The organism is Streptococcus sp. HN38 (assembly GCF_028335765.1).
In the GTDB taxonomy this organism is placed as follows: domain Bacteria; phylum Bacillota; class Bacilli; order Lactobacillales; family Streptococcaceae; genus Streptococcus; species Streptococcus suis_P.
In genome coordinates this window covers 1,209,402-1,440,087 of sequence record NZ_CP116604.1, presented here as the reverse complement: position 1 = coordinate 1,440,087, position 230,686 = coordinate 1,209,402, and the positions used below count along the sequence as shown (strand labels likewise).

192 protein-coding genes, 5 pseudogenes and 1 other annotated feature (2 of these 198 only partly in view) are annotated in these 230,686 nt (G+C 40.8%); of the genes and pseudogenes, 165 read left to right on the top strand and 32 right to left on the bottom strand.

What is annotated here, in order from left to right:
• On the bottom strand, positions 1-77 hold the start of the coding sequence (gene nrdE / locus PHA78_RS06900) for a class 1b ribonucleoside-diphosphate reductase subunit alpha (RefSeq protein WP_029188106.1). It extends 2,083 nt beyond the left edge of the window; 77 of the gene's 2,160 nt are visible here — the first part of the coding sequence; its start codon is at positions 75-77; the stop codon falls past the left edge of the window.
• Between the two features lie 32 nt (positions 78-109).
• Positions 110-328, bottom strand: coding sequence for a glutaredoxin-like protein NrdH (gene nrdH / locus PHA78_RS06895; RefSeq protein ID WP_099806896.1), 219 nt, complete (start codon positions 326-328; stop codon positions 110-112).
• A gap of 386 nt (positions 329-714) precedes the next feature.
• On the opposite strand from nrdH, the gene acnA reads away from it, so the two are divergent.
• The 6 genes from acnA (at position 715) to PHA78_RS06865 (ending at position 9,474) form a co-directional block, all read left to right on the top strand.
• On the top strand, positions 715-3,384 hold the full coding sequence (gene acnA / locus PHA78_RS06890) for an aconitate hydratase AcnA (RefSeq protein WP_207560228.1): 2,670 nt from the start codon (positions 715-717) through the stop codon (positions 3,382-3,384).
• The gene (locus tag PHA78_RS06885; RefSeq protein ID WP_004299076.1) at positions 3,381-4,499 is read left to right on the top strand and encodes a citrate synthase; all 1,119 of its coding nucleotides are present in this window, start codon (positions 3,381-3,383) and stop codon (positions 4,497-4,499) included. Before acnA ends, PHA78_RS06885 begins: the two co-directional genes overlap by 4 nt.
• 2 nt (positions 4,500-4,501) lie before the next feature.
• Positions 4,502-5,695, top strand: a complete 1,194-nt coding sequence (gene icd, locus PHA78_RS06880; protein ID WP_029188104.1) for an NADP-dependent isocitrate dehydrogenase — start codon at positions 4,502-4,504, stop codon at positions 5,693-5,695.
• 143 nt (positions 5,696-5,838) lie between these two features.
• Positions 5,839-6,102 carry a phosphocarrier protein HPr gene (locus PHA78_RS06875; RefSeq protein ID WP_024378446.1) on the top strand — a complete coding sequence of 88 codons (264 nt, stop codon included), beginning with the start codon at positions 5,839-5,841 and terminating at the stop codon, positions 6,100-6,102.
• Positions 6,103-6,106: 4 nt separating this feature from the next.
• Positions 6,107-7,840 (top strand): phosphoenolpyruvate--protein phosphotransferase, encoded by a 1,734-nt coding sequence (ptsP, locus tag PHA78_RS06870; RefSeq protein WP_029173463.1) that lies wholly within the window; start codon positions 6,107-6,109, stop codon positions 7,838-7,840.
• A 209-nt stretch (positions 7,841-8,049) separates the two neighbouring features.
• Positions 8,050-9,474: an NADP-dependent glyceraldehyde-3-phosphate dehydrogenase gene (locus PHA78_RS06865; RefSeq protein ID WP_105182346.1), complete on the top strand. Its 1,425-nt coding sequence runs from the start codon at positions 8,050-8,052 to the stop codon at positions 9,472-9,474.
• Positions 9,475-10,002: 528 nt separating this feature from the next.
• Here the strand turns inward: PHA78_RS06865 and PHA78_RS06860 are convergent.
• Positions 10,003-11,490, bottom strand: a complete 1,488-nt coding sequence (locus PHA78_RS06860) for a DUF1846 domain-containing protein (protein ID WP_105182345.1) — start codon at positions 11,488-11,490, stop codon at positions 10,003-10,005.
• 273 nt (positions 11,491-11,763) lie between these two features.
• Between PHA78_RS06860 and PHA78_RS06855 the strand changes: the two genes are divergently transcribed.
• Positions 11,764-13,032: an MFS transporter gene (locus tag PHA78_RS06855; RefSeq protein ID WP_105182344.1), complete on the top strand. Its 1,269-nt coding sequence runs from the start codon at positions 11,764-11,766 to the stop codon at positions 13,030-13,032.
• A 10-nt stretch (positions 13,033-13,042) separates the two neighbouring features.
• Entirely contained in the window at positions 13,043-14,083 is a 1,041-nt protein-coding gene (locus PHA78_RS06850) for an ArsR/SmtB family transcription factor (RefSeq protein WP_105182343.1), read from the top strand.
• Positions 14,084-14,309: 226 nt separating this feature from the next.
• Here PHA78_RS06850 and PHA78_RS06845 read toward each other — a convergent pair whose 3' ends face one another.
• Positions 14,310-15,317: an acyltransferase family protein gene (locus PHA78_RS06845; RefSeq protein WP_105182342.1), complete on the bottom strand. Its 1,008-nt coding sequence runs from the start codon at positions 15,315-15,317 to the stop codon at positions 14,310-14,312.
• Positions 15,318-15,506: 189 nt separating this feature from the next.
• Between PHA78_RS06845 and rnc the strand changes: the two genes are divergently transcribed.
• The 5 genes from rnc to ftsY are packed head-to-tail and all read left to right on the top strand — an operon-like array spanning position 15,507 to position 22,614.
• A complete protein-coding gene (gene rnc / locus PHA78_RS06840; protein ID WP_024377267.1) occupies positions 15,507-16,193 on the top strand; it encodes a ribonuclease III in 687 nt (228 codons plus the stop codon).
• 2 nt (positions 16,194-16,195) lie between these two features.
• Entirely contained in the window at positions 16,196-19,729 is a 3,534-nt protein-coding gene (gene smc, locus PHA78_RS06835) for a chromosome segregation protein SMC (protein ID WP_272157881.1), read from the top strand.
• Entirely contained in the window at positions 19,726-20,535 is an 810-nt protein-coding gene (locus tag PHA78_RS06830; RefSeq protein ID WP_172100795.1) for a Cof-type HAD-IIB family hydrolase, read from the top strand. Before smc ends, PHA78_RS06830 begins: the two co-directional genes overlap by 4 nt.
• On the top strand, positions 20,525-21,337 hold the full coding sequence (locus tag PHA78_RS06825) for a Cof-type HAD-IIB family hydrolase (protein ID WP_105128202.1): 813 nt from the start codon (positions 20,525-20,527) through the stop codon (positions 21,335-21,337). The genes PHA78_RS06830 and PHA78_RS06825 overlap by 11 nt, the downstream gene beginning before the upstream one ends.
• Before the next feature lie 2 nt (positions 21,338-21,339).
• Positions 21,340-22,614 carry a signal recognition particle-docking protein FtsY gene (gene ftsY, locus PHA78_RS06820; protein WP_004299108.1) on the top strand — a complete coding sequence of 425 codons (1,275 nt, stop codon included), beginning with the start codon at positions 21,340-21,342 and terminating at the stop codon, positions 22,612-22,614.
• 326 nt (positions 22,615-22,940) lie between these two features.
• Here the strand turns inward: ftsY and PHA78_RS06815 are convergent, their stop codons facing one another.
• The 6 genes from PHA78_RS06815 to PHA78_RS06790 form a co-directional block, all read right to left on the bottom strand.
• Positions 22,941-23,288, bottom strand: a complete 348-nt coding sequence (locus PHA78_RS06815) for a GNAT family N-acetyltransferase (protein WP_238139806.1) — start codon at positions 23,286-23,288, stop codon at positions 22,941-22,943.
• 1 nt (position 23,289) lies between these two features.
• Positions 23,290-23,964 (bottom strand): DNA alkylation repair protein, encoded by a 675-nt coding sequence (locus PHA78_RS06810; RefSeq protein ID WP_099807120.1) that lies wholly within the window; start codon positions 23,962-23,964, stop codon positions 23,290-23,292.
• A 188-nt stretch (positions 23,965-24,152) separates the two neighbouring features.
• Entirely contained in the window at positions 24,153-25,640 is a 1,488-nt protein-coding gene (zwf, locus tag PHA78_RS06805) for a glucose-6-phosphate dehydrogenase (protein ID WP_044668739.1), read from the bottom strand.
• Between the two features lie 78 nt (positions 25,641-25,718).
• Positions 25,719-26,534, bottom strand: coding sequence for a TIGR03943 family putative permease subunit (locus PHA78_RS06800; RefSeq protein ID WP_099831484.1), 816 nt, complete (start codon positions 26,532-26,534; stop codon positions 25,719-25,721).
• A complete protein-coding gene (locus tag PHA78_RS06795) occupies positions 26,531-27,436 on the bottom strand; it encodes a permease (RefSeq protein WP_105182337.1) in 906 nt (301 codons plus the stop codon). Before PHA78_RS06795 ends, PHA78_RS06800 begins: the two co-directional genes overlap by 4 nt.
• 1 nt (position 27,437) lies before the next feature.
• Positions 27,438-27,584, bottom strand: a complete 147-nt coding sequence (locus PHA78_RS06790; protein ID WP_002936026.1) for an SPJ_0845 family protein — start codon at positions 27,582-27,584, stop codon at positions 27,438-27,440.
• Positions 27,585-27,706: 122 nt separating this feature from the next.
• On the opposite strand from PHA78_RS06790, the gene ligA reads away from it, so the two are divergent.
• From ligA to PHA78_RS06620, 34 genes and pseudogenes are all read left to right on the top strand, one after another.
• The gene (ligA, locus tag PHA78_RS06785) at positions 27,707-29,665 is read left to right on the top strand and encodes an NAD-dependent DNA ligase LigA (protein WP_272157880.1); all 1,959 of its coding nucleotides are present in this window, start codon (positions 27,707-27,709) and stop codon (positions 29,663-29,665) included.
• A gap of 10 nt (positions 29,666-29,675) precedes the next feature.
• Positions 29,676-30,719 carry a diacylglycerol kinase family lipid kinase gene (locus tag PHA78_RS06780; RefSeq protein ID WP_272157879.1) on the top strand — a complete coding sequence of 348 codons (1,044 nt, stop codon included), beginning with the start codon at positions 29,676-29,678 and terminating at the stop codon, positions 30,717-30,719.
• Between the two features lie 136 nt (positions 30,720-30,855).
• Complete coding sequence (locus PHA78_RS06775; protein ID WP_002936021.1) at positions 30,856-31,056, top strand: F0F1 ATP synthase subunit C; 201 nt, start codon at positions 30,856-30,858, stop codon at positions 31,054-31,056.
• 36 nt (positions 31,057-31,092) lie between these two features.
• Positions 31,093-31,809, top strand: a complete 717-nt coding sequence (gene atpB, locus PHA78_RS06770; RefSeq protein WP_002936020.1) for a F0F1 ATP synthase subunit A — start codon at positions 31,093-31,095, stop codon at positions 31,807-31,809.
• Between the two features lie 17 nt (positions 31,810-31,826).
• Positions 31,827-32,333 carry a F0F1 ATP synthase subunit B gene (gene atpF / locus PHA78_RS06765; protein WP_272157878.1) on the top strand — a complete coding sequence of 169 codons (507 nt, stop codon included), beginning with the start codon at positions 31,827-31,829 and terminating at the stop codon, positions 32,331-32,333.
• The gene (locus tag PHA78_RS06760; protein WP_002936016.1) at positions 32,334-32,867 is read left to right on the top strand and encodes a F0F1 ATP synthase subunit delta; all 534 of its coding nucleotides are present in this window, start codon (positions 32,334-32,336) and stop codon (positions 32,865-32,867) included.
• Between the two features lie 3 nt (positions 32,868-32,870).
• Positions 32,871-34,391 carry a F0F1 ATP synthase subunit alpha gene (gene atpA, locus PHA78_RS06755; protein WP_032500035.1) on the top strand — a complete coding sequence of 507 codons (1,521 nt, stop codon included), beginning with the start codon at positions 32,871-32,873 and terminating at the stop codon, positions 34,389-34,391.
• Positions 34,392-34,402: 11 nt separating this feature from the next.
• Positions 34,403-35,281, top strand: a complete 879-nt coding sequence (locus PHA78_RS06750) for a F0F1 ATP synthase subunit gamma (protein ID WP_024398204.1) — start codon at positions 34,403-34,405, stop codon at positions 35,279-35,281.
• Between the two features lie 19 nt (positions 35,282-35,300).
• Positions 35,301-36,707, top strand: coding sequence for a F0F1 ATP synthase subunit beta (gene atpD / locus PHA78_RS06745; RefSeq protein ID WP_105124188.1), 1,407 nt, complete (start codon positions 35,301-35,303; stop codon positions 36,705-36,707).
• 10 nt (positions 36,708-36,717) lie between these two features.
• A complete protein-coding gene (locus tag PHA78_RS06740; protein WP_105106449.1) occupies positions 36,718-37,134 on the top strand; it encodes a F0F1 ATP synthase subunit epsilon in 417 nt (138 codons plus the stop codon).
• Between the two features lie 59 nt (positions 37,135-37,193).
• Complete coding sequence (locus tag PHA78_RS06735; protein WP_012775178.1) at positions 37,194-37,418, top strand: DUF1146 family protein; 225 nt, start codon at positions 37,194-37,196, stop codon at positions 37,416-37,418.
• Between the two features lie 24 nt (positions 37,419-37,442).
• Positions 37,443-38,726: a UDP-N-acetylglucosamine 1-carboxyvinyltransferase gene (gene murA, locus PHA78_RS06730; RefSeq protein WP_272157877.1), complete on the top strand. Its 1,284-nt coding sequence runs from the start codon at positions 37,443-37,445 to the stop codon at positions 38,724-38,726.
• Positions 38,719-38,910 (top strand): DNA-directed RNA polymerase subunit beta, encoded by a 192-nt coding sequence (locus PHA78_RS06725; RefSeq protein WP_012775177.1) that lies wholly within the window; start codon positions 38,719-38,721, stop codon positions 38,908-38,910. The genes murA and PHA78_RS06725 overlap by 8 nt, the downstream gene beginning before the upstream one ends.
• 29 nt (positions 38,911-38,939) lie before the next feature.
• Entirely contained in the window at positions 38,940-39,779 is an 840-nt protein-coding gene (locus tag PHA78_RS06720; RefSeq protein ID WP_029175343.1) for a DNA/RNA non-specific endonuclease, read from the top strand.
• A gap of 185 nt (positions 39,780-39,964) precedes the next feature.
• Positions 39,965-40,609, top strand: a pseudogene (locus PHA78_RS06715) (MFS transporter); the annotation flags it as partial.
• An 82-nt stretch (positions 40,610-40,691) separates the two neighbouring features.
• Positions 40,692-40,877, top strand: coding sequence for a hypothetical protein (locus tag PHA78_RS06710; protein ID WP_029185337.1), 186 nt, complete (start codon positions 40,692-40,694; stop codon positions 40,875-40,877).
• Positions 40,858-41,208 (top strand): IS66 family insertion sequence element accessory protein TnpB, encoded by a 351-nt coding sequence (tnpB, locus tag PHA78_RS06705; protein ID WP_002941575.1) that lies wholly within the window; start codon positions 40,858-40,860, stop codon positions 41,206-41,208. Before PHA78_RS06710 ends, tnpB begins: the two co-directional genes overlap by 20 nt.
• A 50-nt stretch (positions 41,209-41,258) precedes the next feature.
• Positions 41,259-41,465: a transposase gene (locus tag PHA78_RS06700; protein WP_029178301.1), complete on the top strand. Its 207-nt coding sequence runs from the start codon at positions 41,259-41,261 to the stop codon at positions 41,463-41,465.
• On the top strand, positions 41,419-42,771 hold the full coding sequence (locus PHA78_RS06695) for an IS66-like element short variant transposase (protein WP_029943004.1): 1,353 nt from the start codon (positions 41,419-41,421) through the stop codon (positions 42,769-42,771). The genes PHA78_RS06700 and PHA78_RS06695 overlap by 47 nt, the downstream gene beginning before the upstream one ends.
• Positions 42,772-42,821: 50 nt before the next feature.
• Positions 42,822-43,754, top strand: a pseudogene (locus PHA78_RS06690) (MFS transporter); the annotation flags it as partial.
• A gap of 56 nt (positions 43,755-43,810) precedes the next feature.
• Positions 43,811-44,839 (top strand): sugar kinase, encoded by a 1,029-nt coding sequence (locus PHA78_RS06685; RefSeq protein ID WP_024377280.1) that lies wholly within the window; start codon positions 43,811-43,813, stop codon positions 44,837-44,839.
• Positions 44,840-44,854: 15 nt separating this feature from the next.
• On the top strand, positions 44,855-46,654 hold the full coding sequence (gene uidA / locus PHA78_RS06680; RefSeq protein WP_024377281.1) for a beta-glucuronidase: 1,800 nt from the start codon (positions 44,855-44,857) through the stop codon (positions 46,652-46,654).
• A 45-nt stretch (positions 46,655-46,699) separates the two neighbouring features.
• Positions 46,700-47,416 carry a FadR/GntR family transcriptional regulator gene (locus PHA78_RS06675; protein WP_272157876.1) on the top strand — a complete coding sequence of 239 codons (717 nt, stop codon included), beginning with the start codon at positions 46,700-46,702 and terminating at the stop codon, positions 47,414-47,416.
• Positions 47,417-47,539: 123 nt separating this feature from the next.
• On the top strand, positions 47,540-48,160 hold the full coding sequence (locus PHA78_RS06670) for a bifunctional 4-hydroxy-2-oxoglutarate aldolase/2-dehydro-3-deoxy-phosphogluconate aldolase (RefSeq protein WP_002939780.1): 621 nt from the start codon (positions 47,540-47,542) through the stop codon (positions 48,158-48,160).
• Between the two features lies 1 nt (position 48,161).
• Positions 48,162-49,562 (top strand): glucuronate isomerase, encoded by a 1,401-nt coding sequence (gene uxaC / locus PHA78_RS06665; protein WP_272157875.1) that lies wholly within the window; start codon positions 48,162-48,164, stop codon positions 49,560-49,562.
• A gap of 13 nt (positions 49,563-49,575) precedes the next feature.
• Complete coding sequence (locus tag PHA78_RS06660; protein ID WP_222330196.1) at positions 49,576-50,676, top strand: mannonate dehydratase; 1,101 nt, start codon at positions 49,576-49,578, stop codon at positions 50,674-50,676.
• A 1-nt stretch (position 50,677) separates the two neighbouring features.
• Positions 50,678-51,517 (top strand): SDR family oxidoreductase, encoded by an 840-nt coding sequence (locus PHA78_RS06655; protein ID WP_024400735.1) that lies wholly within the window; start codon positions 50,678-50,680, stop codon positions 51,515-51,517.
• The gene (locus PHA78_RS06650) at positions 51,517-52,317 is read left to right on the top strand and encodes an HAD family hydrolase (RefSeq protein WP_272157874.1); all 801 of its coding nucleotides are present in this window, start codon (positions 51,517-51,519) and stop codon (positions 52,315-52,317) included. Before PHA78_RS06655 ends, PHA78_RS06650 begins: the two co-directional genes overlap by 1 nt.
• A gap of 48 nt (positions 52,318-52,365) precedes the next feature.
• Positions 52,366-54,156 (top strand): glycoside hydrolase family 3 protein, encoded by a 1,791-nt coding sequence (locus PHA78_RS06645; RefSeq protein WP_029187815.1) that lies wholly within the window; start codon positions 52,366-52,368, stop codon positions 54,154-54,156.
• Between the two features lie 10 nt (positions 54,157-54,166).
• On the top strand, positions 54,167-55,891 hold the full coding sequence (locus PHA78_RS06640) for a glycoside hydrolase family 3 protein (protein WP_024377289.1): 1,725 nt from the start codon (positions 54,167-54,169) through the stop codon (positions 55,889-55,891).
• Positions 55,892-56,346: 455 nt separating this feature from the next.
• Positions 56,347-57,390 (top strand): phenylalanine--tRNA ligase subunit alpha, encoded by a 1,044-nt coding sequence (gene pheS, locus PHA78_RS06635; RefSeq protein ID WP_024410406.1) that lies wholly within the window; start codon positions 56,347-56,349, stop codon positions 57,388-57,390.
• Between the two features lie 201 nt (positions 57,391-57,591).
• Positions 57,592-58,113: a GNAT family N-acetyltransferase gene (locus tag PHA78_RS06630; RefSeq protein ID WP_029185205.1), complete on the top strand. Its 522-nt coding sequence runs from the start codon at positions 57,592-57,594 to the stop codon at positions 58,111-58,113.
• A gap of 1 nt (position 58,114) precedes the next feature.
• Positions 58,115-60,514, top strand: a complete 2,400-nt coding sequence (gene pheT / locus PHA78_RS06625; protein WP_272157873.1) for a phenylalanine--tRNA ligase subunit beta — start codon at positions 58,115-58,117, stop codon at positions 60,512-60,514.
• Between the two features lie 320 nt (positions 60,515-60,834).
• Positions 60,835-61,101, top strand: a complete 267-nt coding sequence (locus tag PHA78_RS06620; protein ID WP_029176970.1) for a DUF2087 domain-containing protein — start codon at positions 60,835-60,837, stop codon at positions 61,099-61,101.
• Positions 61,102-61,121: 20 nt separating this feature from the next.
• Here PHA78_RS06620 and PHA78_RS06615 read toward each other — a convergent pair whose 3' ends face one another.
• On the bottom strand, positions 61,122-61,424 hold the full coding sequence (locus tag PHA78_RS06615) for a hypothetical protein (RefSeq protein ID WP_029176971.1): 303 nt from the start codon (positions 61,422-61,424) through the stop codon (positions 61,122-61,124).
• A gap of 192 nt (positions 61,425-61,616) precedes the next feature.
• Between PHA78_RS06615 and PHA78_RS06610 the strand changes: the two genes are divergently transcribed.
• Positions 61,617-62,360, top strand: a complete 744-nt coding sequence (locus PHA78_RS06610) for a polyphosphate polymerase domain-containing protein (protein ID WP_104930858.1) — start codon at positions 61,617-61,619, stop codon at positions 62,358-62,360.
• Complete coding sequence (locus PHA78_RS06605; protein WP_029176973.1) at positions 62,347-63,024, top strand: DUF4956 domain-containing protein; 678 nt, start codon at positions 62,347-62,349, stop codon at positions 63,022-63,024. Before PHA78_RS06610 ends, PHA78_RS06605 begins: the two co-directional genes overlap by 14 nt.
• A gap of 46 nt (positions 63,025-63,070) precedes the next feature.
• Here PHA78_RS06605 and PHA78_RS06600 read toward each other — a convergent pair whose 3' ends face one another.
• Positions 63,071-63,553, bottom strand: a complete 483-nt coding sequence (locus tag PHA78_RS06600; RefSeq protein WP_029176974.1) for an NUDIX hydrolase — start codon at positions 63,551-63,553, stop codon at positions 63,071-63,073.
• Positions 63,554-63,709: 156 nt separating this feature from the next.
• Between PHA78_RS06600 and folE the strand changes: the two genes are divergently transcribed.
• The 5 genes from folE to PHA78_RS06575 are packed head-to-tail and all read left to right on the top strand — an operon-like array spanning position 63,710 to position 67,272.
• Positions 63,710-64,273 carry a GTP cyclohydrolase I FolE gene (gene folE, locus PHA78_RS06595; RefSeq protein ID WP_002938082.1) on the top strand — a complete coding sequence of 188 codons (564 nt, stop codon included), beginning with the start codon at positions 63,710-63,712 and terminating at the stop codon, positions 64,271-64,273.
• An 8-nt stretch (positions 64,274-64,281) separates the two neighbouring features.
• Entirely contained in the window at positions 64,282-65,094 is an 813-nt protein-coding gene (gene folP / locus PHA78_RS06590) for a dihydropteroate synthase (RefSeq protein ID WP_029176975.1), read from the top strand.
• On the top strand, positions 65,087-65,449 hold the full coding sequence (gene folB, locus PHA78_RS06585) for a dihydroneopterin aldolase (RefSeq protein ID WP_029176976.1): 363 nt from the start codon (positions 65,087-65,089) through the stop codon (positions 65,447-65,449). The genes folP and folB overlap by 8 nt, the downstream gene beginning before the upstream one ends.
• Positions 65,446-65,940, top strand: a complete 495-nt coding sequence (gene folK / locus PHA78_RS06580) for a 2-amino-4-hydroxy-6-hydroxymethyldihydropteridine diphosphokinase (RefSeq protein WP_024377300.1) — start codon at positions 65,446-65,448, stop codon at positions 65,938-65,940. Before folB ends, folK begins: the two co-directional genes overlap by 4 nt.
• A 21-nt stretch (positions 65,941-65,961) precedes the next feature.
• Positions 65,962-67,272, top strand: a complete 1,311-nt coding sequence (locus PHA78_RS06575) for a GntP family permease (protein WP_024377301.1) — start codon at positions 65,962-65,964, stop codon at positions 67,270-67,272.
• Positions 67,273-67,342: 70 nt separating this feature from the next.
• Here PHA78_RS06575 and PHA78_RS06570 read toward each other — a convergent pair whose 3' ends face one another.
• Positions 67,343-68,491 carry a 5-methyltetrahydropteroyltriglutamate--homocysteine methyltransferase gene (locus tag PHA78_RS06570; protein ID WP_024377302.1) on the bottom strand — a complete coding sequence of 383 codons (1,149 nt, stop codon included), beginning with the start codon at positions 68,489-68,491 and terminating at the stop codon, positions 67,343-67,345.
• Between the two features lie 202 nt (positions 68,492-68,693).
• Between PHA78_RS06570 and PHA78_RS06565 the strand changes: the two genes are divergently transcribed.
• Positions 68,694-69,860, top strand: coding sequence for an MFS transporter (locus tag PHA78_RS06565; protein ID WP_024378490.1), 1,167 nt, complete (start codon positions 68,694-68,696; stop codon positions 69,858-69,860).
• 95 nt (positions 69,861-69,955) lie between these two features.
• Here PHA78_RS06565 and PHA78_RS06560 read toward each other — a convergent pair whose 3' ends face one another.
• Positions 69,956-70,126 (bottom strand): DUF3042 family protein, encoded by a 171-nt coding sequence (locus tag PHA78_RS06560; RefSeq protein ID WP_012775205.1) that lies wholly within the window; start codon positions 70,124-70,126, stop codon positions 69,956-69,958.
• A 68-nt stretch (positions 70,127-70,194) separates the two neighbouring features.
• Here PHA78_RS06560 and miaA point away from each other — a divergent pair, with 68 nt between their 5' ends.
• The 20 genes and pseudogenes from miaA to rfbD all read left to right on the top strand — a co-directional run bounded on the left by miaA (position 70,195) and on the right by rfbD (position 91,026).
• A complete protein-coding gene (gene miaA, locus PHA78_RS06555) occupies positions 70,195-71,079 on the top strand; it encodes a tRNA (adenosine(37)-N6)-dimethylallyltransferase MiaA (protein ID WP_029185718.1) in 885 nt (294 codons plus the stop codon).
• A complete protein-coding gene (gene hflX / locus PHA78_RS06550) occupies positions 71,072-72,322 on the top strand; it encodes a GTPase HflX (protein WP_272157872.1) in 1,251 nt (416 codons plus the stop codon). Before miaA ends, hflX begins: the two co-directional genes overlap by 8 nt.
• The gene (locus PHA78_RS06545; protein ID WP_053864037.1) at positions 72,306-72,935 is read left to right on the top strand and encodes a cystathionine beta-lyase; all 630 of its coding nucleotides are present in this window, start codon (positions 72,306-72,308) and stop codon (positions 72,933-72,935) included. Before hflX ends, PHA78_RS06545 begins: the two co-directional genes overlap by 17 nt.
• A 10-nt stretch (positions 72,936-72,945) precedes the next feature.
• Positions 72,946-73,875 carry a ribonuclease Z gene (rnz, locus tag PHA78_RS06540; RefSeq protein WP_029175358.1) on the top strand — a complete coding sequence of 310 codons (930 nt, stop codon included), beginning with the start codon at positions 72,946-72,948 and terminating at the stop codon, positions 73,873-73,875.
• The gene (locus PHA78_RS06535) at positions 73,872-74,627 is read left to right on the top strand and encodes an SDR family NAD(P)-dependent oxidoreductase (protein ID WP_099779936.1); all 756 of its coding nucleotides are present in this window, start codon (positions 73,872-73,874) and stop codon (positions 74,625-74,627) included. Before rnz ends, PHA78_RS06535 begins: the two co-directional genes overlap by 4 nt.
• A 143-nt stretch (positions 74,628-74,770) precedes the next feature.
• Positions 74,771-76,945 carry a copper-translocating P-type ATPase gene (locus PHA78_RS06530; RefSeq protein WP_099806913.1) on the top strand — a complete coding sequence of 725 codons (2,175 nt, stop codon included), beginning with the start codon at positions 74,771-74,773 and terminating at the stop codon, positions 76,943-76,945.
• Between the two features lie 170 nt (positions 76,946-77,115).
• Positions 77,116-78,663: a cardiolipin synthase gene (cls, locus tag PHA78_RS06525; protein WP_024377310.1), complete on the top strand. Its 1,548-nt coding sequence runs from the start codon at positions 77,116-77,118 to the stop codon at positions 78,661-78,663.
• Positions 78,664-78,819: 156 nt separating this feature from the next.
• On the top strand, positions 78,820-81,039 hold the full coding sequence (recJ, locus tag PHA78_RS06520; RefSeq protein WP_024378497.1) for a single-stranded-DNA-specific exonuclease RecJ: 2,220 nt from the start codon (positions 78,820-78,822) through the stop codon (positions 81,037-81,039).
• Positions 81,018-82,187, top strand: a pseudogene (locus PHA78_RS06515) (DUF3114 domain-containing protein). The gene recJ and the pseudogene PHA78_RS06515 overlap by 22 nt, the downstream one beginning before the upstream one ends.
• Positions 82,188-82,201: 14 nt before the next feature.
• A complete protein-coding gene (locus tag PHA78_RS06510; protein WP_002937136.1) occupies positions 82,202-82,714 on the top strand; it encodes an adenine phosphoribosyltransferase in 513 nt (170 codons plus the stop codon).
• 103 nt (positions 82,715-82,817) lie between these two features.
• Positions 82,818-83,759: a homoserine O-acetyltransferase MetA gene (gene metA, locus PHA78_RS06505; protein WP_002941370.1), complete on the top strand. Its 942-nt coding sequence runs from the start codon at positions 82,818-82,820 to the stop codon at positions 83,757-83,759.
• A 9-nt stretch (positions 83,760-83,768) separates the two neighbouring features.
• On the top strand, positions 83,769-84,443 hold the full coding sequence (locus PHA78_RS06500) for a DnaD domain-containing protein (protein WP_222375035.1): 675 nt from the start codon (positions 83,769-83,771) through the stop codon (positions 84,441-84,443).
• 1 nt (position 84,444) lies between these two features.
• A complete protein-coding gene (locus tag PHA78_RS06495) occupies positions 84,445-85,128 on the top strand; it encodes a tRNA (adenine(22)-N(1))-methyltransferase (protein ID WP_024377314.1) in 684 nt (227 codons plus the stop codon).
• Positions 85,118-85,912: a Nif3-like dinuclear metal center hexameric protein gene (locus PHA78_RS06490; protein ID WP_272157871.1), complete on the top strand. Its 795-nt coding sequence runs from the start codon at positions 85,118-85,120 to the stop codon at positions 85,910-85,912. The genes PHA78_RS06495 and PHA78_RS06490 overlap by 11 nt, the downstream gene beginning before the upstream one ends.
• Before the next feature lie 103 nt (positions 85,913-86,015).
• Positions 86,016-86,840, top strand: coding sequence for a ZIP family metal transporter (locus PHA78_RS06485; RefSeq protein ID WP_272157870.1), 825 nt, complete (start codon positions 86,016-86,018; stop codon positions 86,838-86,840).
• Between the two features lie 97 nt (positions 86,841-86,937).
• Positions 86,938-87,807, top strand: coding sequence for a glucose-1-phosphate thymidylyltransferase RfbA (rfbA, locus tag PHA78_RS06480; RefSeq protein ID WP_044668169.1), 870 nt, complete (start codon positions 86,938-86,940; stop codon positions 87,805-87,807).
• Positions 87,807-88,400 carry a dTDP-4-dehydrorhamnose 3,5-epimerase family protein gene (locus PHA78_RS06475; RefSeq protein ID WP_105100617.1) on the top strand — a complete coding sequence of 198 codons (594 nt, stop codon included), beginning with the start codon at positions 87,807-87,809 and terminating at the stop codon, positions 88,398-88,400. Before rfbA ends, PHA78_RS06475 begins: the two co-directional genes overlap by 1 nt.
• Positions 88,400-88,885: a phosphoribosylanthranilate isomerase gene (locus tag PHA78_RS06470; RefSeq protein ID WP_044679373.1), complete on the top strand. Its 486-nt coding sequence runs from the start codon at positions 88,400-88,402 to the stop codon at positions 88,883-88,885. Before PHA78_RS06475 ends, PHA78_RS06470 begins: the two co-directional genes overlap by 1 nt.
• Before the next feature lie 188 nt (positions 88,886-89,073).
• Positions 89,074-90,120, top strand: coding sequence for a dTDP-glucose 4,6-dehydratase (gene rfbB / locus PHA78_RS06465; protein ID WP_002939751.1), 1,047 nt, complete (start codon positions 89,074-89,076; stop codon positions 90,118-90,120).
• Between the two features lie 54 nt (positions 90,121-90,174).
• Complete coding sequence (rfbD, locus tag PHA78_RS06460; protein WP_105100616.1) at positions 90,175-91,026, top strand: dTDP-4-dehydrorhamnose reductase; 852 nt, start codon at positions 90,175-90,177, stop codon at positions 91,024-91,026.
• A 372-nt stretch (positions 91,027-91,398) separates the two neighbouring features.
• Here the strand turns inward: rfbD and PHA78_RS06455 are convergent, their stop codons facing one another.
• On the bottom strand, positions 91,399-92,562 hold the full coding sequence (locus tag PHA78_RS06455; protein WP_272157869.1) for an IS30 family transposase: 1,164 nt from the start codon (positions 92,560-92,562) through the stop codon (positions 91,399-91,401).
• 228 nt (positions 92,563-92,790) lie between these two features.
• On the opposite strand from PHA78_RS06455, the gene PHA78_RS06450 reads away from it, so the two are divergent.
• Positions 92,791-96,039: a GBS Bsp-like repeat-containing protein gene (locus PHA78_RS06450; RefSeq protein WP_272157868.1), complete on the top strand. Its 3,249-nt coding sequence runs from the start codon at positions 92,791-92,793 to the stop codon at positions 96,037-96,039.
• A 119-nt stretch (positions 96,040-96,158) separates the two neighbouring features.
• Positions 96,159-96,545, top strand: coding sequence for a glycoside hydrolase family 73 protein (locus PHA78_RS12580; RefSeq protein ID WP_002937109.1), 387 nt, complete (start codon positions 96,159-96,161; stop codon positions 96,543-96,545).
• A 62-nt stretch (positions 96,546-96,607) separates the two neighbouring features.
• Here the strand turns inward: PHA78_RS12580 and PHA78_RS06440 are convergent, their stop codons facing one another.
• Positions 96,608-99,157: an LTA synthase family protein gene (locus PHA78_RS06440; protein ID WP_161942012.1), complete on the bottom strand. Its 2,550-nt coding sequence runs from the start codon at positions 99,155-99,157 to the stop codon at positions 96,608-96,610.
• Between the two features lie 213 nt (positions 99,158-99,370).
• Here PHA78_RS06440 and cps2T point away from each other — a divergent pair, with 213 nt between their 5' ends.
• The 16 genes from cps2T (at position 99,371) to PHA78_RS06360 (ending at position 116,949) form a co-directional block, all read left to right on the top strand.
• A complete protein-coding gene (gene cps2T, locus PHA78_RS06435) occupies positions 99,371-100,519 on the top strand; it encodes a beta 1-4 rhamnosyltransferase Cps2T (RefSeq protein WP_105100860.1) in 1,149 nt (382 codons plus the stop codon).
• A complete protein-coding gene (locus tag PHA78_RS06430; RefSeq protein ID WP_105100861.1) occupies positions 100,516-101,445 on the top strand; it encodes a glycosyltransferase family 2 protein in 930 nt (309 codons plus the stop codon). Before cps2T ends, PHA78_RS06430 begins: the two co-directional genes overlap by 4 nt.
• A gap of 2 nt (positions 101,446-101,447) precedes the next feature.
• A complete protein-coding gene (locus PHA78_RS06425) occupies positions 101,448-102,254 on the top strand; it encodes an ABC transporter permease (protein ID WP_029178822.1) in 807 nt (268 codons plus the stop codon).
• Entirely contained in the window at positions 102,254-103,468 is a 1,215-nt protein-coding gene (locus tag PHA78_RS06420; protein WP_002937100.1) for an ABC transporter ATP-binding protein, read from the top strand. Before PHA78_RS06425 ends, PHA78_RS06420 begins: the two co-directional genes overlap by 1 nt.
• On the top strand, positions 103,450-105,213 hold the full coding sequence (locus PHA78_RS06415) for a rhamnan synthesis F family protein (protein WP_226960993.1): 1,764 nt from the start codon (positions 103,450-103,452) through the stop codon (positions 105,211-105,213). The genes PHA78_RS06420 and PHA78_RS06415 overlap by 19 nt, the downstream gene beginning before the upstream one ends.
• Before the next feature lie 32 nt (positions 105,214-105,245).
• Complete coding sequence (locus PHA78_RS06410; protein ID WP_024384362.1) at positions 105,246-106,505, top strand: polysaccharide biosynthesis C-terminal domain-containing protein; 1,260 nt, start codon at positions 105,246-105,248, stop codon at positions 106,503-106,505.
• Positions 106,502-107,809 carry a DUF2142 domain-containing protein gene (locus tag PHA78_RS06405; protein WP_044763576.1) on the top strand — a complete coding sequence of 436 codons (1,308 nt, stop codon included), beginning with the start codon at positions 106,502-106,504 and terminating at the stop codon, positions 107,807-107,809. Before PHA78_RS06410 ends, PHA78_RS06405 begins: the two co-directional genes overlap by 4 nt.
• Positions 107,810-107,831: 22 nt before the next feature.
• The gene (locus tag PHA78_RS06400) at positions 107,832-108,821 is read left to right on the top strand and encodes a glycosyltransferase family 8 protein (protein ID WP_272157867.1); all 990 of its coding nucleotides are present in this window, start codon (positions 107,832-107,834) and stop codon (positions 108,819-108,821) included.
• 2 nt (positions 108,822-108,823) lie between these two features.
• Positions 108,824-109,804, top strand: a complete 981-nt coding sequence (locus tag PHA78_RS06395; RefSeq protein ID WP_105121779.1) for a glycosyltransferase family 2 protein — start codon at positions 108,824-108,826, stop codon at positions 109,802-109,804.
• Between the two features lie 9 nt (positions 109,805-109,813).
• Positions 109,814-111,874, top strand: coding sequence for a rhamnan synthesis F family protein (locus PHA78_RS06390; protein WP_334311258.1), 2,061 nt, complete (start codon positions 109,814-109,816; stop codon positions 111,872-111,874).
• A complete protein-coding gene (locus tag PHA78_RS06385) occupies positions 111,874-113,127 on the top strand; it encodes a glycosyltransferase family 4 protein (protein ID WP_024382266.1) in 1,254 nt (417 codons plus the stop codon). Before PHA78_RS06390 ends, PHA78_RS06385 begins: the two co-directional genes overlap by 1 nt.
• A gap of 103 nt (positions 113,128-113,230) precedes the next feature.
• Positions 113,231-113,947 (top strand): glycosyltransferase family 2 protein, encoded by a 717-nt coding sequence (locus PHA78_RS06380; protein ID WP_012027228.1) that lies wholly within the window; start codon positions 113,231-113,233, stop codon positions 113,945-113,947.
• A complete protein-coding gene (locus PHA78_RS06375) occupies positions 113,947-114,303 on the top strand; it encodes a DUF2304 domain-containing protein (RefSeq protein ID WP_002937073.1) in 357 nt (118 codons plus the stop codon). The genes PHA78_RS06380 and PHA78_RS06375 overlap by 1 nt, the downstream gene beginning before the upstream one ends.
• On the top strand, positions 114,293-115,081 hold the full coding sequence (locus PHA78_RS06370; RefSeq protein WP_272157865.1) for a glycosyltransferase family 2 protein: 789 nt from the start codon (positions 114,293-114,295) through the stop codon (positions 115,079-115,081). Before PHA78_RS06375 ends, PHA78_RS06370 begins: the two co-directional genes overlap by 11 nt.
• Before the next feature lie 84 nt (positions 115,082-115,165).
• Complete coding sequence (locus PHA78_RS06365) at positions 115,166-116,281, top strand: glycerophosphodiester phosphodiesterase family protein (protein ID WP_029177963.1); 1,116 nt, start codon at positions 115,166-115,168, stop codon at positions 116,279-116,281.
• A 179-nt stretch (positions 116,282-116,460) separates the two neighbouring features.
• Positions 116,461-116,949 carry an EbsA family protein gene (locus PHA78_RS06360; protein ID WP_099872006.1) on the top strand — a complete coding sequence of 163 codons (489 nt, stop codon included), beginning with the start codon at positions 116,461-116,463 and terminating at the stop codon, positions 116,947-116,949.
• On the opposite strand, the gene PHA78_RS06355 is transcribed toward PHA78_RS06360, so the two are convergent.
• A complete protein-coding gene (locus PHA78_RS06355) occupies positions 116,938-117,132 on the bottom strand; it encodes a ferredoxin (protein ID WP_024375711.1) in 195 nt (64 codons plus the stop codon). The genes PHA78_RS06360 and PHA78_RS06355 overlap by 12 nt on opposite strands.
• Positions 117,133-117,182: 50 nt before the next feature.
• Between PHA78_RS06355 and PHA78_RS06350 the strand changes: the two genes are divergently transcribed.
• From PHA78_RS06350 to PHA78_RS06325, 6 genes are all read left to right on the top strand, one after another.
• Entirely contained in the window at positions 117,183-117,665 is a 483-nt protein-coding gene (locus PHA78_RS06350; RefSeq protein ID WP_015646683.1) for an SAG1386/EF1546 family surface-associated protein, read from the top strand.
• Positions 117,666-117,674: 9 nt separating this feature from the next.
• On the top strand, positions 117,675-118,352 hold the full coding sequence (gene cmk / locus PHA78_RS06345; RefSeq protein ID WP_099831389.1) for a (d)CMP kinase: 678 nt from the start codon (positions 117,675-117,677) through the stop codon (positions 118,350-118,352).
• 26 nt (positions 118,353-118,378) lie between these two features.
• Positions 118,379-118,507 (top strand) — a sequence feature (ribosomal protein L20 leader region).
• A gap of 40 nt (positions 118,508-118,547) precedes the next feature.
• Positions 118,548-119,054, top strand: a complete 507-nt coding sequence (gene infC / locus PHA78_RS06340; protein ID WP_002940606.1) for a translation initiation factor IF-3 — start codon at positions 118,548-118,550, stop codon at positions 119,052-119,054.
• A gap of 26 nt (positions 119,055-119,080) precedes the next feature.
• Positions 119,081-119,281, top strand: coding sequence for a 50S ribosomal protein L35 (rpmI, locus tag PHA78_RS06335; RefSeq protein WP_012027223.1), 201 nt, complete (start codon positions 119,081-119,083; stop codon positions 119,279-119,281).
• A gap of 42 nt (positions 119,282-119,323) precedes the next feature.
• Positions 119,324-119,683: a 50S ribosomal protein L20 gene (gene rplT / locus PHA78_RS06330; protein ID WP_029997460.1), complete on the top strand. Its 360-nt coding sequence runs from the start codon at positions 119,324-119,326 to the stop codon at positions 119,681-119,683.
• A 492-nt stretch (positions 119,684-120,175) separates the two neighbouring features.
• Entirely contained in the window at positions 120,176-122,671 is a 2,496-nt protein-coding gene (locus PHA78_RS06325) for a pneumococcal-type histidine triad protein (RefSeq protein WP_272158564.1), read from the top strand.
• Between the two features lie 296 nt (positions 122,672-122,967).
• Here the strand turns inward: PHA78_RS06325 and PHA78_RS06320 are convergent, their stop codons facing one another.
• The gene (locus PHA78_RS06320) at positions 122,968-125,142 is read right to left on the bottom strand and encodes an LTA synthase family protein (RefSeq protein ID WP_272157864.1); all 2,175 of its coding nucleotides are present in this window, start codon (positions 125,140-125,142) and stop codon (positions 122,968-122,970) included.
• A gap of 116 nt (positions 125,143-125,258) precedes the next feature.
• Between PHA78_RS06320 and PHA78_RS06315 the strand changes: the two genes are divergently transcribed.
• The 10 genes from PHA78_RS06315 (at position 125,259) to PHA78_RS06270 (ending at position 145,967) form a co-directional block, all read left to right on the top strand.
• A complete protein-coding gene (locus PHA78_RS06315; protein ID WP_105127621.1) occupies positions 125,259-126,422 on the top strand; it encodes a class I SAM-dependent rRNA methyltransferase in 1,164 nt (387 codons plus the stop codon).
• Complete coding sequence (aroD, locus tag PHA78_RS06310; RefSeq protein WP_029180447.1) at positions 126,419-127,093, top strand: type I 3-dehydroquinate dehydratase; 675 nt, start codon at positions 126,419-126,421, stop codon at positions 127,091-127,093. Before PHA78_RS06315 ends, aroD begins: the two co-directional genes overlap by 4 nt.
• Before the next feature lie 2 nt (positions 127,094-127,095).
• Entirely contained in the window at positions 127,096-128,262 is a 1,167-nt protein-coding gene (gene aroC / locus PHA78_RS06305; RefSeq protein ID WP_002940623.1) for a chorismate synthase, read from the top strand.
• A gap of 7 nt (positions 128,263-128,269) precedes the next feature.
• Complete coding sequence (locus PHA78_RS06300; RefSeq protein ID WP_029176078.1) at positions 128,270-129,373, top strand: prephenate dehydrogenase; 1,104 nt, start codon at positions 128,270-128,272, stop codon at positions 129,371-129,373.
• Between the two features lie 9 nt (positions 129,374-129,382).
• Positions 129,383-129,721: a YlbF/YmcA family competence regulator gene (locus tag PHA78_RS06295; RefSeq protein WP_002938966.1), complete on the top strand. Its 339-nt coding sequence runs from the start codon at positions 129,383-129,385 to the stop codon at positions 129,719-129,721.
• A 260-nt stretch (positions 129,722-129,981) separates the two neighbouring features.
• Positions 129,982-131,127 carry an N-acetylglucosamine-6-phosphate deacetylase gene (gene nagA / locus PHA78_RS06290; protein ID WP_024376662.1) on the top strand — a complete coding sequence of 382 codons (1,146 nt, stop codon included), beginning with the start codon at positions 129,982-129,984 and terminating at the stop codon, positions 131,125-131,127.
• Positions 131,128-131,150: 23 nt separating this feature from the next.
• Positions 131,151-132,152, top strand: a complete 1,002-nt coding sequence (gene lacD, locus PHA78_RS06285; RefSeq protein WP_272157863.1) for a tagatose-bisphosphate aldolase — start codon at positions 131,151-131,153, stop codon at positions 132,150-132,152.
• Between the two features lie 795 nt (positions 132,153-132,947).
• Complete coding sequence (locus tag PHA78_RS06280; RefSeq protein ID WP_272157862.1) at positions 132,948-143,078, top strand: SpaA isopeptide-forming pilin-related protein; 10,131 nt, start codon at positions 132,948-132,950, stop codon at positions 143,076-143,078.
• 40 nt (positions 143,079-143,118) lie between these two features.
• On the top strand, positions 143,119-145,077 hold the full coding sequence (locus PHA78_RS06275) for an isopeptide-forming domain-containing fimbrial protein (RefSeq protein ID WP_172038129.1): 1,959 nt from the start codon (positions 143,119-143,121) through the stop codon (positions 145,075-145,077).
• Between the two features lie 23 nt (positions 145,078-145,100).
• Positions 145,101-145,967, top strand: coding sequence for an MSCRAMM family protein (locus tag PHA78_RS06270; protein WP_024416009.1), 867 nt, complete (start codon positions 145,101-145,103; stop codon positions 145,965-145,967).
• A gap of 249 nt (positions 145,968-146,216) precedes the next feature.
• Here PHA78_RS06270 and PHA78_RS06265 read toward each other — a convergent pair.
• Positions 146,217-147,296, bottom strand: a pseudogene (locus PHA78_RS06265) (IS630 family transposase).
• Positions 147,297-147,717: 421 nt separating this feature from the next.
• Between PHA78_RS06265 and PHA78_RS06260 the strand changes: the two are divergent.
• The 4 genes from PHA78_RS06260 to PHA78_RS06245 are packed head-to-tail and all read left to right on the top strand — an operon-like array spanning position 147,718 to position 151,433.
• Positions 147,718-148,677, top strand: a complete 960-nt coding sequence (locus PHA78_RS06260; RefSeq protein ID WP_272157861.1) for an ABC transporter substrate-binding protein — start codon at positions 147,718-147,720, stop codon at positions 148,675-148,677.
• Positions 148,678-148,700: 23 nt separating this feature from the next.
• A complete protein-coding gene (locus PHA78_RS06255) occupies positions 148,701-149,675 on the top strand; it encodes an ABC transporter substrate-binding protein (protein WP_002940648.1) in 975 nt (324 codons plus the stop codon).
• A gap of 54 nt (positions 149,676-149,729) precedes the next feature.
• Positions 149,730-150,623 carry an ABC transporter permease gene (locus PHA78_RS06250; RefSeq protein ID WP_002940642.1) on the top strand — a complete coding sequence of 298 codons (894 nt, stop codon included), beginning with the start codon at positions 149,730-149,732 and terminating at the stop codon, positions 150,621-150,623.
• Between the two features lie 9 nt (positions 150,624-150,632).
• On the top strand, positions 150,633-151,433 hold the full coding sequence (locus PHA78_RS06245; RefSeq protein ID WP_024376553.1) for an ABC transporter ATP-binding protein: 801 nt from the start codon (positions 150,633-150,635) through the stop codon (positions 151,431-151,433).
• A 204-nt stretch (positions 151,434-151,637) separates the two neighbouring features.
• Here the strand turns inward: PHA78_RS06245 and aroB are convergent, their stop codons facing one another.
• Genes aroB through PHA78_RS06225 form a run of 4 tightly spaced genes read right to left on the bottom strand, consistent with a single transcriptional unit; the run spans position 151,638 to position 155,705 of the window.
• Positions 151,638-152,705: a 3-dehydroquinate synthase gene (gene aroB / locus PHA78_RS06240; RefSeq protein WP_272157860.1), complete on the bottom strand. Its 1,068-nt coding sequence runs from the start codon at positions 152,703-152,705 to the stop codon at positions 151,638-151,640.
• A 12-nt stretch (positions 152,706-152,717) separates the two neighbouring features.
• A complete protein-coding gene (locus tag PHA78_RS06235) occupies positions 152,718-153,587 on the bottom strand; it encodes a shikimate dehydrogenase (RefSeq protein WP_105150705.1) in 870 nt (289 codons plus the stop codon).
• Positions 153,588-153,632: 45 nt separating this feature from the next.
• A complete protein-coding gene (locus PHA78_RS06230) occupies positions 153,633-154,658 on the bottom strand; it encodes a 3-deoxy-7-phosphoheptulonate synthase (RefSeq protein ID WP_024378158.1) in 1,026 nt (341 codons plus the stop codon).
• A 9-nt stretch (positions 154,659-154,667) separates the two neighbouring features.
• Complete coding sequence (locus PHA78_RS06225) at positions 154,668-155,705, bottom strand: 3-deoxy-7-phosphoheptulonate synthase (protein ID WP_044775428.1); 1,038 nt, start codon at positions 155,703-155,705, stop codon at positions 154,668-154,670.
• Positions 155,706-155,927: 222 nt separating this feature from the next.
• On the opposite strand from PHA78_RS06225, the gene aroA reads away from it, so the two are divergent.
• The 10 genes and pseudogenes from aroA to ant(9) all read left to right on the top strand — a co-directional run bounded on the left by aroA (position 155,928) and on the right by ant(9) (position 165,296).
• Entirely contained in the window at positions 155,928-157,208 is a 1,281-nt protein-coding gene (gene aroA / locus PHA78_RS06220) for a 3-phosphoshikimate 1-carboxyvinyltransferase (protein WP_002941294.1), read from the top strand.
• A gap of 8 nt (positions 157,209-157,216) precedes the next feature.
• Complete coding sequence (locus PHA78_RS06215; RefSeq protein ID WP_024378156.1) at positions 157,217-157,708, top strand: shikimate kinase; 492 nt, start codon at positions 157,217-157,219, stop codon at positions 157,706-157,708.
• Positions 157,699-158,526 carry a prephenate dehydratase gene (gene pheA / locus PHA78_RS06210; protein ID WP_002941297.1) on the top strand — a complete coding sequence of 276 codons (828 nt, stop codon included), beginning with the start codon at positions 157,699-157,701 and terminating at the stop codon, positions 158,524-158,526. The genes PHA78_RS06215 and pheA overlap by 10 nt, the downstream gene beginning before the upstream one ends.
• An 11-nt stretch (positions 158,527-158,537) precedes the next feature.
• Positions 158,538-159,860 (top strand): LCP family protein, encoded by a 1,323-nt coding sequence (locus PHA78_RS06205; RefSeq protein ID WP_024378155.1) that lies wholly within the window; start codon positions 158,538-158,540, stop codon positions 159,858-159,860.
• Between the two features lie 66 nt (positions 159,861-159,926).
• Positions 159,927-161,285 carry a 23S rRNA (uracil(1939)-C(5))-methyltransferase RlmD gene (rlmD, locus tag PHA78_RS06200; RefSeq protein WP_272157859.1) on the top strand — a complete coding sequence of 453 codons (1,359 nt, stop codon included), beginning with the start codon at positions 159,927-159,929 and terminating at the stop codon, positions 161,283-161,285.
• Between the two features lie 135 nt (positions 161,286-161,420).
• Positions 161,421-162,194, top strand: a pseudogene (locus PHA78_RS06195) (nucleotidyltransferase domain-containing protein); the annotation flags it as partial.
• Positions 162,175-162,909: a class I SAM-dependent methyltransferase gene (locus PHA78_RS06190; RefSeq protein ID WP_099807234.1), complete on the top strand. Its 735-nt coding sequence runs from the start codon at positions 162,175-162,177 to the stop codon at positions 162,907-162,909. The pseudogene PHA78_RS06195 and the gene PHA78_RS06190, both read left to right, overlap by 20 nt.
• 32 nt (positions 162,910-162,941) lie before the next feature.
• Positions 162,942-163,805, top strand: coding sequence for an aminoglycoside nucleotidyltransferase ANT(6)-Ia (locus PHA78_RS06185; protein ID WP_002294505.1), 864 nt, complete (start codon positions 162,942-162,944; stop codon positions 163,803-163,805).
• A gap of 43 nt (positions 163,806-163,848) precedes the next feature.
• Positions 163,849-164,376: a phosphoribosyltransferase family protein gene (locus tag PHA78_RS06180; protein ID WP_002294507.1), complete on the top strand. Its 528-nt coding sequence runs from the start codon at positions 163,849-163,851 to the stop codon at positions 164,374-164,376.
• Positions 164,377-164,507: 131 nt separating this feature from the next.
• Complete coding sequence (gene ant(9), locus PHA78_RS06175) at positions 164,508-165,296, top strand: aminoglycoside nucleotidyltransferase ANT(9) (RefSeq protein ID WP_027622104.1); 789 nt, start codon at positions 164,508-164,510, stop codon at positions 165,294-165,296.
• A 535-nt stretch (positions 165,297-165,831) separates the two neighbouring features.
• Here the strand turns inward: ant(9) and PHA78_RS06170 are convergent.
• The 4 genes from PHA78_RS06170 to PHA78_RS06155 form a co-directional block, all read right to left on the bottom strand.
• Entirely contained in the window at positions 165,832-167,550 is a 1,719-nt protein-coding gene (locus PHA78_RS06170; RefSeq protein WP_105104756.1) for a phospho-sugar mutase, read from the bottom strand.
• Positions 167,551-167,641: 91 nt separating this feature from the next.
• Positions 167,642-168,211, bottom strand: coding sequence for an ECF transporter S component (locus PHA78_RS06165; RefSeq protein ID WP_002943600.1), 570 nt, complete (start codon positions 168,209-168,211; stop codon positions 167,642-167,644).
• Positions 168,198-168,746 (bottom strand): phosphopantothenoylcysteine decarboxylase, encoded by a 549-nt coding sequence (gene coaC / locus PHA78_RS06160; RefSeq protein WP_024376543.1) that lies wholly within the window; start codon positions 168,744-168,746, stop codon positions 168,198-168,200. The genes PHA78_RS06165 and coaC overlap by 14 nt, the downstream gene beginning before the upstream one ends.
• Positions 168,739-169,434: a phosphopantothenate--cysteine ligase gene (locus PHA78_RS06155; protein WP_029187852.1), complete on the bottom strand. Its 696-nt coding sequence runs from the start codon at positions 169,432-169,434 to the stop codon at positions 168,739-168,741. The genes coaC and PHA78_RS06155 overlap by 8 nt, the downstream gene beginning before the upstream one ends.
• Before the next feature lie 504 nt (positions 169,435-169,938).
• Between PHA78_RS06155 and PHA78_RS06150 the strand changes: the two genes are divergently transcribed.
• A complete protein-coding gene (locus PHA78_RS06150; protein ID WP_099831156.1) occupies positions 169,939-171,609 on the top strand; it encodes a formate--tetrahydrofolate ligase in 1,671 nt (556 codons plus the stop codon).
• A 39-nt stretch (positions 171,610-171,648) separates the two neighbouring features.
• Here PHA78_RS06150 and PHA78_RS06145 read toward each other — a convergent pair whose 3' ends face one another.
• On the bottom strand, positions 171,649-172,458 hold the full coding sequence (locus tag PHA78_RS06145; RefSeq protein ID WP_024378559.1) for a PrsW family glutamic-type intramembrane protease: 810 nt from the start codon (positions 172,456-172,458) through the stop codon (positions 171,649-171,651).
• Between the two features lie 216 nt (positions 172,459-172,674).
• On the opposite strand from PHA78_RS06145, the gene PHA78_RS06140 reads away from it, so the two are divergent.
• The 6 genes from PHA78_RS06140 to PHA78_RS06115 all read left to right on the top strand — a co-directional run bounded on the left by PHA78_RS06140 (position 172,675) and on the right by PHA78_RS06115 (position 177,994).
• A complete protein-coding gene (locus tag PHA78_RS06140) occupies positions 172,675-173,991 on the top strand; it encodes an FAD-containing oxidoreductase (protein ID WP_272157858.1) in 1,317 nt (438 codons plus the stop codon).
• A 76-nt stretch (positions 173,992-174,067) separates the two neighbouring features.
• Positions 174,068-174,685, top strand: a complete 618-nt coding sequence (locus tag PHA78_RS06135; RefSeq protein WP_099808892.1) for a DUF5052 family protein — start codon at positions 174,068-174,070, stop codon at positions 174,683-174,685.
• Positions 174,686-175,195 carry a GNAT family N-acetyltransferase gene (locus PHA78_RS06130; protein WP_099808893.1) on the top strand — a complete coding sequence of 170 codons (510 nt, stop codon included), beginning with the start codon at positions 174,686-174,688 and terminating at the stop codon, positions 175,193-175,195.
• Positions 175,185-175,838 carry a DNA alkylation repair protein gene (locus PHA78_RS06125; protein ID WP_029176671.1) on the top strand — a complete coding sequence of 218 codons (654 nt, stop codon included), beginning with the start codon at positions 175,185-175,187 and terminating at the stop codon, positions 175,836-175,838. The genes PHA78_RS06130 and PHA78_RS06125 overlap by 11 nt, the downstream gene beginning before the upstream one ends.
• 8 nt (positions 175,839-175,846) lie before the next feature.
• Positions 175,847-176,134 (top strand): DUF1905 domain-containing protein, encoded by a 288-nt coding sequence (locus PHA78_RS06120; protein WP_024376535.1) that lies wholly within the window; start codon positions 175,847-175,849, stop codon positions 176,132-176,134.
• Positions 176,135-176,704: 570 nt separating this feature from the next.
• Positions 176,705-177,994, top strand: coding sequence for an IS4 family transposase (locus tag PHA78_RS06115; protein ID WP_099809121.1), 1,290 nt, complete (start codon positions 176,705-176,707; stop codon positions 177,992-177,994).
• Positions 177,995-178,522: 528 nt separating this feature from the next.
• On the opposite strand, the gene PHA78_RS06110 is transcribed toward PHA78_RS06115, so the two are convergent.
• On the bottom strand, positions 178,523-179,299 hold the full coding sequence (locus PHA78_RS06110; RefSeq protein WP_024376534.1) for a glycyl-radical enzyme activating protein: 777 nt from the start codon (positions 179,297-179,299) through the stop codon (positions 178,523-178,525).
• A gap of 131 nt (positions 179,300-179,430) precedes the next feature.
• Between PHA78_RS06110 and PHA78_RS06105 the strand changes: the two genes are divergently transcribed.
• From PHA78_RS06105 to PHA78_RS06015, 19 genes are all read left to right on the top strand, one after another.
• Positions 179,431-180,174: a DeoR/GlpR family DNA-binding transcription regulator gene (locus PHA78_RS06105; RefSeq protein ID WP_029185351.1), complete on the top strand. Its 744-nt coding sequence runs from the start codon at positions 179,431-179,433 to the stop codon at positions 180,172-180,174.
• Positions 180,175-180,186: 12 nt separating this feature from the next.
• On the top strand, positions 180,187-181,161 hold the full coding sequence (locus PHA78_RS06100; protein WP_029176674.1) for a sugar-binding transcriptional regulator: 975 nt from the start codon (positions 180,187-180,189) through the stop codon (positions 181,159-181,161).
• Positions 181,162-181,347: 186 nt separating this feature from the next.
• Positions 181,348-181,671 (top strand): PTS lactose/cellobiose transporter subunit IIA, encoded by a 324-nt coding sequence (locus PHA78_RS06095; RefSeq protein WP_011922241.1) that lies wholly within the window; start codon positions 181,348-181,350, stop codon positions 181,669-181,671.
• Positions 181,672-181,703: 32 nt separating this feature from the next.
• Positions 181,704-182,009 carry a PTS sugar transporter subunit IIB gene (locus PHA78_RS06090; RefSeq protein WP_002935430.1) on the top strand — a complete coding sequence of 102 codons (306 nt, stop codon included), beginning with the start codon at positions 181,704-181,706 and terminating at the stop codon, positions 182,007-182,009.
• Positions 182,010-182,021: 12 nt separating this feature from the next.
• Positions 182,022-183,323, top strand: a complete 1,302-nt coding sequence (locus PHA78_RS06085; protein ID WP_099806983.1) for a PTS sugar transporter subunit IIC — start codon at positions 182,022-182,024, stop codon at positions 183,321-183,323.
• A gap of 151 nt (positions 183,324-183,474) precedes the next feature.
• Complete coding sequence (locus PHA78_RS06080) at positions 183,475-185,919, top strand: glycyl radical protein (protein ID WP_024376529.1); 2,445 nt, start codon at positions 183,475-183,477, stop codon at positions 185,917-185,919.
• A gap of 11 nt (positions 185,920-185,930) precedes the next feature.
• Entirely contained in the window at positions 185,931-186,599 is a 669-nt protein-coding gene (locus tag PHA78_RS06075) for a fructose-6-phosphate aldolase (RefSeq protein WP_024376528.1), read from the top strand.
• 31 nt (positions 186,600-186,630) lie between these two features.
• The gene (locus PHA78_RS06070) at positions 186,631-187,587 is read left to right on the top strand and encodes an iron-containing alcohol dehydrogenase (RefSeq protein WP_024376527.1); all 957 of its coding nucleotides are present in this window, start codon (positions 186,631-186,633) and stop codon (positions 187,585-187,587) included.
• A 120-nt stretch (positions 187,588-187,707) separates the two neighbouring features.
• Entirely contained in the window at positions 187,708-188,802 is a 1,095-nt protein-coding gene (locus PHA78_RS06065) for a glycerol dehydrogenase (protein WP_024376526.1), read from the top strand.
• A gap of 168 nt (positions 188,803-188,970) precedes the next feature.
• Positions 188,971-190,047, top strand: coding sequence for an aspartate-semialdehyde dehydrogenase (locus PHA78_RS06060; protein ID WP_002943623.1), 1,077 nt, complete (start codon positions 188,971-188,973; stop codon positions 190,045-190,047).
• 72 nt (positions 190,048-190,119) lie between these two features.
• Entirely contained in the window at positions 190,120-191,055 is a 936-nt protein-coding gene (dapA, locus tag PHA78_RS06055; protein ID WP_024376525.1) for a 4-hydroxy-tetrahydrodipicolinate synthase, read from the top strand.
• A gap of 551 nt (positions 191,056-191,606) precedes the next feature.
• Positions 191,607-192,959, top strand: coding sequence for an NAD(P)/FAD-dependent oxidoreductase (locus PHA78_RS06050; RefSeq protein ID WP_105127817.1), 1,353 nt, complete (start codon positions 191,607-191,609; stop codon positions 192,957-192,959).
• Positions 192,949-194,412: a helix-turn-helix domain-containing protein gene (locus PHA78_RS06045; RefSeq protein WP_099780022.1), complete on the top strand. Its 1,464-nt coding sequence runs from the start codon at positions 192,949-192,951 to the stop codon at positions 194,410-194,412. The genes PHA78_RS06050 and PHA78_RS06045 overlap by 11 nt, the downstream gene beginning before the upstream one ends.
• A 228-nt stretch (positions 194,413-194,640) precedes the next feature.
• The gene (glpK, locus tag PHA78_RS06040; RefSeq protein WP_029185355.1) at positions 194,641-196,155 is read left to right on the top strand and encodes a glycerol kinase GlpK; all 1,515 of its coding nucleotides are present in this window, start codon (positions 194,641-194,643) and stop codon (positions 196,153-196,155) included.
• Between the two features lie 75 nt (positions 196,156-196,230).
• Positions 196,231-198,060, top strand: a complete 1,830-nt coding sequence (gene glpO, locus PHA78_RS06035) for a type 1 glycerol-3-phosphate oxidase (RefSeq protein WP_099778419.1) — start codon at positions 196,231-196,233, stop codon at positions 198,058-198,060.
• A gap of 13 nt (positions 198,061-198,073) precedes the next feature.
• Positions 198,074-198,781 carry an MIP/aquaporin family protein gene (locus tag PHA78_RS06030; protein ID WP_099778418.1) on the top strand — a complete coding sequence of 236 codons (708 nt, stop codon included), beginning with the start codon at positions 198,074-198,076 and terminating at the stop codon, positions 198,779-198,781.
• A gap of 131 nt (positions 198,782-198,912) precedes the next feature.
• Positions 198,913-199,203 carry a VOC family protein gene (locus PHA78_RS06025; RefSeq protein WP_228377818.1) on the top strand — a complete coding sequence of 97 codons (291 nt, stop codon included), beginning with the start codon at positions 198,913-198,915 and terminating at the stop codon, positions 199,201-199,203.
• A complete protein-coding gene (locus tag PHA78_RS06020) occupies positions 199,140-199,862 on the top strand; it encodes a 2,6-dichloro-p-hydroquinone 1,2-dioxygenase (RefSeq protein ID WP_238140345.1) in 723 nt (240 codons plus the stop codon). Before PHA78_RS06025 ends, PHA78_RS06020 begins: the two co-directional genes overlap by 64 nt.
• Positions 199,863-199,874: 12 nt before the next feature.
• Positions 199,875-200,477, top strand: coding sequence for an alpha/beta hydrolase (locus PHA78_RS06015; protein ID WP_029185357.1), 603 nt, complete (start codon positions 199,875-199,877; stop codon positions 200,475-200,477).
• A gap of 29 nt (positions 200,478-200,506) precedes the next feature.
• Here the strand turns inward: PHA78_RS06015 and pepF are convergent, their stop codons facing one another.
• On the bottom strand, positions 200,507-202,297 hold the full coding sequence (gene pepF / locus PHA78_RS06010) for an oligoendopeptidase F (protein WP_099780023.1): 1,791 nt from the start codon (positions 202,295-202,297) through the stop codon (positions 200,507-200,509).
• 166 nt (positions 202,298-202,463) lie between these two features.
• Here pepF and PHA78_RS06005 point away from each other — a divergent pair, with 166 nt between their 5' ends.
• From PHA78_RS06005 to PHA78_RS05965, 9 genes are all read left to right on the top strand, one after another.
• Positions 202,464-202,802, top strand: a complete 339-nt coding sequence (locus PHA78_RS06005; RefSeq protein ID WP_002935455.1) for an ATP cone domain-containing protein — start codon at positions 202,464-202,466, stop codon at positions 202,800-202,802.
• A 561-nt stretch (positions 202,803-203,363) separates the two neighbouring features.
• Positions 203,364-204,731: a H2O-forming NADH oxidase gene (gene nox, locus PHA78_RS06000; RefSeq protein ID WP_024376516.1), complete on the top strand. Its 1,368-nt coding sequence runs from the start codon at positions 203,364-203,366 to the stop codon at positions 204,729-204,731.
• 142 nt (positions 204,732-204,873) lie between these two features.
• A complete protein-coding gene (locus tag PHA78_RS05995; RefSeq protein ID WP_002943644.1) occupies positions 204,874-206,085 on the top strand; it encodes a Fic family protein in 1,212 nt (403 codons plus the stop codon).
• Between the two features lie 590 nt (positions 206,086-206,675).
• Positions 206,676-208,955 carry a DNA helicase PcrA gene (gene pcrA, locus PHA78_RS05990; protein ID WP_024415896.1) on the top strand — a complete coding sequence of 760 codons (2,280 nt, stop codon included), beginning with the start codon at positions 206,676-206,678 and terminating at the stop codon, positions 208,953-208,955.
• A gap of 2 nt (positions 208,956-208,957) precedes the next feature.
• On the top strand, positions 208,958-209,344 hold the full coding sequence (locus PHA78_RS05985; RefSeq protein WP_024376513.1) for a hypothetical protein: 387 nt from the start codon (positions 208,958-208,960) through the stop codon (positions 209,342-209,344).
• Positions 209,345-209,659: 315 nt separating this feature from the next.
• Complete coding sequence (locus PHA78_RS05980) at positions 209,660-210,343, top strand: YjjG family noncanonical pyrimidine nucleotidase (protein WP_171943703.1); 684 nt, start codon at positions 209,660-209,662, stop codon at positions 210,341-210,343.
• A 78-nt stretch (positions 210,344-210,421) separates the two neighbouring features.
• Positions 210,422-211,186, top strand: coding sequence for a CPBP family intramembrane glutamic endopeptidase (locus tag PHA78_RS05975; RefSeq protein WP_029185362.1), 765 nt, complete (start codon positions 210,422-210,424; stop codon positions 211,184-211,186).
• Between the two features lie 794 nt (positions 211,187-211,980).
• On the top strand, positions 211,981-212,736 hold the full coding sequence (gene ldcB, locus PHA78_RS05970; protein ID WP_024380753.1) for an LD-carboxypeptidase LdcB/DacB: 756 nt from the start codon (positions 211,981-211,983) through the stop codon (positions 212,734-212,736).
• An 88-nt stretch (positions 212,737-212,824) separates the two neighbouring features.
• Positions 212,825-213,268 carry a VOC family protein gene (locus PHA78_RS05965; RefSeq protein ID WP_002935466.1) on the top strand — a complete coding sequence of 148 codons (444 nt, stop codon included), beginning with the start codon at positions 212,825-212,827 and terminating at the stop codon, positions 213,266-213,268.
• Between the two features lie 22 nt (positions 213,269-213,290).
• On the opposite strand, the gene PHA78_RS05960 is transcribed toward PHA78_RS05965, so the two are convergent.
• Positions 213,291-214,901, bottom strand: a complete 1,611-nt coding sequence (locus tag PHA78_RS05960) for a permease (RefSeq protein ID WP_272158555.1) — start codon at positions 214,899-214,901, stop codon at positions 213,291-213,293.
• Positions 214,898-215,641, bottom strand: coding sequence for an ABC transporter ATP-binding protein (locus PHA78_RS05955; protein WP_024376507.1), 744 nt, complete (start codon positions 215,639-215,641; stop codon positions 214,898-214,900). The genes PHA78_RS05960 and PHA78_RS05955 overlap by 4 nt, the downstream gene beginning before the upstream one ends.
• Positions 215,642-215,881: 240 nt before the next feature.
• Here PHA78_RS05955 and uvrC point away from each other — a divergent pair, with 240 nt between their 5' ends.
• From uvrC to PHA78_RS05920, 7 genes are all read left to right on the top strand, one after another.
• Positions 215,882-217,651 carry an excinuclease ABC subunit UvrC gene (gene uvrC, locus PHA78_RS05950; RefSeq protein WP_272158554.1) on the top strand — a complete coding sequence of 590 codons (1,770 nt, stop codon included), beginning with the start codon at positions 215,882-215,884 and terminating at the stop codon, positions 217,649-217,651.
• Between the two features lie 159 nt (positions 217,652-217,810).
• Positions 217,811-218,194 carry a hypothetical protein gene (locus PHA78_RS05945; protein ID WP_002943673.1) on the top strand — a complete coding sequence of 128 codons (384 nt, stop codon included), beginning with the start codon at positions 217,811-217,813 and terminating at the stop codon, positions 218,192-218,194.
• Positions 218,195-218,365: 171 nt separating this feature from the next.
• On the top strand, positions 218,366-218,494 hold the full coding sequence (locus PHA78_RS05940) for a DUF4044 domain-containing protein (protein WP_002935474.1): 129 nt from the start codon (positions 218,366-218,368) through the stop codon (positions 218,492-218,494).
• A 203-nt stretch (positions 218,495-218,697) separates the two neighbouring features.
• The gene (gene obgE / locus PHA78_RS05935; RefSeq protein WP_032497945.1) at positions 218,698-220,011 is read left to right on the top strand and encodes a GTPase ObgE; all 1,314 of its coding nucleotides are present in this window, start codon (positions 218,698-218,700) and stop codon (positions 220,009-220,011) included.
• A gap of 654 nt (positions 220,012-220,665) precedes the next feature.
• Positions 220,666-220,830 carry a hypothetical protein gene (locus PHA78_RS05930; protein ID WP_024409594.1) on the top strand — a complete coding sequence of 55 codons (165 nt, stop codon included), beginning with the start codon at positions 220,666-220,668 and terminating at the stop codon, positions 220,828-220,830.
• Between the two features lie 154 nt (positions 220,831-220,984).
• Positions 220,985-221,917 (top strand): Rpn family recombination-promoting nuclease/putative transposase, encoded by a 933-nt coding sequence (locus tag PHA78_RS05925; protein WP_158293404.1) that lies wholly within the window; start codon positions 220,985-220,987, stop codon positions 221,915-221,917.
• 566 nt (positions 221,918-222,483) lie between these two features.
• Positions 222,484-230,686, top strand: the 5' portion of a protein-coding gene (locus PHA78_RS05920; RefSeq protein ID WP_272158552.1) for a MucBP domain-containing protein. The gene runs 464 nt beyond the window's last position; only the first 8,203 of its 8,667 coding nucleotides appear in the window; its start codon is at positions 222,484-222,486; its stop codon lies beyond the right edge, outside the window.

Below are 230,686 nucleotides of genomic sequence, written 5' to 3'. Positions count from 1 at the left end.
ATTTGTCCGTTGACAGGACGGTTGATTTCGTTATTCAAACGGAAGTAGGACACATCGCCTAATTCTTTCAAACTCATAGTCGCAATCTCTTTCTATAAACAGTAGGGAGTTAAACCAAGGCTTTTAGTTTTCCTGGTTGAAAACCTGAGAAAACATCATTTTCAGTTTCGATAACAGGTGCAGCTGAGAAACCGAGCCCTTTTACGTGATCGATAAATTCAGGCTGTTCATCTAGATTGATTTCTTTATAATCTACACTATGTTGATCCAAGAATTTCTTGGTCATTTTACACTGTACACAATTATTTTTTGAATAGATCGTTACCATTCAATTTCTCCTTTGTCCATGAGGGATTAATAGAAAATCCCAATTTTGTTACCAATCTAGGATACTAGATTTTGGGGTCAAAGTCAAGAAGGAAGTTTATTTAAAATCACAAAATATAGTGCATAATATTTTTACAAGACACCATATATTGTACATACGTCCAATGATGCCAAGTTGAAAAATAGCGTTTACATAGCTGTTTCTATTTGGTTTGATAACCCTAACAATCTCTCGGTAAAGTATAAATCAGCTTTTTTACAAATGTCATAATGTTTTGAAGGAAACATGCAGTGTTATAAAATGTAACATTTATAGTGATATATGTATTGAATATATATTAGCTTTTGTACTATACTATTTAATAATGTCGAAAGAGGTTATAAAATATGGAAAAATCACATAGAAAACGCTTGTTTCATAAAGGGAAAGAATATTCATATTATGCATTGGATTCGATTTCAATGGAAGAAAAAGTGGATATTCAATCACTTCCCTATACTATTCGTATTTTATTAGAGAGTCTTTTAAGAAAAGAAGATGGTGTGGATGTTACAAAAAATCACATAATGGAGTTGCTTCATTATCAGGCTGCATCTCCTAAAGGAGAAATTCCTTTTAAACCTAGTCGTGTTATTTTGCAAGATTTTACAGGTGTTCCTGTTGTGGTAGATTTGGCCTCCATGCGTGATGCGGTGGTGAAAGCAGGTGGAAACCCTGAATTGATTAACCCGGAAATTCCAGTGGATTTAGTCATCGACCACTCTGTTCAAGTTGATTTTTTTGGGACTGAAGATGCTCTGGAGAAAAATATTGCCTTAGAGTTCGAAAGAAATAATGAGCGCTATGAATTTCTGAAATGGGCAGAGAATTCCTTTGAAAATTATCGCGCTGTGCCTCCAGCAACAGGAATTATCCATCAGGTAAACATTGAATTTCTAAGCGATGTTATTATCAACAAGGATGGTTTGCTTTATCCAGATTCTATGTTTGGTACAGACAGTCATACGACCATGATTAACGGTATTGGTGTACTTGGTTGGGGTGTAGGTGGTATTGAGGCGGAAGCTGCAATGTTGGGTGAAGCATCCTATTTTCCCGTTCCTGAGGTGATTGGTGTTCGCCTAGCTGGGCAATTGCCTAAGGTTGCCACTGCAACGGATTTGGCGCTTAAGGTCACTCAACTTCTACGTCAGGAAAATGTAGTTGGGAAGTTTGTCGAATTCTTTGGACCAGGTTTATCTTCTCTTACATTAGCGGATCGAGCAACTGTTTCCAATATGGCTCCAGAATACGGTGCGACTTGTGGCTATTTCCCGATTGATGGAGAAACTTTACATTATATGAGATTGACCAACCGTTCGGAGGAGCACGTAGAGTTGACAGAAGCCTATGCTAAGGCTAATTATTTATTCTATGATGCTGAACGTTTTCCGTCTTATAGCAAGGTTTTAGAATTGGATTTATCAACAGTAGTCCCATCTATTTCTGGTCCTAAAAGACCACAGGATTTGATAGAATTAACAGATGCAAAAGCAGAGTTTCAGGCTAGTTTAATACGTGAAGTAGGTGTGCGTGGATTTGGTTTGGAGGAAGCAGAGTTAGATAAAACAGCCGCGGTTAAGTATGTTGAAGGAGATGAGCAAATTCAAACAGGTCATGTTGCTATTGCGGCGATTACCTCGTGTACAAATACCTCCAATCCGTATGTCCTTTTGGCAGCAGGATTACTGGCAAAAAATGCGGTAGAAAAAGGTTTGGCAGTTTCTAAGACGGTCAAGACGTCATTGGCACCAGGCTCAAAAGTAGTGACTGGCTATTTGAAAAAATCAGGTTTGCAGACCTATCTAGATGCTTTAGGGTTCAATTTGGTTGGTTATGGTTGTACAACTTGTATCGGTAACTCAGGTGATCTGCGTCCTGAAATAGCGGAGGCGATTAAGGAAGAAGATTTATTGGTTTCTGCGGTATTATCTGGAAATCGTAACTTTGAAGGACGGATTAATCCATTGGTAAAAGCTAATTTCTTAGCGAGCCCACCGCTTGTTGTTGCCTATGCTATTGCGGGAAATATGAATGTAGATTTAACAAGGGATCCGCTGGGATATGATGAGAAGCAACAAGCTGTCTACCTTGCGGACATTATGCCAAGTCGTGAGGAGGTAGATGACTACATTGAGCGTTATGTGACTCGTGACCTTTATAAGGAAGAATACCAACAGGTATTTACAGATAGTCAGGCTTGGAATGCGATTGAAACAAAAACGGATAAGAATTACAATTGGAATTCATCTTCTACCTATATTCAAAATCCGCCCTATTTTGACAACATGCAGGCAGATTTATCCATAAAACCACTGGAAAATTTATCTGTTTTGGCAAAATTTGGCGATTCTGTAACGACAGATCATATTTCCCCGGCAGGGAATATTGCACGATTGAGTCCTGCAGCTCGTTATCTCGAAGAGAATGGCATTGTTTATAAGGATTTTAATTCTTATGGAAGTCGTCGTGGAAATCACGAAGTCATGATGCGTGGGACTTTTGCAAATATTCGTATAAAGAATGAGCTGGCAGATGGAAAAATTGGTGGTTGGACAAGAGTTGGCGATGAGATTCTTCCTATCTATGATGCAGCCATGAGATATAAGGAAGCTGGTGTCGGTAGTATTGTTATTGCTGGTAAAGACTATGGGATGGGGTCAAGCCGTGATTGGGCAGCCAAAGGTTCAAGTTTACTTGGTGTGAAGGCTGTTCTTGCTGAGTCATTTGAGCGGATTCACCGTTCAAACTTAGTGATGATGGGTGTTCTTCCTTTACAATTTTTAGAAGGTCAGTCGGCAGAAAGTCTTGGCTTGACTGGACATGAAAGCTATACAATCGACTTGCCAGAAGATGTCGGTGTTGGTCAAATTGTAACAGTCCATGCGCAAACAGACAATGTTAAAAAGGAGTTTCAAGCTCTGGTGCGGTTTGATGCAGAAGCAGATATTCGTTATTATCGCCACGGAGGTATTTTACCTATGGTAGTAAGAAAGAAATTAGGAGGAAAGGTATGACAGAAACGAATGGGTTAAAAGATGCGATTGCCTGTGATACGCGAATCAGTGCAATTGAAAATGACCGCTTGTCCTATGCAGGGTATGACATTGCTGAATTGATGGAGAATAACGCTTCTTTTGAGGAAGTCATCTATCTTCTGTGGAACCTGCATTTGCCAACTCAGATTGAATTAAATTATTTTGAGAAAAGTCTGCGAAAAGAATATGCGATTTCAGATGCGGTAGAGCAATGTATTCTGATTCAATCACGGCGACATTTGCATCCTATGAGCGTGTTGCGTTCGACTGTATCTCTCCTTGGAGTATATAATGTACACGCTGAAGAGAATTCGTTAGAAGCATTGTATGAACAATCTATTCAGATTATGGCCAAGGTTCCGACGATTATTGCAACATTTGCTCGTTTGAGACGTGGATTGGTTCCAATTGAACCGCGGTCTGATCTGGGGTTTGCGGCGAATTTTCTTTATATGCTGAATGGTGAGGAGCCGAGTGATTTACAAATCAAAGCGTTTAACAAAGCTTTGGTGCTTCATGCTGATCATGAATTGAATGCGTCTACTTTTGCTGCGCGTGTCACGGCATCAACGTTAACGGATTTATATTCTTGTGTCACCACGGCAATTGGGACTCTGAAAGGCTCATTGCATGGTGGTGCAAATGAACGAGTGTTTGACATGTTGTTGGCTATTCGCGAGAGTGGTGATACCGAGAGATATTTGCAGAAGAAGCTGGATTCGAAGGAAAAAATTATGGGATTTGGTCATCGAGTCTATAAAACGGTTGATCCTCGTCAAGAGTATTTGAAGGAGATGGCGCGTGATTTGACATTCGGAACAGACGATGAAGCGTTTTATAGATTGTCAGAGGAAGTAGAGAGCTTTATTAAAAACAAAAAAGGTTTAATTCCAAACGTAGACTTCTATTCGGCGACAGTTTACCATGTGCTAGGTATTGATAGTGATATTTTTACATTGATTTTTGCAATGAGCCGTATGGCGGGGTGGATTGCACATGTCCAGGAACAACGGAAAAATAATAAATTGATTCGTCCGCGCTCTTCCTACTTAGGTGGTAGGAATTTGGTTTACATCCCGATTGGAAAGAGGTAAATATGGCAGAAAAAATCCTGATGAGAGAGGGGCGGTTAATTGTCCCAGATTGTCCCGTTATTCCCTATATTGAAGGAGATGGTATTGGCAGGGATATTTGGTCAGTCAGTCAAAAAGTTATTGATGCTGCAGTGAAAAAAGCCTATGCAGGTCAACGTTCTATTCAGTGGAGGGAGGTTTTTGCAGGAGAAAAGGCTTATGAATTAACGGGAACTTCTTTGCCGAGTGAGACACTGGAAATAATCCGTGAGCATCTGGTTGCAATCAAAGGTCCCTTGGGGACGCCGATTGGGAAAGGTCATCGTTCTCTTAATGTTGCACTTCGTCAAGAATTAGATTTGTATGCCTGTGTGCGTCCGATTCGCTATTTTAAGGGAGTGCCAAGTCCGCTGAAAGAGCCTGAAAAGACGGATATTACTATTTTTCGTGAAAATACAGAAGATATTTATGCAGGTATTGAATGGGAGGCTGGTTCAGATGAAGTTGCCAAAGTCATTTCCTTTTTACAAGAAGAAATGGGAGTGGTAAATATCCGTTTTCCAGAATCTTCAAGTATTGGTATCAAACCGATTTCGGAAGAAGGGAGTAAACGCCTCATTCGCTCTGCAATAGAATATGCCCTAGAACATCAATTGAAGATGGTGACCTTGGTTCATAAGGGAAATATTCAAAAGTTTACAGAAGGCGGTTTCCGCAAGTGGGGTTATGAATTGGCGAAAGAAGAATTTGCTACAGAACTTGCAGAGGGGACTTTGGTAGTAAATGACATTATTGCGGATAACTTTCTGCAGCAGATTTTATTGGCACCGGAAAACTTCCAGGTGGTTGCTCTTACAAATCTAAATGGAGATTATGCATCAGATGCTCTTGCGGCTCAGGTCGGAGGAATAGGCATCTCACCGGGTGCTAACATTAATTATCAGACAGGTCATGCTATCTTTGAAGCGACACATGGAACTGCTCCTGATATTGCAGGAAAGGATCTGGCTAATCCATGTTCCCTCTTGCTTTCGGCTTGTATGATGTTGGAATATATAGGCTGGAAAGAAGCAGCTGCTTTAATTATTCAGGTCTTGGAAGGCGCTTTTATAAATAAAAATGTTACGCTTGATTTTGCTAAAATTTTGGACGTTGCTCATCAATCTACTAGTCAATTTTCAGAAGTTCTAATAGATTCTATAATGAAGAAAAAGTAAAAAGAACCTCTCTTTTTATGACGGAAACATGAAAGAAAGGTAAAAAAATCTTGAAAATGATTTCAAAAAGTGGTATAATGTCCTTTGTAAGGGTTATCATTTGCTAACCTACAATTTTTGAAAAAACAAAGGAGAATCCAAATATGGCTTCAAAAGATTTCCACATTGTGGCAGAAACAGGTATTCACGCACGTCCAGCAACTTTGCTTGTTCAAACTGCTAGCAAATTCGCTTCAGACATCACTTTGAACTACAAAGATAAATCAGTTAACCTTAAATCTATCATGGGTGTTATGAGTCTTGGTGTTGGTCAAGGTGCTGACGTAACAATCTCTGCTGAAGGTGCTGATGCTGACGACGCAATCGCAGCTATCACTGAAACAATGGAAAAAGAAGGATTGGCATAAGAATATGACAGAAATGCTTAAAGGAATCGCAGCATCAGATGGTGTTGCTGTTGCTAAGGCATATCTACTCGTTCAGCCAGATTTGTCCTTCGAAACTGTTACAGTTGAAGATACAAATGCAGAAGAAGCTCGTTTGGATGCAGCTCTTGCAGCATCTCAAAACGAGCTTTCTCTTATTCGTGAGAACGCAGTAGCTAGCCTAGGTGAAGAGGCCGCAGCCGTATTTGATGCGCACTTGATGGTTCTTGCTGACCCAGAAATGATTGGTCAAATTAAGGAAACTATTCGTGCTAAGAAAACAAACGCTGAGACTGGTTTGAAAGAAGTAACGGATATGTTCATCGCTATTTTTGAAGGTATGGAAGATAACCCATACATGCAAGAGCGTGCAGCAGATATCCGCGACGTTGCAAAACGTGTCCTAGCTCACTTGCTTGGCGTTCGTTTGCCAAACCCTGCGACAATTGATGAAGAGTCAATCGTTATCGCACATGACTTGACACCTTCAGATACAGCACAATTGAACAAACAGTTTGTAAAAGCCTTTGTAACAAACATCGGTGGTCGTACAAGCCACTCAGCTATCATGGCTCGTACACTTGAAATTGCTGCTGTTTTGGGGACAAATAACATTACTGAAATCGTTAAAGATGGCGATGTACTCGCTGTTAACGGTATCACAGGTGAGGTTGTTATCAACCCTTCTGAAGAAGTGATTGCAGAATTTAAAGCAGCTGGGGAAGCCTATGCTAAACAAAAAGCTGAGTGGGCACTTTTGAAAGATGCTCAAACTGTTACAGCTGATGGCAAACACTTTGAATTGGCAGCAAATATCGGTACACCGAAAGACGTTGAAGGTGTAAATGATAACGGTGCAGAAGCTGTTGGTCTTTACCGTACAGAATTCTTGTACATGGACTCACAAGACTTCCCAACAGAAGACGAGCAATACGAAGCTTACAAGGCTGTTCTTGAAGGTATGAACGGCAAGCCTGTTGTGGTTCGTACAATGGATATTGGTGGTGATAAGGAACTTCCTTACTTCGATCTTCCACACGAAATGAATCCATTCCTTGGTTTCCGTGCCCTTCGTATCTCTATCTCTGAGACTGGTAACCAAATGTTCCGTACGCAGTTGCGTGCCCTTCTTCGTTCATCAGTTCATGGTAAACTTCGTATCATGTTCCCAATGGTTGCCTTGTTGACAGAATTCCGTGCAGCAAAAGCAATCCTTGAAGAAGAAAAGGCCAACTTGTTGGCAGAAGGTGTAGCAGTTGCGGATGATATCCAAGTTGGTATCATGATTGAAATCCCTGCAGCAGCAATGCTTGCAGACCAATTTGCTAAAGAAGTTGACTTCTTCTCAATCGGTACAAACGACCTTATCCAGTACACAATGGCTGCTGACCGTATGAACGAACAAGTTTCATACCTCTACCAACCATATAACCCATCAATCCTTCGCTTGATCAACAATGTTATCAAGGCTGCACACGCAGAAGGTAAATGGGCTGGTATGTGTGGTGAGATGGCTGGTGATCAACAAGCTGTTCCACTTCTTGTCGGAATGGGCTTGGATGAGTTCTCTATGAGTGCAACATCTGTACTTCGTACACGTAGCCTTATGAAGAAACTTGATACAGCTAAGATGGAAGAATATGCTCACCGTGCCTTGACAGAATGTGCAACGGCAGAAGAAGTTCTTGAACTTCAAAAAGAGTATGTTGATTTCGATTAATAAGAAATTTAAAGTTTGGAGTAGATAAACTACTTCAAACTTTTTTTGTATGCTCCAGCATTGAGTACTATATATTTTTTGAGATATACGGCTTAAAATACTTTGAAGATTGAAATTATTTTGAAAGAAAATTTGAAATTTTCAAAAAATTATTGCTAAACCAGGTTCAATATGTTACAATAATCACATTATATTCAAAGGAGGAAAAAATGAAGGCGTATAATAATTATATTAACGGTTCTTGGGTTGGATCAGAAAAATCAATCGCGATTCACTCACCGATTAATCAAGAAAAACTAGGTACAGTACCTGCTATGTCAAAAGAAGAAGTTGATAAGGCGATGGATGCTGCTAGAAAGGCATTGCCCGCTTGGCGTGCCCTTTCAGCATTTGAACGTGCTCAATATTTGCATAAGGCAGCAAATATTTTGGAAGAACGTAAAGATGCAATCGGTGAAATTTTAGCTAAAGAAGTTTCGAAAGGGCTCAAGGCTTCCATCGGTGAAGTGGATCGTTCTGCACATTTAATTCGTTTTGCTGCAGAAGAGGGTTTGCGTGTCTATGGTTCATCATTAGAGGGTGGAACCTACGAGCCAACTGCAAAGTCAAAAGTTTCTTTAGTTCGTCGCGAGCCGGTTGGTATTGTATTGGCGATTGCGCCTTATAACTATCCTGTCAATTTGTCTGCTTCAAAAATTGCTCCTGCTTTAATTGGTGGTAACGTGGTAATGTTTAAACCACCAACGCAGGGTTCAATTTCTGGTCTATTGTTGGCAGAAGCTTTTGCAGATGCTGGTATCCCAGCGGGTGTCTTTAATACCATTACTGGTCGCGGTTCAGAAATTGGTGACTACATCATTGAACATCCAGAAGTAAACTTCATTAACTTTACGGGTTCAACGCCAATTGGTCAAAAAGTCGGTAAATTAGCAGGCATTCGTCCAATTATGCTTGAATTGGGTGGTAAGGATGCAGCAGTTGTTATGGAAGATGCGGATTTGGACCACACTGCAAAAGAAATTGTAAGTGGTGCCTACAGCTATTCAGGTCAACGTTGTACGGCTATTAAGCGTGTTCTTGTTATGGATTCTGTAGCTGATGAATTGGCTGCGAAGTTGAAAGCAGAAGTTGAGAAATTGACTGTCGGTGATCCATTTGAGAACAAGGACATTACGCCAGTTATTGACGAACAATCAGCAGAATTTATTGAAGGTCTGGTTAGAGATGCTCAGGCAAAAGGTGCAACTGAATTGACACCATACAAACGTGAGAAAAACTTGATTTGGCCAACCCTTCTTGACCATGTTACACCAGATATGGAAATTGCTTGGGAAGAACCGTTTGGACCAGTTCTTCCAATTATTCGTGTTTCATCATTGGATGAAATGTTGGAATTGTGTAACCAATCTGAGTATGGTCTTCAATCTTCTATCTTTACAAGCAACTATCCATTTGCTTTTGATTTTGCTTCTAAATTAGAAGTTGGTACGGTTCATATCAATGCCAAGACCCAACGTGGTCCAGATAACTTCCCGTTCTTGGGTGTCAAGGGTTCAGGAGCAGGTGTTCAAGGTATCCGTTATAGTATCGAAGCGATGACGAAAGTGAAGTCAGTGGTATTTGACGTTCAATAAAATAATAAGGGAGTGGGACAAAAATTGGTAACCCGCAGGGTTCGATGAGTCGTTAGCCCACCCCCGCACAGTTGAGTAGGGCTGTAAAGAGGCTGGGCAGAAAGTCCAGCCTCGCTTCTCAGAGTTCGTGTCAACATCTCAGCGCAGTGGTTGATTGGCAGATTTGTTCGTGTTTCACACTCCAAATCTGACCTATACGACTGATGCGAACAGAGTTCGCTTCATCTCCAACCTCAAACTGTCTCCCAGACAGTTTGAGCTGTGTGGGGGTGGGAGTGAAACAGTCTGGGGATAGACTGTTTCAGCTCAACAACTTAAAACGAAAAATTGTTGACGAACTCTTTTTAAACTGGTCGAGTTCTTTCCCACTCCCTAATTAGAGCCCACTCAACCACTGCGTCAAGTTTAACTATTGAAAAAAACTAAGGAGGCCAGGACTTTTGTCCCAGCCTTTTTTTCTTATATACAGGCAACCATTCAATCACGAAAAAAGTTCTAACCTCAAAATGAGATTAGAACAAGATTTGTTTATTTAGCATGATAAAACTTATTATGTTGGTAAATTGGATCAAAGGTGAGATTGATACCTAATTTACGAAGGACACTCTTATCTTCATCAGAAAGGATAACAGTTGAGTGTGCTTCGCTACCATTTAATTTGCCCAATTCTTTCATGGCACGTGCAGCAAGAGGGCTGTCTTGTGCAGTAATGGCAAGGGCGTTAAGAATCTCACTTGCATCGAGTCGTGTATTGGTCTTATCCAGATAATCTGCCTTCAATTCTTGAATTGGACGGATGTAGTTTGGTTCGATGAGAAGTGTTTCATCATCGATGTTAGCAATTTGCTTGATGGCATTGAGAAGGACAGTTGCAGTTGGTTTAAGGAGGTCGGATGTCTTACCTGTTACAATCTCTCCAGTTGGCAACTGAATAGCAAGGGCAGGGCTAGTTGTCAGCTCTGCTTTTTCGCGCGCAGCGATAACAACCTTACGATCTGCTGGTGTCACACCGACTTCATTCATGAGGAGTTCAATCTTTTTAACTGCCTGCTCGCTCACCCGCTCTGCCTTGAAATCAACCAAGGTCTGGTAGTAGCGGCGGATGATTTCTTGCTTGGAAGCCTCAATAGCAGCTTTTTCATCTACGATAGAATAGCCCACCATGTTAACCCCCATGTCTGTCGGTGAGGCGTATGGTGATTTGTTCAAAATACGTTCAAAGGTACGGTTGAGGACAGGGAAGACCTCGATGTCACGGTTGTAGTTGACCGCAGTTTTACCGTAAGTTTGAAGATGGAAGGGGTCAATCATGTTGAGGTCGTCCAGGTCAGCAGTTGCTGCTTCATAGGCCAAGTTAACGGGATGGTGGAGTGGTAAGTTCCACACTGGGAAGGTTTCAAACTTGGCATAGCCTGATGTTACGCCATGCAGTTGGTCGTGGTAAAGTTGGGAGATACAGGTTGCCAATTTACCTGAACCAGGTCCAGGTGCGGTGACAACTACGAGATTGCGACTAGTTTCAATGTAGTCATTTTTGCCCATGCCTTCTGGTGAAATGATGTGGTCGATATCAGAAGGATAACCCTTGATTGGGTAGTGGAGATAGGACTTGATACCATGTTTTTCCAACTGTTTGCGGAAGGCGTCTGCGGCTGGTTGATTGCGGTACTGGGTAATGACCACAGAACCAACATAAATATCAATATCATTAAATGTATCAATCAAGCGGAAGACTTCTTGGTCGTAAGAAATGCCTAGGTCGCCGCGTGCCTTAGAATGCTCGATATTGCTGGCATTGATGGCGATGACAATTTCTACTTGGTCTTTTAATTCTTGGAGGAGTTTGATTTTATTATCTGGTTCATAGCCAGGTAAAACACGGGCTGCGTGGAAATCTTCCAGCATTTTTCCGCCAAATTCCATATAGAGTTTACCTTCAAATTGGGCAATACGCTCTAAAATGTGATCACGTTGCAAATTCAAGTATTTAGTTGAATCAAATGCGATTTTTTTCATTATAAATATGTCCTCCAAATATGTATTATTCTCTGGGAAAACAAAAAATAGCTCCCTAAAACTAGGGAGCCTTTTCTCCGACCTCTCAAAAGAGGTGCCCGAACAATACTATAACAAACTGTGCTAATCTTGTCAAGAAAAAGTCAGATAGAACAAAAATTAAACAATTGCTTAAAAAATATTTAATTTTTATAAAATTAAGTATTGACTTTATTAAAATAAAGTGTAAAATAATATTAAACAAATGTTTAATTAAATTAAAAGGAGTTTCTTATGAAAAAATTAGTCAACAATAAATTGTTCCTGTCCAGCTTTGTAGCGGACTTGATTTCTAACTTTGGAGATACGCTTTACTATCTGGCTTTGATGAACTATGTTTTACTCTTGCCAGATACCAAGTTTGCCTTAGCTATGATTACCGTATCTGAAACCTTGCCGATTTTGGCAGGCCTCTTCATCGGGATTTGGGCAGACAAGACCAAAAACAAATTGGATACCATTCTTGCAACTCTGGTGGTTCGTGTCGGTCTCTATGCCTTTGTTGGCTTCTTGATGGGATTTTCCCCAGCCCTGTGGATTGTAGCAGTCGTATGTGTCATCAATTTCTTGTCTGATTTGTCGGGTCAATATGAAAATGGCCTTTATATGCCAGTCAGCCTGCGAGTAGTGGCTGCTGAAGACCGTGAAACAGCTATGGCTTTTAAAATGACTGTTAAAAATCTCTTGCAGATCGCCTTTCAAGCCAGTGGTGCCATCCTGATCGGATTTATGTCTTATCAAAACCTAGCCTTCTTCAACGCTGGGACCTTCTTGTTCAGTCTTGCGATTATGGCAGGTTTGCGTCCAGCTTTTGCCAAGTTGTTGAAAGAGAGTCCTATCCAAGAAGTTGAACAAACCGAAACAGAAGCAGGACTTATCAAGGGAATTGGTCAGAGTATCAAAGATTCCTACCAAGCCGTGCAGAATATTCCTGTTCTTAAAGCGTCAATCATTACCATTGCAAGCTTGAATGCGATTTTTACTGCCCTCTCACCATTAGCAATTCTTAATATGAAGGAGTTTTCAGACTTTGTGATTGTCAATGCAGGAACAACCGTTGCTTTGATTTCCATTCTATTCTCAGTTGGTAGTATCTTGGGGTCAAGTATCGGTATGGCTCTTTTCAAAAATGTTAGCTTGGTCAACCTCCTCAAGTTTTCTACTCTTATGCCTGTTTTACTTTTCTCAGGTTTCTTTCTTCACAATATTTATGTGGTATTGGCAGTGATCTTCGTAACGGCAGTGACACTGGGAATTTTCAATCCAAAAATGAGTGCTCTGGTTATGAATGAATTGCCAGAAGATAAATTAGCGACAGTCGGTGGAGGGATTGATGCTTTCTGCCAGATTGGTATGGTAGCAGGTCAAGCTCTGGTTGCCATTATGGTGACGGTGCTTTCTGCGACAAGTATTTCTCTCATCTTCCTCTTGCTTTCTGTGGGACTAGTAAGCTATACTATTCTTACAGGATCTAAACCTGCAAAGTCATTAGTGAATATTTAGAAAGAAAACTATGAAATTAGATTACCGAGATTATAGAAGCGAGATTGTCGAAAAATTCTTTATTCCTTTAATTGTCAAGGAGCGTGAGGAACCGATTGAGGCGGATTTTTCACAGAAAGAAAAAGACATTCTCAAAGATGCCTTGGACATTCGTGATGAGATTGAAGAAAAGTTGGCAGATTTTCGTCAGGAAGTCAATCAAGTCTTTGTCTGGGGACATATCTTTACAATCCTGCACACCTTGTATTTCTACCTCTTGGATCAAGGACAGGATCCAAAGACAGTCGAGGAGGCTTGTCAGCTGATCTTGGCCTTATCGCAAGAAGAAGTAGAAGATGCCATGCGAACCATGTTGGCGTCTGAAAATGACGGACATCGTGAGAAGACCCTTAGCCTCATGGAACTCTTGGAAAAAACGGATAAAAAGCCGGCAGATAAGTGGTACTGGTCACTGGCTATTCGCAATCCTTTGGAAACAGTTCAGCGGTCTGTCCATCTCTTGGATAAGCTGCTCCCAATCTATCAGCCCTATTTTGAGCTGGCAAGGGCGGAGCGTGAAAAATTTGCTCATGAATTTGACATTGAAAAACTCTATCAAGAGTCCAAGCGGTTATCCATGACTAGCTTGGATGCTTTGAGTGTTGAAAATGCTCAATTCTTCGTTCTCAGTCCGTGGAATTATTGGTTTGCTTATTATGGCAATGAACAATTTGACTATATGAAAGTCGCTCTTTTAGCTTCCTGTCGAATTGATCAGATTATGCTGTCAAATGACGAGCTGGATCTGGATGATTTGACAACGGCTCTTAAAGTCATCAGCGACAGCACGCGCTATCAGGTCTTGGTGGAGCTGACCAAGCCTCATGCCAAGAGCAAGGACATTGCAGAACGCCTGGCTATTACAGGGGCGGCAGTGTCTTTCCACACCCAGAAACTGATTAACGGCGACCTGCTTCTCTTTAATGCTAAAGACAAGAATGTCAAATACAGTGTCAATCGTGACCTGCTCCTACAGGTGATTGATAAGTTGAAAGAGGATTTTGATTTGTAAAAAAGCCTTGTAAGTTAAGTCTTACAAGGTTCTTTTGTGCTTATATTCTTCGAAAATCAAAATCAGACGTTGTTGACTTGATTTGATGAGTGAAAAGGTCCAGTGGATCTTTTCAGCCTGTTCCCTTGAAATATAATAAGGAACAGTGTTCTATCCGCATCTTACGGTCACGAACCAAGTTCGTCTAATTTCCGACCTCCAACAGTCTATTCCCAGACTGTTGGAGCTAGTCTGTTTTTGATTTTCTTTGAGTATTAATGATTAACCAGCTGAGCAGTTGGCAAGTGATGATGGTGATAAAGAAAACCAGCCAACCTTGCTGTATTTTGGTCAGGGAACTAGTTTCTAGGAAGAAAAAGCTGATTTCCACTGGGATAACATGGATAAAATAATAATAGCTGGCGTATCCTTTGAGAAATTGGAATTTTTTCTGGCGGAAGAGATCTGTGGTTAGGGTCCAGGCGACTAGATAGGCTGTGAATGGAATCAGGCTAAATAGAAAGTTCTTGTCGTAGCCCTGTTTGAGATAGATGACAGTGGCTTCAAAAGCTAAAAGGGCTGAGCAGACAAGTAGTTTGTTTTTTTGTCGGTATTGGAAAATGGGGTGATTGAGTTTGTCGGCTAGATAAAAGCCTGTCAGGACAAAAATCGGTGCGTAGAAGAGGCCGTTGCGGCTGGTGAAAAAGAAGGTTTTGTAATTGTCAAATGCGGTTAGTAAAGCCGATTCTGCCAGGTAGGAGGAGTAGGTTTCGACTGAGCCTAGAAGATAGAGAAGGCAGGCTAAACAAGCTGTGATGCGCCAGCCCCATTTCTTCAAGGAAAAATGGACGAGGACAAGGCCGAGCAAGAAGGCGGGCATGTACCAGAGTTGGTAGCTGGTGCCAGTGTAGGTCAGGCCGACTAGGAGAGCGAGGGGATAGTAGTGAAGGGGGATTTCTTGGAGTGTTAGGTAGATGAGGTAGAAGGGGAGGTAGAGGGCGGACCAGGTCAGGTATTGTTTGCTGTAGCGGATGAGGTATTGTTTGGGGAGACTGGGGTAGTTGCGTCGGAGGAAGAAGCTGGCTGTGACCATGAAGTAGGGAACGACCATGCGACTAAAGATTGATTTTTGGATGAAGTGGAGCTGTTCTGCTTCAAATAACCTGCGGCAATGGAGGGCGATAACGAGAATGGCTCCGATGAACTGGATGAGGGAGAGGAGTGATGTATTAAGTGGTTTTGTTTTATTTTGCATGCTAACGTTTTTCTTTTTTTCTTCTATTTTATCGAAATCTGATGAATATGTAAATGTTTGCAAAAAGATGTGGAGAGGTGCTGGCTGAAACTTAGTTGACAAGAGAAGTCCAGTGGAAAATATGGTATAATGTTAGGACGGAGTAAATGTAAACCATCTATTTCGTTTAAGTTAGAAAGGAGCATATAGATGAAAGATTTACATGCAAAATTATTGGCTGATTTTGGGATTGATTTTTCGGATTTGAATTTATTAGAGACGGCTTTTACCCATACTTCTTATGCCAATGAGCATCGCCTTCTAAAAATTTCACATAATGAGCGCTTGGAATTTTTAGGAGACGCTGTTCTCCAGTTGATGATTTCCAAATATCTCTATCAAAAATATCCTGATAGCCCCGAAGGTGAGATGTCCAAGTTGCGTTCGACCTTTGTTCGTGAAGAATCTTTAGCGAGTTTTTCACGGGCCTGTGGTTTTGATCGGTTTCTTCGTCTTGGTAAGGGGGAAGAGAAGTCTGGAGGGCGAAATCGCGATACTATTTTAGGAGATGCTTTCGAGGCGTTCTTAGGAGCTCTGCTATTGGACAAGGGGGAAAAGACCGTGGAGGAATTTATCCATAAGGTCATGATTCCTCGTTTAGAAAAAGGGAATTTTGAACGCGTGACCGACTATAAGACTGCTTTGCAGGAAATTTTGCAGGTCAATGGTGAGATTGCTATTTCGTATCAAGTAATAGCTGAGTCTGGACCTGCCCATGATAAGACCTTTGAAGTGGAGGTATCTGCAGACCAGCGTGTGATTGGTCGTGGTCGTGGTCGTTCTAAGAAATTAGCTGAACAAGCCGCCGCCAAAAATGCTGTGGAGGCTAGAGGATAGGTATGTATCTAAAATCAATTGAAATGCAGGGCTTCAAGTCCTTTGCGGATAAGACTAAGGTAGTCTTTGATCGTGGAGTGACTGCTGTTGTAGGGCCGAATGGTTCTGGCAAGTCCAATATTACAGAAAGTCTACGTTGGGCCTTGGGAGAGTCGTCTGCAAAAAGCCTACGTGGAGGCAAGATGCCAGACGTCATCTTTTCGGGAACAGAAAGTCGCAAGGCTCTTAACTATGCCTCGGTTGTCGTGACCTTGGATAATAGCACAGGTTTTATCGCCAATAAACAGAAAGAAATCAAGGTAGAACGCCACATTTATCGATCTGGTGATAGTGAGTACTTGATTGATGGGCAAAAGGTTCGTCTACGGGATATTCATGATCTTTTCATGGATACGGGCTTGGGACGTGATTCTTTCTCTATCATTTCACAAGGGCGGGTTGAAGCAATTTTCAATTCCAAGCCTGAGGAACGCCGTGCTATTTTTGAGGAGGCTGCAGGGGTCTTAAAATACAAGACGCGTAAAAAAGAAACAGAAAGTAAGTTGGCACAGGCCCAGGGCAACTTGGACCGCTTGGATGATATTATCTATGAATTGGATAATCAGGTCAAACCATTGGAGAAACAGGCACAAACTGCTAAGAAATTTCTAGAATTAGATGGTCAACGTAAGGAATTATACTTAGATGTTTTGGTGGCTCAGTTGTCGCTTGGTAAGGAAAAGTTATCGGAAAAAGAAGCCGAACTAGAGTCTGTCAAAACTGAATTGACTAGCTACTACAAACAGCGTTCTGAGCTGGAGCAAGAAAATCAGAACTTGAAAGAGAAGCGCCACCGCCTTTCAGAACAATTGGAGCGTGAACAGGCAGTTCTGTTGGATTTGACCAAGTTAATCAGTGATTTGGAGCGAAAAATTGAGGTCCATAAACTGGAATCTAGTCAAAACGAATCAAGTCGTCAAGAAGCGCAGGCGCGTTTGGAAAACTTGTTGACTAGACGAGAGCAGTTGGCAGAACAGATTGAGCAAAAGCAAGAAATGCTTACGCAATTAGATAGTTCCTTGTCTAGCTTGAAAGACGATATTGCTGCGGTAGACAAAGAAATTTCCTACTTTTCAGAAGATCCTGATCAGGTTTTAGATCATCTGCGTGAACAGTATGTTGCTCTGATGCAGGAAGAGGCAGAAGCTTCAAACCGTCTGACCAAGATTCAGCAGGATATTGCCAATCAAATCAGTCTTTCTGAGAGTAAATCTGAAGACTTGGCACGCTTGCAGACGGAAAAACAAACAGCTCAAGAAGTACTTGATAAGAGTCGGAAAAGTTTAGAAGAAGCTGATCACGTGTTACGCCAGTTACTTGAGAGCTATCAGACCAAAAAATCAGAATTGGATCAAACCCAGACTGCTTATCAGGCTGAGCAAGGTCGCTTGTTTGATTTGCTGGATCAGTTGAAAGGTAAGCAGGCTCGCCAGTCTAGTTTAGAAGCTATTTTAAAAAATCACTCCAATTTCTACGCAGGGGTTAAGGCTGTCTTACAGGCGGCACCAAGCTTAGGAGGAATTATTGGAGCAGTCAGTGAACAATTGACCTTTGATACTCGTTACCAAACGGCTTTGGAAATTGCTCTTGGCGGTGCTAGTCAAAACGTCATCGTTGAAGATGAAGCGACTGCTAAACGAGCTATCGCATTTTTGAAAGAAAAACGGCAAGGACGGGCAACCTTCTTACCTCTAACAACTATCAAGCCACGTCAGCTTTCTGGACTGCAAGTCTCTTTACTAGAATCTTCAGAAGGATTCTTGGGGCTTGCAAGTGATTTGGTGACTTATCAGCCAAATTTAGATGCGATTTTCCAAAATTTGCTAGGTACTATTGCGATTTTTGATAGCATTGACCATGCCAACCAGGCGGCGCGTGCGACCAAGTTTCAAGTGCGTATGGTGACCATGGATGGAGCGGAAATCCGTCCTGGTGGAGCCTTTGCTGGTGGTAGCAATCGAAATAACAGCACGACCTTTATCAAACCAGAACTAGATGCTCTTTTAGGAGAAATAGCAGAGCTGTCTAGCCAGTTGCAGGAGCAAGAAAGCTTGGTTGCAGCTAAGAAAACTAGCTTAGACCAGACCAGAGAAACCTTGGAAACGATTAAGGCGGAGGGGGAAGAAGCTAGATTGAACCAGCAGAGCGCAAGGATTCATCAGGAACAGGCAGAAAATAGACTGGCTCAGCTATCAGCCCAGTATGACCTGCAAATGAGTCAGGTTAGTCCGACCATTTTGACTGAGCTAGAAGAGGCTGCTGCTAAGGAAGAAGTAAATGTCCAAGCCTTGAATGAGAAAAAACTAGCCTTGGATCAACAAATCAATCAAGTTCGTGATAATCGCGACAGTATTCAAGAAAGCTTGCAGAAACTACAGACTCAGAAGGGTCAACTAACTTTGGAACAGGCTGAACTGACTAGCCAACTTCGTTTTGAACAGACAGATTTGAGACGTTTGCAAGAAGAAAAAGTGGTTGCAGATAAGGAAATTTCTCTTTTAGAGGATATGATTGACCAGAAGCTAGAAGCTCTTGAAGATACTAGTATTGAGATTCTTGAAGAACAATTGCAGGCCGCATCTGATAAGCAGAACCAGACCAATCAGATTCTAATTCGCTTAAAGTTTGAATTGGAAGATATTGATGGGCAGTTTGAAGACTTGGAAGAAAGATTGCAACAAGCTCGGACTAAGAATGATGATTTGATCCGTAAGCAGGCTAAGTTAGAGGCGGATTATGAGCAAGTGGGCGATAAATTACGGACTTTACTTGGTAATTTGACCGAGCATTTTAAATTGAGTTTTGAAGCTGCCCAGTCTCAGGCCAAGGAAGTTGAGAATCTTGCAGTTGCTGAACAAAGCCTCAAAGACCTAGAAAGAGCTATTCGTGCTTTGGGCCCAGTCAATTTGGATGCTATTGAGCAGTATGACGAGGTCAATAACCGTCTGACCTTCCTCAATGAGCAACGGACAGATATTTTGTCGGCGCGTGATTTACTACTAGATACTATCCACGAGATGGATGATGAAGTCAAAGAGCGCTTCAAGGTTACTTTTGAAGCTATTCGTGAAAGCTTTAAGCAGACATTCAAACAAATGTTTGGCGGTGGTTCAGCGGATTTGATTTTGACAGAAGGTGACCTATTGACTGCGGGTGTGGAGATTTCAGTTCAACCTCCGGGTAAGAAAATTCAATCTCTCAATCTTATGTCAGGTGGCGAAAAAGCCCTTTCGGCCCTCGCTCTGCTATTTTCCATTATCCGTGTTAAGACCATTCCTTTTGTAATTCTCGATGAGGTGGAGGCAGCCTTGGATGAGGCCAATGTCAAACGTTTTGGCGACTACCTCAACCGATTTGATAAGGAGAGTCAGTTTATCGTCGTGACCCACCGTAAAGGGACCATGGCGGCAGCGGATGCCATGTATGGGGTGACCATGCAGGAATCTGGTGTGTCAAAGATTGTTTCCGTTAAGCTGAAAGATGTGGAGAAATTATGATTAACAAAATTTACGCCAGTGATATGGATGGTACCTTTTTACGAGAAGACCATAGTTTTGATAAGGAACGGTTTCGTCGTATACTGAATCAGTTTAAGGAAAAAGGTTATTTATTTGTGGCAGCAAGTGGGCGATCTATGCAAAGCCTGAAACTTGTTTTTGAAGATTTTGTAGATGAAATCGGTTTTGTGGCAGAAAATGGTTCAATCGTTGAATATCAGGGGCAGACTATCTTTATGGATGATCCAATTAGTCCTGAAATCTATCTGCCGATTATCGCGGGTATTGATGCAGGTCCCTTTGGTAGCAGTCAGTCCATGGTGCTGTCTGGACTCGAAAACTTTTATTTATTAAAAAATGCTGAGCCTCAGTTTTTAGAAGCGATGACGAATTATTACGCACATTTTCGATTGGTAGACACATTTGAAGAAGTTCGAGAAGAGATTATAAAAATCAATGCCAAATTTTCTCCTGAGGAAATGGACGATGCCAGACGATGGTTAAATGATACATTTGAAGGTGTAACGGCCATGACAACTGGTTTTGACAATATTGATATAATTCCAAATGGTTCAAATAAATCAGTTGGATTGAGCCATCTCTGTGCTCATTTTGGAATTACCAGTCAGGATGTAGTGGCATTTGGTGATAATCAAAATGATTTAGATATGTTTGACTTTGCAGGTCTGGCTCTTGCGACAGAAAATGCAAGAGAGGAAGTGAAGGCCCAGGCAGATTCTATTATTGGTCATTGCAATGATGGATCAGTATTAGCCTATTTAGAGGAGGAAGTAAATGGCAATTAAGTTGATTGCATTGGATTTAGATGGAACACTTCTGACATCGGACAAACGGATTTCAGAAGCTAATAAAAAGGCCTTGCAGGCAGCGCGTGAGCGTGGAGTTCATGTAGTTCTGACAACAGGGCGTCCTTTACAAGCTATCGGCACTTTTCTAGAAGAACTAGATCTGCTAGGGGAGAATCAATATTCGATTACATTTAACGGTGGTCTAGTCCAGGAAAATACAGGTCGAGTTTTGGATAAGGTTGGCTTCACCATTGAAGATGTGCGCACCATCCGTCGTGTGACAAATGACTTGGACCTGCCTCTGGATGTTCTCTATGGTGGCGATGTCTATTCTCTACCATCAGCTCATGAATCACTTTATCTAACTTGTAATCCATTGCTTAATAAAATTGTGGCAAGCGATGAGGAAATGCCAGAAGATTTTGTCTACAATAAGGCAGTTTCAGCTGTGGCAGCAGACTTTTTGGATGGACAAATTCCAAAAATTCCTGCGGAACTTCACGAGCGCTTCGAGATTTTCAAATCGCGTGATATTCTGCTCGAATGGAGTCCAAAAGGTGTTCATAAAGCAAATGGTTTGGCTAAGTTGATTGCCCATCTGGGAATTGACCAGTCAGAAGTTATGGCCTGTGGCGATGAAGGAAACGATCTTTCGATGATTGAATGGGCTGGTTTAGGGGTTGCCATGGCAAACGCAACTGAAGAAATCAAATCAGCAGCAAACGTCGTTTTACCAAGAACCAATGATGAAGATGGCATTGCTTGGGCCATCGAGCACTATGTATTGAATGAGGACTAAGTATGGGATTATTTGATCGATTATTTGGACAAGAAAAACAAGAGGAGCAAGTCGCTCTTGTTGAAGAAGTGGAGACAGATCAGTTAGATTCTAGTGAAGATACAGAAGCAGCTGAAACTGAATCAGTTACTCAAGAAACTGCTGTTGCAGAGGAGCCTGCGGGGAATACAGACCTCTCAGCAGAGCAAGAAGCTCAAAAACAACGGACTTTGGATATGATGGCTCAATATTATGCAGCCAAAGAAGCCGCTGCGGCTCGAGTGAAGGAAGCGCAGGAACAAGGCTTTGACCCTGCTATTCAAACCAAGGTCAAGGAAGAGCCTGTTGAGGAAGTTGCTCCAGTAGAGCAAGAAAGTGAGCAGGACAAGTACCAGCGAACCTTGAAAAAAACTCGTACAGGTTTTGGGGCAAGGCTTAACGAATTCTTTGCCAATTTCCGTTCGGTTGATGAAGAATTTTTCGAAGAGTTGGAAGAAATGCTGATTTTGTCAGACGTAGGGGTGCAGGTTGCCTCTACACTGACAGAGGAGCTCCGCTATGAAGCCAAGCTACAAAATGCCAAGAAGACAGATGAACTCCGTCGTGTTATCATCGAAAAATTGGTGGATATTTACGAAAAAGATGGTCAATTCAGCGAGCAGATCAATTTCCAAGATGATTTGACCGTCATGCTCTTTGTTGGTGTCAACGGTGTTGGGAAGACGACGTCTATCGGTAAGTTAGCCTACAAGTACAAGCAGGCTGGTAAGAAGGTCATGTTGGTCGCAGCGGACACCTTCCGTGCAGGTGCGGTAGCCCAGCTGGTCGAGTGGGGTCGCCGTGTCGATGTGCCAGTGGTCACAGGACCTGAAAAGTCAGACCCAGCTAGTGTGGTTTTTGATGGGGTAAAACGTGCCGTGGCAGAAGGCGTGGATATTCTCATGATTGACACAGCAGGTCGCTTGCAAAATAAAGAAAACCTCATGGCAGAGCTGGAAAAAATCGGTCGCATCATCAAACGAACCCTACCTGATGCACCACATGAAACCCTCTTAGCATTGGATGCTTCCACAGGTCAAAACGCTCTCAGTCAAGCCAAGGAATTTGCAAAAATTACCCCATTGACTGGGCTAGTCTTGACTAAGCTAGACGGTACAGCAAAAGGTGGTGTTGTCCTTGCTATCCGTCAGGAACTGGATATTCCAGTGAAACTGATTGGTTTCGGTGAGAAAATAGATGACATCGGAGAATTCAAATCCGAAGAGTTTATGCGTGGGCTTTTGGAAGGATTGGTATAGAAAAAAGTCGTTAGTTCAATGAACTAGCGACTTTTTCTATCTGTATGCAACAGTGAGTAAATGGCAATATCCACAATGCCACGATTGTTTCGAGCGGCTTGGCGGAGAGTGCCTTCGTAGGTCATACCGACTTTTTCCATGACACGACCAGACGGACGGTTCTTACTACCGTGAACAGCTGTAATCAGTAAACAGCCGCCCTCTTCTAGTAGAAAGCGAGTGACTTCGGGCAGTATAGTCTTTTAGTTTACTTTTAGTACTAGGCAACGAGCTGCAGACAGTACTAGAGTACGGCAAAGCGAGTTAACGAAGTAATAAAAGAAAAACTAAATGACTAGATAGCCTTGGCCCCACCATTGTCTGCTAAACACCCAACCTAATTCAGCAGCCTGTACCCGTTCATCTAGACTGACGACGGAAATATCTCCAATAGGTTGCTGACTTTCTTTGAGCTCGATTACCCACCTGTATGTTTCTTCCTGTGAATAGGATTGGATACAGAACTGGATGTAGTCTTGGGTGTCTTGAATTGTCTGATGAGTTGGCCAGGTCAGATAGGTGGTAACCTTTTCATCTGAAGTCCAGTTTTGGAAAACGGGCTCAACATCTGTTGCTTGAAAAGGGCGCAAAATCAGTCGTTCTGTTTCTAAAATCTGAGTTCCTTTATGTTGCATCTCATTTCCTCCTCAGCAATGCCTCAATCCAGTCGGGTGCATAGGCAGAAGTACAGCCTTTTGGAACCTTCATATCGGAATAGACAGCGAGTTCCTGACCGATTGCAAGTCCCTGTTCCAGATAGTCGGGATAGGCAACCGCAATCTCCACCAAACACTGATTCATGGTCCATTGAACAAGTGGGTCTGCGGTTTGTAAATGCTGGCTAATATAAGCTAGCATTTCTTCAATTTCTTGGTTTGTTGCTGTTTTTCCAGCAAAGTATTTGGCGCGGAGGAACCAGCCAAGTCTGTTAAAGATGGCCTCGTCTTTGGCAAGTAAGATTTCTTCCCAATCCTTACTGTCTTTTCGTTTGCTGAGGATAATGGAAGCCAGCTTATCGAGAACATTGACAGAAACCTGTTCACTGAGGCAGTTCTCTAAATCAGCTAGGGCCAGCTGGTCTGGCTTATTTTTTGCAATTTGAATAGCTAAATATTGTGCCTCTAGGACCCCTGTTTGCCAGAGTTGAGCAAACAAGTCCAGTCGATTTTTATAGGCCTTGGCGATACCAGAAATAGCTCCCATTGGAACGCCGTAGTAGGGCTTGGTTTCACCAATTTTTTCATAACGCTTGAGGGTGCCAGCATGGCTGGCTGCTTGGAGTTGTGTGAGAATGGTGTTTAATTCAGTCATAAATATCTCCGAAAAAAACTGGATTGCTCCAGTTTTTATATGTAGTCGTTTAGTTTGCTTTTAGTACAAGGCAACGAGGTGCAGGTTGCTAGAACAGCCTAGAGGCTATTCTAGGTTGGAAATAAGACATGCGAAGCAAGTCACTTTCGTGGAGTACGGCAAAGCGAGTTAACGAAGTAATCAAATGACTATTTCAATAAGCCACGTTCACGATACCATACATCAGGTGTCCAGACCCACTTGCAACCGTAGCTTTCTAGCAAATCAAAGGCTGCCTCAGGTCCCATAGTTCCAGCTGGATAGGTGTGGAGTGGGACTTGGTTGCTTGCCCACAAATCAACAATGCGGTCAATCAAGCTCCAGCTTGCTTTCACTTCTTCCCAATGGCTAAAGTTAGTAGAATCACCATTTAGGACATCGAAAAATAGTTTTTCGTAGGCTTCGGGTGAATTTCCAAGAGCAGTTGCATTGTGGCGGAAGTTGAGTTTGGCAGGAGTAAGAGCGAAGTGAGAACCAACTTCTTTACCATTGATGGAAAGCATAAAACCTTCTGTTGGTTGGATAAAGATGGTCAAGACATTGGCTTCAGAAGGTTGACCAAAAATATCTTCTGCATGTTTAAAGGTGATAGTTACGCGCGTGCCTTTTTCAGTCAGGCGTTTACCTGTACGGAAGAAGAAAGGAACATCACGGAATCGGTCAGTATCGACGAAGAAGACGCCTCCAGCAAAGGTTTCTGTCTGAGAAGCTTCGGCAATATTTGGTTCATCCAAGTAGCTAACGTAGTCTTTTCCGTCGATGGAACCTGCTGCATATTGACCACGGATGAAGTTGCGCTTGAGGTCTTCGTCAGAAGGCTGACGCAAGTGTTGGAAGACCTTGATTTTCTCAGCGCGGACATCTTCCTCCTTGAAGCTGGCTGGCTTATCCATTGCTAGAAGGGAAAGAACTTGAAGGGCATGGTTTTGCACCATGTCTTTTAAGGCGCCAGAATGATCGTAGTAGCCCCCACGATCCTCAACACCAATCGCTTCAGCAAATGTAATTTGGACGTTATCGATGTAATCGCGGTTCCAAATATGCTCAAAAATGATATTGGCAAAGCGAACCGCAAAGATATTTTGTACCATTTCCTTGCCTAGGTAATGGTCGATGCGGTAGATTTGGTCCTCATTGAAGGCTGCTGCCAATTCATCATTGAGTTTGGTAGCTGTAGCAAGGCTAGTTCCGAAAGGTTTTTCAATAATCAAGCGTTCAAAACCTTGTCCATCAACAATCTGCTCAGATTTGAGGTGTTTGGCAATGGTTCCGAAAAATTCAGGCGCCATAGAGAGGAAGAAGACCTTGTTGTGCTGGGTATCGTATTTTTCACATAAGTCATCCTGCAATTTACGAAGAGCTACATAATGTTCCGTGTCATTGACATCATGGCTTTGGTAGTAGAAATGACTAGCAAATTCATGAGCTTGACGTGGTGTGTCAGGCAGATCACCCAGTGATTCAATGACGGTTTGCTCAAAAAATTCCTTGGTCCAGGGTCTGCGAGCTGTACCAATTACTGCAAAGTTTTCCTTGATGTGTCCAGCCTTATAGAGGCGAAATAAAGATGGGTAAAGTTTGCGTTTGGCAAGGTCGCCACTAGCACCAAAAATTGTAAACAATACATGTGATGACATAATTTCATTCCTATCTGTTGAATATCATTAATAGTATACCACAAATTGTCAGAAAATTCACTTTTTGAGTTGGGATTATTAGAAAACACGGTAGACATACGGGGAATCTGGCTGTTCAATCTGAACCATCGATTGTAATTCAAGTGTTGGGAGATTTTGTTTCAACGATGTGTGGTAGGAAACCTTGATTGTTCCTCTGGTTTTTACCCAAGTATTGTTAGGAAATTCTGTGGTAGCCCCCGTAGAGAGTAAGCCATATACCCCAGAATCAGCAATGCAGTGAATAATACCAAAGCGGAAAAGGAAAAATTGCTGGCTATTGTCAGGGTCATTGTAGACAAATCCAATCATTTCAATCGTTTTTCCTGAAAATTCCGTAGGATAGTCGTAGATTGCTTCCATCACTTCCATATAGTTTTCATTAGTAACAACAATGGTTTCTTCAGCCAAGTATCTATCAGCAATTTCACGCATCTGGTTTTGATAGGCAGATTTTGTAAAATAAATAGAAGTATCAGGCTTGAGATACTGAACAGTCGTCCCTTCTTGGTTTTGTGTATTAGCATCGTTTTCTGCTGCTAGTGGGAAATGATAGCCCTTGGCAGCAACAGTTGTTGAATCCAGGCTTACCGTAGGAAAGAGCCAGGCTATAGCAAGAGGAATGAGCAATAGTCCAATGCTTGATAGTTTGGCAATTTTGCTTTTTAAATGGCTATGTACTCGAATTTCTTTTACCCAGACATACAATTGTACGATGGCAAGTATGAAAGATAAAATCATGGATAGATAGGCTAGATAGCTATAGTGCAGATTGATGTATTGGTCTAATTTTCCAGAAATATAGAGATACATGGTCATCTCAAAATAGCCTGCAAGAATTAAAAAACGAATCATACTACACCTCCAAGTATCAGACTATATCCCAAAATAACGAGAGTGATAGTAATGATAAAACCGGCTATAAATTTTCCCTTGAAATAATGTTTCATCATGAGCAAGTTTTTAACATCCACCATGGGTCCGATAACTAAGAAAGCCATTACTGGGGCAAATCCGAAGCTGGATAGTAGGGATGCACCAATAAAGGCATCGGCTTCAGAACATAGGGAAAGAAGAAAGGCCAGCAACATCATCAGTATAATAGCTGTTAATGGACTGTGACCGATGGTAGTCAGGACAGCAGTTGGAATATAGACTTGTACGAGACTGGCAAATAGACAACCAAAGACTAGGTAACGTCCCGTATCAAAAAATTCATCAATGGCATGAATAAGTGCGAAGCCAACTTTTTGCCAGCTGGTTTTATCTGAATAATCATGCTGGTGATGGTCAAACTTGCTTCCTTTAAGAATTTGTCCTTTTACGAAAAAACCAAGAATGATTCCCAATACTAGGGATACAATGATGGCTCCTAGGGCTCTATAGAGGGCGAAAAGTAGGGAATTGCCAAAAGCGGTAAAGGTTGCAAAAAGGACGATAGGATTAATGACAGGCGCCGTTACTAAAAAGGGAACAGCAGTGTAACTCGGCACTTTTTTCTCTAATAGCCGATTGACAATAGGGACAATACCACATTCGCAAGACGGAAAAATGAAGCCGATAAAGGTTCCAAATAGAATGGCAAGAAACTTGTTCTTGGGAAGGAGTTTATGGACTTTTTCAGGGGTGATAAACACATCAATAAAGCCAGAAATCAATGCTCCAATCAACACAAAGGGCAAGGCTTCAATCATGATAGACAGGAAAATAGCCCCCGCCTGTAGGACGGAGGTAGGTAATTGATCAAGACCGAACATATTATTTTTTATCCTGATTCAAGTTGTTTTTCTCGGAATTTTCTTTTGATTTTGGATCAGGATACTCAATTTCTTCCAGTTTTTCAAATGAAGCAAATTCTTCCAGCATCTTTTCTAAATCATCTTGTCGTTTATAGGTTACAGCCATAGGGCACCTCCAAAAATTTTATATACACATTATACATTTTTTACTAAAAATTATCTAAAGGAATCTGTTTTTATTGAAGCGCAAATATAGTTCGCACCTTCAAATCATGATATAATATTCTTATGAAAACAAGAATATCAGAATTAGTTAGCGTGCTCAATCAATACGCTAAAGAGTATTATCAATTGGACAAACCTAGCGTATCAGATGCAGAATATGATACGCTTTATCGTGAATTAGTAGAACTGGAAACAGCTCATCCAGAACTGATTTTACCAGATAGTCCTACCCATCGGGTCGGGGGAAAGGTGCTAGACGGATTTGAAAAATATAGTCATGTTTATCCTCTTTTTAGTTTGCAGGATGCTTTTTCTCGTGAAGAATTAGAAGCTTTTGACCAGCGAGTTCGCAAGGAATTTCCTCAAGCAACTTATATCTGTGAATTGAAGATTGACGGTCTATCTATTTCCCTGACCTATGAAGCGGGTAATTTAGTCGTGGGTGCTACACGTGGTGACGGTAGTGTCGGTGAAAATATCACAGAAAATCTCAAACGAGTGGCTGATATTCCTTTGACCCTACCCGAAGCTGTGGACATCACTGTCCGAGGTGAGTGTTATATGCCAAAGGCTTCCTTTGACCGTGTTAACAAACAGCGTCAGGAGGCTGGGGAAGCTGAATTTGCTAATCCGCGTAACGCAGCGGCAGGAACTCTTCGCCAATTAGACACAGGTGTCGTGGCCCAGCGTGGACTTGCAACCTTCCTCTACCAAGAAGCTAGTCCATCTGAAGCGACTAGTCAGTCACAAGTACTGGAGAAACTGGATGCTCTGGGATTTGTGACCAACCACGAATATTGCTTGGCGGAGTCGATTGATGACACGTGGGATTTTATTGAAAAAATAGCAGAGCGTAGAGATGATTTACCCTATGAGATAGATGGTGTTGTCATCAAGGTAAATGATTTAGCTATACAAGAAGAACTAGGATTTACAGTAAAAGCGCCACGATGGGCAGTAGCTTACAAGTTTCCAGCTGAGGAAAAAGAAGCAGAAATCTTGTCGGTTGATTGGACTGTTGGCCGAACAGGTGTTGTGACACCAACTGCCAATCTTAGTCCTGTTCAACTGGCAGGAACGACTGTCAGTCGAGCGACCTTGCACAACGTAGACTATATCGCCGAAAAAGATATTCGTATTGGCGATACGGTCATTGTTTATAAGGCGGGAGATATTATTCCAGCAGTTCTGAAAGTGGTGGACAAGTATCGAAAAGAGCAAGAAATCATGCCCATTCCTAGTCATTGTCCGTCTTGTCAGAGCGACCTACAACACTATGAGGACGAAGTTGCCCTCCGCTGTATCAACCCTATTTGTCCTAGCCAGCTGATGAGTAAGTTGGAACATTTTGCAAGTCGGGATGCCATGAACATCGCAGGACTAGGGTCTTCAATCGTTGAAAAACTCTTTGGAGCAGGCTTGGTACACGATGTTGCTGATATTTATAAATTAACTGTTGATGACCTATTGACCTTGGAAGGTTTCAAAGAAAAATCAGCTGACAAGCTCTATCAAGCCATTCAAACTTCTAAGAGCAACTCAGCAGAACGCCTCCTATTTGGACTAGGTATTCGCCATGTAGGTAGTAAGGCAAGTAAGATTTTAGTAGAAAAATTTGGTGATTTAGAAACTCTAGCATTTGCTGATCAAGAAGCAATTGCTTCGCTAGAAGGTCTTGGTCAGGTTATTGCTAAGTCTTTGACAACTTTTTTTGCTAGTGAGGGTGCGCAACAACTTTTAGCCGAACTTAAGGAAGCTAAGGTAAACTTAACCTATCTCGGACAAGTAGTAGATGAAAATGCTGCGCTATCGGGTATGACAGTTGTACTGACTGGTAAATTGGAGCGAATGAAACGAAACGAAGCCAAAGCTAAGTTAGAAGCTTTAGGGGCAAATGTAGCGGGATCTGTTTCTAAAAAAACTAATCTTGTGGTTGCCGGAACAGATGCAGGCAGTAAATTGACCAAAGCACAGGAGCTAGGTATCGAAATTAAAGATGAGGCTTGGTTAGAGAGCTTGTAAAGGTAAAACGATGGAAGAAAGAAAACGTGCTAGACTAATATATAATCCGACCTCAGGTCAAGAAATCATGAAGAAAAATGTGGCCGAAGTATTGGAAATTTTGGAAGGCTACGGTTATGAAACTTCAGCTTTCCAAACAACTGCTGAGAAAGACTCTGCAAAGAATGAAGCTACACGTGCGGCGCTTGCAGGCTTTGACTTGATTATCGCGGCTGGTGGAGATGGAACAATCAATGAAGTCGTCAATGGAATTGCTCCGCTTGAAAAACGTCCGCAGATGGCCATCATACCGACTGGCACCACCAATGACTATGCGCGTGCCTTAAAAGTGCCTAGGGGAAATCCTGTAGAAGCAGCTAAGGTTATCGGTAAGCAGCAGACCATTTTAATGGATATTGGTTTAGCCAAAAATCAAAAAAATGGTTTTCATCAAGAACATTATTTTATCAACATTGCTGCGGCAGGTACACTTACGGAATTGACCTACAGTGTTCCCAGTCAACTTAAGACCATGTTTGGCTATTTGGCCTATGTAGTAAAAGGAGCAGAACTCCTGCCACAAGTACAATTTACACCTATTCGTGTAGAGCATGACGAGGGAGTATTTGAAGGCTCGGTTTCAATGATTTTTGTTGCCTTAACCAATTCAATTGGAGGTTTTGAACAGATTGTTCCCGATGCTAAGTTAGATGATGGTAATTTTACCTTATTGATGGTTAAAACAGGGAATCTATTTGAAATTCTGCATCTGATTCGTCAAGTCTTAGACGGTGGCAAACACATTGAGAGTGATTTAGTTGAATACATAAAAACCAAGAGCCTATCCATCGAAAATCTGAACCCAGATAACCGTCTACTGCTCAATCTAGATGGAGAGTTTGGTGGGGAAGCCCCTGTTCGTCTGTACAACCTATCAAACCATATAGAGTTTTTCGCAGATACAGATCTGGTTTCTGACCATGCAATCACTCTTGATACTGATCAGATGAATCGAGAAGATATGGCCAAACGATTCATTGAAGAAACAGACCATATTGATGAAGCTATTAAATAGGAAGAAAAGATGAAATACTCTTTTCTTTTTATTTTACAAAAACGAATTAAACGCTTACAATGGCGGTATTTTCTTGACAAATAGATGTTTTAGGAGTATCCTTACATGGTATTAAATTTTAAAAGGAGAATTCGTTATGAGTTTAGGCGCATTGGCCCTTGGATTGGCCTGTCTTGGTGTAAGTATCGGTGAGGGACTGTTGGTGGCTTCATACCTTAGTTCGACTGCACGTCAACCAGAAATGCAAAGTAAATTGATGGCTGGTGTATTTTTGGGTGTTGCCTTTATCGAGGGAACTTTCTTCGTAACCTTGGCTATGACATTTGTCTTGAAATAGTAGAAAATAGAGAAATAGAAAAGGGGGGAACCTCCATTGGAAGAACATTTAAGTCCAACCCTTACCCTTGGTCCCGTAACCTTTGACCTGACCATGGTATTGGTTTCTGTCATTACCATTTCCATTATTTTCTTACTTGTTTTTTGGGCTAGTCGTCGGATGGAGCTCAAGCCTAAAGGAAAACAGAATGTTTTGGAGTACGTTTACGAATTGACCATCAATTTTACAAAAGGGAATCTTGGCGATGCGGAAGCAAAGCGGTATTCCTTGTTCTTCTTTACAGTCTTTACTTTTCTTTTGGTTGCCAATAATCTAGGTTTGATGACCAAATTGGAAACAGCAGAAGGACATAATTTGTGGACTTCTCCAACGGCCAATATGGCTTACGATTTCGGTTTGGCAACAATTGCAACAGTATTTTGTCATGTTGAGGGTATTCGTCGTCGCGGTTTCAAGGCATACCTCAAATCTTTTGTGACACCCTGGGCTATGGCTCCAATGAACATTTTGGAAGAAGTGACCAACCTTGTGTCGCTTGCTCTTCGTCTGTACGGTAACATTTATGCTGGTGAAGTGCTTGTCTCTCTTCTTCTACAATTATCTCAACAAAGTGCACTTGCATATCCAATTGCCTTTGCTCTGAACGTTGTTTGGACAGCATTTTCTGTATTCATTTCATGCTTGCAGGGATATGTATTTATCATGTTGGTATCTATGTACTTAAATAAAAAAATCAGTAGTGAGAGTGAATAGGAAAGGGAAAGACAACTATGGCAACAACTATTACAATGCAATCTAGTACCATTCTTGGAAACTTTATCTTGGTAACAGTCTCATTTGCAGTACTTATTATTCTTATTCGTGTTTTTGCGTGGGATAAAATTACAGGTATTTTTGAAGAACGTGCCAATAAGATTGCGAACGATATTGATGCTGCAGAAGAAAAATTAACAGCAGCAGCAAACCTTGTTCAACAACGTGAAGATGAGTTGGTACAGGGACGTATTGAAAGTCAAAAGATTATTCAAGATGCGGTTGAACGTGCAAAACTAGAGAAAAAACGAATTTTAGAACAAGCTGAAGTTGAGGCTCAAGCTCTAAAAACAAAAGCGACAATGGAAATTGAAGCTGACAAACGTGAGGTACAGGAAAACTTGCGCGTTCAAGTTGCTGAATTGGCAGTTGATCTTGCAAGCAAAATTATTTTGGAAGATTTGGACCAACAAGCTCATAGTAACTTGATTGACCGTTATTTGGACAAACTAGGAGACAAGTAGATGAACGCTAGAGAAAATGCCATCGTGCAAAAATATGCTCTATCATTTGTTGAAAAAGTCAGTGATCATGCAGATATTTGGGATATGTATGACCAGATTTCTGACTTGATTTCCATCATTCATGATAGTAAGCTGAATCGAATCTTGCTGTCAGCGACAGTATCGAGAGAAGAAAAGGCTGATTTTGTAAGGACGGTACGTCAATCTAGTTTCTGGCAAATCAATGACTTGATTGAAGATGTTATTCGTGATGGTCATGCAGACTTGCTTCTTGAAACCCTTGAGCGTGTCCAATTACAAATCAGTAAATTTAAAAATGAATTTGAAGCCCGTGTGGTTTCGGTCTATCCGTTGACAGAAGCTCAAAAAGAGCGTCTCCGTCACTTGGTAGAACAACGATTTTCCTTGCGTGTACGCAATATCACGGAAGAACTTGATCAAAGTCTCCTCGGTGGTTTTATTGTAACGGTTAACCATAAGGTAATCGATGCAAGCGTTCGGACACAGTTGAAGGACGTTAGAAAAAAACTTTAGAAAATAGAAAGTGGTGTTCTTTTGATTAATGCACAAGAAATTAGCGCTTTACTAAAACAACAAATTGAAGGCTTTCAGCCTGACTTTGACTACACAGAGACTGGTGTCGTAACCTATATCGGTGACGGTATCGCCCGTGCGCAAGGTCTTGACAATGCCATGAGTGGAGAGCTTTTGGTATTTGAAAATGGCACCATTGGTATGGCACAAAACTTAGAAACTAACGATGTTGGTATTATCATTCTCGGACAATTTACCGATATTCGTGAAGGGTCAGTTGTTCGTAGGACTGGTAAAATCATGGAAGTGCCAGTTGGCTCAGCCTTGATTGGTCGTGTCATCAATCCACTTGGGCAGCCAGTGGATGGGCTTGGCGACATCCGTACTAGTAAGACTCGTCCGATTGAATATCCAGCACCAGGTGTTATGCAACGTAAGTCGGTTAATGAACCGCTTCAAACTGGTCTTAAGGCTATTGACGCTTTGGTTCCGATTGGTCGTGGTCAGCGTGAATTGATTATCGGTGACCGTCAGACAGGGAAGACATCTGTAGCTATTGATGCTATTCTCAACCAAAAAGGCCAAGATATGATTTGTATCTATGTGGCTATCGGTCAGAAAGAGTCAACTGTTCGTACTCAGGTTGAAACCCTTCGTCAGTTTGGTGCTTTGGATTACACAATCGTAGTAACGGCATCTGCTTCCCAACCGTCTCCATTGCTTTTCTTGGCTCCTTATGCTGGTGTTGCGATGGCAGAAGAGTTCATGTATGAAGGCAAACACGTCTTGATTGTTTACGATGATTTGTCAAAACAAGCGGTAGCTTACCGTGAATTATCTCTCTTGCTTCGTCGTCCTCCGGGTCGTGAAGCCTATCCAGGGGATGTATTCTACTTGCACAGTCGCTTGCTTGAGCGTTCAGCGAAGGTTTCAGATGAATTGGGCGGTGGCTCCATTACAGCTCTACCATTTATTGAAACACAAGCGGGAGATATTTCAGCTTACATCGCGACCAACGTGATTTCAATCACGGATGGACAAATCTTCTTGAAGGACGATTTATTCAACTCTGGTATCCGTCCAGCCATTGATGCGGGTTCTTCTGTATCACGTGTAGGTGGCTCTGCACAGATTAAGGCCATGAAAAAGGTTGCAGGTACCCTTCGTATCGATTTGGCTTCATACCGTGAATTAGAAGCCTTTACTCAATTTGGTTCGGATTTGGATGCAGCAACTCAGGCCAAACTCAACCGTGGTCGTCGGACTGTGGAAGTGTTGAAACAACCATTGCATAAGCCGCTTCCAGTTGAAAAACAGGTTTTGATTTTGTATGCTTTGACAAATGGCTTCTTGGATTCAGTGCCAATCGATGATATTTTGGCATTTGAAGAAGAACTGTATGCATATTTTGATTTGCACTACGATGGTCTTTTGGATGTTATTCGTACAACAAAAGATCTTCCTGATACAGATGAATTGAATGCTGCTATCCAAGCTTTCAAAGACCAGTCTGTCTTTAAGTAAAGGAGTGAATAATGGCAGGTTCTCTCAATGAAATCAAGTCAAAAATTGCATCAACTAAGAAAACCAGTCAAATCACCGGTGCCATGCAGATGGTTTCGGCTTCTAAACTAGCCAAATCAGAGCAATTAGCGCAATCCTTTCAGATCTACGCTAGTAAGGTTCGTCAGATTACAACGGATCTCTTGCGTGGAGAATTGATGGCTTCAGATACAAGCAATCCAATGCTGATTCGTCGTCCAGTTCAAAAATCTGGTTATATTGTCATTACCTCTGACAGTGGACTAAAAGGTTCTTATAATTCCAGTATTTTGAAGGCTGTGATGGGAATGATTGAACAGGACCATGACTCGAAAGATGAGTATGAAATTATTGCCATTGGTAGTATGGGGGCTGATTTCTTCCGTGCCCGTGGTATCAATCCAGTCTTTGAATTGCGCGGCTTGGCGGACAATCCAAGCTTTGAAGAGGTTCAAAAAATCATTTCTAAGTCTGTTGAAATGTATAAGAATGAACTCTTTGATGAGTTGTATGTTTGTTATAACCACCATGTCAATAGCTTGACCAGTCAGGTACGTGTCCAGCAGATGCTTCCTGTTGAGGATTTGGACCATAATGAAGCAGATGGTTATACATCTACTTTTGAATTGGAGCCAAACCGTGAAGTCATTCTGGAGCAATTGTTGACCCAGTATGCAGAATCCACCATTTACGGAGCGATTTTGGATGCCAAAACTGCTGAAAATGCGGCTGGTATGACGGCCATGCAGACAGCAACGGATAATGCTAAGAATGTCATTAACGATTTGACAATTCAATACAATAGGGCTCGTCAGGCGGCTATCACTCAGGAAATTACTGAGATTGTAGCAGGTGCCTCAGCCCTTGAGTAATAGAAATAGAGGAAATAGAATGAGTTCAGGCAAAATTACTCAGGTTGTCGGACCAGTTGTAGACGTTGCGTTTGCAGCAGAAGATAAACTTCCTGAGATTAACAACGCACTCGTTGTATACAAAAATGATGATTCCAAGCAAAAAGTTGTGCTTGAAGTTGCTTTGGAACTTGGTGATGGCGTTGTTCGGACCATTGCCATGGAATCAACTGATGGATTGACTCGTGGGATGGAAGTACTTGATACAGGCCGTCCGATCTCAGTTCCAGTTGGTAAGGAAACTCTGGGTCGTGTCTTCAATGTCTTGGGAGATACCATCGACCTTGATGAGCCTTTCCCAGCTGATTTTGAACGCGAGCCAATTCATAAAAAGGCACCAGCTTTTGATGAGTTATCTACATCAAGCGAAATTTTGGAAACAGGTATCAAGGTAATTGACCTCCTAGCACCCTATCTAAAAGGTGGTAAGGTTGGTCTCTTCGGTGGTGCCGGTGTTGGTAAGACCGTTCTTATCCAAGAATTGATTCATAACATTGCCCAAGAACACGGTGGTATTTCTGTATTTACCGGTGTTGGTGAGCGTACTCGTGAGGGGAACGACTTGTATTGGGAAATGAAAGAGTCAGGTGTTATTGAAAAAACGGCCATGGTATTTGGTCAGATGAATGAGCCGCCAGGTGCCCGTATGCGGGTTGCCCTGACTGGTTTGACTATTGCGGAATATTTCCGTGATGTGGAAGGGCAGGATGTTCTTCTGTTCATCGATAATATCTTCCGTTTCACTCAGGCTGGTTCAGAAGTGTCTGCCCTCTTGGGTCGTATGCCGTCAGCCGTTGGTTATCAGCCAACACTAGCAACGGAAATGGGTCAATTACAAGAACGAATTACCTCAACTAAAAAAGGTTCTGTTACATCTATTCAGGCTATCTACGTGCCTGCCGATGACTATACAGACCCAGCTCCAGCGACAGCTTTCGCTCATTTGGACTCGACAACCAACTTGGAACGTAAGTTGACCCAGCTTGGTATCTATCCTGCGGTGGATCCATTGGCATCTTCATCTCGTGCACTTTCTCCACAAATCGTTGGTGAAGAGCACTATGCAGTTGCCATGGAAGTCAAACGTGTCCTTCAACGTTACCAAGAATTGCAAGATATTATTGCCATTCTCGGTATGGATGAATTGTCAGATGAAGAGAAGACCTTAGTAGGTCGTGCACGTCGTATCCAATTCTTCCTATCTCAAAACTTCAACGTTGCTGAGCAATTTACAGGTATGCCAGGTTCATATGTGCCAGTTGCAGAAACTGTTAAAGGCTTTAAGGAAATCTTGGACGGTAAGCATGACCATCTACCAGAAGATGCCTTCCGAAATGTCGGTTCAATCGAGGATGTAGTCGCAAAAGCTGCAAAAATGAGATTCTAAGAGGTGGCCTATGGAACAAATGACTGTTCAAATTGTGACACCAGATGGAATGAAATATGACCACCATGCTGCTTTTGTTTTGGTAAAGACTGTCGAAGGTGAGATGGGAATTTATCCCGGGCATGAGGAATTGATTGCCGTTTTGGAAATCGATGAAATGAAAGTCCGCCGTGTTGATGATGAAAATCACGTGGACTGGATTGCCGTCAATGGTGGGATTATTGAAATCAACAAAAATATGATTACGGTGATTTCGGACTCAGCAGAGCGAGAACGTGATATTGATATCAGTCGTGCAGAACGGGCTAAGTTGCGTGCCGAAAGAGAGCTTGAAGAAGCTCATAACGCTCATAATGCTGATTTGGAAAAACGTGCTACAGTCGCCCTCCAACGCGCGATAAATCGTATTCGTGTCGGGAAACATTAATATATATGGGATTGAACTTGGTTCAGTTCCATTTTTTAATTTCATGGTATAATGGAAACATGGTAATTTCAATTTTACAGTTTTTTAGTCATATATTGTTTATCTATCTGGCTCATCATCTCTTGGTTACAACAGTTGATTGGTCACGGTGGTTGAAGGTGACTGGGGACAATCAGCGTAAAATCAATTTGCTGATTCTCTTTCTGGCAATAGCACTGGGGTACTTAGTCTCGACTTTCTTTTTAGAATTGTTGATGATGGGACGCTCTTTTGCAAATATGTGATTTAAGATAAGAAAAGGATAAGAAATGGATACAATTATTGTTACAGGTAGTAAAAACGGTTTGAAAGGACAGGTTGAGATTGAGGGGGCGAAGAATGCCGTTCTGCCTTTATTGGCAGCAACAGTTCTAGCAAGTCAAGGGCAAACCAAATTGACTCAGGTTCCTATTTTGTCTGATGTCTATACAATGAATAATGTTGTACGTGGTCTGGGAGTTCGTGTGAATTTTGACGAAGATAGCAAGACTATTGACATTGATGCGACAGGTCGTCTTGGCAATGAAACACCTTATAAGTATGTAAGCCAGATGCGGGCTTCTATTGTCATTCTGGGGCCAATTTTGGCACGCAATGGTTATGCTAAGGTTTCTATGCCAGGAGGTTGTACCATCGGTAGCCGTCCAATAGATTTGCACTTAAAAGGTTTGCAAGCTATGGGGGCTAAAATTAAACAACGAGCTGGTTATATTGAAGCGAGTGCAGAGAACTTGCAGGGAGCTCATATCTATCTTGATTTCCCAAGTGTTGGGGCAACGCAAAATTTGATGATGGCTGCAACTCTGGCGCAAGGTACCACTGTTTTAGAAAATGCAGCGCGAGAACCTGAAATTGTTGACTTGGCTATTTTCCTAAACAAAATGGGGGCCAAAGTTAAGGGAGCAGGTACAGAGACGATTACGATTACTGGTGTAGAAGAATTGACTGGCGCAGAACATCAAGTGGTGCAAGATCGTATCGAAGCGGGTACCTTTATGGTGGCAGCGGCAATGACTGGTGGCGATGTCTTGGTCAAGGATGCTGTCTGGGAGCACAACCGTCCACTCATTTCTAAGATGTTGGAAATGGGAGTTGAGGTGACGGAAGAAGCTGAAGGGATTCGAGTTCGTTCGCAAGTGGATAAGCTTAAACCTGTAACAGTAAAAACTTTGCCCCACCCAGGCTTCCCAACGGATATGCAGGCTCAATTTACAGCCCTAATGGCAGTTGCAAAGGGTGAATCTACCATGATTGAAACAGTATTTGAAAATCGTTTCCAACATCTAGAAGAGATGCGTCGGATGGATTTGCATTCGGAAATTTTACGAGATACAGCTATCATCACGGGAGGACAAGCTCTGCAAGGTGCTCAAGTTATGTCTACTGATTTGCGAGCTAGTGCTGCATTGATTTTGGCAGGTTTGGTTGCTGAAGGTGAAACGATTGTAGGTAAATTAACGCACTTAGATCGAGGTTACTATCGTTTTCATGAGAAATTAGCTGCTTTAGGTGCAACGATTGAACGTGTGAGTGGAGAAGATGAAAATGGATAAGGATAATCTTAGCTATGTTGGTAAAAATTTAATCTTAGTAGCAGTTGTTTTGTTGATTGCTATTTTGGTGTTTATTTTAGGATTAATGGTTGGTTACGGTGTCATAGGAGATGGAGACAATGTATTTGCGGTGTTGTCACCAGCTAAGTGGCAAGAACTAATCGGTAAATTTACAGGAAAGTAGGCTGGACCTGCTTTTTTGATGGAGAGAAAATGGCGAAGAAAAATGTAAAAAAACAAGCGATGAGTCTGCTCAGCTTATTGGCTACGATTGTTGTAGTAGCGGGTGGTTATCTTTTAAGTGATAACAAGAGCAGTAACGTTGCTAATTATTCCTATTATGTCAATCAGTCTAAGGCAAGCGAGAGCACACCTAGTCAGGAACTGGCTAGTTCGGTATTGACAGAGGATGTTAAGAAACAGCTTGGACATTCATTTGACTGGAATGGAGCGGGTGCTTTTATCATCAACGGAAATAAGACTGATTTAGATGCTTCAGTCTCTAGCAAGCCTTATGCGGATAATAAGACAAAGACTGTGCAGGGGGAAACGGTTCCAACAGTGGCAAATGCCCTTTTAGCCAAATCAACGCGACAGTATAAGAGTCGTGAAGAAACAGGAAATGGTTCGACTTCATGGACTCCGCCTGGCTGGCATCAGGTACAGGATTTGGATGGATCCTATGATCATGCGATTGATAGGGGGCATCTGCTGGGCTATGCCTTGATTGGCGGTTTAAAAGGCTTTGATGCTTCAACCAGCAATCCTAAGAATATTGCAGTTCAAACAGCTTGGTCCAATCAGGCAAGGGCTGAGGATTCGACGGGGCAAAACTATTTTGAGAGTCAAGTTCGTAAAGCTTTGGATAAGAACAAACGTGTTCGTTACCGCGTGACCTTGATTTATGCTGATGAGGATGATTTGGTTCCAGTCGGAAGCCATCTAGAGGCAAAAGCAGCAGATGGTAGCCTAGAGTTCAATGTATTTGTTCCAAATGTACAGAGCGGCCTCAGCATTAACTACCATAGCGGTGAAATCACGGTGAATGAGTAAATAATCAGATGAATTCCTTCTTGATAAATCAAACATATCAGACGATTTTCGTAGAGAATCGTCTTTTTTTGCAACAATTTTAAAATTTTTACAAAAATCGTTGACAAATCATCAGATGAATATTAGAATATAATTATAGAAAACGCTTACGACTTTGTTGTAGAAAAATTTAGGAGGACTTTCCGATGGAAAAACATGTTGAGAAACGTGTCGAAGACGTTACGTATAACAAAGCCAAGCTATGGCAGATTATATTGTTTGCGATGAATAATTCATCAACCAACATTTACCTAGTTGCCTTCACTTTCGTGACTTATTTATCGACAGGTGTACTTGGACTGGCAGCCCTATTTGTTAGTCAGCTCATGGGATATATTCGTATCTTCGATGGATTCATCGATCCGTCAATTGGTGTTATCATTGATAAAACGGATACAAAGTTTGGTAAATATCGTCCTATCTTGGTTTTGGGGAATATCATCACAGCTTCCTCACTCTTTATGATGCTAGGCTTGAGCGGTGTGAGCGAAAGCATGCGTCTTCCTTTGTTTATAGTGGTGCTGATTATTCATAAAATTGGTTATTCATTGCAACAAACGATTACAAAAGCTGGTCAGGTTGCACTTACCAATGATCCAAAACAACGTCCGATTTTTAACATTGTTGATGGTATTGCCACAACTGTGTTGATGACAGGTAGCCAAGTGGTCGTGTCAGGAACCTTGGTTCCAAAACATGGTGGGTTTACTCCGGGATTCTTCCAAGAGTTATTCCTTGGTGTAGTAATAATTTCAGCTGTACTGGGTATTCTTGCTATTATCGGTATTTGGTAACCGCCCAATAACAAAGTATCTATCTAATCACTCCCTCCTCCAGTATACTGTTATAAAAAACAAAACTGGAGGATTTATTATGTCACAGCCCATCGTCCCATTGACTGTTCCCCAATCTCGCCGCTTTGAGAAGAAAGGCAGAAACGATATTCTGATGAAAATTCGTCTCGGAAAAGTGGAAGTCACATTCTTTCACTCTATCAACCAAAAAATATTAGAAACAATCTTGGATAAGGTACTGCACTATGACCATCCGACTCAGTGATTTAGGTCAAGTCTACTTGGTTTGCGGTAAAACGGATATGCGTCAAGGGATTGATTCTCTCGCCTACCTTGTCAAAAGTCAATTCAATCTGGATCCCTTTTCAGGTCAGGTCTATCTCTTCTGCGGAGGTCGAAAAGACCGATTCAAAGCTCTTTACTGGGACGGACAAGGATTTTGGTTATTGTATAAACGTTTTGAGAATGGAAAATTGACCTGGCCAAACAATGAAGAAGAGGTCAAGGCTCTAACTTCCGAGCAGGTGGACTGGCTCATGAAAGGATTTTCTATCAATCCAAAAATAAATCTTTCAAAAAGTCGTGATTTCTATTGAAATCATGGCTTTTCTTTGTGTATAATGAGATAAAAAGAAGGAGATTGGTTATGTCATCACTAGAAAAAATTATTGAAACACAGTCAAAAACGATAGATATGATGGCTAATGAACTTACCCTCCTTCGTGAACAGATTGAGTATCTGAGACAGAAACTCTACGGAAAATCATCAGAGAAGGTTGTGTATCAACCCGGTCAGCTGAGCTTGTTTGGGGAGGAAATTCTCCCTGAAGAAGAAGCTGACTTACCCAGTTGAAACGGAGACCATCACCTATAAACGCAAGAAAGCCAAGGGAGTTCGTCAGGCTATTTTTAGTCAGTTCACTCCAGAGATTGTTCATCACGAATTGCAGGGCGAAGATTGCACTTGTCCAGACTGTCATGGACAGTTGAAAGAGATTGGTTCTACTGTTCAACGACAAGAGTTGGTCTTCATTCCCGCACAATTAAAGCGGATTGACCATGTTCAACACGCATACAAGTGTCAGGCATGTAGTCAGAAGAATCTGAGCGATAAGATTATCAAGGCTCCAGTTCCTAAGGCACCTTTGGCACACAGCTTGGGTTCAGCTTCTATCATCGCCCATACTATTCATCAGAAGTTCAATCTTAAGGTGCCCAATTACCGCCAGGAAGAGGACTGGCATAAGCTTGGTCTGCCAATCAGTCGGAAGGAAATAGCCAACTGGCACATCAAGTCTAGTCAGTATTATTTCGAACCGATTTATGACCTGTTGCACGAGAAATTGTTGGAGCAGCCTATTCTCCATGCGGATGAAACCTCCTACAAGGTCTTGGAAAATGATAGCCAGTTGACCTTCTACTGGACCTTCTTGTCTGGGAAACATGAGAAAAAGGGCGTCACCCTCTATCATCATGACAAACGACGGAGTGGCTTGGTTGTAAAGGAATTTCTTGGGGATTATGCGGGTTATGTTCACTGTGATATGTGGTCGGCCTATCGGCAGTTAGACAAGGCACAGCTGGTTGGCTGTTGGGCTCACGTTAGACGGAAGTTCTTTGAGGCGACTCCTAAGAAGACAGACAAGACTTCTTTAGGTGCTAAGGGTTTAGCCTATTGCGACCGCCTATTTGCCTTAGAGAATGACTGGGCAGATTTGTCTACTGAGGAACGGCGACATAAACGGCAGACAGAGTTAACTCCCTTGATGGACGAGTTCTTTGATTGGTGTCGCAATCAGGCCGTTTTGCCAGGCTCCAAATTGGGCACTGCAATGGAGTATAGCCTCAAATACGAAACCACCTTCCGAAACGTTCTCTTGGACGGTGACCTAGTCCTATCCAACAATATGGCTGAGAGGGCTATGAAGACCTTGGTGATGGGCAGAAAAAATTGGCTGTTCTCTCAGAGCTTTGAGGGAGCCAAGTCGACAGCTGTCATTTTGAGTCTTTTGGAAACAGCTAAGCGACACGGACTTGATGCAGAGAAATATATGACCTATCTTCTAGAACACTTACCCAACGAAGAGACGCTCGCAAAAAAAGAGGTGCTAGAGGCTTATTTGCCATGGAAGGAAACAATTAAGAGAGCGTGTAAATAGAAAAAGGTTCCAGAGTCGACAGGACTTTGGAACCTTTTCAATATACCTTGTTATTGGGCGGTTACGGTATTTGGGAGAAAGACAATAAGAAATACTTTGGTCTTGGTGAGAAGACACAAGAAACGAAGTTGAAGGATTACTGGAAAGTCATCAAAGGAAACAAACCTTTGCAGGTTCTTTCAATCTCTGCAGCTTTTGTAAAATTTGTTGCCCAACTGTTTGGTGATTCCGTTATCGGGGTTATGCTGTATGGTATTATCTTCGGTGACTATGCTCTTTCTGGAAAAATGTCTATGCTTTTGATTTTGCCAGGTATTCTTGTAACAGTTGGTGCAGCGCAATTGGCTCGTCGGAAAGGTTTGCGATTTGCATATGTAACGGCCCTTCAACTGGGAATTACAGGTTTGATTATTCTTGCTGTTATGCTTCTTTCTGCTGAACCTGGAATGTTGAATTTGACAAATTGGAATCTCTACACAATCGGTTTCTTTGTAGTTTATATCATTGCTCGCTACGCATCTAGTGCTCCATCTGGTTTGGTATTGACCATGGGTGCAGATATTACAGACTATGAAACTTCAGTATCTGGTCGTTACTTGTCAGGAATGATTGGGACTATCTTCTCATTGACGGACTCGATTGCTTCTTCATTTGCTCCGATGGTGGTTGGTTTTGTATTAGCAGCTATTGGATTTGGCAAAGAATACCCAACCGTTGAAACAGCCTTCTCTACAGATTTGAGAATGGCATTGATTGTCCTATTGACAGTGATTCCAGTAGTAGTTTTGAGTCTATCCTTGTTCTTGATGAAATTCTACAAACTTGATCGCGAAGAAATGGCTCGTATTCAAGAGAAAATCCACGTTATGAAAGCGGCAAAAGATGAGGAACGTGTGCGTGCAATCGCGAAAAATGTTCCATTGTCTGATATGGATTATGTAGATGTTACTCAATATAAGGTTGATCAATACGACGATAAATAATACAATAACTGACCTAGTTGGAGGCGTCCAGCTGGGTCTTTCATCTAGGAGGCGGTATGAAAAAAATCTTAGCATTTGGAGAAGTTTTATTGCGGCTATCTCCTCCTCATTATCAAACTTTGACACAGGCTACTAGTTTAGATTGTCAGTTTGGTGGTTCGGAGTTGAATGTCTTGGCCAGCTTGGCTCAGCTGGGGCATTCAGTTGAGTTGGTGACGGCACTGCCTAAGAATGAAGTGGGAAAAATGGCAGAACACTTTCTCTTTGCACGGCAGATTGGACAGAAGCATCTGATTCGAAAAAAAGGAAGGCTTGGACTTTATTACTACCAAAAAGGTTTTTCGCTCAGGCCTAGTCAGGTGACCTATGATCGTGATTATTCTGCTTTCAGCTTATCCAAGGAAGAAGATTATGATTTGGAAGGCATGTTTGACGGTGTCGATTGGTTTCATGTTAGTGGAATAACGGTCGCTTTGAATCCAGATATTTATCGACTGGCCTTTCGTTTGATGGAAATGGCAAAGGGGCAGGGTGTTAAGGTTTCCTTTGACTTGAATTATCGCGAAAGTTTGTGGTCTTCTTTTGAAGAAGCAAGGGAAAAACTATCTCGCTTTGTGCAGTTGGCGGATATTTGCTTTGGTCTAGAGCCTATTCAACTTTTAAATGAATCTGGTAAAGATCTGAAGGATGAATTGGGGCTGAAGCGTCCTTATGAAGATAAGGATACTTTGCTGAAGGTTGTTAAAAGTTTAGCAGAGAACTATTCTTTGCAAAGTCTTGCTTTTACCCAGAGGGAAATGACCTACAATAATGAATATTTGCTGAAAGCATACTTGTATCAAGATGGTATTCTTTATGAAACGGAAAAAGAATCCATTCAAGTTTTGGACCGAGTTGGGACAGGGGATGCCTTTACAGCAGGAATTATTTTGGGTTATTTGCAGGAAAAAACGCCACGTGAAATACTCGACTTGGGGATGGCTAGTTTTCAATTCAAACATACCATTGAAGGGGACATTAATGTCATCAGTCAATCAGATATTGATTTGTTATTGAAAAAAGGGTCACGTGAAATAAAACGATAGAAAGAAGGAAAAAGTATGTTGTATCCTATACAAACAAAAACACGCTCAGTTTATTCTTTAAATGGAATATGGAAATTTAAGCAAGGGAACAATGATGTTCATACTCTGTTAGATACAGATGAGGTAATGGTTGTACCGAGTTCTTTTAACGATCTTGTTGTCGATAAGGACAAACGTCGTTTTGTCGGAGATAATTGGTATGAACTTATGGTAGCTCTTCCAGTAGTAGCTGATGATGAAGAGTTAGTTGTACGCTTTGGTTCGGTGACACATCAGGCCAAAGTCTATGCAGATGGTCAGCTAATCGGGGAGCACAAGGGTGGTTTCACACCTTTTGAATGCTTGATTCCATCAAATTTATACGACGCTGATCAATTCCGTTTGACAGTCTGTGCCAATAATGAACTAAATTACACAACCCTTCCAGTAGGGAATTATAGTGAAGAAGTGGATGAGAATGGTCAAGTTGTGAAGACCGTCAAGGAAAATTTTGACTTTTTCAACTATGCTGGTATCCAGCGGACGGTTCATCTCTATAAACGTCCAAAAAATAGAATTGAGGATATTGTTATTCGGACGGAGCTAAATCAAGATTTGACTCAGGCGGTAGTGAATGTTGATGTGAAGACAGTTGGGCAGTACGATTCCATCCGTATGTCTATTTTAGATCAAGAGGGGCAGGAAGTAGGTCTTCTTGAAAATGGACAAATGGTCATTGAACATCCACGCCTTTGGGAGGTCTTGGATGCCTATCTCTATACTGCTAAAGTTGAATTATTTGATGGAGAAAACTTGCTAGATACCTACTCAGAACAATTTGGCATTCGTAGTGTAGCAGTTGAAAATGGGCAATTTTTCATCAATGGAAAACCTTTCTATTTCAAGGGATTTGGTAAACATGAAGATACCTTTATTAATGGTCGTGGTTTCAATGAAGCAGCCAATTTGATGGATTTGAATTTACTGAAGGATATTGGAGCAAATTCTTTTAGGACATCTCATTATCCCTATTCTGAAGAAATGATGCGACTGGCAGATCGTTTGGGAATTGTCGTCCTTGATGAAGTGCCAGCAGTTGGTCTGTTCCAGCTTTTCAATGCAGCCTTGAATTTAACAGATGATTCTGAAGAGGTAAAAAGCACTTGGGAAGTTATGCAAACCAAGGAGGCTCATGAATTGGTGATTGATGAATTGATAGCACGTGACAAAAATCACCCATCCGTAGTGATGTGGGTTGTCGCCAATGAACCGGCAGGACATGAAAAAGGCGCACGTGCTTACTTTGAACCTTTGATTCAGCGCATGAGGGACAGAGATCCGTCTAAGCGTCCAGTGACCTTGGTCAATATCATGACGGCAACGCCAGATAAGGATGAGGTTATGGATTTGGTCGATGTTGTCTGTCTCAATCGTTACTATGGCTGGTATGTTGCTCATGGTGACTTGAAGGCGGCAGAGAAAGGACTCCGTCAAGAGTTGGAGACCTGGCAAGGACTTTATCCAGACAAGCCGATTTTGATTACGGAATATGGTGCAGATACTCTTCCAGGTTTACATTCGATGTGGGATATTCCTTATACAGAGGAATTTCAGGTGGATTACTACGATATGAACCATCGCGTCTTTGATTCAATTCCGAATTTAGTGGGTGAACAAGTCTGGAATTTTGCTGATTTTGAAACTACAGTTGGTATCATTCGCATTCAAGGAAATCACAAAGGATTATTCTCAAGAAATAGACAACCCAAGCAAATTGTAAGAGAAATCAAGAAACGTTGGACTGCCATTCCAAACTACCATTATAAGAGGAAATGAGCTATAATAGTAGCAAATAGAAAGTTGTATTGGAGGACCAAGCACATGGCGAAACCCTTGGTAGAAAAAGCATCAGAGCGCTTATTAGAATTGATTTTGGAAAGAGGATATGAAGTTGGTGATAAGCTTCCAAATGAGTATGAATTGGCCCAAGATTTAGAAGTTGGACGTTCGACTGTTCGTGAAGCTGTTCGAAGTTTGGCTACTCGAAATATTCTGGAAGTGCGCCAAGGGTCGGGAACCTATATCAGCTCTAAAAAGGGAGTATCAGAGGATCCTTTAGGTTTTTCTTTGGTCAGAGACCGTGTGAAGTTGACAACAGATTTGTTTGAAGTGCGGTATTTGCTTGAACCGAGAATTGCGGAGCGTGTTGCACAGTTTGCCTCGGACGAAGACATTGCTCGACTAGAAGAAATTGTCCTTGCTATTGAAGAGGCCGTTGCTGCTGGAGACACGAAGCATTTGGAGTTGGATGTGAAATTCCACTGTATGTTAGCTGAGATGAGTGGGAATCTGGCTATGACTAGTCTCATGCCTGTCATTAATCAATCTATTCATCTGATCAATGAAAATTATTCAAATCGTCAGATGAAATCGGATAGTTTACAGGCCCACAGGAACATCTTAATGGCTATCAAGCAACGCCATCCTGTTGCAGCCTATGATAGCATGTTGGCGCATATTATAGCAGTAAGACAGGTTGTGTTAAGCGAATGGTTCGATAAAGATATGACCTTGCATGGTCTCAACGATCATAAATAGAAATAAAAAATAGACAGCCCAGAAGAATTCTTCTGGGTATTTTTTGCTTTTTTTATTGACAAATCATCTGATGAATTGTATACTATAGCTATAAATGACAACGCTTTCTAATTGGAGGTCAAGATGTTAAAGCAATTAAAAGAAAATTACTTTTTCGCAGTGATTCGCGGAAAAGATGAAGAAGATGCGAAAGAAATCGCTCGCCATGCGATTTTGGGAGGTATTCGAAATATTGAAATTACATTTTCGACTCCAAATGCAGCGACAGTTATTAAAGAATTACAGGAAGAGTTCTCAGACGATTCTTCCGTAGTTATCGGGGCGGGAACAGTGATGAATCTTAAGCTGGCACAAGTGGCCATTGATGCAGGTGCTAGTTTCCTGGTTAGTCCTCATTTTGATAAAGAAATTCAAGACTTGGCGCAAGAGGCTGAGGTATTCTACTTCCCAGGCTGTGCAACTGCAACAGAGATTGTCACAGCCAGTCAGGCGGGATGTCCCATTATCAAACTTTTCCCTGGTGGCGTGTTGGGACCTGGATTTATCAAGGATATTCACGGACCAGTGCCCCAAGTGGATTTGATGCCTTCTGGTGGCGTATCGGTTGAAAATGTTGCAGATTGGAAAAAGGCAGGCGCTTGTGCTGTTGGAGTCGGTTCAGCTCTGGCAAGTCGAGTGCAGGCTGAAGGCTATGAAAGTGTAACGACGATTGCTCGCAGTTTTGTTGCAGCTTTGGAGGGATGAAATGAGTTTTAATGATAAAAACTTTATGCTAAAAAATGAGCCTGCTAAGGAGCTTTACGGGAAAATAGCAGAACTTCCTATCTATGATTTCCATTGCCACTTGGATCCTAAGGAAATTTTTGAAGATAAGGTTTATGAAGATATTGTTGATCTGTGGCTGGGGGGTGACCATTATAAGTGGCGCTTGATGCGGGCAAATGGTATCTCAGAGGAAGAAATCACAGGTTCAGCAAGTAAATTAGATAAGTTTAAGGCTTGGGCAAGAACCTTGGAACGGGCTTTCGGAAATCCTCTCTATCATTGGAGTCATTTGGAATTGCGACAGGTTTTCGGTGTTGAGGAATTGTTGACCGAAGAAAATGCAGAGCGACTCTATCATCAGCTCAATGCTTATTTGCAAGAACATCGAATGAGTCCACGGAAGCTAATTGCGGATGCTAGGGTGGCCTTTATTGGGACAACTGACCATCCTCTTGATAGCTTGGAATGGCATAAGCGCTTGGCTGAGGACTCAACTATAGATACTGTAGTGGCACCGACTTTCCGCCCAGATGAAGCCTTTATAGAACATCGAAATTTCAATCCATTTATTAAACGCTTGGAGGAGGTAACAGGGGTAGCAGTAAGAGACTTTGCAAGTTTTGTAGAAGCACTTGGTCAGCGCGTTTCCTATTTTGCTCAACACGGTTGCCGAGCAAGTGACATCAGTTTTACGGCTGTTTCCTATGAAGAGGCTACCCTCGAAGAGCTTGATGATATTTTACTAGCAAGACTTGCAGGTAAAGAGACTGGCCAATCCAGTATCAATAAATGGCAGACTGCTATCTTTAGAGAATTGTGCCGATTGTACAAAAAACATGGCTTTGTGACACAAGTTCACTTTGGTGCCTTACGGAACAACCATACTGGACTGTTTGAAAAACTTGGAGCAGATGTAGGTGTGGATTCGATTGGAGACCAGACATGTCTGACTGTGAATTTGAATCGTTTGTTAGATAACTTGGTCAAGGAAAATGCCCTTCCAAAAATGATTTGGTACAATCTCAATCCAAGTTACAACATTGCTCTAGCCAATACTTTGGCGAATTTCCAAGCTAATGAAGAAGGGCGCCGTAGTCAGCTACAATTTGGTGCTGGTTGGTGGTTCAATGACACCAAGTTGGGTATGATTGACCAGATGAATGCTTATGCAGAACAGGGTATGCTTGCAAATTTTGTTGGTATGTTGACAGATTCGCGTAGCTTTTTATCTTATCAACGGCATGATTATTTTAGACGGATTTTAGCGACCTATGTCGGCCAATGGATTGTTGATGAAGAAGTACCTGAAGATTACAATCGTTTAGGCCAGTTTGTAGAAGCCATATCCTACTACAATGCCAAAGAATTTTTTGAACAATAAAGGAGAGTAAATCATGAAAATGTCATTTCGATGGTACGGGAAAAAAGATCCTGTGACACTGGAAGAGATTAAAGCAATCCCTGGTATGCAGGGAATCGTAACGGCAGTCTACGATGTACCAGTTGGTCAGGCATGGCCCCTTGAAAACATTCTAGAGCTGAAAAAAATGGTCGAAGAGGCAGGACTTGAAATTACTGTTATTGAATCCATTCCTGTCCATGAAGACATCAAACAAGGGAAGCCAAATCGTGATGCCTTAATCGAAAACTATAAAACGTCCATCCGTAATGTTGGGGCTGCAGGTATTCCAGTTGTATGCTACAATTTCATGCCTGTGTTTGACTGGACCCGTTCAGACTTGCACCACCCACTTCCAGATGGTTCAACCTCTTTAGCTTTCCTTAAATCTGATTTAGCAGGTGTTGATCCTGTGGCGGATGATTTGAACTTACCAGGTTGGGATTCGTCCTATTCCAAGGAAGAAATGAAGGCTATTATTGAAAATTATCGTCAGAATATTTCCGAAGAAGATTTATGGGCGAATTTGGAGTATTTTATCAAAGAAATTATGCCAACGGCTGAGGAGGCTGGCGTCAAAATGGCTATTCACCCTGATGACCCTCCGTATGGAATTTTTGGATTGCCACGTATTATTACTGGTCAAGAAGCCGTTGAACGATTTTTGAATCTCTATGATTCAGAACACAATGGAATTACCATGTGTGTAGGATCTTATGCTTCTGATCCGAAAAATGATGTCCTTGCCATGACGGAATATGCTCTCAAACGCAATCGTATCAATTTTATGCATACGCGCAATGTGACGGCAGGTGCTTGGGGCTTCCAAGAAACAGCACATCTGTCACAGGCTGGTGACATTGATATGAATGCTGTTGTTAAATTATTGGTGGACTATGACTGGGCTGGAGCCTTACGTCCAGACCACGGTCGTCGTATCTGGGGAGACCAGACCAAGACACCTGGTTATGGTCTGTATGACCGAGCCCTTGGAGCAACCTACTTTAACGGTCTCTATGAAGCCAATATGCGAGCAGCAGGCAAGACACCAGATTTTGGAATTACAGTCAAAACAGTTGGAAATAAGGAGAGCTAATATGTCACGTGTTATTGAGTTTAAGGATAAGGTTGTTGTTATTACAGGTGCAGGAGGCGTTCTTTGTGGCTATTTGGCAAAAGAATTTGCTAAGGCAGGTGCAAAGGTTGCGCTTTTGGACTTAAATGAAGCTGCGGCTCAGGTCTTCGTCGATGAGATTGCAGCAGCAGGAGGCGTAGCAAAAGCCTATAAATCTAACGTTCTTTCTAAGGAAAATTTGGAAGAAGTTCGCCAGCAAGTCCTAGCAGATTTTGGTCCTGTAGATATATTAATCAATGGTGCAGGAGGCAATAATCCCAAAGCGACAACGGACAATGAATTCCATGAGATTGGACTGCCAGCTGAGACCAAAACTTTCTTCGACTTGGATGAGGCCGGTATCAACTTTGTTTTCAATTTGAATTATCTTGGAACCTTATTGCCAACACAGGTCTTTGCACAGGATATGATTGGTCGCTCGGGAGCAAATATTATCAATATTTCCAGCATGAATGCCTTTACTCCTTTGACAAAAATTCCAGCCTATTCAGGTGCCAAGGCTGCTATTAGTAATTTTACCCAATGGTTAGCAGTTCATTTTTCGAAAGTTGGTATTCGTTGTAATGCGATTGCGCCTGGATTCTTGGTTACCAACCAAAACCGTGGTTTGCTATTTGACGAGTCAGGTCAACCGACCGCACGTGCCAACAAGATTTTGACCAATACACCAATGGGGCGGTTTGGTGAAGCCGAAGAGTTGGTCGGAGGGGTCTTCTTCTTGGCAGATGAGAATTTGGCAAGTTTTGTCAACGGTGTTGTTTTACCGATTGACGGTGGCTTCTCAGCCTATTCAGGAGTTTGATGATGAAAACGGATTACGTATTTTGTGTGGACTCTGATGGCTGCGCCATGGACACCATGACCTACAAACATAAACTCTTTTTCGGCCCCTTAGCTGCGGAAGTTTTTGGTGTTGAAGATAAAGAACCATTTTTAACTGAATGGAATCGAGTCAATCTCTACTCACGAGAACGTGGCATTAACCGTTTTGTAGGCTTGGTTAAAGGCCTAGAATTTGCAGGTGTGACTGGTATAGATAACTTGAAAAATTGGGTCGCGACCACAGATTCTTTGTCAAATGCTTCTCTGGAAAGATTGATAGAGGAGCAGCCGTCAAAAGACTTGGAATTAGCCTTAAAATGGTCCACTCAAGTCAATCAAGCCATTAAGCATTATAGCGGTCCTGTTTTAGCCTTCATCGGCGTTCACAAGGGCTTGGAAAAACTGAGCCAGTTAGGAAAAGTCTACGTAGTTTCTTCTGCTAATAAGGAAGCGGTAGAAGAAGAGTGGACAGACCAGGGTTTGATGGACTTTGTTACAGAATTGTACTGTCAAGACCGTGGTAAGAAGGAAGATGTCATTAAACTGTTAATAGAGGAAGGGTATTGTCCTGATAAGATTATGATGATTGGTGACTCGCCTGGTGATTTGAAGGCGGCGGAATTGAACGGTGTCCATTTCTATCCTATTTTAGTAGGACGAGAGATGCAATCTTGGGCAGATTTGACAGAAACGATTGCAGATGACTTTGTTCATCAAGCATTCACAGATGGGAAAGAAACAGAATTGACACAGGCATTTTGGAATAATTTAGACGACTAGAGAGAAGGGCTAGAGGCGCTATGCCCTCTAGCTTTTTTGGAGGCAAACATGACACATTTAGTAGATTTACGGAAGAAACCTTACAGCCTTGATGAAGAGGCTATTTCTTGGATTGAAGAAACCATTGCTCAGATGACCTTGGATGAAAAAATCGGTCACCTCTTTGTCAACATGGGGAGCCAGCGGACAGAAGAATATCTGACTGGAGTATTAAATGATTATAAGATTGCTGCTGTTCGTTACAATCCTGGACCTGCTGCAGATATTTGGGAGCAAAACTATATTTTGCAGACCAAGTCTAAGATTCCCCTTTTGATTGCAGCCAATACCGAATCTGGTGGGAATGGCGCTGTTACGGATGGAACGAAAATTGGGGATGAAATCAAGATTGCTGCGACAGCTGATCCCCGCTATGCTTATGAAATGGGGAAAGTTGCAGGACTTGAAGCAGCTGCAGTAGGCTGCAATGCCTCCTTTGCACCGATTATGGACCTCAGCCGTAATTGGCGCAATCCAATCATTGCAAACCGAACTTGGGGAGCTAATGTAGACCAAGTCATTGAATTATCTAAAGAATACATGCGTGGGATTATGGAACACGGCATTGTGCCGTTTGCTAAGCATTTTCCTGGAGATGGTATTGACGAACGTGACCATCATCTCTCTTTTGCTTCGAATCCTATGACCAAGTCTGAATGGATGGAAACATTTGGACGGATTTATGGTGAGATGGCTGACGCAGGTCTTCCAGGTATTATGGCGGGGCACATTCATTTGCCAAATGTTGAGAAAGAAATGCATCCAGAACGTGAATTGGACGATATGTTGCCAGCTTCGCTGAATAAAACGCTCTTGGATGAATTGCTTCGTGGAGAGTTAGGTTACAATGGTGCCATTGTAACGGATGCCAGTCACATGATCGGTATGACAGCCTCTATGTCCCGTCGTGAGCTATTGCCTACAGCTATTGAGGCAGGATGTGATCTTTTCCTTTTCTTCAACGATCCAGAAGAAGATTTGCAATGGATGAAAGAAGGGTTGGAAAATGGTCTGCTTTCTGAGGAACGCCTCCATGATGCCCTTCGTCGTACCTTAGGCTTGAAAGCTAAACTCGGTCTTCACTTGTTTGAAGGTCGTCGTCAGGAAATCATGCTGCCAAAAGAAGAAGCACTGGCTTTGATTGGTAGAGATGAGGCGAAACAGCTTGCAAAAGAAGTAGCTGACAAGGCTATTACCTTGGTAAAAGCCAAACAAGAAGGAATTTTCCCCGTCAATCCAGAACGCTACAAACGGATTTTATTGGTCGAAGTGGATGGCTATAAGGGTGGTTTTGGCGCCATGATCAATGCTGGCAAGAAGAGAGCAGCCGATACGCTGAAAGAACTATTAGAAGCTCGAGGTCACCAAGTATCTATCTGGGAAAATACAGAAGCACGGATTGCCAAATTGCCAGAAGAAGAAAGACCAGCAGCGATTGCAAATGTCTATGCTTCCAAGCGTCCAATTGCCGAAATCACAGATAACTATGATTTGATTATCAATTTAGTTGATGTCAACTCAGGAGGAACAACTCAGCGGATTATTTGGCCAGCTGCCAAGGGAACACCAGACCAGCCTTTCTATGTTCACGAAATTCCAACCATTGTTGTCTCTGTTCAGCACCCATTTGCACTTGCAGATATGCCACAGGTTGCAACCTATATCAATGCCTACGATGGTTTGCCTGTCACTTTAGAAGCCTTGGTTGCTAAACTAGCAGGAGAGTCAGACTTTACAGGAGTATCGCCTGTTGATGCCTACTGTGGTTTACTAGATACACGTATTTGGCGCGGAAAATAAGGAGGAAATAATGCCTAGATTGGTTGATTTGCGGAAGAAACCCTATTGTTTGAATGATGAGCAGATTGCCTGGGTAGAAAATACCTTGGCTCATCTGACTGATGAAGAAAAAATCGGTCAATTGTTTGTCAATCTATTCTTCTTTGGAGGAGACGCTTTTAGCGGAAATAATCTGAGTAATCAGGAATTGATGAACCGATACCATATAGGTGGAGCCCGCTATATGAATGGCAGTCCAGAACAGGTACAAGGACTGATTAACGAGTTGCAAAGCTATTCAAAAGTACCTCTCTTGGTTGCAGCGAACTGTGACTCAGGTGGAGATGGGGCTGTGAAAGGCGGAACATATATTTCTTCAGGTGCTCAATCTGAAGCCAGTCGGGATCCTCGTATTCCCTACTTAGCAGGTCTCGTATCTGCGCGCGAGGAGACTGCATTAGGTGTAAATGTCAACTTTGACCCTTGTGTGGATATTGTTCAGAACTGGCGCAATACGATTGTCAATACCAGAGCTTACGGCACAAATGCGGATGATGTGATTACCTATACCAGTGCCTATCTAGAAGGATTGACTGCTGAAAGAGATGTTATTCAATGCATCAAGCATTTCCCAGGAGATGGTACAGAAGAACGTGATCAGCACCTAGTCCTCGGTGTCAATGAGCTCTCTCCAGAAGAATGGGACAAGAGCTTTGGTCGTGTCTATCGGCATCATATTGAAGCTGGTGTTGAGATGATTATGGCGGGTCATATAGCCTTGCCATATTACCAGAAAGAACTGAATCCAAGTTTGAAGGACGAAGATATTTTGCCTGCAACACTGGCTCCTGAATTGATTCAAGATTTATTGAAAGAAAAACTGGAATTCAATGGTTTGGTCATAACAGATGCCAGCCACATGTTGGGGATGACAGCAGCCATGCGTCGTGAAGACTACGTACCTGCAGCCATTGCTGCGGGTTGTGATATGTTCTTATTCTTCAATAACTTAGAAGAAGATTTTGAATTTATGCTCAATGGCTACCGCAAGGGAGTGATTACTGAAGAACGCCTTCATGATGCTCTCCGTCGCATTTTAGGTCTGAAAGCCAAACTCAATCTGCATATCAAGCAAGCGGAAGGAACCTTACTAAAATCAGCTGATGAATTGGCTATTATTGGCTGTGAAGAACACTTGGCTTGGCAACGTGAAGCAGCAGATAAAGCAATTACGTTGTTGAAGGATACCCAGAAAAATCTTCCAATTAGTCCAGAAACCCATCGCAGAATCCGATTGTATTACCTAGAAGGTGAAAAAGAAGGGATTATGGCGGCAAGTACAGAAGTGGTTGATAACCTTAAAGCTGCCCTAGAGGCGCGTGGTTATGAAGTGACTGTCAATGATGGTACGACTCGAATCAAAGGTAAAACGCTGCAATACCGAGAAGAAGTTGATTTAGCCTTGACTGTTGCCAATGTCATTGGATATGGAGCGCAGAATAATTACCGCATCCAGTGGAAAACGGCCATGTCCAATGAGGTTCCTTGGTATGTACATGAAGTTCCAACCGTTTTCGTTTCACTAAACTATACAACTCACCTTCACGATGTTACCATGGTCAAAACTGCTATCAATGCCTACCATCACAATAAAAATACTATCGAATCCCTCCTTGATAAATTAGAAGGAAAAGATGACTTCTATGGTGTGCCAAATGAGAATGTTTGGGCCAATAAATGGCAAGCAAAACTATAAAACTAAACTCCTTTCTATCCTAGATAGAGGGAGTTTTCTAGGAAGATTTCTTGCCAAACTTTCTTATTTTTGATAGAATATTCTTAATTGAATAGAAGTCTGTGAGACTAGTACACCTATGGAAACTGCCCAGGGAGTTGAGCCGTGACTGCAAGCTCAATCAGTGAAAGTTGGTCGAATTCACTCACACAAGGACTTAGAACCTGTATTCACAGTTCAGCACTTCCATCTAAGGCTAGTTTTTCAGCTACTCATCGTTAGTTTTTTTCAAAATACAGTCAGTATTCCCTCAAAAAACTGCCTTGATTAGCGAAAAACCATCTCTTATGTGCAAGCACTTTACTTGTGAATACAGGTTCATAGAACTAAGGTCTGCTTAGCAGATGAAAACGGATGGTACCGCGTGACAACGCTCCGATACGAGTGGTGTCATGCGTTTTTTTATTGGAGGAATTATGTCAAACATTGAACAACAGTTGGCTGAACTAAGCCAATCCACACTTGAAAAGTTAAAGGAAATCCAGCACCAAGGCGAAAAAGAACTACAAGACCTGCGTGTTGCGGTTTTGGGTAAAAAAGGATCCTTGACTGACTTGTTGAAAGGCTTGAAAGACCTATCTAACGAAATGAAACCAATCGTTGGTAAGCAGGTCAATGAAGTACGTGATGTGCTGACAGCTGCCTTTGAAGAGACAGCTCAAAAGGTTGCGGCAGCGAAAATTCAACAACAATTAGCATCTGAAACTATTGATGTGACCTTGCCAGGCCGTCAGGTCAAGGTCGGAAAACGTCATGTCTTGACCCAAACTTCTGAGGAAATCGAGGATATTTTCTTGGGCATGGGCTTCCAAATCGTTGACGGATTTGAAGTGGAAAAAGATTACTACAATTTTGAGCGCATGAATTTGCCAAAAGACCACCCAGCCCGTGATATGCAGGATACCTTCTACATCACAGAAGAAATCCTTATGCGGACCCATACGTCGCCTGTTCAGGCTCGAACCATGGACCAGCATGATTTCTCAAAAGGTGCTTTGAAGATGATTTCGCCAGGACGTGTTTTCCGTCGTGATACGGATGATGCGACCCACAGCCACCAGTTCCACCAGATTGAAGGCTTGGTTGTCGGTGAAAATGTATCTATGGGTGACCTCAAGGGTACGCTTGAAATGATCATCAAGAAGATGTTCGGTGAAGAGCGTCAAATTCGTCTCCGTCCATCATACTTCCCATTCACTGAGCCTTCTGTTGAGGTGGATGTTTCCTGCTTCAAGTGTGGGGGTGACGGCTGTAACGTATGTAAGAAAACAGGCTGGATTGAAATCCTCGGTGCCGGCATGGTCCACCCACAAGTATTGGAAATGAGTGGCATTGATGCGACCAAGTATTCAGGCTTCGCCTTCGGTCTTGGTCAAGAACGCATTGCCATGCTTCGTTACGGTATCAACGATATTCGTGGATTCTATCAAGGCGATGTACGATTCTCGGAGCAGTTTTGATGTGAGACCTGTTTCTGATACTGAAAGTATCTAGAAACAGGACGGTAGCCGCTATGGCGGTCTACCTACTCCCCTCACTAGTTCTAAGGTTGAAAAAAATGTCGTTTTCAACCTTAGAACGTCGTAACCACGGACGAGGAAGTGAAGGGAAATTGCTATTGAGCGACTTTCTTAGTTCAAATAGAAATGAGAGGCAATGAAATGCAGATTGATCCTATACGTTTGGAAGAGGTTTCTGTTTTGCAGGAGCTGGCTAAGCAGACCTTTGCAGAGACCTTCGCTCACGATAATGATCCAGAGGAGCTGGAGGCATTCTTTGAGGAGTCTTATTCCTTGGAGGTCTTGACTAGTGAGTTATCGGATCCCAACTGCCAGCACTATTTTCTAAGAATAGATCATCAGATAGCTGGTTATCTCAAGCTAAACCAAGGTCCTGCCCAGACAGAACAGGAATTGGAAAATGCCTTTGAGATCCAGCGTATCTATCTCTTGCAGGCCTATCAAGGTCGCGGTCTTGGGAAGGTCTTGTTTGAATTTGCTTTGGAAAAAGCAGAGCAGTCTAGTTGTGACTGGGTCTGGCTGGGAGTTTGGGAACATAATTACAAGGCTCAGAAATTCTATTCCAAATACGGATTTGAAAAATTTGGCCAGCATGAATTTGCGGTCGGTGATAAGATTGATGTGGATTGGCTACTGAAACGGCCTTTGCACCAGAAAGGATAATATGTTAGTAAGTTACAAATGGTTAAAAGAACTGGTTGACTTTGATGCGACAAGCTATGACTTGTCTGAAAAAATGTCAACAACAGGAATTGAAGTAGAAGGTGTTGAGCAAAAGAGTGCTGGCCTTTCTAAGTTGGTTGTCGGGCAGGTTGTGTCTGCTGAGCCCATTCCAGATACCCACCTCAACATCTGCCAGGTCAATGTGGGTGAGGAAATCACGCAAATCGTTTGCGGTGCTCCAAATGTCAAGCCTGGTATCAAGGTAATCGTCGCTCTGCCAGGAGCTTGTATCGCTGGCAACTACAAGATTAAGAAAGGCAAAATCCGCGGGGTTGAGTCTTTGGGGATGCTCTGCTCATTGAGCGAAATCGGCGTGTCCGACTCTGTGGTGCCGAAGGTCTATGCGGACGGCATTTACCACTTGCCTGAAGATGCAGTCGTGGGTGAGCCAGTCTTTTCATATCTTAACCTCGACGACGAGATTATTGAGTTGTCCATCACACCAAACCGTGCCGACGCCCTCTCTATGCGTGGTGTGGCTCACGAAGTGGCTGCTATCTATGACAGCAAGGTCAACTTTAAGCCTGTAGCCTTGGATGAAAGCGACAAGAAGGCCAGCGATGTGATTGAAGTGGCCATTGAGTCAGACAAGGTGACTGCCTACACGGCCCGTGTTATTGAAAATGTGACTATCGCACCAAGCCCACAGTGGTTGCAAAACCTGCTCATGAACGCAGGTATCCGCCCGCTCAACAACGTGGTGGACATCACTAACTACATCTTGCTCTACTTCGGTCAGCCAATGCATGCCTTTGACTTTGACAAGTTTGACGGCAAGAAAATCGTGGCTCGTCAGGCAAAAGAGGGTGAAAACTTGGTAACACTTGACGGAGAAGAGCGTGACTTGATTGCTGATGACATTGTCATTTCCGTTGGGGACAAGGCAGTTGCCCTTGGTGGTGTCATGGGTGGTGCCAACACAGAGATTGACAACAACTCTAAGACGGTTGTGCTGGAAGCGGCTCTCTTTGACGGCAAGTCTATCCGCAAGACCTCAGGTCGCCTCAACCTTCGCTCTGAGTCCTCTTCTCGCTTTGAAAAAGGCATCAACGTGTCAACCTTGACGGAGGCTATGGACACAGCAGCAGCTATGATTGCAGAACTGGCTGGCGGTCAGGTCTTGTCTGGCATCGTTTCTGCGGGTAGCGTGGACACTTCGGATGTCCCAGTCACAGCGACCATTGATTACGTTAATCGCTCGCTCGGGACCAAGCTTGACTATGCCCAAATCGCAGACATTTTCCGTCGTTTAGGCATGGAAACAACTGGCGATGCAAGTCAGTTTACAGTAGCAGTACCGCGTCGCCGTTGGGACATTCGCATTCCAGCAGACTTGGTAGAGGAAATCGCTCGTATTTATGGTTACAATAATCTGCCGACCACTCTTCCGAAAGAGGACGGAACAGCAGGTGAGTTGACCCTGACCCAGAGCATCCGTCGCCAAGTACGTAGCATGGCAGAAGGTGCAGGTCTGACAGAAATCATTTCCTATGCTCTGACAACGCCTGAGAAGGCTGTGGAGTTTGCGGCTCGTCCAACCACAGTCACCGAACTCATGTGGCCAATGACGGTTGACCGCTCTGCCCTCCGTCAGAACATGGTGTCTGGTATGCTAGACACAGTTGCCTACAACGTAGCGCGTAAGAACAAGAACTTGGCCCTCTACGAAATCGGAAAAATCTTTGAACAGTCTGGCAATCCAAAAGAAGACCTGCCACAAGAAATCAACAAGTTCGCCCTTGTCTTGACTGGCTTGGTAGCTGAGAAAGACTTCCAGACACCTGCTGTACCAGTTGATTTCTTCCATGCCAAAGGGATTTTGGAAGCTATCTTTGATCATTACAAGTTGGCAGTTGACTTTGTAGCGACTAGTGAGATTGTGGCCTTGCACCCAGGTCGTACAGCTGAAATCCATTTGAATGGGGCGGTTATCGGCTTTGTCGGTCAGGTACATCCTCAAACGGCTAAGGACTACGGTATTCCTGAAACCTACGTGGCTGAAATCAATCTGGATGCGATTGAAGAAGCCCTCCAGCCTGCTCAGCCATTTACCGAAATCTCTAAATTCCCAGCGGTTAGCCGTGATATTGCCCTGCTCTTGAGCAGTGATGTCAAACATCAGGATGTCTTGGATGCCATTGCGGCTGCGGGCGTGAAACGCTTGACCAAGGTGACCCTCTTTGATGTCTATGCGGGCAGCAATATTGAGGCTGGTAAGAAATCGATGGCTTATAACCTGACCTTCCAAAATCCTGCGGATAGCCTGACGGATGAGGAAGTGGCTAAGTACATGGAGAAAATCAGTAAGTCACTCGAAACCCTTGGAGCTGAAATTCGTTAAACTTTAGTCTTTCATTTTATCTTTTGTTGCTTAGATGTATGAGGAAACTCCGTTTCCTTATCTCCAAGTTCAAATAATTTCAGATTATTTGAACTCGCTTTGTCGCACTCGACAGCTGTGACTTGCTATCGCAAGTAATATTTCCAGCCTTGCACAGACTGTTGGTCTGTGCAAGCTATCTGCAGCTTGAGATGCGAACTTTATTCGCTCTATTTCCGACCTCCAAAGGTTTCCCAAACCTTTGGAGCTAGTACAAAAGCAAACTGAAAGACTATACTACTAAATCCTAGTCAGCGGGCTAGGATTTTTTGGAGGGAAGTATGAACACTCAAGATATTCAAGAAAAATTTTTCCGAGATGGGAAGTTACTTGTTATTCCTAAGAAGTTGAAAAGTAAGCAAGTTTTATTTGCCTACTTACAAGAAGAATTAGCTAAGAAAGGCTCGACATTCACCGAAAAAGAGGTTAATGCCTTTCTAGCTGAGATTTATGATGACTATGCTATATTGAGACGATACTTGGTGGATTATGGCTACTTATCGCGTGATCAGTATGGTTTGGAATACAGAATAGAAGAAAAGAGATGATTGCGGTCATCTCTTTTGTCTTACAAAATAAAGGGTTCAATCTTCAACTCCACCCTATCGCTGTACTTGGCTAGTAAATCGTCTGCCAGGGGATGATAGAGTTCTCGTAGTTGTTCGATCTTGTCAGGGAATTGTTTCCCGATATAGTCAAACTTGCATTCGATTGTTAAGAAAAGTTGGTGGAAGAGTTCGTTAATCTCATTCAAGCGGGTAATCATTTCTTTATCCTCTTTGAGAAAATCAGGGATTTCTGAGCGATTGTTGACAAAACCGTCAATGAGTTTTACAGGGAATGAGCCGTATTCTAGGACAAATTCATACATGGGGTTCTCCTTGCCTTACTATTGATAGGACTATTGTAGCATAGATTAGAATGTGACAAAAGAATTTCAACTTTATTGCAGTTTAAGTTTTGTTTAATTTTATTTTCAGTTTCATTTAAAGCTTGGTCGGTAGACTATATCTTGTAAACAAGACAGGGACCTGTCAAAATTTAGGATAGAAGAGGCACAATAATGAAAACAAGAATCGTACAAAAACAATTTAAGCGTAAAGAGACTAAATATATCGTTGATAAAAAAACATTTGAACTTTTAGAAAAGGAACTTCGTCAGTACATGATGGCAGATGAGTTTGCGACATCAACGATTACCAATATCTACTTTGATAATGAAGATTTTGATATGATTCAAGATTCACTTGCCAAAAAGAATGGACGTGAGAAAATTCGTATGCGTGTCTACGATTCTAAACCTTCTGAATCGAGTCAAGCCTTTCTTGAAATTAAGAAAAAAGAAAATAAAATTGGCTATAAATACCGTTTAACTTCAAACCCTGTTTCTGTAACAAACTATATCGAAAATGGAGTGATTGATTCCACAATTAAGGATGATAAGGTAACCTCAGAACTCGAAATGTTGAGAGAACGCTATGGTACTATTAAGCCGAAGATGTATATCTACTACGATCGCGTATCCTACAAAGGAATCGAAGACAAAAAGGTTCGTCTCACAATTGATAAGAACTTACTTTATCGAGACTACGATGTGGATGCAATGGAAGGTAAATTTGGTAAGGACCTTTTGGATCCAACAAAAGTCATCATGGAAGTAAAAGTTCCAGAAGAACGACCAGACTGGTTGGTAGCCCTGCTCGAAAAATACCAGATCGAAAAGCAATCATTTTCAAAATATGGCAATGCCTATAAGCTTGCCCACAACATTACTGGAGAGGAAGTAAGCAAACATGCAGTTGTTTAATAGTATCTTTTCAACGGCCAATAGCAGTATCACCTTAACACAGATGGCGATGGTCTTTGCAGTTAGTCTATCCATGGGGGTACTCTTAGCAGCTGTTTATAAATATAAATCCAATTATACAAAGGAATTTGTCATCACACTAAGTTTAATGCCGGCATTGATTGCAGTAATCATAGCATTGGTAAATGGAAATTTAGGAGCGGGTGTTGCGGTAGCAGGGACTTTCAGTCTTATTAAATTCCGCTCAGCGGCAGGTTCTTCAAAAGAAATGCTTGCAGTCCTTCTGGCAATGGCTATTTGTCTAGCGACAGGGATGGGCTTTCTAGGTTTGGCTGTCTTTATGACGGTCATCCTATCTGCTTGTATTTTGATTTTTGAAAATATCAGCTTTGCTCAAGTCAATCAAAATCGTCGTCATCTCTTGGTAACAGTGCCAATGAATTTTGACTACGATCAATTTTTTGAAAATCAATTTGGTAAATCTTGCAAGCAAGCCGACTTGCTTTCCCTCAAGTACAAGAAGAAAAAAGAAGCGCTGATCTTAGAATATCAAGTTCTCCTTGATAAGAAGATTACAGACAAACGTTTGGTAGATACAGTATTGTCAGCCGGTCCCTTGGATGTCGTATTGAACAAGCAAATGCCGAAGAAGAAGTATTTGTAAAACAAAGAAGCCCTGGATTTCCAAGGCTTTTTCGTTTTTTATTAGCTTATTCTTCATAAAAATCAACGCTATAATCAAGCAGTTTGTCCCCGTCATAGCAGAAACAAGCGGAAAAAAATGGTTTGTCCTCTAATAGCCATTCTTGAAAGTGTCTGTCCCCTTCCCAGGTTGGTTTGGAGAGCACTTGATCATAAGGAACCCATTCTAAATCGCCTTCGTTGCAGTCAATAAGACTTCCTTCAAAACCAGTTATCTTAAAGACATAGGTGTACCAGTCAGTGTTTGGAGTAAAGTCTGGAAAGGTGATGACTCCTTTTAGAGCGTGTTTGGTGACTGTTAGCCCTGTTTCTTCAAAGACTTCTCGAATAGCACAGGCTTGCGGTGTTTCGCCGGGTTCCAGTTTGCCACCAACTCCAATCCATTTTCCTTGATGGACATCGTTTTCTTTCTTGTTTCGATGAAGGAGAAGAAATTCCTTGCCATTATCAATGTAGCAAATGGTAGCGAGTTGAACAGTTTTTTTAGTCATAGAGGCTCCTTGTAGTTGATGTATCCTATTATACCACAAAGGTGGGAGTGTCTGGCATTCTGAACGGGGACAGTTTGTTGTTTAGAATGTTGAAAGCCCTTTTCTGAAAAATGTTTTTGAGGTATAATAAGAACATCAAACTATTTAGGATGTACTATGTCAAAACAAGAACAAATTGAACAAACAATTTATCAATTATTGGAATTATTGGGTGAGGACCCAAATCGTGAAGGTTTATTAGATACGCCTAAACGGGTCGCTAAGATGTATTTAGAAATGTTTAACGGCCTAGAAGAGGATCCCAAAGACCAATTTACAGCTGTCTTTTCAGAAGGTCATGAAGAGGTTGTTTTGGTGAAAGATATTCCCTTTCATTCTATGTGTGAACACCATCTTGTCCCATTTTATGGCATTGCACATGTCGCCTATATTCCGAGCAAGGGGCGTGTAACAGGTCTTAGCAAATTGGCGCGTGCAGTAGAGGTGGCAAGCCGTCGTCCTCAATTGCAGGAGCGCTTGACCCATCAGGTTGCCCATGCCCTTCAAGATGCCCTTGAACCGGAAGGTGTTTTTGTCATGGTAGAAGCAGAGCACATGTGCATGAGCATGCGTGGTATTCGCAAGCCAGGTAGTAAGACAGTGACCACAGTTGCCCTTGGAAAATACAAGGAAGATGCCATCTTGCGCCGTGAACTCTTATCCATGATCCACAATAAATAGGAGGTTCTATGTCTATTGAACAATTAGCCCATCAAGTAACCATTATGGGGATTCTCAATGTGACACCCGATTCATTTTCAGATGGTGGTCACTATAATGAGGTGGAGTCTGCCTTGGTACAAGTAGAAAAGTTGTTGGCTGAGGGTGCTACCGTCATTGATGTCGGTGGAGAATCCACTCGTCCAGGTGCAACCTTTGTGTCTGAAGAAGACGAGATTGCTCGTGTGGTTCCGATTATCCGCGCTATCAAAGAAAACTATGACTGTCTTGTCAGCATCGATACCTATAAAACAGGAACTGCACGTGCAGCCTTGGAAGCAGGCGCAGATATTTTAAATGATGTCTGGGCTGGACTTTATGATGGAGATATGTTAGCTCTGGCTGCGGAGTACAAGGTACCAATTATTCTCATGCACAACCAGAAAGACGAAAGCTATGCGGATGTTGTTGGAGAAGTCAAAAACTTTCTAGCTGAGCGTGCTCAAGCAGCACTTGATGCTGGTGTTTCCGCAGACCAGATTTGGTTGGATCCAGGATTTGGCTTTTCGAAGAATGTCCAACATAATCTGGACCTCTTACAAGGTTTGGAACAGATTACTGGTCTTGGGTATCCTGTTCTGTTTGGAATTTCCCGTAAGCGCGTGGTAGATTATCTGCTTGGGGGAAATAGTTTACCAACTGACCGCGATCAAGCAACGGCAGCCTTGTCTGCCTGGGCAGTCCAAAAAGGCTGCAAAATGGTCCGTGTTCACAATGTCGCTGCCAACCGTGACATCGTTAAAGTTTGGGACCAATTGACTTCTGGAGGTCATCATGGATAAGATTTCTCTCAATAAATGTCGCTTTTACGGCTACCATGGTGCCTTCAAAGAAGAACAAGTTCTTGGTCAAATTTTCACAGTTGACTGTGATTTGTTTGTTGACCTGACAGCAGCTTCACAAACTGACAATTTAGAAGACACAGTTCACTATGGTATGGTCTTTGAAACCATTAAAGCAGTTGTGGAAGGCAAGCCCTACATCCTTATAGAAAAGGTAGCAGGTGTTATTTGCCAAGAGATTTTTGAGCAATTTCCAAAGGTGGATAAGATTCGCTTGGCTATTTACAAGGAAAATCCGCCCATTGCTGGACACTATGATTCTGTCGGAATTGAATTGGAGCGTGAACGACCATGAAGCATCTAGCCTATCTCAGTATCGGAGGGAACATGGGCAATCGGCAAGCCTATTTACAGGCAGCTCTAGACAAATTAGCCAGTCATCCAGGTTGCCAGCTTGGCTTAGTTTCCAACATTTATGAAACTCCAGCTTGGGGCAAGACCGACCAGGCTGATTTCCTCAATCTAGCCTGTCAAGTGTATACTGATTTGTCTGCTCAGGATTTTCTAAGCGTTTGCCAGAAGATCGAACAAGAGTTGGACCGAGTGCGGATTGAAAAATGGGGTCAACGGACCATTGATTTGGATATTATTTTTTGGGATGAGCAAGTGATAGACGAAGAAAATCTCATCGTACCACATCCTTATGCACATGAGAGGGCATTTGTTCTTTTACCACTGGCTGATATTGCAGCAGATTATCGACATCCTGGTCTTGGACAAAGGGTAGAAGTGCTAGTAAGTAATTTAGGAGATACGTCAGACATTAAAAAAATCTCCCTTGACTAGGAAGGGAAAATAAGGAGAACTATGGAAATTTTAGCAATTTTAGGAGTTTTACTGGCCGTTGTGGCCATTATTTATTGGACTACAAAGAATCTACATGTCATTGTTGCAGCGCCATTGGCTAGTTTGATCATCATCTTGACCAACCAGATGAATATTTTGGAGGTTATGCTAGGCAAAGAGCAGTCTTATATGGCGGGCTTAGCAGGTTTTTTGATTAATAATTTTGCCATCTTTATGTTGGGGTCTATCTTGGCACGTTATATGGAGGCAAGTGGAGCCACGCAGACGATTGCTAATAGCATTTTGAAAGTAATGGGAAAGGATAGTCCCTATAAGGGCTTGTTAGCCATCACTTTGATTGCTTCCATTCTGACCTATGGTGGTGTCAGTATTTTTGTAGTTATTTTTACCTTGCTTCCCCTGTCACGACCACTTTTCAAAGAATTGAATATTAACTGGGCCCTTTTTCCAATTCCTGTCTTTTTGGGAGCCGGTACTTATACGATGACAACTCTTCCTGGGGCACCTTCCATCCAGAATGTTATTCCGACAAAAGTTTTGGGAACTAGCTTGACCGCGGCCCCCATTATCAGTTTGGCAGCCAGCTTGACGCTATTAGTATTTGGCTTGCTCTACATGGCCTACTGCCTCAAGAAAAGTCTAGCAAATGGAGAGACGTATACAGAAGAAGAGGATGAAACTGCAGTAGTGGTAGCTGATAAGACACCAAATCTATTTTTATCAGTCTTGCCTCTATTCAGTCTTATTGGGACGATTTTCCTAATGAGTAAAACTCCGAATGTACTAGCAATCGGTTTGCTTGTTTCAATTCTCATTTCAGCCTTGATTTTTTATCCATATTTGCCAAATCAAAAAGATATTTTGAATGCTGCGACAACGGCATCTATAGTGCCTGCTTTTGCAACTTCTAGTACAGTAGCATTTGGGACGGTGTTAACCTTGTCAGCAGGTTTTGCAGTCATTCAAGAATGGATTCAACAAATACCAGGATCGCCGCTGATTAGTTTATCTGTTTCGACAGCATTGGTTAGTGGTATTATCGGTTCCTCTTCTGGTGCAGTAGGTATTGCTTCAAGTAATTTCCTTCCTGCCTATTTAGAAATGGGGATTAATCCAGAGTTGCTGCATCGTGTAGTAGTTGTTGCATCAGCTATCTTGACAGTTGTGCCTCAGTCTGGCGTGATGATTACCTTCCACAATCTATCGAAATTAAGTATGAAACGTGGACTCAAGTATTCATTTATCCTAGTGACAGTTGGGCATTTGTTAGCCTTACTTGTGATTTTACTGTTGGCACCTTTGCTATATTAGGATTGATTAACAAACAAATAAAAGCCCTGCCAAATGGCGGGGCTTTTATGCACGAATAACAAGAAGTGGCTTAAGACCAAAACTTCTCTGCAATTTCTTGACCTTGTTTAATTTTTGCCCACTGTTGCGGGATGGCCAATTCATTACCTGAATCACATGAAGCGAATCCACATTGATGTGACAAGTAGAGGCGCTCTTTTGGAATAATCTTGCTTGCTTCCTCGAGTAATTTGTAAACACGTTCTTCATCATCCAAATCAGAAGTTTTACTTGAAAGTAGACCAAGAACGACTTCGACATTCTTGTCACGCAGGCTTTCCAAAGCTTTTAAATCACCTGCACGTTCATCATCCCACTCAAGGAAGAATCGATCGTATTTTTGGTCACGCAGGAATTTTTCAGCAATAGCTTCGTAAGTTCCGCCAGCTGCAGAGCGACTTTCATAGTTACCACGGCAGTTGTGCGTCCAGACGGTCAAGCCAATTTCATGCCCGTAATCAATAACAGCATTATTGATAGCAACAAACTCGTCAGCCAAAGCAGCCAATGCTTCAGAATCGTCTTGTGGCAAGAAAGGTACAGGGTTAGCAGGGTCGAATAATTCCCAAAGGCAGTCATCAAATTGAACGATTTGTCCACCAGCTTCCTTGTACTGGTCTAAAAATTCCTTATAGGCAGCGATGAGCCCGTCTTTCAATTCATCACGAGTCCTGTAGATGTGATCTGGTCCAACTTGTCCATTGAAAATTGTCAATTCATTAAAGGCATGGGCTGGCCCAAAAATAGTTTGTTTGGTTACAGTTTCTCCTGCTAATTCTTTCACTTGTTTGAAAATATCAATGAAATGGTGATTTTTTGCTGAAAGAGGACCTGTAATACGCAATCCAATATCCTTACGTGTTTCAAAAATCTGTCCATCATGGTCTTTAAATGGATAACCATGCTCAGTAATGTAACGCTCGATACCGTCGAAGCCCCAGAGAAAATCTAGGTGCCACATTGAACGACCAAATTCTCCATCTGTTACAATATCCAAACCGTTTTCTTTTTGTTCCGCAATAATTTTTTGGATGAGTGACGCTTCCGTTTCTTTGTAACCATCGAAGTCATCATAGAATGGGTATTTGATGTCTTCACGAGCTTCGATTTGTCGTTTAAATTCTCCTAAGTTTGCTGGTCGAAGAAGTGAACCGACCAATTGGAATCTTGAAGTTGTCATATATGTATCTCTCTTTCTTTCGTTTTAGTGATGAACCTATTCTAACTCATAAGCTATCATTTGAAAAATAGTTATTTTCATGGCAAATCCATAGTTAAAAACTATAACTAGAAAAAATAGACGGAAATAACTTTCTATCATTTGTCAACTATGGTATAATCGAAAGTGCTGAAATCCGAACATTAGGAGACTTAGGAGAAAAATGAAAAAACAATCACCCTTTATTATTGCAGGAATCGTCATGCTAGGGATCGTGATGCGTGCCCCCTTTACAGCTTTACCTGCTATTTTGACAGATGTGGCAGCAGGACTGGGAGTAGAAGTGAGTTCATTAGGGATTTTAACCTCTATTCCGCTCATCATGTTTGCTCTCTGTTCATCCTTAGCACCGCGTCTTGCGGCTAAGTTTGGAATGGAAAAGCTAATGGCCTTTGTTCTATTGGTCATGGCTCTTGGTTCTGGGATGCGAGTGTTTAATCTTCCTACTTTATTTCTTGGTACAATGCTTGTTGGTGCTACAATAGCATTTATTAATGTTTTGCTACCAAGTTTGGTTGCGGCTAATTTTCCAAAGAAAATTGGTCTGTATACGACGATTTATATCACTCTCATGGGGGTGGCGGCAACAGTTGCATCCATGATTGCTGTTCCAATTGTATCCTCTAGTTCTTGGGAATTTTTTATTCTATTAATTACAGGATTGGTATTTATGGCTTTCCTAATCTGGTTGCCTAATGTAAGAAATAACCATCGATTTGCAAGTGAGAACCAAGGAAACCAGAAATCATCTATCTGGAAAAATAAAGCAGCGATTGCCTTTTTGATATTTGGTGGGCTACAATCAGTCCTCTACTATACAGAGATTACCTGGTTGCCAACTATTTCTCAATCAGTTGGCTTTAGTAAGGCAGAAGCAGGGCTAATGGCTGGTTTCTTCAATATGACAGCTATTCCCATGTCTATGATTATCCCAGCTGTTCTTTCTCGTCAGACAAAAGAAATGCGTCGAAATATCATGCTGGCTATTTCATCTGTTACCTTGCTTGGTTTGGTCATGATGGCATTGATTCCGACCAATCTCATTCTTTGGTCAGCGCTTCACATTATTTTAAGTTTTTCAAATGCAGCCCTCTTCCCTTATATGATGTTGAGCTTTACTTTGAAAACAAGCAACAGCCAGGCTACTGCCCAGTTATCAGGAATGGTGCAGACAGGTGGCTATCTCATTGCAGCATTTGGACCAGGCCTTCTCGGTTACAGCTATCCAATCTTCGGAAACTGGATGCCATTGATTCTTGCTCTGGCTATCGTCACACTTGCCATGATGTGGACTATTGTTCTCATTGAAAGAGAAGATATTATCTTATAAAGTATAATCCCTTAAGAAGGCTGGTATTTTTCTGTGAAAATGGCAGAGCTTCTAAGGGATTTTTTGTAAACAAAAAAAGCTGGACATCCAGCTTTTTAGTGTGCCACACGTTTACGAGCAGCTTTTTTACGATTTTCCTCAATGAAGGCTTCTTTCTTTTCTTCTGGTTCAATGATTGTTTTGTGAACAGTGAAGACTGCACCTGCTGCAAGAGCAACTGTAGAAAGAACACCTGTTAAGAAACCTTTACCAAAACCTTTAGCCATAGTTATTTCTCCTTTACTTGTGTTATAATAGATTTTAGCGAAAAAACAAAATATTTTCAAGGAAAAAGATGAAAACTAAAGTTATTGTGGTCATTGGACCGACAGCGGTAGGAAAAACTGCCCTTGGCATAGACTTGGCCCAGCGCTACAATGGAGAAATTATTAGCGGTGATAGCCAGCAAGTCTATCGCAAACTGGATATCGGTACGGCAAAAGCTAGCCCTGAAGAGCAGGCTGCGGCGGTTCATCACTTGATTGATGTCCGAGAGGTGACCGATGGCTATTCGGCTTATGAATTTGTAGCGGAAGCCAAGGCCTTAATTGCAGACATTACTAGTCGTGGAAAGTTGCCGATTATCGTGGGTGGGACAGGGCTTTACATTCAGAGCTTGCTTGAAGGCTACCATCTGGGCGGGCAGGTTGACCAGGAGCAGGTTCTGGCCTATCGGGCAGAGCTTGATAGCCTGTCTGACGAGGTTTTGGAAACAATGGCAGAGCAGGCAGGTTTGACGGTCGAGGGAAACAGCCGACGGAGAATCATTCGTGGGTTAGAGTTGAAAAAATTTGGCAAAAACTTAGAAAATACAGAGTCAGAATATGAGCCACTTTACATCTGCCTGACGGATGACAGACAGGTTCTCTACGACCGCATCAATCAGCGAGTGGATAAGATGATGGCGGCGGGCTTACTGGATGAAGTTAGCTGGCTCTACCAAGAACATCCCCAAGCCCAAGCTGCTATGGGAATTGGTTACAAGGAATTTTTCCCTTATTTTGCAGGTGAACTTTCGCTAGAAGAAGCAATTGATAAAGTCAAGCAAAATAGCCGCCGCTTTGCCAAACGTCAATTGACTTGGTTCAGAAATCGCATGCAGGTTCCCTTTTACTCAGTAGGCCAGCCAGATTACAAGTCGCAGATTTTCACCGCCGTGGAGGAATTTTTAAATGATTGAAACCCAGAAAGAACAAGAACGCGCCCTCCTGGTTGGAGTGGAACTACAGCAGACAGATAATTTTGACATGTCCATGGAAGAGTTGGCAAGTCTTGCTAAGACGGCTGGCGCTCTGGTCAAGGGAGTCTACACTCAAAAACGAGAAAAATACGACAGCAAGACCTTTGTTGGCTCAGGGAAACTAGAAGAAATTGCCCAGATGGTTGAAGCTGATGAGATTGATACCGTCATTGTCAATAACCGACTGACGCCCCGTCAGAATGTTAATCTGGAAGAGATTTTAGGTGTTAAAGTCATCGACCGTATGCAGTTGATTTTGGATATTTTTGCCATGCGAGCACGGAGTCACGAGGGAAAACTGCAGGTCCACTTGGCCCAGCTCAAGTACATGTTGCCACGCTTGGTTGGACAAGGTATCATGCTCAGCCGTCAGGCAGGGGGTATCGGCTCTCGTGGACCGGGTGAAAGCCAGTTGGAGCTCAACCGTCGCAGCATCCGCAACCAGATTCACGACATTGAACGCCAACTCAAAACGGTGGAGAAAAATCGAGCGACTGTCCGGGAACGCCGTCTGCAATCAGGCGTGTTTAAGATTGGTTTGATTGGCTACACCAACGCTGGTAAATCCACTATCATGAATGCCATGACCGATAAGCGACAGTACGAGGCGGACGAACTCTTTGCCACACTTGATGCCACGACCAAGCAGATAAACTTGGCGGACAAGTTCAACGTGACTTTGACCGACACGGTTGGTTTCATTCAGGACCTGCCGACTGAGTTGATTTCCGCCTTCAAATCCACCTTGGAGGAGTCCATGAACGTGGACCTCTTGCTCCATGTCATCGACGCCTCTGACCCCAATCACAGTGAGCAGGAGCAGGTGGTCTTGGACATTCTGAAAGACTTGGATATGCTGGACATTCCCCGTCTAGCTCTCTACAACAAGCTGGACAAGACCGATGACAGCTTTACCCCCAGTCAGTTTCCTCATGTCATGCTGTCCGCTAAGGATAAGAATGCCAAAGGGCATATTCAGATGATGGTCTTGGCCAAGATTAAGACTATGTTTGAACGATTTGAGATCAGGGTCCCACTTGCTGAATCTTATAAATTGCATGATTTAGCCACTCTTGCCCTGATTGAAAATCGGACTTATGAAGAGGATGTGGAAGTGGTATCAGGCTATATCGCTTCCAGCAATAAATGGAAGTTGGAAGAATTTTATGACGGATTATCTTGATTTGGCAATGAAATACGGTGGCTTTACCAGTCTGGACAAGGTCTATCTGGCTAAGAAATTAGCTGATATGACTGACCAACAAAAACTAGATTTTATCACGCCACCGCCCTCGGTTATCAATGCCTATTTTGCGGAAATCTACCAGAAACAAGGGGCAGAAGAGGCGACGGACTATTATCTCGCTCTATCTCAGCAGCTCTGCCTTTTTCCAAAAGAACCCAGCTTTGAAGAAGACAAGCCCTTTGTCCGTCTTAATTTGTCAGGTAAGTCTTTCGGCTTTGCCTATGTGTCGGCGGACGGTCTGGCCCAGGTTTTTTCGGAAGGTATAGAGGAAGTGACGGACAGTTTGCTTTTTGAAATCGCCCAAGTCTTTCCCCACTATGTCGTCTTTGTGGAGGAGGGCAAGATTTTCATGAAAGTCAATCCCTTTGAGGAAGCCGAGTTAGAGGAAGTTGAAACAGACTACCTCCTGACTCAAGTGGCAACCGGAGAAGGCTTGGTCAAGATTTCAGGCTTTAATCAGGAAGAAGTGCTGGAAGTGGCGGAAGCCTATCCTGGTCAGCCTTACTACGTCTGGTCGGGTCGCTCTGCAATTTTATATATAAAACATTAGAAAGTAAACAATGCAAATTCAATTTTTAGGTACGGGGGCTGGTCAGCCCTCCAAGGCTCGAAATGTATCCAGTTTGGCCTTGAAACTCTTGGATGAAATCAATCAGGTTTGGCTATTTGACTGCGGCGAAGGAACTCAAAATCAAATTTTGGAAACGACTATTCGTCCACGTAAGGTCGCAAAAATCTTTATCACTCACCTGCACGGAGACCATATTTTTGGACTGCCAGGTTTTTTGTCTAGCCGTTCCTTCCAGTCTAGCGAGGAGCAGACGGATATTGATATTTACGGTCCTGTGGGCATTCGTTCATTTGTTTTGGCAAGTCTTAAAGTATCAGGGACACGCCTACCTTATCGCATTCATTTTCATGAGTTTGATGTTGATACGGTAGGTCAGGTCCTAGAAACGGACAAATTCACGGTATTCGCTGAAAAGCTGGACCATACCATTCCTTGTGTCGGCTATCGTGTCATCCAGAAAGATTTGGAAGGGACATTGGATGCAGAGGCTCTGCGCGCGGCAGGTGTACCATTTGGTCCCCTATTCGGTAAAATCAAAAATGGTCAAAACGTGACGCTAGAAGATGGGACTGAAATTATCGCGAGTGACTATATTTCTCCTCCTCGGCCTGGTAAGGTAGTGACCATTCTTGGTGATACGCGCAAGTGTTATGCTAGTGTCCGTCTGGCTGTCAATGCTGATGTGCTGGTGCATGAGGCGACTTACGGAAAAGGAGATGAGAAGATTGCTCGCAAGCACGGGCATTCGACCAATATGGAAGCCGCTCAGGTAGCTAAGGATGCTGGTGTCAAACAGCTCTTACTCAATCATATCAGTCCACGATTTTTATCAAAGGATATTAGTCAATTACGGAAAGATGCAAGTACTATTTTCGAGCAGGTTCATATTGTCAAGGATTTAGAGGAAATTGAGCTATGAGAACCATTCTAATCACAGGAGCCTCTGGTGGCTTGGTGCAGGAAATGGTGCCATTGCTGAAAGATGATTTTTTGATTTTACTTGGTCGTGATGTGGCAAAAATTGAGCAACTCTATGCTTACCATGAAAAAAAGGCTGTCTTTGATGTAGACATCCGAGATGAAATAGCTCTGACGGCATTTTTCGATGAACTGGATAGTCAGTTTGGGCGGATTGATATTTTAGTCAATAATGCTGGCTATGCCATTTATGATGATTTTGAGAATTTTTCCAGCCAGCAGGTGCAGGCTATGTTTGACATCAATACTTTTGCACTGATGACCATGTGCCGTTTAGTAGGTAAACGAATGAAGGCAAGACGGAGCGGGCAGATTATCAATATCATTTCCATGTCAGGCTTGATTGCTTCAAGCAAGTCATCGGTTTATTCGGCGACCAAGTTTGCGGCTATGGGATTTTCCAATACTATTCGTTTGGAGTTGGCTCCCTACGGTGTGACAGTTACTACGGTCAACCCAGGTCCAATCGCAACCAGCTTTTTCGACCAAGCAGATCCAGATGGTACTTATCAAGAAAGTGTCAAGGCTTTCTTGCTGCAACCAGACTATGTTGCTAAGAAGATTGTTTCAGCTATGGGGACGAAGAAACGAGACATCAATCTGCCTTGGTCACTAGCAGCTGCTCATAAGCTATATACTCTTTTTCCGAGACTGGCTGATTATCTGGCCAGTACGGTCTTTAATTTGAAATAAAGAAAAGTGAACACATAATATGACCTAGATGGATTAATGCCATTCTAGGTTTTTTTGATCTAATCGGTTGACATTTTTTGACTACAAGTGTAAACTATAATTGTAAATCGATTACAAATGTAGACAGAAATAGGAGTTATCTTATGAACCATTCAAAAGAAAATAAGCAGGAACACCAACATATGATGCATTCTGAGGAAGTTGGTCAGACCAGCCATCATTCTCATCAGCAGGAGCATCCTCATGAAGAGGGGGTTCACGCCAATCATCATTCTGACCATCACGTCCATCACGACCATCATCATGTAGGGGGCTCTGACGTCAGTCATCATTCTCATCATACTCATGATGCTCATCAGCATCACCAAGGGCATGACCATGACATGATGGAGCATGGTGGGCACATGATGCACATGGGGGATATGAATACAAAGCTCAAAGTCGCAGTGGCAGTCATGATTCCCCTACTGGCCATTTCTCCAATTGCAGGTTTCACTCTCTTACGTTTTCCGGGTGTTGAACTTGTCCAGCTGATACTAGGTTCTATTATCTTCTTCTACTCAGGAACACCTTTCTTTAACGGAGCGAGAGGGGAGTTGCAAGCTAAAAAACCTGCAATGATGACCCTGATTTCCATGGGGATTATTGTTTCCTATCTTTACTCCGTTTATGCAACAATTTTAGCGCTATTGGGACAAGAAAGCATGAACTTTTGGTTTGAGTTGTCTACGCTGATTGTCATTATGCTGATTGGGCATATCATTGAGATGAAGGCGGTTATGGGAGCAGGCGATGCCCTGAAAGACTTGGCCTCTCTCATTCCGAAAAAAGCCCATCTCAAGGATGGGACAGATGTTGCGGTAGAGGACTTGCAGATTGGGGATTTCCTCTTAGTCAAGGAAAATGAAAAAATTCCGGCTGACGGTAAGATTTTGAGTGTTGCTCATATTGATGAATCCATGATTACTGGGGAATCTCGAGCTGTCAAAAAAGAGGCGGGGGATAGGGTATTCGGTGGTTCGCTCAATCAAAACATGCCCTTTGAAATGGAAGTGACCAGTCTTGGTAAGGATAGCTTTTTGGCGCAGGTGACCGAAATGGTCCGTCAAGCACAAAACCAGAAATCCAAGCTTGAAAATATGGCTGACCGCGTAGCCTCTTGGCTCTTCTATGCAGCTTTAATTGTGGGGATTTTGGCCTTTATTTATTGGACCATGACGGCTAATCTTGCCTTTGCCTTGATGATGGCAGTTTCTGTTTTTGTCATTGCCTGTCCGCATGCCCTTGGTCTAGCCATTCCCCTTGTTGTGGCGCGATTGACCACGATTTCTTCAAAAAATGGTCTTTTGGTTCAGAACCGAACAGCTCTTGAACAGGTTAACCAGATTCGGTTTGCCTTGATGGATAAGACCGGAACCTTGACCGACGGAAAATTTCAAGTTCGCCACAGCCAAGATTTGGTTGAGGGAGCGGATGCGCTGGCCAAAATGGCATCATTAGAAGTTCTTTCAACCCACCCAATTGCCCTTTCGATTGTGGAGGCGGCAGGTCCACTTTTCTATCAAGCAGAACGGGTTGAGAATATCCCTGGTAGTGGGATTCGAGGCGTCTTGGATGGAAGGATTTATGAAATTATGTCCTACAAAGGTCTGCAGGAAATAGGTTTGTCAGTGGATCAGGACGTGATTGCTCCCTATCTTGATTTGGGTCTAACCTTGAGTTTTTTGGTGTCTGATCATGTGGTCTTGGGATTTGTAGCCTTGGGCGACCAGATAAGAGAAGATGCTAAAGATTTTGTAGCAGGCTTGAAAGCGCAGGGGATTAGTCCTGTGATGTTAACGGGTGACAATCCAGCTACCGCACAAAAAGTAGCCATTCAGTTGGGCATAGAGGATTACCGAGCTGAACTTAAACCAGAGGATAAGGCAAAACTGGTCAAGGACTATCAGGCGCGTGGGGCAGTTCTTTTCATCGGCGATGGGGTCAATGATTCGCCTGCTCTAGCGACGGCAGATTTAGGCTTTGCCATTGGCGCAGGAACTTCTGTTGCCATCCACTCTGCAGACGTGGTCTTGGTTCAATCCAATCCATCAGCAGTCTTGGATATGTTGAGCATTGCCAAGACAACCATCCGCAAAATGAGGCAAAATCTCTGGTTTGGGGCAGGATACAACATCATTGCCATTCCTTTAGCTGCTGGAATCCTTTATCCAAGCATGGGCATTATGGTGGATCCTTTATTGGCGGCCGTGCTCATGAGTCTATCGACGGTTATTGTCGCTATCAATGCTATGGGTTTACGTTACGGTAAACCGTAGAAATTTTGACAGATAATATATATAAGTAAAACACCGGTCTATGTCGGTGTTTTATGATGTAGGAGATAGGGGTGCTGTTTCAAGTAAGAACTGCGAGAAATCTACTGCGATAATTAGTAGGATATTTGACTATAATCTGTTATAATGGTAAAAAAATAAGGGAGAGATATATGGAAAAACTTTGGAAAATTATATACAGTCGGACATTTATTGTCATTAGTTTGATTATTCTAACCATTTTCCTTATTCTTTGGTTGGTAGGTTCGGCAGCTACCTATATGCCTGCTTTATTGATTGTTTTGCAAATTTTTTCGATTTTTGTAGCTATTTCAATCATCAATAGACCGATGAATACCAGTTTTAAGTTAACCTGGATTATTTTTGTCATTGGTATTCCGATTTTTGGTGCTCTATTCTATTTTATTTTGCAGTCCAACATTGAAACCAAACGTTATCGTAAAAATTTTCATAAGCAAGCACAAAGACTTCGGGAGTATAGTAAGACGTCTGAAAAGGTCATGAAGGCATTGGAGCAGGAAGATAAGGAGCAACTGAAATTAGCTCACTTCATGAGTGAGTACGTTGGCTACCCAATTCATACCAATACGGATGCCGTCTATTTTTCAACAGGTCAGGAAAAATTTGAAGCTCTACTAGAAGAGTTGAAAAAAGCAGAGCAGTATATTTTTATGGAGTACTTTATTGTCGATATGGGATATATGTGGGATTCTATCCTTGACATTTTAAAGGAAAAGGCAGCGCAAGGGGTGGAAGTTCGTTTTATGTATGATGGGATGAATTCACTGACCAATCTTCCCTATAATTACTATAAAACCTTGAGAAAATATGGGATAAAAGCCAAAGTATTTTCTCAAATTATCCCTGCCTTATCTACGGTGCAAAATAACCGTGACCATAGGAAAATTGCGATTATTGATGGAAAGGTTGCCTTTACCGGTGGTATTAATATCGCAGATGAATACATCAACAAGAAAGTGCGTTTTGGTTACTGGAAAGACGCAGCGATTATGATTAGGGGAGAAGCTGTTGCAAACTTTACGTTGATGTTCCTTCAAATGTGGAATTACAATGAAAAGACAGAGACAGATGACCTAAAATACCTCAAAACGCATAAAGATTTAGAGACGGAAACCGTTGATGCCGAAGGTTTCTTCCTTCCGTATGGCGAGAATCCATTTGATGGAGATGAGGTAGCCAAACGAGTCTGCCTAGACATGATTCAGTCGGCAACGGATTATATTTATATCATGACACCCTACCTAGTGTTGGATGATGAAATGATTGATAATTTGACTTATGCAGCGAAGCGTGGAGTCGAGGTTCGCATTTTACTACCGCATATCTACGATAAAAAATCAGCCTATTTGGCTGCTCGTACTGATTTTCCGACTTACTTGGAAGCAGGAATTGAAATCTTTGAATTCCAGCCTGGATTTGTCCATTCCAAAGTTGTTTTGGTCGATGATAAGAAAGCTACTGTTGGTACGGTGAATATGGATTTTCGCTCTTTTTATCTTAATTTTGAGTGTGGTCTCTATATTTACAATCACTCGACAGTTTTGGCAGCTATTAAGGATGACTTTACTCAGTCCTTCAAAAAATCACAGCAAATTAACCTTCTAACCTTCCATAAAACGTACTCTTGGTATAAGCGTTTGGGAGGAGCCCTACTGCGAATTATTTCGCCGTTATTATAAATTGCAATATTCGTTCTTCATGGAGCAAGGGATCGACATTCTGTTTCGGTCTTACCTTGCTCCATTTTTCTTGGAAAATGATATAATAGAAAGATAGTTTATACTCGGAAAAGTTACAGGTTACTTGTGATTTTGAGTATTAAGGAGTGAAAAAACGTGATAAAACCTAATTATGACTGGCAATTATTAACCGGTTTTTCTGATGAACAATTTATCAAAATTGCTAAAAAAGAAGGAGTAGACCCGGTAGCGGCTAAGTTGCTGTATGAACGTGGCATCCATTCGGCGGAAGAATTGCATACTTTCTTACAACCAAGCTTAGAAGACCTTCACGATCCCTATTTACTACATGATATGGACAAGGCGGTAGAGCGGATTCGCCGAGCAATCGAAGATTACGAACAAATTTTGATTTATGGAGATTATGACGCAGACGGCATGACCTCGGCATCTATTCTGAAAGAAACTTTGGAGGAAATGGGGGCAGAAGTCCAAGTTTATCTTCCCAATCGTTTCACAGATGGTTATGGTCCCAATCAGTCGGTTTATAAGTATTTTATCGAGCAACAGGGGATTTCTCTTATTGTGACGGTGGACAATGGCGTAGCGGGTCATGAAGCGATTGCCTATGCCCAGGAAATGGGTGTCGATGTTGTCGTGACAGACCACCATTCCATGCAGGAAACCCTTCCCAATGCCTATGCGATTGTACATCCAGAGCATCCCGATGGAAATTATCCCTTCAAACATTTGGCGGGCTGCGGCGTGGCTTTTAAATTGGCCTGTGCTCTTCTTGAAACGGTTCATGCAGACTTGCTGGATTTGGTCGCAATTGGCACCATCGCTGATATGGTTAGCTTGACCGATGAGAATCGTGTCATGGTCAAATATGGTCTCTCGCTTCTCAAACAGACTGAGCGAGCAGGTTTGCAAGAGTTGATAAAGATAGCTGGTATTGACATAGACAGTATTGATGAAGAAACAGTTGGTTTCCAACTTGCTCCGAGGTTGAATGCCCTTGGTCGACTCGACGATCCTAATCCAGCCATCGAATTACTGACTGGTTTTGATGACGAAGAGGCCCATCAAATTGCCCTCATGATTGACAGTAAAAATATAGAACGCAAAGACGTCGTCCAAGCAATTTACGATGAAGCAAAAACCATGCTCCGTCGGGATAGACCTGTTCAAGTTCTGGCTAAAGAAGGTTGGAACCCAGGTGTTTTAGGGATTGTAGCAGGACGCCTACTAGAAGAATTGCAGCAACCTGTTATCGTCTTGTCTATTGAAGATGGTAAGGCAAAGGGGTCGGCTCGTTCTGTTGAAGCAGTTGACATTTTCAAGGCCCTTAAAGATCATCAGGACCTATTTATCGCCTTTGGTGGTCATGCTGGTGCAGCAGGTATGACCTTGGAAGTTGACAAACTTGAAGAGCTTGCTCTAACCTTGACAGACTACATTATCGAAAATAAATTGGATTTATCCAGCAAGTCTTCGCTGGTCTTAGATGAAGAATTGGACTTGGAAGAATTAACTCTTGATACGCTAAAGTCCTTTGAAAAATTAGCACCCTACGGCATGGATAATAAAAAGCCTGTATTCTACATCAGAGACTTTCAGGTGGAATCAGCAAGAACCATGGGGCAGAATAATGCCCATTTGAAACTACGCATTACGAAAGGTGCTGCAGGATTTGATGTCGTTGCTTTTGGTAAGGGCAATCTAGCCTTGGAATTTTCACAGGCCAAGGGCTTAGAACTAGCTGTCACCTTGTCTGTCAATCAATGGAATGGCAATACCAGTCTTCAGCTCATGCTGGTTGATGCCCGTGTAGAAGGTGTCCAGCTTTACAATATCCGTGGCAAACAGCACAATCTGCCAGAAGGAGTGCCCGTTTTGGATATGACTGACTTGTCCAATCTAGCAGGTGCGGATTCGCTTGTCTTAGCCAATTTACCCGAAAATCTATCGGACCTCAAACCCGTTTTCCAAAAACATGATTTTCAGGCTATTTACTTTAAGAATGACATCAAGATACCTTATTATCTAGACGGTTATGGTAGTCGGGAGCAATTTGCCAAGCTCTATAAGACCATTTATCAGTTTAAGGAATTTGATGTTCGCTATAAACTGAAAGATTTGGCTGTTTACTTAAAAATTAAGGACAGTCTATTGGTTAAAATGATCCAGATTTTCCAAGAATTAGAATTTGTCACGATTACGGATGGGGTCATGCGGGTCAACAAAGAGGCACAGAAGCGAGAGATTTCAGAAAGTCAAATATATCAAGAATTGAAAGAAACAGTTATCCAACAAGAGTTGATGGCGCTCGGCACCGTTCAGGAAATTTATGAATGGCTATGTGGTCGCGTTTGATGACAGTAGAAGCTCTGGTTGTTGTTGGAGTAATTGGAACGCTTCTCTACGCTCATTGGTTTATCAGGCAGAAAAGCCTGTTGAAAAATCTTGAACAGATAACCGAAATAAAGCACGCACTGATTGAATTACGGCGAGTAGGATGGTCAGAAAGAGCTATCAAAAAGGTTTTCCTGAAACAACTGTTGCCTCTAAAACAAGAAGACATCCCAGCATTTGTTCAAAATTTCATAAAAGAAGCTACTATTTTTGCCTCAACTAGCTTTTATCAGTTGATAAGAGTTGACAGTCGCTCTTTAAGCCAAGAGAAAGCGACGACTTTATTGGAGCAAAGTATGAATATGTTAGATTTTCCTGAGGAATTAAGTCATGGGATATTACCTGAACTTTTGCAGAAGATGGATGTGAATTGTCCTCCACACCATCCGTTTTGGGGGTACTTTGCTAAGCTAGTTGATAAGGCTTTTCCAGTTCGGGAATTAGAAGTTAAACGGCCGTTAAACAGACAGGTCCATCAACTGCGTTACCTTATTTCCTATCAGCAGGCTTTTTGGGTGCGTCAGTAGTGTGGAAAAGGAAAAACAGATTGGCAGGCTCTGATAGCCTATTTACGTAGCCTACCTCGGTGGTCTTACCGCTTACGAGAATCTGCCCGCCTACACAATAAACAACTGTTCGGCAAGAAAAATCAGAAGATTTTGCCAGTCAATATGAAGATTTTGATTCATTTTCACAGCGAATTTATCCTAAATCAAGATGGACAATTTGCCTTGATTTTAGAAGAACGACCACATGTCAATGGCGTGGTAAACAGGGCTTCCTTTAATTATGCCAGAGCTAATAATAAGCGCCATAGACAACTTGATATGGCTCCAGTTGGCAGACTGGATCCCGTTTTTCGGAAAGAATTGCTACGCTCAAAGATGGGAGTCTATTTATCGCCTACTCGCTTTCGTCGCTACCAAAAAGGAAGAAATGAGGTTGGCTGGGAGCAGTCTTACTTTAATCAGCAAGGAAGCTTTTCCTATGGTGGACATAGTAGGGCAGCTTGTGTGGCGAATTTGAGGAGACGATTTGCTAAAGATATAGGTCTGAAATGTACCAAAAAACAATTTCATGGTATAATGAAGAGTAAAAATTATTTTTAAAAAGAGAGAGACAAATGAACTTAAAAGATTACATCGCAACAATTCCTAACTATCCAAAAGAAGGTATCGAATTCCGTGACATTAGCCCTTTGATGGCAGATGGAAATGCTTATAGCTATGCAGTACGTGAAATCGTTCAGTATGCGACAGATAAGCAAATCGATATGATTGTTGGGCCAGAGGCGCGTGGTTTCATCGTTGGATGTCCAGTTGCCTTTGAATTGGGAATCGGTTTTGCACCAGTTCGTAAGCCAGGTAAGTTACCACGTGAGGTTATCTCAGCTGATTATGAAAAAGAATATGGTGTCGATACATTGACGATGCATGCAGACGCAATCAAACCAGGACAACGTGTCTTGATTGTCGATGACTTGTTGGCGACTGGTGGTACTGTAAAAGCAACGATCGAAATGATTGAAAAGCTTGGCGGTATCGTTGCTGGCTGTGCCTTCTTGATTGAGCTAGATGATTTGAAAGGCCGTGAAGCAATCGGTGATTACGACTACAAGGTTTTGATGCACTATTAATCTAAGGTTATAGCCAAAACTTATAACTGGTCCTATTTTTATTCTAATTGAATTGCATAGCAACCTGTCTTATAATAAATGTAAGAAAATTGGGAGGTTGCTTATGCCAATTAAAATTGAAAAATCATTACCAGCAGTTGAAATTTTGAGAAAAGAGAATATTTTTGTGATGGATAGTGACCGAGCCAGTCATCAGGACATTCGTCCTATCAAAATCCTTATTCTCAATCTCATGCCACAGAAGATAGTGACGGAGACTCAGTTGCTCCGTCTTTTGGCTAACACTCCTTTACAGCTAGAGGTTGAATTTCTCTACATGGCTAGTCACGAGTCCAAAAATACACACTCGGACCATTTGAAGCAGTTTTATAAGACTTTTGAGCAGGTCAGGGATAGCTATTTTGATGGGCTCATCGTGACAGGAGCACCAGTTGAAAACTTACCTTTTGAGGAAGTTGATTACTGGCAAGAACTTACTCAAGTTTTTGATTGGTCAAAAACACATGTTTATTCAACATTGCACATTTGTTGGGGTGCACAGGCAGGTTTGTATGCACGCTATGGTGTACCCAAACACAGTATGTCTCGAAAACTATCAGGCGTATATTGTCAAGAAGTGACTAATCCAACTAGCCCTCTTATGCGTGGATTTGACGATGAATTTCGTTCACCACACTCCCGTTATACGGAAGTAAGGGAGGCAGATATTGCCCATCTGAGTGAGTTGACGATTTTATCACAAGGTCCAGAAGTTGGCCTATCCATTTTAGCCAGCAAGGATTTAAGGGAAATTTATAGTTTTGGACATTTAGAGTATGATAGGGATACACTAGCTAAGGAATACCAACGTGATTGTATAGCTGGAAAAAATCCCCATTTACCGGAAAATTATTTCAAAGAAGATGACCCTACAAGCAAACCATCTCTCTCTTGGAATTTACCAGCAGCACAATTCTTTACCAACTGGGTGAATTATGCTGTCTATCAAGAAACTCCATACGACTGGCATATCTTTGAACAATCAGCCCAGTCAGCTAGTCTTTAAAGAGGAAGTATGAACTATTCACAGCAATTTCGTCAGGGACATTTGGTCCTGCCAGCAGCAATATTATTCCACTATCAAGAGCTTTTTCCGTCGGCAGATGATTTTTTGATTTGGCAGTTTTTCTTATATCAAAATTCTTCAGCTATCGAATCATTAGCACCTAGTGAGATTGCTCAAGCTACTGGTAAAACAGTTGCCCAGGTCAATCAAGCTATTGAAAATCTCCAAGATGCTGGACTCTTAGAATTTAAGACAATCAGTATTGCTGGTGAAATTGAAATGATATTCGATGCGCTTCCTGCTTTTGAAAAATTGGATGTTCTGTTAACTCCAAAACGGGCAGTTGAGATTGTGCAGCCAGAGAATGATTTGAAGACCTTGGTGGGTGATTTTGAACGTGAATTGGGCCGCTTTTTATCGCCGTTTGAAATCGAAGATTTGCAGAAGACTATTGAGGATGACAAAACTTCGATTGATTTGGTTCGTGCAGCCTTGAAAGAAGCTGTTTTTAACAACAAAACAAATTGGAAATACATCCAAGCTATTCTACGAAACTGGCGCCGTGAGGGAATTACTACAGTTGCGCAAGTAGAAGCGAAAAATGCAGAAAGAGAAATTCAGACTCCTAAGAATGTGACTGTTTCAAGTGACTTTCTTGATGCAATGGATCTCTGGAAAGATTGATATGGAAACAAAATTATCTAAAAGGCTGGAAACAGTCGCAAGTTTTGTCCCACAAGGGGCACGTCTAGTTGATGTAGGGAGTGACCATGCTTATCTCCCTCTTTTTTTGGTAGAGCAGGGGCGTATTGATTTTGCCATTGCGGGGGAGGTCGTTCAAGGTCCCTATCAGTCAGCGCTCCAGAATGTAGAACAGGCGGGACAAACAGAAAAAATCCTAGTCCGTTTGGCAAATGGCTTAGGTGCATTTGAGAGGTCTGACCAGATGACTGCCGTGACCATAGCAGGTATGGGGGGACGCTTGATTGCGGAAATCTTAGAAGCAGGAAAAGAAAAGCTTGCGACCATTGAACGTTTGATACTCCAGCCAAATAATCGTGAAGATGATGTGCGTCGATGGTTGGAAAAAAATGGTTTTAGATTGGTTGCTGAAAAGATTCTGGAAGAAAATGGCAAGTTATATGAAGTCCTCGTTGCAGAATCAGGACAGATGAGATTATCAGAAGTTGAACGTCGTTTTGGTCCCTATCTACTAGAGGAGGCCTCACCAGTTTTCGTCAAAAAGTGGAGAAGAGAACTTGAAAAATTAAGTTCTGCTTTGGAACAAGTTCCATCTGAACGCCAAGGTGACCGCTTTGCCATTTCCCAAAAAATCCAACAAATTCAGGAGGTAGTCCATGTTAGCTAGTCAGGTTATTGAGCGCTATCAAGCCTTTTGTCCCCCTTCTTTAGCTATGGAAGGCGATGTCAAAGGGCTGCAAATTGGTACCCTTAATAAAGAGATTCAACGTGTCATGGTGGCTCTGGATATTCGTGAGACAACAGTGGCAGAGGCGATTGATAAAAAGGTGGATTTGATTATCGTCAAGCACGCTCCGATTTTTCGTCCTATAAAGGATTTGGTGGGTGACAATCCGCAAACTAAAATGTATCTTGATTTGATTAAGTATGATATTGCAGTCTATGTCAGTCATACAGATATTGATGTGGTTGAGGGTGGTCTCAACGACTGGTTCTGTGAACTATTAGAAATTCAAGATACTACCTACTTGATTGAAACTGCCGAGGGGCAGGGGCTTGGTCGTGTGGGGACAATAGCAGAGCAGACTTTGGAGGATTTGGCTTTGAAAGTCAAGTCTGTCTTTGGTCTAGATGCTGTCCGTCTAGTGACCTATGGGCATCAAGCCAAGCAGTATGTCAGCCGTGTAGCCATCTGTGGAGGTAGTGGTGGGTCTTACTACCATGAGGCTCTTGCCAAGGGGGCAGATGTTTACATCACAGGCGATATTTACTACCATACGGGTCAGGATATGCTGACCCAGGGCTTGCTGGCTATTGATCCAGGCCATCATATCGAAGCCTTGTTTATCAAGAAAATTGCTGAATTGTTGGAAACATGGAAGGCAAATGAAGGTTGGGATGTGGACATTCTTCCTTCAACTGTTTCGACCAATCCGTTTCGACACCTATAAAAGTCACAAAAGTTGTGGCTTTTTTCTGTCTTTCTCTTGATTTTTTAGGGTAGTTAGGGTATCCTAATTATCATACTATGCGCGGTTAAAAAGGAGATGTGAAATGGCTTGGTTTACGGAACAGTCTGTTGTCATACAGGCTTTATTAGGTGGCTTGTTTACATGGTTTTGTACCATTTTAGGTTCGGCTATCGTCTTTTTCTTTAAGACAGTTAGTCGTCGTTTGCTAGATACCATGCTAGGCTTTGCAGCTGGTGTTATGATTGCGGCTTCTTTTTGGTCTTTATTAGCCCCATCGATTGAGTATGCTGAAAGTTCATACGGCAATCTGGCTTGGATACCAGCAGCAGTAGGTTTTGCAGCAGGTGGTATTTTTTTACGCTTGGTAGATGCCTGGGTTCCGCATTTGCATTTGGGAAATGATAAAGATAAGGCAGAAGGTGGTGGTGAGAAGGATAGAAAAAATCTATCCAAAACAGCCCTGCTCTTCTTAGCTATTACAATTCACAATATTCCTGAAGGTTTGGCGGTCGGCGTGACATTTGGTGCACTTGCTTCTAACTATAGTCCAGCAGCTTTTATCGGCGCAATTGGTCTTGCTATTGGGATTGGTATACAAAATATTCCTGAAGGGGCAGCCTTGGCTATTCCAATTCGTACAGACGGCGCATCTAGGTGGAAAGCTTTTTACTGGGGATCAATGTCAGCAATTGTCGAACCGATTGCAGCAGTCATCGGGGCTTTTGCGGTCACCTTTATGACACCTATTTTACCTTATGCCCTCTCCTTTGCGGCAGGAGCTATGATTTTTGTCGTCGTAGAAGAGCTCATTCCAGAATCGCAGACAAACGGCAATACGGATATTGCAACTCTGGGCTTAATGGCTGGTTTTATCATCATGATGATTTTGGATGTTGCCCTAGGATAATTTGTTAAAGTCTGTCGTCACAGGCTTTTTTCGTATGACAATATCTTTAAAAATATGGTATAATGAACTGATATTAATTTAGGGAAGGTACTCTTATATGAAAGGTATTATTCTAGCTGGTGGGTCAGGTACACGCTTGTATCCTTTGACGCGCGCAGCTTCAAAACAGTTGATGCCAATTTACGATAAACCAATGATCTATTATCCATTGTCAACATTGATGTTGGCTGGGATTAAAGAAATCTTGATTATTTCAACTCCGCAAGATCTTCCACGTTTTAAGGATATGCTGGGAGATGGTTCTGAATTGGGAATTTCTCTTTCTTATGCAGAGCAACCAAGTCCAGATGGTTTGGCGCAAGCCTTTATTATCGGTGAAGAATTTATCGGTGATGACAATGTAGCCTTGATCCTTGGTGATAACATCTATCACGGCAATGGATTGACCAAGATGTTGCAACGTGCAGCCAGCAAAGAAAAGGGAGCGACTGTCTTTGGTTACCAAGTAAAAGACCCAGAACGCTTTGGTGTTGTGGAATTTGACGCAGACATGAATGCCATTTCTATCGAAGAAAAACCAGAGGTACCAAAATCAAACTTTGCAGTTACTGGTCTTTATTTCTATGACAATGATGTTGTGGAGATTGCGAAAAATATCAAGCCTTCACCTCGTGGCGAGTTGGAAATCACAGATGTCAACAAGGCTTACTTAGAACGTGGCGACTTATCTGTTGAGCTTATGGGCCGTGGATTTGCTTGGTTGGATACAGGTACGCATGAAAGTCTCTTGGAAGCGGCGCAGTACATCGAAACGGTTCAACGCTTGCAAAACGTTCAAGTGGCTAACTTGGAAGAAATTGCTTACCGCATGGGCTACATTACAAAAGAACAAGTACATGAATTGGCGCAGCCACTTAAGAAAAATGAATACGGACAATACTTGCTCCGTTTGATTGGAGAGGCCTAATGACAGAAAAGTTTTTCGGTAAAACACTAGCAGCTCGCCCAGTTGAAGCTATTCCAGGAATGTTAGAATTTGACATTCCTGTTCATGGCGACAACCGTGGCTGGTTCAAGGAAAATTTCCAAAAGGAAAAAATGTTGCCTCTCGGCTTCCCTGAAAGCTTCTTTGCAGAAGGAAAATTGCAGAATAATGTTTCCTTCTCCCGCAAAAACGTTCTTCGTGGTCTTCACGCAGAGCCTTGGGATAAATACATTTCAGTAGCAGACGGCGGTAAGGTTTTGGGAACTTGGGTGGATCTACGTGAAGGAGAGACCTTCGGTAATACCTACCAAACCGTTATCGATGCCTCAAAAGGTATCTTCGTTCCGCGCGGAGTAGCCAACGGTTTCCAAGTCTTGTCAGACTTCGTGGCTTACAGTTACTTGGTCAACGACTACTGGGCTTTGGAGCTTAAGCCTAAGTATGCCTTCGTCAACTACGCTGACCCGAGCCTTGACATCCAGTGGGAAAACCTAGAAGAAGCAGAAGTTTCAGAAGCAGATGAAAACCACCCATTTCTCAAGGACGTCAAGCCTTTGAGAAAAGAGGACCTCTAATGTTTCAAGCCTTTTTGGAAATAGCAGAGCAGTTAAACAAGTTAGGAATCACTCCCTTGTTAATGGGCTCAGTTGGTTTGGAAAGGCGTACAGGGAGGGACTGGCAGGCAGGAGATTTAGATATTCATGTTCCAAGTGATCCGCGTGGCTGGGAAGCCCCAGACGACGAACGGATTTATCAGGCGGACGCCTTGATTTCTATGATGAACCAACTAGGTTATGTCCTTGTTGACCGTCATGAACATGAATTTCATAAAGACGGCTTATCTGTTGAATTCGGAGGCCTACATTCACTGCCTGAATTTGCTGGTGTAGAGCTAGAAGATTTGGAAGAACTAGAAACAGCAGGTGTTCGCTATTACCTACCGACACTTGAACAATACCTGAAAATCTACCAAGCCTCTTCAAAAGATTCCTACCGTGCAGAAAATAACAATCAAAAAGACTTTGCTAAGATTGCTTACTTGAAGGAAATCTTGAGGTAAAAAAAGCGAGCGAAGCGAGCAGTTCTGTGTGTCATCGCCGTAGTGAGAAGCTCCTTTGCTTTGCTAAGGAGCGGGGGAAACCATGAGACCTTAGGCTCATGGTTTAGTAATGAAACACCTTGGTGGTTGCTTACGATCCCACTACCTAAGATGACACACAAAAAAGAAAAAACTTTTCGGAGAAAAAAATGTCTCAATTTAAAAATATCATCGTAACTGGTGGAGCTGGTTTCATCGGTTCAAACTTTGTACACTATGTTTATAACAATCATCCAGACGTTCACGTAACTGTTTTGGATAAACTTACTTATGCAGGAAACAAGGCTAACTTGGAAGCTATTCTTGGTGACCGTGTTGAGCTGGTTGTTGGCGACATTGCAGATGCTGAATTAGTTGACAAATTGGCTGCTAAAGCAGATGCCATTGTTCACTATGCGGCAGAAAGCCACAACGACAACTCTCTCAACGATCCAAGCCCATTTATCCATACCAACTTTATCGGTACCTATACTCTTCTTGAAGCGGCTCGTAAATACGACATCCGTTTCCACCATGTATCGACCGACGAAGTATACGGTGACCTTCCTTTGCGTGAAGATTTGCCAGGTCATGGCGAAGGTCCAGGTGAGAAATTCACTGCGGAAACCAACTACAACCCATCATCACCCTACTCATCAACAAAGGCTGCTTCAGACTTGATTGTCAAAGCATGGGTGCGTTCATTTGGTGTCAAAGCAACGATTTCCAACTGTTCAAACAACTACGGTCCTTACCAACACATCGAGAAATTTATCCCACGCCAAATCACCAATATCTTGGCAGGTATTAAGCCAAAACTTTACGGTGAAGGTAAAAACGTCCGTGACTGGATTCATACCAACGACCACTCGACTGGTGTTTGGGCAATCTTGACAAAAGGCCGTATGGGTGAAACTTACCTAATCGGTGCTGATGGTGAGAAGAACAACAAAGAAGTGCTTGAATTGATTCTTGAAAAAATGGGTCAACCAAAAGACGCTTACGATCATGTGACTGACCGTGCAGGACACGATTTACGCTATGCTATTGACGCAAGCAAACTCCGTGATGAGCTTGGTTGGACACCGCAGTTTACCAACTTCTCTGAAGGTTTGGAAGAAACAATCCAGTGGTATACAGATAATCAAGACTGGTGGAAGGCTGAAAAAGAAGCTGTTGAAGCCAACTATGCTAAGACACAGGAAGTTATTAAATAAGACAATTGAAGGCTGGGGCTTTGGCCCAAGCCTTTCTTGAAATAAGGAGCAAACATGATTTTAATTACAGGTGCAAATGGTCAGTTGGGTACAGAATTGCGTTATCTCTTGGATGAGCGTGGTGTTGAGTACGTTGCCGCTGACGTAGCAGAAATGGACATCACGGATGCAGAGAAAGTAGATGCTTTCTTTGAAGATGTAAAGCCAAGTGTTGTTTACCACTGTGCAGCTTATACAGCTGTTGATATGGCAGAGGATGAAGGCAAGGAACTCAACTACAAGATTAACGTAACAGGCTCTGAAAATGTTGCCAAGGCAGCCGCTAAATACGGTGCAACCCTTGTCTATATCTCAACAGACTATGTCTTCGACGGTGAGTTGCCAGTCGGTCAAGAGTGGCAAGTAGATGACCAGCCAGATCCTCAATCAGAATATGGTCGTACCAAGCGCTTGGGTGAGGAAGCAGTTGAGAAATTTGCTGACAAATTCTACACTGTTCGTACTGCCTGGGTCTTTGGTAACTACGGTAAAAACTTTGTCTTTACTATGCAAAATCTTGCGGAAACCCGCGATACCTTGACAGTTGTTAACGACCAACACGGTCGCCCAACCTGGACACGCACACTTGCAGAATTTATGGTTCACTTGGTTGAAACTGGTCAAGAATTTGGCTATTATCATTTGTCAAATGATGCAGCAGAAGATACAACTTGGTTTGACTTTGCGACGGAAATCCTCAAAGATACTAATACCAAGGTATTGCCAGTGGATTCTAGCCAATTCCCAGCCAAGGCTAAGCGTCCATTCAACTCAACCATGAGTTTGGATAAGGCAAAGGCAACAGGCTTTGTTATTCCGACCTGGCAAGAAGCTTTGGAAGCATTCTACAATCAAGAGAAAAAATAACTTACATATCGATTTTGTGCACGGAAATATTAAAATGGAAGCTCTTAAATTAATTAAGGGCTTTTTCATTTAGATGAATGTTACTAATTGGGAAATAAAAAGGTAAATTCTCAAAGTAAGTTCTAGTTCCCGTCCTTCTAGAAGTTACACTGAGACAACTGCATAACATCAACAGAATTTAGTCTCAGACTAAGTTCTGTTTTTGACTAAAAATGTTGATAGTAGTGAGTTTTAGGGTTGAAAATGTTGAAAAAAAGAGTACACTAAAGTTACTGGCTCTGAGACGTCTCAAAGTAAGTTCTAGCTATCTGGAATTTGGGATGGGACAAGTTCCTTTCTATTTTGAAATTATTTTTTGATAAAAACTAACGATTATTTATCCAATAATCGAGGTGATTGGATGACGTTCTCAGGGTCAATTTTAGAGATTCCCAAAAGTGTTGCCAATTCCTCACCGTAGGTAAATGTAAAGAGTTCATAGGCGGATTTTCCGTTGAAAGAAGCTCGTCTGACGCTGTTGACATGCGAACAAACCAGGTTGATGTCCTCCTGTGTCAAGTTGTCAAAAGAACTTCCTTTAGGAAGAATATCTCTGATAAGTGTGTGATTCTTCTCAATTCTCCCTTTCTGGTCAGAACGATTGGGGTCACAGAAGAATAGCTTAGATTCTCCACGCACATCCATTTCGATATCGTCCACTTTAGCGAATTCACCGCCATTATCGGTCAGAATGACAGGGAATAGTTCGCAGAAGTCCATCTCTTTCTGATGTAGGTCATTCTTGATAGCGTAGAGATTTTTAGCGACCTCATTAGCTGTTTTATTATCAAGTAATCGAGCGAAGATAAAGTTACAGAAGGAGAGGTTAAAGGTGAGAAGTACCTTTCCTCCAATCCGTCCAGTAACGGTGTCCATTTCTAGCCAATAGCTGATGCCTTCTTTTGTAAGAAAGCGTTGGAAGTCCTCGTAAGACCGTCCTTCTTTGGCAGTTTTAGGAATGGGTTGTAGGTTTCTGGTTCTCCGCTTTCTGAATTTCACGACACGAGGGAAATCAATAGGCTTTGTGGACAGATACCCTTTTTCAAGATATCGGTAGATAGAAGCTCTGGATGCCGAAAGTTCGTTTGAGGCGATGATGTGGTTGAGGTGTTGTCCCTTTTGGATGGCAGCAGAAACAATCTCATCCATGCGATAGAATTCTTCCTTGTTTAGTGCAACACCCGTTCTCGAGTCTGAGAGCTTAGCTTCATAATCAAGCTGAGCTCTTTTGGCGTAGTAGAACTGTTTCTGGTATCCGCAGTTGCCTCTCTTTTTCGGACAGGCATTACAAACGTAGGGAGCCTTTTTGAGTAAAGGGCAGGCCTCACAATTGGAGGTACTAGAGTTCTCTTTTATCACCCTATTTCTCCGAACTTCTTTTGAGATTGTGGACGGGTCTTTTCCTAGCTTAACAGCGATAGCTGAGAAGGGCTTAAGTTGCTCAATTCCTATTTGAATATCATTGCGATCAGAGAGGGTTAAGTGTTTGTTTTTCATTGTCAGTTACCAACTTGTCCCATAGTAAGTTCTACCTTATTTCTTTGTCTCAGTCTAATTTCCAGTTTTTAAGACAGACTAGAACTTACTTTGGGAATTTAGCTTATTAAAAAATAATTTCGATTCTCATTAAAGTTTTAAAAAAAATATGCTATAATTAGTCAGTGTATACTAAATTTAAAATAGTTATAATCACAATTTTTAATATTGATTGATAAGGAGTATTTTGTGAAAAAGAAATCATTATTATTTCTTTCCTTGTGTGCTTGGACACTTCAAAGTCATCTCGTTCAAGCAGATACCATAGTGGATACTGCAAGCCAAGCATCGCAAGAAACCGAAATGTCTAGTTTGTCAAACTCGAATATTGAAGTAAGTCAACGAACATCCCTAGCAGTTGCAAATGAGGGGACGAAACAATCGAAAACGTTAGTAGCTGAAAATACGACAGTTTCAAGTCTTCAAACGCCTTCATCTGAGATTGTTGGCTCTGCTAACAGCATGAGTGAATTAACAAACCAAGGCGAATCTATATCAGATAGTACAACTATTTCCAATGAAGTAAAACCTGATCAGGAAACAACTTCGACTACTACAAGCTCAACAGTTAATTCTAGTTTGACAGCAGGTGCAACAAGTAGTACTTCGAATTCACTGACAAGAAGTTCTTCAAATACGATTGCAGGAAGTTCGAATGGCTTTACAAGTGTTCCAAGTGCTCGAGTCAGTACAGCTTCCAGTTCGGTCAATGTTACACAACCTACAGGTACCATCACAATTGAAAATCGTAACGATGCCCAAGGTACCTTCGATGTTCGTGTTACTAATATTTCATCGCCGAAAGATATAGCAAGTGTTATTTTACCCACTTGGTCACAGACGGATGATTTACGTTGGTATGAAGCCACTCGTCAGTCAGATGGTAGTTATAAGTTAACTGTTAATAAGAAGGACCATAAGTATCGTACAGGTACCTACACGGTTCACTTATATTATAAGGACTCAAGTGGTGGCCTAACAGGTGCAGGTGGTACAACGACTCATTTATCAGAAGTGAAGCCAACAGGTACCATCACAATTGAAAATCGTAACGATGCTCAAGGTACCTTCGATGTTCGTGTTACTAATATTTCATCACCGAAAGATATAGCAAGTGTTCTCTTACCTACCTGGTCCCAGTCAGACGATATACGTTGGTATGAAGCCACTCGTCAGTCAGATGGCAGTTATAAGTTAACTGTTAATAAGAAGGACCATAAGTATCGTACAGGTACCTACACGGTTCACTTATATTATAAGGACTCAAGTGGTGGCCTAACAGGTGCAGGTGGTACAACGACTCATTTATCAGAAGTGAAGCCGACAGGTACCATCACAATTGAAAATCGTAACGATGCCCAAGGTACCTTCGATGTTCGTGTTACTAATGTTTCATCACCGAAAGATATAGCAAGTGTTCTCTTACCTACCTGGTCCCAGTCAGACGATATACGTTGGTATGAAGCCACTCGTCAGTCAGATGGCAGTTATAAGTTAACTGTTAATAAGAAGGACCATAAGTATCGTACAGGTACCTACACGGTTCACTTATATTATAAGGACTCAAGTGGTGGCCTAACAGGTGCAGGTGGTACAACGACTCATTTATCAGAAGTGAAGCCGACAGGTACCATCACAATTGAAAATCGTAACGATGCCCAAGGTACCTTCGATGTTCGTGTTACTAATATTTCATCGCCGAAAGATATAGCAAGTGTTATTTTACCCACTTGGTCACAGACGGATGATTTACGTTGGTATGAAGCCACTCGTCAGTCAGATGGTAGTTATAAGTTAACTGTTAATAAGAAGGACCATAAGTATCGTACAGGTACCTACACAGTTCACTTATATTATAAGGACTCAAGTGGTGGCCTAACAGGTGCAGGTGGTACAACGACTCATTTATCAGAAGTGAAGCCAACAGGTACCATCACAATTGAAAATCGTAACGATGCCCAAGGTATCTTCGATGTTCGTGTTACTAATGTTTCATCGCCGAAAGATATAGCAAGTGTTCTCTTACCTACCTGGTCCCAGTCAGACGATATACGTTGGTATGAAGCAAAGCGTCAAGTAGACGGAAGTTATAAATTAACTGTTAATAAGAGGGACCATAAATACCGTACAGGTACCTACACGGTTCATTTATATTATAAGGATTCAAATGGTGGTTTGATCGGTGCAGGTGGTACAACGACTCATTTATCAGAAGTGAAGCCAACAGGCACCATCACAATTGAAAATCGTAACGATGCTCAAGGCACCTTCGATGTTCGTGTTACTAATGTTTCATCACCGAAAGATATAGCAAGTGTTCTCTTACCTACCTGGTCCCAGTCAGACGATATACGTTGGTATGAAGCTACTCGTCAATCAGATGGTAGTTATAAGTTAACTGTTAATAAGAAGGACCATAAATACCGTACAGGTACCTACACGGTTCACTTATATTATAAGGATTCAAATGGTGGTTTGATAGGTGCAGGTGGCACAACGACTCATTTATCAGAAGTGAATCCAACAGGCACCATCACAATTGAAAATCGTAACGATGCTCAAGGCACCTTCGATGTTCGTGTTACTAATGTTTCATCACCGAAAGATATAGCAAGTGTTCTCTTGCCTACCTGGTCCCAGTCAGACGATATACGTTGGTATGAAGCTACTCGTCAGTCAGATGGCAGTTATAAGTTAACTGTTAATAAGAAGGACCATAAGTATCGTACAGGTACCTACACAGTTCACTTATATTATAAGGATTCAAATGGTGGTTTGACAGGTGCAGGTGGTACAACGACTCATTTATCAACCCCGTCGGTACAGCGCTCCTACACAGTCTATATTGACCCAGGACATGGAGGGCGAGATTCGGGTGCTTCTTATGGAGGTGTACATGAAAAAAATCTTGCATTGTCTGTTTCAAATAAGTTGCGTGAAAATCTCTTGAAATATGGAATCAATGTTTTGATGACCCGTACAGGCGATTATGATGTAGACTTCAAAACAGAGAGGTCACGAATGACGAATGCAAGCAACGCAGACTTATTTATTAGTATCCATTTTAATGCGACGGGAGCAGGAGTTTCGAATGCGACTGGTATCGAAACATACTGGTATCAATACGATCCGGAATACCAACCTAAAATTAATAAAGAAATGCATAATAACCCTACTCGTTTAGCTGAAAGTGAGATTTTAGCCAACAAGGTTCAGGAGAGTTTAATTAAAGAAACAGGTGCAGTTAACCGTGGTGTAAGAAGAGAAACTTTTGCAGTCCTTCGCGAGACAGCAATTCCTGCCATTCTAGTGGAGCTAGGATTTATGGATAATCCTTCGGAATTACAAGTTATCAAACAAGATTCTTATCACACTCGCCTTGCGAAAGCATTGGCACAAGGTGTGATGAACTGGTATGGTGCTGTAGAGGGAAAGTAGGGACTGCAGGTACAGGTATTGAAACAGGAAAACTTTCTAATGATCAAAAAAGTTTCATAGCTAATCTAGTACCTGCAATTGAGCAAAGTTCAAAAGCTAATTCTATCCTTTCGAGCGTCATGTTATCTCAAGCCATCCTAGAAAGTGCATGGGGAACGTCATACTTGGCGACTCATGGGAATAATCTTTTTGGCATCAAAGCGGATGCTGCATGGACGGGTGCTACAATTGAAATCATTACCAATGAATACCGTGATGGTGAGAAGAAGCAAGAAAAGCACTTGTTTAGAAAATATAATTCATGGAATGAAAGTGTAGCAGACTATGCTAAGTTCTTTACCTCTACTCCGTGGAGAATAAAAAATTACCAGAGTTTTAGGGAGGCAACTGATTATCAACAAGCAATTCTTGCGCTAAGACAATCAGGATATGCTACTGATCCGAAATATGGTGAAAAATTACGATCAATTATCGAGAATTACAAGCTTTATCTTTTAGATAATTAAGTTTTTGGGATGATCGATGATAAATAAATAGCCTTGCTCAAAAACGAGCAAGGCTATTTTTATCACTCATATAAATCTGTTAAAGGTTGTTTATCAATGGCACTATTGTATTCTAGTTGTAAGTAGGTTTGGTAAAGTGGTAGGGTTGATAGGTCTTCAATTTGTTGGCCATTATTATCAATATTTCCCCAACTAGTAATGATAGGTGCTTCGATTTGCATATCGTTCAAAAATTGTTGGTAAGGTGATCGTGGAAGGGCATAGTCGGATTCGGATAAAATATCCATCAAATATGGAACGAGATAGTTTGGGCTAATAGTTGTAGATTCACGTTCCTTAATATCAAAATTAGACCAAATCACAAAAGGGGTAGAATATTTAGCGGCAGGATTATTTTCATCCATAAATTGTGCGTAAAATTCTTGAGTCAAACTAGGTTGGTGATCGCCGTATATGACGATGACCGTAGGCTCTTTGTAAGTGCTAAAGAAAGTAATTAAATCAGCAAATGCTTCGTCCGTCTTCTTCATGCTGGTCAAAAATTCTGTTTCAGCTAAGTATTCAGATGTTGAACCATTAATGCTGACTTCGCGAGGATAAATTTCTTCCGTACTTGGATAGCCTCCATGTCCTTGCATGGTAACAACAAAGCTAAATAGAGGCTGGTCTCCTTTTTGGGTATAAAGTTCTTTTATTCCGTTGAACAAGAATTGATCAGATGGCCAGCCACGATCGATTGTTAGTGGTGCTAAGCTACTAATAGCAGGTTCCGAATCTAAAAAATAAGATTTATTAAACCCTAGTAGAGGATACACTGCATTGCGGTTGTAATTATTTCCGGATTGAGGATGTAGAGCTACGGTCTCATAATTTTTATCTTTTAGATAGGATGCAAAACTTGGTCGTTCTTGTGTGATAATCTGTTGATATGGAAATAAATTAGAAGATAATAAACTGATTGGGTTACTTGTCAGAACTTCATACTCTGTATTAGCTGTTCCGCCTCCAAATACAGAAACATTTAATGTACCGTGAACAGTATTATCTGTTAAAGCATGTTGGTTTGATAGCGGATCAGGCTCCATATTTAAGCCCTGTAGGTTTGAAAAATCACTCTGTGATTCATTCTGTATAAAGATAATATTAGGTCTGATTGTTTGTCTTTCTGGTTCAGGAGAGTACTTCTCAAGAACTTCATTAAGTTTTGGGAGTGAATATCCCTCAGGCTTAGTTATTTTACTATCTTCATAGAAAGAGGCGAGCGAGAGTGGTAGCCCAAATTGACCGTAGGTAACGTACATTCTCCAGTAATTTAATGATATATTTGCATTAGAGACGATAGTTTTATTAATCATTGGAACGATTGTTATTAAAGTTATATAGCCCAGTAAAATTCTGCTGAAACGTTTCGGCCACTTGAAATCATAACTAGAATAAAACGTTCTAGAAGGTAGAAGTTTTGGTAAATATAATTTAGGGATAAAGAAAAAGAAGGTCAATAAAACATAAGAAAATACCATGCTTTGTAGCATTCGATTGTTGATATTAATTGCTACGCTAGAAGCTACATTTAATCCATCTGTGATTTGAAAAAGATTATAAAATAATAGAGGAGCGCCACGGCTGTCAATCAAAAGTTGGTTACTTATACCAATAAATACTGAAGCAGATAGAATTAATAGGCTGGCAAATCGTAGATTAGTTGTAAAGACCAGTATTAGGTAGAGGACTCCGATAATGATTAGATTGTTCCAAAGACTGTTTGGGGAAAGAGTAGAGAATTGTGAATAGCTATTTTCAATAATAAATAATGAAAAAATGGGAACTAGAAGATAAATCACTGATAGACTAATCGTTTTGAAGGCTTTAGAGATATGACATCGGAATTGTTTGTATCCCAAAAGACTAAAAAATATAAGGTAAGTCAGTGCAACTAATAGCTGTTGAGTTTCCATTTTATTAAAACTGGAATTAAACAGGACTAGTTCGTTGCGATATAAACGTGGGAATGTAAAAGTAGTGAATATATATTGAGTGATTAATAATATTGTTAAGATGCTGATATGTCTTCTCTTGATTCTCCATGTTGATCCATTTAAGATAAAGCATGATAGGCCTAAAGCAAGGACTATTAAGTGGAGATACCAAAATTGATTATCTTTAGTTATCCGTAAAGTATAGGGAAGTTCAATAAAGGCTAAATTTTTATATTTATCTCCAGTTGATGTGTCAATAGATTCAACCAACTGTCCACCAACTTTAATTTTTACAATAGTCGGATTTTCACTAACAAAGTATTCAAATGATAAGGTTCTTACAGAAGAGGAAGATTTAATTATGAGTGAATTTTCCTCACCTAGAGAAGAGAAATTAGGGATTAAATCAGCATCATTGATTCCCCATTGGTTTTCTATAATTTCTGATGAATGAATATAGCGTCCATTTATTTGGATGCTGTCGATTACTTGGTTTGGTTGTTCTGCGATGATTTCTATCATTCCATCATTTTTTGTAGAACCTAATTCGTTTTGAATGAGATGTGCATAGAGAAAAAAACTTCCAACCAATCCGATGGAGATTAGTATGTGAATAAGCTGTTTGATTAATTTCATATGTATTAACAATTCTAAGTTTTATATTTTTATGTAAAAGCCAGTACATATTATATCAAATTTTTCTTATTAACTCAAAATTTGTTTTTATCTATACTGTGGAGTCAGAGGCGTAGAAAAAGAAAAGGCTTTATAGCCAAACTAGGATAGAATTAGAAAAAAAAATAAAAAAATGGTATAATGAAAAGAACTGCAATTTGATGGAGAGGATTCATGAAACACGTTTTTATTATCGGTAGTCGTGGACTGCCAGCAAAATATGGTGGCTTTGAGACCTTTGTCCAACAATTGGTCAGTCACCAGCAATCTGAGAAGATTTGTTATCATGTGGCTTGTTTATCGGATACAAGTCATCACCAACATTCGACCTACCTAGGTGCAGATTGCTTCACCATTAATCCACCAAAACTTGGACCAGCTCGTGTGATTGCTTATGATATGATGGCAATCACTTATGCGCTTAAAATCATTAAGGAACAGCAGATAGAGCGACCAATTTTCTATATCTTGGGAAATACCATAGGTGGCTTCATAGTACCTTTTGCGAAACAGATTCACTCTGTTGGAGGTACCTTGTTTGTCAATCCAGATGGTTTGGAATGGAAACGGGCCAAGTGGGCTAAGCCAGTCCAAAGGTATCTAAAATTTTCTGAAAAAATGATGGTCAAATATGCTGATTTGATTATTGCTGATAATGAGGGAATTGAGGATTATATTCAATCTGAATACTCGGCTACCAATACACGCTTTATTGCCTACGGTACAGATTTAAGTCCAACTAAGTTAACAAAAGAATCTGAACAAGTTCGCCAATATTTTACAAATTGGAACATTAAAGAGAAAGAATTTTATCTGATTATCGGTCGTTTTGTACCTGAGAATAACTATGTGATAGCAATTAGGGAGTTTATGGCAAGCAACACGAGACGTGATTTAGTCATCGTTGCAAACCATGAAGGCTCTGCCTATTTTCAAAAATTGAAAGATGAGACAGGCTTTATATCCGATAAGAGGATTAAGTTCGTAGGAACAGTATATGACCAAGAACTACTTAAGTATCTGCGCCAAGAATGTCGAGCTTATATTCATGGACATGAAGTTGGAGGAACCAATCCTAGTCTCCTAGAAGCGCTGGCGCAAACCAATGAAAATTTGGTTTTAGGTGTTGATTTTAACCGCAAAGTTGCCCTAGAAGGTGCTCGGTATTGGAGTAAGGAGTCAGGTAGCCTGAGTCAATTAATTAACCAAATTGATGAGAATGCTGAAGCGGTGGAATTAGGAGAAATTGCGAAAAAACACATGAAGGATGAATACACCTGGGAAAAAATCGTCCAAGAGTACGAGGAATTATTTTTACAATGAAAGTAAACATACTCATGTCGACCTACAATGGTCAACAGTTCTTAGCTGAGCAAATTCGCTCTATCCAAGAACAGACTTACACAGACTGGACACTATTTATTCGTGATGATGGATCCAGTGATCGAACTAGAGAGATTATTAAAGATTTTGTTGAACAAGATCAGCGAATTCATTTCATAGATGTTGAGACAGACGAAAATCTCGGTGTCATCAAAAGTTTTCATAGGCTAGTTCATTATGATACTGCTGATTTCTATTTTTTCAGTGACCAAGATGATGTTTGGCTACCAAATAAACTGGAAGTTAGCCTGAAAAAAGCACAAGCCTATCCAACAAATTTGCCATTGATGGTTTATATGGACCTCAAAGTTGTCAATCAAAATCTAGAGGTTATGGCAGAAAGCATGGTAAAATCTCAATCTCATCATGCCAATACGGAATTGGTGCAAGAGTTGACTGAGAATACTGTAACTGGCGGTGTCGCCATGATTAATCATCATCTTGCTGAAATGTGGCAAGTAACTGAGGATATTTTGATGCATGATTGGTATCTGGCCCTGCTTGCGTCAGCCTTTGGAAATTTGGTATTTATTGATCAACCAGGGGAACTGTACCGCCAGCATTCTGATAATGTTTTAGGGGCTCGAACACTCTCAAAACGCTTTAAAAAATGGATTCGCCCTCATATTTTATTTGCTGTCTATTGGGATTTGATAAAAAATAGTCAAAAACAAGCCCGACACTTACTACAAATGCCTCTATCTCAGTCAAATAGAGAATTAATTGAAGCATTTGTAACCATTATGGATAAACCAATGCTTGAACGATTCAGGATTTCGAGAAAATATGGATTGAGGAAAAATAAGGCTTTCCATACATTGGTATTTACAACACTCATTATTACAAAATTTGCTTATAAGGAATAGTTATGAACTTATTGAATAGAGAAAACCAGATTCTTTTGAAAGAAATGGTAAAAACTGATTTTAAACTGCGTTATCAAGGTTCTTTGATTGGTCACCTGTGGTCAATCCTAAAACCATTGTTACTTTTTACAATTATGTATTTAGTCTTTGTACGTTTTTTGCGTTTTGATGATGGAACTCCACATTATGCAGTAAGCTTACTGCTTGGTATGGTTACTTGGAACTTTTTTACTGAAGCAACCAACATGGGAATGATGTCCATTGTTTCTCGTGGAGATTTGTTGCGTAAATTGAATTTTTCGAAAGAAATTATTGTCTTTTCTTCAGTTGCAGGAGCTGCAATTAATTACGCCATTAACTTAATGGTTGTGTTTGTATTTGCTGCTATTAACGGGGTTCCCTTTACTTGGTCCGTTTTAATTATAATCCCATTGTTTTTTGAATTGGCATTACTAGCAACAGGTATAGCTTTCATTCTATCTTCTTTATTTGTAAGATTTAGAGATATTGGTCCAATTTGGGAAGTGTTCTTACAGGCTGGATTGTATGCAACACCAATTATTTATTCATTGACATTTATTTTACAGCGTGGGCAAGTAACATTTGCTAAGTTGATGATGTTGAACCCTGTTGCACAAATTATTCAAGACTTGAGACATTTTATTGTTTATTCTGGGAATACTACAGTTAGTGAATTGATTGAAAATCCTGTTATTGTGGCAATTCCGTATATTCTTCCAGTCGTTGTTTACCTATTGGGTATAACTGTGTTTAGAAAAAATGCCAAAAAGTTTGCGGAGATTTTGTAATGGTAAAAAATAATAATATTGCTGTAAAAGTAGAACATGTTAGCAAGAGTTTTAAACTTCCAACGGAGAGTAGTCAGAGTCTAAGAACTACTTTAGTCAATTTATTTAAAGGGATTAAAGGCTACGTAGAGTATAATGTTTTGCAGGATATCAGTTTTGAAGTTGAAAAAGGGGACTTTTTTGGAATTGTTGGTCGCAATGGTTCTGGTAAGTCGACACTGTTAAAAATTTTATCTCAAATATATGTTCCTGAAAGAGGGACTGTAGCTGTGGATGGTAAATTAGTTTCTTTTATTGAACTTGGTGTTGGTTTTAATCCGGAACTAACTGGTAAGGAAAATGTATACTTAAATGGTGCTATGTTAGGATTTACTGCAGAAGAAATTGATGCAATGTATGATGATATTGTTGAATTTGCGGAATTGAGTGAATTCATGAATCAAAAGTTGAAAAACTATTCTAGTGGTATGCAGGTACGTTTAGCCTTTTCAGTTGCCATTAAAGCTCAAGGAGATATTCTGATACTTGATGAGGTTCTAGCAGTCGGTGATGAGGCCTTTCAGCGTAAATGTAATGATTACTTCCTAGAGCGTAAAAAAAGTGGAAAAACAACCATTCTTGTCACCCATGATATGGGAGCTGTGAAAAAGTATTGTAATAAAGCTCTTCTTATAGAGAAAGGATACGTCAAGGCATTAGGAGAACCTGATGATGTAGCTAATCAATACAGTTTTGATAATGTGCTTGCCTCAATAAGCGAAGTTACAGAAAACGAAGAACCTCTGCATCAGAGTGATATTGTAAAAGATTTGCAGATTAACCTGGTCTCAAAAAATCAAATTGAACCAGATGAATCAATTGAAATCGAGTTTAGATATACGGTTTTAGAAGATATTGAAACACATGTTGCATTTACATTTTTAGATTTAGAACGTCATTTTGATGTATATAACGACAATTCTATGGATTTAAAAACGTTTGGCAAAGGCGAGAAGTTTTTCCGAGTGAAATGTAAGCTACCTTCAATTAATCAGGCAAAATTAAAAATGGCGGTGTCAGTACGAAATAGTAATAAGCAGCCGTTATTATTTGCCAAGACTTCTGACACACCAGCTATTTTTATTAGTAGGAAGTTTAGTACTGATAATATTGCAGAGGAAGACGCAGCAACCGGGTTTATTCAGAGAAATAGCCAATGGGAGCTGCTAGATTAATAAAATATAACGGAGGCAGAATGTCGCGTTTGTTGGTATATGTTCACTATAATAAATATAATGTTGTCAGTGAATATATTTATTATCAATTAAAGTCGATACGAAGTATTTATTCAGACATAGTTTTTGTTTCTAACAGCCATGTTTCAAAGGACATAGTACAATATTTACAGTCGGAACGACTGATTGATTTTTTTATCCAAAGAGATAATATTGGTTATGATTTTGCGGCATGGAAAGAAGGGCTGAATCAAGTAACATTTTATCAATATGATTCGGTAACTCTGATGAATGATACATGTTTCGGTCCCCTCTGCGACCTAGAGGATTATTATAGTCAATTTGACAGTGATGTTGATGTAGATTTTTGGGGGATGACCAATCACTTAGAGACAAAAATAGATAGTGTAGTTGTCCCGGAACATTTACAGTCATATTTTATGGTATTTAAAAAACGAATCTTGCAGAGTCAAGCACTTGTTGGTTTTTGGTCATCGGTAAGTGAGTTAACAGATATTCAAGATGTTATAAAATTATATGAGAGCCAATTGACGAAAATACTATTATCAGAGGGCTATAGCTATAAGTGCGTATTAGATACGTCCATTTGTTGTAAAACTCTTGAAAATAGCAACGTTACACTAGAATATCCAGAAGTTATTCTTAAAAATAATGTTCCATTCATAAAAATAAAGAGTTTTACCGAATATCCAGACAGAATATACTCTTTATTACATCTTATTAGGATGAAAACGAAATATCCAGTTGAATTAATCGAGAGGCATTTGAGGCAGATAATCATTCCGGGTACGAGTTTTATTCCTCAAATACGGGTTTCGCAAACGACAGAGACCGTTCGTTCTTCGACGTCGGTACTTCTTCATGTTCACATAGAATCAGTGTCTATTTTTGAAGAGTATATTGAAGAGTTATGCAAAATAGCCGATAGGTGCCAGTTACTAATAACATTGCCAGAAGCTGATTTTTCAAATAAGTGTAGTATAGTTGAGAGATGTTTATTCACCTACCAATTGAGAGCACAGATTGTAAAAGTCACAGATGAATTACAATTTTTTGAAATAGTAAACAACTATATGGGAGATGCCAAATATCTTGCTCATATAACTGTCAAACAAACAAATGAAACAAAATATTCTGTAGAGGATATTATTGACAGGTATCAGTTGAGGAAAATGTTTTTTACCTCATTTGATGCAGTAATTTCTAATTTTGAATCACAATCTAGCTTGGCTGTAGTTATTCCAGACTTAACAACCAATCAAAGATATGATAGACAAAGTCTTCGAGAGGGCAATCCAGAACTTATTCGTCAATTGCATATACTCTATGAATCACTTGCGAGAACTAAGAAAGTTGATTTTTATAAAGTGCCTTATATAATTGGAGAAGAAGTAAGTTGGTATTGGATAAAAACAGAACACTATAAAAAGATTGAGGAGAAATTTAGAAACATTGATTTTTCAAAAGAAGATAGATTATTGTTAGTTCCAATATTATTTATTTATAGCGCGTGGGATTTATCAAACGATTATGCAGTGGTCGAGAATACTGAAAATGTGAGTCCAATCTTGGAAAAGATTAGTTTTTCTAGCGGAAGAGAATTGCGTTTAATTATTGAAGAAAAGGAATTTTTACAAATTGGACTGAGAAGGACACTAAAGATAATATCAGTTGGAATTGTAAGCGTGTTTAAGATGATAAAGAAATCTCTATTAAAAAATTAGGGATAACGGATGACAAACAAGGGGAAGATAGTGTGAAGAGCAAAATAGTATCACCAAAAACAATATTTATTTGGAATTTATTAGGAAGTATTTCTTCAGCAGCAATATCAATATTTTTATTGTTACTAGTAACACGTTTGTTGACGGAATTAGAGGCTGATATTTTTAGTTTTGCCTATGCAGTAGCAAATCTTTTTGTAATCATTGCTAGTTTTCAGGTAAGAGATTATCAAGCGACTGATGTTTCGAAAAAGTTTTCGTTTAGCCAGTATCTTGCAACAAGGCTTATAACAATCACTATTATGCTATTACTTGCCTTAAGCTATATTTTTCTGTCTAAATATGAATTTCAAAAATCTGTTTGTATTTTCCTAATATGTTTGTATCGCGGAAGTGATGCTCTGTCGGACGTTTTTCAAGGATTGTTCCAACAAAATGCTCGGCTAGATATTGCAGGTAAATCACTTTTTTTGAGAAACTCTATTGTGATTTTGACATTTGGAATTGGTTTGTTTATAACCAATAACCTGCTACTCTCATTAATCTATCTAGTAATTAGTTCATATTTATTTGTTTTCTTTTTTGATGTTCCGAATTTGTTTCAATTTACGAGGATTATCAAAGAAGAAATTAATTTGAAAGCCATTAAAAATATATTGTCAGAATGCTTGCCGTTATTTATTAATGCATTTTTACTTGTTACTATCTATAATCAACCTAAATATGCTCTCAATACTTTTTTTGAGAGAGGTGTTATAGGAACGGGTGTTCAAAGGGATTTTAACATTTTATTTATGCCTGTTTTTTCAATGAATATTTTATTGATTTTGTTTAGACCCATGATAACTCAGTTGGCTATATATAGAAGAGCTGGGGACTATAATCAATTTAAACAATATCAGAAGCGTATCGTTAAAATGGTTGTCGGGTTGGCTGTGTTAGTTTTGGTCGGGGGGATAGTATTGGGGATTCCAGCATTAAATATTCTCTATGGAACGAATCTTAATAAATACTGGCTAAGCTTTATTATAACAATGCTTGGGGGAATTGCGAGTACCTTTGCAACCATTTGTGATAACATGCTTACTGTTTTGAGGAAGCAAAAGTATCTCGTAATTTCATTTGCAATTTCTTGTCTATTATCCATATTGATTTCTAATCCATTGGTAGAATATTATGGAATATTGGGGGCAGCTATTGCTTTTGTTAGTTCGATGTGGACTTGGTTTTTAATTTCTTTAGTAATATATCTAAAATTGCAAAAACATTTGAATTGGGAAGTACAAGAATGAAGATAGAAAAATTATTTTTAAGGTTAGCAATCCCCTTTTTGTTAATTTCAATATTTGTTATGCCTGTGACAAAGGTTCCTGATGAAGCAACACATGCTTTTATGTCGTGGAATATATTATTTGATTCTCCGACAAGTAGAGATACAGAGGCAATGAATGAATTACGGACAGCAGATTTTACGTATTCAGAACCGGAGATTCATGCAGTTGATTCTACAGAATATTCAAGCCTTTTTACCAAAATTCGTGATTTTTCAAAAGACAAATTATCTATCGATTTTTCTCTGAAATCGTTAATGAGTACACCTCAGCTAATTGGTCTAGTTGTAGGTAAATTGATTTATCCGTCATATGGTATGATGGTCACTATAGGGCGCCTTTTTAATACAATAGTCTATATTATAGGTATCTACTATTTGATAAAAAAAATAAAGTATGGGAAGATGACGCTGTTTTTTGTCTCACTTTTACCTATGATGATTCAGCAGGCTGGCTCACTGTCTTATGATGTGGTGAACTATCTGGCTGTTGTTGCATTTTTTGTTTTTTATGTTAACTTATTGGTAGACAAGGTACTGACCACCAGGAAATTTATTAATTTAATATTATTATCCTTGCTATTATATTTAACAAAAGCAAATAATATTTTACTTTTGGCACTATTGTTTTTTGTTGATTTTGAATTTGAAGGTGTCTTATCTAAGTTTAATTCGATTTTAAAATGGATTCAAAAGAGAAGATTACCAATTCTTATTTTGGGATTAGGACTAGTTTTACTTGTTAGCTATCTATTCCTACATAATAGAGGTGGTGTCGTGCACTTTGTTAAAGTGATGATAAACAGTTTATTTATCAATAATAGAAATGATCATCTTAATGGTATTTTAACGGTTGGTATTTTTGGTTATTTTGGCTGGTTTGTTACTCAACTACCTCTCTGGTTAATTTTCATAGATATTTTCATTTTTACGTTATTATTATTTAATGATGGAAATTTAAAGATAAGTAAAACAGAAGGTCTTGCTTCGTTATTTGTACTCCCTGTTCAGGTAGCTATCATTGTAGCGGGCATGTATTTTGCATGGACACCGACAGCTATTGGACCAAATGCAATGATTTCTCAAGGGGCACAAGGAAGATACTTTACTCCATTTTTAGTCTATCTATTTCCGGCATGTTTAATGTTAAAAGAGCAGGTAAGTGTATCGGTAAAACAGAAGTATTTGATACGATTAATCACTGGCACAGTAGTCATTAACTTTATCATGTATCTATTTTTGATAGTGGATTATTATTGGTTGTAAGAAGATAGTGGAAGAGGGAAACGTGAATATATTATTTACATTGAATGATGCTTTTGTCCCGCAAGTTGCAGCTTGTATGGGCTCAATCATGCGAACATTAAACGAAGACGATACATGCCATTTTTATCTTTTCTCAGATGGTATAAGTCAACAGAATAAAGAAAAACTTCATCAATTTGTTACCGACGGAGGAAATAAATTGACAATCGTTGAATTGGAAAACTTGGAATCATATTTTGATTTTGAAGTTGACACAAATGGTTGGGTTTCGGTTGTACTTGCAAGATTACTTGTAGATAAATTACTGCCCGAAGAAGTTGATAGAATCATCTATTTAGATGGAGATACTTTAGTTTTAGAAAATATTCGGGAGCTATGGGAAGTAGATTTGGAGGGGAGAGTCCTTGGAATGTGCCCAGAACCAACAGCTTCATCTGAGAGAAGAGAAAGTTTAAATTTGGGTACGTATACATATCATAATGCGGGAGTTCTTCTAATCGATTTGAAACGGTGGCGTTCAAAAAGTATAGGAACAATTATTTTTGATTATTATAAAGAAAAAAATGGAGAGCTTTTTGCTAATGATCAAGATGCACTGAATGGAGCATTGAAAGAAGAGATAAAAACACTCTCAATCACTTATAATTATTTTAATATTTTTGATGTTTATCCATATCGTACATTGGAAAAATTAAGTAGTCCTTCAACGTTTATTTCAAAAGAAGAATTTGTAAAAATTCGTAAGCAACCACGTATTGTTCATTTTTTAGGCGAAGAACGCCCATGGAGAATCGGAAATAAACATCGATTTAGAGAGGACTATGTTTCTGCATTAAATCAGACGCCATGGAGAGGTACTCAATTTGAGAGTGGTTGGCAGTTTTACTTTTTCTGCTTTAATCTTTTTAACATGATTATGAAGCCTTTTCCTATGTTGCGCTATAAAATTATTACAGTCTTAATTCCTGTATTCATGAAATATAGGAAAATTAGATTACAAAAAGGAGTCTAGGTGTGAAGTTTTCCGTTATTATCCCAGCGTACAATGTTGCTGATTATCTGGAAGAATGTGTGTATAGTGTACTGAATCAGACTTATGAAGAATTTGAAATATTGTTGGTAGATGACGGTTCTACAGATGGTATAACCTCCAATATATGCGATAAATTAGCAGCTAAAGATGATAGGGTGAAGGTATTTCATCAGTCTAATGGGGGATTATCTGCAGCCAGAAATACAGGGATAAAGAACGCTAGTGGTGACTATATTTTATTCCTAGATGGTGATGATTTTTGGACCGATATATGCTTTTTAGATGAAATTAATAGAGAAATAATTTCACATGACGAAGTTATTGATGCAGTTATCTATCCATTTTCCTACTTTTACGGTAAGGATGATGTAGCAGTTCGAAATTTTTCTAAAAAATTACCGTTTCATCAGGTTATTACAGATACGCGCTTACTCGTTGAAACAGGAGCCCTAATCACCCCTGCTTGGAATAAGTGTGTCAGAAGAGATAAATTTACCTCTGCTCTTAATTTCTTGAGTGGATATTTATATGAAGATGGTATTTGGTGTGCAAATCTCTTGAAAGAGTTGAATGTATTTATTGTTGTAGATAATACACAATGCATGTATCGTCAGAACCGACAAGGAAGTATTACAAATAATGTCACGCTTCGACATGTAGAACATGCCTTTAGAGGAATTGAAGAAAATTTAAAGAATTTTAAACAACTATCGAATGAGAAACAAGAAGCACTTTTGATTTATTTATCAAATTCTTATATTTCCATCTTGCCATTTGTATTTCCATATCTGAATAATTCTGATATAAAAATGTTTGTGAAAAAATTTAGATATTTGCTAAAATATTCACATAGGGTAGAACTTGTTTCGTTTAGAATCTCAGGTTTAATGACCAGAGTTCTGGGGATATATGTATCAACATTTATTCAAAACAAACTTTTGAAAATTTATAAAAGTAGATAATAATAGAAAGTGATTGGTAACACTGTGAAAAGGTGGATTAGAAATTTCACAACGCGATTATTTATCTTATCAGGTAAATACAAGCTATTGTTTTATATTTTAGAGCTTACCAAAAATATTGCAAAGTTTTTCTGGAGCATTCCAAAATATATAAAGCGAACTCTACTAGCTTTGCAACGTGATAAGCAACGTAGAAATAATTATTCAGATATCAAAAATCGCTACTTGATTTACACAATTTATGAACATCAATCGTCTTTACAGGACTATAAAGTAATTTTTTTAGAGGCATTGGCTAAAATTTCTCGAGATGTTTTAATTGTTGTAAATGGTAAACTTCCACAGGCTGATATAAATCGTTTAGCACAATTTGGTAAGGTTTTGGAAAGAGATAATGAGGGCTATGACGTTGCGGCTTTCCGACACGGGATAATACATACTGGAAAAGAGGCGTTACAACAATATAATCAGCTCATCTTGGTTAATGATACGAATATTGGTCCTTTTAGAGATTTGGAAGAGGTTTTCTCTGAGTTTAATTCCGATCAGCTAGACTTTTGGGGAATTTCTATGGGTGAGGAGCAGCTAGACTTTACTGGTTATAACCCTTATGGTAAAATTCCTAAGCACTTACAATCATATTTTGTTGTTATTGAAAATAGCTTGCTTAGGTATGAAGGATTTTATGATTATTGGGAAAAGCTCTCTGATACGGATTCTCGTAATAAGGCAATTGGAAAACATGAAACTGTGTTTGCAAAATATTTTTATGATCGAGGCTTTAAGTACGATGCATTGATTAAAGACACGAAAGATAGTGCATTGTATATTCATCCGCTTAAATTATTAAAACAAGGTTGTCCATTAGTTAAGTATTCGGCCTTTAGAAATTATGACAGAGAACAATATTTTTGGCATGGTTTAGAAAGAGAATCTGAGATTCCGGATTTGATGGAGTATATTGCTAAGGAAACAGATTATCCGATTGAAGTGGTGTCTTCTATATTAGAAGATTTTAAAACTAGAGAAAATCAATCTTATATTTTGATTATTGATGGTGTCGAAAATATTATTCCACAATGTACACGTTATCGTGTGTTAAATAAGGCTGAGCAATTGCGAGAACTTGGTTATACAGTTCGAGTGATAAATAATTCTCTTGTACAACTTCAGGATGCACAGTTTGCTAGTCATATTATTATTTATCGTGCTCCATTCAACGATATGCTGAAAGAAATATGTAGGGCAGCACACATAAAGAACAGACCTGTTTATTTTGATATTGATGATTTGGTTTTTGATACAAAATTTACAGATGAACTTGAATTTACCCAAGGCTTGAGCAAGAGAGAGAAAAAGGGCTATGATACAAGTGTCTTGGCTTACAAAAAAATGCTTTCTCTCTGCGATTATGCTATCACATCGACTTCGAAATTGAAAGACGAACTTGAACAATATAAAAACAAGGTTATCTTGAATCGCAACGTCATGTCTAAAGAATTAGTTGAGCGTAGTTTACAAGTTAAGAAAAATTCGAACGACAATAAAGTTAAAATAGGATATTTCTCAGGGTCAATTACGCACAACGAAAATTTTGATTTAATTAGTCAAGCATTGCTACACCTACTTCAAAAGTACCCGCAAGTGGAATTACATATAGTAGGATATTTAGACATTCCGAAACCATTCCAAAAATTCAAAAAACAGATTGTGAGTCATGAGTATGTTGATTGGAGAAAGCTTCCAATTTTAATTTCACAAGTTGATATTAACTTGGCGCCGCTTGTAACCACAACCTTTAATGAAGCAAAGTCGGAAATTAAATGGATAGAAGCGGCAGCAGTTAAAGTTGTGACAGTCGCAAGTAATCTTGGAGCATTTGAAGAGATGATTCAAGATGGAGTGACTGGAGTTCTAGCAGATGATAACGAATGGGAAAGTAAATTGGAGAGATTGATTCTTGAACAAGACTTGAGAGCACAAATAGCAGAAAATGCTTTTGAGTTTGTAATGAATCATTGCACTACAGCAAATAGAATTAATGATTTTTTGAAAGAAGAGTTAGTCTAATGAAACGTATTTTGTTTATTTCTCCTACGACTAGTATGGATAATGGTGCGGAGAAGTCTATTTATTATCTAATGAAGTACCTTATTCAACTGGGACACACAGTTATAAATGTTACTCATGCAATAGGAGGGGAACCACAAGATAAGCATGAGCAACTTTATAAAATGATAGGGGTTAAGAATTACTATTTGCCAACTATTAAGTGGTGGTGGCCGGATGCACCAGGTGGAGAAATCCTTAATAGAGAAGAGGCTACAAGCTACTATCGCCAGAATGTTCAAGACATAGCTGAAATTATTGAGCAAAATGAGATAGACTTGGTTATTTCAAATACTGTTAATGTTTTTCAAGGAGCAATTGCTGCCTCATGTCAAAAGGTTCCTCATTTCTGGCTAATTCATGAATTTCCTAAAAATGAGTTTGCTTATTATGCTGATAAAATTGACTTCATAGAAGAGTATTCTTCAGAATTATTTAGTGTGACTGGAGAGTTAAATAATTTTTTAACACCACTATTTAATAAGAAAGTCCATTCGTTTATTTCTTATACTGAGCAAGAAACAAAAGTTTTAAAAAAAGGCAATCAAGTTAGAATTGTTTCTGTTGGTCGATTAACAGAAGGAAAAAATCAATTAGAACTTATAAAAGCATATAAGACACTAAATAGATTAGATATTGAATTGGTTTTTATTGGAGGATGGGATAGTAAATATAAAGCTATTTGTGATGAATATATCCATGAAAATAAATTACAGAAAAATGTTAAATTTTTAGGTAACTTAGATAATCCTTGGGAAGAAGTAACTGATAGAGATATCTGTGTTTTCCCTTCATCTATGGAAACTTTTGGCTTAGTCTATGTTGAAGCAATCTTAAGAGGGCTTCCAGTAATTCTATCAGATAATTTAGGACATTTGACGGCATTTGAAATATTCTCAGCAGGTCAAATTTATAAATTGGGCGATATAGAAGAGTTGGTGACTAAGTTAGAGCAAGTGATTGAATCCTTTAGAAATTTTTCAGATAGGGCTCGGCTTGATGTGGAACGTTTACGTACTCTATATACACCGGAAGTTGCCTATAAAGAAATACTGGACGGCATCAATCACTTAGAATATACTGGACACCAAAATACAAATTTAAGTCACATAAAAGAGTTACTGACTTTAAATATGCGTCCAACAAGATTGGAGCGTTATGCAAGATTGATCAGCAATATGGCGACAAAAATCAGACATAAACTTCGACTTTAATGAATAATAGGATAGCTATGCTGAAAGATGTATATTATAGTTTCTTCAAATGAGTAAGTAGAATCTAAAAAGTTATATAGAATTCTAGTTTTAGAGAGAAAAAATGAAAGTATTAATGATTATCCCTGCCTACAATGAAGAAGAAAGTATCCTTCAAACTGTTCAGGGAATTATAGATTATAAAAATAGTGTGAATTTCCAATTGGATTATGTTGTCATCAATGATGGTTCAACAGATAGCACGAAAGAAATTTTGATTCAAAATAAATTAAATGCTGTTCATCTAGTACAAAATTTAGGTATTGGTGGAGCTGTTCAGACGGGATATAAATATGCCTTGGACAATGACTATGACGTAGCAGTTCAATTTGATGGTGATGGTCAGCATGACATTCGTTCATTAAATGGCTTAATTCAGCCAATCTTAGTTGGTCAGGCTGATATGGTGATTGGCTCACGCTTTGTTGGTGATACTTTGTCGGAATTTCAAACTAGCTTTATGAGACGATTTGGGATAGGTGTTATTTCAAATATGATTAAATTAACAACTGGAAACCGAATTTGGGATACTACATCAGGTTATCGTTTGGGAAATAGAAAAGTGATTGCACAATTTGCAAAACGATACCCAATTAAATATCCGGAACCGGAATCAACTGTTCATTTACTAAAGCAAAATTTCCAAGTAGTAGAAGCACCGGCCAATATGTTTGAAAGAGCGGGAGGGGTTTCTTCGATTACTCCATTTAAGTCCATCCGCTACATGGTAGAAGTTTGCTCATCTATTTTGATTGCTTCGCTTATGAAGGAGGGGGAATAATGACTATACAAGCATTAGCTATGTTTCTTGCCTCGCTAGGTTTTTTGTATTTTATTTTTAGGAATATTAATAAAAATAAGATCTTATTCGAACATGCCTTTATGTGGATTGTTATTGGCTTCGGACTGATTGTTTTTGCACTCTTTGATGTTATTCCTATTAAATTGGCCTACTTATTCGGGTTTGGTCTGACTTCCAATTTCTTGTTATCTGTGGCAATTTTTGTTCTCTTGGTGATTGGATTTTTGCATAGTATGGCTTTATCTCAACAAAAGCAGCAGATTAAAAATTTAATTCAAGAAGTATCAATGGCTAAAAAAAGAATCTCTGAGTTGGAGGAGCATCATGCAGAATAACCATACATTTGTTATCTGTGCTTATGGAGATAGTAAGTATCTAGAAGAATGCATCCATTCGTTAAAGCAGCAAACACTTCAATCAGAACTTATCCTATACACTAGTACTCCGAGTGAATATATAGAACAAATTTGCCAAAAGAATGCAATCGTAATGCATACCGCACAAGGAGGAGGTATTGGAAAAGATTGGAATTTAGCGCTCTCTTTTGTAACAACCCCTTATGCTACAATTGCTCATCAAGATGATATTTATTTACCAGACTATTGTGAAAAAATAATGTCTCAGATGACAGAGGAAACGTTGATTGCTTATTCAGATTACCAGGAAGTTAAGGAAGGTGTGGCTATTCCCTTAACTTCAAATTTGAAAATCAAGCAACTCATGTTACGGACAATGGCCATGTTTCCCAAATGGAAGTTTTGGCGGAATAGGGTTTTAGCCTTTGGTAATCCAATTTCTTGTCCAGCTGTGACCTATAATTTGAAGAAACTGAATGATTTCAAGTTCAATGAAGAAATGAAAGTTTCTCTTGATTGGTTTGCTTGGTATCAGATTGCACAAAAAAATGGGAGCTTTACCTTTGTAGATGAGAGTTTGATGTATCATCGTATCCATGAGGAATCTGAGACGACAAATAGCATTGAAAACAATATTCGTACACAAGAAGACTATGAAATGTATTTGTTGTTCTGGCCAGAGTTTATTGCCAAATTTCTCTTGAGATACTATGTTAAGAGTCAAGAAACGAATGGAGGAAACAATGGGGAGAAATAAAATAGAAGGAAATACACGAACTCGCAAACGAACACGTTGTCGCTTCATTAATATATATATATATTAATAAATGTATCTTTATTCATGTGTTTACTGGTTGGCTACAAGCATTTTTCTTTGTTGCGAGACGGTTATATTCCATTGAATACGGTTTTAGAAAAACAATCATTTAAAAAAACTTCTGCTGGGCAGTATGAGAAAAAAATCGGTGATTTATCATACTCCTTGCTGATTGATACAGATAAAAACAGAGTGACAAAAGCAGGTTATCAATTTGATATTAGCAATAATATTCAACATTTTTTATGGATGGACTATCTGTCAGCAGATAAGATTGAGGAAATATTCAATTTGCAAGTCTCTCTTAATGGAATTTTTGTGGATGTTCAAAATATTGAATTTTCACAACATCAGTGGATAGAAAAATTTCCAAATCTTATTGCTCATGCTGGTGGTACTTATCGTGAAAAGTCCTACAATACTTTTTATACGAACTCTTTAGAAGCGTTACAACAAAACTATTCTATGGGTCACCGAGTATTTGAAATGGATTTCTATTTAACTAGTGATGGGAAGATGGCAGCTGTCCACGATTGGGACCAATTCGGCTATATGAATGGTGTAGCTTTGAGCTCAGATGAATGGAAAAATTTTCAAACTTTTGGATCACCAGTCACTGATTCACGTTTTACAACGATGCTTATTGGTGATGTGTTAGATCAAATGCTGATTAATAAGGATATGTTCTTAGTGACGGATACTAAATCTTTTGAAGTTTCAGAAGAAGAGGTAATCCATCAGCTTACTGAAATTTATAATGAAGCAATGAAACGAAGCCCTGAATTACTAAGTCGTATTATCCCACAAATTTACAATCAAACGATGTATACTACCCTAAAAAAAGTTTATGATTTCTCGAATGTTATCTACACGCTATATGCCTCGCCCGATAGTCCGGAACAGGTTATTGAATTTGTGGCTAATAATCCATCTATTAAAGTGGTTACTATTCCTTTGAATCATGGTGGATATTTTAATTCAGAATTTTTTAATAACCTTCATGCTTTAGATAAAAAAATCTATACCCATACCATCCATACATATGATGAATTGACGAAATACTCTGCGCTTGGAATTGATGGTTTTTATACCGGTCTATTATTGCCAAGTGATATGGAGAGATTATCGAGTTTGAGGTAATCTTTATTATTACTGATGGCACTATTTTAATCATATCATCAAAAAATATTTCAAAAGCATTTCAGAAGTTTTACAAACAAACTAATATTGTCATGTAAATGTAATAAAAATTTCAAAAGATAGAGGTTTTCATAGGAAAATCTCTATTTTTGTGCTAGAATAATAGATGGAGGTCCGATATGATCAAAATTTTTGGTAAAATTCGTTACCATTGGCAACCGGATTTATCATGGGCCATTATTTACTGGTCACTTACCTTCACGCCTATTTTCATTGGTATGACACTTTTATTGGAAAAGTTGAGAGTTTCAAGATTATTTATCTTACTTCTCTCTCTCTTTGCTGTATTAGTAGTGCTTGGCTTACATCGCTATTTCGAGATAAAAGAAAAGCATTTACGGATTGCTTCGGCTAATCCTTTTGCAGTACAGAAAATTGAAATTGCTACCATAGAAAAAATTGAAGTTTCTTATCTAGCCATTCGCATATTTTCACAAGAATTTCCCAATGGGCAGGTGTATCACATGCGCAAATGGCCGAAAAAATACTTTATTAACCATTTAGCTATTCATAATTGCTTCAAGGGTGAGATTGAATTAATAGACCATTTAATAAAACAGGATTATTTTGAAGAGTATTATACAAAAAAAGCCAAATCAATCAGCTGAAATGGCTTTTGTAGGACATGATTTGATGGCTTTGAGAATATCTGGATTGGGTTCAACCGTTTTCTCAAATTGTGAGTCGTCTGAAAAAACAACGATACCGTCGTCATCATAATCGAATATAGATGAATAGGTTTGGCAGAGCCCGCAGGCAATGCACCGTTCAGGAATAAGTTTTATTTTCATATTAGTATTGTAATCATATTTTAATAAAAATACAAGGAGTTTTCTTGATAATGTCACAAGAGCCATGGAATGAAGAAGTTTATCAAACAGAAACAGTTAGTCGAAAAGAACGTCTAAACAAGGGAGTAGCAAGTACAACAGTATTTACAGTCTTGGCAATTATTTTCTTTGTTATCGTACTGATTATTGGTATCACTGCCATCTATTTGTCGGTTGGAGGTAGTAAAACAGATTCAACTAAAGAATTTTATAATCCAAGCTCCGCGGCAGTTGTAGCAGAAAGCTCAACTTCAGTTGCAGAAACACAGGAGTCTACTTCTACTGATGCGACAGAAACAGAAACAACGGAAACAAGTTCCAGTCTAGCAGAAGCTACGGATGGCTCTACCCTTACTGTTCAAGCAGGTGAAGGTGTTGGGCAATTAGCCGCACGTGGCGGGATTTCAATTGCTGAGCTAGAGCGATTAAATCCAGAGAAAATGACCACAGGGTCTTGGCTTGCGCATCCAGGTGATGTAGTCCGTATTAGATAAAGAGGGGTTATGAAATCAATTCAAATTGCAATTGACGGTCCAGCTTCAAGTGGGAAGTCAACGGTTGCTAAAATTATTGCTAAAAATTTTGGATATACTTACTTAGATACAGGAGCTATGTATCGCTCGGCTACCTATCTAGCCTTGACAAACGGCATAGAGATCACAGATCAAAATAGAATCGTGGCCTTGCTTGCTCAGTATCCTATTCGATTTGGGCGTGATGAAAATGGCCAACAATTAGTTTTTGTTGGTGATGAAGATGTCACTTTGCCCATTCGTGATAACCAAGTTACAAATAATGTATCAGCAGTAGCAGCACTTCCTCTAGTACGGGAAGAATTGGTACGCCTGCAACAGGAAATTGCCCAGGCTGGCGGCATTGTTATGGATGGTCGCGATATTGGAACAGTTGTTTTACCACAGGCAGAACTCAAAATATTCCTTATTGCTTCTGTTGAAGAGCGTGCCCTCCGTCGATTTAAGGAAAATACGGAACGTGGCATTGAGACCGACTTGGAATCTCTAAAGCAGGAAATTGCGGCTCGTGACTATAAAGATTCCCATCGAGAAGTTTCTCCTTTAAAGGCAGCAGACGATGCCATTACTTTTGATACAACAGGAGTATCCATCGAAGGTGTAGTGAAATTTATTTCCGAAAAAGCGAAAGAAATTCTTGACAAGTAGTTTTAGACATGTTAGAATAGTCGTATTGAGAAAAGCAGAAGTGAGAGCTTCTCGCCTTGCGACTAACGTTGTCTGGCTCTACGGATTAAGATTTCTTCGGAAAGAATAATGGTGTAGTGCGGACTTGTTTAGCAAGTCCGTTTCGTTTTTCTCGAAAAATATAAAATGAGGTGAAAAGCCATAGCAAAGCAAGATTTGTTCATCAATGATGAAATTCGAGTGCGTGAAGTTCGTCTTATCGGTCTTGAGGGTGAACAGTTGGGAATCAAACCGCTCAATGAGGCTCAGGCCATTGCTGATAGCGCAAACGTGGATTTAGTATTGATTCAACCACAAGCTAAACCACCAGTAGCGAAAATTATGGACTACGGTAAGTTCAAATTTGAATATCAGAAGAAACAGAAAGAACAACGCAAAAAACAAAGTGTTGTCACTGTAAAAGAAGTGCGTCTAAGTCCAGTTATTGATAAAGGGGACTTCGAGACAAAACTTCGTCATGCCCGTAAATTCCTTGAAAAAGGAAATAAGGTTAAGGTTTCGATCCGTTTCAAGGGTCGTATGATTACCCACAAAGAAGTTGGAGCGAAAGTATTAGCTGAGTTCGCTGAAGCAACCCAAGATATTGCCATTATCGAACAACGCGCTAAGATGGACGGACGTCAAATGTTTATGCAATTGGCCCCAGCTTCAGATAAAAAATAAGCTTTTTAAGCAAAAGGAGAATTAACATGCCAAAACAAAAAACTCACCGCGCATCAGCTAAACGTTTCAAACGTACAGGTTCTGGTGGATTGAAACGCTTCCGCGCTTATACTTCACACCGTTTCCACGGTAAAACTAAAAAACAACGTCGTCACCTTCGTAAAGCAGGTATGGTACATGCTGGTGACTTCAAGCGTATCAAATCAATGCTTACAGGACTTAAATAAGTCGATTACTAGAAATTAGAGAATTATTCGGAGGAAATATATATGGCACGTGTTAAAGGTGGCGTTGTTTCTCGTAAACGCCGTAAACGTATTTTAAAATTAGCTAAAGGTTACTATGGAGCTAAACATCTCTTGTTCCGCACTGCGAAAGAACAAGTAATGAACTCTTACTACTATGCATACCGTGACCGCCGTCAGAAGAAACGTGATTTCCGTAAATTGTGGATCACTCGTATCAACGCGGCTGCTCGCATGAACGGTTTGTCATACTCACAATTGATGCACGGTTTGAAATTGGCAGAAATCGAAGTAAACCGCAAAATGCTTGCTGACTTGGCAGTAAACGATGCAGCAGCTTTCACAGCTCTTGCAGATGCAGCTAAAGCAAAACTTACTAAATAAGTATATAAAATGAAGAGTTTGGTCTGTGTACCAAGCTCTTTATTTTGTTTTAATTCGCTCATAGCTTGCTAAATTTCAATATGAATGATATACTTAACTGGTAAATTAAAAAGGCGACAAATTTTATTTTATAAAGCAAGTGGATATGGTGATGAGGCTGGGCAAAAAGCCCTGCACCGCTTCTCAACGTTAGTGTCAACATCTCAGCGCAGTGGTTGATTGGCAGATTTGTTCGTGTTTTACACTCCAAATCTGACCTCTACGACTGATGCGAACAGAGTTCGCCTTATCTCCAACCTCAAACTGTCTCCCAGACAGTTTGAGCTGTGCGGGGGTGGGAGTGAAACAGTCTGGGGATAGACTGTTTCAGCTCAACAACTTAAAACGAAAAATGGTTGACGAACTCTTCTATGAATGGTCGAGTTCTTTCCCACTCCCATTTATCATGTCAATAATATAAATATAATAGTAAGTAAGGAGAGAAAAAGTGATATGAAACAAGGTAAGACTTTTCTTTATGTAGCAGGAGTATCGTTTATTTGTGCTGTAGCATTGATGACCTATCAAGTGTCAAATTATAAAGAGCAATCGAGCCATCAAAAAATAACAAGCATAGAAACATCGCAATCAAAGCAATCAAGAGAGATTCCTTCAGATCCGAAAAAGGAAGTTCCAGGGATTGATAAGGCGACAGATGATGGTTTTTTACTCACTGATGAGTCACAAATTGAGGAAAAAACTGATTTAGGAATTATTGTCAATCATGGTGATCATAAGCATTTTTTCTTTTACTCAGATTTAAAAAATACAAAATGGGCTTATTTAATTCCTGAAAACTATCAAGAAAAAAACCATTCTTCTCAACCTAAGAGAAATCAATTATCGTCAGGCTCGAAACAGACCGAAGATGAATACATTTTTGATCCTAAAGATATTGTCGCAGAGGATGCAAATGGCTATACTGTTCGGCATGGGGATCATTATCACTATATTTTAAAATCAAGCTTAGGTGGCACGACACACAGACAATTGACCTCTGATAGTCGTCAATCGTCAACTCTTCCTGTCGTTCACCAACAGGAAGGGATTCCGGGGATTGATTTTCAAACGAGTGATGGTTTCTTATTTGATGGGCAAAATATCAGCGGTGTAACGGAAACTGGGATTCTAGTAAGGCATGGGAAACATTTGCATCTTATTCATTTTGAAACATTGAAAAAGAGTAAATGGTCTTATCTTGTGAATCAGTATAAACCAAATGTTGAATCGGATAAGAAGTCATTGTCCGAGGAAGAAAATACTGAGTATCAAACCAAATTGGACTACTTAGCAAAAGAATTGAATTTAGAGCCATCACGTCTTAAGAAAGTCATCGTTGACGGTCAAATTGGATTAGAGTATCCGCATGGAGATCACACACATATTGTTTTATTAAAGGAAATTGATACAAGGAAGCCGTTTGAAAGTCCAGAAGATCGTATTCTTAAGCAAAAGGATGGAGAAACTCTTGAACAGAGAAAAGAACGTCTCATTAAGCAGTACATGGAGCGTTTTAAAGTCAAGCGTGAGGACATTACAATTGACGGGAACTATATGAGTGTACGCCATGGGGACCATGCGCACGTTTATAAAATTGATCCTAGTTTGCCAGATGATCCTGAGCGTGATGTTAAGACCGAAACGGTAAATCTTGCTATTGAGAAACAATCGGTATATGGGCCTTTTTATACAGAAGGTTCAACAGAAAATTTAACACGTAATGGTGTCCATCAAAAGTATCATCCAGAAGGGATTCAGGATATTAAAAATTTCATTCTAGTAACATTCAGTACAAATAGTGATTTTGGTGATTTTGTCGTTAATGGTAAAAAAACGAAGAGAGTTTATTATTTGGTTCGTAAAGATTTAAACTGGGAAGATTTGAACATCGTCTATCCGCAGACCCTTCAACAAAAGGGACGCGTCTTTAACGGTTGGAATGCTGCTTTGCCAAAGTCTGGCAAGATGGCAAGAGAACATCAGAGTTTTTATGCTGATTTTGATAATGTTTATCATAAGCCGACAAAAAATATTTACACTCCAAGTGATGATGTTTCAAATATTGATCTATCAGACTATGTACCTGTTAAATATAGTGCGATAGCTAATGGTCGTTTAAAATTAAATGGTGAGATTCGAGCAGGGTTCATATACTTTGTGAAATCTGACTTAACTTGGAAACAAGCTAAGGAGCAGGGGCTTGTTGTACCAGAACCGGTTCCAAGTAAAGATTATGAATTCATCGAGTTTAGGACAGTTATTACCGGTGGAGAAAAAGATACAGATTATGTCAGTGCCACAACGAGCTTGGCAGCATTTGGGACAACAGGTCCTCGTATAGGGCCATATATTGCCGAAAATATGGATAATCCAACGGACATCCATGATCCAAGTAGACATCCAAATTACCATTGGCATGATCCAAAGAATTATGTAGCTCTTGCATTTCGAGCAGGTGACGGCGGTCAACTTCAGACCCATTTGGGAACTAGTAAAACAGTTGTTTACCTTGTTAGAAAAGGGTTAACATTGAACCAAGCTGGAATTTTTCCGCCATCTTTGAAGAGTGAGACAGGTTATAAACGAGATTATACAAAACCTGTTATTCCAAATGTAGCATGGGACACACCTATTTTGGAAGATACTGTCTACGATATTCATTTCGATAAAGTTGAAAGTGATAGCAAAGATGGGACAGTTGAGCCAGGTGATACTTGGTTGCCTGGAAATCCATTGCCGAATACTCCAGATGTCCCGAATGGAGAAGAGGATGCAGACGGCTGGTTAGATGATTTGTTGACACCTAGTTCAGAAGTAGAAACTGTAACAGACATTGAAACTACAACAGAAGATACAAAAGCAACAGAAAGTAGTACTGTTGCACCCATAGATGTCCCTAAGAATCCATCAGCAGGGGAAGAGTCTAGTGAGGATTCTATATTTCCTTGATGCAATAGAGATGAGTGATTTGAAATAGTGGTCTAATACTCTTCGAAAATCAAAATCAGACGTTGTTGACTTGATTTGATGAGTGAAAGGCTCCAGTGGAGCCTTTCAGCCTGTTACCTTGAAACAAAATAGTAACAGGGTTCTATCTGCTAAGTAGAAACGAACTACGTTCGCTCTATCTCCAACCTCCAAAGGTTCCCCAAACCTTTGGAGCTAGTCTGTTTTTGATTTTCATTGAGTATAAAAAGGCTTAGAATCAATGTAGTAACTGATATGATTCTAAGCCTTTTAGTGTATTACTGCGAATTTGAACTGGTACTTGTTGAGCTAGTACCAGTATTTGGTGTGCTAGTAGCAGTTGTACTACCGTGAAGTTCTAGGTAGCTTGGTGCTTTAAATAGTTCAATTGTTGACTTATTGCCGTTTTTACTATACAAACTTGTCGATTGTGTACCAAGTTTATTCTCCAGTGCAATCTCGGCAGCCAATGAGTCAATATAGTTATATTGACTTGAATCCAAGGCAGGCAATCCATTGTCGAAGAATCGGATAAGATCACCAGTTTGAATGGCATCGCTAGTCGCCAGTTGTGCTGCGGTAGCTTCTTTAATTGCATCAATTTCTTTCTGAGTTGTCTCATCTGGATTTGTAATTTCAAGACCAGTTTCTGTATAGTAGATTTTACCTTCGTAGCTAGTGTATTTTGGTGTGATGAAACTGCCAGCGGTTCGAAGAGCCACAATTTGGCTGTGTTGGCTGGAAAGTAGGTCTTGACCAACTTGAAGATAGTTATCGGATTTGATTCCTAAAAGATGTTCGAGAGTAGGAAGTGCATCAATCTCACCACCATAGGTATCAAAAATCCCACCGTTGGTCATTCCAGGTACAACAATCATATATGGAACACGTTGCATCATGGCATTGTCAAAATCTGACCAAGTCTGCGAATCTTTTCCAATCAACGGTGCCAAGTCAGGATTGCGTGAATTAGAAATTCCATAGTGATCACCATAGAGAACGATGACGGAGTTTTCGTACAAGTCAGTCGCTTTTAAGTAATCAAAAAATGCCTTTATGGACGCATCGAGATAGTTTGCAGTAGCAAAATAGCCATTAATGGTTTCATCATCTGTATTGGCTAATGGAAAGCCAATCTCATCCCCAATCAAGCTGGTTGTATAAGGGTAGTGGTTGGAAACTGTGATAAATTTGGTATAGAAGGGTTGCTGTAAATGTTCCAGATATTGGATAGAGTCGGCAAACATGATTTTATCATTCAGACCGTATTGGAATGAATTTTCAGCAGTGGCTTTAGAGAAATAGGATTGATCAAAGAAGTAATTGTAACCCCATTGTTTATAGGTGTTGTTCCTATTCCAGAAACTGGCTGCATTTCCGTGGAATACAGCAGATGTATAGCCACCATTTTGAGAGAGAATATATGGTGCGGCTTGCTGGGTATTGCTTCCACCATATTGGACCATGAAAGAGCCTTGATTGAGTCCAAAAAGTGAGGTTTCAATCATAGTTTCGGCATCAGAGGTTTTACCTGCCTTCACTTGGTTGAAGAAATTAGAAAAGGCGAGAGTAGAGCTAGAATGATACAGAGAATTGAGGAAAGGTGTGACTTCGTATTCGATACCGTTGACGTTCAACTTATAGTCAATAACAAATTGTTGTAAGCTTTCTAGGTGGAGATAGATAACATTTCGTCCTTTGGCAATACCGAAGTAGTTGTCATTCGGCTGAGCATAATGTTCTGTAATATATTGTTTTACAGGCTCCAGGTCTGAGGCGGTGGCCCCAGAGCGATCCTTATGGGCATTGTAGGTTTGATTAGCATTGTAGCCAAGGAAAGCTGGTAAACCAAGGGCTCTGACGATATAAGTATTAGAAAATCCTCTCGTCAGTAGCTCAGGTCTATCAATTTCTGCTAAAAAGAGATTGATAGAGAATAATAATACTGAAAAGGCTGTGATGGCAAAGCTAGATTTTTTATGAAATGGAGTTTTGTCCCAGTGAAATGCCTTACGGTAGACTAAGAAACCAAAAGCTATAAAATCAAGAAAATAGACAATATCCCATAGCCTAAATAACTTAAGAGCTGCTTCTCCTAGTCCAGCAGATACGCTAGAGGTAGCCATCATGGTAGAAATGGAAATATAATCGGAAAATTCTCTATAATAGACTGCATTTGAAAAGAGCCAGGCGAAAAGAACAATATAAATGGTCATCGCTACACTATAGAATGCCTTCGTATTCTTTATATAAAGCGAGAGACCAAGCAATAAAATTCCTACTGGTAGAGGATTCATAATAGCGATAAAATTTTGGAAAAATCCTTGGGTATCTAAATTAAAATCAACATAGTAGGCCCAGAGTGTTTTGAGCCAGTAAATGATTAGCAAAATCAAGACGAAGCCAAGTCGAGTTTGTCCGATCTTCTTGACGTAGTCAATTAGTTTTTTCACAATAAAACCTCATGGTCCTTTCTAAAAGCTTAGTTCATTATACCATAATTTTAAAATAAGCCTCAAAGTTTAGAGTTTTTTTGGCATAGTATGAAGAAACATGTTATAATAATTCTATGAAAATAAAGGTAAACCGTATTGCAGAACAGAAAATAAACAGAGGGATTCAACTCTTGGATAGCGCTGATTTTTCAGGTTTTTCGTTTGATGAAGACAAGCTGGCTGTTTTGTATTCAGAGTCTGGAAGCTATTTGGGCCAGGCTTATTTGTCCAAACAGAATAAGGGAATAGGCTGGCTGTTTAGTAGAAGCAATCAAGACTTGACCATGGATTTTTTTGTTAAATTATTCGTGGATGCTAAACAGAAACGTCAACATTTTTATCAATCTGAGATGACGAACGCTTTTCGTTTATTTAATCAAGATGGAGATAATTTTGGTGGAATGACGGTTGACTTGTATGATGAATACGCAGTTTTTTCATGGTATAATACCTTTATTTATTCTGTCAAAGAGATGATTGTTGCTGCCTTTCAACAGGTATTTCCAGAAGTAAGAGGAGCTTATGAGAAGATTCGTTTTAAAGGTTTAGCCTTTGAGTCTGCTCATCTTTATGGAGAAGAAGCCCCTGAGTATTTCACTGTGTTGGAAAATGGAGTTCACTATCAGGTCTTTATGAATGATGGACTGATGACGGGAATCTTTTTGGATCAGCATGAGGTACGTGGTTCCTTGGTGGATGGGCTGGCGGCAGGCAAGTCACTTTTGAACACGTTTTCGTACACGGCAGCATTTTCTATTGCTGCTGCCATGGGCGGAGCAGGGGAAACGACTTCTGTTGACTTAGCCAAACGCTCGCGAGAACTTTCTAAAGCTCACTTTAAGGTTAATAGTTTAGACTTAGATAATCATCACTTTGTGGTAATGGATGTATTTGAATATTTCAAATATGCCAAACGTAAAGGCTTGACTTATGATGTGATTGTCTTGGATCCGCCAAGCTTTGCACGAAATAAGAAACAAACCTTTTCAGTAGCCAAAGATTATCACAAGTTGATTTCTCAATCTTTGGAAATACTAAATACAGGTGGAACTATTATCGCTTCGACCAACGCCGCAAATGTTTCTGTTGAAAAATTTAAGAGGCAGATTGAAAAAGGTTTTGGTGTTAGAAAACACCGTTATGAGGCAAGTTACCGCTTGCCAGCTGATTTTGTAATCAATAAAAATGATGAAAGTAGTAATTACCTAAAGGTCTTTACGATACAGGTAGATAAATGAAAATAGTAGTTCCTATTATGCCTAGAAATCTGGAAGAGGTAGAGGCCATTGATGTAGAACGTCTAGCAGAGGCAGATATTGTTGAATGGCGAGCAGACTATCTTCCGAAAGATGATATTTTAAGAGTAGCACCTGCTATATTTGAAAAATGTAATGGTAAGGAAGTGGTTTTCACCATTCGAACAACACGTGAAGGTGGCCACTTGGATTTGGACGATCAAGAATATGTCAATTTAATCAAAGAAGTTGCAGCGCTTTATCAGCCAGATTATATTGATTTTGAATATTATTCTTATAAGCCGGTTTTTGAGCAGATGTTGGAGTTTCCTAATCTTGTGTTGAGTTATCATAATTTTGAGGAAACACCGTCTAATTATATGGAAATCATGTCTGAACTAACTAGCCTGTCACCAGCTGTTGTTAAAATGGCTGTAATGGCTAAGACAGAGCAGGATGTCCTAGATGTTATGAATTATACTCGTGGTTTTAAATCGCTGAACACCGAGCAGACATTTGCGACAATCGCTATGGGTGAACTAGGGAAGTTAACGCGTATTGCAGGTGTGATTACAGGATCCTGCTGGACTTTTGCCAGCTTAGATGAAACATCTGCACCTGGACAGATGTCTTTAGGCAATACTCGTAAGTTTTTGGAAATTTTGGAGAATTAAGTATGCGTTATTTAACAGCTGGTGAGTCTCACGGACCACGTCTAACAGCCATTATTGAGGGAGTTCCAGCTGGTCTTCCTTTAACAGCTGAGGATATTAATGAAGATTTAAAACGTCGCCAGGGGGGATACGGTCGTGGTAGTCGGATGCAGATTGAAACAGATCGCGTAGAGATTACGGCTGGTGTTCGTCACGGCAAGACAACAGGTGCCCCGATTACATTGAATGTGACCAATAAAGACCATCAAAAATGGTTGGATATTATGGCAGTTGAGGATATCGAAGAGAAACTCAAAAGTAAGCGTCGTATCAAACATCCACGACCAGGACATGCTGACCTAGTTGGTGGTATGAAATATCGCTTTGATGATTTGCGTAATTCCTTGGAGCGTTCTAGTGCGCGTGAGACAACTATGCGTGTGGCTGTAGGTGCGGTTGCCAAACGGATTTTGGCTGAGTTGGATATTGAAATTGCTAACCATGTAGTCGTTTTCGGAGGGAAGGAAATTGATGTCCCAGATGGTTTAAGCGTAGCAGAAATCAAAGAGCGTGCAGCCCAGTCAGAAGTATCTATTGTCAACCAAGAGCGTGAAGAAGAAATAAAAGCCTATATTGATCAAATCAAGCGAGATGGAGATACTATTGGCGGAGTGATTGAGACTGTTGTTGGAGGAGTTCCAGCTGGCTTGGGGTCATATGTGCAATGGGATAAAAAGTTAGATGCAAAATTAGCGCAGGCTGTTGTTTCAATCAATGCTTTTAAGGGAGTAGAATTTGGAGTAGGCTTCCAAGCTGGCTATCTCAAAGGGAGTCAAGTCATGGACGAAATTCTCTGGTCCCAAGAAAAAGGATATACACGCCGAACCAATAATCTAGGTGGTTTCGAAGGTGGTATGACCAATGGCGAGGCTCTGATTATTCGTGGTGTTATGAAACCAATTCCGACCCTCTATAAGCCATTGATGTCGGTTGACATTGATACTCATGAGCCTTATAAAGCTACTGTGGAACGTTCAGATCCAACGGCTCTCCCAGCAGCTGGTGTGGTCATGGAATCAGTCGTAGCCACAACTCTAGCGACAGAAATCCTAGAGAAGTTCTCTTCCGATAATATGGAGGAATTGAAAGCTGCAGTAGCCAGTCATCGCGACTATGTCAAAAATTTCTAGGTAATTAATGAAAAAAACGATTTTAATTGTAGGTCTAGGGTTGATTGGAAGTTCACTTGCGCTCTGTATTCGCAAAGACCATCCTGACTATCACCTCATTGGCTTTGATCCTAACGAACAATCATGCCAAATTGCCTTGGGCAAGGGGATGGTTGATGAGGTATCAATGGAATTGGAGGGTGTAGCAAAGCAGGCGGATGTGATTCTTCTGTGTGTTCCAATTCAAGTTTCTTTGCGTTTGATTGAAGAATTTAGTGCTCTTGAATTGAAGGATACGGTCTTGATTACAGATGCAGGTTCAACGAAGTCTGCAATTGTGGCTGTTGCTGAGGAACATTTGGCGCCAAGACAAATTAATTTTATCGGTGGACACCCTATGGCAGGTAGTCATAAATCTGGTGCCAGTGCAGCAGATCTCCATCTATTTGAGAATGCTTACTACATTATGACACCGTGTCAGGCTACCAAGCAGGATGCGGTTCCTCGATTGACAGATTTGTTATCTGGAACGGGGGCACGTTTTGTTCAGATTGATGCGGCAGAACATGACCGTGTGACCAGTCAAATTTCACATTTTCCACACGTATTGGCTTCTAGTTTGATGCACCAAGCTGGAGAGTTTGCGCAAGATCATCCCTTTACGAATAATTTTGCAGCTGGAGGATTTAGAGATATGACACGGATTGCGGAAAGTGAGCCGAGCATGTGGACTAGCATTTTGCTAACCAATGCAGATTCTATTCTAAATCGAATCGAGGAATTTCAAGCACGTCTCTCAGAAATTTCAGATGTTCTCAGATCTGGCGATCAAAAAGCAATTTGGGACTTTTTTGATAAAGGACGTCAAACTCGTAAAGCCATGGAAATTCACAAGCGTGCAGGTGTTGATTCTTTCTACGATTTATTCCTTAGTGTTCCTGATGAGGAAGATACGATTTTGAAGGTTTTGGAAGTCTTACGGGGTATTTCCATTGTCAATATTCGTATCAATGAAGAGAACCGTGAAGATATACACGGTATTTTACAAATTACGTTTAAAAACAAAGGGAATTTGGAAGACGCTGCGAAACGTTTAAGAGAGCAGACGACTTACAAAATCCATTTAGATTAGGAGAAAATTATGTCAACAAATATCTATGATATCGCAAATGAATTGGAACGTGCAATCCGTAACCTGCCTGAATATAAGGCGGTGGAAGCCGTTAAGGTCTCAGTTGAGGGGAATTCAGAAGCCAAAGAAATATTGGAAAGTTATATTTCTTTCCAAAAAGAAATCCAATCTAAATTGCAGGCTGGTGAAATTCCTACTGAAGCTGACCAAAAGAAAATGTTGGATTTCAACAAGAAAGTTCAGGGAAATCCACTTTTGACGGAATATTTCAGCAAGCAACAACAGTTGGGAACTTATGTAGCTGATTTGGAACGTATCATCTTCAAACCTCTCAACGAATTGTTGTAATATATTTATATTTGATAGGAGTAGGTGTTAGGTCATGGATTGACGCCTAGTATACACTGCTTACGTAGAGTTCTTATCTCCAAGTACAGATTCAGAAACGGTACTTTGGGGAGTAAGAACTCTTTTTTCTACCTTCTCCAGCATCCATTTCTTATAAAGTTATGGTAATTACTTGACATTTTCTAATAGAAGTTCTACAATATATTTGGTATATGGTTATAACCAGTTTAGCAAGTGTATATATCAATAAAGGAGATAATATGGCAGTATTTATAAAAGCAAAATCTATTATTTTACCAGAGAGTGAGGTCGAATCAGCCTATTTGGAAATTACTGACAAGGGGCAGTTTGGACGGATTGTGACTGAAAAGCCTGAAGGGGAGATTGTTGATTATTCTGACTTTCATTTAGCACCAGGGCTAGTTGATACACATATCCACGGCTACGCTTCTCACGATGTTATGGACAATGATTTTGAAGGGATCAAGGTAATTTCAGAAGGTCTCTTGTCTTGTGGGGTGACCTCTTGGCTTCCAACGACCTTAACAGATACGACTGAAAATTTAGATGCAGTTTGTGAAACGATTGGGACTTATGCAGGGCAGGAAACAGGCGCCAAGATTCAAGGTATTTTCTTAGAAGGTCCTTTCTTTACAGAAAAATACAAGGGAGCACAAAATCCTAAGTACATGAGCGATCCATCCATTGAAAAGTTGGACAACTGGCACAGCTTATCTAAAGGTTTAGTCAATAAAATTGCTATTGCTCCAGAACGTGAAGGCGTCAAAGAATTCATCGAGTTTGCTAACAGCAAGGCAATTCATACTGCCTTGGCTCACAGCGATGCGACCTATGCGCAAGCGGAAGCGGCAGTAGAAGCTGGTGCCAATATCTTCGTCCATGTTTACAATGGGATGAGTGGGCTTCATCACCGTGAACCAGGTATGGTCGGAGCTGCTTTGAATTTAAAAAATGTCTATGCGGAAATGATTTGTGATGGACACCATGTTCATCCAGCTGCGGCAGAAATCGTGGTCAAAGCACGTGGAGCTGAGGAAACTGTTTTGATTACGGACTGTATGCGAGCTGGCGGTATGGGTGAAGGGGAGTCCCGCCTCGGTGAATTTGAAGTTGTTGTAAAAGATGGAACTGCTCGTTTAAAAGAAAGTGGTAGTTTGGCAGGTTCTATCTTAGAATTGATCGAAGCAGTGCAAAATGTTGTGAAATGGGGCTTGGTGTCCCTACCTGATGCCCTTCGTATGGCTTCTCTGGCACCAGCTCGCTCTGTCAATATTGACCATATTTGTGGTCGGATTGCAGAAGGCCGAGCTGCAGACTTTATCGTCGTAGATGATGCAGGACGCTTACAAGCGACCTATCTAGATGGCGTGAAACGATTTGGTTAATAAAATTCCTTAGGAGGAAACTAATGACAAAATTACAACTTTCTCAAGCTAAATTCAATCACATGACCCGCTTGTCAAACAGCGATCAGGTGATTGCGGCCTTGGCGATTGACCAACGTGGTGCATTGAAACGCCTGCTTGCTGCTGCAGCAGGTGGTAGCGAATTTGGAGATGATATTTTGATTGACTTCAAGAAAGTCATCTCAAGCGATTTGACTCCTTATGCAAGCTCCATTCTTTTGGATGCTGAGTATGGTGTTCCGGCTTCAGAATTGCGCCATGCAGATTGCGGTTTTATTGCAGCTTATGAAAAAACAGGTTACGATGCGTCCACACCAGGTCGTTTGCCAGACCTTTTGCCAAATTGGTCAGCCAAACGTATCAAAGAATTGGGGGCAGATGCCGTAAAAATCTTGCTTTACTATGATGTAGATGACAAGCCAGAAATCAACGACATTAAGCATGCTTGGGTAGAACGCATTGGTAGTGAGTGTATCGCAGAAGATATTCCTTACTTCGTCGAAATCTTGACTTACGATGCCAGCGATATGGATGTGACTTCTCGTGAATACGCAGCCCTCAAACCACACAAGGTCAATGGTGCCATGCGTGAATTTAGTAAGTCACGTTATAATGCCGACGTGCTCAAGGTTGAAGTACCTGTCAATATGAACTTTGTAGAAGGCTACACAGATGAAGAGCCAGTCTATACAGTTGAGGAAGCCAAGGCCTTCTTCAAGGAGCAAACAGACAGTACTCACTTGCCATTCATCTATTTGAGTGCGGGTGTATCTGCCAAACTTTTCCAAGAAACCCTTGTCTTTGCCAAAGAAGCAGGTTCAAGCTTTAATGGTGTTCTTTGTGGTCGGGCGACTTGGAAGGATGCAGTAGCCATCTTTGCAAGCGAGGGTGAAGAAGCAGCCAAAGCTTGGTTGGCAGATCAAGGTCGCCGCAACGTAGAAGAACTCAACGATGTTCTAGCAACTACAGCGCGTCCTTGGACAGAAAAAGTTGAAGTAAAATAATTGTTTTAGTAGGGTCTGGGCTTAGGTTCAGACTTTTTTTGTGCCATCAAATATATTCATTTATAGTGAAATGAAGCAGGACATATCTAAGTTTATCAATTTGAAAACTTTAGAGTTATTTTAGGAGTAGGTTATTGACACTATAACTCAAAGTTGTCCTTTTCCTAATTCAAACCACTAGTAGTAGACGCTGAGATATTGGCACGAACTCTAAGAAGTGGAGCTGGGCTTTTTGCCCAGCCTCACTCATCCAATCAAGTTAACAACGTCTGCTTTTGATTTTCGAAGAGTATCAGTTATGCCTGTGACTTGTTGCCTAGTACTAAAAGCAAACTAAAATACTACAGGTTTAAGGATTTAGGTTTTCGCGCCGGTCGTGGAAATTGAGAATAACTACTTGATTTTTCGGGGGGGGGGGGGGTATAATGGAAGAGAGCTTTTAAAAGCGTCACGATGTAAAAATGGTTTCTGCGCCTTGTTCCCATGTGAGCAAGGAAGTCGCAATTGTCGGAAACAGGAACCCATAGAAGTAAAGAGAAACTTTTTTTTGAGAGAAAGAATGAACCCGCAACCGTCATTTCAGCACAAAGAAAGTTTATCACTACATCTTGGACGAAATCAGTTTTAAAAAAAGAGACAAAGTAGTCGAGCAGGGTCTTGTAAAGCTTGATACCATTTTTTTGTCATTTAGGATATAAAAATCAATAGAAGTGCGAAACGTTAGACTGTTCACCATTGGAGTTGTATAGACACAATGGATTCAGCAAGTGGCTAAGCATAGGAGAGGAAAGAAAAATGCAGTCGTGGAAAAAGGTAGTGAGTAAGTGGTTACTCGCCTTGTTAGTAGTAGATTCTGTGGCAACGCCAGTCCTTGCCTTATCAGAAACGACCTCAGAAGGAGTAAGGATACGCGATACTTACATAAAAGACTATCAAGAGGATGCCTCTAAGCTATCGCTTACCATTGATAGGGAACAAACAAACACCGAGCAGCTGGTTGTCAAACTCAAAGCCGCAGAAGGAGAAATCAACGATCAAGGATTGACCTTGGTGCTACAAAGCGGTCTGGCTTTGCAACAAAATGACCAAGGTCAGGATATACTTCCTGAAGGTTTCTACCGAGATGAGGCTTATAATGAAAATGATAGGAAGGTTGCAGCAGAGGGTAGTGACGCACTCGCAGCCGGCCTCGAACAATTACCGGTTTATGGCGAAGGCTACTATTCACTGAAAATCAAACCCAGTGCTGACCGCTCTATCACCTTAAATCCAGACCAAAATGACAGTAGCAAGCGATTTGAAGAACATGTCTTTGTCTTCAAAAAGGTTGCCGAGGTTCAGACTGGGGAAATGGTCGCAATGACCAACGAGCATTACCTGACCATTCTCAAAGAAAATCAATCGGTATTTACTAATCAGGAAACGACAGAGATAACTGCATCAACCGAGATGCCAAGAGCCCCAGGTAGCCTGACTATTCAGCTCAGAGCATACGAAGAGAATAATCCAGATCCAAAGGTCCCATTAACAGATAGTGAGTTTGAAATTTCCCCAGTGGACCATCCCGAACAAACGACGAAAGGTAAGACGGATTTAAACGGAAATGTGACCTTTGAAAATATCGCCCTGGGAACTTACACCATCAAGCAACTCACTTCTACCTCAAGTTATAATCTCGCTGAACAAATAGAAGCGGTAGAACTAACAGAAGCGGAGCCTGCTAAAACAGTTCTCGTCATTAACCAACCAAAAGAAAGTTTATCACGTGCAGTACGACGCACACGCTCTGTATCAGAACGGGCTGCAGTAAATGCGACACTTGCTTCAGGTGTAGAGACCTATGGTATCACCTATGCCAATATTGATACCTTTGCCTACTATCAGTTCCAAGATGGATACAATACCTACGGAGCTGGTATGGATGTCAAATGGAAGATACCAGCAGAAGCCAAAGAGGGTGATTATTTTACCTTAAATTTTGGAAACCAAATCCTACTGAACCGAGCACCTATGTATGATGAGGGAGAGACGGTTCCTTATGACCGTTTGGATAGTGTAGAGGACCGTTACACAGAAACACACATAGGAAATTTGTTCTTCCAGATTGTAACACGAGGCAGTGCTACCGAGCCTTCGGGGATTCCGATTTTAAATGTCTATTATACAAAGGCGGGTGAGCTGACCTTCGTCGTTCAAAAGTATGCCAATGATAAAGGGCCAATCGAAGGGGATGCCATCGTCGGTAAGCTGATTGATAAAACCAACCTGACGGCTATGACAGATGGTAATGGTCGTCACCGTAGTACACGGCGGATTCGTCCCAATGGAACGGATACAAAGTTAGAATGGGATGTCTATGACCTTGATGAACAGATTCAAAAGTATGACTTCTACGAAGGTTTTTATCCTAACTTCATGCTGATGACGGAGCAGGCTGGGGCAACCGCTACTAACGGGAATCCATGGTTCCTAGGGCGTAGCATTACCTACACCTCTCAATATATGGACACAACACCAGTGACTTTTCAAGATGCGAATGGAGATCCAAACTTGAATGGTGTTTATGTCAACCAGCGGACCCAACTCTTTGAAAGACTGTATGACTACGGTACAAATCATAACCAGACCACCTCTTTTGGTCGTGAAATTATCTTTCCAGTGTATGAGGATAGGACCTATCTTTACTACTATTTCGTATATAATGGAAATAGAAATCATAGTGGATCTGGGGCCTGGGAAATTTATCTACGACCAGCAGGAGCTGAGTTAGAGATTGTCGATGTCAAGCTCTTTCAAGGATACAATGGTCAATATGCCAACAAGCAACCAACCTCTATGGTGCCACCGATGGCTACCGTAGATCCCTACAATCCTGAAGCAGGCGAGCAGGTCTCAACAGGTAAGAGATTTACCAAGTACAATGCCACCGAGTGGAAGGCTGATTTTGGTGGTTCCGAGCAGCAGAATACCTATTTTGCGATTGTCAAGGCCAAAAAGAAAACACCAAGTCCTGAACCGCAAGACCTAAACAGGCTGGGCTACCACATGGGTATGCATGCTAGACAGACTATTTTTGTAACTCGTCAGTTCATTGACTACTACGTACCAACTGAGGGATTTGGTGCAGGTTGGTCACGATCAGAGACACCAAAGGACCTCTTGGGTGATTTCAAGATTAAGAAAACGGACCCAAATAAAGAAGTCGTCTATCCCAACTACCAAAAAGTCAATGGTGCTATTCAGTACCAAGACGATCATGGAAACACCTACACTTACAACAGTGCAACACAAAAATTTGTTGATGCTAATGGACAAAGTTTGACACAAAAGACAGATGCCCAAGGCAATCTCCTCTTTGAGGACAATCTCCATACTGTCTTTACGCAGCAAAAAAATGGTAGTACCATCACCTACCGTGATGCAAACGGAGTTGTCTATAGTAAGAAAGATGGCGAAGAGGACATTTACATCAGTGCAGACGGCAAGATTTTTAGACCTTCTCGACCACTTCTCAAAGACTACGAAGTAACGATCAAAGTGGAAAATACCGTTGTAACAGACGCTAATGGAGAAGTTTATCCACTTGCCAGTCAAACCAACGGTATCCTTGATGTGGTTGACCGATACGGAAACTTGTTGCGACTCCAAAAAACAACTAGTGGCTTAAATGCTTGGAAATATGACTCGACGAGAGGTGGATTTGTCAGTGCACAGGTAACTGCCCAAGGCAATGGTTATTATAAGATTTCAGCCCTGCCAATTTCGACAACGCATATCCGTCCAAAACTAACAGAGACCTTTAGCTTCAAGATTACCGATACCGTAACCGGACTTTCCTTCAATCATGAAGTTGACGAGTACGGCTATGCCATCTTCCCATCCTTGCTGGTAGGACATACCTATCGCCTGGAAGAAACCTCGGCACGAGTAGGGTATACCCGTACACCAAAAGTCTACCTCTTGACAGTAACCGCTACAGGACAGATTACGATTACGGATGAGAATGGAGCACCGATATCTACAACAACGGATCCATTATCAGTTGTTGATGCAAGCAATCTTCTTTATTCCGTTGTCAATGAGGTTGTCCGCCTCAAGATTAAAAAGACAGACGAAGATGGTCGTCTCATCGCATCGGATAAAGCCACCTTTAAAGTCTATAAATCAGGCGATTATACGAAAAATGGCAACACCATCCAGCCAAACGCTGGAGCTGTACCAGTAGCGACCATTCAAACCTCGAAAGTGGATGGGACAAATACACTTTATGGTGAGTCAGAAGCGGTTGTCATTCCAAACATTATGACCAATGTCAACTACGGCATTGTCGAAGAGACTGCACCAGCAGGCTATCGTATCCTGACAACTGGTATCGAAGTGAAGTTAGTCCAAAGCGGCTCCAACTACGTCTGGCAACTGGTTTCAGGTGGAAACAATGCCAGTCTAGAATCAGATAATCTCACCCTCAAGGTGAAAAACAGAGCCGACCTAGCCAATCTTGTCATCACTAAGAAAATCAAGGGACTTGAAAGTTTAAACAACCTGATTACTTCATCTGTTACATTCAAGTTGACCAAATTAAACGATACAAGCTTTAATCCAATCACTTTAAGGCAGAATGCTAATACAAGATTTGTGTTTAACAATTTATCAAAAGGCGTGTATCGTTTAGAAGAGACCGAACCACCGACAGGATATGTCAAATCCCCAACACCGTATACCGTTATCGTGGACAAAGGACGAGCTAGCTTGTACCAATCTGGTCAAGGAACAACGACTCAAGCTACGGGACTAACGGTCATCAAGTCAAACCACTTTGACAATGCGCCACTCTGGGGAGACAATATCGAAGGTAGAGCCTTGGATGGAAGTGACGTAACAGCTACTCTCTATAAACTTGCCAATAGCCGATTAGAAATTGGTCAATGGTGGGGAGTGGACCTAGGAGCGATAAAAAATGTCACCCATATCCGCTACCTCCAAGGACCAGTAACCGGTGCTGGTAGTGATAATGACAGAATGGATAGTCTAGAACTAGAGTATTCTATTGATGGTCAAAACTACCAAAGCCTAGGCACCTACAATGCACCGAATGGTGGAAAACTTGGCGAAGTTGACACAGATAGCGATGTGATGGCACGCTATATCCGTGTCCGCAACCTCCGTCTCAAGACAGGTGTCTGGTTAGCCATCAAGGGGATGACCATCACTACAAGAAATCCAATCACTCCGTTGACAGATGGGACACTTGCTATCGGAAATATTCAAAATCCAAAAATACGGATTGAAAAACAGGATACAAATGGGCAAGTCATTTCACAAAATGTCACCTTTAAACTCTATAAGGTGGATGACGCAACGACAGTTGATAACGTCACAAATGCTATCCAAGAAAATAATTTAATTCAAACCTTCAACCTGCAAAATGGTAGTCTCACGACAGCAATGGACGTTAAGGTTCTTGGTAAATACGCTTTGGTGGAAACGCAGGCTCCGACAGGTTATACAGGGCTAGCTGCCCCAGTCCTCTTGGAACTTTATGAAGCCAGTCAACCACATAATGACCAGCTAAATAAGGCCGTCACACGCTTTAGAGTGCACAGTCAAACAGACAAGGTAACGGTTGATGACAGTACCACCGCAACGGACAATACCCTGAAAATGGTCGTCAAAAACGTGCGGAATACCTTCAATTTGAAGCTATTGAAACGAGACCTTGCAAATCCAAATACAGGACTTGATGCCCGCTTCGAACTCTACAATGAGAACGAGACGAGTCGACTGGACCAAGGCAATACCACGCAGACAGGAAATAGCCTTACCTTCCAAAATCTGCAGCCAGGTATCTATGTCTTGAAAGAAGTAACACCGCCATCAGGCTATATCCAAGTAAATCCAGTTCGACTTGAAATCACGCAGGCAGGTCAATTACAAATCCTGTCAGGAGATACGGAGCTTCTACAAGTTGGTGCATCAAGTGGCAATACGCTTGAGCTCACGGTGAAAAACGACAGTAAGAAAACCCTTCGCATTTCCAAACGCATCAAGGGTCTGGAAAGCTTAGCTAGTCTCATTACAGGAAACATGACCTTTACGCTGTCAAAAGACAACGACACAAGTTTCCGACCAGTGACTGTCACACAAGCTGCGAATGAAGACTTCGTCTTTAATAACCTGACTTACGGTTCGTACACCCTTGTTGAAACAGCGCCACCAGCAGGCTATATGGCCGAGCCGATTACCTATAAGGTATCTGTGAGTCGCTCAGGCGTTTCCCTCTATAAAGTAGCGAACGCAGCTCCGAGCGAACGTGTCGCAGGTGCAACCCTCATCAAGTCAGGCGACTTATCGAATATCCAGTCTGGACAAGATGGAAATGCGATTGATGGTAATGACACGACAGCAGTTACCTACTCAAACTTCAACGGGCAAGGAAACAACATTCCTGCTGGAGCCTATCTAGGGGTTGACCTACAAGGTGTGAAACGTGTCCGCCGCATTCACTACTTGCAAGGCAATCAGAACAATCCGCTGGATAGATTCAACCGCTTCACACTTGAGTACTCAATAGACGGACGCACCTATTTCCCACTGTCCACTTATACAGCCAATGGATTGGTCGATTTGGACACGGATATAATGGCTCGCTACATTCGTGTGAGAAATGAAGACCGAGTAGAGCAGAAGTGGTACGCTGTTCGTGAATTGACCGTCTCAGCTCAAGCTACAGAAACCGTTGGTGCATTATCAACTGGTCAATATCCAATTGGCAATATCCAGCATCCACAGATTCAAGTGGAAAAACGAGATATGAGTAACGCTCGGATTAACCAGTCTGTGACCTTTAAACTCTATAAGGTGGATGATGCGACGACAACTGCGAACGCTGCAGCAGCCATTCAAGAAAGCAATCTCGTCCAAACCTTTACATTGACAAACGGTCAAGTAAGTCAGGCTTTACAAGCCAAGGTACTGGGTCGTTATGCCCTTGTTGAAGTCGCACCGCCAACTGGTTATCGTGCTTTAGCTGGTCCAGTCTTGCTAGACTTGACAACCGCACAGGAGACACACAGCGGAAGTCAGATGAAGACAGTGAGTCGCTTTACTCTCGTTGATTCAACAGATAAAGTTACAATTGACACCGCTACCGCAAATGTATTGAAAATCTTCGTGAAAAACGAATTACTCACCTACAATTTGCTTATCAAGAAACGAGACCTTGCAAATCCAAATACCGGCCTCAATGCTCGCTTCGAACTCTACAATGAGAATGAGTCTACTAAGTTAGACCAAGGCAATACCACGCAATCAGGAAATAGCCTTACCTTCCAAAATCTGCAGCCAGGTATCTATGTCTTGAAAGAAGTAACACCGCCATCAGGCTATATCCAAGTAGATCCAGTTCGACTTGAAATCACGCAGGCAGGTCAATTACAAATCCTGTCAGGAGATACGGAGCTTCTACAAGTTGGTGCATCAAGTGGCAATACGCTTGAGCTCACGGTGAAAAACGACAGTAAGAAAACCCTTCGTATTTCCAAACGCATCAAGGGTCTGGAAAGCTTAGCTGGTCTCATTACAGGAAACATGACCTTTACGCTGTCAAAAGACAACGACACAAGTTTCCAACCAGTGACTGTCACACAAGCTGCGAATGAAGACTTCGTCTTTAATAACCTGACTTACGGTTCGTACACCCTTGTTGAAACAGCGCCACCAGCAGGCTATATGGCCGAGCCGATTACCTATAAGGTATCTGTGAGTCGCTCAGGAGTTTCTCTCTATAAAGTAGCGAACGCAGCTCCGAGCGAACGTGTCGCAGGTGCAACCCTCATCAAGTCAGGCGACTTATCGAATATCCAGTCTGGACAAGATGGAAATGCGATTGATGGTAATGACACGACAGCAGTTACCTACTCAAACTTCAACGGGCAAGGAAACAACATTCCTGCTGGAGCCTATCTAGGGGTTGACCTACAAGGTGTGAAACGTGTCCGCCGCATTCACTACTTGCAAGGCAATCAGAACAATCCGCTGGATAGATTCAACCGCTTCACACTTGAGTACTCAATAGACGGACGCACCTATTTCCCACTGTCCACTTATACAGCCAATGGATTGGTCGATTTGGACACGGATATAATGGCTCGCTACATTCGTGTGAGAAATGAAGAACAAGTCGTCAACAAATGGTACGCCGTTCGCGAATTGACCGTCTCAGCTCAATCTACAGAAACCGTTGGCGCATTATCAACTGGTCAATATCCAATTGGCAATATCCAGCATCCACAGATTCAAGTGGAAAAACGGGATATGAGTAACGCTCGGATTGACCAGTCTGTGACCTTCAAACTCTATAAGGTGGATGATGCGACGACAACTGCGAACGCTGCTGCAGCCATTCAAGAAAGCAATCTCGTCCAAACCTTTACATTGACAAATGGTCAAGCAAGTCAGGCTTTACAAGCCAAGGTACTGGGACGCTATGCCCTTGTCGAAGTCGCACCGCCAACTGGTTATCGTGCTTTAGCTGGTCCAGTCTTACTAGACTTGACAACCGCACAGGAGACACACAGCGGAAGTCAGATGAAGACAGTGACACGATTCAACCTCGTTGATTCAACAGATAAAGTTACAATTGACACCGCTACTGCAAATGTATTGAAAATCTTCGTGAAAAACGAATTACTCACCTACAATTTGCTTATCAAGAAACGCGACCTTGCAAATCCAAATACCGGCCTCAACGCTCGTTTCGAACTCTACGATGCAAATGAAACAGCCGTGATTAGTCAAGGCAATACCACGCAGACAGGAAATAGCCTTACCTTCCGTGATCTGCAACCGGGCACTTACGTCCTCAAAGAGGTCACAGCCCCAACAGGCTACAATCCGATCCAGAAAATCAAATTGACCATCAGTCTAGATGGACAAATTAGGATTGTGGAAGGACCACAAGACTTGTTGGCAAGTCAAGCTGTGAATGCCAATAACGAGATAGAACTTGTCGTCAAGAACAGACCGTTTACAGATTTCAGTATCGAAAAGGTTAGCAACCTAACGCCGACGATCAATTTGGCAGGAGTTCAGCTGCAAATCAAGGCAAAAAATAATGGACCAGCTCCGCTATTTAGCAATGATGATTGGCATAGACAACAGTATCGTGCAACGATTGATACTGCAAATAAAGCCTTGACCTGGTGGACCCAATCCAATGACGTTGGCAACGCTGTCTTCAAACTTCCTCAGGGAACGTATACGATTAGTGAGTTGTCTGCACCAGCTGGTTACGAATTGCTTCAACCGTTTGATATTATCGTTGGAGAAGATGGTCAAGTTCGATTGGCAGATGGTGCGCCAACCAATGCAGAAATCAATACCAAAGATAACAGACTCAACCTCAAATTGACCAACATCTTCAAACCGAAACTGAAGATTATCAAGGTCGATAGCAGGGATGAGAACCGCAAGCTTGAAAATGCAACCTTTAAACTCTTTGGTGAGGATGGACGCACGCAGGTTGGAAGTGACTTGGTGACAGGAACGACTGGGGAAGTAGAGATTCCAGCCTTGACACCGGGTACCTACTATCTACAAGAAACCCAGTCCCCAGCAGGCTTCCAGACAAATGGAACCAAGTACAAACTGATCATTGCTGCGGATGGCACAACAACTGTAGAAAATGGCGATGACCTTATTGCTGTCGCACCGCTCTCTACAGACAAAGTCATTCAAATCACAGTGAAAAACAAGGTGAAGACCTATCGCTTGAAGATTAAGAAGCGAGACTATGATAATCCAAATACTGGAGTATCTGGTGCTCGATTTGCTCTCTACCCATCTGAGGGACCAAACGAAGATGGTAGCAATAAGGTGCAAGTGCTCATCAATGGTCGTATGACAGCCCTTGAGGGTAGCAGCTATTCTCATTTAGATAATACGATTGATTTTCCAAATATCCCACCAGGTGAGTATGTCCTTCGGGAGACACAAGCACCAGCAGGATATGAAAAAATCAAAGATACTCGACTGCGGATTGGAGAGGACGGTCGACTGACCATTCTTGATTCGGATCCAACTCTTCTATCTGTTGAGACCGGACAAGGCGACACGCTTACGGTTATTGCCAAAAACCTCCGTACGTTTAACTTCCAAATCAAAAAGGTAGATAGTGCAAACGAGACAACTCTTCTAGACAATGCTCGCTTCTCTATCTACAAGACAGATGCTAACTGGACAAAAGGGGATACGGCATTGGCTCAAGGTGTGACAAGTGCTGGTATCTATCAGATTAATCTTGAACACGGATACTATATTCTGAAGGAAGAACAGGCTCCATCTGGCTATCTACTCAATCAGAAGGAGTACCGTTTCCAGATTAACCATGACGGCTCTATCCTTCTTCATAATCCTGACGAGACGGTATCATTGTCTCGAGCAGATGCAAATCGCCTCATCCTCTTCACCATGAAGAACACACGCTCGACCACATCCATCAAACTAGCCAAGCGCTCTTACCGTGATCCAAATCAACGGTTAGAAGCCCAGTTTGAGCTAAGAGAAGGTGATAATCCTGCTTCAGCCGTTGTCAAAACAACGACGACCACAGGGGATGAAGTGAGCTTTGACCAATTGGCTTTAGGGAAAACCTATATCCTGAAAGAAACGGTAGCTCCAGAGGGCTATCAAAAGATCGAAAAAGAATTCCGTATCGATATAGGTGCAGATGGTACGATTACCATCCGAGATGGTGGTGACCTCGTCAGTCTGGACGATATGGATTCTCACCTGATTGTCGTGAAAAACCTCCGCAAAGGAGAATATCCGCAAGCAGGTGGAATGGGTGCAATCCCATATATTGCATTAGGGGGGGTGATGATGTTCGTTGCTTTTGCCGTTGAGCGACGTCGCAAAAACAGCCTATAACCCCTAATGGAAACACAACTAAAAAAATAGGAGAATGTTCATGAAAAAACTAACGAAATTGTTTTCACTCGTGGCTGTAGCTATTACTTTGCTCGGTTCACTTGTGAATATTAAACACATTGTACATGCAGACGACACTCATGAGACAACTGTCAAGGTTCATAAGATTTTGATGAATAATGAAGACTTTAATAACTTCAACCATGACACATCTCAAAATGTTGAAAATTATACAGGTCAATCTATTACAAATATTACTGGTTACTTTGGTAATTCCGCACAAGATATTGCTGGAGTAAACTTTAAAGTATGGCAAAAAGTTGACGTTGCGGGAGAGGGTACAAAAACTGGTGAACAACTAGGTATCACAGGTGACAATGACAACTACAAACTCTTTGCAGATAGCGGTGATAAAAAATATGGTTCTGAAGGAGTCCTTACTGTTGAGAACCAAGGTGCATCATTTACCCTTAACGATGGAACCTATATCTTTGTAGAAGATAAGGAAAATTCTCCTTATTATAATAGTCAAGAAGGTAAAGAATTGACTGGTGCTAAGGCTGTACCATTCAAACTGGAACTTCCTATCACAAAACCAGATGGTTCTGGCTACTTTGATACTCAATCTCCACTCCATGTCTATCCAAAAAACACAGAAGACAAGCCAGTGATTGACAAAAAATTCGGTGACGGAACAAATAATCTTAAAAACGTTGAAATCGGCGAGACAATCAACTATCAAATCGTTACATCTGTACCACAAAATGCTTCCTACAAGACATTTGTATGGGAAGATACTATGGTGAACGGTCTTGACTTCAATTTGAACTCTTTACAGATTACTGATGATAAAGGACTAAATCTAACAGCGACTACAGACTACACTTTGACACAAACTCTACGTGGATTCTATCTCGTCTTGAATGAGTCAGGATTGACTAAATTAGCAGAAAAAGCAAAAGATGGTGTGGTAACGTTTACGTTGAAATATACTGCTACATTAAATGATTCTGCTAAGGTGGATACTGAAATCCCTAACACGGTAAAACTTCACTACGGTAACCGTCCAAATACGATTTCAGAACCTAAAACAACCAAACCATCAAATGGTGAAATTATTGTTGAAAAAACATGGGATAATGTGAATGCAGTAGAAGTAACCTTTGGTGTCTATGAAAAAGAAACTGGTGTACGTGTAGGTGAAATTAAACTCAATAACACAACTACTACTGGTAAATTAGCGAACCTCGACAATACAAAAGATTACCTTGTAATTGAGGAAACAAGTGTTTCAGGTTCACTTCCTACTTATGAAAATGGTACTACAGGTACTATCAAAGTGAAAAACAGCAAGAATCCTAACCCAAATCCGCTTGAACCAGAAGAGCCAAAAGTTATCACTTACGGTAAGCGTTTTGTGAAAACTGATGATAAAGATTTGGCGGGCAGTGAAAAACTTTTCGGAGCAGAGTTCTTAGTTCGTCAAAATGGTGTAGAAAAATATCTTGCCTTGAAATCTGCAGATACGCAAGCTACTCAATTAGCAGATTATAAGCAAAAAGAAGCAGAATATATCGCAGCTGTTAAAGCAAATTCAGCAGATAAAGATACTAAAAAAGCATCACGAGATGCAGCCTATGAGGCTCTAAACATGCAGTGGACGTGGGTAGATACAAAAGAACAAGCATTTATTTTTGTTTCATCTACTGACGGTAAGTTTGAAGTAAAAGGTCTGAAAGAAGGAACTTACGAACTTGTCGAAACAAAATCTCCAGAAGGTTTTGCACTCCCAAGTACACCGATTACTTTCCAAGTTCAACGGGGAAGCTGGGGTACTACTGATGAGCTGAATACAAATAACTTCCAACAAGTACGCAACAAAAAAGTAACCATTCCACAAACTGGTGGTATTGGTACCCTTGTCTTCACAGTTGTAGGTTTGAGTACAATGGTATTTGCATTCATCGCTATGAAAAAACGCCAATCTGAAGAAGCATAATATCAGTTGAAAAGGAGGGACAGATGAGACGAATCAGACAGCTAGTATGTTGTTTTATAGCTATTATTTGTGTATTGTCACTGCCCTCGCTTTCACTTCAAGCACAAGATTCCTTTGATGTTCAGGTTCATATTCCGCTTCCTGATGGAATAGATGCTAGTCAAGTTTCAACAGGCTTGGAGGCTTGGTATATCGCTGCAGAAGAGCCAGCCTCTTCTGAACGGTTGGCAGATACTTTATATCAAAAAAGTCGGTCCGAGCTAAACCAACTCTATGGAGAGCCAATTTCCTCACTGGCTCTCACTTCAGATGGTCAAGCCAGCTTTCAGGGCTTGGCTAAGGGATGGTATTACGTTCGACAAGTAGGGACTCCTACAAAACTCGAAGTCATTCCATTCGTCATGAAGGTAGATGGAAGTGTGTTGAAGATTGAGGCTAAGGTAAGAAGGCCTAGCAAAGAAAAAGGAAGTAAGCCATTTCTGAAGGTATCTACAAGTACTGCCCCCTTATCTGGTGCAGAGTTTGTAGTTCTTGAGGAAGTGAACGGAGAATTGAAGGAAGTGATAGTCGACGGCTTTCCCTATCATGTTACTTCTGGAGCAAACGGTCAGTTTGTTGTAGGACCTCTTCCCTATGGTACTTATTATCTGAAAGAGGTCAAGGCTCCTGCAGGCTATATTCTAGCCCAAGATACGATTCCTTTTGAAATCACTTCGGATTCACATGTGTCTGAAATTGTTAAAATCAAGAACAAACCCGTCACACCGCCCGGTATTGAGATACCATATACAGGGAATGCGGTGGTCATAGCGGTTTTATCGCTAGGCATTATTCTCTTCTTGCTAGGCTATCGTTTGGTCGCCTATAAGAAGGACGAGAAAAACAACTAACCCATCACTATGTTCTGCTAGATACACCTACCTGACCCATTTGTCAGTAGGTGTATTTTTCTGGAAAAAAGTATAACCGCCTAATAACAAGGTATCGTAAGCGCCCAATAACCAGGTATCTATCCAATCACTCATTCCTCCAGTATACTGTTATAAAAAACAAACTGGAGGATTTTTTATGTCACAGCCCATCGTCCCATTGACTATTCCCCAATCTCGCCGCTTTGAGAAGAAAAGCAGAAATGATGCTTATTCGATTTCAAAATCTGAATAAACCCATTTTCTATGTACAATACTTTTTATAGTTTCACTATCTAACCCTTGAATGATTTCTTGGAGCTTATCAATGACTGACTCCAATGTTTGAAAGGCTCTGTTCTTAAATCCGCGTTTGCGGATTTCTGCCCAAGCTTGTTCAATCGGATTTATCTCTGGGGTATATGGTGGTATGAACGCAAATTCAATATTATCAGTAATTTCAAGTGCCTGAGATTTATGCCAAATTGCATTGTCCATGACTAAAATGATGTAGTCATCGGGATAAGCTTTTGATAATTGACGTAAAAATTCATTCATCCAAGCGGTATTACAACCACCAGCTATTATAAAGAAAGATTCCCCTGTATGTGCATCTGCCGCACCATAGCAGTAACGAAATTCTTGGATGTGATGGCTTGAGATATTCGGACGATAGTTTTTAGGACTCCAACATGCCCCCAGTTTACTAATCCGACCAAACCCTGCTTCATCTTGATATATAAGACGGGTTTACTTATAGGCATTTTGTTCAAGAAATCGCTTGCTTGATTTTTCCTTGTACACAGATTTTATTTTTTGACGCTAAAATCGTTTCGGCGTCTGCTTTCTTTGGATGTTCTGGACGGGGGCTAATTTTTGTTGCTTACTGCGTAAGCTTTATTTCCCGTCTCAAAGAATCTTTTGATTCTTTGACCCATCCATGACGTTTCAATAGTTGGTAAAAACCATCTTTAGTCGTCGTGCGACCAAGTTTATCTTGATAAGCTCTATAGAGGGATTCAACTGTTACAAACTCTCCGTTGACAGCAGACGCTAACTGCTCGCTCAAAAAAGCTTCTTCTTCAACTGTCATATGACCTCCTCTAGCATCTGAGGTAAGACATGTTCTTGATATTTCTTAGTCAATCTCCAAACCGTATCATGTGAGACATCAAGCATATCCATAATGGATTTGTAGGGAGTTTGGATTGACCTGAGATAAACTGCTTGAATACGTTTGTGATAAGGTGCTAAGTTTTTATCTTTTGGAGCTGTTTTGAGCTCTGTTATCATTTCGTTAGTAAATTCCATGTTTCAGCTAATAATATAGGGGTCTATTTTTAGAAAAATTCGAAAAAACTTGAAAAATCTGAAAATTTACGCAATTTCCTATTGACAAATAATTTGAAAACAGTTATGATAGTTACAAATAAATGAGAAAGGGAAACAGAGATGTTACAAATGTGTCAAAATCATTCAGCTAATCATACTTATTTCTACGGCTATTTTAGATAGTGTTTGTAGACATGGTAAACATGGATGCAAACACGGGAACGTAAAGTTTGTATCTATGTGGCTGTAGCTATTTTGACATGTGCCCATAGATGATACATCTAAATGGCACGGATAATTCATTCTGTTTTCCTATACAGATGAAATATAAGGACCGTTTAGAGTGTAGTCTAAGCGGTCCTTTCTTGTTTGCTATTATATTTATAAAAGGAGAATAATCATGGGATTAAAAAAAATTATACTTAGTTCAGTAGCACTTTTGTCAGCAGTAACGCTTGCTGCATGCAGTTCCAATTCGTCAGATTCAAGTTCAGTCAATGTTGGTATTATTCAATATGCTGAACATGAAGCGTTGAGCTCAGCTCGTGAAGGCTTTGTAGAGGCGCTCGAAGAAGCAGGCTACAAGGAAGGTGAAAATCTGACGATTGATTTGCAAAATGCCCAAGGTGATCAAGCAAACTTACAGACAATGGTTGAGAAATTGGCAGGAAAAAATGATCTTAACTTTGCCATCGCAACACCGGCAGCCCAAGCCATGCTTAATGCAGATAGTGAAACATCAAGTGTATTCACAGCTGTCACAGATCCAGTTGAAGCAGGTTTGGTTGAATCATTGGAAAAACCAGGTGGGACCATGACGGGATCGACTGATGCAACTGATGTGGAAGGTCAAATCGAGATGTTGCTCAAAGTTGTACCAACTGCGAAGACTGTCGGTATTTTCTACAATTCTAGCGAGGTAAACTCAGAAGTTCAAGCTGAGCAGGCAAAAAAAGCACTCGAAGCAAAAGGTGTAAAAGTAGAAGTGACAACAGTTACGACGACAAACGATGTTCAGCAAGCTATTACTTCACTTGCAGGAAAAGTCGATGCTATCTATCTTCCAACTGATAATACAGTTGCCTCTACAGCTTCAACAATCGGTGATATTTTAAAAGAAGCAAAAGTTCCAGCTATGGGAAGTGACGCGGCAGTTATTGACGCAGCTCTATTTACCTATGGTGTAGACTACCATGCTATCGGTGTTCAAGCTGGTGAATTGGCTGTGAAGATTTTGAAGGGTGAAAAGCCTGCTGACTTAGCAGTTGAAAAACCAAATACAGCGGCTATTACCGTCAATGAAGAAATGGCTAAAGCTGTTGGTATTGATGCAGCGACTATAAAAGCATTAGAAGAGTAAAATATTTAGGAGAAGAAACGTTTATGTATTATAAGCTAGTAAAAAAATTGGCAACTATTTCAGTAGCAAGTATGGGTTTGCTAACACTTGCAGCTTGTTCCTCATCATCAGAACAAGCTTCCTCAGATGTGGTCAAAGTTGGAGTTCTCCAATATATGGAGCATGAATCATTGACGGCTGCCCGTGAGGGTTTTGTGGCGGAATTAGAAGCAAATGGTTATAAAGAGGGTGAAAAATTGGTTTTGGATTATCAAAATGCCCAAGGCGATCAAGCTAACCTTCAAACCATTTCAGAACAATTAATAGATGGAAATGATATTGTCTTGGCAATCGCTACACCGTCTGCCCAAAGTTTAGCGACTGTGTCTACTGAAACGCCGATTGTCTTTACTGCGGTTACAGATCCCTTGTCAGCTGACTTGGTAGAATCCATTGAAAAACCAGGTGGACTTTTGACAGGGACATCTGACCAAGCTCCAATTGACAAACAGGTTGAATTGCTAGGTCAAGCTGTTCCAGATGCTAAGACAGTCGGTATTTTGTATACTACTAGCGAACGGAACTCAGAAGTCCAGGTAGAGCAAGCTAAGGAATTGCTAGAAAAAGCAGGTTATAAGGTAGTAGTAAAAGGAATCACATCTTCAAATGAAGTCCAAGATGCGACAACCAGCTTGATGAAGGATGTAGATGCTGTCTTTGTTCCGACTGATAATACAGTTGCTTCAACCATGACCATGATCGGTGAATTATCTGTGGAGCATAAGGTTCCAGTAATCGGTGGTTCAACGGATATGGTGGATGAAGGAGGTCTTTTGACTTACGGTACCAACTATGAAGCTTTAGGTCGTCAAACTGCAAAAATGGCTATTAAGATTATCGAAGGAGCCAATGTGTCAGAAACAGCAGTAGAATACCCAGAAACCGTCAGTCTTCACGTTAATGAAGAAATGGCTCAGAAATTAGGTATTGATACTTCTAAGCTTGCTGTATCGGAATAAGATTGGTAAGATAGAACCTAGTATTGACTACGAATTTAGAAAAAGGAGAAAATCGTGGATATTATTTTATCAAGTATCTCGCAAGGCTTGCTTTGGTCAGTTATGGCGATTGGTGTTTACTTGACGTTTCGTATTTTAGATATTGCTGATATGACAGCTGAGGGGTCTTATCCGCTTGGAGCTGCTGTTTGTGCGACAGGGATTGTGAACGGAGTGAATCCCTTGCTGGCAACCTTTATGGCTATGGTAGCTGGTATGGGTGCAGGCTTGATTTCTGGTTTACTTCATACAAAACTAAAAATTCCAGCTCTTTTGACCGGTATTGTAACCTTGACAGGTCTCTACTCTATCAACTTGAAAATCTTAGGCAAAGCCAACGTAGCCCTGCTCAAACAAGAAACACTGGTGACGCAATTGCAGGATTTCGGTTTGACAAAAACAAATGCCGTTTTGGTGATTGGTCTGGTCTTTGTACTAGCAGTTGTAGGCTTATTGACGCTCTTGCTCAATACACAAATTGGTCTAGCTATTCGTTCAACAGGGGATAATATTCCAATGAGTGAGGCCAATGGTATCAATGTAGACAATATGAAAATCTACGGTTATATGTTGTCGAATGGTCTAATTGCCCTTTGTGGTGCTCTTCTTACTCAGAATAATGGCTATGCAGATCTCAACTCAGGTACTGGTACTATTGTTATCGGTCTAGCATCTGTCATTATTGCAGAAGTTATCTTGCGTAACTTACGCTTGGGTTGGAGACTCCTATCGGTTGTTCTCGGTGCAGTTGTTTACCGTTTGATTATCTTAGCGATTTTGGAAATTCCAGGTATGGATGCAGACCTTGTTAAACTCTTCTCAGCTATCCTTCTGGCAACCGTTCTCTATGTGCCAGAATTGCAGAAGAAATTGAATATTCGTCGTCCAAAATTGAATGGAAATGCTTAGGAGGAAGTCATGTCTACAATTTTATCAATTCAAAATATTCATAAAACCTTCGAAGCTGGAACAGTTAATGAGAACCATGTCCTTCGTGGGTTGAACTTAGATGTAAAAGAAGGTGATTTTATCTCTATCATCGGTGGTAATGGTGCTGGTAAATCAACTTTCATGAACTCACTTGCAGGTGCCTTGACGGTTGATTCGGGCGATATTTTGCTTGAAGGTAAATCCATTAAGCATGTCTCAGCTGCCAAACGTTCTAAGGACATCAGCCGTGTTTTCCAAGATCCTAAGATGGGAACAGCTTCCCGCTTGACCATTGAAGAAAACATGGCTATTGCCTATCGTCGTGGATTGTCACGTGGTCTTGGTTGGGGTGTGAAGGATAGTGAACGTGCTATTTTTAAGGAATCCTTGAAAGAGCTTGGTCTGGGACTAGAAAACCGTATGAAAGTGGACACGCAATTTCTTTCAGGTGGTCAACGTCAGGCTCTGACCTTGATGATGGCTTCACTGGTTAAACCAAAAGTTCTGCTCCTGGACGAACATACTGCTGCCCTTGATCCAAAAACCAGCGATATGGTTATGGAATTGACTAAGAAAATCGTGGAAAGTCACCAGTTGACAGCTCTTATGATTACGCATAATATGGAAAACGCCATTGAATATGGAAATCGTTTGGTCATGTTGCACCGTGGTCAGATTGTTGTCGATGTAGAAGGAGAAGAGAAGAAGAACTTGACCGTTCAAAACTTGATGGACCTTTTCTACAAAAACAGCGGTGAGAAACTAACTGACGATGAGATGATTTTATAAAAAAATAAGACTACTGATTTCATGCAAGTCAGTAGTCTTTTTTCTTATATCGTCATTTATACTCTTCGAAAATCAAAATCAGACGTTGTTGACTTGATTTGATGAACTTCAGTTCTATCTGCATCTGCGTCGCCTAGTCTGTTTTTGATTTTCATTGAGTATTAGTTGACTTTTATTACTTCGACGTAAAAGTCAACTAAATGACTATACTTGTAGAAACTCCAACATTTCTTCCATTGGGATTTGATGGATGGCAGCCTGTCCTAATTGTGGTACGATGACAAGTTTGATGGTCTTGCCACGTGCTTTTTTATCGTGAGTTAGGGCGGCGTATAATTCATCTACATTCCAAGGCTGGTGTGTAGTCGGCAAGCCGAATTTTTCACACATGGCGATAATCTTTTCTGTCATACCAGCTGGCATCAGTCCTTTTTTCTCAGCTGTGCGTGAGATTTGTACCATACCAATGGCAACAGCTTCACCGTGCATGACCTGGCCGTAGCCAGCGGTCGCTTCAATAGCATGTCCAATCGTGTGACCGAAGTTGAGGTAGAGTCTGATACCATTGTCTAATTCATCTTCGACAACAACCTTGCGTTTGACTTCACAGGAGTGGTAGATAATATAGTCAGCATGCTCCAGAATGCTCTCGACAGAGCCGTCTAATCGGTCTAGGGTTTCCCAGAGCTCCACATCATCTATTAAGCCATATTTGACAACCTCGCCCATTCCTTCAATCAATTCTCGTTTGCCGAGTGTTTTTAGGGTATCAGGGTCAATGAGAACGCCGTCTGGCTGGCAGAAGGTCCCCACCATATTTTTGGCAAATGGGGTGTTCACGCCAGTTTTTCCCCCGATAGAAGAATCGACTTGGGCAGTTAGGCTGGTTGGAATTTGTAGAAAATGGATACCTCGCATATAGGTAGAGGCAACAAAGCCAGCTAAATCCCCCACGACGCCACCACCAAGGGCAATAATACCGTCACTTCTAGTCATACCATTTTTTACAAGAAATTCGTAGGCCTGGTTGACGGTATCAAGATTTTTTGAGGCTTCACCTTCTGGAAATTCAAAGACAATGGTTTCAAAACCAGCTTGTTCTAAGCTTGACTGAACTGTTTCACGGTAGAGTGAGCCAACGTGGTCATCTGTAATAATGGCGATTTTCTGAGGTTTCCAAAGTTCTTTGACCCATGTACCTGTCTGTGCTAAACTTCCTCTTTGGATAAGGATGTCGTAGGGACTGTTGGGAAGATTGACGGTCAGTTTCATCAGATTTCCTCTCTATTTGATGTCGTATTTCTGGACTAATTGGTCCCAAATCAAGTCAGTCGGCATTTCCTTACCAGTCCAGGCTTGGAATGCTTCAGCCGCTTGGAAAAGGAGCATACCCAAACCGTTAATAGTAGGGTTGCCTTGTGACTGGGCATGCTTCAATAAAGGTGTTTCAAACGGTTGGTAGATAATGTCCGCAACCAAGAGATTTTCAGGAAAGCGAATGGTAGAAGGAACAGGTTGAGAATACCCATCCATGCCTACACTGGTTCCGTTGACTAGTAAGTCGGAGTTGGTGATATGTTCCTGTAGTAATTGGCTATCATCAAGCGCTAGGACCTGTATGGGAACTCCAGTTGCTTGAGCAATAGGAGTAAGACTCGTCTGTGTTCTTTCCAAGCTTTGTTGACGGCAGAAAATGGTAATTTCCTTTGCACCATCCAATGTAGCCTGAGCTATGATAGCAGTAGAAGCACCACCACCACCTAGGATGGTTAGTCGCTTGTTCTTAACTTGAAAGCCTTTTAGTCTTTCCAAACTCTTGAAAAATCCAATTCCATCGGTGTTGTAACCGATTAGTTTTCCATCTTTATGAATCACGGTATTGACAGCGCCAATCAAGCGAGCAGAGTCAGTCAGGCTATCGAGATAAGGGATGACAGCCTGCTTATAGGGCATGGACAGGTTGATACCAAACATATCATATCGTTTGATATTTTCAAGCGTTACAGCCAAATCTTCCTCAGGAATTTCCCAAGCGACATAGACACCATTTACACCTGTTTCCTTAAAAGCCAGATTATGAATGAAGGGGGAGATGGAGTGTTTGATTGGCTTTGCAACAACGGCAGCAAGACGAGTGTAACCATCAATGTTCATAGCTTACCTCCAAATTATTTATCGTATAAAAAATTAAGGGAAGAATTAGACAGTTTGATGAATTTCACGAATTAGAGCTTCCGTTTTTTCCCAACCTAAGCAAGGGTCGGTAATGGATTTCCCAAAAACCTCAGGGCTATCTTGACGGCCGTCTTCTAAGTAGGATTCAATCATGAAACCACGAACGTACTTGCGAATGGATTCGTTCCAATCACGGTTGATGAGGGTTTGACGGACGATACGGATTTGTTCCAGGTAATTTTTACCAGAATTGTCGTGGTTGGTATCAATTACGATAAATGGATTTTTAAGACCAAATTGTTCATACTGTTTGATGGTTTTCAAGAGAATATCATAGTAGTAGTTTGGCTCATAACCGCCCTTTTCAGTATTGGCACCACGAAGGATAGCATGAGCTAGAGGGTTGCCATCTGTATCAACTTCTGCATCACGGTAAATAAAGTTCTGTTTGTTTTGTGCGGCGTAGATACCATTGAACATAACGGTCAAATTACCAGAAGTTGGGTTTTTCATACCAGTTGGCATATCGATACCTGATGCAACAAATCTGTGTTCTTGGTCTTCAACCGAACGTGCTCCGATAGCATGGTAGGACACCAAGTCTTCCACAAGAGGGTAGTTGGCAGAGTAGAGCATTTCATCAGCAGTTGTGAGTCCGGTCTCAGTAATGACACGGTAATGCAAATTACGAACGGCAGCGATACCGTTAATGAGGTCTGGTAATTTAGAGGTATCTGGCTGATGAACCAGTCCTTTATAGCCTTCCCCATTGGTACGTGGCTTAGCTGTGTAAACCCGCATGACCATGAAGATTTTATCTTTGACTTCCTCTTGAAGCTTAGAGAGACGACGTGCATATTCTAGAACGGCCTCTTCATTATCTGATGAGCAAGGGCCTATAACCAAGAGCAGACGGTCATCTTCGCCTCGGATAATTCTTTTCAGTTCTTCATCGCGCTGATTTTTTGCAGCTAGAAATTCTCCTTCTAACTTGGAAAGTTCCTTTACTTTATCGATGTCTAAACTGGTGCTACGTTTGTGAATTCCCATAATATCTTCCTATCTGTTGTAAATTTCTCGGATGAGTTCTTGTGTTTTTTCCCAGCCTAAGCAAGGGTCTGTGATGGATTTTCCATAGACATCTGGATTGTCTTGGCGACCGTCTTCAATGTAGGATTCAATCATGAATCCGCGAACGTAGTTACGAATGGATTCGTTCCAGTCACGGTTGATTAAGGTTTGTCGGACGATACGGATTTGTTCCAAATAATTTTTCCCAGAATTGTCATGGTTGGTATCGATGATGATGAATGGATTTTTCAAACCAAATTGGTCATAGATCCCAATGGTTTCTAGAAGATTGTCATAGTAATAGTTTGGTAGGTATTTACCATTTTCATTGACTGCGCCACGAAGAATAACGTGAGCAAGTGGGTTGCCAGATGTTTCAACTTCAGTATTGTTGAAGAGGAAGGATTGCTTCTTCTGAGCAGCAAAAAGACCGTTGAACATGACTTTGAGGTTGCCAGATGTTGGATTTTTCAAGCCTGTTGGAACATCGATGCCTGACGCTACAAAACGGTGCTGCTGATTTTCAACCGAACGAGCTCCGATAGCGATGTAGGAAACCAAGTCATCAACCAAAGGCAGATTTTCAGGGTAGAGCATCTCGTCAGCAGTAGTTAAACCTGTTTCCGTAATGACACGATAGTGGAGGTTACGAACAGCTTTGATTCCGTTGATGAGGCTTGGTGCAGCATCTGTATCTGGTTGGTGCATGAGTCCTTTATAACCATCACCATTGGTACGTGGCTTGGCAGTATAGACGCGCATGACCATGAAAATTTTATCTTTGACCTCTTCTTGAAGCTTGGCCAAGCGGTGTGCGTAGTCCAAAACGGCCTCTTCATTGTCTGATGAACATGGTCCGATAACCAAGAGAAGACGGTCATCTTCTCCCTTTAAAATAGCCTCAAGTTCACGGTCACGAGCTTGTTTTTTAGTAAGTGTTTCTGGAGAAAGTTTTGAATGTTCTCGTACTTGATTGATATCAATTTTTTCGCTGATTGGTGTAAACAATAGGTCTTCCTCTTTCATTTATAGATTTCTCAATTATACCATTATTTTTAAGAATTTAAAACCAATATTCATGATTTTGTGTAAAAATTACAGTAAATTACAGTAAATTCTGAAAATTCTTTCTTTAATTTCTGTAGATTTTGAGTATCGCTTTTATTTAGATATAATTTTCCAAAAAAAATCTGAAAATATTCAATAAATATGATAGAATAGGTCTAACACTATTTCGAGGTATGAGTTATGAAATTAAGAACAAATATAGAAAAATTACAAGGAAAAATTCGTGTCCCAGGTGATAAATCAATCAGTCATCGTTCTATTATTTTTGGTTCCCTTGCAAAAGGTGTTACTCGTGTCCACGATATTTTACGTGGGGAAGATGTCTTGTCAACCATGCAGGTCTTTCGTGATTTGGGTGTAAAAATTGAAGACAATGGTGATATTGTTGAAGTCCACGGTGTTGGCTTTGATGGTCTTCAAGCACCAAAAAATGATTTGGATATGGGAAATTCTGGAACCTCGATTCGTTTGATTTCAGGCGTTTTGGCAGGTCAAGACTTTGAGGCGACTATGTTTGGTGATGATTCCTTGTCCAAACGTCCCATGGACCGAGTGACTATTCCACTCAGTCAAATGGGAGTAGAGATTTCTGGACAAACTGAACGTGATCTACCTCCGTTGACCATCAAAGGGAATAAGAATTTAAAACCAATTCGCTACCAACTCCCTGTAGCCTCTGCCCAAGTAAAATCAGCTCTGATTTTTGCTGCCCTGCAGGCTGAGGGAGAGTCGGTCATCGTAGAAAAAGAGTTGACTCGAAACCATACAGAAGATATGATTGTCCAGTTTGGTGGACAGTTAGAAGTCAATGGCAAGGAAATCCGCATCCAAGGTGGTCAGGAGTTTATTGCCCAAGAGATTACAGTTCCAGGAGATATTTCAAGTGCTGCTTTTTGGTTGGTTGCTGGCTTAATCGTACCAGGTTCAAAAATTGTCCTTGAAAATGTAGGAATCAATGAAACTCGGACTGGTATTCTAGATGTCATTAAAGCTATGGGCGGAAAAATGACCCTTTCTAACATAGATGAACTTGCAAAATCTGCTACCATTACAGTTGAAACGTCGGAATTGAAGGCTACGGAGATTGCAGGCGAATTGATTCCTCGTTTGATTGATGAGTTGCCAATTATTACCTTACTAGCGACTCAAGCACATGGAACAACGATTATTCGTGATGCTGAGGAGTTGAAAGTTAAAGAAACGGATCGTATTCAGGTTGTTGCAGATGCTCTAAATAGTATGGGAGCAACTATTGAACCAACAGAAGATGGTATGATTATTCACGGACCAACTGCTTTACATGGTGCTGAAATCAATACATTTGGTGACCACCGTATCGGTATGATGACTGCCATTGCCGCCTTGTTGGCCAAAGATGGAGAAGTTGTATTGGAAAGAGCAGAAGCTATCAATACTAGCTATCCTGCCTTCTTTGAACACTTAAATAGTTTGATGGATTAGGAGAACGTATGCCAATCGTTTTACTTGGATTTATGGGAGTTGGAAAAACAACAACAGCACATTTGTTAAATCTCCCCGTTTACGATATGGACCATATCATTGAAGAACGGATTGGTATGCCTATTGCTGACTATTTCAGTCTTGAAGGAGAGGCTTCGTTTAGACAACTGGAGACAGAGGTACTGAAAGAATTGCTGGACTTACCTAGTAATTGTATCGTGTCAACTGGTGGTGGGGTGATTAAATCTGAAGTAAACAGGGAATTGCTGTTGGCAAATAGGGAGAACAATGTACTTCTTACTGCCTCCTTTGAAGTTGCCTATCAGAGAATTAGTAAGGATAGACAGTCGCAAAGACCTCTCTTTTTACAGTGTAGTAAGGAAGAGTTTGAAGCCCTCTATCGTGAACGAATGGCACTTTATCAAGGTTTAGCTGATACTGTAATCGATACAGATAAACTGAATCCAGAACAAGTAGCAAGGAAAATTTTATGCAAGTAGCCTATCTAGGACCTCGTGGTTCTTTTACACATCAAGTGGCCCAGCAGGCCTTTCCGACTGCGGATTTGCAGGCTTTTGAGACGATTACAGAGGTTATCAAGGCCTACGAAACGGGGGAAGTTACCTATTCCGTTATTCCAGTAGAGAACTCGATTGAAGGTAGTGTTCATGAAACGATTGACTATCTCTTTCATCAGGCGGAGATTCATGCGGTTGCAGAGATTGTTCAACCGATTGCCCAACAACTGTTAGCCACGAGTGCCGATAAGGCTGTAGAGGTTATCTATTCTCATCCGCAGGCAATTGCTCAGGGGAAGAAATATATTCAGGAACATTTTCCTCAGGCTCGTATTGAAATAACAGCTAGTACAGCCTATGCTGCTCGCTTTGTGGCAGAACACCCTGAACAACCATTCGCGGCAATTGCTCCGCAAGCGGCAGCAGTTGAATATGGACTGGAAGTAATTGCGCAAGACATCCAGGAAATCAGCGAGAATTTTACACGTTTTTGGATTTTGGGGGATAAGGCTCCGTCTATTGCCCTGGAACAAGTAGCTAAAAAAGTCAGTCTTGCACTGACATTGCCAGATAATCTGCCAGGAGCCTTGTATAAGGCCATGTCTGTTTTCTCATGGAGAGGAATCAGCTTAACAAAAATAGAAAGCCGACCCCTGAAAACGGCTTTGGGTGAGTATTTTTTCATACTGGATCTGGACAATCAGTCTGAGGAATTATTAGCCTATTCTCAAAAAGAATTGACTAGTTTAGATATAACCTATAAAGTACTAGGGAATTACCTAGTCTATATGACCAGCTAGGATGAAGACAGATGAATAAAAACAATAATATCCTAACCCATCATGAACAATTGAGGTTAGATTATTTGCAAAAAAATATCCACTACTTAAATGACAAAGAAAGTCGCGAGTTGGATTATCTATTATATAAAAAAGAGCTGAGAGAACGGCATGGAAGTCCAAGACAATCTCTACGTAGCTTCACACCAACGGCTTATGAAGATGACTTCGAGGAAGATTATTTTGAAGAGGATGATGAGCAAGAGGAACTGTTGCCTCGCTATCCTGAACGTAAATCCAGAAAAACAAGACAAGCCAAACCTCAACGGTTTCAGTCTCCTCGTATCGAGCCCAAAGCGAAAGTACCTAAACCTAAAAAAGCACGTAAAAAGGGTGGTTTCAAGCGCTTTATTGGTTTCGTATTGCTTGCTATAGCGCTAGTGATTGTAGCGATGGGCTATAATTTCTTCAAAGGTATGCATAGCGTGAGCGAGAAGCCGGTAGCTGAGGTCTTCAACGGCGTAGATACATCGAATGGGACAAATATTTTAATTTTGGGAACAGACGGTCGTGTTGGCGAAAGCTCAGGTGAAACTCGAACGGATACCATCATGGTTCTAAATGTGAATAACACAGATAACAAAGTCAAACTTGTTAGCTTTATGCGGGATACCTTGGTGGATATTGAGGGATATGAATATAAACTCAATACTGCCTATACTTTGGGAGAACAGGATAATCAGCAAGGGGCTGAAGAAGTTCGGAAGGCGTTGAAGAATAATTTTGACATTGATATCAAGTACTATGCGATGGTGGATTTTGCAACCTTTGCGACAACGATTGATACACTTTTCCCTGAGGGCGTAACGATTGATGCACAGTTTTCAACTATTAATGGTGAAGTCGTTAGCTCAGTAGAAGTGCCGAATGATTTACAGCTGGAAGAAAATGCTCCTGCTTATCAAACGATTCAGGTTGGTGTACAGCAGATGGATGGTAAGACCTTGCTTAACTACGCGCGCTATCGTTCGGATGATGAAGGTGATTTTGGTCGTACGAGACGTCAACAGGAAGTGTTATCTGCTGTTATGACACAAGCTAAAAATCCAATGAAACTATTCTCTGGCTCCGAAGCTATAGGTAAGGTTGTGGCCATGACTCCGACAACAGTGCCACAAAGCTTTATGTGGCTACAGGGACCAGGTCTTCTATTGGATGCGGCAAATGGTATCGAACGTGTTACAATCCCAGAATATGGAGACTGGATTGACGACTATGATATGTATGGTGGTATGGCTCTTCGTGTTGATTTTGAAAAATACCAGCAGCGCTTGGCTGAGTTAGGCCTGCGTTAAGAAATATGGTATACTAGAAGTGACTTCGGTCACTTTTTTAGTGGTCCAAAAATAGAAAGTAGAATTATGTTAAAGAAAAACGATATTGTCGAAGTAGAAGTTGTAGATTTGACACATGAGGGGCAGGGTGTGGCAAAAATTGATGGTTTTGTCTTCTTTGTAGACAATGCTCTTCCAGGCGAGAAAATTTCTATGCGCATCTTAAAACTTAAGAAAAATATTGGTTTTGGTAAGGTGGAGCAATGGCAGAGCTTCTCACCAGACCGTAATCAAGACTTGGATTTGACCTATCTAAGAACAGGTATTGCTGACTTGGGGCATCTCACTTATCCAGCCCAACTAGCTTTTAAGAAAAAACAAGTTGAGAATAGTCTACGTAAGATTGCGGGTATTTCAGAAATAGAAGTAGCAGATACGTTGGGAATGGACAATCCTCTTGCTTATCGTAATAAGGCAGCTGTTCCAGTTCGTCGTGTGAATGGGCAGTTAGAAACAGGATTCTTCCGAAAAAATTCACATGATTTAGTTCCGATTGAGGATTTTTACATTCAACATAAGGAAATTGATGCCTTGGTTCTAGCGACACGTGACCTCTTGAGAAAATTAGACTTGAAGCCTTACGATGAGAAAGAACAGACAGGACTTGTGAGAAATATTGTTGTTCGTCGTGGTCATTATTCAGGTCGGTTGATGCTAGTTTTAGTTACGACTCGTCCGAAGATTTTCCGTGTTGAAACCCTTATTGAGCGTTTGACAAGCCAATTTCCAAATCTTGTTTCTATCGTTCAGAATATTAATGACCAGAATACCAATGCTATATTCGGTCAAGAATTCCGTCTTTTGCATGGCAGTGAAACTATTGCAGATACCATGTTGGGCAATGAATTTGAAATTTCTGCACCGTCTTTCTATCAAGTCAACACAGAAATGGCTGAAAAACTCTATCAGACCGCCATTGACTTTGCAGAATTGTCGGCAGATGATGTCGTGATTGATGCCTATTCAGGTATTGGGACAATTGGTCTCTCCTTTGCAAAACAAGTCAAGCATGTTTACGGCGTAGAAGTCGTTGAAAAGGCTGTCCTTGATAGTCAGAAGAATGCTGCTCGAAATGGGATTGATAATGTTACCTATGTCTGTGATAGTGCAGAATCCGCTATGCAAAAATGGGTGGCAGATGGAGTCAAACCAACTGTGATTTTTGTCGACCCACCACGAAAAGGTTTGACAGAAAGTTTTATCAAAGCAAGTACTTCTGTAAAACCAGAGAAAATCGTCTATATCTCTTGTAATGTGGCAACCATGGCGCGTGATATTAAACTTTATGAGGAATTGGGGTACAAATTGACGAAGGTACAGCCGACGGATTTATTTCCAAATACGCATCACATAGAAGTTGTGAGTTTATTGGAAAAACGCAACTAGATTGTCCAGCTTGCTCTCTCATTTTTGGGCAAGCTGCTTCCAAGGTCCACAGGACCTTGGAACTCCCAAATACGCATCACGTGGAGTGTGTAGTATTGATGTCAAGGGTTAAGGTAAATACGATGTTTTAGGGATCATACAGAGGATTCTGATAATAGATATAGGAATCTATTACAAATTAGAATCATTTGACCTGACAGCGATTAATCAAATTGCTACAGAATTGGATGATGAGAATAGAAACGACCTTGTTGTACCTCCCGGAGCGTGGGGTGATTGGGTTAATGGCGGGGGATGGATAGTTATAAACGGGTATCATGTTGACTTGATTTTACGTGATATAAAACGGGTGGAACAAATAATCAAAGATACGGAGCAAGGAATTGTTACTACCAATTATCAGACTGGGCATCCCCATGGTTATATAAGTGCTATGTATCGTGGAGAATTGGCGATCAGCAATATACAATATGCTAAGAATGAAAGCTTATGCGAATTAAAAAATCAGGCAGAAATATACCCTGGTGCTCTAAAGAAGAGCTTGATAAACTTTTTGATATTTGAAGCAGAGTTCTCTTTAATGTTTGTAAAAGCGAATGCGGGAGCAGAGGATAAATATTATATTGCAAGCCATGTTTTTCGTATTATTTCATGCTTAAATCAAGTACTATTTGCATGCAATAATGCTAATTGCATTAACGAAAAGAAAGCTATAAAACTGCTTGAAACTTTTGAATATAAACCTGAAAAATATGCCGAAAGGGTTAACCATATTTTTGAAGTACTCGGTCTTTCACTTTTTGAATGCTACGATATGACCGAGAAACTTTATAAAGAAGTGAAAAAATTGCAACGGAGATAAATAACTTTTTAAACGAGGGGAATTCAGGTGAAAGAAAACAAATATGATGATAATATATTTTTCCAAAAATACAGTCAAATGAGTCGCTCACAGCAGGGACTAGCCGGTGCAGGAGAATGGGAAACATTGAGAAAGCTGCTGCCGGATTTTAAAGATAAGCGTGTGCTTGATTTAGGATGCGGCTATGGATGGCACTGTATTTATGCGATGGAACACGGTGCTTCCTCTGTAGTAGGTGTTGATATTTCTCATAAAATGCTCGAAGTAGCAAAAGGAAAAACCCATTTTCCACAGATTGAATATGAATGCTGTGCCATAGAAGATGTGGATTTCCCAGAGGAGAGCTTTGATGTAATACTAAGTTCGCTTGCGTTTCATTATGTAGCAGACTATGAGAATTTAATAAAAAAGATATATAGGATGCTGAAGGCTGGTGGCAATTTAGTTTTTACAGTTGAACATCCTGTTTTTACTGCTCATGGAACACAAGACTGGTATTATAACGAAAAAGGAGAAATACTGCATTTCCCGGTGGACAATTATTATTATGAGGGCAAACGGACAGCTATGTTTTTGGAAGAAAAGGTTACAAAATATCATAGAACACTGACCACATATCTAAATACACTGCTTTCAAATAGTTTTATAATAAATCAGATTGTGGAGCCACAGCCGCCAGAGAACATGATGGATATTCCGGGGATGGCGGATGAAATGCGACGCCCAATGATGCTGATTGTATCGGCAAAAAAGAAGATGTAATAATATAGAAAAAATAAACGAGGAGTATGTAAATGAGATCAGAAAAAGAAATGATGGATTTAGTACTTTCTTTAGCAGAACAGGATGAACGTATTCGAATTGTGACCCTTGAGGGGTCACGCGCAAATATTAATATACCTAAAGATGAATTTCAGGATTATGATATTACATATTTTGTAAGTGATATAGAACCGTTTATATCTAATGATGACTGGCTTAATCAATTTGGGAATATAATAATGATGCAAAAGCCGGAGGATATGGAATTATTCCCACCTGAAGAAAAGGGATTTTCCTATCTTATGCTATTTGATGATTACAATAAAATTGATCTTACCTTATTGCCCTTGGAAGAGTTAGATAATTACCTAAAGGGCGATAAATTAATAAAGGTTCTAATTGATAAAGATTGTAGAATTAAAAGGGACATAGTTCCGACTGATATAGATTATCATGTAAGAAAGCCAAGCGCAAGGGAGTATGATGATTGCTGCAATGAATTTTGGAATGTAACACCTTATGTTATTAAAGGATTGTGCCGCAAAGAGATACTGTTTGCAATCGATCATCTGAACCAGATTCTACGGTTTGAACTACTTAGGATGATGTCGTGGAAGGTTGGGATAAAGACAGAATTTTCATTAAGTGTTGGGAAAAATTATAAGTATATTAACAAATACATTGATGAAGATCTATGGAATAGATTATTATCTACATATCGCATGGATTCCTATGAAAATATTTGGAAGTCATTATTTATATGCCACCAATTGTTCAGGGAAGTGTCCAAAGAGGTAGCAGAACTACTGGGGTTTGATTATCCAGAGTATGGTAAGAACATAACAAGATATACCGAGGACATGTATAAAAAATATGTTGAAAATGACTATTTTTAAAGATTAGCAAAGATTATTAACCATAAGCAAGGGGTGTAAATGTATGGAAAGTACTGATGTTATAAATGAAATTAGAGGTATATTACCTCGTAACTCAATTGGAAAATATGATTTACTAACTATTTTTACACATAAAACCGTTTTTGATAAAATTGTAAAAGTACTATCATTGGATTTTCAAAATAAAGTAGATTATGTGGCTGCCCCAGAAGCAATTGGATGGATACTAGGCACTGCCATAGCCAAAGAACTTGGAGTGGGGTTTATTGGAGTAAGAAAAGGTGATAAGCTGCCATACGCAAAAGAAGAGATTATTTCGACACATTTTACCGACTATTCAGGTCAAGATAAAAGCTTTGAAATATCTAAGAGTTCTATTGTGAGGAACAAAAGAGTTTTGATTGTAGATGATTGGATAGAGACAGGTTCTCAAATGAAGGCTTTAATAGCTTTGTTAGAGAAATTGGATTGCAGCATTATTGGGTTGGCTACTATTGGGATTGATATAAATGAGGTTACTCAAAAATGGATAGACAGCAGTTTTGTAGCTTATATTGGCTCAAACATATAATAAACCGAAAGAAAATCTTGAATCAAAATTTTGGATGGCGTTAATTTACAATACAACGAAAGATGTTTACTCTTTTTTTATAAATTTTAAGAGGCGTTAAAAAACAGTTTTCAGACGAAAGGAGATCGAAGTTGAGTATAGATTTAAGTAACAAAAAAATTCCGAAAGAAGCAATTCAAGCATTAAAAACTATAGCGGAACTACTTGATAATATGTTAATTGGGGTGTATTTGTATGGTTCGGCAGTAATGGGTGGTTTACGTATGAATAGCGATGTAGATATTTTGGTAATAACAAATCAAAGTTTATCTGAAAAAACTCGAAGGAATCTTACAAATAGGTTAATGCTTATATCTGGGAAAATAGGAAACATAAAAGATATGAGGCCTCTTGAAGTTACGGTCATAAATCAAAAGGATATTGTCCCTTGGCATTTCCCCCCCAAATATGAATTTATGTATGGCGAGTGGCTAAGAGAGCAGTTTGAAAAGGGAGAAATTCCTGAGTCGACTTATGATCCGGATTTAGCAATACTTTTAGCACAACTAAGAAAAAATAGTATTAACCTTTTGGGACCAAAGGCAACAGAAGTAATTGAGCCTGTGCCAATGACAGATATTCGAAAAGCAATTAAAGAATCGTTGCCCGGGTTGATAACTAGCATTAAAGGTGACGAACGCAATGTGATTTTAACTTTAGCCAGAATGTGGGTGACAGCATCTACTGGTGAAATCAGATCAAAAGATCTGGCAGCTGAATGGGCAATACCTCAATTACCTTATGAGCATGCCATTTTACTTGACAAAGCAAGAAAGGCTTATCTAGGAGGGTATATTGATAAGTGGAAAGGAATGGATTCTGAGGTGACTGAACTCGTTAATAATATGAAGAAGTCTATAGAGTCTTCCCTTAATCTCTAAAAGGCTGGTGTTGAGAATTCCATTGATAGGTTCTCTCATACCGAAATTTCTTAAAATGGTCAAAAACCGCTGGATATGTTCCCGTCTACCGATAGTTCCAAAAATGCTGCTGATATGTTTCCACAGACGGGCAAAGTAATATGACATCAATGCCATCAACTCGAGCCACATAGAAGTTGTGAGTTTATTGGAAAAACGCAACTAGATTGTCCAGCTTGCTCTCTCAGTTTTGGGCAAGCTGCTTCCAAGGTCCACAGGACCTTGGAACTCCCAAATACGCATCACGTGGAGTGTGTTGCTCTGCTAGTGAAAGCCTAGAAACCTTTGAACGAAAAGATTCCATAGGAGAAGTACCCATTTTCTCTAATTAGATAAAATGTAACCTCTTTTATTCTTGTATAACTACTTTACAAGTTTTGAAAATTTGGTATTATCTGCATCATTTATATATTTGTATATTTATGTTCGAGAAAATCTATACGCATAGTTAAGAAAGAAAAGAGCCGCGAAAGCGACTCTTTTTGGTTTTAAATGATTACCCAACAAACTCGTTGATTTCTTTTTCGATGTTGGCGATTTTTTCTTCCGCTTCGGCAAGTGTTTCACCAACTGTTGCGATGTAGAATTTGATTTTTGGTTCTGTTCCCGAAGGACGAACAGCGAACCAAGAATCATCTGCCAAGGTGTATTTCAAGACATCTGATGGAGGAGTAGTGAGTTTTTCAACGTTTCCGTCTTTGTCTGTCTTGGTTTGAAGGGCGAAGTCTTCAAAGACTGCAATGTCAGTTGCGTTAAATTGGGCTGGTGAGTTATCACGGAATTTAGCCATGATTGCTTTGATTTGTTCTGCACCGTCTTTACCAGAAAGGGTAACTGAAATGGTTTTCTCAGCGAAGTAGCCGTATTCTTTGAAGATTTCATCGATACCGTCAGCCAAGGTCATACCACGTGAACGGTAGTAGGCAGCAATTTCAGCCACCATAAGCACAGCCTGGATAGCATCCTTGTCACGTACGAATGGTTTAATCAAGTAGCCAAAGCTTTCTTCAAAACCAAACATGTAAGTATGGTTGTGTTTTTCTTCAAATTCTTGGATTTTCTCAGCGATGAATTTGAAACCAGTCAAGACGTTGAACATAGTAGCACCGTAGCTTTCAGCAATCTTAGTTACCAACTCAGTGGATACGATTGACTTAGCAAGGGCAGCGTTTGCTGGAAGTGTACCTGCTTGCTTGTGGGCTTCAAGGATGTACTTAGCGATGATAGCGCCGATTTGGTTACCAGAAAGGTTCCAGTACGAACCGTCAGCTTGACGAACTTCAACACCAACACGGTCAGCATCAGGGTCAGTTGCAAGAAGGACATCTGCCCCGACTTCACGGCCCAATTCTTCTGCAAGGGCAAATGCAGCTTGGCTTTCTGGGTTTGGTGAAGCGACAGTAGAGAAGTCAGGGTCAGCAGTCGCCTGTGCTTCAACAACTTGAACAGATTCAAAACCAGCTTGTGCAAGTGCACGACGAGCCAACATTTCACCAGTACCATGAAGCGGTGTGTAGACAATCTTCATGTCTTTACCGTATTCAGCAATCAATTCAGGGTTGATGTTGAGGTCTTTGAGTTCTTCAAGATATTTAACGTCAGTTTCTTCGCCAAGAACTGTAATCAAGCCATTTTCCTTGCTGGTTTCAAGGTCAGCCAATTCAACTGCAAATGGATTGTCGATGGCACGGATGAAGTTGGTCAATGCATCCGCATCAGCTGGAGGCATTTGTCCACCGTCTTCACCGTAAACCTTGTAGCCGTTGAATTCTTTCGGGTTGTGGCTTGCAGTTACCATGATACCTGCGATGGCATTGTAATGGCGCACAGCGAATGACAACTCAGGAGTTGGACGAAGGCTTTCAAATACATAAGATTTGATTCCATGCGCTGCCAAAACTTGAGCTGATTCAAAAGCAAATTCTGGCGAGAAGTGACGTGAATCGTAAGCGATGGCAACACCACGTTTTTTAGCTTCTTCACCTTTTGATTCTACCAATTTTGCCAAACCTTCAGTAGCTTGACGGACTACGAATACGTTGATGCGGTTGGTACCAGCGCCAATATAGCCACGCATACCAGCTGTACCAAATTCAAGATTTGTATAGAAGGCATCTTCTTTTGTTTTTTCATCCATTGCGACTAATTCTTCACGCAAGTAATCTGGAAGGTCCGCAAAGTCGAGCCATGTTTGATAGGTTTCTTGATAAGTCATCGCATATCTCCTTAAAAATTTTTTCTATTAAACGCTTTCATTATACCATGTTTGAAAAGAAAAATCACGCTTTCACATGATTTTCTGATATTTATTTTTGAATTTTCTGTAAAGTTGGAACAAGCGCTGCAGTTAATACAGAAGAAATGATCATTTCTGCAATTGAATTGGTACCTAAAACGGTTGCTAACATTGTTTGAATATTACCATCAAAGACAGAGGAGAAGAGGAAGAAAATACCTCCAAGTACAAAAATAGTATTGGTCATTGAACCAATTGCACCAGCAATAAATAATCCTTTACGATTTTTTATCCATTTGTAGACGAAATAAGGTGTAATCCCGACTAATATACGTGGGACAACTGCAATGATGATTGAATAAACATTACCATTTTCAACAAATGGGGAGAAAAGATAGCTGGTTGGTAGTAAGATAATAGTATTATGGGTCATACTCATTAAGCCCATGAGAGCCCCCAAACAAGCCCCAACACGTGGCCCGTATATAATAGAAGCAATAATGACTGGGATATGTACGATGGTGGGTTTTATTGGAACAGGCAATATATTAAAAATAATTGAACTCAATATATTGATGACAATCATGACAGCAAAGAAGATTGCAATTGTAGCAATTTGAGTTGATTTATTTTTTTTCATCAAGGGTGTTACTCACTTTCTCTAAAATATCAGTTACCTCAGCCAAGGCCCCAGTTCCAAAATCTCCACAAGCAAGCAGGGCTTCACGCGGTTTGATTTCCTCAAAACCATACTCCATGAGGGTTTTGATATTTTTCTTGGTAGCAGGATTGAGGTACATGTTAGTATTCATAGCAGGTGCCAGCAGTTTTTTAGTACCAATTGGCAGAGCCAGAGCTGTTGCCGTAATAATGTTGTCAGCCATACCATTAGCTAATTTAGCTATCGTATTGGCAGAAGCAGGGGCAACTAAAAATACGTCTGTTTCTTTGGCAATATCGATATGCTTGATAAGAGTAGGATTTTCTTCAATCATGACATCTGTGTGAACCAGATTTTTTGACAAGGATTGGAGAGTCAAAGGTGTGATGAAGTCCATAGCAGAGCGACTCATGAGGACTGTAACCTGATGACCGAGCTTGGTCAATTGACTGGTTAGGTCAGCTGCTTTATAGGCTGAAATAGAGCCAGTAACGGCAAGTGTGATATTAGCCATTTTGTTCTCCTTTTTCTAGGGTATTTAAAATGAGCTGAGCAATTTCATCTTTTGTCTGTGCTTGAATTTCCCTTGTTTTATCAACTAAATAGGCAATGTGTTGATTTTCTCCAATATCCTTCAAGTCATTAGCAAGTATATAATCAGCGCCATTTCGTTCAATGCTTTGGCGAGCTACGGCAAATAATTCCTCCTTAGGAACATTAACCAATAGTTTGAAGCCAAAGAGTGTGATAGCTGGATTCCATTTTTTTATATAGGAAATGACCTTGGGAGTTTTTTTCAAGAAAAGAACTTGGTAGTCATCCTTGGATGAAATCTTACTTTCTGTATTCTGTTTTTTTAGTAGACTAGAGATGTCTTCAGTTGCTCTTAGTTCATCTAAACCAGTCATATAAACAGGTGTATAATCGGATACAGCCATGCTATGAATCAGGGCCTGATGGGTTTTGACTAAAGGTTCTAATGTTTCTTTCAAACTATCAACATTTGTGATTTCGATAATGGTTAAATTCTTCTGAGAATTTGGTTTGACAGCCTGTCTTGTAGTCACAAGAGTAACTTCATGACCACGTTTCAAGGCTTGTTCGGCAATGATTTTTCCAAGATTTCCAGAAGCATGGTTTGTAATAGCGCGGACTTGATCGATAGCTTCGCTTGTTCCGCCTGATGTAATCAATAGTTTCATGTTCATATTTTACTAGAATTTCTATTTTTCGTAAAGTTTGCACTAATCCATTTGCTAATCAATCTGTGACACTGGAAAATGATGCTGCTAACACACAAAAATATAAGGGCCTGTATTATCGTCATTTAGTTTTTCTTTTATTACTTTGTTAACTCGCCTTGCCTAACTTCAGTTATGCCTGCGACTCATTGCCTCGTACTAAAAGTAAACTAAAAGACTATATAAGTGAAGTGCTTTATGCAAGCGGTCGTTTGCTTGCTCATCAAGGCAATTTTTAAAGGAATACTGACTCTCTTTTGAAAAAACTAACTAAAACCAGTCTCTTAGATGGAAGTGTAGAGCTTGATGAGAATGCAGTTTTTAAAAATTTGTATCTGTTTAAGTAAGGAAACCTGTAGTTTTTCCGAAAATTCCGTACGTTAGTGAATAAATAGTAAAAAATATGCGAAAATAAGCTGTGGTATGGTATAATGTCCATAAAAAGTAAGGAAATTAGGAGCTTTCATGAAAACAGATATTGAAATTGCACAAAGTGTGACCTTGAAACCTATTACTGAAATCGTTGAAAAAGTTGGTATCAGCTTTGATGATATTGAACTTTATGGAAAATACAAGGCAAAATTGTCTTTCGATAAAATCAATGCCGTTAAGGAAAATGCGCCTGGTAAGTTGATTTTAGTAACAGCTATCAACCCAACGCCAGCTGGTGAAGGCAAGTCGACTATTACTATCGGTTTGGCAGATGCCTTGTCTAAAATTGGCAAGAAAACCATGATTGCCCTCCGTGAGCCTTCTTTGGGACCTGTCATGGGGATCAAAGGTGGAGCTGCAGGTGGTGGCTATGCTCAGGTCTTGCCTATGGAAGACATCAATTTGCATTTTACAGGCGACATGCATGCCATTACCACAGCAAATAACGCCCTTTCAGCCTTGATTGATAACCATATCCATCAGGGGAATGTGATTGGCATTGATCAACGTCGTATTATCTGGAAACGTGTTGTGGACCTCAATGATCGTGCCCTTCGTAAGGTAACAGTTGGCTTGGGCGGACCGCTTAATGGTATTCCACGTGAAGATGGCTTCGATATTACAGTTGCATCGGAAATCATGGCGATTTTGTGTTTGGCGACAGACATTAATGACTTGAAAGAACGTTTGGCAAATATTGTTATCGGTTATCGTTTCGATCGCAGTCCTGTCTATGTGCGTGATTTGGCGGTGGAAGGTGCTTTGACTCTTATTTTGAAGGATGCTATTAAACCAAACCTTGTCCAAACCATCTATGGCACGCCAGCCTTTGTCCATGGCGGTCCATTTGCTAACATCGCCCACGGCTGCAACTCAGTCCTCGCTACCACAACAGCTCTGCGTTTGGCCGACTATACTGTCACAGAAGCAGGATTTGGGGCTGACCTTGGAGCAGAGAAGTTCCTCGACATTAAGGTGCCGAACTTGCCTAAGGCTCCTGATGCTGTGGTGATTGTAGCGACCCTGCGTGCGCTTAAAATGCACGGTGGTGTAGCCAAGACAGAACTTTCTGCTGAAAATGTAGAGGCAGTGAAAGCTGGTTTTTCTAACTTGAAGCGTCACGTTGAAAATATTCAGAAATACGGTATTCCAGCGGTCGTTGCTATCAATGAATTTGTATCTGACACAGCTGACGAAATTGCCGCGTTGAAAGAACTTTGCGCTGAAATTGGCGTACCTGTCGAGTTGGCAAGTGTTTGGGCAAATGGCGCTGATGGTGGTGTTGAATTGGCTGAGACAGTTGTTGCTACTATTGATAACCAAGCAGCAAACTACCAACGTCTTTACAAGGCTGAGGATAGCTTAGAAGAGAAAGTGACCAAGATTGTTACGCAGATTTATGGTGGCTCAGGTGTGGTTTTCGAGAAGAAGGCTCGTAACCAGCTGACTGAATTTGCTAAGAATGGTTGGGACAAGTTGCCAGTCTGCATGGCCAAGACCCAATACAGCTTCTCAGATAATCAGTTTGCCCTTGGAGCGCCGACAGACTTTGACATTACAGTCCGTGAATTTGTTCCAAAATTAGGAGCAGGCTTCATCGTTGCCTTAACAGGTGATGTCATGACCATGCCTGGTTTGCCAAAGGCACCCGCAGCTCTCAACATGGATGTGGCAGAAGATGGGACAGCTATCGGCTTGTTCTAACAAGAATATGAAAAATCCGCTCAAAGGCGGATTTTTTGTCTATTCAGATAGTTTCTCAACTGTTTGATAGGCAAGTAAGCCAAGTAAAATACTCAAGATAGGAAACACCGTCTGGAAGATACCTGTGTTGAATGGTGAATTAAAGAGAAAATGGATTCCAAAGCTTGCACCAATCCAAAATACTCCCTGTGCTTTTGACATACCTGTATTTTTCGTGAGAAGGGCTACTAAGCCAATGGCAAAGAGAAGCGTGAAAACCCAATGGGCCCAACCAGCTTGACCAACGCGTTCAAGAATGGTTTCAAAGCCGTCTAATTTATTCATGAACATGTCTCTAAAAACAAAGGTGATGTCTTCCATGATTTGGAAACCTAATCCAACAATCACTCCGCTTACCAATGCATTTTTTAGTGTCATTTTTCTACAAATAAGCAGTACAAGTAGAACAGTTAGCCCTTTCCCGATTTCTTCTGCCAATGGACCTGAAATAGCTGCGCCCCAGTCATTTAGGAAATTATTACTAGCTTTAACGATTTCGAGCAGGAAATATCCAATAGCTGTATGTCCCAGTTCAGAAAAAGAGATGCTACTTGTTAAGCCTAAAAGCCAGCTAAGCCCTATAACTTGTTTGGAGATGTTATAGCGTTTAGCTAAGGAATATGTCAGTACTAGTAGGGGGATGATGTAAATAGCAACCAAGGAAATGGTTAGGAGAAAGAGAGGATATTTAGCTTCCATGCCATTTGGCTTACCTAATTCTCCAAAGATAATTTTGCAACCGTTGACAAATCCAATCGTTGCTAAGACGACTGGAAGATAGGTTTTACACATTTGAAATTTTTCTTTCATAGTTTTACCTTTCTGTATTAATAAACTGGTGTATGGATACATTGTATCAAAAATAAGTACATTTCGTCTATTATTCACCTATTTTTTATCTAAACCTTCTCAGTTATTGTAATGTTTTTTCCTGCAACTAGGACTCCATAATAGGCCGTAGCAGAATTGTGCCAAAAATTTTCTTTTTTGATAGACTAGGGTTGAAACATACAAAAGGAGTATCTTATGGAACAATTTGATTTGTTAGTTATCGGTTTTGGAAAGGCTGGTAAGACCTTGGCAGGTAAGCTTTCAGCAGCTGGTAAAAAGGTAGCTTTGGTTGAGGAAAATCCAGCTATGTTTGGCGGGACTTGTATCAACATTGGCTGTATTCCGACCAAGACCCTCTTGGTTGCGGCAGATAAAAACTGGACTTTTGAGCAGGTAATGGAGCAAAAGGAAACAGTCACCACTCGTCTGCGAAACAAAAACGAGGCAGTCTTGAAAGGCAGCGGTGCCAATCTTTATCAAGGTCACGCACGTTTTGTTGCGGACAAAGTCGTTGAAGTGTCGGCCGGTGAAGAGTCGATCCAACTGACTGCGGAAACTATTGTCATCAATACAGGTGCTAAGTCGCGCGTGCTTCCAATTCCAGGTTTGTTGGATACAGCTCACGTTTATGATAGTACAGGCATTCAGAACTTGGAAACCCGTCCTGACAAGTTGGCAATTATCGGTGGTGGTAACATTGGACTTGAATTTGCTGGACTTTACAGCAAACTCGGCAGTCAGGTGACGGTATATGAAGCCAGCTCTGCTATTTTATCAAGAGAAGAGGAAGTGGTTGCCAAGTTAGCCAAGGAGTACATGGAAGAAGCTGGCGTGACTTTCGTGCTCGGAGCAAACATCGAACAAGTGGCAGCAGCAGGTGATCAAGTTGCTGTGACAGTCAATGGTGAAACGGCAATCTTCGATGCTGTCCTCTATGCGACAGGTCGTGTGCCAAACACCGCTGACTTGGGCTTGGAACATACGGCGATTGAGCGTTTGGAAAATGGTGCTGTTAAGGTGGATGACTACTGTGAAACCACTGTTCCAGGTGTCTACGCAGTGGGCGATGTCAATGGCGGTCCACAATTCACTTACACATCCCTAGACGACTTCCGTATCGTTTTCGGTAAGTTGACTGGAACTGGAACTTACAGCTTGAGCCAACGTAAGTCTATTCCAACCAGCGTCTTTATCACGCCTGTGCTTTCTCGTGTCGGTCTGACCGAGAAGGAAGCCAAGGAAGTAGGTTACGACTATATTGCCAATGAATTGCCTGTTGCCAATATGCCACGTGCCCATGTCAATAACGACCTCAAAGGTATCTTCAAGGTTATCGTGGATAAGGAAAGTAAGCTTGTTCTAGGGGCGACTCTCTTTGGTCGAAATTCTGAGGAGTTGATTAACTTGATTGCTATGGCTATTGATAATAAAATCCCTTATACCTACTTCAAAACACAGATTTTCACCCATCCGACCATGGCTGAGAATTTGAATGATGTTTTTAATTTTTAATGGTGTAATGACCGTCCGATAGGGCGGTTTTTCTTCTTCCATGTTACAATAAGGTATCAACCATTGGAGGTTTTATATGAAATGGAATAAAAAGTTAGCACTTGGTGTTGTATTAGCAACCAGTCTAGTCACCTTGTCTGCTTGTCAATCAATTTCAAATTGGTGGAAGAATACCAAGGAAGAATGGATTGGCTTGGAAATGACAGTTCGGACATTTGATGAGAATTCTCAGTTAATAGATGAAATGTCTGGTAAGTCCTTATCGATTTCGCGGAATCAGGAATTTGACTCTGTGGATGCCGAAGGCAATTCCAATGCGGATTCGTCTGTTTTGAAGGTGACACTTGGTAATTATGAAATTGACCATGTTGGCTCTTCCTTGATTGCTGCTGAAGAGGGCTTGGAGGATTTATTTGCCAAGTATCAATCGACTGTAGATATTGCCAACTATGATCGTTCTATTCCCTTGGTTAATCTGATGGTTTCTAGCTTGAAAAATGATTTTACAGGTAAGGCAAAGGTGGTTTTGATTCGTTCGCAAAATGGCACACCATTAGCGACCTATGTTGGTGATAAGGTATCCCTTTATGCTTCTGATGCTCCAAAAACATCAGAACTACTGATAGATGGTAAACGCTTGATTATCTATCGTTGTGACTATACTATTTATGACAGAGAGTTGTTGGAGAACTAGATGATAAAAATTCAGTCAGCACAGATAGAAGATGCCGCAGATTTGGTGGCTATCTACGCTCCTTATGTTGAAAACACAGCCATTACTTTTGAAACAGAGATACCGACAGTTGCAGACTTTGCCGGTCGGATCGAAAAGACCTTGGAGAAGTTTCCCTATCTGGTAGCAGTAGAAGAAGGACAAATTCTAGGCTATGCTTATGCCTCAACCTATTATGCCCGTGCGGCTTACGATTGGACGGTGGAATTATCCGTTTATGTTAGTAGAGAGGTGCGTGGTAAAGGGATTGGAAGTCTTTTGTATGCTGCCTTGGAAGAGGAATTGACGGTGCGTGGATTTAAAAACTTTTTAGCCTGTATCGCCCTGCCCAATCCAGTCTCGCTTGCTCTCCATGAGAAGAGGGGATATGAGCAGGTGGCTCATTTCAAAAAAGTTGGTTATAAATTTGATAGCTGGCATGATATTGTCTGGCTTCAAAAATCTCTTGTAGGTAAGCAAAATGAAGATTGACGAATTAGAAAAACGTTTGTTGGCTGTGGCGGATGCCAGTCAGGCCCAGCCTATGAAGGCTTATATGAAAAACAATTTTGACTTTCTGGGTGTGCGAACTCCTGACCGCCGAAAAGTTGCTAGGCAATTTTTCAAAGAATTTAAGTCTCAGGGCATTGACTGGGAGTTTGTAGAGGCTTGCTGGTCTAAGCCCTACCGTGAATTTCAATATATCGCCATTGATTATCTGGTCACCAAGAAAAAAGACTTGGTTTTAGCCGACCTGCCCCGTTTGAAAAAACTAGCCCAAACAAAGTCATGGTGGGATAGTATTGATGGACTGGACAAGCTAGTTGGTAAGATTGTTTTGGACAATCCAGAATCCAAACAGACAATCTTGGAATGGAGTTTGGATGGTGATTTCTGGTTGAGACGGATTGCCATTGACCACCAACTCTTGCAAAAAGAAAAGACAGATACAGAGTTGCTGGAGACAATCTTGGTCAATAATCTTCATCAGACTGAATTTTTCATCAATAAGGCGATTGGCTGGAGTTTGCGGGATTATTCCAAGACCAATCCTGAATGGGTACGAGTTTTTCTTGCCAAGTACAGCTCACAAATGGCAAGCTTGTCCATTCGTGAAGCCAGTAAGTACATCTAGGAGGAATTTTGTCTAAAGTATATGAATTTGAAGCAGTCATTCATCCAGTACCAGATAAGGGCGGAGCCTACGTTATTTTTCCCTATGATATACGAGAGGAATTTGGAAAAGGCAGAGTAAAGGTACATGCGACTTTTGATGAACATCTTTATGATGGTTCAATCGTCAATATGGGAATTAAGGATGAAGCAGGCAATATCTGTTATATTATTGGCGTTCAAAAGGCTATTCGAGCGGCTATTGGAAAACAGGCTGGTGATAGAGTTCAGGTGACTATTCAAGAACGCTTGGATTAGTGTGACTTGCAAATTTTTTAGATTATGGTAGAATAGGTTCATGCGATGAGCCGAGTAGTGGTGGGATTAAGGTTCAGCACACTTCTAAGAGTTCGTGTCAACATCTCAGCGCAGTGGTTGATTGGCAGATTTGTTCGTATTTTATACTCTAAATCTGACCATTACGACTGTTGCGAACAAAGTTTGCTCTATTTCCAACCTCAAAAGGTTCACTGAACCTTTTGAGCTATGCGGGGTGGGAGTGAAACAGTCTGGGGATAGACTGTTTCAGCTCAACAACTGGAAATAAGGACTTGTTGACGAACTCTTGGTTGACAAGTTGAGTTCTTTCCCACTCCCTTCGACGCTAGGGAGGTCTTCATTTAATTGAAACGCAGGAGCGGACCTTGGTTAGATGCTGTGAACCTTCTAACCTCATCGGAAACGATGCCCTTGCCCACCTTTTAGGTGGGCTTTTTTTGCACACTAAGTGAGACTGGGCAAAAAGCCCAATGTCATTAAGTTAACTAACCTATCACGTTTTGTGGTGGGTTAGTTTTTATGTTACACTAAAATAAAAAGGGAAAAGTCATGCTAGATCAGATTAAAGCTCATTTACTTGATAGTATTAACGACATCGTTTCTAGTGCCAATCAGTTTGTGCTTCATCCTGAAAAAGATTTTAGTCGGCAAAGTCAGCTAACTATGAAAACCATGATTCAAGCCATACTGACCATGGGAGGCAATACCTTATCTAAAGAGTTACTTGACTTACATTTACCAGTTACCCAATCTGCCTTTGTTCAACGGCGGTATCAGATTAAACACCAAGCTTTTAAAACACTTTTTAGGGATATTACTTCTAAAATTCCAATCTCTGATAATCTCCCTATCCTGGCTGTTGATGGCAGTGATGTGATTCTACCAAGAAATCGTTTTGATAAAACGACCTCTTTTCAAACTGGACCACATCACACTCCTTACAATCTCATTCATATTAATGCTCTCTACAATCTCGAACAAGAGATGTATCATGATTTACGGATCCAAGATAATCGAGAGGTTGATGAACGTGCGGCTTTTATTGATATGATGAAGAACTCTTCTTTCAAACAAGCTCTGGTAATAATGGATAGGGGGTATGAATCCTACAATGTCATGGCTCACTGCCAAGAAAGAAATTGGTCCTATATTATTCGTATTCGTGACGGGAATCATTCTATGAAATCAGGATTTAACCTCCCTGACACCCCTTGTTTTGATGAGGCATTTGACCTAAACATCTGTCGCAAACAAACCAATGACATGAAAGAACTGTATCGAGACTTCCCTAATCAGTATCATTTTTTACCTCATAATGCTTCCTTTGACTTTTTACTAAACTCTAGCCGAAAAAGCGACCCAGTTCAGTTTTACGAACTTCATTTTCGAATGGTGCGTCTCGAAATCAAGCCAGGTTTCTTTGAAACTTTGGTGACAAACACCGATTATTCTCCAGAAAAATTAAAAGATCTCTATGCCTACAGATGGGGCATAGAGACCAGTTTTCGTGACCTAAAATACAGTATCGGTCTGACTCATTTTCATGCAAAAAAGAAGGAAGGGATTCTCCAAGAAATCTACGCTCGCTTTATCAATTTTAATGTTTGTAAATGGCTAACCTCACACGTTACCATTAAAACATCAAAGTTAAAACAGACTTATAAAATTTGTTTTTCAGACGCTGTTTATGCCTGTCGAAAATTTCTTAGAAACAAACTCACTTCCTTCCAATTAGAAACCTACATTGCCAAGCATTTATCCATCATCCGACCCAATCGAACGCTCCAAAGAAAGATAAAAAGCAAGGCACCTGTAAGCTTCACTTATAGAGTAACATAATAGTTGAAAAATAGGGTTAAAAAACCTCCTTTTTGTGCGCCCTAAATACAAAAACTATTCCCGTTTTGTCATGAACTGCTCAGACGAGAATAGTTTCTTTAGCTGCTTAAATGCTTAACTTAATGACATTGGGCAAAAAGCCCTGCCCACTTCTCAGTGTTCATGTCAACATCTCAGCGCAGTGGTTGATTGGCTTTAACAGTCCAGTGGACTGTTAAAGGTTGGAGATAGGATTTGTGAAGCAAATCTCAGCAATTCGTGTTTTACACTCCAAATCTGGCCATTACGACTGTTGCGAACAAAGTTTGCTCTATTTCCAACCTCAAAAGGTTCACCGAACCTTTTGAGCTGTGCGGGGTGGGAGTGAAACAGTCTGGGGATAGACTGTTTCAGCTCAACAACTGGAAATAAGGACTTGTTGACGAACTCTTTTTGACTTAGTCGAGTTCTTTCCCACTCCCATTTCAGTATGTGATTTCTATAGGAATGCTATTGGCTCAGCCGAGGAAGTTTTTGTATTTCTCAAAGTTAGAAATAACAGTTGATATTATGTTTGATGAAGATTGCTTGATAGTCTTTTAAATCTTCTGGATGGAGAGCCTTGACATCGGTCATAGCATAGGTTCGATTGAGAAGCTTATACTTATTTTCTCCAAATTGATGGAAGGGGAGTAGTTGAACTTTGTCAATCTTGAGTTGATTAAAGAGACGGGCGAATTGTTCAGCATCTTCGAGGGAATTATTAAAGTCAGGGATAACAGGGATACGTAGGACGATTTCTTTCCCGATGGAAAAGGCGTATTGGATATTTTGTATGATAAGGTTATTGTTGATGCCGGTGACTTTTCTATGAGAAATTGTATTGTAATGTTTTAAATCAGTATAGATAAAGTCAACGTATTGGATAAGGTCAACAAATTTGCGGTGTTCTACGAAAGCGGTGGTTTCAATAGCGGTATGAAGGCCGTGTCTTTTTGCCTCCATAAGAATAGCTTTCGCAAACTCATATTGGGCAAAAATTTCTCCGCCAGACAGCGTGAGCCCACCACCAGATTCTTCGTAAAAATCAATGTCTTTCATGACTTCGGATATGATGTCATCAACAGATTTTTCTTCTCCCATGATGGTCATTTTTTTACTAATAGCATCAAGCATGGGTTCAGGTTTTCGTTTTTGAGATTCTGGATTTGCACACCAAGGACAACGTAGGGGGCAGCCTTTCAAGAAAACCGTCGTACGTATACCTGGACCGTCATGGAGTGAAAAATGTTGAATGTTAAAAATAATGCCTTTTCGTGTATTCATGCTCTTTCTCCTTTTCGATTAATTTGATTTTATCACACAAAAGAAAGTTTTACAATTACGAACGTAAGTTGAAAAGTTGCAAATAGTTGAAAAAGAGTCAAAATTTGATAGAATAATGATGAGGTGATGAAATGGAACGATTAGATAAAATTATACAACTGGTATCACAACATGAAAGAATAGATGTCAATAGTTTGGCGGAGCAACTGGACGTTTCTAAGGTAACCATCCGTAAAGATTTAGATAAGTTAGAATCAAAAGGTTTATTACGTAGAGAACATGGCTATGCTGTTCTAAATAGTGGTGATGACCTTAATATTCGGATGTCCTTTCGCTATGACGTAAAAAAACGAATTGCAAAAGAAGCAGCAAATCTTATTGCCGACAATGAAACGATTATGATAGAGTCTGGGTCAACTTGTGCTCTCTTGGCAGAAGAAATTTGCAAAACCAAGAGAAATGTGACCATCATAACAAATTCTTATTTTATAGCCAATTATGTGCGACAATATGATAGCTGTCAGATTATTTTATTGGGTGGTGAGTTTCAAAAAGATTCCCAAGTAACAGTTGGGCCGCTCTTGCATAAAATGATTCAGTTTTTCCATGTTGATAAGGCTTTTGTAGGAACTGACGGCTATGATAGTGAGCATGGTTTTACAGGTAAAAACTTAATGCGAAGCGAAGTAGTGCAGTACATGTCTGACGTTGCTGAAAACATGATTGTGCTAACCGATTCTAGTAAATTTACAAAACGAGGGACAGTACGCAGATTTGGTTTAAGTCAAATTGCTCAGGTCATTACAGATACGTCGATTTCTGAAGATCTTGTCAAGGAATTAGAAAATGCTAGAGTCACAGTAAGGCTAGTTTAGGTTGGGGGCAGTATGAAGCAAGAAAAAAGAAGGCAGTTGGCAAAAATAGCCTATCTTTACTACGAAGAGGGGAAAAGTCAAGCTGAGATTGCTGCTGAGACAGGAATTTATAGAACGACAGTCAGTAGAATGTTGACCAAGGCTAAGTCAGAAGGCATTGTAAAAATAGAAATTCAAGATTTTGATAGGCGCCTATATCGACTAGAAAAATATGTTCAAGAAAAATATGGATTAAAAGGTTTAGAACTGGTTGAAAATAGCACCGATGAGGACCAGCTTGATTTAGAAAATCGTCTGGCACAGGCTGCAGCCGATATGCTTACCAATCTCATTGATGATGGAAAGAAAGTTGGTTTTTCATGGGGGAGAAGCCTCAGTCTTATTGTAGATAAGATAGGAAATCATCGTATGAAAGGTGTCAAATTTGTTCCAATAGCTGGCGGTCCAAGTCATATCCACGCGCGTTATCATGTGAATACTCTGATTTACGATATGGCCAATAAATTTCGTGGAGAATGTAGTTTTATCAATGCGACGATTATCCAGGAGAATCAAGAACTTGCTCAAGGTATTCTTTCTTCTAAATATTTCGAGGAGCTATGTGCTGACTGGAAGGACTTAGATGTAGCAGCAATAGGTATTGGCGGTCGAGTCGATGAAAAAAATCGTCAATGGTTAGATATGTTGACGACGGCTGATTTTCAAGCCTTGTCAGATGAAGGTGCCGTTGGTGAAACCTGCTGTCGTGGTCTGAATCAATACGGACAAGCTGTTGTTGAGGATTTGCAAAAGAGGACCATTGCCATCTCTTTAGATGATTTAAAAGAAGTTCCAGATACCATAGCTCTTGCATATGGGGAGGAAAAGGCTCAAGCCATTTTAGCTGTATTGCGAGCTGGCTACATTCATCATCTGGTAACAGATGAACGAACCATCGTAAAAGTTTTAGAACTGGATAATGATGTGCATGTCCATACAAATTTGTAAGAGAGTACTTCAATCGCTTAAAGGTGGTTGAAGTATTTTTTATCCCCAAAATGCACAAAAGTGCAGAAATATATTAAAATGGAAAATGTTCTATAAATATATTTACGCTATAAAGAGAAAATGATATGATTTAGTTACGAAAGAAATATAATAACTTACAAATAAAACAAATCGGAGGAAAAAGAAATGGAAATGATTGTTGCAGATCAATTGATCATGGGATTGATTATTTATGCTGGAGATGCGAAAAGTCACGCCTACCAAGCTTTGTCGCTTGTCAAAGCAGGTGAAGAAGAGCGAGCAGAAGAGGAATTAGAATTGGCAGATGCAGCATTATTAGAAGCTCACAATATGCAGACAAAATTCTTAGCACAGGAAGCTGGGGGAGCAAAATCTGATATTACAGCACTATTTGTCCATTCGCAAGATCATTTGATGACATCTATTACAGAGATCAATTTGATTAAAGAAATCATTGATTTGCGGAAAGAACTAAAAAAAGTTGGCTAAAACAAAAAAATTATATTTAGGAGGAAACCGAAATGGTTAAAATCGCTCTATTTTGTGCCGCTGGTTTTTCTACAGGCATGTTGGTAAACAACATGAAGATTGCAGCAGCAGACGCAGGTGTCGAAGTAGAAATCGACGCGCATTCCCAAGGGAAAATTGCAGATTACCTTGACGAAATTGATGTAGCTTTACTGGGACCACAAGTAGCATATACGCTTGATAAGTCAAAAGCGCTCTGTGATGAAAAGCAAGTCCCTATTGCCGTGATTCCAATGGCAGACTACGGGATGTTGGACGGGAAAAAAGTTCTTCAATTGGCACTCAGCATGGTTTCATAAAGGAGTATGGTCATGTCCAAAATTGATACACAAAAAATTATTGTCCCAATCATGAAATTTGTGAATATGAAAGGGATCATCGCTCTAAAAGATGGTATGTTGGCTATCTTACCTTTAACAGTAGTCGGTAGTATTTTCTTAATTTTGGGGCAATTGCCTTTTGAAGGCTTAAATGCTGCAATAGCTTCTATATTTGGAGCGGAATGGACTGAACCGTTTATGCAAGTCTATAGCGGAACCTTTGCGATTATGGGCTTGATTTCTTGTTTTGCGATTGGTTATTCTTACGCCAAAAATAGTGGAGTTGAGCCTCTCCCTGCGGGCGTACTGTCCTTGTCTTCATTCTTTATCCTCTTGAAATCATCTTATATTCCAGTTGATGGAGAACCAATCGGTGATGCCATCGCAAAAGTATGGTTTGGTGGTCAAGGAATTATCGGTGCGATTATTATTGGTTTGGTAGTGGGCGCTATCTATACGACTTTTATTCAGCGTCATATTGTTATCAAGATGCCTGAACAAGTACCGCAAGCAATTGCCAAGCAGTTTGAAGCTATGATTCCAGCTTTTGTTATCTTTTTGCTATCTATGATTGTTTATATTGTTTCCAAGATGGCGACAAACGGTGATACATTCATTGAAATGATTTACGATGTGATTCAAGTGCCACTACAAGGTTTGACTGGTTCATTACCAGGTGCGATTGGAATTGCTTTCTTCATTTCCTTCCTCTGGTGGTTTGGTGTACATGGCCAGTCAGTTGTCAATGGTGTCGTTACTGCTTTACTATTGTCAAACCTCGATGCCAATAAGGCCCTTTTAGCAGCAGATAAATTGTCTCTGGAAAATGGCGCCCACATCGTGACCCAACAATTCTTAGATAGTTTCTTGATTATGTCAGGTTCAGGTATTACCTTCGGTATTGTTTTTGCAATGCTATTTGCCGCTAAATCAAAACAATATAAGGCTCTTGGTAAGGTAGCGGCCTTTCCTGCACTCTTTAACGTAAATGAACCAGTCGTCTTTGGTTTTCCAATTGTGATGAATCCTGTTATGTTCTTACCATTTGTCTTGGTACCGATCTTAGCGGCTTTCATTGTCTACGGTGCAATCTCAATAGGCTTTATGCAACCATTTTCAGGTGTGACCCTACCCTGGTCTACTCCAGCAATCATTTCTGGTTTTATGGTGGGTGGTTGGCAAGGTGCAGTTGTTCAAATCATTATTTTAGCTGTCTCAACTATTGTTTATTTCCCATTCTTCAAAATCCAAGATAAGATTGCCTATGAAAGTGAAATGAAAGAACCAGTTTAGTCAATGATGTCAGACAAAAGAGTTGCACAAATGTGCAGCTGGCTTCGGAAATCTTAGCGCTCACTAGCATCAATTGACAATAACCCCTATTACAGGATATACTTAATTTACAAACGAAACAAAATTAAGTTTCGAAAGAAAGGGTAAAACTATGAAAACAGTGACTGAAGTAGCTGGCACTAGCATTAAAACTGAGTATTTTGGAAGTCTGACTAATCGGATGAACAAATACAGAGAAGATGTCCTTGATAAGAAGCCCTATATTGACGCGGAACGGGCTGTTTTAGCAACAAAAGCCTATCAAGAACATAGAGAGAAGCCCAATGTATTAAAAAGGGCCTATATGCTCAAGGAAATATTGGAGAACATGACGCTTTATATTGAAGAAGAAAGTCTGATTGCAGGTAACCAAGCTTCTTCAAATAAAGATGCTCCCATCTTCCCAGAATATACCTTGGAGTTTGTATTGAATGAATTGGATTTATTCGAAAAGCGGGATGGGGATGTCTTCTATATTACCGAGGAAACTAAGGAGCAGTTGCGCAGCATCGCTCCATTCTGGGAAAAGAATAATCTTCGTTCACGTGCAGGTGTCTTGCTTCCAGATGAAGTTCAAGTTTATATGGCAACTGGCTTCTTTGGTATGGAAGGTAAGATGAACTCTGGCGATGCCCACTTGGCTGTCAATTACCAAAAGGTATTGGAACAAGGTTTGCGTGGTTTTGAGGAGCGAGTTCGTGCAGCAAAGGCTAAGCTTGATTTGACGGATCCTGCAAGTATTGATAAGTACCATTTCTATGATTCAATCTTTATCATCATTGATGCGGTGAAAGCATACGCAGATCGTTTTGTCGCCTTGGCTACTGAATTGGCAGAGAAAGCACCAACAGCTCAACGCCGTCAAGAACTACTGGAGATTGCACGGATTTGTGCGAAGGTGCCGTATGAACCTGCTGAAACATTTGCAGAGGCAGTGCAATCTGTCTGGTTTATCCAGTGTATCTTGCAAATCGAGTCGAATGGACATTCTCTATCCTATGGACGTTTCGACCAATACATGTATCCGTATGTAAAAGCTGATTTAGAAGCAGGACGTGAAACGGAAGACAGCATCGTCGAACGCTTGACTAACTTGTGGATTAAGACCATTACTATCAACAAGGTTCGTAGTCAATCACATACCTTCTCATCTGCTGGTAGTCCACTATACCAAAATGTAACCATTGGTGGACAAACACGTGATAAGAAGGATGCTGTCAATCCACTTTCTTACTTAGTATTGAAATCTGTTGCCCAAACACACCTGCCACAGCCAAACTTGACTGTTCGCTATCATGCAGGCCTAGATGCTCGCTTCATGAATGAATGTATCGAAGTCATGAAACTTGGTTTCGGTATGCCTGCCTTTAACAACGATGAAATTATCATTCCATCCTTTATCGAGAAAGGTGTCTTGGAAGAAGATGCCTATGACTACAGTGCGATTGGCTGTGTAGAAACGGCTGTTCCTGGTAAATGGGGATACCGTTGTACAGGTATGAGCTATATGAACTTCCCGAAAGTTTTATTGATTACCATGAATGATGGTATCGATCCTGCATCAGGCAAACGGTTTGCACCAGCCTTTGGTCACTTCAAAGATATGAAATCCTTTGAAGAGCTTGAAACGGCATGGGAAAAGACACTTCGTCATCTAACACGGATGAGTGTCGTCGTTGAAAATGCAATTGACATTGCTTTAGAAAGAGAAGTACCAGACATTCTCTGCTCAGCTCTGACAGATGACTGTATCGGTCGTGGCAAGCACCTGAAAGAAGGTGGAGCGATTTACGATTACATTTCTGGTCTGCAGGTTGGCATTGCCAATTTATCTGATTCTCTAGCAGCAATCAAAAAATTAGTCTTTGAAGAAGGACGATTGACTCCAGAAGAATTATGGCATGCATTAGAAACAGACTATGCTGGGGAGCGTGGTAAAGAAATCCAGGAAATGTTGATTGAAGATGCACCAAAATATGGTAACGATGATGATTATGCCGACCAGTTGGTGACAGATGCTTACAACATTTATGTGGATGAAATTGCCAAGTACCCCAATACTCGCTTTGGTCGTGGTCCGATTGGTGGTATCCGTTATTCAGGTACATCATCCATTTCAGCCAATGTTGGACAGGGGCGTGGTACGTTGGCAACTCCAGACGGTCGCAATGCAGGCACACCGTTGGCAGAAGGTTGTTCTCCATCACATAATATGGATAAAAATGGACCGACATCCGTTTTGAAATCAGTTACCAAATTACCAACACATGAAATTGTTGGAGGCGTTCTACTCAATCAGAAGGTCAATCCACAAACACTTGCCAAAGAAGAAGACAAACAAAAATTAATTGCCCTCTTGCGGACATTCTTTAACCGCTTGCATGGCTATCATATTCAGTACAATGTTGTCTCTCGAGAAACCTTGATTGATGCACAACTACATCCTGAAAAACACCGTGATTTGATTGTCCGTGTAGCAGGTTATTCAGCATTCTTCAATGTATTGTCGAGAGCAACACAAGACGACATCATTGGTCGTACAGAACATACATTGTAAAAGAGGTTATTATGGAATTCATGCTGGACACCTTAAATATAGAGGAAATACGAAAATGGGCTGAGGTTCTACCCCTTGCGGGGGTGACCTCAAACCCAACGATTGCGAAGAAAGAAGGTGACATTGACTTTTTTGAACGTTTGCACCTTATCCGTGATATCATCGGACCAAATGCTTCACTACATGTGCAAGTTGTGGCAAAGGATTATGAAGGGATTTTGGCAGACGCTAAAAAAATTCGTGAATTTGCACCGGAAAATGTCTATATTAAGGTTCCGGTAACGCCTGCTGGTTTGGCTGCTATGAAAACATTGAAAGCGCAAGGTTATCAGATTACAGCAACAGCGATTTATACCGTTTTTCAGGGCTTGTTAGCTATTGAAGCGGGTGCAGATTACTTAGCGCCGTACTACAATCGCATGGCCAATCTGAATATTGATTCGAATGCGGTCATCGCTCAGTTATCAGAAGCGATTGATAGGGAGTGTTCGGAAAGTAAAATTTTAGCGGCATCATTCAAAAATGTGGAGCAAGTAAACCAAGCATTTGCAAATGGGGCGCAGGCTATTACGGCAGGTGCAGATATATTTGAAGCAGCCTTTTCTATGCCATCCATTGAAAAGGCGGTAAATGATTTTGCAGATGATTGGTCTGCCATTCATGGAAGGTATACTATCTAAACATTTCTATATTATAAAATAAGGGGGCACTATGAAACAATTCTCAGGTCTTTCACGCACTATCCAAGGAAATCATCTTTTAGACACTTGTGCGATTGACATTTTGAAAATAGGTCATCGCCCCCTTGTTTTATGTACAAAACAGGAGTATAATACGACTGTAGAAAGTTTTGTGAAAGTTTTAACTTGTCATGGACTTATTGTTAAAATAGCCTATATGGAGGAGTGGGACCAGAACTCGGTTGAAGAATGTGGGGAGGTTGGTTTCCGACATCGTGCAGACCATATTATTGGCATTGGTAATAGTTCCGTGGCAGCTTGTACAAAGGCTGTTGCAGATTTACTAGACTTGCCAGCTGTTCTTATACCGACTTCGCCGCTTGCCACTCTACCTCGGGTATCGTTGGAAAATAAGAAAAGAGAGCGACCATTGTTTAATGAGTCCATCCAGCTAATTATAGCGGATAGGGAGCAATTATTGATACAAACTACCTCGGAGTTGATAAATGGATTGGTCAACACTCTTCTTTATCTAGCAGCCATAAAAGAAGTAAAAAGAAATCATCTATTCAGCTTGGTAGATGATATTCTTATCAGAGGTTTTGAAAGCGTTTTATTAAGAAGTAGTCTTCAAGCTATAGAGAATTTTGAAGCCCGAATATTATCAAAAGAAGTACAAGATGTCTTAGAAGTTCTTTCTACTTGTGTAACATTAGACCTACCTAGTGATGCTTGGGACGTGATTCAACAAATAGAATCAAAGCTCAGCGAAAGAAGAGAGGATTTAGTGGATGAGCCATTGAAACGAAATGTTGTCCTCTATTTGTTTTTGACCTATTTGACTCAGGAATCAGAAGAATTTCAAGCCAGGCTGAAGTGGTGTCAACAGTTGCTTTTGTCTGCAAACTCTAGCAATCTATTGTTGCTGGAGGCCGTTTTCAAGGAAATTGCACTAGAGATAGGAGAAGATGGCTCGACACGTTGCTAGTAGGCATCGCTGTACAATGGCAATGTTTAAAATACGGGCTCATGCCTCTTGCTTTCGGCAATGCTAACTGTCGTTTATTACTCAATATAACACTATCTATTATTTCAAGGAGGAATTCTTATGAAAGTATTTGCAAGTCCATCTCGCTATATTCAAGGTAAACATGTCCTTTTCCAAGGTGCAGAAGCTATCGGAAAATTAGGAACAAAGCCTTTGATTCTTTGTGATGATTTAGTATATGGGATTGTCGGTGAGAAGTTTTTGTCCTATCTCGTTGAAGAAGGGATGCAAGTCCATCGTGTTGCCTTTAATGGAGAAGCATCTGACAAGGAAATCCAGCGCGTCGTAGAAATCGGAAAAGAACAGGCTAGTGATGTCGTAATCGGTCTAGGTGGTGGTAAGACAATTGACTCAGCCAAGGCGATTGCTGATTTACTAGGGGTGCCAGTTGTCATTGCTCCAACAATTGCTTCAACAGATGCTCCGACATCTGCTTTATCTGTCATTTATTCTGAAGAAGGGGCGTTTGAACGCTATATTTTCTATAAGAAAAATCCAGATCTTGTCTTGGTAGATACAGCGATTATTTGTCAAGCACCGCCACGTCTTTTGGCTTCTGGTATTGCGGATGGCTTGGCGACGTGGGTAGAAGCGCGTGCTATTTTACAAAGCAATGGAACAACAATGGCAGGAGGAGGTCAGACACTTGCTGGTATCGCTATTGCGCAAGCCTGTGAACAAACACTCTTTGAATATGGACTTCAAGCCATGGCCAGCTGTAAAGCCAAGGTTGTGACAGCTGCTTTAGAGAACATTGTTGAAGCCAATACCTTGCTAAGTGGTTTAGGCTTTGAAAGTGCAGGTTTGGCCGCGGCGCATGCGATACACAATGGATTCACCGCCTTGGAGGGAGACATTCACCATTTGACACATGGTGAAAAAGTGGCTTATGGGACCTTGACCCAGCTCTTCTTGGAAAACCGTCCGAAAGAAGAATTGGAAAAATACATCCGTTTCTATCAAGCCTTGAGTCTTCCAACAACTTTGGAGGAGTTACATTTGGCTGATGCTGGTTATGAAGATCTATTGAAAGTCGGCCAACAAGCGACGATTGAAGGAGAAACAATTCACGGTATGCCATTTGCTATTTCAGCAGAAGACGTTGCAGAAGCTCTGATGGCTGTTGACTACTATGTTCGCTCGTTAGATAAATAAGAAGAGCATTCACAGTTGAGCATGTCCATCTAAACTTGTGAATAGAGGTTCGAAGTAATTGCCTTGGGAAATTCTTTCTCAGGGCTTTTCATTTTATAAAATTATGGTATAATTATGAAATAACAAATATTTAGAAAATTTTGAAGAATTGATTTAAAGGAGATTTCTATGGCTTATGTAGTAGCTGTTGTTGGTGCGACTGGTGCAGTTGGTGCCCAAATGATTAAAATGTTGGAAGAATCAACTCTTCCAATCGAGAAAGTACGTTTCTTGGCATCTGCCCGTTCAGCAGGCAAGACCTTGCAGTTCAAGGGACAGGACATTGTCATCGAAGAAACAACAGAAACAGCTTTTGAAGGAGTCGATATTGCCCTCTTCTCAGCTGGTGGCTCTACATCTGCCAAGTACGCTCCTTATGCTGTGAAAGCTGGTGCAGTTGTCGTTGATAACACCTCTTATTTCCGTCAAAATCCAGATGTACCTTTGGTTGTTCCTGAGGTGAATGCTCACGCGCTTGATAATCACAATGGTATCATCGCCTGCCCTAACTGTTCGACCATTCAGATGATGGTTGCTCTTGAACCTGTTCGTCAGAAATGGGGCTTGGAGCGCATCATCGTTTCGACTTATCAGGCAGTTTCTGGTGCAGGTATGGGAGCTATCTTGGAAACCCAAGCTCAATTGCGTGCAGTCTTGAATGATGGAGTAGAGCCAAAAGCGGTAGAAGCAAATATTCTTCCTTCTGGTGGCGATAAGAAGCACTATCCAATCGGTTTCAATGCTATTCCGCAAATCGACCTCTTCACTGAAAATGACTACACTTATGAAGAGATGAAGATGACAAAAGAGACTAAGAAAATCATGGAAGATGACAGTATTGCTGTTTCTGCAACCTGCGTCCGCATTCCAGTCTTGTCAGCTCACTCAGAGTCTGTTTACATTGAAACAAAAGAAATTGCTCCAATTGATGAGGTGAAAGCAGCTATTGCAGCTTTCCCAGGCGCAGTTTTGGAAGATGATGTGGCAAACCAAGTCTATCCACAAGCTGTCAATGCAGTTGGTAGCCGCGATACCTTTGTCGGTCGTATCCGTAAGGACTTGGACAAGGAAAACGGTATTCATATGTGGGTTGTCTCTGACAACTTGCTTAAAGGTGCAGCATGGAACTCTGTTCAAATCGCTGAAACCCTTCATGAGCGTGGTCTAGTTCGTCCAACGGCAGAATTGAAGTTTGAATTGAAATAATTTTATTAACCAAAAGTACACAAAAGGCTGCACTCAGCCTTTTTTAGCAACAATCAGTAAGAGAGGAAGCCTATGTCTATTCAAGATTTGCGTGATGTAAAAATTATTACGGCTATGATTACGCCCTTTAAAGAAGATGGTGCAATTAACTATGATGTATTACCAGATTTGATTGAGCATCTGTTGTCCCATCATACAGAAGGGATTTTATTAGCAGGAACAACTGCCGAAAGTCCAACCCTGACACACGAGGAAGAACTGGAACTATTTGGTGCTGTGCAAAAAATTGTCAATGGTCGTGTTCCCCTAATTGCAGGTATCGGTACAAACGATACGCGCGACTCGATTGAGTTTGCCAAAGAAGTGGCGGCATTCGGAGGCTTTGCGGCAGGGCTTGCTATCGTGCCTTACTACAACAAACCCTCTCAAGAGGGAATGTATCAGCACTTCAAGGCTATTGCGGATGCCTCTGATTTGCCAATCATTATCTACAATATCCCAGGTCGTGTCGTGGTCGAAATGACGCCAGAAACCATGTTGCGTTTGGCTGAGCATCCAAACATCATCGGTGTTAAAGAGTGTACAAGCCTTGCCAACATGGCTTACCTAATTGAGCATAAACCAGAAGACTTCTTGATTTATACAGGTGAGGATGGCGATGCTTTCCATGCAATGAACTTGGGAGCAGATGGTGTGATTTCTGTTGCATCTCACACGAATGGTGATGAAATGTATGAGATGTTTACTGCTATTGAGCAGCAAGATATCCGAACAGCAGCTGCCATTCAACGCAAGTTTATTCCGAAAGTTAATGCTTTATTCTCTTATCCAAGTCCTGCACCAGTTAAAGCAGTTCTTAACTATATGGGATTTGAAGTTGGTCCACTCCGCTTGCCGTTGGTTCCATGTCCAGAAGAAGATGCCAAACGCATTATTAAAGTTGTCGTTGACGGTGACTACGAAGCGACCAAAGCCACAGTAACAGGAGTCGTAAGACCGGATTATTAAAATAGTCAGGGGAGTGACTATTTTAACGTGAGCCTTGAAATAAGAGAGCGAACAATGTCTGGGGGAGTGGATTAAAACAGTCAGGGAAGTGACTGTTTTAACCCGAGCCTGAAAATACGACAGCGAGGCTTGTTTGGGGGATACGAATAAACCGGTGGTCTATTCGTACCTGAGCCTGAAAACAAAAAAGTGAAGTACATCAGCTGGTCACCAAGAAATATGAAAGTGACCATAGAAGACCCGAGCCAAGAAACTGGAAAGCGAGGATAGTCTACGGATAGACTGTTTTAACGCGAGCCAAGAAACAAGAGAGCGAACAATGTCTGGGGGAGTGAAACAGTGCGGGGAACTGTTTCAGCTGGTCACCAAGAAATATGAAAGTGACCATAGAAGACCCGAGCCTAGAAATGCGAAAGCGAGGACAGTCAGGGGAGTCGTTTTATTTAAGTTTACACAAGCACATCAGTTATCTGGTGTGCTTTTTAGTTGCAAGCCTTTTCAATTTTTTGGCATTCTTGATATAATGACTAAAAACGATAAAAGGATTAAGTATGAATATTGTTATTATAGGTGCCTCCTTTGCTGGTTTAAGTGCAGCTTTAGAATGTCGAAAATTGTATCAGAATGCTCAAATAACACTAATTGATAGAGAAAAAGATGTGGCTTACTTTCCAAATACCTTGAATTGGAAAGTGGCAGGAAAAATTTCTGGTTGGGAAGAAGCGAAGATTTCTTTGTTCAGCGAGGTGCAGCATGCAGCTATTTCTTGTCTTTTTGAAACAGAATGTCTCGCAGTTTATCCCGAAATGCGAAAGGTAAAGATACGGCATCATCAAGATATAGGTGATATTATTTATGACCGGCTAATATTGGCTATGGGAGCTAGTCAAACATGGGAATGGGGAACGGAAGAACTTCAAGACTATCTAATTTGCTCAAAAACGCTATCTCAAGCACAAGCTAGTCTAGAGAAATTGACAAATGCAAAAACAGTTGCAGTGATTGGGGCAGGACAGATTGGTTTGGAAAGCTTGGATGCCCTTAGCCAGTTGGATTTGAATTTGCATGTGTTTGAGGCGCAAGATTCACTCCTTGCAAAGTACGTTGATGAGGATATGATTGCGTCGATTCGTCAAGAGATGGAAAAAAGAGGAATCCAACTTCATTTATCTGAAACAGTCAATCAGATAACGATTGATACTCAGGAAGAACAGCTGGTTTGTCATACAGTCACAGGTAATTATCCAGCTGATTTAGTCTTGCCATCCACCAATTTGACGCCCAATATTCAGCTAGTGAAAGACAGGCTAAAAGTGACTGCAGAAGGGACTGTATGGGTGGATGAGTTTCTTGAAACAAGTCAAGAGAATATTTTTGCTGTAGGTGATTTGGTCAGTCTCCCAGTAGATTATTTTGGCCAGGCATATCTTCCGATGATTCATCATGCGATTATGACAGGGAGGATGGCTGCTCGAAATTTGCAAAAGAGGATTGCTCCTATTAAGAGAGCCCAGCGGATTGTTTCTAGTCATGTATTTGGCTATTATATAACTAGCCTTGGCTTGACCGAGAGTGGGGCGAGCTTGTGGTTGGAGAGTAAATCGATCCGGATTAGAAGGTCATATAGCCAGTGGGAACCAACTTTAGTAGATTTCAAGCTGATTGTCGAAGAAACGAGTGGGCGCATCATAGGGGGACAACTCGTTTCTACTGCAGATTATATTGAACAGATGGATGTACTGTCTCTAGCGATTTCAAAGGATTTGACCGTCTTTGACTTGGTAGAACATTCTTGGCTCTGTCTTCCTGGAAATACTCCTCTGGTCCCCTTCATCGTAGAGGCCGCTCAAGAGTATATTCGGCAATTTTATCAGGTTGATGGGGAGGGTGTCTATGCGGATTGATTCCTTATTGGAAAAGCGTGAGCGCGCCATTTATCAGCTTCTCCTCTACTTAGAAGATAGGAAAGAGGCGCCATCGCTAAAGGATATTTGTCACTATTTAGAATTGTCAAAATCAACTCTTCTTCGCTATATTGTATCTTTCAATGAAGAAGAGGAAGTAACCGACTTGGGACTCTCTTTTCAACTCGAAGATGAAAAGGCCTTTTTGAAGAAAAAGACCAGTTTGAGTCTTCATCGTATCCTAGCCTATCTCTGTCAAACCAGTACCAAATATCAAATTATTGTTTATTTATCTGATAAGGAAGAGGTTTCTATTCAACAGCTGGCTCAAGAATTGCTGATAAGCGAAGCGACTTTGAATCGCCATCTTGCCTCTTTGAACCAGATATTGGCAGAATTTGGTATTGGAATCAAAAGTGGTCGTCTAAAAGGTAGTGAGCTTCAAATACGGTACTTTTTACATCAAATGTTGAGTTTGACTACTACGAGAGCGGAATTACAAGAAGAGTTTATGCTAGGGAAAATAGAGGCTTTATTGCCGGTTTTCGAACGCTTCTATCAATCGCCGCTCAATCCCAAGCAAGCCCATCGTCTGTTGTTGTGGTTAATGATTTCACAGCAACGCTCTCGATTGCGACAGCTAGATTTTAAGCATCTTTACAAATTGATGGAACCCTATCAAGAACATAAGTTTTACCGACGTTTGAGAAAGATGTATTTTACACTAAGTCAGCAACAATCCACCTCTTTCCAAGAAGGGGAGATTATGGCGTTGTTTGCTTTCCTGTTTAGCCATTTCATTTTAGCGCCGCATCAATTAGAGCAGGTTCTTGGTTTCGGTGGGCCGATTATGGAAGCTACCTCTTTGGCTCTTCAGAAATTACGGTTATATTTTGAGGAAAATTTACCAGTCTCAGAAGAAGCACTCTATCATCTGAACCAAATTATGAGCCAGCTATATTTCTTTTATTCTTCCGTTGAACTGGAAGAAGTAGAAGCTTCTAGTTTCTATCCAGAAGCAGAAGACTTGCTAAAAGATGTCTATAAATCAGTCTTTCGTAGAAAAGTCGATAAAGAAATAAGGAACTCTTATCTGACAAATATTGCGGATTTGTATATTTATTTTAGTCAGGTCCAGCCTATACAGGTCAAGGTTGCTTTTGCTTCTTCCCTACATGAGGTTCTATCCTATCCTCTCTTGTTGCAACTAAGGGAGAAGTTAGAAGGCAATCGTCAGGTTCTTATTGAACCTTATCAAGCAGGATATGACTATGATTTGATCATTACAGATTACCTCGAAAATACAAGCGTTCCAGTTTATTGCCTAGGAAATCGATTGAAAATCCAAGACATCGTACAATTAAAGGCATGGATACAGGATATATATCATCAAAAGTCCTGTCAATCAGAGATTATGGCGACCAAAACTTCTTTTCCTATCGAGCATCGCTAGATGATGTCAGATAGTCTTTGTGAAAAATGTAAGTGCATTTAACCTTGAAAAATTTATTTTATAAACTCTGATAACAGTTGATAGAATCATCTTTCTAGCCACTGCTTATCAGATTTTTTTATTTTTTTGAAAAAAATGATAGGAAAAATTCACAAGAATGGGTTAGAATAGAATTACCAAGAAAACGGAAGCGTTTTCAACAAAAGTAAATAAACAGGAGGGAGACCTATGTCTACTGAAAAATACATCATGGCCATTGACCAAGGAACTACTAGTTCACGTGCCATTATCTTCAATAAAAAAGGTGAAAAAGTTGGCAGTTACCAAAAAGAGTTTACGCAAATTTTCCCTAAACCAGGTTGGGTTGAACATAACGCCAATGAAATTTGGAATTCTGTTCAGTCTGTGATTGCAGGGTCCTTTATCGAAAGCGGTGTTCGTCCTGATCAGATTGAAGGAATTGGTATTACGAACCAGCGTGAAACAACCGTTGTCTGGGATAAGGAAACAGGTCTTCCAATCTACAATGCCGTTGTCTGGCAATCTCGTCAAACAGCTCATATTGCTGACCAGCTGAAGGCGGATGGTCATGCAGATATGATTCATCAAAAGACAGGTCTAGTAGTCGACGCCTACTTCTCAGCAACCAAAGTTCGTTGGATTTTGGACCAAGTTCCTGGAGCGCAGGAACGTGCTGAAAAAGGTGAGATTCTCTTCGGAACCATTGATACTTGGTTGGTTTGGAAATTGACTGATGGGAAATGCCATGTGACGGATTATTCAAACGCAGCTCGTACCATGCTCTACAACATTGAAGAGTTGAAATGGGATGATGAAATTTTATCTCTTCTCAATATTCCAAAAGCCATGTTGCCGGAAGTTCGTTCAAACTCTGAAGTTTATGGCACAACAGCTCCATTCCATTTCTATGGCGCAGAAGTGCCAATCTCTGGCATGGCAGGTGACCAACAGGCTGCCTTATTTGGACAATTAGCATTTGAGCCAGGTATGGTGAAAAATACTTACGGAACTGGTTCCTTCATCGTGATGAATACAGGTGAAGAGATGCAATTGTCACAGAACAACCTTCTCACAACAATTGGATATGGTATCGGCGGCAAAGTCTATTATGCGCTTGAAGGATCTATCTTTATCGCTGGTTCGGCGGTTCAATGGCTCCGTGACAGCATGCGAATGGTGACTACATCACCTGAGTCAGAAGAGCTTGCTCGTAAGTCTACCAGCAATGATGAAGTCTATGTTGTTCCAGCCTTTACAGGACTTGGTGCTCCGTATTGGAATTCTGGTGCGCGTGGTTCAGTATTCGGCTTAACTCGTGGAACAACTAAAGAAGACTTCGTCAAAGCAACTCTTCAATCCATTGCCTACCAAGTTCGTGATGTTATTGATACCATGCAATTGGATACAGGTATTGATATTTCTGTCTTGAAGGTTGACGGTGGTGCAGCTATGAACAGCCTCCTCATGCAATTCCAAGCAGATATTTTGGGTATTGAAATCGCACGCGCTCAAAACCTTGAAACTACAGCTCTTGGAGCAGCATTCTTAGCAGGTTTAGCAGTTGGTTTCTGGAAAGATTTGGATGAATTGAAAGAACTCAACGCTGTCGGCCAATCCTTCCAACCAACCATGAACGAAGCTCGTAAAGAACAACTTTACAAGGGATGGAAAAAAGCTGTCGCAGCAACTCAACTATTTGCAGAAGTGGATGAGGAGCAATAAAGGACTTGTTAGCTAGGGGAAAGAAGGCTTTCCTCTTGTTAGACAGTCCTATTCGAAAGTTAGGAAGTGAATCGTATGGAATTTTCAAAAGAAACAAGACGCTTAGCTATTGAGCGAATGCAGGATCGTCAACTTGACCTCTTGATTATCGGGGGTGGTATTACAGGTGCTGGTGTGGCTTTACAGGCAGCTGCAAGTGGCATGGAAACAGCCTTGATCGAAATGCAAGACTTTGCAGAAGGAACATCCAGCCGTTCAACAAAATTGGTTCACGGTGGTCTTCGCTACCTCAAACAATTTGACGTGGAAGTGGTATCCGATACCGTATCTGAACGTGCTGTAGTACAAAATATTGCCCCACATATTCCAAAGCCAGACCCGATGCTCTTGCCAGTCTACGACGAGCCAGGTTCAACCTTCAGTCTTTTCCGTTTGAAAGTGGCTATGGACCTCTATGATCTCTTGGCTGGTGTTAACAATACGGACCTTGCCAATAAGGTCTTGACTAAAGAAGAAGTACTTGAACGTGAACCAAACTTGAAGCAAGAAGGTTTGATTGGTGGCGGTGTCTATCTTGATTTCCGTAACAATGATGCCCGCTTGGTTATTGAAAATATCAAACGTGCAGCCAAGGATGGTGCCTTGATTGCCAGCCGTGTCAAAGCTGAGAAATTCATCAAGGATGAGGCTGGAAAAGTTGTCGGGATCGTCGCTCGTGACTTACTGACAGACAGCACCTTTGAAATCCGTGCGCGTTTGGTCATCAATACAACAGGACCATGGAGTGATGAAGTGCGTAATCTTGGAGGAGAAGGCTCAGGTGTTCTCCAGATGCGTCCAACCAAGGGTGTGCACCTTGTTGTAGATAGCTCTCGCCTGTCTGTTCCACAACCAACCTACTTTGACACTGGTCACGCTGACGGCCGTATGGTTTTTGTCCTTCCACGTGAAAATAAAACTTATTTTGGTACGACAGATACAGACTATACTGGTGATTTGGCAAATCCAATGGTAACCCAAGAAGACGTTGACTACCTGCTTGATATTGTCAACAATCGCTTCCCAGAAGCAAATTTGACCTTGGATGACATTGAGAGCGGTTGGGCAGGTCTTCGTCCCCTCTTGTCTGGAAATGGTGCTTCTGACTACAATGGTGGCAACAACGGAAAACTCAGTGATGACAGCTTTAATAGCTTGATTGAAACAGTTAAAGGTTATTTGAACAATGAAAAGACACGTGACGATGTGGAACATGATTTGACACATTTGGAAGGTAGCGTTTCTGAAAAACACTTGGATCCTTCAGCTGTATCACGTGGCTCTGCCCTTGACCGTGATGACAATGGTTTGCTGACTCTTGCTGGTGGTAAGATTACTGACTTCCGTAAGATGGCGGAAGGTGCAATTGAAAAAGTGGCAGACATTCTCAAAGAAGAACATGGTCGCAGCTTCAAACTCATCAATTCTAAGACCTATCCAGTCTCTGGTGGTGAATTGAACCCTGCAAACGTAGCAGAAGAAATTGAACATCTTGCTCAACTAGGTGTGAAGAAAGGACTTGTCTATGATGATGCGCTTTACTTGGCAAACTTGTACGGCTCAAATGCGCCAAAAGTCTTTGCCTTGAACCATAAAGTAGAAGCCGTTTCTGGCTTGAACAAGCGTGACTTGCTTTCCCTTCATTATGCTATGAAGGAAGAGATGACCTTGACCGCAGTTGACTATCTTCTCCGTCGTACCAACTACATGCTCTTTATGCGTGAGCAGTTGGATGCGGTAGCACCAGACGTTTTGAAAGAAATGGCAGCTTACTATGCTTGGTCAGAGGAAGAAGTTGCTCAACAGGAACAATTGTTGGCAGATACACTTGTTAAGAATGATTTGACTTATTTGAAAGAAAAATAGAAAGAGGTACATGATGACAAATGAATTAATCGGTGAAGTACTGGGTACTGCCTTGCTGATATTACTTGGTAATGGTGTGGTAGCAGGAGTAGTACTAGATAAGAGTAAGGCCAAGGATGCTGGTTGGATTGTAATCACAATTGGTTGGGGTCTAGCAGTAGCCATGGCAGCTTTTGTGAGTGGTTTATTGGGACCTGCCCACCTCAATCCAGCTGTATCAATTGCCATGGCCTTAGCAGGAAATCTCCCATGGGGGTCTGTAGTCCCTTATATCCTTGCTCAATTTATCGGAGCTTTTATCGGTAGTATCCTAGTTTACCTCATGTACAAGGATCACTACGACGCTACTGAAGACACAGCTGCTGTATTGGCAACCTTCTCTACTGGACCTGCCATCCGGAACTTAGTTTCTAATACAATTAGCGAAGCAATCGGAACCTTTGTTTTGGTCTTGGGACTACTGGCTTTCGGTCAGTATGATTTTCCAACAGGGCTTGGCACTTTAATCGTCGGTGGTTTGATTGTTTCCCTCGGAGTTTCTCTTGGTGGTCCAACAGGATATGCCCTAAACCCTGCGCGTGATCTTGGTCCTCGTATCATGCATGCCATCCTTCCATTGAAGCACAAGGGCGATTCAGATTGGGGCTATGCTTTGGTACCAGTAGCTGGTCCAATCATCGGAGGTTTGCTTGCGGCTGTCCTTTATGGTCTCATTTTTTAAAAAATATCCTTCTCTAATCAGCAATGGTTAGGGAAGTTTTTTATTATTTGGCTGTCAATCGTGAGCAAAAGTTTGTTTTATATCAATAATTAGCGATAAAATAAATCTATCAACATCAGTGAGGTCATCTTATGAACAATACAGGTATTCATCACATTTCAAGCTTGGTAGGAAATATTCATCAAGCCTATCATTTTTATCATCATATTCTCGGCTTAAAATTGACCTTGAAAACTGTCAATCAAGAAGATTCAAGCATGTATCATCTCTTTTTTGGTGATGATGAAGGTCGTTTTGGAACGGAATTTACCATTTTTGATATGCCCATCATCCTAGACATCGGCTTGGCAGCAATCGTTTGGAACGAACCGTTTTTCTGGTTAAAGATTTTGCTGCCTTGGAATTCTGGCAGAAAAGACTGACAGAGTTTGAAGTGGAAAACGAAGGAATTCAGGCTTTTGGAAATGGGCATATTCTGAATTTCCAAGATGAAGATGGACAGCTGCTTGGCTTGACCTATCATAATGCTATCGGAGAAATGTTTCCGTATAAAATAGATGAAATTCCGTCGGAATACGCCATCCTTGGCATAGCCAGTCTTCACATGCGGATTCGTGAAGAAAAGGAATTGTTATCTTTACTGACAGAGACTTTTGGTTTCGTCGAGGAAGGTCGATTTGTCTTTGAGGATAAGTTAGTGATTTCTCTTCTCTTTGACAACATCTTCCAGCATCGCCTGTATTTGATTTTAGACCAAGAGTCTCCAATCAGTGTATTGGGAGTTAGGGCTATTCATCATATTGCATTTGGTGTCTTAGATGAGTCTGATTTGGAAGATTTGATTAGCCGATTAAATCTCATCAATCGTCCACATTCTGGTATCATTAATCGAGATTTCATTCATTCCTTGTACTTCCGAGCGCCCAATTATCTCATGTTTGAGGTCGCGACCATGGCTGGCGAAAGAGAGGCTACCATGCCAAGACAAGATAAGCTGCTAGATAAAGTTGAACTGTTCTTGCCAAGTTTCTTTGAAGAGGATAGACAGGAAATTGAAAAAACTCTCTTCCAACGTTATTAGGAGAAATGAGATATGGATTATCGCTTTATCAAAGGGACAAGTCCCCGTCTTTTGGTCTTTTTCCACGGCACAGGTGGCAACAAGGAATCCATGCTCTTTCTCCGCCAACAGCTGGATTTAAAAGCTTCTGTCCTTTCCTTGGATGGAAGTTGGGGTCAAGGCAGGGAAAGGCGGTTCTTTGCACCTCTCATTGACGGTCAGCTGGATCTTGTCGATTTTGAAAGGCGCTTGTCGGCTTTTCTGAATTTTTGGCAGGACTTGGACATCCGAGATTATCGTCAGATTACTTTCGTAGGTTTTTCAAACGGTGCTAACTTTATCATGGGCTTGTTGACCAAACAGTCAAATCTGGCGGACAATTATATCTTGCTCCACCCTTCAGCCTTAGATTATGCTTTTCCTATGGAAAATAGCAGAGCAGAGATATTGTTTACACTGGGGCAGAATGACCAACTCGTCGACCAAGTCGCTCTTGAAAATCTTGTAGAAGACTGGCGAGTGTCAGCCTTTCCCAGAGCCAACCTAGTTCGTTTTGACAAGGGACATTTTTTAAGTCAGGATGAATTGACCTATATCAAAAATTGGTATCAAGAAAGAATAGACAAAAAGACCTGAACAAATAATGTTCAAGTCTTTTATTTGTCTTAGATAAGTGTTTCCAATTTATCAACCAAGGAACCGACATAGGCGATGGTTTCTTTGAGTGGCTGGTCAGTCGAAACATCAACACCTGCGTGCTTAGCAAGGTCTTGGGCAGAAAGACTTGCACCGAGTGACAAGGTTTCCAACCATTTTTCAACAACTTCTTCAGGCTTTTCTTCCAATTGTTTCGCCATAGCCGTACCGATGGTCAAACCAGCTGAGTAGGTATATGGATACAAACCAATGTAGTAGTGTGGTTGACGCATCCAGATAAGACCTGCATCGTCACCGATTTCAAAGTCTTCACCCCAGAATTCCTTGATGATATCCAACTTGATTTGGCAGAGAATATCACCGTTGAGGTATTCTTCATTGTCCAAACGAGTGTAGACTTCACGTTGGAAGGCTGCTTCAAGCAAGTGAGTGACCATGTTGTGGAAGTAAGTACGGCTAATCAACTCGCTAATCAAGTAAGCCTGGAAGCCAGGATCTTGGTTGTTTTTCAAAAGGGTGTTACATGTTAAGACTTCGTTAGCAGTAGAAGGCGCCTCGATGAAGTAGAGGGATGGATCGTAGCTGAGAACGCTTTGTTTCTTAGCCAATTGGAAATGACCAGCATGTCCCAATTCGTGAGCCAATACCAAGACCTCGTTCATCAAGCCTGTCCATGAAAGTAAGATGTAAGATGGTCCATCATAAAGAGTAGCACAGAAGCCACCAGTAGCCTTACCTTCGTTTTGAGCAAAGTCAATCCAACGCTCATCAAATGATTGTTCAATCATTTTCACATAATCTTCACCAAGAATGCCCAAGCAGTCAATCAAGAATTGCTTAGATTCTTCAGGAGTGATGCGTTGGTTGTATTCCGATGGTAGACTGATTTTCAAGTCAGCATGTGTGATCTTGTCCAATCCATGAGCCTTAGCAACCAATTTCACATAGCGACGCATGTGAGGAGCCAATTCTTTCATGATGACATCAATCTGACGGTCGAAGAGATCACGAGAGACATTTTGACTATGCAAGAGGAAGTCAATTGTGCTGTCAAAACCACGCAAGCGAGCTTCAATTTGCTCATTCTTGATATGAGATAAATATGTCGCTGCGGTTGTATTCTTGTATTTTTTCAAGGTTGAATAGAAACCAGTAGCTGAATTACGACGGATTTCGGTATCATGGCTGAGTTCATAATCATTTTCAAAGAGCACATAGCTATTACCAAGTGTTTCACCATTTGCCTCGAAGTTGTCAAAGGTCATATCTTCAAACTTGGTCACACCGTAGTTGTTATAGGGCTGACCAAATGTTGGTGCAAAATTTGATAAAAGTTCTTCTTGAAGTGGGTGCAGTTGATGCGGCTTGTCACGGAGAATAGCATCAAAGAAAGCAGACCATTGAGGGTGTTCCTCTTTCAATTCAAGAAGAAAGGCTTCATCTAATTGCCCAAGTTCTGAATAGAGGAAATCTCGTTGAGGACGTGCCTTGGCAGAAACGAGGTCGTATTCGTTGGCCAGGCTCGCCAATTCAGTATTCATCTTATCGACTTCCAAAGGAAGGAAGGCATAGTGGGAAAGTCTGCTATCAAGAATAACGATTTTTTCGTATTCTGTTAAGGCGGAAACGATGGTATCCTTATCAGTTAGCTTTCCTTTGTAATTCGATTCGAAAGCTGTCACTTGCTTAGCGTAGGCTGCTAAATTTTCTTTGTAGTTGTCAGGGGTCGGAAATAAAATGTCCGTATCCCAGGTTAATTGCACATCAATTTCTTGACGTTTAGGCATTGCGTTTGTCATGATTTTCTCCTTATTTCATTTTAATAGGTCCATTATATCATACTAAAGGGCTTTCAGCGAAAATAAGCCAAGGCAAAATTTATGAAAAAGAATACTTGACAAAATACACAAAAACCTAGATAATGTAAGTATGAAAGGGTTTACTGAAAACCAGAAAGGAGCTTTTATGCAAGTCATTAAACGTAGTGGAGAGATAGTTGAATTTGACCCAGATAAAATCTACCAAGCCATCATTAAAGCTGCACAGACAGTCTATGTCATTGATGAAACTTGGCGGAAAAATCTTGCTCAGGTCACAAAGAAAGTAGTGCTTGACTTGGAAGAAGCTCATACAGAGCGACCAACGATTAGCATGGTTCAGTCGCAAGTTGAACACCGTCTTTTAGATGCAGGGTATATTTCTATTGCTGAGCATTACATTTCCTATCGCTTGCAACGTGATTTGGAACGTAACGGCTATGGCGATAAGATTATTGTACATCTTCGTTTTGAACAAGTACGTTAAGAGAAGAGGCTGGGCAAAAAGCCCAGGACCACTGCTCAGAGTTCGTGTCAACATCTCAGCGCAGTGGTTGATTGGGTTTAACAGTCCAGTGGACTGTTAAAGGTTGGAGATAGTATTTGCGAAGCAAATCTCAGCAATTCGTGTTTTGCACTCCAAATCTGATCATTACGACTGTTGCGAACAAAGTTCGCTTCATCTCCAACCTCAAACTGTCTCCCAGACAGTTTTGTAGCGAACTTTGTTCGCTCTATTTCCAACTTCCAACTGTCCCCCAGACAGTTGGAACTATGCGGGGGTGGGAGTGAAACAGTCTGGGGATAGACTGTTTCAGCTCAACAACTTAAAACGAAAAATTGTTGACGAACTCTTTTTATCTTGGTCGAGTTCTTTCCCACTCCCTTTTTGCTTTTATATATCTTTACATTGTTTAAAGAAAATAGCATTTCAAAAACTTTTTGAAAAAAATGTGATATTCTGAGCAAAAATTTTGTAATCGGTATCATTTTTAGTGTATAATAGACTTTGTAAAAAAATATATTTTCGAAAGTGAGATTTCACATTATGGCTAAAATCGTTGTTGTCGGTGCTAACCATGCTGGTACGGCCGCAATCAAAACTATGTTGACAAATTACGGTCAAGAAAACGAAATCGTTGTATTTGACCAAAACTCAAATATTTCATTCTTGGGTTGTGGTATGGCTTTGTGGATTGGTGAGCAAATTGGCGGTCCTGAAGGACTTTTCTACTCAAACAAAGAAGAGTTGGAGAGCTTGGGCGCGACAGTATACATGGAGTCACCTGTTACAAATATTGACTACGATGCAAAAACAGTTACTGCACTTGTAAATGGTCAAGAACATGTTGAATCATTTGAAAAACTTCTTTTCGCAACTGGTTCACAACCTATCTTGCCACCAATCAAAGGAGCTGAAATCAAAGAAGGTTCTCTTGAATTTGAAGCAACTCTTGAAAACTTGCAATTCGTAAAATTGTACCAAAACTCAGCTGATGTTATTGAAAAATTGAAAAACAAAGACATCAACCGCGTCGCAGTTGTTGGTGCTGGTTATATCGGTGTTGAGCTTGCAGAAGCATTCCAACGTAAAGGTAAAGAAGTTATCCTTATCGACGTTGTAGATACATGTTTGGCTGGTTATTATGACCGTGATTTGTCAGATCTTATGGCTAAAAACCTGGAAGAGCATGGTATTCAACTTGCCTTTGGCGAAACTGTTAAAGAAGTTGCTGGTGATGGCAAAGTTGAGAAAATCATCACTGACAAGAACGAATACGATGTTGACATGGTTATCTTGGCTGTTGGTTTCCGTCCAAACACTGCATTTGCAGGTGAAGGAATCGAGCGTTTCCGTAACGGTGCCTTCCTTGTAAACAAACGTCAAGAAACTTCAATCCCAGGTGTTTACGCTATCGGTGACTGTGCAACAATCTACGACAACGCTACTGGCGACACAAGCTACATCGCTTTGGCTTCAAACGCTGTACGTACTGGTATCGTAGCAGCTCACAACATCTGTGGTACTGACCTTGAAGGTATCGGTGTACAAGGTTCTAACGGTATCTCTATCTATGGTCTTAACCTCGTATCAACAGGTTTGACACTTGAAAAAGCTACTCGTCTTGGTTTGAACGCTGCGGTTACTGAAGTAACTGACAACCAAAAACCAGAATTCATGGAGCATGGTAACTTCCCAGTTACAATCAAGATTGTTTACGATAAAGATTCACGTCGTATTCTTGGTGCGCAAATGGCTGCTCGTGAAGACATCTCATTGGGTATCCACCTCTTCTCATTGGCAATCCAAGAAGGCGTAACAATCGAAAAATTGGCATTGACAGACTTGTTCTTCTTGCCACACTTCAACAAACCTTACAACTACATCACAGTAGCTGCCTTGGGTGCTGAATAATTAATTGAATACAAAAGCTCAGAGATGACTCTGGGCTTTTTTAGTAAAAATTGAAATTATATTTAAAAATATCAAAAAAACTTGAATTTAATTTTTAAAAATGGTAAAATTTTAGAAATTCAAAAACAAAAGAGGTGTTTTTATGTACAAAAGACTAGAAATTGTGAGTTATTCTGATTTTGATAATTATGAAGCGGAATATCAAAAACGCTTTGATAGTCTAGCTACCATAAAAACAGGATTGACAATCAATCCTTTTTCAAAGAGGGAACAAAGAAGGTTGGCAGATAAACACCAATTGTTCTATGTATTGCTTCCGAACCATGTCATGGATATTGAAAAGATTTATAAAAATAGCCAACTTCTTTCTAATTTTGATTTATCAAGCGTTCAGATGCAAAAGCTATTCTATTTGCAAATCATTGATGAAATCCAAAGTACCAATGATATGGAAGGAGTCAAATCTACTCGTAAAGAAATAAAGGAGGCATACAACTCTCTAGATAAAAATAAAAGGTTTTCTGGAATCGTTTCGATGTACCATTCTATTTTGAAAAATGAATTTGAGAAAATAGATTCTTTGTCTAAATTTAGGAATATTTATGATCAATTATTTTTAGATGAGATGTCAGAAGATGAAAAGCCTGATGGAGAGCTTTTTAGAAAAAAAGTGATTTATGTCGGAGATGGAAATTCCTATGTTCACCAAGGAAATTCCTCGGAGTTTTCGATTAATGAAGATTTAACGAAGTTAATCATTTTTATGAACAATCCGGAGATTCCTCTTATTATCAAATCAATTATTACGCACTATTTTTTTGAGTATGTACATCCCTTCTATGATGGAAATGGTAGAATGGGGCGTTTCCTAATGTCATCCTATCTGTCTAGAAAATTAGATTTTTTAACAGGGTTGTCTCTGTCGGAGTCTGTTTTGCAAAATAAGAGTAAGTATGAGGAGGGTTTCTCAATTACTTCTCACCCTAAAAATAGAGGTGATTTGACCCCGTTTGTAGGGACCATGCTAGAAATCATTTTAAATGCACAAGAGAACATGAAGACTAAGTTGGGCAAGTTGAAGTCACAATTAGATAGAGTGTGGATCTTGATAGATGGTCTAGACCTGACGGGACCTCAAAAAGAATTGTTGTTTATACTTTCCCAAGATAAGCTTTTTGATGTTTTGCATACTGGCGTCAGCAACAAGGAATTAACGGAAGCATTCGGCGGAAAATACAAAAGGACGAGAATTGATTCTACTCTGAAAACACTGGAAGGAATGGGCTTAGTGACAAAAGTGAAATCATCCCCAGTCATTTATGAAGTTAGTTCTAATTTGATAAAAGATATTTAATAGCACCGGCCTCGGCTGGGCTTTTTTACTTGCCATCTATCACATTGCAACTGCTTATCGAGTGATTTTTTGGTATAATGGAGAGAATGATTATAACGAACCTGTATTCACAGTGTAGTACTTCCATCTAAGCCTAGTTTTTCAGCTACTCATCGTTAGTTTTTTCAAAATATAGTCTTTTAGTTTACTTTTAGTACTCGCTCCAACTATCTGGTAGATAGTTGGAGGTTGGAAATAAAGCGAACAAAGTTCGCATCAAAGCCGCAGGCATAACTCAATGCTTTCTTGTTTCTAGGTGACCAGCTGATGTACTTCGCTTTTTTGTTTTCAGGCTCAGGTACGAATAGTCCACCGGACTATTCGTATCCCCCAGACTGTTTCAATCAGGCAAGGCGAGTTCAAACACTCCAGTGGAGTGTTTGAAGTTGGAAATAGGGAAACGAAGTTTTCTCGTACGTCGAAGTAATAAAAGAAAAACTAAATGACGATACAGTTGGTATTCCTTCAAAAAACTGCCTTGATTAGCGAAAAACTATCTCTTATTTAAAAGCACTCCACTTGTAATACATGTTCTAAGAAAGTATGAGAAAATGAACCCATTATTAAACGGAATGAATGACAGACAGGCAGAAGCGGTGCAGACGACGGAAGGTCCGCTATTGATTATGGCAGGGGCTGGTTCGGGTAAGACGCGAGTTCTGACTCACCGTATCGCTTATTTGATTGATGAAAAAATGGTCAATCCTTGGAATATCTTAGCCATTACCTTTACCAATAAAGCGGCGCGTGAGATGAAGGAGCGGGCCTACGCCCTCAATCCTGCCACTCAAGATTGTTTGATAGCTACCTTCCACTCCATGTGTGTGCGGATTTTGCGTCGGGATGCTGACCATATTGGTTATAATCGCAATTTTACCATCGTAGACCCTGGTGAGCAGCGTACACTCATGAAACGGATTTTGAAAAATCTTAATTTAGATCCGAAAAAGTGGAGTGAACGTTCCATCCTTGGAACCATTTCTAATGCCAAAAACGACTTGATTGATGACAAGGCATTTGAAGCACAGGCAGGCGACCTATACACGCAGATTGTTGCTAAATGCTACACGGCTTACCAAAAGGAACTAAGACAGTCAGAGGCCGTTGACTTTGATGATTTGATCATGTTGACGCTCCGCCTTTTTGATCAAAATCCAGAGGTCTTGACCTATTACCAGCAGAAATTCCAGTATATCCATGTCGATGAGTATCAGGATACCAACCATGCCCAGTACCAATTGGTCAAGCTCCTGGCATCACGTTTCAAGAATATCTGTGTGGTCGGAGATGCGGACCAGTCTATCTATGGTTGGCGTGGTGCGGATATGCAGAATATCCTGGACTTTGAAAAGGACTATCCAGAGAGCAAGGTCGTGCTTTTGGAGGAAAACTATCGTTCGACCAAGAACGTCTTGCAGGCTGCCAATGAGGTCATCGAAAACAACCGCAATCGTCGTCCTAAGAAACTCTGGACACAGAATGCCCAAGGGGATTTGATTACCTACTATCGTGCCAGAGATGAGAATGACGAGGCGATTTTTGTCGCAGGGCAGATTGACCAGCTACACCGAGAAGGCAAGGCTTATAAGGATTTTGCAGTTCTCTACCGTACCAATGCCCAATCCCGTACCATTGAAGAAGCCCTACTCAAGTCCAACATTCCTTACACCATGGTTGGAGGCACCAAGTTCTACAGCCGTAAGGAGATCCGGGATGTGATATCTTATTTGAATATCATTGCTAACCCATCGGATAATATTTCCTACGAACGTATTGTCAATGAGCCAAAACGTGGCGTTGGACCTGGTACGGTTGACAAACTCCGTGATTTTGCGACCAGCCACAGCATGTCCTTGCTAGAAGCTTCTCAGGATATTATGTTGTCACCAGTCAAAGGCAAGGCGGCGCAGGCAGTATTCGACCTAGCCAACCTTCTCTATAAGCTACGCAATCAACTGGATAATTTGACAGTGACAGAGGTGGTTGAGGCTGTCTTAAAAGAAACAGGCTACATCGATGCCCTTGCAGCTCAAAACACGCTGGAAGCCAATGCCCGTATTGAAAACATTCAGGAATTCCTATCTGTTACCAAAAACTTTGACGAAAAGGATACTGAGGAAGAGGAGACTGGTCTAGATAAATTAACGCGATTCCTCCTTGATTTGGCTCTCATTGCAGATACAGATGATGGTAATACTGAGTCATCAGAAGTGACCCTCATGACTCTCCATGCAGCCAAAGGTCTGGAATTTCCAGTTGTCTTCCTGATTGGTATGGAGGAAAATGTCTTCCCACTCAGTCGCGCAGCAGAAGAAGAGGACGAATTGGAAGAAGAGCGTCGACTTGCCTATGTGGGTATCACCCGTGCAGAGCAGACCCTTTACCTAACCAATGCCAATTCTCGCCTGCTCTTTGGTCGCAGCAATTACAATCAGCCAAGCCGCTTTATCCGAGAAATTTCCAGTGACTTATTGGACTATCAAGGTCTTGCTCGTCCAGCTAATACCAGCTTTAAGGCCTCTTATGTTAATGGCAGAGCGACACAGTTTGGACAAGGTATGAGCTTACAACAAGCCTTGCAAAGCCGAAAAGCCACCGTACAGCCATCGGCCAAGCTCGGAGGCAGCATGCCTTTCGCATCAAGTAACAAATCGTCTGGCTCAGGCACCAACTGGTCAGTTGGTGACATCGCAGTCCACAAGAAATGGGGACGCGGGACAGTCCTTGAAGTATCAGGTTCAGGCAGCAACCAAGAACTCAAAATCAATTTCCCAGAAATGGGACTCAAAAAAGTCTTGGCAAGCTTAGCACCGATAAGTAAGGAAGAGTAGGGATGAATCTTCAGGTACAATTTTTTCAAAATGATGTTATAAAAGCCATCAAGGGAGGGGTATACCAAATTTCACTTCAGAAAGTTGATGATGAACGGTGTGTCTTGTATATCGGTGAATCATTTTCTATGCTGATAAGATGTGCACAACATTTATATCAGTTGAGAAAATACCCAGAGTATTTAGGGATGACCACTGAAACCCTTCGTGATCAAAACCTTATCTTAATGTTTGAAATTCTAGAGCTTGAAGAAGCGATGGGAATCAGAAGAAAAAAAGAAAAGGAGTACATTAAGAAGTATAGGCCCTTGTTACAGAGTGGACTTAGTGATCGTATGTTACCCATTTCTAGAAAAAAAGAAGCGGTGGCTAATTTTCTGGAAATATAGATAGTGATTAAAATACAATGCATTAAATGTGTTGTATTTTTTTTATTCATACTCTTCGAAAATCAAAAGTAGCCTAGGAAACGAAGCCGATGACCGAACTCTGTTGATTTCTTATTTCAAGGCAACAGGCTAAAAAGCTTCACAGGAGCTTTTCACTCATCTAGGCAAGTTGACAACGTTTTAAAGAGTATGAAATCTGAAAAACAGTATAATAGAGTCTAGGACACGGAGCTATTTTTTTAGAAACTGTGGTATACTTTAGACATACTGCCTGACATCGTTTCAGTAGTTTCTGCTTAGAAAGGGCCTATCATCTTGCAATACAAACACTTACTCTTTGATCTTGACCATACTCTTCTTGATTTTAGCCGTGGAGAAGAAGTAGCCTTAACCCAGTTTTTGACAGCTATGGAGGTTGAAGATATTCAAGCTTTTAAAGATGTCTATCGCCCTCTAAATCAAGGTATGTGGAAGGATTTGGAAAAAGGGAACATTACAAAGAAAGAGCTAATAAACACCCGCTTTTCACGGACCTTTGCCCACTTTGGTCGGCAAGTTGATGGAAGGGAGATGGCCTTGCGCTACCAAGAATTTATTGGGCGGCAGGGACAAATTTTTACAGGTGCAGATAAGCTTTTGCAGGAATTGACACACCGAGGCTACCAGATTTATGCAGCGACCAACGGCGTGACCTATATACAGGAAAATCGCTTGCTTCACTCACCGATTCAATCGTATTTTAAAGAAGTATTTATTTCTGAGCAGATGGGGACGCAAAAGCCTGCGGTTGATTTTTATGAAAAAATAGCAGAGCAGATTGCAGGTTTTCAGTTTGACCAAGCCTTAATGATTGGAGACAGTTTGACAGCAGATATTCAAGGCGGAAATAATGCGGGCATGGATACTGTTTGGTACAATCCGACTCATATGATAAATAATAGTAAGGCAGTTCCAACCTATACAATTAGTAGCTATCAAGAATTATTAGATTTGTTATAAGATATTTTAAGAAACTTATAAGGATTTTAGTATATAATTATACAGAAAGAATATGTACAAAAATATAAGGAGGAAAAAGTGAAAAGCTTACTGAGACGCATTCGTCCAACAAAGCCCCTAAAAGAACTCACTTGGATAGATTTGATTATTATCACAACGATTTTATGTGGTAATGCTATTTATACCTCAACTATGCAATGGATAGCATTATTTTCCGCAACAGAAACCGTTGAAACAGGAGTTCTGTCGTTTAGTCCAGCCGATAATTGGTGGGCTCTAGCTAATCAAGGAAAATTATTCCTGTTTGCCCTGGTGTATTTATTGATTCGGAATTATGATTTCAAGCAGCTAAAAGTAAAATTAGAGTGGAGAGTTTTGCTCTGGGGACCACTGATTTTCATCGGTGCTGGTCTGATTAGCGATTTGGCATTTACAGCTTTTTCTTATATTCCTGGTCTATCTGGTGGATATAATTACCTTGGATACTTGCCTTATTATGACTGGAATATCATGACAGTGCTCAACCGTTTTCTAGCCGTTGACTACAGCACAGTTATCTATTCCTTGTTTAACGGCTTCTATGAAGAGTTCTTTTTCTTAGGCTTATTGTTGAGTACAGATAAGAAAAAGCGTTCGCTGGTCTTACTCTTTTCAACAATTGTCCGTATATCTTTCCATACCTATCAAGGAATGGTATCTGCTCTTGTTATTGGTGTAGCCTTCGGCCTTTTCTATTACTACATGTACACAAGGAAAAATGATAATTTATTGCCATATTTCTTAGGACATGCTCTTGCGGATATGGTTGGTACAAGTTTCTTCTCATTGTTTATTGCAGGGTAAACAATGAGAAGAACGGACATCAAGCTAATCGGATAACATTTCTTTCTTCCTACAGCTGACAAACGGATGATGATATGTAGTTTCTATCAACTCGGTATCATCACCCGTTTTATTGTGCTGATATATTTAATCTGTTCAGTCAAATTTCGATTGCTTTATCATAAAACCAAATCGAGCAGACGATTTGTATCATCCTTAGTATTCTTGTATTTTTAGGAGTGCTAAATAATAAAACGGATGTGAAGGTAGAAGACATCGTAAAAAACGGTATGTCATCTAAAAATCAACAATAATGTTTGTTTAGAAACTACTGATGAGGTATCTAGTTGTACTTACAGTTCAGTATCTCTAGCTAAGACGGATTTTTCAAAATGCAGTCAGTATTTCCTAAAAAACTATTTTGTATGTAAATCACTTTACTTGTGAATACGATTATTTAACATCATATATGTCTGAGGCTGGGCAAAAAGCCCAGGACCGCTACTCAGAGTTCGTGTCAACATCTCAGCGCAGTGGTTGATTGGCAGATTTGTTCGTGTTTTGCACTCCAAATCTGGCCTAATCAACTGTGCGGGGGTGGGAAGACGAACTCTTTTTGACTTAGTCGAGTTCTTTCCCGCTCCCGTTTCTATTTATGGCATGTATGTTATCGTGAATACCACTACTTGAAGGAAAAGAATCGAGAGAAATTCAATGAACACTAAAAATATCGATAGTAGTTAAAATCATAAGCCGTCATTAGACGGAGTTTTATGATTGTGCTACAATAGACATAATTATAAGAGAACGGGGTGATGATAATGAAACGTACTATTCTGTTATGCTTGCCGACAATACTGTTACTAGCAGCATGTCATCAAAAGCCGGATCAGGCCAATACTACAAAAAATTCGTCAACAGTTGTTTCGACTACTTCAAGTCAGTCTGCTTCAACAACTTCGGAGCAGTCAACAAGCAGCTCTACATCGGCGGAAACGAATCAAGAAGTAACAAGTACAGAGACTCAGGTAAATTTTAACGGTTACTATTATAGTGTACAAGGAAAATATGGCGAAGTGATTATCGCAAATAAAAAGCATCCGCTTGCAGCTGATTATGCACCGGGCGAAAATCCTGAAGCCTTAGCAGCTTTTCAACGATTAATAGCAGATATGCAGGCGCTAGGATTTGGTATCTCCAATAACTATAGTGGATTTCGTTCCTATGAAACTCAGGCAAGTCTCTACCAGTCTTATGTAAATCAGGAAGGACAAGCAGCGGCAGATAGGTATTCTGCAAGAGCTGGATATAGTGAACATCAGACAGGATTAGCCTTTGATTTATTGGATACAAGTGGTAATTTATTAGAAGAGCCTAATGCTTCTCAGTGGTTGGCTACGAATGCACATCTATATGGCTTTATTGTCCGCTATCTTCCAGGAAAAGAGTCTAGCACAGGCTATATGGCAGAATCCTGGCATGTGCGATATATTGGTCAAGAAGCGACAGATATTTACAATTCAGGCTTGACCTTGGAAGAATATTTTGGTGTACCAGGTGGAGACTACTAATTTTACATTTAGTCAGAAATAAGTCGAAAAATTTGTCCGTATAACTAACTCGTGATATAATAAACCATCATAATTTTGGAGGTCCATCATGCTTAAAGCAATGGAAGTATACTTGGTTACTAATGGTAATGGTTTGGAAGCCATCGAGTTTTATAAAAATGCTCTTGGGGCAACAGTTGAGCAAGTAAATCTATTTAAAGATTTCTTACCAGACTGTCCTGCTGAACTAGAAAATTACGTGATGAATGCACAGTTTCGTTTGAATGGTCAACGTTTTATGTTGTCAGACAACAACCCAGAAATGCCTTATACAGTAGGTGACAATATTACAGTTGCGCTTATCACAGACGATGCTGAGACAGCGCAGGAACTATACAGCAAGTTATCCGTAGATGCAACGGCTATCAATATGGAACTTCAAGCAGTTCCTTGGTCTCCTGCCTATGGTAATGTAACAGACAAGTTTGGTATCTCTTGGCAAATCAATGCTGAAGTAGAAGGCTACGGTCAGGAATATTACGCAGAAAACTAAAATAGATTGGACAACGTCCAATCTATTTTAATTTTTGCCAATAAGCTTTGTAGATATAAAGTTGAAGAGCAGCAGATAGAACAAATAGTAAGGTCATCAAGGCTGAGCTTACATAAGCTGCACCAATAGTGCCAGCTAATATGATGCTGACAACTAGAATAATGGCTCCGAGAAACATTGTTCCTATGATCGATCCAGCAATCAACCATTGACCCGCTCCGCGACCAAATAACTGGTTACTATTTTGCCAGTTGAGCATAAGGAGTCGTTGGTCACGCCAGTAATAAATCTGACCAGTTAGCAGGGCTGAAATGATGATGCCGACTGTAAAGAAGACTGCTAGAATGAGTTTGACTTTCATGAAACCTAGAGCCAAAGCAAAGTAAAGTAGAGTTGGTAGTGCGAATTGCACGGCAGCCAATACCCAGAATTTTTGGATGATAAATTTTTTGAAACTAATAGGAAGCGTTCGAATGAAATGATAATTTTCCTTTTCCAATGACATGGCCACTCCGATGAAGGTTGTAGAACCAGCAAATAGACTGCCAAGCAAGAATCCAGCTAATAGAGCAATACCAAAGAAATCCCATTCAACTGAACTTAGACCACCATTCTCTGTGAAACGGCTAAAACTTGGAAAAAGCGCCACTCCCATGATGATTGGTTGTATCATGGTTTGGACCATGAGGTTGCTATCTTTAAGAGTAGATAGGTGGTGTTTCACTAAAGCCTGATTGAGATTGCTAGGAATCTTGCCAGACTTAGCATTATTGGTCCGTTTTGTCGAAGCATTTTCAATCGCCAAAACTTGATTAAAGTAGTTGGGAATGACAGTTTTAAACGCAAACGTAATAAGTCCAAACATCAAAATGAGAGGAAATCCAAAATGAAGGAGTGTTTCTAGTGATATAGTATGGCTGACCAAGTAATGGAATCCAGCAAATATGGGTATGATAGGAAAATCAACAAAGCCACCAGATTCGAGTGAAACGGTCTGCTGAGATTGCAGGAACATGAGCGCAGCAAAAGCCAGCAAGGAAGAACCTGTCATCAGGATTGTAGAAATCAATGTTTTACGAGGGCTTTTTGTCAGAACTTCCCCAACAAAGTGCATGATAATCAGATTGACTAAATTAACTAAAATCCAGAGAATCAAAAAGGAAGGAATGGAAGCTAAGGCGAGGAACGGACCGCCAATTTGCCAGTAAGTGATTAGAAGTAAAGACAGACACGGCATGAGGAAGGGTAGGACCATCCCTTGTGCAGAGAGGATTTTAGCGAGGAAGACTTCTTGTGGCTTCAGGGGAAGTGCTAAGTACAACTTTGTATCCTTACTATCGTAGAAAACGGAGAAGAAACCTGTAAAACCGTAGACAATGGCAATAATGGTAAAGAGCGCTAGTTGCAGAGAAAAGAAACCGATGGACTGACTATAATCTACTCCCATGAAAAAGACAGAATAGAGAAGTCCGAAACTCAAAACCATAAATACTTGTTGCAAGAGGACACTTTTATAGGCTGAAAAGGAGGCGTCTTTGCGCTTACTTTGTTTCTTCTTGACGGAAGCTAGAAGTTGAGGATTGGAATAAAGAATATTAATCTTTACTAATTCCCAAATGATGGATTTACTCATACTTCCTCACCTGCCTTCACTTGTTGGCGTCCAGCTAATTCCAAATAGATGGTTTCCAAATCTTTATCAGGATACTGTGATTTGAGTTCATCAAGACTTCCTACGAAAATGAGTTGCCCTTTTCGGAGAATAGCAATGCGGTCACAGAGTTGTTCAGCTACTGAAAGGACGTGTGTAGAAAATAGAACGGTGTGACCAGATTGAGCATGTTCTTTCATCATTTGTTTTAGGTCGAATGAAGCCTGAGGATCCAGTCCAGTTAGGGGTTCATCCAAAATCCAAATATCAGGGTTAGGGATCAATGCACCAATAATAATGGTTTTCTGACGCATACCGTGTGAAAAACTATCAATAGGCTCATGCTGGCGCGCTGTCATATCAAATAGACTAGATAGTTTAGCGATACGGTCATCAACTGTATCCTTTTGTACACCATAGACCTTGCCCATAAAGTGCCAGTATTCAAATGCTGTTAAGTGTAGGAAGATGTCTGGCGAATCTGGAACATAGGCTATCCGTTTTTTGACTTCATCGCGGTTCTCCTCTAGGTTTAAACCATCAACAGAGATAGTTCCATAACTGGCTTCGATTATCGAAGTCAATAGACTGATTGTCGTTGTTTTTCCTGCCCCATTGTGACCAATTAAACCGAAAATCTCGCCGCTTTCAATTGTCAAATTTAGGTCATCAAGCGCGATTGTTTCGCCGTATGTTTTTGTGATATGGTCAAATTGTATCATAGTAACCTCCTTGTTATTCGTGAACTAAAAGTAGGGGCTTTCTAGGTAGTCCAAGCCGTATTCCAAATGTCCTTCGAATAATATATACAATTAATTACATTTATTATACTGCTATCTTAGTACAAAAGCAATAGTTTCTATCAATATTTTTGTAGTATGGATACGGATATATTCCAAGAAGTCGAGTGTAAAAAGGAATGCAATAAGCTCGATTATCAGAAAATCTGCTATAATAGACCTATGAACGATTTAATCAAGCACAAGTTGGAGCTGCTTCCGGACAGTCCGGGTTGCTACCTCCATAAAAACAAGTACGGAAAGATTATCTATGTGGGTAAGGCCAAAAACCTGCGCAATCGGGTGCGGTCTTATTTTCGTGGTGCCCATGATACCAAGACAGAGGCTCTAGTGGCTGAAATTGCCGACTTTGAATTCATCGTAACGGATTCTAATATCGAGGCGCTCTTGTTGGAAATCAATCTGATTCAGGAAAACAAGCCTCGCTATAACATCATGCTCAAGGATGATAAGTCCTATCCCTTCATCAAGATTACCAAGGAACGGCATCCACGGCTGCTCATTACTCGGCAGATTAAGAAGGATGGCGGTCAGTATTTTGGTCCCTATCCAGATGTGGGTGCGGCCAATCAAACCCTCAAACTATTGGAGCGCCTCTATCCTTTCCGCAAGTGCAAAATGCCTGAGAACAAGTATTGTCTATATTACCATTTGGGGCAATGTTTGGCTCACGGGGAAAACCTGCCCAGCCTGTCTGACTATGACAAGATGGCAAAAGAAGTTGCCCAATTCTTGACGGGGCATGATGATAAGATTGTCAAGGAAGTTCAGGACAAGATGAAGGCGGCTGCTGGCAATTTGGAATTTGAAAAGGCTGCGGAATACCGCGATGTCCTTCAATCCATTTCAACCCTGCGGACCAAGCAACGTGTCATGGCCCATGACTTGCAAAATCGAGATGTCTTTGGCTACTACGTAGACAAGGGCTGGATGTGTGTGCAGGTTTTCTTTGTTCGGCAGGGGAAACTGATTGAGCGGAATGTCAATCTTTTTCCATATTATAACGATGCGGACGAAGACTTTTTGACCTACATCGGTCAGTTTTACAGGGACCAGCAACATTTGATTCCGTCAGAGGTCTTGATACCGCAGGATATTGACCAAGAAGCCGTAGAAGCTCTAGTAGATACCAAGGTCATCAAGCCTCAGCGTGGCGAGAAGAAGCAACTTATCAATTTGGCGACCAAGAATGCGCGTGTCAGTCTGGAGCAGAAGTTTAATCTTTTGGAGAAAAATCTGGAGAAGACCTACGGTGCGGTGGAGAATATCGGTCAGCTTTTGGGGATTCCGACGCCTGTGCGGATTGAGGCTTTCGATAACTCCAATATTATGGGGACTAGTCCTGTGTCGGCTATGGTGGTCTTTGAAAATGGGGTGCCTAATAAAAAAGAATACCGCAAGTACAAGATTAAGACGGTGGAGGGGCCAGATGATTATGCTTCCATGCGAGAAGTTTTGCAGCGGCGGTACAGTCGGGTCTTGAGGGACGGTTTGACACCGCCTGATTTGATTATCATCGATGGTGGTCAAGGTCAGGTAAATGTCGCCAAGCAGGTCATCGAGCAGGAGTTGGGTATGTCTATTCCCATTGCAGGTTTGCAGAAGAATGACAAGCACCAGACCCACGAGTTGCTCTTTGGCAATCCGTTGGAAGTAGTGGAATTACCCCGTAATTCACAGGAATTTTTCCTCCTGCATCGGATACAAGATGAAGTGCACCGCTTTGCTATTGAGTTTCACCGTCAGGTACGCTCAAAAAATTCCTTCTCATCTAAATTGGACGGCATAGAAGGTTTGGGACCAAAACGCAAGCAAGCTTTGATGAAGCATTTCAAGTCTATTGGCAATATCCAGTCAGCCAGTTTGCAAGAAATCGCAGAAGCAGGTGTGCCGTATAAGGTGGCGGAGAAGGTTAAGGAAAAGTTGAAGTAGAACCAAACGCTGTAATAATATCCAAAAATATAATAAAAATACACCGAAATGCTTTGTAATCTCGGTAATGTATGTTATAATATACATATCTAGTGCTTGATAAGCTTAAATTTATCGCTAATAAAATGATGCTATCAAATAGAGGGGTAGGTAAAGGCTATGCAAAGATATATCACTCATGCAGTTGGACTATTGTTCATATTGTGTATGCTACTGCCGTTTGCATATACTACGGACAGTGAAAGTTATTCTGTTTTTCTTGTGTCAGGTTGGCAGTATTTCAGCCAAAACTTATTTTCCTTGTCCTCTATTCTAATCTTTTTAGCTTTCTTTTTCATTAATTATCAAGCTAATAAAAATATTCAGCTGATTATTTTTATCATGACTTTTATGGTTACATTGTATTTTTATTGCTTACCTATTCTGGCTTTAGGAGAAGAATTCTGGAGTCGTATAATCGAATTGCCTGTTGCTTATTACATTTGTGGTTTACTTATGCTTGTTGGAGTTGGATTAAAAGTAAAACGTTTGGTATCTGGTTAATTGCCTAATATTTCTGAAAAGCACGAGGACTGTCTTTCTAGTCAGAAGCTGGAAAACAGTCCTTTTAAGATAATCTGGTAAATCTTGGCTTCTGGTAGGTAGAGATGAGATTTGAAAGCTCTACTAATTTATGGTAAAATGAATTATCAATGACTGATTAAGGAGAAAGCAATGGCGTTCGGCGAAGAAAAACACAAGAAAACAACATTTGAAAAAGTAACTTTAGTAATTGTTGTCGTGATGGTTGTCGCGACATTAGCTGGCTTGATTTTACCAGCCATTAATGCATTGATGAATTAAGAATCTGTATTCACTGTTCAGCACTTCTATACTAAGGCTAGTTTTTAAGCACTCATCGTTAGTTTTTTTCAAAATACAGTCAGTATTTTGAAAAAACTACCTTGATTGGCTAAAAACGATTTCTTATATATAAGCACTTCGCTTGTGAATACAGGTCTAAAACGCTTTTAAGCGTTTTTTTCTAGGAAAGAATAGGGTAAATTATGAGTATGTTTTTAGATACCGCCAAGATTAAGGTTAAGGCAGGTAAGGGAGGCGATGGGATGGTCGCCTTCCGCCGTGAAAAGTATGTACCTAATGGCGGTCCTTGGGGCGGTGATGGTGGCCGTGGCGGAGACGTTGTTTTTGTTGTAGATGAAGGCTTGCGTACCTTGATGGACTTCCGTTACAACCGTCGTTTTAAAGCTGACGATGGCGAAAAAGGGATGACCAAGGGCATGCATGGTCGTGGTGCGGAAGACCTGATTGTTCGAGTACCACAGGGGACAACTGTTCGTGATGCGGATACTGGCAAGGTCATCACCGACTTGGTTGAAAATGGTCAAGAATTTGTCATTGCCCACGGTGGTCGTGGTGGTCGTGGAAATATTCGCTTTGCGACACCTAAGAATCCAGCTCCTGAGATTTCTGAAAATGGAGAACCAGGTGAGGAGCGCAATCTTGAATTAGAATTGAAAGTGTTGGCTGATGTAGGTCTTGTAGGTTTCCCATCAGTTGGTAAGTCAACGCTTCTCAGTGTTATTACAGCAGCTAAACCTAAAATTGGTGCCTACCATTTTACAACCATTGTTCCAAATTTGGGAATGGTTCGGACCAAATCTGGCGAGTCATTTGCTGTGGCAGACTTACCAGGTTTGATTGAGGGTGCTAGTCAAGGTGTTGGATTGGGAACGCAATTCCTTCGTCACATCGAGCGGACACGTGTTATCTTGCATGTTTTGGACATGTCAGCAAGTGAGGGTCGTGATCCTTATGAAGATTACGTAGCCATCAACAATGAATTGGAAACCTACAATCTTCGCCTCATGGAGCGTCCTCAGATTATCGTTGCCAACAAAATGGATATGCCAGAAGCGGCAGAAAATCTGGAAGAGTTCAAGAAGAAATTAGCAGCCAACTATGGCGAGTTTGACGAACTGCCACAGATTTTCCCAATCTCAGGGATTGCTCACCAAGGTTTGGAAAATCTTTTGGATGCCACAGCTGAGTTGCTAGAGAAAACGCCTGAATTCTTGCTCTACGAGGAATCAGATTTCCAAGAAGAGGAGGCTTACTATGGCTTTAACCCAGATGAGCCAGAATTTGACATCAGCCGTGCAGACGATGCAAGCTGGGTTCTATCTGGTGACAAACTAGAAAAACTCTTCACCATGACTAACTTTGATCGTGACGAATCTGTCATGAAATTTGCTCGCCAGTTGCGTGGCATGGGTGTCGATGAAGCCCTCCGTGCCCGCGGAGCCAAAGACGGCGATACAGTTCGCATCGGCAAGTTCGAATTTGAGTTTGTGGATTAACGTAGCAGTTTGACTGCAAGTTAACTTGCTAGTCAAACTACGCCAAGTCCTAGGGGACCTTGGCTAGCTACCTTACTAACTTCACCCAAATGGTAGTATCGACCATTTGGACTCCGTGTCGTAACTTTGGAATCACATCTAAGTCCTAAAGGACTTGATGTGATACGGTAGCCGTTATGGCGGACTACCTACCAACCTTACTAATTCCGCACAGGCAGTGGTATCGACTGCCTGTACTCCATGTCGTAGCCTGTCCAGTGGAGTGAAACAGTTTGCAGAACTTTTTCAGCTGGTTGCCTTGAAATACGAAAGCGACCATGTTCGGGGGACAGTTTTAACCCGAGCTAAGAAATTCGAAAGCGAGGTAAGCAGTTTGACTGGGAGTGGGAAAGAACTCGACTAGTTAAAAAAGAGTTCGTCTTCCCACCCCCGCACAGTTGATTAGGTCAGATTTGGAGTGTAAAACACGAACAAATCTGCCAATCAACCACTGCGCTGAGATGTTGACACGAACTCTAAAGAGTGGTGCTAGGCTTTTTGCCCAGCCTCTAGTCAAACTACGCCAAGTCCTATGGGACCTTGGCTACCAACCTTACTAATTTCATTCAGTTAATGATCGTTTGTAAATAGTCTATAAAATAGTTGGAGGTTAATATGGGCGATAAACCAATATCCTTCAAGGATAAGGATGGAAATTTTGTCTCAGCAGCCGATGTATGGAATGCTGAGAAATTAGAAGAACTTTTTAATACACTTAATCCAAATCGGAAATTACGTTTGGAGAGGGAGCGTTTGGCAAGAGAGAAGGAAAATGAGTAAACTTGACCTGTTTGTTTTCAAATAACTAGCAGGTTTTTGGTATTGAATTTTGAAAATGTTAGTGAATGTGCTATAATATAATTAGGGGAAATGCTCTATTTTTCGAATATATAATACGAGGTTATATCTCAATCAATAGAATATGGAGAAAAATATGAGCAAAAAAAGACATCGCATCAATCCAATGATGGACATTGCAGCTAAAAAAGTTTTTAGCGATCCAGAGGTGACCATTGATTTCATTGAAACCTTTCTTGGTTTCAGACCTAAAATGGTCAAAATTATGAACGGAACTCTTGCTGATTTAAAGAAAGAACAAGATGGCTATTTTACTACGACCGTTGATGTTCTTGCCTCATTGGAAGATGATACCCAAGTAGTGATTGAAATCCAAGTCGCCAACCAAAGAGGCTTTTTGAAAAGATTGTGGACCTATATTTGCCAACACCTGGTCGCAAACCTGCCCAATGTTCGACAAAAAGTTGCCAAAACCCATAAGATGTACGATAAAATCCAACCTGTCTATGGTATCGCCGTAGTTGCAACCAACTACTTTAAAGATGAAAGACCAGTCCATTCATTTATTATTACGGATTCAGAAACAGGTCAGGTCTTGGAGTTTCCATTTGGTAAACAAGAACAAGCGAGAAAGCCCTTCGAGATGGTCATTGTAGAACTAAAGAAACTGCCATTGGGAGAAATGGATAGGAAACAACAGCTTTGGATGGAATTCTTCTCTAACAAAGAATTTAGCTTAAAACAAACCAGTGCGATCCAAAGGGCAGAGTATCTTTTGGATGTGAATAATTGGACACAGGAGGAAAGAACAATGATTGACACATGGAACCGAAATGCTGCTAGTTATTACGAAACCATGCAGGAACGCTTTGAAGAAGGCTATGAGGAGGGTGTTGAGGATGGTTATGAGAAAGGTGCAGAACAAAAAACGCAAGAAGTTTTGACTTCTCTTTTTCAAGTTGGCATGTCTGATGAGAATATTTCCCTAGTTCTGAAAATGCCTATTGAACAAGTGAGGGTGTTGCGGAAAGAAAATGTCACAGAAGAAGGTCATGAACATGGCAACTAAGCTGTTTTTTTCTGATGGTATGAAATCTCGCTTCGTTATTTCAACAGATCTCCCACGGAATAATAGATGTCGAAGCTAATGGAGCCAACACAAAGGTGGATAAGAGAATGATAGAAGGAGAACTCTGTGCTACACAGGGTTCTTATTTTAAATTTCTTTTCCTGTTTTAATTGCATACTATCAAGATTTACCTAGGATGCAAACAAGCGAGAAAGTTCATTTCGTCAGGCTACAGGGTCTGTCGTAAAGGCTATCTTTTCTAATTATCTCAAATTTGTCATCACCAACTTGTCCCATAGTAAGTTCTACCTTATTTCTTTGTCTCAGTCTAATTTCTAGTTTTGGGGTTAGACTAGAACTTACTTTGGGAATTTAGCAAGAAATTTTTCATGCGTAAGGCGTGAAAAATGATTGATTTTACTTGAAAATCGGGGGGGGGGGTAGTGTATAATGCTTATAGAAGCTAAAAATGGTTAGCTAATAGTAAAATGAGGGAGATGTAATCTGAAAGCATTTTTAGTTACCTATCTTATTTTTAGCTATGCATAGAATACAGGAGGATAATAATGCATCATTCTAGAAGAAAATCTTTTGACTGGTACGGATTGAAACAGCACTTCTCAATTCGTAAATACCACTTTGGTGCTGCTAGTGTCTTACTTGGGATGTCGATTGCACTTGGTACTGGGACACAGGTTGTTCAAGCAGCAGAGACAGTTACAACCCCAGAGTCTACGTCCGTAGCTTCATCCACAAGTGCTACAGAATCAACGACATCAGAAACTTCAACAGAAACGGCGACTTCATCAAGTTCTGAACGTACAGTTGAAATCGGCTATATTGTTAAGTACGCTACTGAAGATGATACACTTGCGAACGCTTCAGTAGAAACAGTTTCAGTTACTACCACAGAAACAATTGCAAAAGCAACGGTATCTGTCACAGCAGTAGTACCAGAAGGGTATGAATTAGCATCAGGTCAGTCAGCTACAGTTTCTCAAGAAGTGACAGAGAATGGACAAAATATTGTAACTGTAAAAGTTGTTAAGAAAGCTGAAGAAAAAGCGGCAACTTCTGAAACAACTACAACAGAAACAGCAACTGCTAAATCAACAGAAGGCGCAGCTACAACAACTGCAACAGTTTCTGAAGCTGTAAAAACACCTGCTACTGTAGAAGAAGCAAAAACTGTTCTTGAGCAAGTAACTTCAGAAGCAGAAGTTTTGGCAAATGAATCTGAACGCCTTGTAGCTGCATCTGACAAGGAAGACACAGCCTTGAAAGCAGCTGCTGCAGCGACTAAATTAACTGCAACACAAGCAACTGCAGTCTTGAAGGATTCAGTAGCGACACTTGAGGAAGTAAACGCTCAAATCAGTGCAGTTCGTACAAACGTAGAAGCTCTAGTCTTAGAATTGCGTAAGTATTATCCAGATGGTGAAATCACTGCAGTATTGGATACCGCTACTGGAACTCCAGCTGCAACGACAATCGAAACTACAAACCCGGCATCTGTCTCTTATGCTCAACACGGTGTTTGGGAAATCCCAGATCCAGTTAAGGCTGCGAACTCAGGTCTTACAGCTGCTGAGAGAGAAGCAACCATTACAGTAGCTGAAAAGAATTATCCTGCAGGCTATATTGGAGACCAAGATGCCAACCGTGATACTTTCTTGATTTTTAATTTCGACACAGTCGGTGGCTATGGAGATGGTAAAAACTTTAATGATTGGGCGGGTCATAACTACTATATGACTTTCTCAGTGTCAACTGATTCAACTGAACGTGCGGCATCTGACGTTGTTTATGCTAAGTTGGTTGAGAAAACAATGAACGGTGATAGAGTTGTTAAAACTGTTGAACTAAAGCCTAATGTCAAAACTGTGGTTGATGAGTTGAACGTTCTAGAGAATTACCAAGCTCATAAAGTAAAATATGATTTTACTTACATTGTTTCAGAGAATGGTGTCACAACTCGCCAAATTTCAATTTATAATTCAAATGGTGCCAACTGGAATACTGCAGTTTATAACAAACTAGATCAGACAAGAGTAAATGTAAACACGAATTCTTTTTCAACAGCTGTTCCGAGTGGTACGATCCAAACAACATCATATTATGTAAAAGAAAATGCAGCGACTGGTCGCCTTCGTGAGTTGCTAGCACGTTACACTCAAGATAGTGGTTTAGTCGGGGATGCTTTTCATATTGCTGGTGCTATCGATTTTGATAATTATGAATTAATTGAGTCAGAATTACCTAAGGTAGAAAGTGGTATATTAGCTACAGACTATAAAGTTGGTACGCAATATGCTGTTTTCCGTGGACAATGGAACGAGGCACGCTTGTACACCATTACAGATGTTAATGGTGCGTTGCAAATGCAAGTCTATATGCTAGATCCAAACAATCCAGACTGGGCTAATTTTTACAAAACTAAAATGAATAATAGTGGAATGGTCTCTGACTTGGATGATTACTTTACGTTGATGTTCACTACTGAAGAAATGCAACCAGGAGGAACATACAATACTAAGCCAGGAACGTTCACATCTAAATTTTACGACGCCAATAAACTTGTTCTTGAAGGAAAACAGGTTCAGGTTCTTGATTCCAATGGTGATGTACTTGGAACATTAAATGATACCAAAACGTCTTACACCACTGCTACTGGTCAAATTGTAAATGTAAAAAGTGTGACAGATACTATGGTGACTGACGAAGATGGTACCGTTCATACTGTTAACACAAAAAAAATCTATAAAACGGATGCGGCTGGTAATTACGTTGATGCAAACGGAGATGTCCTTACTCCAATTCAGTGGAGCGTTGATGCTCCATATAAAAATGGAAAAAAAGCAGATGGCATAGCAGATGGCTATGGAACAGTAGCTAAATTCGATACTGATAGCGTAACTGTTTCTACAGGACCTCTAGATGCGACAAATACGAATGCTCTTTGGAAATTTGGATGGAACTACAAGACACCAGATATCTCTGATGCTAATGTAGACAGAGGTGGTGATGATCGTTGGGAACTTGGCGGGTTAGAGATGACATTATCCAACTCTAATGTTAAGAATGAACAAAATGCTCGTTACTTCTACACTGAAAAAGGTGGCGTTGATGTTTACTACGTAGACACAGAAGGTAACATCCTTAAGGATATGGTGACTGTAGTTGGACATGGTGACACAGGTTCAGAATACAATACCGCAGCCGTACGTGATAACAGCATCGTAGCAGCAGATGGTACCGTATACTACTACAAAGAAATTGATACTACAGCAAAAAATCTCCACCCTGTTGTAGATGACAAGACGGATACAGATTACCGTTCAAATGAAAAAATTGACGCAGAAAAAGGTACCATTAAGTCTGATACAGTTAAACAATTAACTTATGTTTACGAAAAAGCTGGTAATGTTAATATCAACTATGTAGACACAGAAGGTACCCCACTTCAAGCCTCAGTCGCAGATGTAACAGACGGTAAACCAGGTTCAGACTATAACACAGCTCAAGAAGGTGAAAAACCAGAAATCATCAAGACTAAAGACGGTAAGACTTACAAACTTGCTCCGGCAAATACTTACAACGTTGGTACCGTTTCAGATGATAGCAACTTGACAGCAGTTGGCAACGGTAAAGCCACAGGTATCGACGACGTAACAGGTACAGTCGAGTCAGGTGTTACTAAAGAAATCACTTATGTCTACAAAGAAGTAAAAGGTAACGTTGTTGTTAAGTATGTCGATGTAAATGGCAACCCAATTTCAGGAACAGCTGATAAAGGTGTTGACGGTAAGGAAAAAGAAGTCGCAAGTGAAGTAGAAGATACACCATTATCATCAACAACAAACACAGGTAACGGCTACGACACAACAGACAACCGTCCGAACACAATTACAACAGCAGACGGAAAAGTGTACAAACTAGTACCAGCAGCAACGCAAGGAAACGAAGCAGGAGATATTGTAGAAGGAACAACGACAGTAACATACGTTTACGAATTGCTTCAAGGTGATGTTATCGTACATTACGTTGATACTGAAGGTAACACAATTGCAGACGATGTAACAGACCAAGTTATCACTGACACAGGTACAGAATACGACACAAGAGATAACAAACCAGAGAAAATCGTTAATGACGAAACTGGCGATGTTTACTACATCTTGCCAAAAGATGAAGTCAAAGCAGGCGATAAGGAAACTGGTAAAGTTGTAGAAGGTACGACTGAAGTTACATACATCTACGAAAAAGCTGGTAGCGTTAATGTTAACTATGTCGATACAGAAGGTAATGTTCTTAAAGATCCAGTTGCAGACGTGACAGATGGTAAACCAGGTTCTGGCTATGACACTGTTCTTGATAACAAACTGGCTAGCATCTCAGTAGATGGCAAACTTTACCGCCTAGTTCCTGCAGGTGATTACAAAGTTGGTACTGTTGGAGCAGAGAATAATTTGACAACTGTTGGTAACGGTAAAGCAACAGGTATCGATGCTACGACTGGTAAAGTTGAAGCAGGTAAAACAAAAGAAATCACTTACGTTTACAAAGAAGTGAAAGGTGACGTTGTTGTTGAGTACTACGATACCGAAGGAAATACCATCGCTAAAACAGAAGTTGATACACCAACAACATCAGTAGACACACCATATGAAACCTACGACCACAAACCAGCAACCATTACAGTTGTTGAAAAAGATGGTTCAGAAACACTCTACTACTATAAAGAGGTTAAAGATACATCTGCACCAGAAAAAGGTGATGTCGTAGAAGGAACAACAACAGTTCAATACGTCTACGAAAAAGCTGGTTCAGTCAACGTTAACTATGTGGATACTGATGGCAATGTGATTGCAACTAAAGTAGCTGATGAAACAAATGCACAAGCAGGTACTGACTACGCTACAACAGACCACAAACCAGCAGAAATCACCACAGCAGATGGTAAGACATATCGCCTTGTCGCAAAAGAAAAAGCAGGTGATTACCCAGTTGGTACAGTTTCAGATGCAGGTAACTTGACTGCTGTAGGTAACGGTACTGCAACAGGTGTTGATGCAGAAACAGGTAAAGTTGAAGCTGGTAAAACAAAAGAAATCACTTATGTTTACGAAGAAGTGAAAGGTGATGTCATCGTTCACTACGTTGATACCAAAGGTAACCCAATTTCAGGTACAACAGACGAAGGTAAGAAAACCGCAAGCACTGTAACTGATACACCAGAAAGCTCAACAGGTGTGGACTACAACACAACAGACTTAAAACCAAAAGAAATCACCACAGCAGATGGTAAGACATACCGTATCGTACCAACTCTTACAAAAGGTAGCGAGACTGGTAAAGTTGTAGAAGGCACAACAGAAATCACATACGTTTACGAAGAAGTCAAAGGTGATGTTGTTGTTAACTACGTCAATACAGACGGTGATGTGATTGCTCCACAAGTAGTGGATACGAAGACAACTTCAACAGGTGTAGACTACGATACGACAGATCACAAACCATCTAAGATTACTACTGAATCAGGTGAGGTTTACTACTACAAAGAAGTTAAAGCTGGCGATAACGAAACTGGTAAAGTTGTAGAAGGCACAACTGAAGTGACTTACATCTACGAAAAAGCTGGTTCAGTTAACGTTAACTATGTCGATACAGAAGGTAATGTTCTTAAAGATCCAGTTGCAGACGTGACAGATGGTAAACCAGGTTCTGGCTATGACACTGTTCTTGATAACAAACTGGCTAGCATCTCAGTAGATGGCAAACTTTACCGCCTTGCTCCGGCAAATACTTACAACGTAGGTACAGTTTCAGATGACAATAACTTGACAGCAGTTGGTAACGGTAAAGCAACAGGTATCGATGCTACGACTGGTACAGTTGAAGCTGGTAAAACAAAAGAAATCACTTATGTTTACGAAGAAGTGAAAGGTGACGTTGTTGTTGAGTACTACGATACCGAAGGAAATACCATCGCTAAAACAGAAGTTGATACACCAACAACATCAGTAGACACACCATATGAAACCTACGACCACAAACCAGCAACCATTACAGTTGTTGAAAAAGATGGTTCAGAAACACTCTACTACTATAAAGAGGTTAAAGATACATCTGCACCAGAAAAAGGTGATGTCGTAGAAGGAACAACAACTGTTCAATACGTCTACGAAAAAGCAGGTAACGTTAACGTTAATTATGTGGATACAGAAGGTAACGTCATCCAAGCTCCTGTAGCAGATGTGACAGATGGCAAACCAGATTCTGCTTATGCTACTACAGACCACAAACCAGAAGAAATCACCACAGCAGATGGTAAGACATATCGTCTTGTCGCAAAAGAAAAAGCAGGTGATTACCCAGTTGGTACAGTTTCAGATGAAGGTAACTTGACTGCTGTAGGTAACGGTACTGCCACAGGTGTTGATTCAGAAACAGGTACAGTAGAAGCAGGTAAAACAAAAGAAATTACTTACGTCTACGAAGAGGTAAAAGGTGATGTCATCGTTCATTACGTTGATACCGAAGGTAACCCAATCTCAGGTACAACAGACGAAGGTAAGAAAACCGCAAGCACTGTAACTGATACACCAGAAAGCTCAACAGGCACATCATACGATACAACAGACCTAAAACCAAAAGAAATCACAACAGATGAAGGTAAGACATACCGTATCGTACCAACTCTTACAAAAGGTAATGAGACTGGTGATGTTGTAGAAGGCACAACAGAAATCACATACGTTTACGAAGAAGTCAAAGGTGATGTTGTTGTTAACTACGTCAATACAGACGGTGATGTGATTGCTCCACAAGTAGTGGATACGAAGACAACTTCAACAGGTGTAGACTACGATACGACAGATCACAAACCATCTAAGATTACTACTGAATCAGGTGAGGTTTACTACTACAAAGAAGTTAAAGCTGGCGATAATGAAACTGGTAAAGTTGTAGAAGGTACAACTGAAGTTACTTACATCTACGAAAAAGCTGGAAATGTTATCGTTCACTACATCACAGAAGATGGAACAGTGCTCAAGGCTACTGTAACAGACGAAGAAAACGCTGAACCAGGTAAGTCTTATGACACAACTGACAACAAGCCAACAGAGATTGTTACAGAAGATGGTTCACGTTATGTCTTGATTCCGTCTAAGACAGTTGGTTCTGAAACAGGTACAGTTGAAGGTGGTAAGACAATTGAGATCACTTATGTGTATAAGAAAGTCGCTAACTGGATCCCACAAATTCCAGGTGTACCAGAAGGACAAGAACCAAAAGTTCCATATCCATTTGATCCAACTAACCCAGATGTACCAGTAACACCAACTCCAGATACAGTGATTCCAAACGTTCCAGGCTACACACCAGTAGATCCTAAGACCAACGAACCATTGAAACCAGTTGATCCAACAGATCCAGGTAAGGGTTATGTACCACCAACACCAGATGATTCTAGCGTTGACACACCAATCCCTTACGTTCAAAATGGTAACGTTGTGGTGAACTACGTGGATGAAAATGGCAATGTGCTTAAGACACCTGTTAACGACGAAACAGACGCTCCAGCAGGTAAGTCTTATGACACAACTGACAACAAACCAACTACTATCACAACAGAAGATGGTTCACGTTATGTCTTGATCCCATCTAAGACAGTTGGTTCTGAAACAGGTACAGTTGAAGGTGGTAAGACAATTGAGATCACTTATGTGTATAAGAAAGTCGCTAACTGGATCCCACAAATTCCAGGTGTACCAGCAGGAGAAGAACCAAAAGTTCCATATCCATTCGACCCAACTAACCCAGATGTACCAGTAACACCAACTCCAGATACAGTGATTCCAAACGTTCCAGGCTACACACCAGTAGATCCTAAGACCAACGAACCATTGAAACCAGTTGATCCAACAGATCCAGGTAAGGGTTATGTACCACCAACTCCATCAAATACAGGAGAAGATACACCAATTCCTTACGTTCAAAATGGTAATGTTGTGGTTAACTACGTAACAGAAGATGGAACAGTTATCAAAGCACCAGTTCAAGACGAAACCAACGTTCCTGCTGGCAAGTCTTATGACACAACTGACAACAAACCAACAGAGATTGTTACAGAAGATGGTTCACGTTATGTCTTGATTCCGTCTAAGACAATTGGTACAGAAAACGGTACAGTTGAAGGTGGTAAGACAATTGAGATCACTTATGTGTATAAGAAAGTCGCTAACTGGATCCCACAAATTCCAGGTGTACCTGAAGGACAAGAACCAAAAGTTCCATATCCATTTGATCCAACCAATCCAGATGTACCAGTAACACCAACTCCAGATACAGTGATTCCAAACGTTCCAGGCTACACACCAGTAGATCCTAAGACCAACGAACCATTGAAACCAGTTGATCCAACAGATCCAGGTAAGGGTTATGTACCACCAACACCAGATGATTCTGGCGTTGACACACCAGTCCCTTACGTTCAAAATGGTAACGTTGTGGTGAACTACGTGACTGAAGATGGTACAGTAATTAAGACACCTGTTAACGACGAAACAGACGCTCCAGCAGGTAAGTCTTATGACACAACTGATAACAAGCCAAACACTATCACTACAGAAGATGGTACAACTTATGAGCTTGTTCGTGTGGAAGGTTCAGAAACTGGTACTGTTGTAGGTGGTAAGACTACTGAAGTAACATACGTTTACCGTAAAGTAGAAACACCTGCTAAGAAGGTTGTAACAAACCACG

What these genes read in the sequence shown, in the direction of transcription:
- nrdH (WP_099806896.1), bottom strand. Translation starts at nt 328, where the DNA reads ATGGTAACGATCTATTCAAAAAATAATTGTGTACAGTGTAAAATGACC.
- acnA (WP_207560228.1), top strand. Translation starts at nt 715, where the DNA reads ATGGAAAAATCACATAGAAAACGCTTGTTTCATAAAGGGAAAGAATAT.
- PHA78_RS06885 (WP_004299076.1), top strand. Translation starts at nt 3,381, where the DNA reads ATGACAGAAACGAATGGGTTAAAAGATGCGATTGCCTGTGATACGCGA.
- icd (WP_029188104.1), top strand. Translation starts at nt 4,502, where the DNA reads ATGGCAGAAAAAATCCTGATGAGAGAGGGGCGGTTAATTGTCCCAGAT.
- PHA78_RS06875 (WP_024378446.1), top strand. Translation starts at nt 5,839, where the DNA reads ATGGCTTCAAAAGATTTCCACATTGTGGCAGAAACAGGTATTCACGCA.
- ptsP (WP_029173463.1), top strand. Translation starts at nt 6,107, where the DNA reads ATGACAGAAATGCTTAAAGGAATCGCAGCATCAGATGGTGTTGCTGTT.
- PHA78_RS06865 (WP_105182346.1), top strand. Translation starts at nt 8,050, where the DNA reads ATGAAGGCGTATAATAATTATATTAACGGTTCTTGGGTTGGATCAGAA.
- PHA78_RS06860 (WP_105182345.1), bottom strand. Translation starts at nt 11,490, where the DNA reads ATGAAAAAAATCGCATTTGATTCAACTAAATACTTGAATTTGCAACGT.
- PHA78_RS06855 (WP_105182344.1), top strand. Translation starts at nt 11,764, where the DNA reads ATGAAAAAATTAGTCAACAATAAATTGTTCCTGTCCAGCTTTGTAGCG.
- PHA78_RS06850 (WP_105182343.1), top strand. Translation starts at nt 13,043, where the DNA reads ATGAAATTAGATTACCGAGATTATAGAAGCGAGATTGTCGAAAAATTC.
- PHA78_RS06845 (WP_105182342.1), bottom strand. Translation starts at nt 15,317, where the DNA reads ATGCAAAATAAAACAAAACCACTTAATACATCACTCCTCTCCCTCATC.
- rnc (WP_024377267.1), top strand. Translation starts at nt 15,507, where the DNA reads ATGAAAGATTTACATGCAAAATTATTGGCTGATTTTGGGATTGATTTT.
- smc (WP_272157881.1), top strand. Translation starts at nt 16,196, where the DNA reads ATGTATCTAAAATCAATTGAAATGCAGGGCTTCAAGTCCTTTGCGGAT.
- PHA78_RS06830 (WP_172100795.1), top strand. Translation starts at nt 19,726, where the DNA reads ATGATTAACAAAATTTACGCCAGTGATATGGATGGTACCTTTTTACGA.
- PHA78_RS06825 (WP_105128202.1), top strand. Translation starts at nt 20,525, where the DNA reads ATGGCAATTAAGTTGATTGCATTGGATTTAGATGGAACACTTCTGACA.
- ftsY (WP_004299108.1), top strand. Translation starts at nt 21,340, where the DNA reads ATGGGATTATTTGATCGATTATTTGGACAAGAAAAACAAGAGGAGCAA.
- PHA78_RS06815 (WP_238139806.1), bottom strand. Translation starts at nt 23,288, where the DNA reads ATGCAACATAAAGGAACTCAGATTTTAGAAACAGAACGACTGATTTTG.
- PHA78_RS06810 (WP_099807120.1), bottom strand. Translation starts at nt 23,964, where the DNA reads ATGACTGAATTAAACACCATTCTCACACAACTCCAAGCAGCCAGCCAT.
- zwf (WP_044668739.1), bottom strand. Translation starts at nt 25,640, where the DNA reads ATGTCATCACATGTATTGTTTACAATTTTTGGTGCTAGTGGCGACCTT.
- PHA78_RS06800 (WP_099831484.1), bottom strand. Translation starts at nt 26,534, where the DNA reads ATGATTCGTTTTTTAATTCTTGCAGGCTATTTTGAGATGACCATGTAT.
- PHA78_RS06795 (WP_105182337.1), bottom strand. Translation starts at nt 27,436, where the DNA reads ATGTTCGGTCTTGATCAATTACCTACCTCCGTCCTACAGGCGGGGGCT.
- PHA78_RS06790 (WP_002936026.1), bottom strand. Translation starts at nt 27,584, where the DNA reads ATGGCTGTAACCTATAAACGACAAGATGATTTAGAAAAGATGCTGGAA.
- ligA (WP_272157880.1), top strand. Translation starts at nt 27,707, where the DNA reads ATGAAAACAAGAATATCAGAATTAGTTAGCGTGCTCAATCAATACGCT.
- PHA78_RS06780 (WP_272157879.1), top strand. Translation starts at nt 29,676, where the DNA reads ATGGAAGAAAGAAAACGTGCTAGACTAATATATAATCCGACCTCAGGT.
- PHA78_RS06775 (WP_002936021.1), top strand. Translation starts at nt 30,856, where the DNA reads ATGAGTTTAGGCGCATTGGCCCTTGGATTGGCCTGTCTTGGTGTAAGT.
- atpF (WP_272157878.1), top strand. Translation starts at nt 31,827, where the DNA reads ATGGCAACAACTATTACAATGCAATCTAGTACCATTCTTGGAAACTTT.
- PHA78_RS06760 (WP_002936016.1), top strand. Translation starts at nt 32,334, where the DNA reads ATGAACGCTAGAGAAAATGCCATCGTGCAAAAATATGCTCTATCATTT.
- PHA78_RS06750 (WP_024398204.1), top strand. Translation starts at nt 34,403, where the DNA reads ATGGCAGGTTCTCTCAATGAAATCAAGTCAAAAATTGCATCAACTAAG.
- atpD (WP_105124188.1), top strand. Translation starts at nt 35,301, where the DNA reads ATGAGTTCAGGCAAAATTACTCAGGTTGTCGGACCAGTTGTAGACGTT.
- PHA78_RS06740 (WP_105106449.1), top strand. Translation starts at nt 36,718, where the DNA reads ATGGAACAAATGACTGTTCAAATTGTGACACCAGATGGAATGAAATAT.
- PHA78_RS06735 (WP_012775178.1), top strand. Translation starts at nt 37,194, where the DNA reads ATGGTAATTTCAATTTTACAGTTTTTTAGTCATATATTGTTTATCTAT.
- murA (WP_272157877.1), top strand. Translation starts at nt 37,443, where the DNA reads ATGGATACAATTATTGTTACAGGTAGTAAAAACGGTTTGAAAGGACAG.
- PHA78_RS06725 (WP_012775177.1), top strand. Translation starts at nt 38,719, where the DNA reads ATGGATAAGGATAATCTTAGCTATGTTGGTAAAAATTTAATCTTAGTA.
- PHA78_RS06720 (WP_029175343.1), top strand. Translation starts at nt 38,940, where the DNA reads ATGGCGAAGAAAAATGTAAAAAAACAAGCGATGAGTCTGCTCAGCTTA.
- PHA78_RS06710 (WP_029185337.1), top strand. Translation starts at nt 40,692, where the DNA reads ATGTCACAGCCCATCGTCCCATTGACTGTTCCCCAATCTCGCCGCTTT.
- tnpB (WP_002941575.1), top strand. Translation starts at nt 40,858, where the DNA reads ATGACCATCCGACTCAGTGATTTAGGTCAAGTCTACTTGGTTTGCGGT.
- PHA78_RS06700 (WP_029178301.1), top strand. Translation starts at nt 41,259, where the DNA reads ATGTCATCACTAGAAAAAATTATTGAAACACAGTCAAAAACGATAGAT.
- PHA78_RS06685 (WP_024377280.1), top strand. Translation starts at nt 43,811, where the DNA reads ATGAAAAAAATCTTAGCATTTGGAGAAGTTTTATTGCGGCTATCTCCT.
- uidA (WP_024377281.1), top strand. Translation starts at nt 44,855, where the DNA reads ATGTTGTATCCTATACAAACAAAAACACGCTCAGTTTATTCTTTAAAT.
- PHA78_RS06675 (WP_272157876.1), top strand. Translation starts at nt 46,700, where the DNA reads ATGGCGAAACCCTTGGTAGAAAAAGCATCAGAGCGCTTATTAGAATTG.
- PHA78_RS06670 (WP_002939780.1), top strand. Translation starts at nt 47,540, where the DNA reads ATGTTAAAGCAATTAAAAGAAAATTACTTTTTCGCAGTGATTCGCGGA.
- uxaC (WP_272157875.1), top strand. Translation starts at nt 48,162, where the DNA reads ATGAGTTTTAATGATAAAAACTTTATGCTAAAAAATGAGCCTGCTAAG.
- PHA78_RS06660 (WP_222330196.1), top strand. Translation starts at nt 49,576, where the DNA reads ATGAAAATGTCATTTCGATGGTACGGGAAAAAAGATCCTGTGACACTG.
- PHA78_RS06655 (WP_024400735.1), top strand. Translation starts at nt 50,678, where the DNA reads ATGTCACGTGTTATTGAGTTTAAGGATAAGGTTGTTGTTATTACAGGT.
- PHA78_RS06650 (WP_272157874.1), top strand. Translation starts at nt 51,517, where the DNA reads ATGATGAAAACGGATTACGTATTTTGTGTGGACTCTGATGGCTGCGCC.
- PHA78_RS06645 (WP_029187815.1), top strand. Translation starts at nt 52,366, where the DNA reads ATGACACATTTAGTAGATTTACGGAAGAAACCTTACAGCCTTGATGAA.
- PHA78_RS06640 (WP_024377289.1), top strand. Translation starts at nt 54,167, where the DNA reads ATGCCTAGATTGGTTGATTTGCGGAAGAAACCCTATTGTTTGAATGAT.
- pheS (WP_024410406.1), top strand. Translation starts at nt 56,347, where the DNA reads ATGTCAAACATTGAACAACAGTTGGCTGAACTAAGCCAATCCACACTT.
- PHA78_RS06630 (WP_029185205.1), top strand. Translation starts at nt 57,592, where the DNA reads ATGCAGATTGATCCTATACGTTTGGAAGAGGTTTCTGTTTTGCAGGAG.
- pheT (WP_272157873.1), top strand. Translation starts at nt 58,115, where the DNA reads ATGTTAGTAAGTTACAAATGGTTAAAAGAACTGGTTGACTTTGATGCG.
- PHA78_RS06620 (WP_029176970.1), top strand. Translation starts at nt 60,835, where the DNA reads ATGAACACTCAAGATATTCAAGAAAAATTTTTCCGAGATGGGAAGTTA.
- PHA78_RS06615 (WP_029176971.1), bottom strand. Translation starts at nt 61,424, where the DNA reads ATGTATGAATTTGTCCTAGAATACGGCTCATTCCCTGTAAAACTCATT.
- PHA78_RS06610 (WP_104930858.1), top strand. Translation starts at nt 61,617, where the DNA reads ATGAAAACAAGAATCGTACAAAAACAATTTAAGCGTAAAGAGACTAAA.
- PHA78_RS06605 (WP_029176973.1), top strand. Translation starts at nt 62,347, where the DNA reads ATGCAGTTGTTTAATAGTATCTTTTCAACGGCCAATAGCAGTATCACC.
- PHA78_RS06600 (WP_029176974.1), bottom strand. Translation starts at nt 63,553, where the DNA reads ATGACTAAAAAAACTGTTCAACTCGCTACCATTTGCTACATTGATAAT.
- folE (WP_002938082.1), top strand. Translation starts at nt 63,710, where the DNA reads ATGTCAAAACAAGAACAAATTGAACAAACAATTTATCAATTATTGGAA.
- folP (WP_029176975.1), top strand. Translation starts at nt 64,282, where the DNA reads ATGTCTATTGAACAATTAGCCCATCAAGTAACCATTATGGGGATTCTC.
- folB (WP_029176976.1), top strand. Translation starts at nt 65,087, where the DNA reads ATGGATAAGATTTCTCTCAATAAATGTCGCTTTTACGGCTACCATGGT.
- folK (WP_024377300.1), top strand. Translation starts at nt 65,446, where the DNA reads ATGAAGCATCTAGCCTATCTCAGTATCGGAGGGAACATGGGCAATCGG.
- PHA78_RS06575 (WP_024377301.1), top strand. Translation starts at nt 65,962, where the DNA reads ATGGAAATTTTAGCAATTTTAGGAGTTTTACTGGCCGTTGTGGCCATT.
- PHA78_RS06570 (WP_024377302.1), bottom strand. Translation starts at nt 68,491, where the DNA reads ATGACAACTTCAAGATTCCAATTGGTCGGTTCACTTCTTCGACCAGCA.
- PHA78_RS06565 (WP_024378490.1), top strand. Translation starts at nt 68,694, where the DNA reads ATGAAAAAACAATCACCCTTTATTATTGCAGGAATCGTCATGCTAGGG.
- PHA78_RS06560 (WP_012775205.1), bottom strand. Translation starts at nt 70,126, where the DNA reads ATGGCTAAAGGTTTTGGTAAAGGTTTCTTAACAGGTGTTCTTTCTACA.
- miaA (WP_029185718.1), top strand. Translation starts at nt 70,195, where the DNA reads ATGAAAACTAAAGTTATTGTGGTCATTGGACCGACAGCGGTAGGAAAA.
- hflX (WP_272157872.1), top strand. Translation starts at nt 71,072, where the DNA reads ATGATTGAAACCCAGAAAGAACAAGAACGCGCCCTCCTGGTTGGAGTG.
- PHA78_RS06545 (WP_053864037.1), top strand. Translation starts at nt 72,306, where the DNA reads ATGACGGATTATCTTGATTTGGCAATGAAATACGGTGGCTTTACCAGT.
- rnz (WP_029175358.1), top strand. Translation starts at nt 72,946, where the DNA reads ATGCAAATTCAATTTTTAGGTACGGGGGCTGGTCAGCCCTCCAAGGCT.
- PHA78_RS06535 (WP_099779936.1), top strand. Translation starts at nt 73,872, where the DNA reads ATGAGAACCATTCTAATCACAGGAGCCTCTGGTGGCTTGGTGCAGGAA.
- PHA78_RS06530 (WP_099806913.1), top strand. Translation starts at nt 74,771, where the DNA reads ATGAACCATTCAAAAGAAAATAAGCAGGAACACCAACATATGATGCAT.
- cls (WP_024377310.1), top strand. Translation starts at nt 77,116, where the DNA reads ATGGAAAAACTTTGGAAAATTATATACAGTCGGACATTTATTGTCATT.
- PHA78_RS06510 (WP_002937136.1), top strand. Translation starts at nt 82,202, where the DNA reads ATGAACTTAAAAGATTACATCGCAACAATTCCTAACTATCCAAAAGAA.
- metA (WP_002941370.1), top strand. Translation starts at nt 82,818, where the DNA reads ATGCCAATTAAAATTGAAAAATCATTACCAGCAGTTGAAATTTTGAGA.
- PHA78_RS06500 (WP_222375035.1), top strand. Translation starts at nt 83,769, where the DNA reads ATGAACTATTCACAGCAATTTCGTCAGGGACATTTGGTCCTGCCAGCA.
- PHA78_RS06495 (WP_024377314.1), top strand. Translation starts at nt 84,445, where the DNA reads ATGGAAACAAAATTATCTAAAAGGCTGGAAACAGTCGCAAGTTTTGTC.
- PHA78_RS06490 (WP_272157871.1), top strand. Translation starts at nt 85,118, where the DNA reads ATGTTAGCTAGTCAGGTTATTGAGCGCTATCAAGCCTTTTGTCCCCCT.
- PHA78_RS06485 (WP_272157870.1), top strand. Translation starts at nt 86,016, where the DNA reads ATGGCTTGGTTTACGGAACAGTCTGTTGTCATACAGGCTTTATTAGGT.
- rfbA (WP_044668169.1), top strand. Translation starts at nt 86,938, where the DNA reads ATGAAAGGTATTATTCTAGCTGGTGGGTCAGGTACACGCTTGTATCCT.
- PHA78_RS06475 (WP_105100617.1), top strand. Translation starts at nt 87,807, where the DNA reads ATGACAGAAAAGTTTTTCGGTAAAACACTAGCAGCTCGCCCAGTTGAA.
- PHA78_RS06470 (WP_044679373.1), top strand. Translation starts at nt 88,400, where the DNA reads ATGTTTCAAGCCTTTTTGGAAATAGCAGAGCAGTTAAACAAGTTAGGA.
- rfbB (WP_002939751.1), top strand. Translation starts at nt 89,074, where the DNA reads ATGTCTCAATTTAAAAATATCATCGTAACTGGTGGAGCTGGTTTCATC.
- rfbD (WP_105100616.1), top strand. Translation starts at nt 90,175, where the DNA reads ATGATTTTAATTACAGGTGCAAATGGTCAGTTGGGTACAGAATTGCGT.
- PHA78_RS06455 (WP_272157869.1), bottom strand. Translation starts at nt 92,562, where the DNA reads ATGAAAAACAAACACTTAACCCTCTCTGATCGCAATGATATTCAAATA.
- PHA78_RS12580 (WP_002937109.1), top strand. Translation starts at nt 96,159, where the DNA reads ATGTTATCTCAAGCCATCCTAGAAAGTGCATGGGGAACGTCATACTTG.
- PHA78_RS06440 (WP_161942012.1), bottom strand. Translation starts at nt 99,157, where the DNA reads ATGAAATTAATCAAACAGCTTATTCACATACTAATCTCCATCGGATTG.
- cps2T (WP_105100860.1), top strand. Translation starts at nt 99,371, where the DNA reads ATGAAACACGTTTTTATTATCGGTAGTCGTGGACTGCCAGCAAAATAT.
- PHA78_RS06430 (WP_105100861.1), top strand. Translation starts at nt 100,516, where the DNA reads ATGAAAGTAAACATACTCATGTCGACCTACAATGGTCAACAGTTCTTA.
- PHA78_RS06425 (WP_029178822.1), top strand. Translation starts at nt 101,448, where the DNA reads ATGAACTTATTGAATAGAGAAAACCAGATTCTTTTGAAAGAAATGGTA.
- PHA78_RS06420 (WP_002937100.1), top strand. Translation starts at nt 102,254, where the DNA reads ATGGTAAAAAATAATAATATTGCTGTAAAAGTAGAACATGTTAGCAAG.
- PHA78_RS06415 (WP_226960993.1), top strand. Translation starts at nt 103,450, where the DNA reads ATGGGAGCTGCTAGATTAATAAAATATAACGGAGGCAGAATGTCGCGT.
- PHA78_RS06405 (WP_044763576.1), top strand. Translation starts at nt 106,502, where the DNA reads ATGAAGATAGAAAAATTATTTTTAAGGTTAGCAATCCCCTTTTTGTTA.
- PHA78_RS06385 (WP_024382266.1), top strand. Translation starts at nt 111,874, where the DNA reads ATGAAACGTATTTTGTTTATTTCTCCTACGACTAGTATGGATAATGGT.
- PHA78_RS06380 (WP_012027228.1), top strand. Translation starts at nt 113,231, where the DNA reads ATGAAAGTATTAATGATTATCCCTGCCTACAATGAAGAAGAAAGTATC.
- PHA78_RS06375 (WP_002937073.1), top strand. Translation starts at nt 113,947, where the DNA reads ATGACTATACAAGCATTAGCTATGTTTCTTGCCTCGCTAGGTTTTTTG.
- PHA78_RS06370 (WP_272157865.1), top strand. Translation starts at nt 114,293, where the DNA reads ATGCAGAATAACCATACATTTGTTATCTGTGCTTATGGAGATAGTAAG.
- PHA78_RS06365 (WP_029177963.1), top strand. Translation starts at nt 115,166, where the DNA reads ATGTGTTTACTGGTTGGCTACAAGCATTTTTCTTTGTTGCGAGACGGT.
- PHA78_RS06360 (WP_099872006.1), top strand. Translation starts at nt 116,461, where the DNA reads ATGATCAAAATTTTTGGTAAAATTCGTTACCATTGGCAACCGGATTTA.
- PHA78_RS06355 (WP_024375711.1), bottom strand. Translation starts at nt 117,132, where the DNA reads ATGAAAATAAAACTTATTCCTGAACGGTGCATTGCCTGCGGGCTCTGC.
- PHA78_RS06350 (WP_015646683.1), top strand. Translation starts at nt 117,183, where the DNA reads ATGTCACAAGAGCCATGGAATGAAGAAGTTTATCAAACAGAAACAGTT.
- cmk (WP_099831389.1), top strand. Translation starts at nt 117,675, where the DNA reads ATGAAATCAATTCAAATTGCAATTGACGGTCCAGCTTCAAGTGGGAAG.
- rpmI (WP_012027223.1), top strand. Translation starts at nt 119,081, where the DNA reads ATGCCAAAACAAAAAACTCACCGCGCATCAGCTAAACGTTTCAAACGT.
- rplT (WP_029997460.1), top strand. Translation starts at nt 119,324, where the DNA reads ATGGCACGTGTTAAAGGTGGCGTTGTTTCTCGTAAACGCCGTAAACGT.
- PHA78_RS06325 (WP_272158564.1), top strand. Translation starts at nt 120,176, where the DNA reads ATGAAACAAGGTAAGACTTTTCTTTATGTAGCAGGAGTATCGTTTATT.
- PHA78_RS06315 (WP_105127621.1), top strand. Translation starts at nt 125,259, where the DNA reads ATGAAAATAAAGGTAAACCGTATTGCAGAACAGAAAATAAACAGAGGG.
- aroD (WP_029180447.1), top strand. Translation starts at nt 126,419, where the DNA reads ATGAAAATAGTAGTTCCTATTATGCCTAGAAATCTGGAAGAGGTAGAG.
- aroC (WP_002940623.1), top strand. Translation starts at nt 127,096, where the DNA reads ATGCGTTATTTAACAGCTGGTGAGTCTCACGGACCACGTCTAACAGCC.
- PHA78_RS06300 (WP_029176078.1), top strand. Translation starts at nt 128,270, where the DNA reads ATGAAAAAAACGATTTTAATTGTAGGTCTAGGGTTGATTGGAAGTTCA.
- PHA78_RS06295 (WP_002938966.1), top strand. Translation starts at nt 129,383, where the DNA reads ATGTCAACAAATATCTATGATATCGCAAATGAATTGGAACGTGCAATC.
- nagA (WP_024376662.1), top strand. Translation starts at nt 129,982, where the DNA reads ATGGCAGTATTTATAAAAGCAAAATCTATTATTTTACCAGAGAGTGAG.
- lacD (WP_272157863.1), top strand. Translation starts at nt 131,151, where the DNA reads ATGACAAAATTACAACTTTCTCAAGCTAAATTCAATCACATGACCCGC.
- PHA78_RS06280 (WP_272157862.1), top strand. Translation starts at nt 132,948, where the DNA reads ATGCAGTCGTGGAAAAAGGTAGTGAGTAAGTGGTTACTCGCCTTGTTA.
- PHA78_RS06275 (WP_172038129.1), top strand. Translation starts at nt 143,119, where the DNA reads ATGAAAAAACTAACGAAATTGTTTTCACTCGTGGCTGTAGCTATTACT.
- PHA78_RS06270 (WP_024416009.1), top strand. Translation starts at nt 145,101, where the DNA reads ATGAGACGAATCAGACAGCTAGTATGTTGTTTTATAGCTATTATTTGT.
- PHA78_RS06260 (WP_272157861.1), top strand. Translation starts at nt 147,718, where the DNA reads ATGGGATTAAAAAAAATTATACTTAGTTCAGTAGCACTTTTGTCAGCA.
- PHA78_RS06255 (WP_002940648.1), top strand. Translation starts at nt 148,701, where the DNA reads ATGTATTATAAGCTAGTAAAAAAATTGGCAACTATTTCAGTAGCAAGT.
- PHA78_RS06245 (WP_024376553.1), top strand. Translation starts at nt 150,633, where the DNA reads ATGTCTACAATTTTATCAATTCAAAATATTCATAAAACCTTCGAAGCT.
- aroB (WP_272157860.1), bottom strand. Translation starts at nt 152,705, where the DNA reads ATGAAACTGACCGTCAATCTTCCCAACAGTCCCTACGACATCCTTATC.
- PHA78_RS06235 (WP_105150705.1), bottom strand. Translation starts at nt 153,587, where the DNA reads ATGAACATTGATGGTTACACTCGTCTTGCTGCCGTTGTTGCAAAGCCA.
- PHA78_RS06230 (WP_024378158.1), bottom strand. Translation starts at nt 154,658, where the DNA reads ATGGGAATTCACAAACGTAGCACCAGTTTAGACATCGATAAAGTAAAG.
- PHA78_RS06225 (WP_044775428.1), bottom strand. Translation starts at nt 155,705, where the DNA reads ATGAAAGAGGAAGACCTATTGTTTACACCAATCAGCGAAAAAATTGAT.
- aroA (WP_002941294.1), top strand. Translation starts at nt 155,928, where the DNA reads ATGAAATTAAGAACAAATATAGAAAAATTACAAGGAAAAATTCGTGTC.
- PHA78_RS06215 (WP_024378156.1), top strand. Translation starts at nt 157,217, where the DNA reads ATGCCAATCGTTTTACTTGGATTTATGGGAGTTGGAAAAACAACAACA.
- pheA (WP_002941297.1), top strand. Translation starts at nt 157,699, where the DNA reads ATGCAAGTAGCCTATCTAGGACCTCGTGGTTCTTTTACACATCAAGTG.
- PHA78_RS06205 (WP_024378155.1), top strand. Translation starts at nt 158,538, where the DNA reads ATGAATAAAAACAATAATATCCTAACCCATCATGAACAATTGAGGTTA.
- rlmD (WP_272157859.1), top strand. Translation starts at nt 159,927, where the DNA reads ATGTTAAAGAAAAACGATATTGTCGAAGTAGAAGTTGTAGATTTGACA.
- PHA78_RS06185 (WP_002294505.1), top strand. Translation starts at nt 162,942, where the DNA reads ATGAGATCAGAAAAAGAAATGATGGATTTAGTACTTTCTTTAGCAGAA.
- PHA78_RS06180 (WP_002294507.1), top strand. Translation starts at nt 163,849, where the DNA reads ATGGAAAGTACTGATGTTATAAATGAAATTAGAGGTATATTACCTCGT.
- PHA78_RS06170 (WP_105104756.1), bottom strand. Translation starts at nt 167,550, where the DNA reads ATGACTTATCAAGAAACCTATCAAACATGGCTCGACTTTGCGGACCTT.
- PHA78_RS06165 (WP_002943600.1), bottom strand. Translation starts at nt 168,211, where the DNA reads ATGAAAAAAAATAAATCAACTCAAATTGCTACAATTGCAATCTTCTTT.
- coaC (WP_024376543.1), bottom strand. Translation starts at nt 168,746, where the DNA reads ATGGCTAATATCACACTTGCCGTTACTGGCTCTATTTCAGCCTATAAA.
- PHA78_RS06155 (WP_029187852.1), bottom strand. Translation starts at nt 169,434, where the DNA reads ATGAAACTATTGATTACATCAGGCGGAACAAGCGAAGCTATCGATCAA.
- PHA78_RS06150 (WP_099831156.1), top strand. Translation starts at nt 169,939, where the DNA reads ATGAAAACAGATATTGAAATTGCACAAAGTGTGACCTTGAAACCTATT.
- PHA78_RS06145 (WP_024378559.1), bottom strand. Translation starts at nt 172,458, where the DNA reads ATGAAAGAAAAATTTCAAATGTGTAAAACCTATCTTCCAGTCGTCTTA.
- PHA78_RS06140 (WP_272157858.1), top strand. Translation starts at nt 172,675, where the DNA reads ATGGAACAATTTGATTTGTTAGTTATCGGTTTTGGAAAGGCTGGTAAG.
- PHA78_RS06135 (WP_099808892.1), top strand. Translation starts at nt 174,068, where the DNA reads ATGAAATGGAATAAAAAGTTAGCACTTGGTGTTGTATTAGCAACCAGT.
- PHA78_RS06130 (WP_099808893.1), top strand. Translation starts at nt 174,686, where the DNA reads ATGATAAAAATTCAGTCAGCACAGATAGAAGATGCCGCAGATTTGGTG.
- PHA78_RS06125 (WP_029176671.1), top strand. Translation starts at nt 175,185, where the DNA reads ATGAAGATTGACGAATTAGAAAAACGTTTGTTGGCTGTGGCGGATGCC.
- PHA78_RS06115 (WP_099809121.1), top strand. Translation starts at nt 176,705, where the DNA reads ATGCTAGATCAGATTAAAGCTCATTTACTTGATAGTATTAACGACATC.
- PHA78_RS06110 (WP_024376534.1), bottom strand. Translation starts at nt 179,299, where the DNA reads ATGAATACACGAAAAGGCATTATTTTTAACATTCAACATTTTTCACTC.
- PHA78_RS06105 (WP_029185351.1), top strand. Translation starts at nt 179,431, where the DNA reads ATGGAACGATTAGATAAAATTATACAACTGGTATCACAACATGAAAGA.
- PHA78_RS06100 (WP_029176674.1), top strand. Translation starts at nt 180,187, where the DNA reads ATGAAGCAAGAAAAAAGAAGGCAGTTGGCAAAAATAGCCTATCTTTAC.
- PHA78_RS06095 (WP_011922241.1), top strand. Translation starts at nt 181,348, where the DNA reads ATGGAAATGATTGTTGCAGATCAATTGATCATGGGATTGATTATTTAT.
- PHA78_RS06090 (WP_002935430.1), top strand. Translation starts at nt 181,704, where the DNA reads ATGGTTAAAATCGCTCTATTTTGTGCCGCTGGTTTTTCTACAGGCATG.
- PHA78_RS06085 (WP_099806983.1), top strand. Translation starts at nt 182,022, where the DNA reads ATGTCCAAAATTGATACACAAAAAATTATTGTCCCAATCATGAAATTT.
- PHA78_RS06080 (WP_024376529.1), top strand. Translation starts at nt 183,475, where the DNA reads ATGAAAACAGTGACTGAAGTAGCTGGCACTAGCATTAAAACTGAGTAT.
- PHA78_RS06075 (WP_024376528.1), top strand. Translation starts at nt 185,931, where the DNA reads ATGGAATTCATGCTGGACACCTTAAATATAGAGGAAATACGAAAATGG.
- PHA78_RS06070 (WP_024376527.1), top strand. Translation starts at nt 186,631, where the DNA reads ATGAAACAATTCTCAGGTCTTTCACGCACTATCCAAGGAAATCATCTT.
- PHA78_RS06065 (WP_024376526.1), top strand. Translation starts at nt 187,708, where the DNA reads ATGAAAGTATTTGCAAGTCCATCTCGCTATATTCAAGGTAAACATGTC.
- PHA78_RS06060 (WP_002943623.1), top strand. Translation starts at nt 188,971, where the DNA reads ATGGCTTATGTAGTAGCTGTTGTTGGTGCGACTGGTGCAGTTGGTGCC.
- dapA (WP_024376525.1), top strand. Translation starts at nt 190,120, where the DNA reads ATGTCTATTCAAGATTTGCGTGATGTAAAAATTATTACGGCTATGATT.
- PHA78_RS06050 (WP_105127817.1), top strand. Translation starts at nt 191,607, where the DNA reads ATGAATATTGTTATTATAGGTGCCTCCTTTGCTGGTTTAAGTGCAGCT.
- PHA78_RS06045 (WP_099780022.1), top strand. Translation starts at nt 192,949, where the DNA reads ATGCGGATTGATTCCTTATTGGAAAAGCGTGAGCGCGCCATTTATCAG.
- glpK (WP_029185355.1), top strand. Translation starts at nt 194,641, where the DNA reads ATGTCTACTGAAAAATACATCATGGCCATTGACCAAGGAACTACTAGT.
- glpO (WP_099778419.1), top strand. Translation starts at nt 196,231, where the DNA reads ATGGAATTTTCAAAAGAAACAAGACGCTTAGCTATTGAGCGAATGCAG.
- PHA78_RS06030 (WP_099778418.1), top strand. Translation starts at nt 198,074, where the DNA reads ATGACAAATGAATTAATCGGTGAAGTACTGGGTACTGCCTTGCTGATA.
- PHA78_RS06025 (WP_228377818.1), top strand. Translation starts at nt 198,913, where the DNA reads ATGAACAATACAGGTATTCATCACATTTCAAGCTTGGTAGGAAATATT.
- PHA78_RS06015 (WP_029185357.1), top strand. Translation starts at nt 199,875, where the DNA reads ATGGATTATCGCTTTATCAAAGGGACAAGTCCCCGTCTTTTGGTCTTT.
- pepF (WP_099780023.1), bottom strand. Translation starts at nt 202,297, where the DNA reads ATGACAAACGCAATGCCTAAACGTCAAGAAATTGATGTGCAATTAACC.
- PHA78_RS06005 (WP_002935455.1), top strand. Translation starts at nt 202,464, where the DNA reads ATGCAAGTCATTAAACGTAGTGGAGAGATAGTTGAATTTGACCCAGAT.
- nox (WP_024376516.1), top strand. Translation starts at nt 203,364, where the DNA reads ATGGCTAAAATCGTTGTTGTCGGTGCTAACCATGCTGGTACGGCCGCA.
- PHA78_RS05995 (WP_002943644.1), top strand. Translation starts at nt 204,874, where the DNA reads ATGTACAAAAGACTAGAAATTGTGAGTTATTCTGATTTTGATAATTAT.
- pcrA (WP_024415896.1), top strand. Translation starts at nt 206,676, where the DNA reads ATGAACCCATTATTAAACGGAATGAATGACAGACAGGCAGAAGCGGTG.
- PHA78_RS05985 (WP_024376513.1), top strand. Translation starts at nt 208,958, where the DNA reads ATGAATCTTCAGGTACAATTTTTTCAAAATGATGTTATAAAAGCCATC.
- ldcB (WP_024380753.1), top strand. Translation starts at nt 211,981, where the DNA reads ATGATAATGAAACGTACTATTCTGTTATGCTTGCCGACAATACTGTTA.
- PHA78_RS05965 (WP_002935466.1), top strand. Translation starts at nt 212,825, where the DNA reads ATGCTTAAAGCAATGGAAGTATACTTGGTTACTAATGGTAATGGTTTG.
- PHA78_RS05960 (WP_272158555.1), bottom strand. Translation starts at nt 214,901, where the DNA reads ATGAGTAAATCCATCATTTGGGAATTAGTAAAGATTAATATTCTTTAT.
- PHA78_RS05955 (WP_024376507.1), bottom strand. Translation starts at nt 215,641, where the DNA reads ATGATACAATTTGACCATATCACAAAAACATACGGCGAAACAATCGCG.
- uvrC (WP_272158554.1), top strand. Translation starts at nt 215,882, where the DNA reads ATGAACGATTTAATCAAGCACAAGTTGGAGCTGCTTCCGGACAGTCCG.
- PHA78_RS05945 (WP_002943673.1), top strand. Translation starts at nt 217,811, where the DNA reads ATGCAAAGATATATCACTCATGCAGTTGGACTATTGTTCATATTGTGT.
- PHA78_RS05940 (WP_002935474.1), top strand. Translation starts at nt 218,366, where the DNA reads ATGGCGTTCGGCGAAGAAAAACACAAGAAAACAACATTTGAAAAAGTA.
- obgE (WP_032497945.1), top strand. Translation starts at nt 218,698, where the DNA reads ATGAGTATGTTTTTAGATACCGCCAAGATTAAGGTTAAGGCAGGTAAG.
- PHA78_RS05930 (WP_024409594.1), top strand. Translation starts at nt 220,666, where the DNA reads ATGGGCGATAAACCAATATCCTTCAAGGATAAGGATGGAAATTTTGTC.
- PHA78_RS05925 (WP_158293404.1), top strand. Translation starts at nt 220,985, where the DNA reads ATGAGCAAAAAAAGACATCGCATCAATCCAATGATGGACATTGCAGCT.